The sequence below is a fragment of the Lentzea sp. NEAU-D7 genome, from assembly GCF_026242055.1.
Classification (GTDB): Bacteria; Actinomycetota; Actinomycetes; order Mycobacteriales; family Pseudonocardiaceae; genus Lentzea.
Window position 1 is genome coordinate 1 of the sequence record NZ_JAPJDL010000020.1, and the last position, 200188, is coordinate 200188.

The following is a 200188-nucleotide window of genomic DNA, read 5'->3' on the forward strand; positions in this document are numbered from 1 at the left end:
GGGGTGTCAAGCGGACGAAAAGCGTGTCCGCTTGACACCCCTCCTTGCATGCAGCAAGAGCTGTGGCGCGACTCGTGATGGGACCCCACCGCCCAGCCCGTATGGGAAGACGGCTCGCCTTCGGCTTCGCTTGGGGTGGCTGCTCTGTTATTTGCAGGTGCGCGGGCAGGCCGTGCACGGCTCCGCGTTCGGCAGGACGTAGTGGAAGCAGCAGCTGTTGCGCTTGCGCTTCCAGCCCTCGTCGGTGAAGTGCAGGGACGACGCCGCCACGAACGGGTCCAGCTTTTCAGGGAGGATCATCGCCGCGTCGGTCACGCCCGCGTTCTCGTCACCGAACTGGCGGCCTGCCGCCCAGGCGCCGTATTCGAGCATGTCGGTCGCCGCTGCCCAGAGCTGGCGGCGGCCGAAGCGGACCACCTGGCCGAAGGACGCCACGAACTGGGCTGCGTGGGCCGCGTAGCGGGCGCGCAGGACTGCGGCCAGGGCCGCTTCGTTCGCGACCACGGTCGCTGCCGGGTGGTTCGAGGCCGGGTCGTCCGGCAGGCAGGCGAACTCGTCGCACATCAAGGCCGTGCCGTCGGGGTGCGGGCGGCCCGTGGAGTTGATGTGGAACGCCATGTCCGAGGGCTTGAGCGTCGGTACCCGGCGGGCCGTGTGGAAGAGGAGGCCGGCGAGGTAGCCGGGCTGGTGCAGGTACCAGCCCATGATGTAGCCGGCCGTCGCGCGGTCGTCGGATTCGCCGTACTGCTCGACCATCCACTCCGCGAGGTCCTTGCGCCACAGGTCGAACCGGGTGGGCTCCGCCAGCAGGTCCGAGCAGATCGTCCAGTCCTCAGACGGTGTGCCGAAGACGATCTCGGTGCCGGTCTGCAGGCGGGCGATGGATTCGGCCAGTGGCGTGAGCGCACGCGGGTTCTGCTGTGAGACCCTCGCAGGTACGGTCAACGCGCAAGTCCAATCTCATGTGTATGAGGCTTGCCTAACCTTACCTACGACGCTCTTCGTTCGCCTCCCCAGGTGTCCCCGATCACAGGAGTATCGCTCAACGGTCGGTTGTTCGCGTTCAGCGGACATCGCCCGATCTGTGGAATCCGTCGCGTCCGACCTGCGTTGATGCCGATGTCAATGTTCGCCGGACGCGGCTTGCCGCTGATGGGAGCCACAGGCCTCGGGACCGCCCACTACAGTGGAGCCACGGTGCCGCGCTCACCAGGGTAGATCGGTGGAGCCGAGGACCGCCGACGCAGCAGTCAGGGAGTGCGAATGTTCGAAAGGTTCACCGACCGCGCGAGGCGGGTGGTTGTCCTTGCCCAAGAAGAGGCACGGATGCTCAACCACAACTACATCGGCACCGAGCACATCCTCCTGGGTCTGATCCACGAGGGTGAAGGTGTCGCCGCCAAGGCGCTCGAGTCGTTGGGGATTGCGCTGGAGGGCGTCCGCCAGCAGGTCGAAGAGATCATCGGCCAGGGCCAGCAGGCTCCGAGTGGACACATCCCCTTCACCCCCCGTGCGAAGAAGGTCCTGGAGCTCTCGCTGCGCGAGGCGCTTCAGCTCGGCCACAACTACATCGGCACCGAGCACATCCTGCTCGGCCTGATCCGCGAGGGCGAGGGCGTCGCCGCCCAGGTCCTCGTGAAGCTCGGGGCCGACCTGAACAGGGTGCGGCAGCAGGTGCTGCAGCTGCTGTCCGGTTACTCGACGGAGAAGGGCGCGTCGGAGTCGACCGGTCGTGGCGAGGGCACGCCGTCCTCCTCCTTGGTGCTCGACCAGTTCGGGCGCAACCTCACGGCCTCCGCCCGTGAAGGCAAGCTCGACCCGGTGATCGGGCGCGCCAAGGAGATCGAGCGGGTCATGCAGGTGCTGTCCCGCCGCACCAAGAACAACCCGGTCCTCATCGGCGAGCCCGGCGTCGGCAAGACCGCCGTCGTCGAGGGGCTGGCCCAGATGGTCGTCAAGGGCGAGGTGCCCGAGACGCTCAAGGACAAGCAGCTCTACACGCTCGACCTCGGCTCGCTGGTCGCGGGCTCGCGCTACCGCGGTGACTTCGAAGAGCGCCTGAAGAAGGTCCTCAAGGAGATCCGCACGCGCGGCGACATCATCCTGTTCATCGACGAGATCCACACGCTCGTCGGTGCGGGTGCCGCCGAGGGCGCGATCGACGCCGCGTCGATCCTCAAGCCGATGCTGGCTCGTGGTGAGCTGCAGACGATCGGTGCCACCACCCTCGACGAGTACCGCAAGCACGTCGAGAAGGACCCCGCGCTGGAGCGCCGCTTCCAGCCGATCCAGGTGGGCGAGCCGTCGCTCGAGCACACCATCGAGATCCTCAAGGGCCTGCGCGACCGCTACGAGGCGCACCACCGCGTCTCGATCACGGACTCCGCGCTGGTCGCCGCCGCCACGCTGGCCGACCGGTACATCAACGACCGGTTCCTGCCGGACAAGGCGATCGACCTCATCGACGAGGCCGGTGCGCGCATGCGCATCCGCCGGATGACCGCGCCGCCAGACCTGCGCGAGTTCGACGAGAAGATCGCGGACGTGCGTCGCGACAAGGAGTCCGCGATCGACGCGCAGGACTTCGAGCGCGCGGCGAAGCTGCGTGACGCGGAGAAGCAGCTCCTGGGCCAGAAGGCCGAGCGGGAGAAGCAGTGGAAGGACGGTGACCTGGACGTCGTCGCAGAGGTCGACGACGAGCAGATCGCCGAGGTCCTCGCCAACTGGACCGGCATCCCGGTGTTCAAGCTCACCGAGGAGGAGACCACGCGTCTGCTCCGCATGGAGGACGAGCTGCACAAGCGGATCATCGGCCAGGTCGACGCGGTCAAGGCCGTGTCGCAGGCGATCCGCCGCACCCGCGCCGGTCTGAAGGACCCGAAGCGCCCCTCCGGCTCGTTCATCTTCGCCGGCCCGTCCGGTGTCGGTAAGACCGAGCTCTCGAAGGCGCTCGCGAACTTCCTGTTCGGCGAGGACGACGCGCTCATCCAGATCGACATGGGCGAGTTCCACGACCGGTACACCGCGTCGCGGCTCTTCGGTGCCCCTCCCGGTTACGTCGGCTACGAAGAGGGTGGCCAGCTCACCGAGAAGGTGCGCCGCAAGCCGTTCTCCGTCGTGCTCTTCGACGAGATCGAGAAGGCCCACCAGGAGGTCTACAACACGCTGCTCCAGGTGCTGGAAGACGGCCGCCTGACCGACGGTCAGGGCCGGACGGTGGACTTCAAGAACACCGTCATCATCTTCACGTCGAACCTGGGCACGTCGGACATCAGCAAGGCCGTCGGCCTCGGCTTCACCTCGGGTCAGGACACCGCGTCCAACTACGAGCGCATGAAGAACAAGGTCAACGACGAGCTGAAGAAGCACTTCCGGCCCGAGTTCCTCAACCGCATCGACGACATCATCGTCTTCCACCAGCTGACTCAGGACGAGATCATCAAGATGGTGGACCTGATGATCGCCCGCGTCGAGACGCAGCTGAAGAACAAGGACATGGCGATCGAGCTGACCGACAGGGCCAAGTCCCTGCTGGCCAAGCGCGGTTTCGACCCGGTGCTGGGCGCCCGCCCGCTGCGCAGGACGATCCAGCGAGAGATCGAGGACACCCTGTCGGAGAAGATCCTGTTCGGCGAGATCCAGCCGGGCCAGATCATCATCACCGACGTCGAGGGCTGGGACGGCGAGTCGGACCAGCACGACAAGGCGAAGTTCGTGTTCCGCGGCGAGGCCAAGCCGAACCGCGTGCCCGACGCCCCGCCCGTCGACCTCACCGCCACGGCGGCCGCCGAGCCGAAGGACGCTCCGGCGAACGAGACCGACTGATCAAGACAGCACGTGAGAACGGCCCCCAGGCTTCCGGCCTGGGGGCCGTTCTCATGCGCGAGCTGCATCGCTGAACGGATTTGCCGGTTTCGCAGCGTGATGGCGGTTTCGCTGCCACGATTGGCTGGCCACGGCGGTCCTCGTCGTGGCTTTATGGATCTTGTGGGGAGGATGCCCCGGTGTCGGCCGAGTTCGATCAGCTCGTTGCTCAGTTCGAGCGTTTCCAATCGCAGATGCATCGCGTTGACCAGCAGTTCGCCAACATCGGTGAGATGCAGCAGCAGCTGACCGAGATGGAGGCGATCGCCACATCGGCCGACCGCGCGGTGACAGTCGTCGCAGGTCCGTCCGGGACCATCAAGGACATCAGGCTGACCGACCAGGCCATGCGCCGCCCGCCGCACGCACTCGCCGCCGAGCTGATGTCGACGTTGCAGAAGGCGGTAGCGGAAGCGGCACGGCGGCAGGCCGGCATCGTCGAGAGTGCGCTGGGCGACGACATGCACCTCAAGGACCAGGTGCTGGAGACCCAGGCCCAGCTTTTCGGCATGACACCGGACGAGCTGCGCCGTGCGACGGCGGACGAAGCCGTTCCGCTACCCCCCGCGCCTCCGCCCTCGCCGACGCTCCCGCCCCCGAGCCAGATGCGCCCGCCGGCACCTCCCAGTGCGCCGGCACCCCCTCGCCGTCCCGCACCGGAACCCGCCGAGGACTTCTCGGACCAGAACGTGCTTCGCGGCGACTCGTGGGACGCACGATCGGCCAAGCAGGCTCCGCCGTCCCAAAAGGATGACCGCTTCTTGAACCTCTACGACGACGAGGACGGCGGCCGATGAGCGGTTTCGACGTCAACCCGGACGAACTCCGCCAGTTCGCGGGCAAGCTGGACGGCCACCTCAGCCGGGCCGGCGAGATCGCCGGTCTCGTCGCCAAGGCGGACGTTGGTGACAAGTCTTGGGGTGTGGTGGGTTGGTTCACCAAGAGCGAGTACACGCAGAGGCTCGCTGACCTGAAGGACCTGTTCGCCGACATGCAGGCGGGCATGCAATCCGGTGCGGAGAAGTTCCGAGGCACCGCGGACGGCTACGCGGGCCAGGAGGAGGCGTTGAAGAAGATCTTCAACGGCATCCAGGTCGAGATCGACCGGAAGTAGGGCTGCGGGCATGGTGGAACAGAAGATCCCCGCCGGTGGCGTCGAGATCACGGTCGGCGAGAAGACCACCGGCAGGAAGATGGCGGAAGCCACGCCGTTCGTCGGGAACTACCTCAAGACCGCCGAGGCCGCGGGCAAGTTCAGCGACGGCGCAGACGGCTCCGAGGTGACTGGACTGGTCTCGGAGGGAGCGGCGGTGCTCGGCGCTCTCGGGACGTCGGCTTACGGCATCGCGACCGACCCGATCGGCTGGTTGGTGGGACAGGGCCTGAACTTCCTGATCAGCGTGGTGCAGCCGCTGGAGGACGCGATCCACCTCGTCAGCGGTGATGGTCCGGCGTTGCAGCAGGCCGCCGAGAACTTCAACAACATCGCCAAAGGCGTCGCCGACATGAGGGCGAAGTTCGACGAGGACCTGAAGAACGCGGTGCAGACCTGGGGCGGACAGGCGTCCGAGGTGGCAGCCACGAAGCTCGGCGAGTTCGCCAACGGCATCGACGGCGTCGCGGGGCAGGCCGGTGAGCTCGCTCGCATGCTGCAGATCTCGAGCATGATCATGACCATCGTCGAGGACTTCATCAAGGCAATCCTCACCGAGCTGATCACCTGGCTGGTCATGATCTGGATTCCCGCGCTGGCGGCCGCAGTGCCGAGTTTCGGTGCTTCGACCGCCGCCGCGGGAGCTGCCACCGGAGTGCGGGTGGCGACCACGGGCAGTCGGGTCGCTCGCATCGTTGCCAAGCTGCGGCAGTTCCTCGACAAGATCGTGGCTTTTCTGCGGAATCTCGCGGGCAGGTTCAAGAACGTGGGGACGGCGTTCAAGAAGTCCATGGCGGACAAGAAGACGAACGTAGTGCTTGCGGATCTCACCAAGGCGGTCAGCAAGAAGGATCTGGAGAACGGCTTCCCCGGTGTTCCGGTCCCGGCGGTTGCCAAACTGTGGGGTAGTGAAGGTGGCATGCTCGGAGAGCGGGTCGCGAGCGGCTTCCCGAAGGCGATGGGCACGGCAGCCTTCGATGCGGTGCGAGGCCAGTTCGGTGTCGGCAAGGGCACGAATGCGGGCGTTGACAAGCCCATCCGGAACTTCGGCTCCTATCAAAAGAGCAACGAGTACGACGACACCGGCACGGACCACAACAAGCAGCGGATCGAAGGTGACCTGGACCTCTGATGGAGCTCTTCAGACAGTTGCTGCCCAGCATCGGCGTGGTGGCGTTCGCGCTCAGCGTCGTGGCAGTGCGGCGTTGGTGGCAGATCCGCCGCAACCGCAAGGCAGACGCCGACCAAGCCCTCTCGCTGGCACCTCTGGCTGCTGAGCTCGGCGGCGTGGTGGTGGGTGCTGACCGGGCGACCGCGTGGTCGGCGGAGGTGAGGGGGCCGTTGTCGAACCACGTGAGTGGATTCGTCGACAAGATGCTGCAACGGTCGGTGCCCAAGTTCGACCTGGCGTTGGACTTCCCACGCGGGCCTTGGCGCGTGAGGGTGTCGCAGGCGTCGATGAGGCAGCAGAAATCGAGGGGCGTGGGCAGGCTGATCGAGCACCGGTTCGAGGTGGCCACCGCCCGGCTCGCCCCCATGCGGCTCACACGCCGTCAGCACGTCGACTTCCGCGGTAGGCAGGTCGGCCCGGAACACCTCGGCGCCTGGCTGAGCGCCCGGCCTCTGACGGTGGTCAGGAGTGACGGCGAGTGGTTGCCTTTGAGGCTGCCGGTCGGGGTCGACCGCGAGTTCGCCGTGTTCGGCAGCGACCTCTCCAGCACAGCCAGGGCGTTCAACCCGGAGGCGCTGGACTGGCTGCTCGCGCGCCTGGAAGTGCTGCCCCCGCTCGTCGGGATGTTCCTGTCGCTCACGTTCGAGGACGGGGTCGTCTACTGCACGATGCAGGGGCCGGTCGAGGAGGAGGTCGTGGTGCCGATCGTCGACACGATCGTCGGACTGCTCGACCGGATGCCCGACATGCGGCCCAGACACCCGGCGGCGGCCTGAGTCAGCGCGGCGTCACGGCGTAGCCCGCGAGGACGACCTCCTCCAGCTCCGGGTCGTCGTCCTCGTACGCGCCCTCGTAGTTGAAGCCGAACAGCTCGCGCAGGGCGGCCTCGGCCAGGTCGAGCGGGTGGAAGCGGAACGGGTACTCGTCGTCGGAGTCAAGCGACTCCAGGAACTCCGGATCGCCCGCCCGGTACTTCTCCTCGAACGGCAGGGGAGTGCCGACGTCGGCGATCACGCCGCTGTCCGGGGAGAGGCTGTACGCGCGGCGCAGCGTGCCGTCCGGTTCCCAGATGGCGTACGAGAAGAAGTCGACGACGCTGTGCATGGCGTGCAGGTACAGGGTGCGGCCGGCGGCCTCGCGGACGAAGTGCTCCGGCAGGTCGGTGTAGGAGTCGCCAGCGGCGTCCCGCGTGCAGATGATCGACAGGCCGGGGAAGACGCCGGCGTAGACGGTGCCCTCCGGCGGGTTGCCGTAGTGGAGGTTGCCGTCCTCGATCGGGCGGATGTCGTGTGCCGGGTACAGGCGTTCCACGAAGGCCGCCGTGGCCTCGCGGTCGATCTTCGGTGCTGCGCGCAGGACCTTGCTGACGTCGTCGGATGCGTAGAAGAGCATCCAGTCCTTGGCTCCCATCGGGCCCCCCTTCGAGTCGGTTGGGATCAGCATGGCGGAGGGGTCTGACAATTTCGGCGGGCAACGGGACTGGGGCGCTGACCGTCCTTTCGGGTGTGAGCACACCGGAGACCGACGCGCGCTCGGGCACACTGCACGACGTGGTCACCACCGAGGTGAAGCCGCCCCGAAGCGGTTTCGCCACGTTCCTGCTGGTCGTGTGCGCGATGGCGTTCGTCACGGCGGCGCTGGTCAGGCTGCTCGGCATCGACGGCACGCGGTACATGATCGCCACGACGTCGCTGACGCCGTACATCACCGTCCTTGGCCTGCTCATCGGGCTGTTCGCGCTGTTCCGCAAGAGGTGGGTCATCGGGCTGACGATGACCCTGGTCGGGGTCGTGCTGGTCGCGAACGTGGCGCCGCGGGCGTTCTCCGACGCGCGGCCGAACGGGGTGGGGCAGCAGGTCAGGCTGATGACGTCGAACGTGCTCACCGGCATCGCGGACGCGCAGTTCATCGTGCAGGAGGTCAGGAAGCGCAACATCGACATCCTGGCCCTGCAGGAGCTCACGCCGCAGATGGTGGGCGACCTCGACCGGGCCGGTCTCCGGCAGGTGCTGCCCAACCGGGTCTTCCTCGACGAACCGGGCGGGTCGGGCAGCGGCCTCGCCTCCCGGTTCCCGCTCTCGGCGCGCGACCTGACGCCGCCGGGCACGTTGCAGCAGGCCGGGGCGCTCGTCGACCTGCCCGGCAAGGACATCGAGGTCGTCTCGGTACACCCGTTGCCGCCTGTCGTCACCGCCGGACCCGAGGCGTGGCAGCGGGAGCTCGCGGGACTGCCCGCACCCGACTCGACCGGCGCGATCAGGGTGCTCGCCGGCGACTTCAACGCCACGCTCGACCACGTCGGCCTCACGCGGCTGCTGAACAAGGGCTACGTGGACGCGGCCGACCAGGTCGGCAAGGGGTTGATCCACACATGGCCGAGCGCGAGCGGGTTCTGGCCGCCGCCGGTCACCATCGACCACGTGCTGGTGGACTCGAAGGTCCTGGTGGACACCGTGGACGTGTTCGACGTGCCCGGCAGCGACCACCGGGCCGTCGTCACGCAGTTCGTCGTGCCAAGGCTGTGAGGGCCTCCAGCGCGCCCACGGGCAACGACACCCCGCGGCCGTGCCGGATCTCGGGCTCGCGCACGTTGATCCGGATCAGCGCACCGTTCGCCGCGCTGGCCAGCTCGGCCTGACGCCGCACGGTCGGCACGGCGGTGCCGGCACCGATCTCGATCACGACGAGCCCGCGCTGGTTCCTGCGCCACGCCGTCAGCTCGTCGAGCTGCCGCTGGCTGCGGTGCGGCACCCAGCCCCAGTCGCCGAACATCAGGATGTTGGGCCGCGCCAGCCCGCCGCAGAACGGGCACGACGGCAGCTCGCCGGTCGCCCGCATCGTCGCGGGGTCAACGTCCACGTCGAACGAGCACTCCCAGATCTCGTCCGTGCACGGTTCCACGCACTGGGCGTGGTGGATCGACCCGTGGACCTCGGCGACGTCCGCGAACCCCGCCTTCTGGAACTGCCCGTCCACGTTGGACGTGAAAACGCGCGCACCCCACGACCGCAGCACGGCGAAACCCCCGTGCGGCACGGTCGCGCGGTACAGGGCGAGCCGATGGCCGTAGAAACCCCAAGCCAGCGCGGGATCGTCGGCGAAGTGCACGGGGTCGGCGATCTCCTCGAACTTCAGCCCGAGCCGCTCGTAGGGCGGGTACGCGCGCCAGAAGCCCTCGGTGCCGCGGAAGTCGGGAAGACCCGAGTCGACCCCCATGCCGGCACCGGCGCAGACGAGAACGGCGTCCGCACCGGTGATCAGCTCGGCGGCTCTGTCGTAGGCCTCGTCGATCACTGCTTGGGCTTGCTCCCGAGCACGACCTCGAACTCCAGCAGGTCGGCGCCGGAGGCCACGGGCTTGGCCCGCTCGCCCGCGTGCGCCGCGGCACCGGCCTGGCCGTCGCGCCACGCCACGAAGTCCTCGTGCGTCTCCCAGTGCGTGACGACGAAGTAGCGGTCGTCGCCGGACACGGGGCGCAGGAGCTCGAAGCCGAGGAAGCCCGGCTGGTTGTCGACGGCACCGAGGCGGGCGGCGAACCGCTTCTCGAGCTCGGGGCCGTTGCCCTCGGGAACCTTGATCGCGTTGATCTTCACGACTGCCATGCCACCGACTCTAGCGCCGCACTCCGGCAGGCAGCAGGTACTGATCTTCCGGAATGCCCGACTCGCGGAACCACGCCTTGAAGAACCCGTCCAGCGGCTGCCCCGAGGCCTTCTTGAAGTGCTCCTCGAACTCCGGCCAGGAGGCGTTGCCGTCGCGGTGCTCGGCCAGCCACGACTGCAGGGCCTTGAAGAACACGTCGTCACCGACCTGCTTGCGCAGCGCGTGCATGCCCATCAGGCCCTTGTCGTAGACACCGCGGAACTCGTTGCCCTTGCCCATGTCGTAGAGCTTCGGCGCCCAGAACGCCGCCCGGTCGCGCCGCTGCTGGACGTTGTCGCGGTAGCGCTGGTCGAGGTCCGTGCCCTCCTTCTCCAGCCACAGCCACTGCGCGTAGGACGCGAGGCACTCGTTGAGGCAGATGTCCGCCCAGTTCTCGATCGACACCGAGTCGCCGAACCACTGGTGGGCGTTCTCGTGCACGACCGTCTCCAGGTCGGCCCAGGCGGCGTAGATCGGCCGGGTCTGGGTCTCCAGCGAGAACCCGATCTGGTCCGCGACCCAGATGCTGCCCGCCGCGCGCTGCGGGTACGGGCCGAACCTCGTCTCCAGGTACGCGAGGACCTCCGGGCCCTGCGACTGGATCGGCTTCTTGGAGGCGGACGTGCCGGGCGCGTAGGCGTCGACCACCGGCGTGCCGTTGGGCAGCTTCGACCGCACGACCTCGAACTTGTCGATCGCCACCGTGGCCAGGTAGGTCGCGAGCGGCGTCTCCTCGGACCAGGTGAACGTCGTCCAGCCGCCGTCGCGGGTCGCGGGGCCCTCGAGACCGTTCGAGATCGCCGTCCAGCCGTCCGGGACGCGGGCCGCGACCTTCAGTGCCGCCTTGTCGCGCGGGGTGTCGTTGGCCGGGAACCAGGTCGTCGCGGAGTGCGGCTGACCTGCGGCGAAGGCACCACCGGTGGACGAGATCTGCCAGCCGCTGCGGCCCAGCGAGGCGTCGTTGATCGTCGTGGGCTCGCCGCCGTAGGTGACGACGGTGGTGAACGGCTTGCTCTTCGCGAGCGGCGCGGCCGGCGTGATCAACAGCTCGTGGTCGCCCTCCTGCACGAACTTCGCGGGCTGGCCGCCGACCTCCACCTCCCTCACCTCGAGGCCTTCGAGGTCGAGGTTGAAGCGCGAGAGGTCCTGCGACGCGGTCGCGGTGATGGTCGCGACGCCGTCGAGCTTCTTCGACCCGGGGTCGTAGGTGATGGCCAGGTCGTAGAGCGTGACGTCGTAGCCGCTGTTGCCGTCCGTCGGGTAGTACGCGTCGCCCGCGCCCGCCCCTGCCTCCACCGCGGCCTGCGGTGACGTCTCCTGACGCGGCTGCTGCGCGGGGTCGCCGCCCGGCGTTCTGAACACCACGAGCAGACCTGCGACGAGCACGATCAACACGACGGCGATCAGGTACGGGCGGGCCTTCATGCGTTAATCATCCCTGTGTCGGTGGTGGAGTTCGGCGGAACGGGTCAAGGCGTACTGCTCCTGCACGGTCTGATGAGCAGGGCCACCGCCTGGTGGCCCGTCGCGCAGTGGCTGCGGCCGTTCGGGCGCGTCGTCGGGTTCGACCAGCGCGGGCACGGCCGCAACCCGCGGCGGGGACCGTTCCGCACCGAGGACTTCGTCGCCGACGCCGCCGCGGTGATCGAGGACCTCGACCTCGGGCCCGCCGTGGTGATCGGGCACTCCATGGGCGGGCTGCACGCGTGGTGTCTCGCGGCGACCCGACCGGACCTGGTCAGCGCGATTGTGGTCGAGGACTTCGCCCCGGACAACAGGGGCAGGACGATCGACGAGTGGAAGTGGCTCTTCGACGCCTGGCCGGTGCCGTTCCAGTCGCTCGGGCACGTGACGTCGTACTTCGGCTCGCCGCTGTTCGCCGAGTACTTCGAGGAACGCGAGGACGGCTGGCACCTGATCGCCGAGATGGACGACCTCTACGAGATCGCCGGCCACTGGGGCACGCGCGCCTACTGGGACTTCATCGACGCCGTCGAGTGCCCGTCGCTGGTGATCGAGGCGGGCAAGGGCGGCCAGCTACCAGGGCAGATGCAGGAGGCGGCACGGCGTTCCCGCGGCCGGCACCTCTACGTCGAGGAGGCCGGGCACGTCGTGCACGACAGCGCGCCGTGGGTCTACCGGGGTGCTGTGGAGGCCTTCTTGAGCACGTCGATCTCGCCGGTCTGAGTGTCGACGATCGACACCTCGCGGACCTTCGCGCGGATCGGCTCGACCGGGAACACCTTCGCGAACGCGGCCTTCGTCTGCTCGTCGTCGAGGCCTTGGACGAGCGTGCAGTGGGGGATCCAGTTGCCCGGCAGGTAGTACGCGCTGGGGTTCTTGACCTTGCTCGCGAGGACGTCGTGGATCGCCGAGTGGACGGCGAGGAGCTCGGTGTCGACCACCGCGCCGAGCATCAGCACGTTGTCCGTGGTGGAGAACGTGCCGAGCGTGTGCAGCCACAGGTCCGGCATCCAGAGCCGTTCGAGGTCCTCGCGCAGTTCCTTGCGCACCTTGAGGCCGATGGTGCTTGCGGCGGCGTAGGTCAGGTGCGGCCTGTGGGATTGTTCAACACCCAGATCGTTCAACAATCCAACGATCCTGCGTTCGGCCTCCGCGTCGAAGAAGGCGACGAGCGAGTGCATCAGGTCGTCCCCTTGTTGGATTGTTGAACAATCCCTTCACCCGGCAGGTGGAAGAGACCGTCGGCGGATTGTTCAACAAGTCCATCACTCAACAAGGACACAAGGCACTTCTCGCGCTGCGTCACGTCGTTCCAGACGATGTCGAGCTGGATCTTGGGCACCGGTCCGGGCGCGCCCCGCAGCACGTCGAGCAGCCTGCCCCGCACCTGGCGGTCGGTGCCGGCGAACTTCTGCACCTTCTTCTCCGGCCCCGCGTAGGCGGGCCGCCCGGCCAGCTGCCACGCGCACTCGGCGAACAGGGGGCAGTCCGCGCACTTCTGGTTCTTCGCCGTGCAGATCAACGCGCCGAGCTCCATCAGCGCCGCGGAGAACACCGCGGCGTCCTCCTGGCCCTCCGGCAGGATCGCCTCGACGTCGCGGAGATCGCGCTTGGTCGACGGAGGCCCGGCATCCCCGGCCCCGTGCACGGCACGCGCAACGACGCGACGGACGTTCGTGTCCACGACGGCGCACTTCTGCCCGTACGCGAACGTGGCCACCGCGCGAGCCGTGTAGCTGCCGATGCCGGGCAGCGACTCCAGCGTCTCGATGTCCGACGGCACCACGTCGCCGTGGTCGCGCGCGATGGCGGTCGCGGCCTCGTGCAGCCGCATGGCGCGCCGCGGATAGCCGAGCTTGCCCCACATCCGCAGGACTTCACCCTGCGAGGAGGCCGCCATCGCCGAAGGCACGGGCCAGCGCGCCAGCCACTCGTGCCAGATCGGTTCGACGCGGGAGACGGGCGTCTGCTGCAGCATGATCTCGCTGACCAGCACACCCCAGGCGGTGCAGTCGGGACGGCGCCACGGCAGGTCTCGGGCCGCGGTGTCCCACCAGCCCAGCAGCAACTCGTGATTCATCGCCTGCCATTGTCGCGCAACGAAAAGGCCCCCCGGAGGGGGCCCTCACGAAGAGCTTCAGGCGGCCTGCGACTCCGCCGCGTCGACCTCGCGCAGCTCACCGGTGTGCACGTCGTAGACGAACCCGCGGACCTTGTCGGTGTGCGGGATGAACGGGCTGCGCCGCAGCCGCGCCATCGACCCGCGCACGCTCTGCTCGACGACCTTGAACGCCTCGACGGCCCAGGTCGGGCGCAGACCGGTGTCGGCCTCCAGCTCGTCCTTGAAGTCGTCCTCGGTCACCATCTCCAGGCCGCAGTTCGTGTGGTGCACGAGCAGGACCTCGCGCGTGCCCAGCTTGCGCTGGCTCAGCGCGAGCGAGCGGATCGCGTCGTCGGTGACGACACCACCCGCGTTGCGCAGCACGTGCGCCTCACCCTGCTTCAAACCGAAGATCTCGAACACCCGGATGCGCGAGTCCATGCAGGTCAGAATCGCCACCTGCAGGGACGGCTTCGCGGACGAACGGTCTCCGGGAACCACGTTCCCGAGCTCGTAGTTCCGCTTGAGCAGTTCGTCGATCGCGGTCATGTGACACACCTCCATGGCCTACCGGCGGACCCCGCGTCGATTGGAACCGGAGTTAGCGCACGTTCACAAGGGATTTCGCTCAATATCACGTTCACCGGATCGAGCGATGCTCGCCTCCCGCTGGATCAGGCCTGGTCAAGTTACGTTCGGGCCGTGATCGAGCCCACAGGTCCGCTGCCGTCCACGGTGTACTGGCGCCGCCGTCTCGCCGCGATCGGGGCAGCGCTGGTCACACTCCTGCTCGTGATCTGGATCGTCGGGATGTTCGGCTCCGACGCCGAGACCGGGCAGCCCACGAACGCCGCCGCGGCGTCCTCCTCGAACCCGCCGCCGAGCATGTCCGAGAGCCCCGCGGCCGCGTCGTCCTCCTCCACGACCCCGCCGCCCTCGCCGACGGAGACCACACCGCCACCCCCGCCTCCCGGGCCGCCGCAGCCCTGCCCGGACGACGTGATCGGGGTCGTGGCGAAGGCGAACAAGCCCTTCTACACCGTCGGTGACCAGCCGGAACTGTCCATGGACGTCGTCAACACCGGGCCGGTGCCGTGCATCAGGGACATCGGGCGCCAGCACCGCGAGCTGACGGTCCTGACCGCGGACGGCGCGACGGTGCTGTGGTCGAGCAACCACTGCCTCTCGGCGGTGGGCACGGAGACCCGCGTGATGCAGCCGAAGGAGACCTTCAACTACGGCACGAAGTGGGCGGGTTCCACCTCGAAGCCGGGGTGCGGGGCCCACACGAGGGTCGGGCCCGGCGACTACCTGCTGGTGGCGAAGCTGGCCGGGAAGGCCAGCTCACCCACCGTCTTCAGGCTGGAGCGTTGATCACGGTCCGAACCAGCGCTCCTCGGCACCGCCGCGCGGCCCCGCCGACGTCTTGCCGATGATCAGCTCGGTCGCGAGGTTCACCGACCGCGGCCGCGAGCGCTCGTTCGTGTCGAGCAGCAGCTTGCCCGCCGCCCGGCCCTTCTCCAGAACCGGCTGACGAACCGTCGTGAGCCCGGCCTCCTCGCCGGCGCGGATGCCGTCGAACCCGGTCACGGTGATGTCGTGCGGCACGCGCAGGCCGCGGCGGCTCGCCTCGGTCATCGCGCCGAGCGCCAGGACGTCCGAGGTGCAGATCAGGGCGGTGACCTGCGGGTCGCGGTCGAGGACCTGGGCCGCGCCGGACGCGCCGGAGGCCATGTTGTGGTCGAAGCGCTCGACGACGGGCACCTGCGACCAGTCGACGCCGGCCTCGCTGAACGCCTCGGCCAGGCCGGACAGGCGGTTGCGCTGCACGTGGAAGTGGGCGGCGTGCTGGCGGTCCGGCGTCACGAAGCCGTCGTTGCGGTCACGCGCGAGACGCATGCACACGACGCCGATGCGGCGGTGGCCCAGCCCGATCAGGTGCTTCGCGAGCTCGTACATCGCGCCGCGGTCGTCGATGCCGACGCGGTCCACGGTGCCGAGGTCCGGCTGGTCGCAGACGACGGTGGGCACCGGGCGTTCCAGCACGGCGGCGAGGTGCGGGTCGTCGTCCGGCACCGAGTAGACGACGAAGCCGTCGACACCGGCGCGGTGGACGGACGCGACGTCCTCGCGTTCGGGGTTCGCGGGCACCAGCAGCAGGCCGGTGCCGGCGTCCTCGCACGCCAGTGCGAGACCTTCGAGGAAGCCGATGGCCGCCGGGTCGCGGAACGCGTAGGAGAGGTTCTCGGTGAGCAACAGGCCCACCGCCCCGGCTTTGCGCGTGCGCAACGAGCGCGCCACAGGATCCGGACCGGGATAACCCAGCCTTCGGGCCGTGTCCAACACCCGCCGACGCAGCTCGGGCGAGAGCTGGTCGGGCCGGTTGTACGCGTTGGACACCGTTGTCCGGGAAACGCCCAGCTCAGCGGCCAGAGAGGCCAACGTTGCCGGACGTCGCACATGCATCGACCGCGCCATGAAAGGACCGTAACGGTTCAGAACCAATTCGTGAAGTCAGGGTGACCTGCGTCCCTCAAATGACGCATCCGCGCTGGTTGGCCCATCTGCCTTGTTCAGAATTTGGTCCAGACCAATTAGGACAACCGGGCATCTTGTTTCGCGGGCGCAGACGATTCCCTCACGACGAGCCGCGGCCGGAAGACGCGGGTGTAGTTGTCGGTGCTCTGCCTGCGGCGATCCGGGTCCAGTCGCAGCACGAGCTCGTCGATCGCGGCCGCCGCCATCTCCTCGATCGGCTGCGCGAGCGTGGTCAAAGCGGGCGAGGAGTAGGCAGCCAGCGGGATGTCGTCGAACCCGACGACGGACAGCTCCTCGGGTATCGAGATCCCCCTTTGGTGTGCCTCGCGCATGACGCCGAGCGCCATGTGGTCGGAAGAGCAGATCACCGCCGTCGGGCTCACCGTGTCGAGCAGCCGCGCCACGGCCTGACCGCCGCCCTCCGCGCTGAACGGCGCGTGCGAGACGTACTCCGAACCCGCCGGCAGGTGGTCCTCTTCGAGCGCGGCGGCCCAGCCGGCGCGCTTCAGCCGGGACGGCAGCGAACGCGCGGGACCCGAGACGAAGCCGATCCGCCGGTGCCCGAGCTCGATCAGGTGCCTGGTCGCCATGTAGCCCGCGAGCTGCTCGTCGACCGTCACGTCGGGCACGTCCAGCGCGGGCGTGGCACCGTTCAGGAAGACCATGTGGACGCCGTCCGCCAGGAGCTTCGCGTAGTAGCTCGGGCGGGGCGCCTGACCGAGCGGGACCTCGACGTTGGTGATCTCCGGTGACACGAACACCATGCCCTCGACCCCGCGGGCCAGGAGCATCCGCACGTACTCCTCCTCGCCCATGGGGGCGCCGCTGCGGGTGTTGCACAGCAGCGACGAGTAGCCCAGGCGCGCCGCCCGCGTCTCCAGCGCCTCGGCGAACGCGGGGAAGACCGGGTTCGAGAGCTCCGGCACGAGGAGGCCGATCACGCCGGTGCGTTGCAGCGCACCGAGGCCGCGCGGGGTGTACGGCATCTCCGCGAGGACCGACAGCACCCGCTGCCGGGTCTCCTCGTTCACACCTGCGCGCCTGTTGAGAACACGGCTGACGGTCGAGATGGACACCCCGGCTGCCCTCGCGATCTCGGACAGTCCGGACACGTTGCCTCCCAGCTCAGATCAGGTTCGGCGCAAGCCTGCCGCGTTCGGAAAAATTTTGCAACGCGTGTTTGCAAGACGGCGCCGTTACGGCTTGGTTACGGTCCACGTCTTGACCTGACCATGGTTCGGGTAGTGAAATCGCCCGCAACATTCTCGCAAAACCTTGCAAGACCCTCGTCTCACTCGGAGATGAGGCCCCAGCTGGAGGGAACGGCAGCAACGATGCGACGGACAACCCTCGTGACCGCCATGGCGACGGGTGTCGCCCTCGTGCTCACCGCCTGCGGAAGCGGTGGATCGAGCAGCAACAGCGGATCCGACTCGGGCGAAGTGACCTTCTGGGACACCAGTGGTCCCAACGAGAGCCCGGTGTTCAAGAAGATCGCGGAAGGCTGTGCCACCAAGGACGGCTACAAGGTCAAGGTCGAGACGCAGGCCTTCGACGGCGCGCTCAACAACTACAAGACCGCGGCCCAGGGTGGTCAGGGGCCCGACGTCTTCCGCTCCGAGGTCGCGTGGGTGCCGCAGCTCGCGAAGCTGGGCTACGTCGCCGACCTGTCCGACACCGACCTCGCGAAGGACACCTCCGACTTCCTGGAGGCCGCGCTGGGCTCCACGAAGTACGAGGGCAAGACCTACGCGGTGCCGCAGGTGACCGACTCGCTCGCGTTGCTGTACAACAAGAAGAAGCTCGCCGACGCCGGTGTCGAGCCGCCGAAGACGTGGGACGAGCTCAAGGCCGCGGCCGCCAAGCTGGGTGGCGAGAAGTCGTTCTTCCTCAACAACGACGCGTACTACGCGCTGCCGTTCATCTACGGCGAGGGCGGCGACCTGGTCGACGCCTCCGCCAAGAAGATCGTCGTGAACTCCCCGCAGAACGTGAAGGCGCTGGAGACCGCGAAGGGCCTGCTCGACGCGAAGGCCGCCACCACGGCGCTCGACGCGACGAACTCCTACTCGAACATGCAGGCCGCGTTCTCCAGCGGTGAGGCCGCCATGGTCGTCAACGGTCCGTGGGCCGTCGCCGACTACCTCAAGGGCGCCGCGTTCACCGACAAGGCGAACCTCGGCATCGCGCCGGTTCCCGGCCCGTCGGCCGGCAAGGGCAGCGCCCCGGTCGGTGGCCACGACTACGTGATCCGCCAGGGCACCAAGGCGAAGCAGTCGTCCATCAAGTTCATCCAGTGCATGGCTTCGGTCGAGTCGCAGGCGACCATCGCCAAGGAACTGGGCCTGCTGCCGACCCGCAAGTCGGCCTACCAGAACGCCGACGTCAAGGCCAACGAGGTCGTGGCGGCGTTCGAGCCGGTCACCAAGACCGCGCACGAGCGTCCGTGGATCCCCGAGGGCGGCGAGCTGTTCGACCCGCTGAAGGTCGGCTACGCGGACTTCCTGGCCGGCAAGAAGGACGCCAAGACCGCCCTTGACGACGTCGCGAAGGCGTACAAGGAGAAGGTCGTCACCGAGTACTCGATCGGCTGATCGTGTTGAGCGGCCGGGGCCTCACCGCCCCGGCCGCTCGCCGGAAGGAGAGTCTCGGTGCGTCGGTTCCTGGACAGGTACTGGTACGCGTATGCGATGGTGCTGCCGGTCGTGGTGGTCATCGCGGTGTTGGTGCTCTACCCGCTCGCACAGGGCGTGTTCTTCACCTTCACGAACATCAACGAGGGCAACATCGCCAACCCGATCCTCGATCGGCCGGCCACCTACGACGTGGTGGGTTTCAAGAACTACCTCAACGTGCTCTCCGGCGGGGAGTCGTTCGGTGCGTTCTGGAGCACGCTGGTCCGCACGCTGATCTGGACCTTCTCGTGCGTGTTCCTGCACTACACCATCGGTCTCGGCCTGGCGATGCTGCTGAACCGCCAAGTGCGCGGCCGTGCGCTCTACCGCGTGATGCTGATCCTGCCGTGGGCCGTGCCCGCGTTCATCAGCGCGTTCGCGTGGAAGTACATGTTCAACGCGCAGTACGGGATCATCAACCAGCTCCTGCGCTCGGTCGGCCTGCCCGACCCGGTGTGGCTCGGCCAGTCGAACTGGGCGCTGGTCTCGGTGATCATCGTGAACGTCTGGCTCGGCGTTCCGTTCATGATGGTGGCGCTTCTCGGTGGCCTGCAGTCGATTCCGGGTGACCTCTACGAAGCGGCCGAGATGGACGGTGCCACGCCGTGGCAGCGGTTCCGGCACGTCACCCTGCCCGGCCTGCGTTCCGTGTCGTCGACGGTGGTGCTGCTCGGCATCATCTGGACGTTCAACATGTTCCCGGTGATCTACCTGATCGCCGGCCCGAACCCGAACGCCCGGATCCTGGTCACCTACGCGTTCGAGCGGTTCTTCTCCGGCGCGTCCCGCGACTACGCCATCGCGTCGACCTACGGCGTGCTGATCCTTTCGGTGTTGTTGGTGTTCGCCACGATCTACCGGCGAGCGCTGCGCAAGCAGGGCGAGGTGTGGTGATGACGCTCGACGCTTCGTCCCTGAAAGTCGTTCAGGCCACCGGCAACCGGCTGCGCCGGACCGACCGTTCCAAGGGCGCCTCCATCGCCCTGCACGCCACGCTGATCGTCGCGTCGGTCATCGCGGTGTTCCCGGTCTTCTGGGTGTTCATCACCTCGCTGAAGCCGGACGCCCGCGCGGTCGAGCCGACGCCGAAGTTGTTCAACGAGTCCTCCTGGGACAACTACACCCGTGTGCTGTCGGGCGAGAAGGGCGACTTCATCGCCTGGTTCGGCAACTCCGTGGTGATCGCCCTGATGACCACGGTGATCGGCGTCTTCATCTCGGCCACCGCCGGGTACGCGGCCTCGCGGTTCCGGTTCCCCGGCAAGCGCGGCCTGATGATGTCGTTCCTGCTGGTGCAGATGTTCCCGTTCGCGGTGCTGATCGTGCCGCTGTACAACATCCTCATCGCCCTGGGGCTCAACGGAACCTCGCTCGGCCTGGTGCTCGTGTACTGCACGACCGCCGTGCCGTTCTGCACGTACATGCTCAAGGGCTACTTCGACACGGTGCCGTCGGACATCGACGAGGCGGGCCGGGTCGACGGGCTGTCGCCGTTCGGCGTGTTCTGGCGGCTGATCATGCCGCTGGCCAAGCCGGGCCTCGCCGTCACGTCGTTCTACGCGTTCCTCACGGCCTGGGGCGAGGTGGCGTTCGCGTCGGCGTTCCTGTCCGCCGCGGACGAGTCGAAGACGCTGGCCGTGGGGCTGCAGGTGTTCGTGCAGCAGAACAGGACCGAGTGGGGGCACCTCGCCGCCGCGTCCATCCTGGTCGCGATTCCCGCGATCGTCGTGTTCTACCTGGTGCAGCGGTTCCTGGTGCAGGGCCTCGCGTCCGGCGCCGTCAAGGGCTGACCTGGTGACGCCCCGGTCCGGCCACGTCCGGGCCGGGGCCTCACTAGCCTGTTCGGGTGCAATCGCTTTCGTACTGGGAAGCCTGGGGCAGGTGGTGGGCGGGGGACTCCCTCGCCGGCACCACGATGTGGGGCCAGCAGATGCTCTTCTGGGGCAGAACGGGCAAGCTGGTCCAGTTCGCCGGAGGGCTGGTCGCCGTACTGGACATCGTCGGGTCCGACCGCGTCGAGGCCTGGGGCAGACAACTGAAGGAACGCTCGGTCCACACCCACCGCAAGACGTTCGCGGAAAGCCGCCGCCAGCTCTCGAAGACGCTCTGGCAACTCCGCCTCCACGAGAGGAAGAGCAAGCGGTACTCCGACGAGAACCGGCACCTCCACCTGGACCCGCGCAACCCCGGCGACGAGGCCGAGCTCCTGCTGTACACGACCCAGCCCGAGCTGACGCCCGAAACCACCGGCCACTCGCCCTCCGGGGCGGACCTCAGCGAGGACGCGCAACGGGCGAACCGGTACTCGATCTGGGCGTTCCTGCTGCTGGTGGTGGTCGTCTACGGCGGCCTCACCCTGCTCACGTCGTGGGCACTGCTGGAGCACCCCTGGTCGGGGGTCGATCGCCCGTGGTGGGTGGTGCTGGTCGAGGTCGTGGTGCTGATGGCGGTGTGGTTCCCCGCGATCTTCCTGATCACCAGTCTCGGCGGGTGGCTCGCGGTCCTGCTCAACCTGATGTCCAGGGCGTGGCCGATCGTCGCCTACTACCTGTTGGTCAAGCCGACCCTGTTGTTGCTGCGCGGCTCCAACACGGACCGCTCGCTGCGGGTCGTCGGCATCTCGCTGGTCGTCATCGGGTTCTCCTTCGACCTGCTCGCGACCTGAGGCGGTCGGATCCGGAGTGGACGGTCCTGCGGCTGGGCGGCGTGAGATCCGGATCGTCGAGCGGTCCGCCGGTTCATGCCTCTGAACGCAAGCGCTTACGTTGCCCCGTACCGAAACGTAAGCGCTTACGTCTGTTCACGTAAGCGCTTGCAATCCCTAACGTCGCGTCCAGACAAGGGTGAAAGGTGCGTCACATGGCAGAGGTGTCCTACGTCAAGGCGTCGCGGATCTTCTCCGGCAACCCGCCGGTGCGGGCGGTCGACGAGCTCTCCCTCGAGGTGAGCGACGGCGAGTTCCTGGTGCTGGTCGGTCCGTCCGGTTCCGGCAAGTCGACGGCGCTGCGCATGCTCGCGGGTCTGGAGGACATCGACGAGGGCGCCATCCAGATCGGCGGCAAGGACGTCACGAACGTTCCGCCGAAGGGCCGGGACATCGCGATGGTGTTCCAGTCGTACGCGCTGTACCCGCACATGACCGTCGCGGAGAACATGGGCTTCGCGCTCAAGCTGCGCGGTGTGCCGAAGACCGAGATCAAGGCGAAGGTCGAAGAGGCCGCCAAGATGCTCGACCTCACCAAGTACCTGGAGCGCAAGCCGAAGGCGCTCTCCGGTGGTCAGCGCCAGCGCGTCGCCATGGGTCGCGCCATCGTGCGCGAGCCCTCCGTGTTCCTCATGGACGAGCCGCTGTCCAACCTGGACGCCAAGCTGCGCGTCGAGACGCGTGCGAACATCGCCGCCCTCCAGCAGCGCCTCGGCACCACCACGATCTACGTCACGCACGACCAGGTCGAGGCCATGACCATGGGCCACCGCGTCGCGGTGCTCAAGGACGGCCTGCTGCAGCAGTGCGACACGCCTCGCGCGCTGTACGACCGCCCGGCCAACGCGTTCGTCGCGGGCTTCATCGGCTCGCCGGCCATGAACCTCAAGACCGTCCCGATCACGTCGGAGGGTGCCAAGCTCGACGGCATCGTCGTGCCGCTGTCCCGCGACGCGCTCGCCGCCGCCAGCGGGCTGGACGAGGTCACCTTCGGCATCCGTCCCGAGGCGCTCGGCATCGTGCCGTCGACCGACGCGGGCATGGACATGACGGTCGAGCTGGTCGAGGAGCTCGGCGCCGACGCGCTCGTGCACGGTGCGGTGAAGATCGGCGACGCGTCGCAGCGCTTCGTCGTCCGCGTCGACGGCCGCACGCCGCCGACCCTGGGCCAGCACGTCAAGGTGGCCGTCCGCGACACCACCGAGATCCACCTGTTCCACCCCGAGTCGGGCGAGCGCCTGGAGGCGTGAGTCACTTCGAAAAGCCCCCGGCGTGACCGTCGGGGGTTTTTTCGTGTCGTAAACTGAACTCGACAACGGTTTCCATTACCTGATCGAGGGACGGCGTGATGACTCTCCGCAACGCTCTGGTCGGCGCTCTCGCCGTCGCAAGCCTGGCCGCCTGTGGCACGACCACGCCGGCGGCGGACAGCGGCAAGATCCAGGTCGTCGCCTCGACGAACGTGTGGGGCAGTGTCGTCAAGGCCGTCGGCGGCGACGAGATCGAGGTCAAGGCCCTGCTGGACGACCCGTCGGCCGACCCGCACTCCTACGAGAGCAAGCCGGCGGACGCGGCGCTGGTCAAGGACGCCAAGCTCGTCGTGTTCAACGGCGGCGGCTACGACGACTTCTTCGCCAAGCTGATCACCAGCGACACCACCAAGAAGGTCGAGGCCTTCCCGCTGCGCGACAACCACGCGGAGCCGCAGACCGGGGCGCCCGACGCCGACGGTCACGACCACAGCGTGAACGAGCACGTCTGGTACGACCTGCACACCGTGCAGGCGGTGGCCGAGGCCGCGGCGAACGAGCTCGGTGCCCTCGCGCCGGAGAAGAAGACGACGTTCGAGAAGAACACGGCCGACTTCACCGCCAAGCTCGAGGAGCTGGAGAAGAAGGTCGCGGGCATCGGCCAGGGCAAGAAGGTCGCCGCCACCGAGCCCATCGCGCACTACCTGCTCGACGAGTCCGGCGCCGAGGACGTGACGCCCGAGGCGTTCAGCAAGGCCGTCGAGGAGGAGTCGGACGTGCCGGCCGCCGCGCTCGCGGAGATGAACCAGCTGGTCGAGGGCAAGCAGGTCAGCGTGCTGCTGGAGAACACCCAGACCGAGAACCAGGTCACGAAGGCGGTCGTCGAGAAGGCGAAGGCGGCGGGCGTGCCGGTCGTCGCGGTCACCGAGACGCTGCCCGAGGGCGTGACCGGCTACCTTGACTGGATGAGCAAGCAGGTTGACGAGCTTTCGCGGGCGCTCAAGGCATGAGCGCGATCTCGCTGCGCGGGGCCCGGCTGTCCTACGGGGACAGAGTGCTGTGGGACGGGCTCGACCTCGACGTCGAGCCCGGTGAGTTCCTCGCGGTCCTGGGGCCCAACGGCTCCGGCAAGACCAGTCTGATGCGCGTGCTGCTCGGCTTGCAGCCGTTGTCCTCGGGCACGGTCTCGGTCGCCGGCGGCAACCACGCCATCGGGTACATCCCGCAGCAGCGAGCGCTCGACCAGTCCATGACGTTGCGCGGCCGCGATCTCGTCGGGCTGGGCCTCGACGGCCACCGCTGGGGCCTCGGTCTGCGTGGCCGCCGGGAACGCAGGATCCGCGTCGACGCGGCCATCGAGGCCGTGGACGGCACCCGGTACGCGGACTCGCCCGTCGGCGTGCTCTCCGGCGGTGAGCAGCAGCGGTTGCGGGTCGCGCAGGCCCTGGTCGGCGACCCGACCGTGATGCTGTGCGACGAACCGCTGCTGTCGCTGGACCTCGCGAACCAGCGAGTCGTGTCCGAGCTGATCGACAAGCGGCGTCGCGAGTCCGACACCGCGGTCCTCTTCGTGACGCACGAGCTGAATCCCGTGCTGCCGCTCGTCGACCGGGTCCTGTACCTGGTGGGCGGGCGGTTCCGCATCGGTACGCCGGAAGAGGTCATGAACTCCCGCACCTTGTCCGAGCTGTACCGGACGCCGGTCGAGGTCGTGCGGGTGCGCGACCAGATCCTGGTGGTCGGCGCCGGCGCCTGCGAGGAGCAGACGCACCACCTGTCGGCGGAGGCCGCGTCGTGAGCTTTCTCGACCTGCTCGAACTGGACTTCGTGCAGACCGCGCTGATCGCGGCCGCCGTGCTCGGACTGGTCGCCGGCGTGCTGGGCCCGCTCGTCGTGACCCGCAAGATGGCGTTCGCCGTGCACGGCACCAGCGAGCTCGCGTTCACCGGTGGAGCGGCGGCGTTGCTGCTCGGCATCGGCGTCGGGTACGGCGCGCTGGCCGGGTCGATCATCGCCGCGGTGCTGCTCGGTGTGTTGTCGCGCCGCGAGAGCGACCGCGACTCGGTGATCGGCGCGATCCTCGCGTTCGGGCTCGGCATGGGCATCCTGATGCTCGCGCTCTACAAGGGGCGCGCGTCCAACAAGTTCGGCCTGCTGACCGGCCAGATCGTCGGCGTCGACTCGACGGACCTGAACCTGCTGGTGATCTCGTCCGTCGCGGTGCTGGTCGTGCTCGCGGTCATCTACAGGCCGTTGTTCTTCGCCTCGGTGGATCCCGACGTGGCCGTGTCGCGCGGCGTTCCGGTGCGGACGCTGTCGATCGTGTTCGCCGTGCTGGTCGGTGTCGCCACGGCGCTGTCGGTGCAGGTCGTCGGGGCGCTTCTGGTGCTGGCGCTGATGATCACACCTGCTGCTGCCGCCATGCGGGTCACGGCCTCGCCGTTGCGGGCCACTGTGCTTTCCGTGGTCTTTGCCGAGGTTGCCGCTGTTGGCGGGATCTTGTTGTCGTTGCAGCCCGGGTTGCCGGTTTCCGCTTTGGTGACCGCGGTGAGCTTTGTGATCTACCTGGTTTGTCGTGGGGTCGGGGCGGTTCAGCGGCGTTCTGCTTGACGGGTGCTGTTGCTGCGCGGATTGCTCGCTGTCAGGCCGTGCGGGTGGTGATCGGCTTGGTCGCGTCGTCCTGACGGGGGGCGGGCATCAGGCGCGGCGGGATGTCCAGGCCTGCCACTCGGACCTGGTTGCGGCCGTTCTCCTTGGCCTTGTACAGGGCGGCGTCCGCCGAGTGCTGGGCCGTGGCCATGTCGGGGCCGTTGTCCGGGATGACGGCCACGCCGATGGAGGCCGAGATCGCCTGCAGCGACTCGCCTTCCGGTTCCGGGGGCTGGATCTCGCGGCCGTAGAGCGTGACCACGTTGCGGTGCTTGTCGGTCGTCGGGACGGCCAGGGAGCCGATGGCCTCGCGGATGCGTTCGGCGATCGTCACACCCTGCGCCACCGGGGTGTCCTTCAGCGCCACCACGAACTCCTCGCCGCCGTCGCGGCCCGCCACGTCTCCCGGGCGGAGCTTCTCGCGGAGGATTCGGCCCACCTCCGCCAGCACGGCGTTGCCCGCGGGGTGGCCCCAGGTGTCGTTGATGCGCTTGAAGTGGTCCAGGTCGATGACCAGGACGGTCATCGGTTCGCCGTCTAGGCGGCAGCGTTCGGCCAGGCGGCCCGCGTACTCGGCCAGGCCGTTGGTGTTCAGCAGGCCCGTGCGGTAGTCGGTGTGGGCGTCGGCTGCCAGGCGTTGGTGCAGCTGTTCCTGTTCGCGCAGCAGGCGTTCCAGGTGCGTGCGGCGTTCGCCCGCGCGGGACAGCAGGGCGTTCACGAGGATGACCGGGACCGTGAGCAGCAGCGGGCCGACCCAGTGGCTCGTCATCAGCATGCCGAGCATGGCGCCGGCGCCGAGGGTGCTCATCTCGAGCATGTTGTCGACTTTGGAGCCGAGGAAGTCGAGGACCTTCGAGTTCGGGGTCACGATCTTGAACGCGGCCGCGACGGTCATGACCTGGACGAACCAGTAGACGACCGCGGCTATCGCGAGGATCAGGACGAGGCTCAGGTCCGTCGGGACGTTTCCGGTGGCCGCCAGCGAAACACCCGACAGGTGGACCAGTGCCCACGACAGCAGTGTGGAGGCGAGCATGGAGGCGGTGCCGAAGACGAAGCGGTAGGGCTGACGGCGGGCGATCGGCTGGATCAGGATGCGCATCCAGATCGTGGCGATCACGGCCAGGCCGCCCGGGAGTGCCACCGCGGCGGCGAAGGTCCAGACCGAGGTGAGGTCGATGTGGGGGCCTGAGGCCTCGTTGCGGCGTGCCTCTTCGGCTCTGCGCACGACGGTCAGGTGGATGGTGATCGCGGCGATGAGCGCGCCGAAGCGCAGCCAGTCGTCGGTGGAAACGGCGGTGAGCTTCGTCAGGAGCCAGATGGCGGCCACGGCGACAGCCGCTTCGAGCACGAAGAAGTATGCGATCGCACTGGGCGCAACTGTCCAAAGGTCCCAGTTGCGAATCGGAGTCAAGCCGAGTGCCCGCGATCGCCTGCGATCAGTCAAACTGTTCTTCACCACGACCCCCTACGCTCATGGCACTTCATGAGCTAAGCCGCCGCTGACCAGGTCGTAGACCACCACGCTGCCGCTCGTCGCAACGAGGAGGTGTCCTTCCATGTGCAACCGAGACTTCTGAACGCCACCTTCCTCTACCCGGATTCAATCTCGCACCCCGATCATCATGGTGCCTCTACGACGGATATCGCTATTGGTGACCGTTCTGTTTCAGATTGCCACCGCCTTCGTGTCGTCGCGACCCCGGGCACGCCTCAAGGCGAAGGTGGCCTGCGTCGCCAGCAGCAGTCCGATTCCGCCCGCTCCCGCGATCGTGGCCGTCACCGATCCGATGGAACTGGCGACGACACCGGCCAGCGCCATTCCTCCGCCCTGGCTCGAGCGCAACGCCGCTCGCCCAATGCCATAAGCCCTTCCGCGGTACTGGTCCGGTAGCAGCCGCATCCACGCCGAACGAGCGGGTGTGTGATAAGCCCCGCCTATACCGGCGAACACCAGCAAAACGATCGTCCAGGTCAGGTTCGGGTTGAAAGCGAACATGATCAACGGCGCCAGCGACAGGATCGCCAGCGGGCCGATGAGACGTTCTCGCTTCGCCGGATCCCGGACTAGGCGGAAGAGCAGCGCCACGCCCAGCACGTTCGCGGCGGGTTCGATGGCGAGGATCAGGCCGACGGCCCAGACCGCGTTCAGACTGGCCGCCAGGGGGACCGCGAGGCCTTCCGGGACCATCGCGAGGCCCGCCAGCAGACGGACGCCCAGCAGGGTCCTCAGGCGCGGCTCGGACACCATCAGCGTCAGCACGCCGCGCGGTTCGTCGTCGGGCTTCTTCTTGCGGCCCAGCGGGTCCGCGGCCGGGCGGTGCTTGACGGACGTCTGCACCAGGATCGCCAGAGCGGCGAACGTGGCGGCGTTGACCGCCAGCGCCACGCCCGGACTGGTGTGCGCGACGAGGAAGCCGGCGGCCGCGAGGCCTGCCATCTGGGCTATGTCGACGGACGTGCCGAACAACGCCACGCCGTCGTCGTAGCGCTTCGGCGGCAGCACGTGCGGGAGGCTCGCCTCCTGGGCCGCGAGGTACGGCGAGGAGATCGCCAGGACCACCACCAGCAGCACGATCATGGCCCACAGCGGCATGCCGGGAATGGCCATCGCGGCCATGAGCGCGGCCTGCAACCAGGCCGTCGTCACCATTACCGTGCGTCGCGGGAACCGGTCGGCGACCCAGCCGAGCAAGGGGCCGGAAATCAACGGCGGGAAGAGCGTCAGCGACCACGTGAGGGCTGTCGCGGCAACGGATCGTGTTCGTTCGAATACGAGCAGTGAGAGCGCGACGGCGGCGAGTTGGTCGCCGGCGGTCGAAACGGTCGAACCGATCCACATGGCGCGGAACTCGCGCAAACCCACGAGCTCGCGGAGGGTGCCGCGGGTCGTCATGCGCGACCTCGCGGAGCCGCTGCCCGCGCGCGGCGAATCGGCACGTCCCGATTCGTCCTACGCCGAGTCACGTCGCCCCCGCCGGTGGTAATCAATTCCTATCGACAATCACGGTAGAAGCTGCCTGACCGTTCAACGTCTGTCCTACCACAGTGTGTACCTAAACGGAGCAGGGCAGTTACCTAAAGTAGTTACAATAGCGAAACGTAGAGCTGATCTTCTTCACAGTTGACCTCAGGTTCGCCTGATTGGACCCCAAATGGTCACGTTGTGTGTCAGCTGGTGCCAAACGGTGCCCGCAGCTGCGCCAACCGGTGCAACCAGCACCGACTCCGGCGGGGCCGGACAGGCCAATTGCGATCCCAGGTGAAGGTACCCGTGCTCGGGAGTGGCGCGGAATAGGCCACGCGGTTTGTCATCCCGATCAGTGGTGAAGATCTGGCAAGTGTGGAGATCTCGTTTCCCCGCCTGCGTGACGAAACCGGTTTCGCAGGCGGGAAAACGATCACTAACGTCGGCAATGAACGCGCTTAGCGTCGCGAACCGGCCGATAACGTCAGACAACCGTCAGACAAGACCCGTCAGTAGGGTTTCAGCGCTTGGCCTCGACGCGGCGGCGGCGGGCCACTTCGGCCAGCACGACGCCGGCCGCGACGGACGCGTTGAGCGACTCGACGCCGGTGGCCATCGGGATCGACACGGTCTGGTCGCAGGTCTCCTTGACCAGGCGACCGAGGCCGCGGCCCTCCGAGCCCACCACGACGACGAGCGGGCCCGTCGCGAGGTCGAGACCGTCGACGTCGACGTCACCGTCCGCGTCGAGGCCCACGATCATCAGGCCCGCCTCCGCCCAGTCGCGCAGCGTCCGGGTGAGGTTCGTGGCCATCGCGATCGGGATCTGGGCGGCCGTGCCCGCGCTGGTGCGCCAGGCGACCGCCGTCATCGACGCGCTGCGGCGCTGCGGCACCACGACGCCCTGCGCGCCGAACGCCGCGGCGGACCGCACGACGGCACCCAGGTTGCGCGGGTCCGTCACGCCGTCGAGCGCCACCAGCAGGGGCGGCGCACTGGAGTGCTGGGCCAGCTCGAGCAGCTCGTCCGGGGTCGCGTACTCGAACGGCGGCACCTGCAGGCCGAGGCCCTGGTGCATCGCGCCGCCGGTGATCCGGTCGAGCTCGCCGCGGGCCACCTCCAGCACGGAGATGCCCCGATCGGCGGCCAGGCGCACGGCCTCGGCCACGCGGTCGTCCGCGTCGATGCCCAGAGCCACGTACAGCGCCGTCGCGGGCGTGCCCGCGCGCAGGCACTCCACGACCGGGTTGCGGCCCGCCACGGTCTCCGCGGTGGCCTTCTCCTTGGTCTGCCGGCGCTGGGTCTTGCTCGCGTCGATCTTCGCCGCCACCTTGGCCCGCTTGTAGGCGGGGTGGTTCGGGCGTTCGGTCGCCTTCGGGGTCGGACCCTTGCCCTGCAGCCCCTTGGACTTCTGTCCGCCGGAGCCGGTGACCGCGCCCTTCTTCGAGCCCGGATTGCGCATCGCGCCCTTGCGCTTGGAATTGCCAGCCACGGAAGTCAGTCGTCCTTCAAAGTCCACTGCGGACCGTCGGGGGTGTCCTCGACGGCGATGCCCGCGTCGTGCAGCTGGTCGCGCAGTGCGTCAGAGCGCGCGAAATCCCTGCTCTTGCGGGCTTCCTGGCGTTCGACGAGAAGTCGATCCACCAACGTGGTCAACGCCTGTCGCATGCCGAGGTCGGCAGGCGACGCGTCGTTCCACTTCGGCGACAACGGGTCGACGCCGAGGATGTCAGCCATCCGGCGCACGCACTCGGCGGCCGCACGGGCCGTCTCGTGGTCGCCGTCGGCAAGTGCCGTGTTGCCCTGGCGCACCTTGTTGTGCAGTGCCGCCACGGCCTGGGGCGTGTTGAGGTCGTTGTCCATCGCCACGACGAAGTCCGCGTCCATTGCCTCTCGGCAGATGTCGCCCCCGAGCTCGATCGGGCCGACGCGTTCGGCGGTGCGGCGCAGGAACGACTCGATGCGCCCGTAGGACGTCACCGCCTCCTGCAACGCCTCTTCCGAGTACTCGATGTGCGACCGGTAGTGCGGCGCGACCAGGTAGTACCGCAGCTCCTGGGCGCGGACCAGCTCCAGCATCGCCGGGATCGACACGGTGTTGCCCAGCGACTTGGCCATCTTCTCGCCGGACATGGTGACCCAGTAGTTGTGCATCCAGTAGTTCGCGAAGCCGTCACCGGCCGCGCGCGACTGGGCCTGCTCGTTCTCGTGGTGCGGGAAGATCAGGTCGAGCCCGCCGCCGTGGATGTCGAACGTGCTGCCGAGGTACGTCGTGGCCATCGCCGAGCACTCCAGGTGCCAGCCGGGCCTGCCGTCGCCCCACGGGGTGGGCCAGGACGGCTCGCCGGGCTTGGCGGCCTTCCACAGCGTGAAGTCGCGCGCGTCGCGCTTGCCGCGCAGCTCGGTCTCGCCCTGCTGCTGGTCGTCGAGCTTGCGGCCGGACAACGCGCCGTACTCGGGGAACGAGCGCACGTCGAAGTAGACGTCGCCGTCGACGTCGTACGCGTGGCCCTTGTCGATCAGCCGCTGCATCAGCTCGACCATCTGCGTGACGTGCCCGGTGGCGCGCGGCGCGTACGACGGCGGCAGGCAGCCCAGCGCGTCGTAGGCGTCCTCGAAGGCGCGCTCGTGCGTGTACGCCCACTCCCACCAGGGCCGGTCGTGCTCGGCGGCCTTGGTGAGGATCTTGTCGTCGATGTCGGTGACGTTGCGGACCAGCGTGACGTCAGCGCCGTCGCGGGCGAGCCAGCGGCGCAGGACGTCGAAGTTCAGGCCGCTGCGGACGTGCCCGATGTGCGGCACGCCCTGCACGGTCGCCCCACACACGTAGATCGACGCCGTTCCGTTGACCTGCGGGTGGAACTCCCGCATGGACCGGCTCGCGGTGTCGTAGATGTGGAGGCTCACACGGGAATGGTACGGGCCACATCCAAAAGAGCATTGGGGCGGTCACTCGTCGGAACCGGGTTGACGAGCCGGAAGGAGCAACCGATCGACTCCGCTCCGCCGTCGGCCTCCTCGCTGTCGCCGACCATCACGGCGTGGCGGGGATCGACGCCCAGCCGTTCGCACGCGGTGGTGAAGATCTTCGGGTCCGGCTTGACGACGCCTTCTTCGTAGGACAGCACGAACTCGTCGACGAGGTGCGTGAGGCCGTGGAGCTCGAAGACGCTGCGGATGTCCCAGCCGATGTTGCTGACCACCGCGACGGGGACGTCCGCCAGGTGCTCCAGCGTCGCCCTGGTGTCCGGGTAGGGCACCCACGACTCCGGGGCCAGCAGCTGGTCGTAGAACGCCTCGGCGTCCGCGACCAGCGAGTCCTCCAGGACCCTGACGTGGACCCAGCGGTGGACGTCGGGGTCGAGGTCGCGGCGGTGCCAGGCGTCCACGAGCTCCGGGTCCATGCCGTCGGCGATGCCGACCGGGGCCGTGAGGGCACGCAACAGGGCACCGTTGGACTCGAGCTCGGGGTGCTCGAGCCGGAACAGCGTGCCGGAGAAGTCGAAGAGCGCGGCGCGGATCGTCACGCCCCCGACTCTACGTGCCGAACGGCTAGGTGGTCTGGACCTTTTGGAGCTCGGCCTCCACCGGCGACATGTCGTAGGACAGGGTGAGCTCCAGGTCGCCCGCGCCGCGCTCGCTGGCGGCCGTGAAGTCCTCGACGAACTGCTCGATCTGCTTGAGCGGCTGGTCGGCGAGCTGCGCGGCGGTGGCGTAGAGGGTGGTGAAGCGGTCCGGCGTCGTGGCGCCGCGCAGGTCGGCCGACCAGTCGAGCAGGTTCTCGTACTGCTCGACGAAGCGGTTCGCGAGCAGGCGGATCTTGTCCTTGTCGCCCGGACGGCCGGCGGGACCGAACGCCCACTGCTGCCTGCCCGGCGAGAGCAGGTCCGCGATGCCGTTGATGATCTGGTCGAACGTGCGCGAACGTGCCATGAAGTAGTCCAGCGCGTCGGTGTCCGTGGTGATCGTCCGCCCGGCCGCGGCGAAGCCCATCTCGTGGCTGATCCGCTTGTCCTGGAGGTTGCGCATGTGCAGCCCCACGGTGTCGGAGAACAGCTGGTACTCCCAGCCCGCCGACGGCGGGGCGACGGCGGTCCCGACCTTCTGCGCGATCATCCCGGCCAGCTCGCGCGGGGTGAGACGGCGCAGGTCGAGGTAACCGGTGCCGACGCGCAGCGCCGGGAGGTCGGTGTCGTCGAACCGGACGGGCAGCACGTACTCGGAGTCGGAGATCAGCGCGCGGTCGAACGCGGACTGCCGCTCGTGCTTGGTCCACATCTTGCTGGCGTAGTGCTGCGAAACGAACATCACGCAGAAGCGCGAGTCGTGGCGGTAGATCTGGTCCAGGTGCTCGATGAGGTTCTTGCCCCAGAGATCGGCTTGCTCGTCGGTGTCGTAGAAGCGGGTCACGCCCAGTTCGGTGAGGTGGCGGGCCACCTCGTCGACGTAGGGGCGGTCTTCGCCGGCGAAGGAGAGGCACACGTCGTACTTGGGCACGAGGCGCATGGTAGTGGCGGGAACCACACCGCTGTGCGGGGAGTTCAACAGGTATGAGCCTGGGGTTCCTGTTCGCGATGTCGTTACCCGCTCTGGTGGCGGCGCTGTTCCTGCTCGCCGTGGTCGAGCGGTTCGTGCGGAACAAGAAGAAGGGCACGCCGATGGCCACCGCGGGCATCGGCGAACTCGGCGCCACGTTCGAGGCGGGCAAGCGCGACGAACTGGAGTACCGCAAGGAGGAACGGCAGCTGCGCGACGACGAGGGCGATCACGCGCCGCCGCGAAGCCGGGTGGACCTCGACGGCGGCACGGCCGTGCTGAAGGTGCCCGCGCAGCGGCGGCCCAGTTAGGCGTTGCCGGTGGTCTTGGTGACCTTCACGCGGACGATGACTCGGACGTTGTCCGTGCCGACGTCGCCGGGGTAGTCCTTGCCGAGGTACTTGTGCGAGAGCTCGTTGATGAGCTCGGCGCCGCCCTCGGTCGTCAGCGACGCCTCACCGCGGAACTCGCTGTACTGGTACGGGTTGTCCTTGTTGATGACGGTGATGCTCACCCGCGGGTCGTTGCGCAGGTGGCGTTCCTTCGCGCGGCCGACGACCGTGGAGAACAGCACGTCGTCACCGTCGCGCTTGATCCAGACGACGGAGGTCTGCGGGCTGCCGTCCTTGCTCAGCGTGGCGACAGTCGCGTAGTTCGGGCTGTCGAGGAGTTCGCGCTGCGTTTCTGAAAGCGTGGCCATGTTCGTCAGGCTACGGGGAACAGCAGGGCTGTCGCGATCGCTGCGATGCCCTCGTTTCGCCCTGTGAGACCCAGGCCGTCCGTCGTGGTGCCGGCCACCGAAACCGGGCCGCCGACCGCGTCGGAAAGCGTTTGCTGGGCCTCTTCACGGCGCTTGCCGACGCGCGGCTGGTTGCCGATCACCTGCACTGTGGCGTTTCCCACACGGAAGCCGGCCTCTTCGACGAGGCGGCGCACCTCCGTCAGCAGGACCACGCCGTGCGCGCCCGACCAGCGCGGGTCCGACGTGCCGAAGACGGCGCCCAGGTCGCCCAGGCCCGCCGCGGAGAGCAGCGCGTCGCACAGGGCGTGGGAGGCCACGTCGCCGTCGCTGTGGCCCGCACAGCCGTCGACGCCCTCCCACAGCAGTCCGGCGATCCAGCACTCACGACCTGCTTCGATCGGGTGAACGTCGACGCCCTGGCCGATCCTCACTCGTGGCCTCCGCTGAACAGTGCTTCCGCGACCGCGAGGTCGAACGGGGTGGTGATCTTCATGGCGTGGGGGTGCCCGGGAACCGTGTGGACCGCGACACCGTTCTGCTCTACGAGGGCAGCGTCGTCAGTCGCGGCGATACCGGCGCAATAGGCGGTCCTGAGAGTCTCGGCGCGGAAACCCTGCGGGGTCTGCACGACCCGCAACCCGGCTCGATCAGGTGTGGAGACGACCACTCCGACCTCGTCCACCTGCTTGATCGTGTCGGCGACCGGAAGCACCGGGATGACGGCGTCGCACCCGCCGCGCACGGCGGCGACGACACCGGCGATGACCTCGGGAGGGGTGAAGGCACGAGCAGCGTCGTGGACCAGCACGATCGAGGTGTCCGGAATCACGCGGAGCGCGTGTTCGAGGGCGAGCCGCACCGAGTCGGTGCGTTCGGCACCCCCTGAAAGCACGTGCACCGCCCCGCCGGCCGGGGCCAGCGAGGCGGTTGCGGTGTGCACTTGATCCACATCGGACGGTGGAGCGGCGATGACCACGTGCTGGACCTGGCCCGACTCGAACAGACCCTGAACGGCACGCGTCAACAGCGGTACACCGTTGACCGGCACGAGCGCCTTGGGCATCCCGTAGCCCAGACGCTCACCTCGCCCTGCCGCGGGCACGAGCGCGACAACACTCATGTTCGCGACTTACATCCGATGCTCTTGTGATGTGGTGAAAACTACGAGGCGGTGGCGAGAACTTCGTCGAGGAGAACCTCGGCCTTGTCCTCGTCGGTGCCCTCGGCCAGCGCCAGCTCGCTGACCAGTATCTGCCGCGCCTTCGCCAGCATCCGCTTCTCGCCGGCGGAAAGCCCGCGATCCTTCTCGCGCCGCCAGAGGTCGCGCACCACTTCCGCAACCTTGTTCACGTCGCCGGAGGCGAGCTTCTCAAGGTTGGCCTTGTACCGCCGAGACCAGTTGGTCGGCTCCTCGGTGTGGGGAGCACGCAAGACCTCGAAAACCTTGTCGAGCCCTTCCTGGCCGACAACGTCACGCACGCCTACGATTTCGGCGTTGTCAGCGGGAACCCGAACGGTGAGGTCGCCCTGCGCTACCTTGAGAACGAGGTACTTCTTCTCCTCGCCCTTGATCACGCGGGTCTCGATTGCTTCGATGAGAGCGGCACCGTGGTGCGGGTAGACGACGGTCTCTCCGACCTTGAAAACCATGTGTCCTCTGCCCCTTTCGATGCCTCCATCCTAACACGTCCAGCAACCCTCCGATTGCTGCTCGAAGATCCGTTAGTGCTGGTCAGGGCCATGCGGGGGGTTGACAAACCACCTGTTCGCGTGCAAGGTACGTCCCATCGAAGATCGACTGGCAGCCCGTCGCGTCCTCGATTCGAGCCCCGGTTAGGCTCCTTGCCTGGTGGTTGTTCCCTAGGAAGGACGCTGGAGCCGTGAACTCAGGAGTGTCTCGCCGGTTTATCGTGACGGCAGCGCTGGCCGCTGGCCTCGGCCTGGTGGCGGTCGGCTGCAGCGCCGGTCAGGTCACCCAGACCGACACCCAGGTCGCCGCCGTCGACGGTGCGAGTGGCAATGCCGGCCCGATCGCGGTGCGCAACGCCATGCTCGCCTTCCCGGCGGACGGCAACCGGTACAAGGACGGCGAGGACGCGCCGCTGACCTTCGTCATCGCGAACTCGGGGGCCACCCCGGACAAGCTGCTGTCGATCAAGTCGGAGGCCTCCGAGGCCGAGGCCGAGATCGTCGGCTCGAAGGACATCCCGGCGCAGTACGCGCTGCGCGCGGAGTACGACGCCTCGAAGGCGCCGACGAAGACCTCCGCGCCTTCGTCCTCCGCCGCCTCGTCGTCGGTCGTGCCGACCTCGGGTGTCCCGTCGTCGTCCGGCTCGGTGACGCCGTCGTCCGGTGCCCCGTCGTCCGGTGCGCCGTCGACCAGCGGCTCGGTGTCGCCGTCCTCGGGTGCTCCCTCTTCGGGTGCGCCGTCGTCGGCCGCGTCCTCGACCGGCCGTCCGTCGAACTCCTCCGCGGCGCCGACGGCAGTCGACCCGAGCCTTGAGGTGCTGCAGATCCGCTGCACGCTCAAGAAGCTGAACCGCGAGGTCGTGGCCGCGCAGACGGTCAAGATCACGTTCCTGTTCGAGAAGGCCGGCTCGCTGACGCTCGAGGTGCCCGTGGCGCCTTCGGACCACAAGCGCACCAGCGAGAACCACGAGTCCGGCGGCCACTGAATCTTTGGCCGCGCCTCCGGCGCGGCGGCGAGTTCGCCGGGAAGCTGGCCATCCGCCCGCCGCTTCGCCCTGATTGGGCTTCGCCGAATCACGACGAAGAGGCGAACGGATGACCAGCGCGAACTCGCGACACCGTGAGCAAGTGACAACGTGAAAACGCCGCTCCCCTGGGTTGGGGAGCGGCGTTTCACGTTCGTTCAGGACGCCTGGAGCATCGGGCGGAACTTGTCGCGGTAGGCCCACGCCAGGCCGATCTCGGCGGCGACCACGAGCAGCGCCATCACCATGCCGCTGGGCTCCAGGAAGACGTGGAACAGGAAGATGTTCACGACCATCGGGGCCAGCAGCGCCAGCGCCAGCGGCACGAACCTGCCGACGACCAGCAGGACGCCGGCGAGCAACTGGACGCCGGACGCGAGCTGCAACATGTAGCCGGTCGCGTAAAGCGCGGCGCTGAAGGCAACACCTTCGGGTGCCATCGTGCTGGGGTCCGGGGCGGGCATGAACATGATGAAGCCGTTGAGGCCGGTCGTGGCGAAGAGCAGGCCGGTCAGCACGCGGGTGACGACGGTGGCGTAGCGGCCGAAGGCGAACTTGCGGGTCTGCGTCGCGGAAGCGGTTGCGGTGCTCACTGTGTCCTCCAGGTGTGTCGTGTCCTTCCACTGATGCGTCGAACGGGCACGACGCCGGATCGACAAACCCGCCGAAAAAACTTGGAAGTTTCCGCAACACGCGCCTGACCTGCGGTGCCGCGTGTCCGCGAGTTCGCGCCAGCTCCCCGGCGAACTCGCGCGCCGTCTGCGAAGCAGCGGCCAACAAGCACTGTCGGTGCTGTGCTCTAACGTTCGGTTCGTGGCGAAGACAGCGCGGCCGATCTTCCGTTGTGCCGAGTGCGGGCACGAGGTGGCGAAGTGGTTCGGCCGCTGCCCCGAGTGCCAGGCGTGGGGCAGCATTGAGGAACGGGGCACCGCGTCCGTGACGCGGGTGGTGGCGGGCGCGCCGACGTCGGCGGCCCGGCCCATCGGCGAGGTCGACATCGAGTCGGCTCGGGCGCTCTCGACGGGCGTCAGCGAGTTCGACCGGGTGCTGGGAGGTGGCCTGGTGCCGGGTGCCGTCGTGCTGCTCGCCGGTGAGCCCGGTGTGGGCAAGTCGACGTTGTTGCTGGAGACGGCGCACCGGTGGGCCGAGAGCCACGGGCGTTGTCTTTACGTGACGGGTGAGGAGTCGGCGGGGCAGGTGCGGCTGCGCGCCGAGCGCACCGGCAACCTGCACCCCGAGATGTACCTGGCGGCCGAGAGCGAGCTCAGCGCGTTGCTCGGGCAGGTCGACCAGGTGAAGCCGTCGATGTTGATCGTCGACTCCATCCAGACCATGTCGACGGTGAGCGTCGAGGGTGTGCCCGGCGGTGTCACGCAGGTGCGCACCGTCGCATCAGGACTGATCGCGATGGCCAAGGAACGCGGCCTTCCCGTTGTCCTGGTAGGACACGTCACGAAGGACGGATCGGTTGCGGGGCCACGGGTTCTGGAGCACCTGGTCGACGTGGTGCTGCAGTTCGAGGGGGATCGTCACTCCAGTCTGCGGCTGCTGCGAGGTATCAAGAACCGCTACGGCGCGGCCGACGAGGTGGGGTGCTTCGAGCTGCGCGACGACGGCATCGCGTGCGTGCCGGACCCGTCGGGGCTCTTCCTCACGCGGCGCGAGAAGGCCGTCGAGGGCACCTGCGTCACGGTGATCGTCGAGGGCAAGCGTCCGATGCTCGGCGAGGTGCAGGCGTTGGTGGCCAAGACGAACCTGCCCGCGCCCCGGCGCGCGGTGAGCGGGCTCGACTCGGCGCGGATCTCCATGGCGCTCGCCGTGCTGGAGAAGCGCGGCAAGGTGAACCTGTTCCAGAAGGACGTCTTCACCGCGACCGTGGGCGGCATGCGGCTGGTCGAACCGGCCGCGGACCTCGCCGTGGTGCTGGCGGTGGCGTCGGCGGAACGCGAGATCGCACTGCCGGCCGACCTGGTGGTGCTCGGCGAGGTGGGGCTGGCCGGCGAGATCCGGCGCGTGAACGGCGTCGGCAAGCGGCTCAGCGAGGCCGCGCGGCTCGGGTTCAAGAAGGCACTGGTGCCGCCGGACCACGGGCCGCTGCCGGACGGTGTGCGGGCGCTGGTGGCGCACGACCTGGTGTCGGCGCTGGAGGTGCTGGGGCTCAACAGGAGGCGCAGCGGCAAGGACGAGTCCGGCGGCAAGAGCGAAGATGACTGATCTCCTGCGCCGAGCTCTGGCGCTCGTGCCCGACGACGCCCGCGGCGAGTCCGGCGCATCGGCAGCGGACGTGCGGGCGCACCTGGACCGCGACGAGTGGGAGTTCGCACTCGACCTGCTCGGCGAGTTCGGCGGCATCGATTGGCAGCCCTGGCAGTACTGGGCGCTGCTGGTGAGAGCGGCGGAGCAGCTGCACCTGCCCTCCCACTGGTTCCGCTGGCGGGAGTACGAGACGTACCAGCGCGTGGTGCTGCGTGCGGTCCTGCGAACCGCACCGGGTGAAGACCTGATCACCCACGACAACGTGTTGTGGCTGCATTGGGACCTGGGGACCAGCTCCGGCCAGTCATCCAGGGTGTGGGTCGAGCCGAAGCTGGAACCCGAGTGCGGGGACAACGCCATGGTCCGGTTGTTGCCCACCTGGCCGCAGGCCTGGCACCACCTCACACCGGGCGACATGATCACCCTCCACGAGGGACAGCCGGTGACCGGTACCGCGACTGTGATCGAATACGCGGGTGTGGGGGAGACACGACAGCGAGATCGGTGAGTTGCTGCGGTTCGCGGCGGCCATGGTGCCCCCGGAGGTGCGGAGCGCCGACCTGCTCGACTACCTGGAGCTCGAAGAGTGGGAGCTGGTCCTCCAGCTGCTGGGGGAGTTCGACGGCCACACCTGGCAGACACCGCGCTACTGGGCCCTCCTGGCCGAGGGAGCGGCCCAGATGGAGCAGGACGACGCCTGGTTCCAGTGGCGGTGCGTGGAGTCCATCCAAGGCGTGCTGCGGGTCGAGCTGACCCTGGCCGTCGACGCGGAACCGTTGCGGGCCAGGGGAGAACGCCCGACGTGGGACGTCACGGGCAAGCACCAGCGGGTGGCCGCGCTGTGGATCGAGTCCAAGCCCGTGCTGGGTCCTGGTGAACGCGCCACGGCACGGCTGAGGCCGTTCGTGCCGCCGGCGTGGGCGCATCTCATCCGCGGCGACAGGATCACGCTGCTCGGCAGCTCGCCGGGCACCGCGAAGATCATCGAAAAAGTGCCGCCGCGGCCCTGAACCAGGACCGCGGCGGCAGAAACGACTAGCTCACTGCGAGAGCAGCTGGGCGCAGCGGATCAGGCCCAGGTGCGAGTACGCCTGCGGGTGGTTGCCCAGCGAACGCTCGGCGACCGGGTCGTACTCCTCGGGCAGCAGGCCGGTGGGGCCCGCGGCCGCGACGATCTGGCCGAAGAGCTCCTCGGCCTCGGTGCGGCGACCGGTCAGCAGGTAGGCCTCGATCATCCACGCGGCGCAGAGGTGGAAGCCGCCCTCGTCGCCCGGCAGGCCGTCGTCGCGGTGGTAGCGGTACACGGTGGAACCGGACCGCAGCTCCGCCTCGATGGCCGTCACCGTCGACTGGAAGCGCTCGTCGGCCGGGTCGATCAGACCCGACAGACCCACGAACAGCGAGGCGGCGTCCAGGTCGTCGCCGTCGTAGGCCGTGGTGAACGACTGGACCTCGTCGTTCCAGCCGTTCTTCAGCACGTCGTTGGAGATAGTGTCGCGCAGCGGCACCCAGGACGGGTCCAGCTCGCGGCCGAACTGCTCACCGAGCTTGATCGCGCGGTCGATGGTCAGCCAGCACATGACCTTCGAGTACACGTGGTGGCGCGGCGCGTGCCGCTCCTCCCAGATGCCGTGGTCGGGCTCGTGCCAGCGCCGGGAGACGGCCTCGGCCATCGCCTGGACCATCGTCCAGTCGGCGTCCGAAAGCGCGCCGCGGGCCGATGCCAGCTGCACCACCAGGTCGACGACCGGGCCGAACACGTCGAGCTGCACCTGCTGGTTCGCGAGGTTGCCCACGCGGACCGGCCGGGAGCCGGCGTAGCCGGGCAGCGACTCGATGACGGCCTCAGCGCCCAGCTGGGTGCCTTGCAGCGTGTACAGCGGGTGCAGCCGCTCCGGGCCCGGAATGGTCTCCAGGACGCCGTGCAGCCACGCCAGGAAGCCGTCGGCCTCCGCGTAGGAGCCCACCGACACCAGCGCGGCGGCGGTCATCGCGCCGTCGCGCAGCCAGCAGTAGCGGTAGTCCCAGTTGCGGACGCCGCCGAGCTCCTCGGGCAGCGACGTGGTGGCCGCCGCCATGATCGAGCCGGAGTCCTTGTGCACCAGGCCGCGCAGCGTCAGTGCCGAACGCAGCACCAGGTCCGTCTGCACGGTCGGGAGTTTCAACCCCGCCGCCCAGTCAGACCAGTAGCCCGCGGCGCGGTCACGACGCACGGACTCGGGCTGGACGTGCTCGGAGAGGTCGTCGGTGCCGCACCGCAGCTCCAGCAGCACCGGCGCGCCCTCACGCGGCCGGACGACGGCGCGCGCGGTCTCCTGCATGCCGTCCGAGGTGATCTCCCAGTCGACACCGGGGGAACGCAGCACCATCGGGTCCGACGTGCCGACGACGCGCAGGCCGTCGCGCTCGCGCAGCAGCCGCACCGGCACCTGCCCGAACTCGGGCCGCGGCGCGAACGTGATCACCGCGTTGGTGGAGCCGCTGATCCGCCGGACGAGGTCCGTGCGGTGCGAGGCCAGGTCGTGCTCCAGGTAGTCCGACACCAGGAGGCGCGACCAGCGGGTCTCGACGATCATCGTGCCCGGCAGGTAGCGCTGGCCCAGGGGCAGCGACCCGTGCTCCGGCTTGATCGAGAAGTGGCCGGCGGCGGGGCCGCCGAGCAGGTCCGCGAAGATCGCCGCGGAGTCCGGCTCGGGGTGGCACAGCCAGTTGACCTTGGCGTCCGGCGTCACGAGAGCCACGGACCGCTCGTTCGCGAGCATGGTCAGGCGCTCGATCGGCACGGCCTGGTCGCCGTGCAGCCACGCGCGGCGCTCCTCCAGCAGGAACGCCAGCACCGTCGCCACGTCGGCGGGGTCGGCCACGTAGTGCTGGGCCAGCGACTCACCGGGACCCACGCGGATGCCGAGGTCCGGGCCGTGCAGGCGTTCGAACGCCTTCTCGTCCGTGACGTCGTCGCCCAGGAAGATCGCCGCGGTGGCGCCGACCTGGTGCCGCAGGATGTCGAGGGCGTGGCCCTTGTTGGTCTCGACGACGGCGAGCTCGATGACGGCCTTGCCCTCGGTGACCTGCACACCCTCCCAGGTGCACGGGCCGGAGCGCACGGCGTCGAGCACCGCGGCGCCGATGGCCTCGCTCGCCGCGCGGCGGACGTGCACGGCGATCGAGGCGGGCTTCACCTCGAGCTGCACGCCCTCCTGACCGTCGACGATCTCTTCGAGGTCGGCCTCGATGCGCCGCAGCAACGCCTTGGCGTCCGCGTCCAGGGCGTGGACGAAGCCGACGTCGAACTCGGAGCCGTGCGAGCCCACCAGGTGGACCTCGCCCGGCAGGCGGGAAAGGGTGGCCAGGTCGCGCAGCGCGCGACCGGAGATCACGGCCGATGTCGTCTCGTGCAACGACGCGAGTGAACGCAGCGCGTTCACCGACTCCGGAAGCGGGCGTGCCTGCTCCGGGTCGCTCACGATCGGCGCGAGTGTTCCGTCGTAGTCGCTTGCGACCAGCAGTCGCGGGGTCCTGGCCAGCTGCACGATGGCACGGCGCAGTTCGGCGGGGAGGGCCTCGGCGGTCAACGCCCCTCCTGGAGCACTCGATGGGTCAGTGGGATCTGAAAGGATTCAGACCGAGGTCTGCGTGCCCAACGCCTCCAGGAACGACCTTGCCCAACGGTCAACGTCGTGGGTGAGGACCTGACGGCGCAGCGCGCGCATCCTACGGCGGCCTTCTGCGGGATCGATGTCGAGGGCGGCCTGCAGTGCGTTCTTGACACCGTCCAGGTCATGGGGGTTCACCAGGAACGCACTGGTCAGTTCTGCGGCAGCGCCGGCGAACTCGCTGAGCACCAGAGCTCCACCAAGATCATATCGGCAGGCCACGTACTCCTTGCACACGAGGTTCATTCCGTCCCGAACGGGCGTGACGACCATGACGTCCGCCGCGCTCATGAACGCGACGAGCTCCTCGCGGTTCACCGACTGGTGCAGGTAGTGCACGACGGGCTTGCCGACGCGGCCGAACTCGCCGTTGATCCGGCCGACGGACTGCTCGATGTCCTGGCGCATCGTCTTGTAGTGGTCGACCCGCTCGCGGCTGGGTGTCGCGAGCTGGATCATCGCGACGTCCTCGGGGTCCACGCGTCCGTCCGCGATCAGCTCGTACAGAGCGCGGATCCTGACGTCGATGCCCTTCGTGTAGTCGAGACGGTCCACGCCCAGCAGGATGCGCTTCGGGTTGCCCAGATCCTCTCGAATCTGCCTCGCGCGGGCCTGCGTGTCCTTGCGCCGGGCCACCGCGTCGAGGCCCGCGCTGTCGATCGAGATGGGGAACGCGCCGACGCGCACGGTGCGGTCGCCGACCTGCACGACACCGGGCCGGGTCCGGACGCCCACGGTGCCGCGGCTGGGCTCCAGGCCGACGAGCCGGCGGGCCAGCCAGAGGAAGTTCTGCGCGCCGCCGGGCCGGTGGAAGCCCACCAGGTCGGCGCCGAGCAGGCCGCGGATGATCTCCGTGCGCCACGGGAGCTGCATGAACAGCTCGACCGGCGGGAACGGGATGTGCAGGAAGAAGCCGATCTTGAGGTCGGGCCGCTGCTCGCGCAGCATCGCCGGGACGAGCTGCAGCTGGTAGTCCTGCACCCACACCGTCGCGCCCTGGGCGGCGACCTTCGCGGTCGCGTCGGCGAACCGCTGGTTGACCTTCACGTAGGTGTTCCACCAGTGGCGGTGGAAGGCGGGCTGCGCCACGACGTCGTGGTAGAGCGGCCAGAGCGTGCCGTTGGAGAAGCCCTCGTAGTAGTCCTCGACCTCCTTGGCCGAGAGCTCGACGGGGTGCAGCAGCAGGCCGTCGTCCTCGAACGGCGGCACCTCGGTGTCGGCGACGCCGGGCCAGCCGACCCAGGCGCCGCTGTGTGAGCGGAGGAACGGTTCGAGCGCGCTCACGAGCCCGCCCGGGCTGTGTTTCCACCGCTCCGTGCCGTCGGGCAAGCGCTCCAGGTCAACCGGCAACCGGTTGGCCACGACTACGAATTCCGCCCCGTTCTCGCCAATGTCCATGCTCACGAAAAAGAGGCTAGTGCGGACGCGTGCTCTCGGCGTGTCGTGTAACCCCCGTCACAGCGAGTTTCACTCCAAACGACGCTTGGTGGGTTTGAGCGGCCCGGACATGCGCGGACCAGCGAACTTGCGCTCCAGACGCCCCAGTCCGGTGCGCACCGGCTGGGCCAGGTACTCGCCGAACACGACACCTCCGGCCAGAGCGAGAGCAATACCACTCGCGAAGACGAGCGTGCTCAGACCGGCCGGATCGCCCTCGGCGGTGAGCTGGAACAGGCCTCGGTACGTCGTCCAGCCGGGCAGCAGCGGGACGACGCCGGCCTGGACGACGACGAGCGTCGGGATGCGCAACCGGCGGGTCATCGTGGCACCGCCGAACCCGGTGATCGCGGCGGCCACGGCGGAGCTGAGCAGGGCGTCCAGCCCGAGGCTCGTCATGAGGCCGTAGGAGGCCGTGCCGATCGCGCCGGAGATGGCGGCGGCTACGAGAGCCCGGGGCTGCGCGTAACAGGCGAGCGCGAAGAACGCACTCGTCGCCGCGCCGGCCGCGAACTGCATCGGCACCGCGGAGATCAGGGCGGGCAACGGGTCGCTGAGCCGGATGTCCAGTCCGAAGTGGACGGCCGCGCGGATCGCCAGCGCGACCCCCGCGATCAGGCCCGCGCTCAGCAGCACGGTCTCGACCGTGCGGCCCGCGGCGGTGACGTTGTAGCCGGAGATCGCGTCCTGCACGGTGCTCACCAGCGCGAGCCCGGACAGCAGCACGACGATCCCGACTGCCACCAGCAGACTCGGCCGCACCGGCAGCAACCCGGTCGAGTAGATCGCCAGCGCGGCACCCGTGCCGAGCGCGCCGCCGACGAGCTGCTGGAAGAAGAACGGCAGGTTGCGGCGGTTGAGGATCCGGCCGACCCGGTCGACCACGGCCGTGATGACCGCGGCGGTGAGCGCGAGCACCAGCCCGCCGCCCACGAGGAACGCGACCGCGGCCGCCATGCCGCCCCACGCGGCGGTGGCGACCCAGCGCGGGTACGGGTGCTTGGCGTTCGTGATGTCCTCGAGCCGGGCGTGCGCCTCTTCGATCGGCCCGAGGTTGCGCACGAGGTGCTCGACGTCGGCGAGCCGCGTGTAGTCGAGACCGCGCTGCCGGACGACGCGGATGGAGGTGATCGGCAACGCCTCCGTGCCGCGATGGCACGACACGCTGATAGAGGTGTAGATCACGTCTACTTCGGTGTGCGGGAGTCCATAGCTCTCGGTGACCGAGAGGATCGTGGCTGTCACATCGGCCGCACCGGCTCCACTGGCCATTTGGACCTCGCCGATCTTGAGGGCGAGATCGAGTACCAGGTGAACCGTGGTGTCGTCGGGCAGGGCGGGGCCGTGCAGGCTGTTCGTGGAAATCTCGGGCACCTCCGTGGTGTGATCGTGACAGGGCCTTCGACCGTTGCTGTGTCGTCTGCCACCTCCGATCGGGCGACCCGAAAAGGAGGACATGATCACTGTCTGTTGGTTACCCTCCTGACCTGGTCAAGGCGGTCACCGGGGCGCGTTGATCCACTCGGTTGGTTGGTCTGACTCCTGTCGGAGCAATCCGATCACACTGAGAGCAGACCGTTCGCCGCAGGTGGCACCCGCAACGGGCGCTTACGATGTTCGCGAACACGGACCGGCCGGCGTAGCTCAATTGGCAGAGCACTCGCCTTGTAAGCGAAAGGTTAGGGGTTCGATTCCCCTCGCCGGCTCCATTTCGGCTCCTCGACCAGCCATGACGGCTGGTCGGGGAGCCTTCTTGCTTCCTGGGACATGCGGCAGGGGTTTCCAGCACTATCCGCGCTTATGCCTGTGCGCTGCGTAGTCGTTTGATGCGGTTCAGTTCTGAGGATTGCGGATGTCTTTCTTCGTCCTGTCCTTTCACCTGCGTCAAGCGCACCGGTGACGTGACGGCTCAGTGCCTCAACACCTGGACCGACATCAACACCGGCCGTTGCCTCGCGGTCAGCGCGGCGAGCAACTGCTAACGGTGCGTCGGCATTCCAGCAACGCGTGAATCCGGAATCCGGGCAACTGAAATGACGGCGGGCCGCGGTCAGCCGACCGCGGCCTTGTTCGTCAGCTTTTGCGAACGAGTCCGGTGAAGCCCGCGACGCTGAGAGTGGCGAACGACCACCCCAGCACCTGCACGACCCAGCCTGCTCCGGTCGCCCACTGTCCGGCTGGTCCGTTCGCCAGTTCGCATCTCGGTGTGCCACCCAGCTTCACCAGGGGGATCGCCAGATCCGCCGCAAGACTGATCCTGTTCACAGGTGAACAGGAGTCCGCGGGGCGGTCCTTGGCCGGTGCCAGGCCGTTGTGGGCACCCGTTGTCCACACGAGACAAAGCGCAAGCAGGAACGTGGCGAGCAGACCGGCCACCGCCCGCGACGGCTTGTAGCCGTAGCCGAGCGTGACGCCGAGGAACCGGTGCCACAGCCTGTTGCCGGGGTCGCCGCGGCGGCGGAGGTCCTCCTGCTGTGCGATCAGGACTCGTCGCGCGGTGTGCTCGTGTCCGGCGGTGCGGTGGACGGCGGCGAGTTGCTGGTAGGACTGGGCTTCGTAGCGGAACGTGTGCTCGCGCAGCATCGTGAGCCACGCGTCCGCGTCCTCCGGGGCGTCCGGATAGGACAGTCCGTTCAGGGTTACCGAGGCGTCGGCGTCGACCAGGGTCGCGGGTTCGAGACCGAGCGCCCTGCCCGCCTTCGTGCTGAAGAGGTCGAGCTCCAGGCCGTCGCCGCGGTTGCGGAGCTTGTCCGGGCGGAGCGTGAGCTCGCTGCCGATGTCGCAGTTGCTGATCTCCAGGGCCGCCGCGGCGGTGTCCGCGTCGATCTCGGCCTCGCTGATCGTCAGGCTCGCCCCGACCGTCGTCATGTGCAGCGACACGGCCCTGCCGCCGCGGTTGCGCACGAGCCCCGAGAGCACCAGTCCCGCGCCGATCTTCGTGTCGACCATGCGGATCGTGGCCCCGGCCTGCCGTGAGACGGCGTTGATCCCGCTGAGCTTCACCTCGGAACGGATCCGCGCACCATCGGTGCACAGCGTGCCGCGCAGCACGGCGCCGCCGAGGTGCAGCCCGCCGATGTCGGCTTCGAGGAGCAGGAACGCGTCGTCGTCGCCGCGGAGGATCGCGTTCTTGGCGAAGACCACGCCGCCGACCCTGGCGCCGTTCGCGATGATCGCGGGTCCGTCGAGGCCGGTGACGGTCGCCTCGTCGAGGGCCAGGTCGCCGCCGATGTCGATGTCCTCCAGGAACAACGGGCACCCGCCGCGCCACCCCGGCCACGCGTGCAGGCCGCTCGCCATGAAGGAACCGCCGACCTTCAGGCCGTACGCGCTGAACGAGCCGATGCTGGTGCGGTTCAACGAGAGGGTGCCGTCGATCTGGGCGTGGTCGAGGTCGAACGCGTCGGAGCACCGCGCGTCGGTCATCTCGAAGCTCCTGGTGCGCAGGCCTTCCGCCCGGACGCCCCACGCGGTCGTACTGCTGAGGTCGACCGTCGCGAGCTGCGCGTGCCGCATGGTCAGCTCTTCCGGGAGGTGGCAGCCGACCAGGGTCAGCGGCCCGGCCATCGTCAGGAAGTCCAGGTCGAGCGTGCCGTCGATCCACGTCCGGTGGATCGTGAGGCCGGTGGGCGAGTCCCGTGCTTCGAGCACCATCGCGCGGACGTCCTCTGCCCGCATGAAGATGTGTCTCTCGTCCTGCTCTGTCTCATCAGGACGTGACATTGTGGGACCCATGTCCTACCTCGCGGATAGCGCGCGCTACGACCAGATGACCTACCGGCGGACGGGACGCAGCGGCCTCAAGCTGCCCGCCATCTCGCTCGGTCTTTGGCACAACTTCGGCGGTGACCGGCCCTACGAGCTGGGCCGCGGAATCGCGCGGAGGGCGTTCGACCTCGGTGTCACGCACTTCGACCTCGCCAACAACTACGGTCCGCCCTACGGCTCGGCGGAGATCACCTTCGGGCAGATCCTGAAGGATGATCTCAGGCCGTACCGCGACGAGCTGGTCATTTCGACGAAGGCCGGCTACGACATGTGGGCCGGGCCGTACGGGGAGTGGGGCAGCCGCAAGTACCTGCTCAGCTCGCTCGACCAGTCGCTGACCCGGATGGGCCTCGACTACGTCGACATCTTCTACTCCCACCGGTTCGACCCGGAGACGCCGCTCGAGGAGACCATGGGCGCGCTCGTGTCCGCGGTCGGGCAGGGCAAGGCGCTCTACGCGGGCATCTCGTCGTACTCGCCCGCGAAGACCCGCGAGGCCGCCGAGCTGCTCCGGTCCGCCGGTGTGCCGCTGCTGATCCACCAGCCGTCGTACTCGATGCTCAACCGCTGGATCGAGCCGGAGCTGCTGGACACGCTGGAGGAGGTCGGCGCGGGCTGCATCGCGTTCTCGCCGCTCGCGCAGGGCATGCTGACCGACCGCTACCTCAACGGCGTTCCCGAGGGCTCGCGCGCCTCGCAGGGCAAGTCGCTGTCGACGGACCTGCTCACCGACGAGAACCTCGCCCGCATCCGGTCGCTCAACGAGATCGCGAAGTCCCGTGGCCAGTCGCTCGCGCAGCTCGCGCTGACCTGGACGATCCGCGACCCGCGCGTCACGTCGGCGCTGATCGGCGCGTCCTCGGTCGAGCAGCTGGAGCAGAACCTCGCGGCCCTGCAGGCGCCGCCGCTGACCGACGACGAGCTCGCCGAGATCGACAAGCACGCCGTCGAGTCGGGCATCGACCTGTGGGCCCCGTCGTCCCAGGCGGAGTAGCTAGGCCGGGTGCCGGGGGAGGCGGATCGTGAAGACCGTCGACCCCGGCCGGCTGGCCAGCTCGATCGTGCCGCCGTGCGCCTCCACCAGCGACTGGACCACGGCGAGCCCCAGTCCGCTGCCGCCGCGCTGGCGGGTCCGCGAGTCGTCCACGCGGTAGAACCTGTCGAAGATCCGCGCCTGGTCCGCCGCCGGGATGCCGGGGCCGCTGTCGCTCACCCTGATCACCGCCCAGCCGTTCTCGGCCGTCACCTTCACCGCCACCGAGGTGCCCGCGGGCGTGTGCACGGCCGCGTTGGTCAGCAGGTTGTCGAGCACCTGCCGCAACCGCGTCGGGTCCGCGGTCATCGTCACCGTGTCGGCGTCGACGTCCAGCACGTGCGACGGCCTGCCCGCTCGGAACGCGTCCGCCGCCGCTTCCGCGATCACCGAGAGGTCCAGCTCCTCCGGGCGCAGCGGTGGCTCGGTCGCCGCGGAGTCCAGGCGTGCCAGCAGCAGCAGGTCGTCGAGCAGCACGCTCATGCGTGCCGCCTCCGACCGCAGCTTCTCCAGGTGCTTCTCGCGTTCGCCCGGCTCGTTGGCCGCCGCGTACTTGAACAGGTCCGCATACCCGCGCAACGAGGTGAGAGGCGTCCTCAGCTCGTGCGAGGCGTCTGCGATGAACCGGCGCAGGCGTTGCTCTGCGGCCGTGCGCGCGGCCAGCGAGGTGTCGATGTGCGCGAGCATCTTGTTGAACGCCTCGCGCAGCTCCTCGACCTCGACGCCGCCGCCCCGTCCGTCCACGCGCACGGCGAGGTCACCCGAGTCGGTCAGGTCGTGCGACGAGATGTCGTGCGCGGTGTCGGCCATGTCCGACAGCGGCTGCATGCCCTTGCGGATCAGCGCCTGGCCGCCCACCACCAAGGCGATCAGGGCGGCCAGGAACGCGATCACGCCGACCGTGACGAGCTGCGAGATCGTGCCGTCCCTGTCCTGCATCGGGGCCGCGCTGACCACGATCCACTCGTCCTTGACGACCTGGCAGGCGCGCAGCCGGAACTTGCCCTCGCCGCGCAGGTACTCGGTCTGGAACTCGTCGGTCGTCAGCGCTCTCCGCGCGAGCGCGTCGAACTCCTCGCGGTCCGCCGGCTGCTGGTCGCCGGGCTGCGGCCGGAGCTCGCCGTTCTCGATCTTGTAGACGACGGCGAACCAGTCCGGCGGGATCTTGGTGATCTTGCCGTAGTACTCGACCTCCTTGGCCGCGCCCTGCTGGCTGATCACCATCTGGTCGTCGAGGCGGCGGTCCAGGAAGGACTGCATCGACGCGACCATGACCCAGCCGACGATCACGAACACCGTCAGCGCGAGCGCGCCGAGGCCCAGGGCGAGGCGGGTGCCGAGCCGCCATTCGCGGACGGGCTTGGGCCGGAACCGCATCGCCGGGCTCACTCCGCTGCTCGGCGGAGCACGTACCCCACACCGCGCACGGTGTGGATCAACGGCTCGCGGCCGTCGTCGAGCTTGCGGCGCAGGTGGGAGATGACGAGCTCGACCACGTTCGAACGGCCGCCGAAGTCGTACTCCCACACGTGGTCGAGGATCTGCGCCTTCGTGAGCACGGCCGGCGAGCGCCGCATCAGGTACCGCAGCAGCTCGTACTCGGTCGGGGTCAGCGTCACGAGCTTGCCGCCGCGGCGGACCTCGCGGGTGTCCTCGTCCATCACCAGGTCGGAGACCTTCAGCACCGACCGCTTCCACGACGGACCCGTCGAGCGGCGCAGCACGGCCCGGAGCCGGGCCATCAGCTCCTCGACCGAAAAAGGTTTCACGAGGTAGTCGTCGCCGCCCCTGGTGAGCCCCGCCACCCGGTCCGCGGTGCCGTCACGGGCCGTCAGGAAGACCACCGGCACCATCGCGCCGGCTGCTCGCATTCGATCGAGAACGGTGAATCCGTCGAGGTCAGGCAGCATGAGGTCGAGCACGACGATGTCGGGTTGGAACTCGGCGGCCTCTCTGAGGGCCTCTTCGCCGCTGAGCGCGGTCGCGGCCTGCCAGCCCTCGTACCGGGCGACCGTCGCGACCAGGTCAGCGATGTGCGGCTCGTCGTCCACGACGAGCAATCGAACCGAATTCCCCTTGTCCACGTGCTCATGGTGCGTCACCTGATGGCCCTCCCGCTCGATCGACAGGAAGTCGACAGCGCGGGCAAAGGAGAGCCACAGCTCGAACGCAAAGGATCGAGACCGACCGCCAGAGACCGCCCTGACCGAGGAGCCCGCCGTGACGACCACCCTGCAGCCCCCCGTGCGACCGGCCGCGGCCGGCCGGGCGACGCCGCACAAGGTGCTGGCCAAAGCCGGCCTCTACGTGTTCCTCCTCGCCAACGCGGCCTTCGTGACCTACCTGTTCAACGCGGCGGGCGTCGGCTCGAACAAGCTCGTCAACTTCGGCCGGCTCGCGGGCCTGTACGGCGCGCTCGCCATGGCGTTCCAGCTGCTCCTGGTGGCGCGGCTGCCGTGGCTCGACCGGCGCCTGGGCATGGACAAGCTCACCTCGTGGCACCGCTGGGTCGGCTTCACGATCTTCTTCACCCTGGTCGGTCACCTGGTCTTCATCGCGTTCGGCAACGCGGGCCCCGACGGTCCGATCGCCGAGATCATCCGGCAGGCGACCGAGCTGGAGGGCATCCTCCGCGCGCTCGTGGCGTGGGCGATCATCATGGTCGTCGGCGTCGTCTCGGCCCGCTTCGCGCGGCGCCGGCTGGCGTACGAGACCTGGCACTTCATCCACCTGTACACCTACATCGCGATCTTCCTGGCGTTCTCGCACCAGGTCGCGGTGGGCAGCACGTTCCGCAAGTCCGCGCTCGCGACCGGCTACTGGTGGGGCCTCTGGGCGTTCGCGCTCGGCTCCGTCCTCATCGGACGCGTGGTGCTCCCGCTCTACCGCAACTGGCGGCACCAGTTCCGGGTCGCCGCCGTGGTGCCCGAGGCGCACAACGTCGTCTCGGTCTACATCGAGGGCAAGGACCTCGACCAGCTCGGCGCCAGGGCGGGCCAGTTCTTCCTCTGGCGCTTCCTGACCAAGGACCGCTGGTGGCAGGCCAACCCGTTCTCGCTGTCCGCGGCGCCGAACGGCAAGTACCTGCGCCTCACCGCGAAGGCCCTGGGCACCGGCAGCGCGGACATCCGCAACATCGCCGTCGGCACCCGCGTGTTCGCCGAGGGCCCGTACGGCGCCTTCACGACCATGCACCAGATCAAGCCCAACGCGCTGCTCGTCGCGGGCGGCGTTGGCGTCACACCGGTCCGCGCGCTGCTGGAGGAGATCAAGGGCCACGTCGTGGTGCTCTACCGGGTCAGCGACCCGCGCGAAGCCGTGCTGCTGCGCGAGCTCGAAGGCCTCGCCAGGGCCAAGGGCGCCGTGCTGCGCCTGGTCACCGGTTCCTCGAAGACCATCACCGCGAACGGTCCGCTGCTCGGTCCGGAGAACATCGTCGCGCTCGTGCCGGACGTGCAGGACCGTGACGTGTTCATCTGCGGCCCCGGCGGCATGACCGACGCGGTGATCACCAGCCTCGACGAACTGGGAGTGCCCAGCAACCAGATCCACGCCGAGCGCTTCGCGCTGGCCAACTGAGAGGGTCCGACGACGTGAAGAGGGCAATTCCCGTTCTGGCGCTGAGCGTGGCCGGCCTGGTTCCGGTCTGGATCTACTCGCCGGGTGCCGCGCACGAGGGCGAGATCAACGAGGCCGCCGCCGCACCACCGGCCCAGACCCAGCAGCAGACGACCGCGCCGCGGACGACGGCACCGCAGACCACCGGCTCCGCGCCGAAGGCGACCGGGGCCGCGCCTAAGACGACGCAGCAGCAGACCACCCAGCAGCAGGCCCAGAACCGCACCGTGCCCGGGCCCGCGGTGAACACCTCCGAAGGCACCGTGCAGGTGCAGGTGACGTTGCAGGGCACCAAGATCGTCGACGTGAAGGCGTTGCGGGCACCCAACAGCAACCCGACCAGGATGGCGCTGCCGCTGCTGCGGGAGTCGGCCCTGAAGGCGCAGAGCGCCGACATCGACACGGTGTCCGGCGCGACCGCGACCTCCGAGGGCTACAAGCAGTCGCTGCAGGCCGCGATCGACGGGGCGCAGTAGAAGTGGCCGTGCGGCGCGTCGAGCACATCATGGGCCTGCCGATCTCGGTGGACCTGCGTGACGGCGACGCCGCGCTCGCCGAGCGGGCCTTCGACTGGCTGCGCGAGGCGGACGCCCGGTTCTCGCCGTTCAAGCCCGACAGCGAGGTGTCCCGGCTCGACCGGGGTGAGCTCACCAGGGACGAGCTCACCCCGGACCTCGTCGAGGTCCTCTCGCTGTGCGACTGGTACGAGCAGTCGACGGGCGGCGCGTTCACGGCACGGGTCCCGGGACGCGGACTGGACCCGTGCGCGGTCGTGAAGGGCTGGGCCGTGCAACGGGCTGCGGACGTGCTGCGCGAAGGCGGCGCCACGTCGTTCTGCGTCAACGCCGGCGGCGACGTCGTGACGGCCGGCGAGCCCGAACCCGGAAAGCCTTGGCGCGTCGGCGTTCGGCATCCCGATCTCGCCGACCAGCTCAGCGTCGTGCTCGGCGTGCGCGACGGAGCCGTTGCCACGTCAGCGTTGTACGAACGCGGCCAGCACATCCTGGACGGCCGTACCGGTCAGCCGGTCACGGGAATCCTGTCGGTCACGGTTTTCTCCGACGACCTCGCTATCGCGGATACCACTGCCACAGCAGCGTTTGCGCTGGGCAGGGACGGGATCGAGTGGGCGGCGGAGCAGGAGGACTGCGAGATCTTCATCGTCGACGAAGATCGTCGCGTGTACTCCAGCCCTGGACTTCCCGTACACATCTGTTAACATGCTCGCCCAACGGAGCCTTGACTCCGGGGCATGATTTCGTTGATCAAGAGCTGGATCGGAGCTCGCGCTCGGGGCAAGACCCGGCCTGCTGTCGACCAACTACTCGTGCGAGAAGGCCTGCTGTGGCGCGAATTCGGGAGCGCGCCCAGCAGGCCTTCTCTGTGTTTGTTGGCCGCTGTGTTTGTTGGCCGCTGCTCCGCAGACGGCGGCGAGTTCGCCGGGAAGCTGGTCGTCCGCCCGCCGCTTCGCCCCGATTGGGCTTCGCCGAATCGAGACGAAGAGGCGAACGGACGACCAGCGCGAACTCGCAACATCGCGCGCTTGGCTGACGAGCTGGGCGCGTGGGCCATGGACGGAGTGGGTTACGCGTAGCGGTCTTCGTTGAAGTCCAGGTTCACTGCCGACATGCCGAGGTCGCGGCCCATCGCGTCCAGCACGTCCACCATCTCCAGGCCCATCAGCCAGTCGCGGGGCAGTGCTTCGGTGCCGTGCAGCGCGCCGAGGACGTTGCCCGTCAACGCCGCCGTGGCGTCGCTGCCGCCGGAGTGGTTCGCGGCGGCGCGCATCGCGTCCACGAACTGCGACGGCTTCGGGTGCGTGAGCACGGTGTAGACCGCGATCGCCAGCGCCTCGGGGCCGGTCCAGCCGCTGCCGAGCCGGTCGACGCGCACGGGTGACGAACCGTCGTGCTCGTCGGCCAGCACCACGGCGCGCGTCAGCACCGTCGCCGTGTACGTGTCGTCGCGCAGCACCCGGCCGATGACCTGGTCGATGGCCTCGCGCAACGGCCTGGCCTTCACGGCGAGCAGGTGGACCAGCAGCGCCAGCGCGCCGCCGGACACCCAGCCGCCCGTGCCGCCGTGCGTCAGCGCCGCGAACCGGCAGCCGAGGTCGTACGCGATCGCCGCGGACGGCGCGAAGCCCGCCGGCGCGGTGCGGGTGACGCCGTTGCAGCCGGACGACTCGTTGTGCGGGTTCTCCGGAGTGGACGGTGTCTCGGCGGCCAGCGCGCGCAGGCACGTCAGGCCCGGCGAGCGGCTCTCGTACAGCCGTTCGTCGGCGAGCAGCCCGGTCGCCCCGCGTTCGGGGGCCGGTTGCTGCTGGGTGATCAGCCAGCGCCGATAGCTGTGCCAGACCATCTGGGACGGTTCCCACTCACCGGTGCGCTTGCCGCGCACCCAGGCGCGCAGGTAGCCGTCGGCGGTGAACAACGTCAGCTGGGTGTCGTCGGTGAACAGCGCGGGCTTCGGCGGCCCCATGACGCCCTCGGGGCCGTGTTCGCGCTGGATGTCGGCCAGGCCGAGGTACTGCACGGGCGCACCGAGCGCATCACCGAGAGCGCCGCCGAGAAGGCACCCGGCGCCGCGGTCAACCACGGAGTTCCTGTCTCGCGGCACGTGTGAACAGTAGCGTCCCGCGAATCCGGGTCGTACTTGTATCTGAGACTCGGGCTCGCGCACCTGTTGAAGTGACGAGGTCAGCGCACCTGAGGAGGGGCATGCGGAGCAAAACCGGACTCGAGTTCGGCGTGCTCGGTCCACTTCAGGTGCTCGCGGACGGACGGCTCGTCCAGCTGGGCCGTCGTGGCATGCGCGGGTTGCTGGCCATGCTGGTCGTCGAGGCGAACCGACCCGTCTCGATCGACCAGATCGTCGACGCGCTGTGGACGGACACGCCTCCGGCCACGGCGCGGACGATCGTGCACGGGTACGTCTCGCGGTTGCGGAAGGTGCTGGAGGAGTCCGATCCCGCGGGCTCCGCGGTCATCCGCACCACGCCGACGGGCTACCAGCTGACCGTCGACCCGTGGCGTCTCGACCTGCACCGCGCCCGGCAGCTCGTGGCGTCGTCCCGCGGCAAGCCCGCCGCCATCAGGGCGGGCCTGCTGCGCGAGGCGCTGGGGCTGTGGCGCGGGCCGGTGCTCGCGGACGTGCCCGGAGACCCGATGACGTCCGATCTGGAAGAGCTGCGGCTGTCGGCGCTGGAGGAGCGCATCGACGCCGAGCTCGAGCTCGGCCGCCACCTGGAGCTGGTGGGCGAGCTGCGCGGGCTGTGCACCGAGTACCCGTTCCGGGAACGGCTGGTCGCGCACAGCATGCGCGCCCTGTACCGCTCCGGGCAGCGCGCCGACGCGCTGGAGGCCTACCAGCGGTTCCAGCGCCGCGCGGTGGACGAGCTGGGCATCGACCCCGGCCCGCAGCTGCGCGCGCTGCACGAGCAGGTGCTGCGCGACGACCCGTCGTTGAGCGTGGTCGGCCCGGTCGAGTCGCGTCCCGTCGCGCCGCGCGCGGGGATCGTGGCACCGGCGTTGCTGCCCGCTTCCGCGTCGCGGCTGTTCGGCCGGGACGACGACAGGTCGTGGCTGGACGTGGTCGTAGGGGCGCGGAACCTGCTGGCGACGTCGGTCGCCGTGCTGACCGGTGCGCCCGGTGTCGGCAAGAGCGCCCTCGCGATCACGTGGGGGCACGAGAACTCCGAGCTGTTCCCGCACGGCGTGCTGTTCGCCGCGCTGGGGGACACCGAGCCGGGCGAGGTGCTGACCCGGTTCCTGGTGGCGCTGGGCGTACCGGCGGACGGCGTGCCGGTCGGCGTCGAGGACCGCGTCGGGCTGTACCGCTCGCTGCTCAACCGCCGCCGCGTGCTGGTGGTGCTGGACGACGTGACGGCGTTCGACCAGGTCCAGCCTCTGCTGCCGCCGGGGTCCGGCTCGGTGGTGCTGGTGACGTCGCGGTCCCAGATGGAACGGCTCGTCGTCACCAACAGCGCCCGCGTGCGCAAGCTCGGCCCGCTGGACGACTCGGCGGCGCGCGACCTGGTGGACGACGTGCTGGGCAGGCCCCTGTCCCAGGAGGACCCGGTGGCCGCGCAGAAGCTCGCCGAACTGTGCGGAGGGCTGCCGCTCGCGCTGCGGGTGGCCGCCGCGAAGCTCGTGATCAGTCCGGAGTGGACTGTCGAGGAACTGGTGGGGGAACTGGCCGACGACGGCCACCGGATGCGCGGCCTGGACCTGCCGGAGGCGGGGATGGGCGTGTCGCGGGCTCTGGACCTCTCGACGCGTGATCTCCCGTCCGACCTCGGCGAGGTCTTCCGGTCCGTCGGCCTGGCGCCCGGCCCGTGGATGTCGTCGCACGCCGTCGCCGCGCTGAACCGCATCCAGGTCGACTCGGCCCGGTCCCGGCTGGCCCAGCTCGTCGGGGTGAACCTGCTGGTCGAACCGTGGCCGGACGGCTTCTCCATGCACGAACTGGTGCGCCTGTACGTGCGGGGAGCGGGCCACGCGGACCTGGACTCGTTGCGGCGCCTGGTGAGCTACTACCTCGTCGCGTGCGACCACGTGCGCCGGGCCATCCGGCCCGCCCGCGACGGCCTGGACTTCGCGTTGGCGGACAACGGTTGCACGGCCCTGCCGGCGTTCGGCGACCCGATCGGCTGGTTCGACCGTGAGTGGCCCAACATCGTGGCGGTCGTGCACGCGTGCGCCGAAAGGGGCCTGCACGACCAGGTGTGGCAGCTGGTCCGGTTGCTGCACCACTACGCGACCGCGCGCGCACTCACCGGGGAGTGGGTGGCGCTGGTCGGGTTCGGCCTGGCCGCGGCCGAGGTGACGGGGAGCCGCCTCGGCCAGATCCTCATGCTGGACACGACCTACACGACGAACGCCCGGCTGGGACGTCCCGTCCTGCTGCCGGACGCCCGCCGCGCGCACCGGCTCGCGACGGAGCTGGGGGAGCGCCAGTACCTCGTGCTGACGCTCGCCCAGCTCGCCGACGTCCTGTTCCGGCTGGAGCAGCACGACGAGGCGCTGCTGCACTTCTGGGAGTCCGTGCAGCTCGCCCAGCAGTCCGGTGACGTCGTCGGCGAGGCACACGGCCTGAACAACGTGGCGCAGGTCGAACAGGCCCGTGGCCACGTGGAAGTCGCTCTGCGGCACCAGGCCCACGCCGTCGAGGTGTACCGGCGCTCGGGCGACAACGTCGCGCTGATCCGCGGTCTCGCCAACCTGGCCGAGCTGCACCTGGAAGCCGGCGCGCTGGACCAGGCCGAGATGCTGGCCCGCCAGGTCGTCGACCAGGCGGCCGTCGCCGAGGTGACGTACCTCGAAGGTTTCGGGCGGCACGTGCTCGGCGGAGTGTTGCTCCGGCGGGCGGAATGGGCCGCCGCGGCGGCGGAACTGACGGAGGCGCTGCGCCTGTACGCGCAGGTCAATTCGGCTCGTGCGGTGGAGGTCCGGACCCTGCTGGACTCCCTCTCGTCCGAGGTTTAGCGGACGTTTAGTCGTCTGGTCCCAAAGCATGGGATGTTGGAGCAGCAGGCCGCCGAGTGGGGGATTACCGAGGGGGTAAGGCGCCTGCGTCTGGAGGGCCCGACCGGCATTCGGGGGAGAGTGCCGGTCGGGCCTTCCGCTTTGCTTCAGCCGACGACGCGGCTTTCGTCGCTGCAGCGCGCCATGGGCAGCAGCTCGGGCCGCTTGGGCGCCAGGCCGTCACCCATCGACTCACCCCGGAGCGTGCGGCCGATCCACGGCACCACGTGTTCGCGCGCCCACTTGAGGTCGGCCTTGCGCTGGGTGACCCAGTCGATCTGCTGCAGCGCGGGCCACGGCTCGTTCCAGGATTCGTCGTCGATCAGCCCGAGCACCTTGGCGGCCTTGAGCGCGACGCGCTGGTGGCCCTCCGGCGAGAGGTGCAGCCGGTCCTCGCTCCACGCGCGACGGTCGTGCAACGGGTGCATGGCCCACAGGTCGACCATCCGGCAGTGGTACCGCTCGGCGATCGACCACAGGTGCGAGTTGTAGATGGCCACCTTGCCGCGGATGCTCCTGAGCAGCGGCGTCGAGCGCGTGTCGAACCCGGTGAAGATCACGACGTCGCAGCCGGTGGACCTGAGCTCGGCCACGGCCACCTCGTAGACCTCGGCCAGCGCGTCCGGGTCGCTGTTGGGCAGCATGATGTCGTTGCCGCCGCCGCAGAACGTCACCAGGTCCGGCTTCAGCGACATCGCGAGCGGCACCTGGTCGTCGATGATCTCCTGCAGCATCTTGCCTCTGACCGCGAGGTTGGCGTACCTGAACTCAGGTGCCCGCTGGGCGATCATGCCCGCCAGGCGGTCCGCCCAGCCCACGTAGGTGTCGCCGGGGCCGGGGTCGTCCATGCCCTCGGTGAAGCTGTCCCCCAGGGACACGAGACTGTTCCATCGCAGCAGCACTACATCCCCCTTGCTCGTACGACGTTCGTCCTGTCGGTCGTCGGCGGGCTCCCGACCGCAGACGACTAATTAGCATGCACAACGAACCCTTGGTTACGCCACCGTCGGTTACGGCATCGTAGGTTTTGTCGCTGTGCGTGACGATTCTTTTACCACTCGATCGAGCGAAGCTGGAGGATGATCCGGGGGATTCGTCTCATTCTGTCGCTACCTTCTGCCGGGTGCGTTCTGGTTTGCCGCTTCCGTTCCTTTTCCTCGGTGTCGCGCTTGTCACAGGCGCACTGCTGGCCGGGGTCGCGCTGAGCGGTCCGGCCCTGCCCGGAGCCGACGGGCGTGGCTCGGTCACGCCGCCTCCTCATTCCAATCCGGTGGTCACGCCGGAGGCCGGGTCACCTCCGGGGAGCGTCGCCGCGACGACCGTGGTGCCTTCCGGTGCGGTGCCCGCGGTGTCGCCCGCAGTGTTGCCCACAGATGTTTCGTCCGCTGTCCCGAACGCCGAAAACCCCCGCAACGACCTCGGCGCGTGAGGTCGCTGCGGGGGTCGTCGGGCCTTTCCGAGGAGCGCCGCCGCCGGACTTGCTCCCCGGAAAGGGCTGAGGCCACTGCTCGGGACGCCGCCGCCGTGATGTCCCGAGCAGTGGGGCTGGGACCGTCTCAGGGGGCACCGCCGCCGATCAGCCCCCTGAGACGGGGTCTGGTGGGCTAGCCGCTCGCCGCCACGTCGAGGACGGCCGTTGGGACGTGGTCGTTGTAGGCCGAGCGCAGCCTGAGCTCCGCGCCCGGCGAGGCCCCGATGTGGTCGAGGCCCAGCAGCGCCGCACCCACCACGGGTGGCACGTCGACCAGGCGGACCTGGGCGAGCGGGGCGGCTTCCAGGATCTGCTGACGAACCGGGCCGACCACCGTGTCGCCGGTGTGCGTGAGCACTCCGCCGCCCAGCACCACGTCCACGGGCTCGTTCATCAGGTCGAGCTTGCGCATGGAGACGGTCGCGAGCAGGACGATCTCCTCGATCAGGCGGTCGACCTGTTCCAGGGCAACGGAATCGCCCTGCGCGGCCACCTCGAACACCAACGGGCAGAGCGCGTGCGGGTCCAGTTCGATCTCCTCGAAGTGGATCTTCTCGACCACCTTGGCGATCGACTTCTCGCCGTAGTGCGCGAGAAGCGCGTCCAGCAGCAGGGTCGGCTTGCCCCGGCCGTCCTCCGCGCGCACGGCGTGCCAGAGGGCGTCGTTGCCGAGCTGGCCGCCGCCTCCCCAGTCACCGGAGATGGCGCCCAGAGCGGGGAACCGGTGAGTCCGCCCGTCCCTGGCCACGCCCACCGCGTTGATGCCCGCGCCGCAGACGACCGCCACGCCGCCGGCGGCCGCGGTGCCCGCCCGCAGGAGCGCGAAGGTGTCGTTGCCGACGAACGTCGTGGTCGACCAGCCCCGCTCGGTGATCGCCCGCGTCAGGTCCTCCTCCTCGCGGGGCAGGTCCGCTCCCGCGAGGTAGGCGGACGTGTGCGAGGCGATCGGCTCGTCGGGGGACAGTCCCGCCTGAGCTGCGGCCTCGCGTGCCAGTCCCTCGAACACGTCGAGTCCGCGCTTCATGCCCACGGTCTGAGGCGGGGCACCAGGGCCGCGCACCTGCGCGAGCACCTTGCCGTCCGCGTCGACCAGCAGCACAGCGGTCTTGCTGTTCCCACCGTCGATGGCGAGCACCCGGTCGGTCATCTGAAGTCCTCCGAGGAGACCTCGTCGTTCAAGACGAGGAGGAATCGGGCTTCTGCAAAGCAGAGCGGGAACGGCCGTGTCGTCGTCGGGGCGATGCGGTGTCCACGATCCGGCCTCACAGAGGCACGCAGTGGCCGAGTAATCTGTGAGCGGTGAACGGGCTGGTGAAGCGGGCGTTTCGGTACCGCTTCTATCCGAGCGAGGCGCAAGCGGCTGAGTTGTCGCGCACGTTCGGATGTGTCCGCAAGGTGTACAACTTGGCGTTGCAGGCCCGTGCGGAGGCGTGGACGCTGCGTGGGGAGCGGGTCGGTTACGAGGCCACGTCGGCGTTGCTGACCGTGTGGAAGCGCACTGAGGAGTTGGCGTTTCTGGCCGAGGTGTCGTCGGTGCCGTTGCAGCAGGCGTTGCGGCATCTGCAGGCCGGGTTCACGAACTTCTTCGCCAAGCGTGCGAGGTTTCCGCGGTTCAAGTCGCGGAAGAAGTCGCGCGCTTCGGCGGAGTACACGCGGTCGGCGTTCCGCTGGCGTGACGGTGCGCTGACGCTGGCCAAGATGGCCGAGCCGCTGGACATCCGCTGGTCCCGGCCTCTGCCCGAGGGCGCGGTGCCGTCGACGGTGACGGTGTCGCGGGATGCGGCCGGGCGCTGGTTCGTGTCCCTGTTGTGCGACGACCCCGGCGTGACACCGTTGCCCGCCACCGATGCGGTCATCGGTGTCGATGCCGGTCTCGACCACCTGCTGGTGCTCTCGACCGGAGAGAAGATCGGCAATCCCCGCCACGAGCGCCGCGACCGCGCGGCGCTCGCGAAGGCGCAGCGGGCGTTGTGCCGCAAGCAAAAGGGCAGCGCCAACCGGAACAAGGCCCGCGTCAAGGTCGCCCGTGTCCACGCCCGGATCGCCGATCGGCGATCCGACTTCCTGCACAAGATCACCACTCGGCTCGTGCGTGAAACCCAAACGCTCGTGATCGAGGATCTGGCGGTGTCGAACATGGTCGGCAACCATCGCCTGGCGCGTGCGATCAATGACGCGGGCTGGCGCCGGTTCCGGCAATTGCTGCTGTACAAGGCGAACTGGTACGGGCGGGACGTGATCGTCGTTGATCGCTGGTTCCCGTCGTCGAAGCTGTGCTCGGTCTGCGGTGAGCTCGCGGCAGTGATGCCGTTGCAGGTGCGCACGTGGACCTGTGCCTGCGGCACGACCCATGACCGGGACGTGAACGCGGCACGCAACATTCTGGCCGCCGGGCTGGCGGTGACAGTCTGTGGAGCCGGTGTAAGACCTCAACGGAACCCTCCGGGCGGGCAGTCGGCGACGAAGCAGAAAACCCTGCGGCGCGAGCCGTAGGAATCCCCTCGTTGAAGAGGGAAAGGAAGCCAACGTTGTCAGTTTCCCTTCACCCACGGCAGCAGGTCGCGGTTCTGCGCGATCAGCTCGTCGGCCAGCTGGTCCGCGATGGCGTGCTGGCCGATCAGCGGGTGCGCGAGCAGCGCGTTCGCCACTCGGTCGCGGCCACCGTGCCTGGCCGCTTCCAGTGCCAGGTACTCGTACGCGGTGACGTGCGAGATCAGGCCGGAGATGGACGGTTCCACCGGACGCACCGGCAGCGCCTTGCCGCCGTTCGCGTCCACTGTGGATGACACCTCGATCACGGCGTCGTCGGGCAGGAAGGGCAGCGAGCCGTTGTTCTGCACGTTCACGACGTGCTTCTCAGCGCCTTCGCCGCCGGTCAGCGCGTGCACCAGCTGCACGGCCGCCTCGGAGTAGTACGCGCCGCCGCGCTGCGACAGCTGCTCCGGCTTCGTCACGACCGACGGGTCGCCGTAGATGTCGAGCAGTTCCTTCTCGACCGCCGCCACGACCTCGGCGCGCGGCGGTTCGGAGAGCTGCTTCTTCACGACGGCGTCGTGGTTGTAGAAGTAGTTCAGGTAGTACGAGGGCACCATGTTCAGGCGCCGCATCAGGCCGCCGTCGATGCCGATGTGCTCCGCCAGGCCCTCGACGTGGTCGGCGAGGAGCTCCGGCAGGCGGTCGACGCCGTCGACGTACACGCCGCGTTCCCACGTCAGGTGGTTCAGGCCGACGTGCTCCAGCTCCACAGTGGACGGATCGACGCCGAGCAGCGCGGACGTCCAGCGCTGGAACGTGATCGCCACGTTGCACAGGCCGATGGCCTTGTGGCCCTCCTGCAGGAGGGCCCGCGTCACGATGCCGACCGGGTTCGTGAAGTTCACGATCCACGTGTCGGGACCGGCGATGCGGCGCACCTTGTCGGCGATGTCCAGGACCACCGGCACGGTCCGCAGGGCCTTGGCGAGGCCTCCCGCGCCGGTGGTCTCCTGGCCGACGCACCCGCAGGTCAGCGGGAACGTCTCGTCCGAGGCACGCGCCTTCTGCCCGCCGACGCGCAGCTGCAGCAGAACAGCGGACGCGCCCTCGATGCCTTCTTCGAGCGACGTGGTGGTGCGCACCTTCGCCGAGTGGCCCGCGTGCTCCAGCAGCCGTTGGCTGAACGGGCCGATCAGCGAGAGGCGGTGCTCGTCCGGGTCCACCAGGACGATCTCGTCCACCGCCAGGCTGGTGCGACGGCCGGCGATGCCGTCGATCAGCTCCGGTGTGTAGGTGGACCCGCCACCGACGACGGTGAGTTTCATCCTTTGACCCCCGTGAACGTGATTCCCTTGACGAACGACTTCTGGGCGAAGACGAAGAGGACGACGGCGGGGATCATCGTCAGGAACGTCACCGCCATCGAGGAGTTCCACTGGACGATGTGCATGCCCTTGAACGTCGCCAGCGCCAGCGACAACGTCCACTGGTCCTTGACCTCGCCGGTGTAGAGCAGCGGGCCGAAGTAGTCGTTCCAGGTGAAGAGGAAGCAGAACAGCGCGGTGGCCGCGATGCCGGGCTTCGCCATCGGCACGATGATCCGCACCAGCGCCTGGAACTCCGAGCAGCCGTCCACCCGTGCGGCGTCCACGTAGGACTGCGGGATGGTCAGCATGAACTGGCGCAGCAGGAAGATGCTGAACGCGTCGAACAGGAAGTACGGCGCGATCAACGGGATCAGCGTGCCCGTGAGGCCCAGCGAGGACCACGTGTCGTACAGCGGCACGGCGACGACCTGCGGAGGCAGCATCATCGCGCCGATGACGAGGATGAAAGCCACGTTCCGGCCGCGCCACTTCAGCTTCGCGAGCGCGTAGGCGGCGGGGATCGACGAGATCAGCATGCCCAGCGTCGCGAGCAGCGAGTACGTGAGGCTGTTGACCAGGTACTGGAAGAGCGGGGCCTTGTCGAAGACCTCGACGAAGTTCTCCCAGTGCCATTCGGTGGGCCAGAGGTTCGACGTGAACGCCTGGTTGTCCGACATCACCGCGGTGAGGAAGACGAACACGACGGGCGTGGCGAACATCAGGCCGAGCGCGAGGCCGATCGCGTGCGTCGCGACCCAGTTCAGGAAACCGGCGACGTTGCGCTTCCTGCGCGGCTGCTCCGGTTCCGCGGAGACGTCGACCGGTGGTTTGGTCAGCGTGGCGGTCATGCTCCCGGACCCCCTTCCTCAGCCGTGGAGTTCTTGCGCATCCGCTGGACCAGCACGATGGTCACGGCGAACGAGATGACGAACAGGACGGTGGCCATCGCGGCCGCGTAGCCCATGTCGAAGTAGCGGAAGCCCTGCGTGTACAGGTAGACCGGGAACGTCAGCGTCGAGTTGTCCGGGAACCCGAGGTACTTGGTCGATCCCGTCGCGTCCGCCGCTCCCGAGCCGGCCGACCCCGCGACGACCGCCTGCGTGAAGAGCTGCAACGCGAGGATCACCGAGTTCACGATGCCGAAGAGCAGCACCGGGGAGATCGTCGGCAGCGTGACGTGCCACCAGCGCCGGATCGGGCCGGCGCCGTCGAGCTCGGCGGCCTCGTACTGCTCCTGCGGCACGTCGAGGATCGCGGCGAGGATGATGATCATCAGGTCGCCGGAGATCCACAGCATGATCGCGGTGATGCCGGGCTTGGCCCACGCCGGGTCCGAGAACCACAGCGGCGAGTCGACCCCGAACCAGCCGAGGACGCTGTCCACCGGGCCGCCGTTGGGGCGCAACACCATGAAGAACACGAGTGTCGCGGCCACCGGCGGCGCCAGCGAGGGCAGGTAGCAGAGCGTCCGGATCAACCCGACGCCCGACTTGAGACGTGCGATGACCGATGCCACGCCCAGCGCGAACACCGTCCGCGCGATCGTGAGCACGACGACGAACCACAAGGTGTTCGCGATCGCCTTGGTGAGCAAGGGATCTTTGAACATGAACTCGTAGTTGGCGAGCCCGTTGAACTCCGGCGGGTTGATCAGGTCGTACTTCGTGAAGCTGAAGATGACCGTGGCGACCAGCGGATAACCGAAGAACAGGACGAAGCCGATGAGGGCCGGGGCCATGAACCCGAGCACGGCGAGACGGTGGCGGGCACGTGCCCGCCCCTTGCCGGGGGCGGGCCGCGCGCCGAGCGTGGCGGTCATCTTGCGAGTCCCTACTTGCCGCTCTTGGCGATCTGGTCGTCGATGTTCTTGTCGACTTCCTTGAGGCCTGCCGCCAGGTCCGGGACCTTGCCGGACTGGTAGGAGACCGAGAAGTCGGTGACGGCCTTGATGTGGGCGTCACCGATGGGGGTGACCGGGTTGCCCTTGAGCTTGTCGCTCTTGGCCAGGTCGATGAACGTCTTGAACTGCTCGTCCACCTCGAGCTGCGGGCTCTCCATGGCGGCCTTGGTGCTCGGGACGTTCTTGATGGCGTTGGACAGGCCGACGATCGTGTCGGTGTCGAACGTCAGGTGCTTGATCAGCTCCCACGCGGCGCCGGGGTTCTTGGCGCCCTTCGGGATGCCCATGATCGTGCCCGTGGTGAACGCGGTGCCGTAGTCGGCGGGCTTCCAGGTCGGGAACGGGGCCGTGCCGAACTTGATCTGCGGCGCCTGCGCCTTGAGGAAGGCGGTGCGGTACTCGCCGTCGACCATGATCGCGATCTTGCCCTGGTGGAACGCGTGGTCGGCCGAGTACTCCTGGCCGAGACCCGCGCGGAACCGCTCCAGCGCGTCGTAGCCGTAGAAGTCGACGAGCTTCTTCTGGAACGTCATCATCTCGGTGAAGCCGGGGGAGCTGGCGAGGGCGGACTTGCCGTCCTTCTCCCACTCCGCGCCGAACGTCGGCGCGAGGATGGTCGGGCGGTTGGCGTAGAAGCCCATCGTGGGCAGGTAGCCCGCGACCTCGATGTCACCGTTCGGCGCCTTCTTGGTCGCCTTCACGGCCGCGTCGTACAGCTCGTCCAGCGTCTTCGGCGGGGTCGTGACGCCGGCCGTCGAGAGCAGGTCCTTGTTGTAGTACATGGCGTACACGTCGGTGAGCATGGGCATCGCACAGCGGTTGCCCTTGTACTCGGTGTACTGCTGCACGGCGGGGGTGAGCTGGTTCAGGTCGACCTTGTCGCGGTCGATGTACGCCTTGAGCGGCTGGAACGCGCCCGAGGAGCAGAACTGGCCGATGTTGTCGGTCGTGAACGACAGCGCGACGTCCGGCGTGTTGCCCGAACGGATGCCCGCGGTGATCTTGTCGTCGTCCTGCGAGCCCTCGTGCTTGATCTCGATGTTCGGGAACTTCTTGTTGAAGGTCTTGAGGGCCTTCGTGACTTCCTCGTACTCGCGGTCGGAGTAGTTGCTCCAGACCGTGAGGGTGAGCTTGTCGTCCTTGCCAGGAGCAGCCGCGGCGTCGGAGCTCGCGCCACCCCCCTTGCCCGCCGCACATGCGGTGAGGGTCAGCGCTGCGGCGACACAGAGCAAGGCAGCACGGGTGTGCTTGCGCATGTGCACTCCTTCTCGATCAACGTGGGGACCCGGCGACCACTGGGCCGCGGAATGGAGCCGTGGTGGCTGCCGGGAGGCCGAACACCTGTTCGCGGGCAACGGCGAGCGCCGAGTGCAGTGCGCCGCTGCGCACTGGTTTCCCGGTCACCAGGGCCAGCTGGATCGGTGTTCGCGGCACCACCAGTTGCCGCAGTTCCGCGGCAACGAGGTCGTTCAGCGTGGTTCCGCCTGCCTGCGCGATGTCGCCGGACAGGAGGATGAGTTCCGGGTCGAGCACCGCGACGACGCTAGCCACGCCCGTGGCGATGCGCTTGGCGAGATCGGCCATGAACTCACGGCCCGCCGGACCCGCGGCCAGCGCCTTGCGCACGGCGCTGTGGCCGTTGCGCGCGGTGAGCCCGTGAGCGCGTGCGAGCTTGCAGATCGACGTGTTGCTGAGCAGTTCACCGAACGTGCCACCGGAGCGGTCCGTGTCGGTGTCGGCCGCCGCGCGGTCCGGGATCATGAGCCCGTCGATCTCGCCCGCGCCACCGGAGGCGCCGCGCAGCAGCGATCCGTTGACGACGACGGCGGCACCGACGAGGTCCGCGGGCCAGATGACGACGAAGTCGCTCACCTCGGTGGCCCGTCCGGCGACCATCTCCTCCAGCGCGACGAGGTTGACGTCGTTCTCGACGCTCACCGACGTCGCGAGCTGCTCCCGCAACCGGCCGGGCACGTCGAAACCGCTCCAGCCGGGCAGATGTGGTGCGTAGGCGAGCTCGCCGTTCGCGGGGTTCACCGCTCCCGGACAGCCCACCACGACGTGCAGCAGCTGGTCGGCGCTCAGACCTGCTTGCCAGCAGGCCTTGCCGACCGCGCTCACGAACGCCTCCAGCACGCCGTGCTTCGCGGGCATCGGAGCCTTGTGCTCGGTGAGCACGGCACCGGAGATGTCCGCGATCGCGATGTCGACCGTCTCGGGGGTGAGATCGACAGCGGCGATGTGCGCAAGCGCCCCGTTGACCGACCACAGCTGGGCACGAGGCCCGCGTCCACCGCCGCGCAGTCCGTTGCGAACTACGGAGTCGCCGGCTTCGAGGCGCGTGAGCAACTGTGCGGTCGCCGGCTTGGAAAGGCCGATCAGGCCTTCCAACTCCGACCTGGTCAGCGGCCCGTTGCGCAGCAAAGCCTCGATGGCTGCGCGGTCGTTGATCTCCCGCAACAGTCGTGGGCTTCCGGCACGCATTAGGTCCGCTCCTGTCTGTTAACTTTCCAGACGATTTCGCCAGACGGTAGTGACCTGGTTCACCGAGGTCAATCCCCGATATGGGTCCGTTACCTGAGTTAGGTTCGCCTAAGGCACCCTGGAACCATGACCGACGTGCGCCACGAGTCGCTCGCATCACTGCTAGGAGGCCGAGGCGGCGCTCTCGACGCCTCCCTGCCGCCGCTGGCGTTCGTCGCGGGCTGGCTCATCTGGAACCACTCGATCGGCGCCGGCGCCGTGGCAGCCGTCCTGTGCGGTGTCGCGATCGGCATCTTTCGCTTCGTCCGAGGCGAGAAACCCCGTGCGGTCGTGTTCTCGGTCCTGGCCGTGGTGGCGGCATCGCTGGTAGCGCTCTACACGGGCCGTGCGGAGGACTTCTTCCTCATCCAGCTGCTGTCCAACATGGCCTCGGCACTGGTCTGGGCAGGCTCCATCGCGGTGCGCTGGCCGTTGCTGGGCGTAGTGGTGGGAACGCTCCTCGGCCAGAAGGCGCGATGGCGCCGAGATCCTGCCCTTTTGCGCGCCTACTCCATCGCCTCGTGGCCGTGGGTCGGGCAGTACGCGCTGCGTGTGGCCGTGTTCACTCCACTGTGGCTGGATGCGCAGATCTACTGGCTGGCCACTCTGCGGCTCGCCCTGTCCTGGCCGTTGCAGATCGTCTGCATCCTGGTGTCGGGGTGGATGCTGCGGCGGGCGCTGCCTGCGGACCACCCCGGGTTCCGGCATCCGCGGGGGCCGGAGTCCGCCTCTTAGGTCAGCGCTTCTTCCGCTTCTTGCCCGAGCCCGGCACCGTCCCGGTCTTGGGCGGCAGAGGCGGAGCCTCCGGGAACGCCTCGATGGAGTACTGGCCTTCCATGAAGTCCAGGAAAGCCTTGTAGCAGAACCGGTAAGCGAGGTAGAGGAAGGCCACAGCGATGAGCCCGAGGCCGGCGAAGATCACCTTTTCCTGCTCGTCCAGTCCGCCGACAGTGCCCCAGTCCTTCTGGAGCTCCGCTGAACCCGTGACGATCGACAGCGTCATCATCGTCAGCATGTAGAGCGGCATGAGCAGGAACGCGCCGACGAGCAGCAGGATGTACGGACGGCTGTCCGTCCGGAACTCCCAGTTCGCCGGCCGGAGCTCGTGCTTCCTCAGCGGACGGTAGGACCACAGCGGACGTTCGGCGACCTCGACGCCCGCAGACCGTGCCTGGACCATCGCGAGCGCTGTTCTGCCGACTTTCTCCGTCACCGGGACCAGCAGTTCCCGGGCGGTACCGATGACGTGCAGTGCGGGCCCCGGCGTGACGTCGAACGTGCGCGGCCTCCCCACGTCACCGTCGGCGTAGATGATCACCTGGCAGGTCATCTCCTGCTCGACCTCGACCAGGTCGATCGACCGCATCGCCGTCCACGGCACCGCGACCACGTCACGTGACCGCTTCCGGCGCGACACCAGGCTGTCGAGCACCAGCCGGTCCTCGCGGACGCACAGCCGCGCCTTGAGATCCCTCATGGGAAACGGGATCTCCAGCTTCGACCTGATCAGCGCGGGCGTGACCGGGCGGCTCATGACCAGCACCACCAGCTCGCTCAACGCCCAGGGCACCACGACCAGACCGACCGCGATCACCCAGCCGATCGGCCGATCGTGATCACCGGCGATCTGCATGCTGTGGAAGATGCCCATGAACACACCGGGGAACGCCGCCCAGCGACACCAGATCCGCCACATCGGCAGGCGGCGCCAGTGCCACACCAGGCCGACGACGGCGATCACCCAGAACGCCACCGCCCCAGCCGCCAGGTCGTCCAGGTCGTTGGGCTGGATCGACCTCCGCGCCGCGAGGGTGTTCTCCCAGGCGTCCAGGCGGGTGGCTGCGACCAGGGTGAAGAGGGCGGTGAACGCGAGCAACGCGAGCCCTGCCGTCCGGCGCAGGAACAGCTCGATCATCTCGGCTTCAGTGCTTCTTCCGCTTCTTGCCGGAGCCGGGCACCGTCCCGGTCCTGGGCGCCTCGGGGAAGGCCTCGATGTAGTCCTGGACCTTCATCGCGCCGAGGAACGCCTGAATCACGAAGCGGTTCAGCAGGTAGAGGAAGACGATGCTGCCGATGCCGAGCGTCGCGACCCAGACCGGGTCGACCACGCCGTTGACCACCTTGAACTGCTTCTGCAGGTACGCGGAACCGGTGATGAGCGACAGCACGGTCCCGCAGAGCATGACGAGCGGCATGAGCAGGAACGTCCCGACAACTCCCAGGACGTAGGGGCGTTTGTCGGTGCTGTAGCTCCTGGCCAGCGCACCCCTGCGCGGCTGTTCGTCGTCGTAGAACGGAACACCCGAGTTGCGGCACCAGTGCTTCACGGTCAGCGGTGTCTCGTCGAGTTCGACGCCCGCCGACCGCGCCTTGACCGCCGCCAGCGCCATTTGCCCGACTTGTGCGGTCACAGGGATGAGCAGCTCACGTGCGGTGCCGATCACGTGCAGCGCGGGGCCCGGCTTCACGTCGAACGTGCGGGCGTTCGCCTCCTTCGTCGCGGAGTGCAGGAACACCGTGCAGGTCATCTCCTGCTCGACCTCGACCAGGTCGATCGATCGCAGGGTCGGCCACGGAACCGCGACGACGTCGCGTGAGCGTTTTCGCCGCGAGGTGAGGCTGTCCAGAACAAGACGATCTCCCCTGACGCACAGCCTTGCCCTGAGTCCTCGGATGGGGAATGGAATCTCCAGCTTCGAGGCGATCAGGCGCGGCGTGACGGGACGAGTCATGACGAGGCGCACCACCTCACCGAGCGCCCAGCACACCAGCGCCAGACCGGCCCAGATCGCCAGAGCGACGGGCTTGCCCCGATCGGCCGCGAGTTGCAGGCAAACGAGCAACGCGACGAACAGGCCGGTCAGCGACGCCCAGCGAGACCAGATCGGCCACATCGTCACCCGCCGCCGGTGCCACCAGAGGCCCACCAGGACGATTCCCCAGAGAAGGGTGCCGACAACGGCGACGTCGTCGACTCCCAGCGGCTCCACCGACTTCCGTCCGGCGAGCGCGTTCTCCCACGTGGACAGCCGGGCGGCGGCGACGACGGGCAGCAGCGCCGCCAGGAAGATGAGGATCAGCGCGATCGTCCTGCGAGCGAACACCTCGATCACAGGTCGCCTTCCATGCGTTTGAACGGCTCGGCGCTCCCCGCGTTCCGGCGCTGCTCCTCCCAGTACCGGCGCCAGGCCTCGTCCTTCTCGTCCTGCTTGACCTCGGCGTCCGCTTCGCGGTGCGTCTGGTCGCTCCACTCCTGGACGACCGCGTTGCCGAAGATCTTGGGGTAGTTCGGCAAAGAGAGCGGCGGAAGCTCGTGTCCGAAGATCTTCGGGGTGACTTCCCTTTCCAGCACACCGGCCGCGTCGTCCAACCGCTCGTCGCCGGTGCCCACGCGGTCGCGGACGTTGTCGGCACGGGTTCCGATCAGGGAGTCAATGGCTTTCTTCTTGTCCGCCATCAAGTCGTCGCCGCGCTCACCGAGTTCCCTCAACCGCTTGGCGTCGTCCGCGTCCAACTTGCCGGCTTCGGCCTTCTTCACCATGTGCAGCGCCTTGTTGGCGTGTTCGGCGGCGTCGCGGTTGTAGTCCGTGACGGTCTTCTTCAGGTTCTTGGTCGTGCCCTTGAGCATGTCCCGCGAGTTCTTGGCCTCGTCGGACACCTTTTCGAGCTGCTTGACGACCTTGCTGACCTTCTTCGCGTTCTTGCCCGCCGTGATCGCGCCCTGCGCGACTGTGTCGGCGATGAACGCAGCCTCCGACGCACCGAACGTCACGGGCGCCAACGCCGTTGCCGCGGCGAACTTGATGATCGCGTTGGACACGAACGTCGCGATGGCGTCCCGGATCGCACCCCGAACCACACCCACCGCGGACGCGGCGACGGTCATCGCCTGCGCGGCAGAGGTGGCGTGGCTGGCGCCTCCCGCCACAACGTTCGAGAAGTCCTGCACGGCCTTGCGGTAGCCGTCGATCGCGGCGCCCTGTGTCCCGGACAGCGCACTGAGCGTGCTCGTGTACTTGTCCGCGGTTTCCTGCATGCGCTTCGCGATGTTGGTCCACGTCTCGGCGATGGCGTTGACGGCGTCGGGGTCGCCTGCCACGAGGTCGAGCGCCTCTTTGATGAACGCGATGTGCTCGATCAACCAGCCAATACCTGCGGACAGCAGGCTTCCGAGCGGGTTCGTCACGAAGCCGAGCAGGTCCATGCCGAAGCCGGCCGCGTCACCCAGGACGGCGGTCCAGTCGCCCTTGATGCCGTCGTAGATCAGGTTCGCGGAGCTGCTGAAGATACCCGCCGCGTCCCAGGCCTGGGTAGGACTGTCGAAGTTGGAGAAGACCTCGACCCCGTCGGTCTCGGGTTCCCTGGTCGCGTTCAGCGGGTTGAGCTCACCGATGTTCTTCGGGCCGGGCTCGCTCATGACTCCTCCCCGTCCAGACCCTTGCGCAGCTTCTCGAACATCTGCGCCGCGGCTTCCTCCTGGTCGGCATAGGTCTTGCACATGTCGGCGAACCGCTGAATCAGCACGTCACCCGCCTCCTTGACGGCGTCGACGTACTCGCTCGCCTCTCCGGTCCAGTTGCTCATGAGAGCCGCGAAGGGCTGGCCCGCGACACCCCACGCCTCGAAGTTCCAAAGGTTGTCGGCTCCCGCCGCTTTGGCGTCGGGAAGCCCTCCGATGAGCGCCTGCAGCTCGCGCCGGTGGACGTCGAGGATCTCCAGGTCGACGTGGAAGCCCGACATCACCAGCCACCTTCCTTCTTGAAGAGGCTGCGCTGGTCGTAGTCGGTGTCGTCGTCCTCGGCGGGGCGGCGGGCCGGGCGGGGTGCGGGCGGCGGCTGGGACGCGGCCGCGTCCTGTTGTTCCTCGTTCACGACGAACTGTGGTGCCGGCGGTGCGGGTTCGTCCGGGACGTCGATCGGTGGGATCTGGGACTGGACGAACTGCATCGCCTCGCTGTTGTCGCCGATGAGCGGGGCCATGATGGTGGTGATCTGGCCCACGGCTTGGGCCTGGGCGCGTTTGGCCGTGGACATCACGAGAGCAGCTAGGCGGTCTTTGGGCATGTCGTCGGCCTTTGTGCCGAACGACAGGCTCAGCAGCGCTCCCCCTGCGCTGACGCTGACCGTCACGGCGCCGTCCGTGCTGGTGGCGGCGCCGGTCAGGCTTGCGATTCGGGACTTGGCCTCTTCTGCCTGTTCGAGCAGGGCGGCGGTGCGCTGCTCGTAGTCCTCGATGAGCTGGTTCGGATCGGTCATGCGGTCCCCCCTTGCACGTGCGTGCCGGGGACGTTACCGAGAGTTACCGCGTTGCGCTGGCGAAACGGGTCAAGCGCAGGAACGCGGACCAGGCTTCGGTGGAGACCGGGAGGTGGGTGTTCGGCGCCTTGCTGTCTCGGATGCCAATTCTGCGGCCTACCTCGACGCAGTTGTTGCTGCTGCCGCTGTAGCTGCTCTTGCGCCAGGCGGTCATTGGAGGCCCTCCAAGATGTTGTCGATCACCGCCCTCGATTCTTCCTCAGTCAGAGCGACGGCCGCGAGAGCCGTCAGGATGTCCTCGTGGACCTTGATGGTCTCGGGGTCGTCGAAGAACAGGCAGTAGTTGACGCTGTCGGCGTAAACGACCGGCGGATACTTCGGGAACTTCATCAGGCAGAAGTCACCGCAGGTGCCCGCGTGCACGCCTGCGGACCGCGGAACGATCCGGATGCTGACGTAATTTCGCACCGACATCCTGAGCAGGTGGGCCAGTTGTTCGCGCCACACCTCAACGCTGCCGACTGGAAGCTCCAGTGCCTGTTCGTGCACGAGGAAGACGAATTTCCTGGCAGGTTCGAGAATGGACGCGCGAGCCGCCCTGGCAGCGGCGACTGCCGGGACGTCCTCGGCCTCGATCACGGGCGAACGTTCGGTGACGATGTAGCCGTAGTCCGGCGTTTGCACCAGGCCGGGCACGAGGATCATCGACCAGGTGATGATCTCCTCAGCGTCCTGCTCGTGGTCGATCAACGTGCGCACCTGGTCCGGCACAACGTCCTTTGGAATCTGAAGCCAGGCGTTGCCCGACTCGTGGAACAGCGCCAGCAGGTGTTCGCGTTCCTCGACGGTGGCCCGGCAGTAGCCGAGCAGCAGCAAGACGTCCGCCTCCGTCACGCCGCCCTTGCCGAGCGTCATGTCGGAGATCTTGGCTTCCTGCCAGCCGAGGAGTTCGGCGAGTTTGCGATGGGTGAGGCCGGTCCTCGCGATGATGGCGCGAACAGTGCCACCGAATTCCCGGCCCACCACACTGGACGATCTTTTGGGCATGCTCGGAAAGCTAGGCCCGGCAGGTCATTCTTCTCCATTCCTTCCGGCCAAATGTGCCTGAAGGTAGGACGCATGGAGCGGCTCCATGTTTCGGATGATCTTGCCGCTGGGCGTCCTGGGTAACGTGTCCATGACGTGGATGTGCTGGGGCAGCTTGAATTCCGCAAGCCTCTCCGTGCACCACTCCGACAACGCCTGTGCGGTGAGCGTGTCGCTCAGCGTGCCCACGTACGCGCGGATTTCCGCGGAGCCCACGGCTACGGCCTCGGTCACCTGCGGGTGTCCACGCAGGACCTGTTCGACCTCGGTCAGGTCGACCTTGTTGCCGCGCACCACTACCAGCGAGTCGGCGCGGCCGAGCAGGCGCAGTTCGCCGTCGGGGGTGAACTCGCCGCGGTCGCCGGTGCGGAACCAGCCGCCGGAGAAGCGCGCCGGGTCGTCCGAGGACGGGTAGGGCGTTTCCGGAAGAGCCACTTCCACCAGGCCGTTGCGCACTCGTGCTGTGATGCCCGGCATGGGCTTGCCGACGGACGGGCGGACCGTGCCGGAGACGGCGATGGTCAGCGCGCCGGTTTCGGTGGTGCCGAAGCATTCGCCCACCGGGAAGCCGTATGCGGCAAGGAACCTGTCGGCCACGTCCTGCGGCATCATCTCGCCGCCGGCGAACGCGCCGCGGACCGTGCGCAGCGCGTCGCGGTCGGGGGAGGAGGCCAGCAGGTCGAAGTGGAACGGCAGGCCGGTGACGAAGTCGACCTCGTGAGTGCGTGCGCAGGAGAGCATGTCTTCTGCGGTCGGGCTTGCGGCGAACACGAGGTGCACGCCTGCCGCGAGAGAGTGCAGCAGGCCGCCGATCAGACCGAAGCTGTGCGCGGGGGAGTTGAGCAGCAGCAGGCGTTCGCCGCGGCGCGCCATGCCCGCGGACGCCTCGAACCGCGCCACCTCGTCCACCAGGGACGACGTGCTGCGGCCGATGACCTTCGGGCGGCCGGTCGAGCCGGAGCTGAACTGGACGAGCCGGTGCGGCGAAGAAGCGGGGAGGCCGTCGACCCGCTCGGCCACGAGTCCGTACCGCTCCTGGAAGCCCTGAGCGGCAGTGCCGCCGGGGTGCACGAGGAACTCGGGGCGTGTGAGTTCGTGCAGGACGTGGGCTTCGGCCGGGCGCAGGCGGTGGTCGATCGAGATCACCTGCGCGCCGAGGCTCCACAACGCGAGCACGGCTTCCAGCTGGCTGAAGCTCGGCGGCACCTGGACGGCGACCGTGCTGCCGTCACCGATGCCGACGGCGGCGAAGCGAAGGGCGTGAGCGGTGACGTCGGCGCGCAGGAGGCCGTGCGTGACCGTGTTGCGATGGCTGAAGACCGGCACCTCGTCGCCGTTGCGGTGCAACAGGTCGGTGATGAACTCGCGCACTTCATGACTCCTTGCAGAACTCGCCGATGGGGAGGCCCACGTGCCGTTGCTCGGACGCGATGTAGCCGAGCAGCTCGTCGCCGGGCTGGAGTTCGGTGACGTTGCGGACCTTGCCGCCGGGTGCGAGGACGCGGACGTGCCAGTCGTCCTGCACCATCAGGTCGACCACGACGTTCTCCGGCGAGCGCGCGGTGATCGTGAGCATCGGGCGTGACTCGAGCTTGGCCCTGCCGACGGTGAGCTCGCGGGTGCGGCCGTCGGCGTCGACGGCGAGGACCTTGCTGCCGGACCGCAGTTCGGACAGGTAGTTGGTGCGGTTCGCCGGGCCCAGCACGTACGAGTGCAGCGCGCCCGCGTTCACCCGGAACGGCCGCGTCGGCATGTACGGCAACGGATGCGTCTCGCTGCAGCAGAGGATGAAGCCCGACGAGAACGAGCCGACCAGGATGCCCTCGTCCTCGCGGAAGTGCGAGGCGGTGTCGACGCAGACGCGGTCGCCGAGGCCGTTGTGGGTCAACGCCTCCACGGTGAGGGTGGTCAGGGTCAGCGGCGGGGACGTGACTTCGAGCAGGCGGGCCAGTTTGAACACGTCGGTCGCGTCCCGCGGTGCCATCAGCACGCCGTCCGAGCCGTGTTCGAGGCATTCGAGGACGATCGCGGCCTCGACGAGGTCGGAGACGACGGTGACCAGCTTGCCGGGGGCGCCGTCGGCGGCGGCGATCACGATCTCCAGCGGGATCTTCGTCGGGTCGGTGAACGCGACGACGGTGTGGTCGAGCCGTTCCGCCGCGGCGCAGGCGAGCTTGAGCGTGCGGTCGTCGCTGACCGTCACGAACGCGGAACCCGAGGACAGCCGGTCCAGCTGGTCCTGGTCGTCGACCTCCACGATGACCAGGTGGGGGCTGTCGGCCGAGTCGCCTGCGAGCAGCACGCGGGTGATCGTGGGCGGCAGGCCGTCCAGCAGCGACGGGTCGTCCGCGACGACTCCGGCGATCCGGCTGTGCACGGCCGCGTCGACCACGGCGGTCCGGTGCGCTTCCGGGACGGTTCTGAGGTCGATCCAGGCGAACTTCACCGGTTCTCCAAGGTGGCGGTCAGGGCGTGGATGAGACTGGCGTCGGTGGGCGCGTGGACGATCGACGCCAGCTCCGCGACCAGGTGCATCGGCGTCGGTGAGGTGAAGACCCGCCGTCCGACGGCGAGGCCCGCGCAGCCCGCGTCCATCGCCACGCGGGCGTGTCCGGCGAGGCTGTGCGCGGAGGCGGGACCACCCGCGACGACCACGGGGATCGGGCAGCCGGCGACCACGTCCGCCATGTCCTCGGCCGGGTGCGCGAGGGCGGTCTTGACGATGTCCGCGCCGAGGTCCGCTGCGATGTTGACGACGTGCGCCAGCAGAGCGGGGTCCTTGGGGTCGCCGATGCGCGGGCCGCGGGCGTAGGCCATCACGACCAGCGGGACGTTCCACGAGTCGCACGCGGCCGCGACCGTGCCGAGGTCGGTGAGCTGGCGGGCCTCCGTGTCGGAGCCGATGTTGACGTGCACGCTCACCGCGTCCGCGCCGAGCCGCAACGCTTCGTCGACCTCGCCGACGAGCACCTTGGCGTTGGCGTCGGCCATGTGCGCGGTGCCCGCGCTCAGGTGCACGATCAGCGCGCATCCGCCCAGCACGGCGGGATCGATGGTGCGAACTCGTCCTTTGTGGACGATGATGGCGTCGGCGCCGCCCTGCACGACGGCGCGGATCAGCTCCTGCCACCGGTCCTGCGGCACCACCGGACCGTCCGAAACGCTGTGGTCCAACGGCACGAAGAGGTACCTGTCGTCGTGCGGACGGGAAAGGCGTCGCAGCCGCAACGCTTTCCTCATGGCGCTCACACCCCTTGCGATCGTTTGGTGTCAACAGCAGCGTGGAGCAGGCGGCGCGCGCAGCGGCAGGTGTGAGGTGCCGATAATTCCGGAGTTATCGGCCTGACAGAGCAACCGCCCTTGCAACGGCCACGGAGCGTCATCTGGTGACACCCACGTGGCCGTGTTTGTGGATCGGCAACTGTCCTAGGCTTCCTCAGTGCGAATGGAGCTGAGACATCTGCACGTGGTGCTGACCGTCGCGCGAGCAGGCAGCATCAGCCGGGCCGCCTCCCAGATGAAGATCGCCCAGGCCGGGCTGACCGCGCAGGTGCGCCGGATCGAGGCGAGTCTCGGCGGGCCGTTGTTCCTGCGCCGCACCGACGGCGTCGAGCTGACCGAACTGGGCCGCCACGTCGTGCTGCGGGCCCAGGACCTGGTCGAACGGTTCGACGACCTGCTCGTCACCTCGCGCAAGCTGGCCGAGCGCGGCGACTCGGGCATCCGGCTCGGTGGTGTGGCCGGCTCGCCGACCGCGCTGCTGGTCGGGGTGGTCAGGGAGATCCTGCCGAACCTGCCGCAGACCACGCACGTCGAACGCGGAGGCGACGCCGTGCTGGAGCTCGTCCGCACGGGCGACCTCGACCTGGCCCTGGTGGTGGAGTTCCCGCGCAGCCCCTTGCGGTTCCCGGAGGCGGTCGGTCTGCGCGGAGTCGTCACGGAACGCATGCTGATCGGCGTCCCGGTGGGTCACCGGCTGTCCGGCCGCAGCGAGGTGCTGCTGTCGGAGCTCGCCGGCGAGGAGTGGGTCGTCCCGGACGAGAACCACGGCGGCCGGCTGAACCTGGAACTGGCGTGCGAGGCGGTTGGGTTCACGCCGCGGTGCGCGCACTTCGGCATCGACCCCGCGGTCGCCGCGGACCTGGTGCGGTCGACCGGCGCCGTGGCGGGGTTCTTCCCCGGTCACGACCTGCCGGGCGTGCTGCTCAAGCCGATCATCGGCAACCCGCTGCACCGGCGGATCACGCTGGTGTGGAACGCCGACGCCGCCGAACACGTGGACGACGTGCACGCCGGCCTGCTGCGCGCCTACCACGAGCGCACGCCGCACTCGGGCCGGCTGCTGGCGTCATGACCTGCTGGGCCTCGGCGCGTCCGGCCCCAGCACGTCGACGGCGGCCAGCCAGGCCGCACCCGCCGCACCCTCCGTCGCCATGATCACCGGAGCGTCGCAGCGGGTGAGCAGCTCCTGCTTCAGGTGCGTGCCGACCGGGGTCTTGATCAGGCTGCCGACCAGCACGATCGGCGAGGTGTCGGACGGCTCGCGGACGGCTGTGGCCGTGTCGGCGAGCAGGCGGGCGGCGGACGCCACGATCGCGAGCGCCTCGGGGTCGCCGTGGTGGTACGCGGAACTCACCAGAGGCGCGAACTGGGCGAGCGCGATGGGGGCCGCCGCGTTGACGGCGGTGATCAGCTGGCCCCGGTTGCGAGCACCGGCGGCGGTCAGGACGGCGGTGGCCAGGCCTTCCAGCGGTGCGTCCAGGTCGAGCAGCTTCAACGTGGCGCGGACGGCTTCCCGGCCCAGCCAGAACGCCGAGCCGTCGTCGCCGATGAGCCAGCCGTAGCCGCCGGACTGGCCCACCATGCGGTGCCCGGCGATGCGGCCCGCGATGGAACCGGTGCCCGCCACCAGAACCGTGCCGTCGGCTGACGAGGTGCCCGTGGCGAAGGCGGCCTCGCAGTCGGTGATCACGCGCATCGGGCAGTGCAGGCCCGCGCGCTCCCAGGCCTCCTGGAAGAGGTCGAGGACCGCGGGGTCGGTCATGCGGGAGGCGCCCGCCATGCCGAGGACGCCGGAGCGGACCTTGCGGGAGTCGAGGCCGTCGAGCGCCTCGGCCAGCGCCTCACCGATGTGGGCGGCGGCCACGGCGGGCGGGTGCGAGTTCGGGTTCGCGCCGCCCGCCAGGCCCTGACCCAGGCGGGCGCCGTCGAGTCCGAGCACCAAAGCCCTGGTGGACGTGCCGCCAGCGTCGAGTCCCACGACCAGATCCATAACGACCGAGTATTGCCGAGAGACACGCGGCTGAGGCACGCCCAACCGGGTGTCACAGGACCTGGGCGCGGTCACCCGTCGCGTTGTGGTGGAAGAGCACCAGGCTGCCGGCCGGAACCGGATCACCCGGACGGGCCACTGTGGACAGAGAAGGAACGGTGAAGCTGTAGTCGAACGTGGCCGCGGGAGCGACGTCGACCAGGTCGTCGGTGTCGGCGGGCGCGGTGTACCGGCTCAGCACTCCGGCGGTGTAGGTCACCGGGCCGGACGGCAGAGCCGACCGCGCGACCGGCAGCACCACGACGTCGCTGTCGAACAGGTTCGTGTCGGTCGAGCCGTCGAAGCCGTTCAGCGGCTGCTCGTCCACCACGTCCTCGGTGCCGGCCACCACCGTGCGGGCGACCCAGACGTCGGCCGTCACCTCGCCGTCGTCGTTCGTCCGCTTCTCGGCGGTGGTCACGAAGTCCTTGCCACCCACCGAGAACCGCACCTCGGGCTTGGTGTTGGCGCCGATGTTCGCCCAGGTGCTCCAGGTGGCGACGCCGAACGCCAGCAGGTCCGGGGTGGCCGTCGCGCCCACGTACCGCAGGTCGCCGCCGCGCGCGGTGCGGTTCGCGGCGCAGTCGGTCTGCACGCCGGGGCCGCAGTCGGGGAGGCGGTCGGAGCTCGCGCCGAGCTGGAGCACGGTCATCCGCGACTGGTAGCCGGGCTGGTCGAGGCCGCGTCCGGCGACGCGACCGCCGGTCACGGTCAGGCGCGACACCGGCTTCGGTGCCGCGTAGACCGGCACGCGGAGAGACCGGTCGCCGGTGAACGTCACCAGGCCGGACGCCTCCGCCAGGAACTGGCGGCCCTCGTCGAGCGAGACGGTGGGGTCGGGCGTCTTGCGCAGCGCGGCCGGGCCGGAGATCCGCAGCTGCACCGGCACCGAGACCGAACCGCCCGGCCGCAGCACGACGTAGGGCGCGCTGACCTGGAAGGACACACCGGGCACGCTGGTGATCGGCTCGTAGCCGGCGCGCAGCCGGACGGTCTGGGAACCCTTGTTGACCAGCTCGAGGGTGCGGCTCGTCCGCACCGGACCGCCCACCTCGACCGTGCCGAACGACGCGTCGCCCAGCACCAGCACGTCCGCAGACAGGGCGCCGAGCCCGTCCACGCGGCCCGCGCCGACCCGCATGGGGGCCTCGCGAACGCCCTTCGAATCCTTGACGACGCCGGAGGAGGTGTTCACCAGCGCGGCCTTGACCTCCGCGACCGTCCACTCCGGATGGACCTCCCGCAGCAGCGCGGCGATGCCCGCCACGTGCGGTGACGCCATCGACGTGCCGCCCAGCGACACGCCGTCCGAGGCCGTCCCGGAGGCGGCGGAGAAGATCGTGTCACCCGGTGCGGCCACCGCGATCGACGAACGCGAGCGCGACGACGACGGCGTGATCGTGTCCTGGATCGACGGCTCCACGGAAGGCACCGCGACCTTCAACGCCGAGGTCAGACGCGCGGTCAGCGTCCCGGCCTCCAGAGCCGGCCGCAGCGCGGAGGACGCCGAGGCCGTCAGCTGGAACGCGGGGATGTGGGCGTTTCCGGCGATCCCGGCCGCGAACACGGGCAACGTCGTCGACAGCAGCACGCCGGCCGCGCCGGCCTTCCAGGCGTTGTCGGTGCGGCCGCCCGAGCCGCAGGCGCGGGTGGCGTCGCTGTCGTCCCACTCCAGCCAGACGATCTTCCCGACCAGCGGCTCCGAGATCGGCTGGCACCCGTCCACGTTGGACGAAAGCCGCACAACGGGCAGCGTGAGGTCGAACGGCTCCTTGAAGTTCTGGCTGTACTGGCCCGCGTACCGCTGGCCGGCGACCTCCAGCCCGTCCAGCATCGAGAACGAGTCGCGGATGTTCGCGACGGAGATCGCCTCGGGGGAGTTGCCCGGCGAGCCGGACACGTCGTAGAAGTCGCCGCCGTTGCCGGCCGCCGCGACCACCACCACGCCGTGCTCGACGAGCTTGCGCACGAACAGCGAGTCGGGGTCGTCGGGTGCGCCGAAGTCGCTGCCCAGCGACAGGTTCACCACGTCGAGCTTGTCGGAGAAGTCGCCGTCGCCGTTGGGGTCGAGCGCCCAGTCGAGCGCCTTCGCGGTCAGGTTCGTGCCGCCCTTGCAGCCGAACACCTTCAACGCGTAGAGCTGCGCTTTCGGTGCCGTGCCGGGGCCGATCCTCATCGCGTCCAGGTCGATCGAGGAGTACGGACCGCGGTAGGTCGTGCCGTCGGCGTTGACGCCGTACCCGGCCGCGGTGCCGGCGACGTGCGTGCCGTGGCCGTCGCAGTCCACCGGGTCGGCGTCCGGCTCCGGGACCGAGCCGGGCCTGCCGGTGTAGTCGTCTCCTGCGAAGTCGTGACCGCCGACGACCTTGGCGTTCGGGAAGGTGCCGCCGCCGAAGTCCGCGTGCCGGTAGTCGATGCCGGTGTCGATCACGCCGATCCGCACGCCCTCGCCGAACCTCCCGAGCGACTTCCACACGTCGGACGTCCGGGTGAGCCGGACGGCGTGCGTGTTGGCGAGATCCTTGGGAACCATCCGGTGGACCGCCCGCACCTCGGGCATGCGCGTCAGGGCCGCCAGGCGCGACCTGTCCGTCGACAGCACCACTCCGGGCACCGCGTTGGTCGTTCGGGCGACCTCCCGTCCGCCGGACCGGGAGAGGACTCGGGAAGCGTGCTCCGACGTCCGGTCCCGCGCTGAACGCGCCTGCGCGGCGGTGCGTGAATCGACCGCCGCGTCCGAGGTCAGCTCGATGAAAACGGTTACGGTGTCGACCGCGGGCACCGGCGCGAGCAGTGCGCCTGCCAGGAGCGATGCGGTTACCAAATTCATGATCAACTCCTCCTATTCATCGGACGACTTCACGCTTGGGCCTAGACGCAGGTGGTGTCTCAGGGCTATACATCCGATGTATTTCGTAGGGTGTGAGCAGAGGAGGAACGGCCGTGCAGTTCTTGCGCCTGGGGCCGGTCGGAGACGAGCGTCCTGCAGTCAGGACCGACGACGGGACCACATACGACCTTCTGCCGATCACCCCGGACGTCGACGGGGCGTTCCTCGCGAACGACGGCGTCAACCGCGTGCGCGCCGCTCTCGACAGCGGTGAGCTCGGCGTCCTGAGCACGGAGGGCGTGCGCGTCGGGCCACCGCTCGCGCATCCGGGCAAGGTCATCTGCATCGGCCTCAACTACCGCGACCACGCCGAGGAGACCGGCGCGGACATCCCGGGCGAGCCGGTGATGTTCCTCAAGACGCCCGACACGATCGTGGGCCCGTACGACGAGGTGCTCGTCCCGCGCCGGTCCGTGAAGACCGACTGGGAGGTCGAGCTCGGTGTCGTCATCGGGCGCACCGCCCGCTACCTGGAGTCCGAAGAGGACGCTCTGGCCTGCGTCGGCGCGTACGTGCTCTCCCACGACGTCTCCGAGCGCGAGTTCCAGATCGAGCGCGGCGGGACGTGGGACAAGGGCAAGAACTGCGAGACGTTCAACCCCCTCGGTCCCTTCCTCGTACCCGCCGACGAGATCGCCGACCCGCAGAGCCTGGAGATGCGGCTCTGGGTGAACGGCGAGATCAAGCAGAACTCGTCCACCAAAAACATGATCTTCCCGGTGGCGGAGATCGTGCGCTACCTCAGCCAGTTCCTTGTCCTTCGACCGGGTGACGTCATCAACACGGGTACACCCGCCGGGGTGGCGCTGGGCCAGCCGGAGCCCAAGCCGTACCTGCGCGCCGGGGACGTGGTCGAGCTGGAGATCGAAGGCCTCGGCAAGCAGCGCCAGACCCTCGGGCAGGCCTGAACCCATGCCGAAGATCACCGCACTGGACGTCCTCGACATCCGGTTCCCGACCTCGCGCGAGCTCGACGGCTCCGACGCGATGAACCCGGACCCGGACTACAGCGCCGCGTACGTGGTGCTGCGGACCGACGACGGACCCGAGGGGCACGGGCTCGCGTTCACCATCGGCCGCGGCAACGACGTGCAGGCCGCCGGCATCAAGGCGCTCGCGCCGCACGTCGTCGGCAAGGACGTGCCGGAGAACGCGAAAGCGCTGGCCGAGCTGTACTTCGAGCTGATCGGCGACTCGCAGATCCGCTGGCTCGGCCCCGAGAAGGGCGTCGCGCACATGGCGATCGGCGCCGTCGTCAACGCGGCCTGGGACCTCGCCGCCCGCCGCGCGGGCCTGCCTGTCTGGCGGTTCCTCGCCCGGATGTCGCCCGAGGAGACCGTCAGCCTCGTCGACTTCCGCTACCTGAGCGACGCCCTGACGCCCGACGAGGCCTTGCAGATCCTGCGCCAGGCCGAGGACGGCAAGACCGAGCGCGCGGAGGCCATCGCCCGCGACGGGTACCCGGCCTACACGACGTCACCGGGCTGGCTCGGCTACTCCGACGAGAAGCTCGCCGGACTCGCGCGCCAGGCACTGGCCGACGGCTTCGACATGATCAAGCTCAAGGTCGGTGGCAGCCTCGACGACGACGTCCGCCGGATGAAGCTCGCCCGCGAGGTCGTCGGCGACGACACCCGAGTGGCGGTCGACGCGAACCAGCGCTGGGACGTGGACACGGCCGTGCACTGGATGCGCGAGCTGGCGCCGTACAACCCGTACTGGATCGAGGAGCCGACCTCTCCGGACGACGTTCTCGCACACCGCGCGATCGCCGACGCGCTGGCCCCGATCAGGGTCGCGACCGGCGAGCACGTGCAGAACCGCGTGATCTTCAAGCAGCTGCTGCAGGCCGGCGCGATCGACGTGCTGCAGCTCGACGCCTGCCGGGTCGCGGGCGTGAACGAGAACATCGCGATCCTGCTGCTGGCCAGGAAGTTCGACATCCCGGTGTGCCCGCACGCCGGCGGAGTCGGCCTGTGCGAACTGGTCAGGCACCTGTCGTTCTTCGACTACGTCGCCGTCTCCGGTGAGATCGGGGAGCGCGTGATCGAGTGGGTCGACCACCTGCACGAGCACTTCCTGGACCCGGCCGTCGTCGAGAACGGCCGCTACCTGGCCCCCGCCGCACCGGGCTTCTCCGCCCAGCTCAAGGACGAGACGCTGGCCGACTACGTCTACCCCGGGGGTCCTGTGTGGACCGATCTGGAGGGCGGGAATGACTGACTTCGAAGGACTTGTCGCCGTCGTCACGGGCGGTGCGTCCGGAATCGGCCTGGCCACGGCGAACCTGCTGGCTTCGCGCGGTGCCGCGGTCGCGGCGCTGGACCTCACCCCCGACGTCGACGAGCCGCTCGTCGGCATTCGCGCGGACGTGTCGGACGACGACAGCGTGAGGGCCGCCATCGACGAGGTCGTCGAGCGGTTCGGACGGCTCGACGTCGTGGTGAACAACGCCGGCATCGGCGCGCAGGGCGACGTCACGGCCAACGACGACGCGCAGTGGGCGAAGGTGCTCGACGTCAACGTGCTGGGCATGGTCCGCGTCTCGCGGGCCGCGCTGCCGCACCTGCGGAAGTCGCCGTCCGCGGCGATCGTCAACACCTGCTCCATCGCTGCCTGGGCCGGGCTCCCGCAGCGTGCTCTCTACTCGGCCAGCAAGGGCGCGGTGTACTCGCTCACGCTCGCGATGGCCGCCGACCACGTCCGCGAAGGCATTCGCGTCAACGCGGTCGCCCCCGGCACGGCGGACACCCCGTGGGTGGGCCGTCTGCTCGACTCGGCGCCGGACCCGGCAGCCGAACGAGCCGCGTTGGAGGCACGCCAGCCGCACGGCCGGCTCGTCTCCGCAGATGAGGTCGCGGGAGCCATCGCCTACCTGGCGAGCCCGCTTTCGGGTTCCACCGCCGGCGCGATCCTCCCGGTCGACGGTGGCATGTACGGCCTGCGCTTGCGTCCCCAGCAGTCATGAAAGGCGATTCAACGATGAAGCGTCGCAACCTCTCCGCCGCGGTGTGCCTCGCGCTCGCCGGTGTCCTGACGTTGTCCGCGTGCGGCGGCGGAACCACCGGCACCGGTGCCGGCGGGGTCGGCCCGATCGGCGCCGACCACCCGCGGGCCGACACCGACTTCTGGAACTCCTACATCAAGTACTTCCCGGAGAAGGCCAAGGACCTCGGCGTCAACCTGCTGAACCCCACCAACTCCCAGAACAAGGTCGAGAACCTGGTCGCCAACGCCCAGTCGCTGCAGTCGCAGGGCGCCAAGGCGATCATCATGGCGCCGCAGGACACCGGCGCGATCGCGTCCACCCTGGACCGCCTGGAGAAGGCGAAGATCCCCGTCGTCACCGTCGACACCCGTCCGGACAAGGGCAAGACCTACATGGTCGTGCGCGCGGACAACAAGGCGTACGGCGAGAAGGCCTGCAAGTTCCTCGGCGACAAGCTGGGCGGCAAGGGCAAGGTCGTCGAGTTCCAGGGAGCGTTGGCGTCGGTCAACGGCCGCGACCGCTCCGAGGCGTTCGCCGCCTGCATGAAGCAGAACTACCCCGGCATCACGGTGTTCGAGGAGCCGACCGACTGGGAGGGCCCGAAGGCGTCCGCGGCCCTGCAGACCAGGCTGAACCAGCACCCGGACATCAACGGCATCTACATGCAGGCCGGTGGCGCGTTCCTGACGCCGACGCTGCAGGTGTTGCGGCAGAAGAACCTCATCGTGCCGCCGACCGACCCCAAGCACATCTTCATCGTCTCCAACGACGGCATCCCGCAGGAGCTGGAGGCGATCCGCAAGGGCGAGATCGACGCGACCGTCTCGCAGCCGGCCGACCTCTACGCGCAGTGGGCGCTCTTCTACGCGAAGGCCGCGGTCGAGGGGAAGACGTTCTCCCCCGGCAAGACCGACCACGACTCCACCATCGTCGACACCGGCGGCGGCCGCCTGGAGGACCAGCTCCCCGCACCGCTGATCACCAAGGAGAACGTCGACGACAAGGCGTTCTGGGGCAATCAGATCTGATGGACGACTTCGCTTCCGTCGGCGGTGCCGACAATCTGGCAGCTGTCGCGCGTGGCGTGACGAAGAGGTTCGGGCGCACGCTTGCGCTGGACGACGTGGGCATCGAGATCCGGGCCGGTGAGTCGCACGCACTCGTCGGTCGCAACGGTGCGGGCAAGTCGACGCTGGTCTCGATCCTCACCGGCATGCAGGCGCCGGACGCGGGCGAGGTCGGCTTCTTCGGCGAACCCGCGCCGCCCGTCGCCGACAGCGCGGCCTGGCGCCGGCACGTCGCATGCGTGTACCAGAGGTCGACGGTCGTGCCCGAGCTGTCGGTCGCCGAGAACCTGTTCATCAACCGGCAGGACCTCGGCGGCGGCCTGATCAGGTGGAGGAAGCTGCGGCAGCAGGCCGCCGAGCTGCTCGAGACCTACGACGTGGCGGTCGACCCGGACTCGCTGGTGTCCACGCTGACCGTCGAGCAACGCCAGCTGGTCGAGATCGCGCGGGCGCTGTCGATCGGCTCGCGGTTCGTGATCCTCGACGAACCGACCGCGCAGCTCGACGGCCCGGCGATCGAGCGGCTGTTCGACCGGATGAGGTCGTTGCAGGACAAGGGGGTGACGTTCCTGTTCATCTCCCACCACCTGCAGGAGGTCTACGAGGTCTGCCAGACGGTGACGGTCTACCGCGACGCGCGGCACATCGTCACCGCCCCGGTGGCCGAGATGTCGAAGCCCGACCTGATCGAGGCGATGACCGGCGAGGCGGGCGGCCTCAACGTGCCCAGCGGCGACGACAGGCCGTCCTCCTCCGAGGAAGTGCTGACCGTGTCGGCGTTGAGCGGCGACCACTTCTCGGACATCTCGCTGTCGGCGACGAAGGGCGAGGTCATCGGCCTCGCGGGCAGTGCGTCGTCCGGCAAGCACGAGTTCGCGGAGACCGTCTACGGACTGCGCAAGCCGTCCGCCGGGTCGATCTCCGTGGACGGCGCGGTGGTGCGCGGCGGTGACGTTCCGGCCGCTCTGAAGGCCGGAATCGGCTGCGTGCCGCGGGATCGGCACCACCAGGGGCTCGTGCTGGACCTGTCGATCGCGGAGAACGCGACGATGAGCACGGCCGGTGCGTTCGTGTGGCCGTCGGCCCAGCGGTCGGCCGGCAGCACGGCGATCGCGTCCTACGACGTCAAGGCCGCGGGGCCGGACCAGCCGGTCTCGGACCTGTCCGGCGGCAACCAGCAGAAGGTCGTGATGGCGCGTGCGCTCGCCGGCGACCCGTCGGTGCTGGTGCTGATCAACCCGACCGCGGGTGTCGACGTGAAGTCCAAGGAGTCGCTGCTCGGGGTCGTCGACGCGCAGGCGCGCCGGGGCAAGGCCGCGATCGTCGTCTCCGACGAGCTCGACGACCTGCGGGTCTGCGACCGTGTTCTGGTGCTGTTCCACGGCCAGGTCGTGCGGGAGTTCGCACGCGGCTGGCGCGACCAGGAACTCATCGCGGCTATTGAAGGAATGAGCTCGGAATGACCAAGGCCATGACTCCACCGGTATCCGCGTCCGCACCGCCGGGCAAGCAGAGGTTCCGGCTCGCGAGGTACCAGGACCTCGCGCTGGTCCCGGTGATCATCATTCTGCTGGTCATCGGGGCGGTGCTGTCGCCGATCTTCCTGACGCCGGGCAACCTGATCGCCGTGCTGACCCAGCAGAGCGAGCTGTCGTTGCTGGTGCTGGGCCAGGCGATGATCCTGATCGTCGGCAAGATGGACCTGTCGCTCGAGTCGACGGTCGGTCTCGCGCCCGCGCTGGCGGTCGCGCTGATCATCCCGTCGTCGGCCGGCGGGCTGGACGTCGGGCTCGCGGCGTGGCTGGCGTTGCCGCTGTGCCTGCTGATCGGTGTGGCGATCGGTGGCCTGAACGGGTTCCTGATCCTCAAGGTCGGGCTGTCCGGGTTCATGGTGACGCTGGGCATGCTGACGATGCTGCGCGGTCTGCAGCTCGCGATCACCGAGGGCAAGTCGCTGATCGACGTGCCGGAGTCGTTCCTGTACCTGGGTTCCACGACGTGGCTCGGGCTGCCGGCGGCGGTGTGGATCTGCGTCGTCTGCTACGCGGCGGGCATCTTCGTGCTGAAGTACCTGCGCGCGGGCCGTTCGTTGTACGCGATCGGCGGCAACTCGGAGGCGGCGCGGGCCGCCGGCATCCGGGTCGACCGCGTCGTGTGGACCGTGCTGATCATCGGTTCGGTGCTCGCCGTGATCGCGGGCATCCTGATGACCGGGCGGCTCGGTTCCGTGGCCGCCACACAGGGCGAGGGCATGATCTTCCAGGTCTTCGCGGCGGCGGTGATCGGCGGGATCTCGCTGCAGGGCGGCAAGGGCACGCTGTTCGGCGCGTTGTCCGGTGTGCTGATGCTGGGGCTCGTGGAGCAGATCCTGCGGTTGCAGGGCGTTTCCGGCTTCTACATCAAGGCCTCGTACGGTGCGGTGATCATCCTGGCGCTGATCGTGACGCGGTTCGCCACCGGGCAGAAGCAGGAGTGAGTCGTGGAGACCGTTGCGCTGCACACCCGGCTTCGTGAGGGACGTGAAGCCGACTACGACCGCATACACGCGACAATCCCGGCGGAGCTGGACGGGGCGCTGCGCGAGGCCGGGGTGCACTCGTGGCGGATCTGGCGTTCCGGGCGCGAGCTGTTCCACCTCGTCGAGGTGGACGACTACCGCGCGATGCGCGCGTATTTGGCCGAACACCCCGCCAACGTTCCGTGGCAGGCTCAGATGGCCGAACTGCTGGAGGTCGAGGACGACTACTCCGGCGCCGAACCCGCTGTGCGACTCGTGTGGGAGCTGCCGTGAAGGTCGCTGTTTCTCGTCTTGGCTTCGGTGCCGCGCCGATCGGCAACCTGTACCGGGAGATCTCCGACGAGGAGGCACTGGGCGCGGTGGAGGCGGCCTGGCAGACAGGCGTCCGGTACTTCGACACCGCACCCCACTACGGGCTCGGGTTGTCGGAACGACGGCTCGGCCTGGGCCTGGCCGGGCGGCCGCGCGCCGAGTACGTGCTCTCCACGAAGGTCGGGCGGCTGCTGGAGCCCTTCGACGGGTCCGGGCTCGACGACGAGGGCTTCGCGGTGCCGAAGAACTTCCGGCGGGTGCGGGACTACTCGGCAGACGGGGTGAAGAGGTCTCTCGAGTCCTCTTTGGAGCGTCTCGGCACCGACCGGGTGGAGATCGTCTACATCCACGATCCGGACGACTTCTGGGACGAGGCCTTCGGTGAGGCCTATCCGGCGCTGGAGGAGCTGCGGTCGCAGGGCGTCGTGGGCGCCATCGGCGTCGGCATGAACCAGTGGGAGATGCCGGAGCGGTTCGTCCGCGAGACCGACATCGACGTGGTGATGCTGGCCGGGCGCTACACGTTGCTGGAGCAGCCCGCGCTGCCGTCGTTCCTGCCCGCCTGCGTCGAGCGCGGTGTCTCGGTGGTGGCGTGCGGGGTGTTCAACTCCGGGCTGCTGTCGAAGCCCGTCGTGGCCGCCGACGCGAAGTACAACTACGAGGAAGCACCCTCCGAGCTGGTGGAGCGGGCGCGGGCGATCGCAGGGGTGTGCGGGCGGCACGGCGTGACGCTGCCCGAGGCGGCGATCCAGTTCGCGCTGGGTCATCCCGCGGTGGTGTCGGTGGTGGTCGGCGCACGGACGGCGGAGCAGATGACCGCCAACGCCGAGTACTTCTCCGCCTCGATTCCGGAGGACCTGTGGAGCGAGTTGAAGGCGCTGAACCTCATCGACCCGGAGGTTCCGACGCCGTGATCGTCGACGCTCACCACCACCTGTGGGACCTCTCGGTCCGGGACCAGGACTGGATCACCGACCCGCCGATGGGCGTGATCCGGCGGTCGTTCCTGGAACCGGACTTCATCGCCGCCGCACCGGAGGTCTCGGCATCCGTGCTGGTGCAGACGGTGTGCGTGCCGGAGGAGACACCGGAGTTCCTGGCGATCGCGGCCTCTTCCGACGTCGTCGGCGCGGTGGTGGGCTGGACCGATCTGACGTCCGCCGGAGTCGGCGACGCGCTGGCGGAGCTGGTGGACCGTCCCGACGGTTCGTGGCTGCGCGGGATCCGGCACCAGGTGCAGAGCGAGCCGGACCCGGAGTGGTTGTGCCGCAAGGACGTCTGGAACGGGCTCGCGGCCGTGGGCGCTCATGGGCTGGTCTACGAGCTGCTGACGTTGCCGCACCAGATGCCGGCCGCGCGCCGCACCGTGGCGGCGTTGCCCCAGGTCGAGTTCGTGGTCGACCACTGCTCGAAGCCCGCGATCGGTGCCGACCTGGGGGAGTGGGCCGAGCTGATCCGGGCGCTGGCGGCGCACGAGAACGTGACGTGCAAGCTGTCCGGGCTGGTCACCGAGGCCGACTGGAAGTCGTGGGACGTGGCGGCGCTCCGGCCGTACTTCGAGGTCGTGCTGGACGCGTTCGGGCCTGAGCGGCTGATGTTCGGCTCGGACTGGCCCGTGTGCCTGCTGGCGGCCACGTACGGGGAGTGGCTCGGTGCGGCTCGGGAGCTGGTCTCCGAGCTGTCGCCCGACGAGCAGACCCAGATCTTCTCGGGCACTGCTCGCCGGGTCTACGCGCTTTAGACGAACAGCGCCTTCAGCTCGTTGATCAGCTCGGGAGTCGCTCCGACGAGCGGTTCGCGGACCGGGCCCGACGGCAGGCCGAGCAGGTTGAGCGCGGCCTTGACGGCGACGGCACCGGGTTCGCGGGTCATGATCGCGGTGATCACCGGCAGCAGCGCCTGGTGGCGGCGCAGGGCCTCCTTGTTGTCGCCCTCGTCGTAGGCGTCGAGCATCGCCTTGATCTCGTTGCCGACGACGTGACCGACGGTGCTGACCGTGCCGACGCCGCCGATCGAGTACAGCGGCAGGATCAGCTCGTCGTTGCCGGAGTAGAAGTCGAGGCCGGTCTCGGCGATCACGCGGGCGGTCGCGAGCAGGTCGACCTTGCAGTCCTTCACGCCGACGATCCGCGGGTGCTCGGCGAGCCGGAGCAGCGTCTCGGTGTCGATCGCCGTGCCGGTGCGGCCGGGGATGTCGTAGAGCAGCGCCGGGAGGCCTGAGGCGTTCGCCACCTGCCTGAAGTGGTTCTCGACGCCTTCCTGCGTGGGCTTGCTGTAGTACGGCGTGACGACGAGCAGGCCGTCGGCGCCGTTCTCCTCTGCCTGGCGGGAGAGCTCGATCGTGTGGCGGGTGGAGTTGGTGCCGACACCCGCGAGGATCTGCGTGCGATCGCCGACGGCGTCCTTCACAGCCCTGATGACCTGCGCCTTCTCGGCATCCGTGGTGGTGGGCGCCTCGCCGGTCGTGCCGTTGACGACCAACCCGTCCGCGCCGCCCTTGTCGACGAGGTGCGCCGCCAGCTCCTGCGCACCCTTGAGGTCCAGGTCACCGTCGGGGGTGAACGGGGTGACCATCGCTACCAGCACTCGTCCGAACATGACTCCAGCGTGGCTCCAGTCTTCGCAAAGTTCCAGTTAGAAGTTCTGCTCGGAACGTTAAGCTGAGCTTTGTGTTGGATGTGCGAAGGCTCCGATTGCTCCACGCCCTGTCGGTCCACGGCACGGTCACCGCCGCCGCGGAGGCCCTGCACGTGACCTCGCCGGCCGTGTCCCAGCAACTGGCCGCGCTGGAACGCGAGGCGGGCGTCGCCCTGGTCGAACGGGAGGGGCGCCGGCTGGCCCTGACCCGCGCCGGGCACGTGCTGGCCGCGCACACGCAGCTGGTCCTCGACCAGCTGGCCGCGGCGGAGGCGGACCTGGCCTCGCTGCGCACGTCCGTGTCCGGCGTCGTGCGCGTCGGTGCGTTCGTCTCGGTCGCCGCGTTGCTGCCGCGCGTGATCCAGGTGCTGCGGTCGGCGCACGGGTCCGATGTGGACCTGTTCGTGCACGAGATGGAGCCCGAGGCGTCCCTGCCCGCGTTGCGGCGCGGGGACATCGACATCGCGGTGATCCACTCGTACAACATCATGCCGCGCTCGCTGCCCGAGTCCTGCGAGTCGTTCGAGCTGTTCGTGGAACCGGTGAACGTGGCACTGCCGTTGAGCGATCCGTTGGTGCAGCAGGACTCGGTGGATCTCTCCGTGCTCGCCGACCGGCCGTGGATCATGCCGCGCACCGACGCGTCGTGCCACGAGCTGACCCAGCGGGCGTGCGGCGCCGCCGGGTTCGTGCCGCGGGCGCAGGCCTACTGCGACGACTTCGGCGTGATGTGCGGGCTGGTCGAGGCCGGGCTGGGCGTGGCGCTGGTGCCGTCCGTGGCCCGGCGGCCCGGGGTGGCGTTGCGGCCGTTGAAGCAGCAGGTGTTCCGGACGGTTTCGGCCGTGGTGCGGAACCGGGCGGACGGTCAGCCCGCGGTGCGTGCGGTGCTGGAGCAGCTACGCCAGGTCTGACAGCCACGTGCGTTTTATTTCCACTTTTTGTCATCTATGCATGATTTGTATGTCTCGTCGGCGTTCCCGTTTTGCTGGATTGTTGCATCAAGTTTTTCATGTGTGAGAAGTTCAATTCCGGCGTACCTTTGTGGGGGAACCGTTCGAGCCGATGACGAGGTGGGCAGATGCCGATTTCCCGAAGAACTGCCTTGATCGGTACAAGCCGCGGCGCCATCGTGCTGGCGGTCGGTGTGCCCGCGCTCGCGGCCTGCGGAGCGGCTGCTCCTGTCGTGGCAGGTGTGAGCGGGGCTGCCGCCGGGTGGCTCGCCGAGTTCGGCAACGAGGTCAGGGCCGAGGTCGCGGCAAAGGCGGTCGAAGGCGGCAAGTGGGTTTTTGAGAAGCTCTGGGAAAATTGGAGCAAACCCAGCTCGGAGATGCTCACCAAGCAGTCCGTGGAGGGTTTCGGGTTCTACGGCAGAACCGTCTACGGGCATGCGGTGCCCGGCACCACCTTCGTGAGCCTCCATCGCGCCAGAGCGGCCGACCTGGCGTCAGATCGGCTGGCCTGCGTGCGGGACTCCGGCGAGTTCGTGGTGCTGGACAGCTGGGCTTGGAAAGGTGTTCTCGCGTTCGTGAGGCAGGAACTCGGTGACAAGGAGGGAGACGACCGACTGCACGTTCTCCAGCTGCTGGCCGGCACGCTGATGCCCCACGGCGCGGTGACCCCGGGGAAGACCCCGGCGGAGACGGTGAGCTGGGTGGGCTACCCGACCAACCACGGCGGCGGAGTGGAGATCGTCAAGTTCACCGACGGAGGCACGGCGAAGGTCATGGTCAAAGCCTTCGGCTACTACACCGGCGGTTATGGCCAGGCGACCTCGCACACCTTCGACCTCAAGTGACCGTCCGCGGGGGATCAGGCCAGGTCTGACAGCCACTGCTCGACGCCGGCCACGTGCACGGTGGACCAGCTGCGCGCGAGCTCGGGCTGGTGCGCGGCCAGCGCGTCGACGATGGCGCGGTGCTCGGCGACCGTGCGGTCCACGGCGTTCGACTGGGTGATGCCGCGCCAGATGCGGACGCGGACCGTCGGGCCGGCCAGCGTGTCGAGGAGCTGGGCCAGGTAGGCGTTGCCCGAGCACTGCGCGATGGCGCGGTGGAACTCGAGGTCGTGCTCGACCAGTTCCTCCACGGACTTCGCGCTCTCGGCGGCGTCGCAGAGGGCGCGGAGCTTGACGATCTCCTCCGCGTCGACGCGCTGGGCTGCCATCGCGGCCGCCGCGGGCTCGAGGATCCGGCGGACCTGGAGGACTTCCAGCACCGAGTCCTCGCCGCGGTGCAGGTCGAGCACGAAGGACAGCGCGCCGAGCAGGTCGTCGGCCCTGAGCGAGGACACGTACGTGCCGTCGCCCTGGCGGACGTCCAACACCCGGACGAGTGACAGGGCCTTCACGGCTTCGCGCAGCGAGTTGCGCGACAGACCGAGACGTTCTGCCAGGTCAGCCTCTCGCGGGAGACGGTCGCCGGGTTTGAGCTCGCCCGAAACGATCATCTCCTTGACGCGCAGGATCGCATCGTCAGTGACTGCCACGGCACCCTCAACTCGTCGTAGACCTCGGATGTCTGGGGACCAGTATGCGCCACGGATGGTCATCTTCGTGGCATCCCGGTCATTTCGGACCTGATTCACCAAGTGTTATGTAAGATGGTTATCTCCTAACGAAGGGTGACGTGGACCCCTGTTGTGGCCATAATGGTCTGGACCATTCAAGGAGGGATCTTGGACGCCGTTGTCGCAGCACCGCGCGCATTGCTCGGTCGCACGATCGTCGGTCCTGCCTCGGTGCGGATCAGGGACGGCCGCATCGTCGAGGTGACCACCGGTGAAGCACCACCCGGCGCGGAGGTCCTATCCGACGGCCTGCTGACACCGGGCCTGGTCGACGTGCAGGTGAACGGCGCCGTCGGCGTCGACTTCGCCGAGGTGGACGCCGCCGGAATGCGTTCCGTGGCCGAAGCTCTGCCGTCCACCGGTGTGACCCGGTTCTTGCCCACGTTGATCACCGCACCGGTCGACGTGATCCTGAGGCAGACGAGGGCGGTCCTGGCCGCCTCCGCGGCTCTGCCGGACGGAGTGGGTGCCCGCCCCCTCGGCGTGCACCTCGAAGGCCCCTTCCTGTCGCCCAAACGGGCAGGGGTGCACGACCCGTCGTTCATGGTCGAGCCTGGTCCTGACCAGATCTCGGCCCTGCTCGACGACGAGCTGATCCGCCGCGCCCTGCGGATGGTGACGATGGCTCCCGAGCAGCCCGGTGGCCTGGAGGCGGTCCGCCGCCTCGTCGAGGCCGGCGTGCTCGTCGCGGTGGGCCACTCCGACGCCACGGGTGAGCAGACCCGCGCCGCCGCCGACGCGGGTGCCCGCATGGTGACGCACCTGTTCAACGCCCAGCGTCCGCTGGGGCACCGCGAACCCGGGGTTCCCGGGGTGGCGCTGGTGGACGAGCGCTTCACCCTCGGGCTCATCGCGGACCTGGCCCACGTGGGCCCGGACGTGTGCCGCCTCGTGTTCAACGCCGCCGGGGCGCGAGTCGCCCTGGTCACGGATGCCGTCGCCGCCGCCGGCATGCCTCCTGGGCGCTACCACCTCGGAGGAGCGGACGTGCTGCTCACCGAGGACGGGGTGCCCCGGTCGCCGGAGGGCACGATCGCGGGTTCCGCGCTCACGCTCGACCGCGCGGTCAGGAACATCGTGTCCGTGGGTGTTCCGGTGGCCGACGCGCTGGCTTCGGCGACGATCGTGCCTGCCGAGGTCATCGGCGAGTCCGGTCTCGGACGGCTCGCGCCGGGTGCCGTCGCGGACCTGGTGTGGTGGGACGACGACCTGCGGCCCAAGAAGGTCTGGGTCGACGGTCAGGTCGTGTTCGACGCCGAGGTGCCCGTGGCGCCGGTCGTCGCCGGGTACGCCACCGCAGGACAGTAAGCGCAGCAAGGCAAAAGCCCGCCCGGTCGTCACTGGACGGGCCTTTGCCGTCGCAGGGACGAGAAAGAGCCCGCCTGGGGGGACCAGGCGGGCTCTCGTCCGCGGGGAACTACAGGGTGCGCGTGACCTTGTTCAGGCCGCGCGGGCTGTCCGGGTCACCGCCGCGCGCCAGCGCCAGCCCGTGGGCCAGGCGCTGCACGGGCAGGATCTCCAGCACCGGGGCCACCTCCTCGGCGGTCTCGGGGATGGCGATGGCGAGCGTCGCGCCCACCTTCTCCGAGGCCGAGCCGACGGCCACGACGTCGGCACCGCGCTGGTGCACCACGTCCAGGGCGTCGCGCAGCGAGTCGCCGCCCTTGCCCAGCGAGGTGATGGCCAGGACCGCGGTCTCGCCGTCCACCGCGGCCACCGGGCCGTGCAGCAGGTCGGCGCCGCTGTACGCGCGAGCCGCCAGGTAGGACGTCTCCGCGAGCTTGAGGGACGCCTCCAGTGCCGTGGCGTAGGAGTAGCCGCGGCCCGTGGTGAGGACGCGGTCCACGAAGCGGTAGCGGCGCACGGCCTCGTCGACGGTCGGCGCCGACTGGTCGAGGGTCACCTGGGCGAGCTCGCCCAGCGACGCCGCCGCCTCGCCGTTGCCGCCGCGCACCGCGTCGATCAGCAGGTAGAGGGCCAGCAGCGTGGCCGAGTAGGTCTTGGTGGCGGCCACCGCGTGCTCGACGCCCGCCGAGACGTCCACCGAGAGCTCGGCGGCCGCGTTCAGCGGGGAGTTCGACGTGTTGGTCACGGCCACGGTCAGGGCGCCGCGCCTGCGGTATGAGGCCGTCACCTCCAGCAGGTCGGGCGAGCCGCCCGACTGGGAGACCGTGACGAGCAGGACGTCGCGCAGGTCGGGCTCCGCGCCGTACAGCGTCGTGGTGGACGCGGAGACCAGGCCCGCGGGGAGCTGGAGCAGGATCTCGGTCAGGTACTTCGCGTAGATCGCGGCGTGGTCGCTCGAGCCGCGGGCCGCGAAGAGCACGAAGCGCGGGGCGCGCTCGCGGATCACGGCGGCCACCTCGGCGATCGCGGACCGCGAGGCGTAGAGGTCGGAGAAGATCGACGGCTGCGCGGCGATCTCCGCTGCCATGTGCCGGCCTGGCTGGGGCGTGGTCATGTCGTGCCTTTCAGGATCAGCTCGGCCGCGGCTCGGAGGCTCACCCGAGAACCGCCGTGGGTGTCGATGCGGGCGGCGCTGCCCAGGTCTGGACCAGGCACGCCGGTTTCGACGTGCACCACGTCCAGCTGCAGATTAGTTAAGTTTGTTACCAGTTGTCGAGCGCCGGAGTGGCGGTGGGCGTCGCGGGTGACGACGACAATCGTGCGGCCGCCTGCGGCTTTCGCAACTTCTTCCGCCGAGATGTCGCGCGCGGCGATCACCTCGGTGCCCGGAAGCACCTCCTGGAGGTACGGGCCGAGGCCCCACGGGACGTCGCCGACCGCGATCGACGAGTCCACCACCAGGTCCACCACGACCGGGTCCGCACCGACACTAACGCGGCCACGTGCGGAAACAGCGCGTCGAGCGGCTGTGAGACCGATCTCGGCGTCGTGCGCGTCGACCGTGGACGGCGGGAGGCCCAGCGCCAGGGAGCGGGCGGCCGCCTGGGTCAGGCGTTCCTCCGACAGCTCGCCCGACTTCACGGCAGCGACGATCGAGTCGATCAGCCACTGCAGGTCGTCGTCGTCCAGGGCGATGCCGCCCAGGCACAACGAGTCGACACCGGCGGCCAGGGCCCGGACGGCGCCGACGGCCAGGTCGCCGCCCACCGCCTTCATGTCCAGCCCGTCGGTGATCACCGCGCCGATGAAGCCCAGCTCGGTGCGCAGCAGGTCGATGGCGTGCTTGTTCAGCGTCACCGGCGCCGGACCCCACTCGGGGATCACGAGGTGGCCGGTCATGATCGAGCGGACGCCCGCGTTCACGGCCGCCCGGAACGGGACGAGCTCCACGGCGCGCAGCTGTTCCTCGGCGCGGGGAAGCACCGGGAGCTGCTCGTGGGAGTCCTCAGTGGACGCTCCGTGGCCGGGGAAGTGCTTGGCGCAGGCGGCGACGCCCACGGCCTGCAGGCCCTCGACCCACGCGGCGACGTGCCGCGCGGCGAGCACCGGGTCGGAGCCGAACGCGCGGACGCCGATGATCGGGTCGTCCAGCGTCAGCACCAGGTCGGCGGACGGCGCGAGGTTCAGCGAGATCCCGCACTTCGCCAGCCGCGCGCCGATGGACGCGGCCACCGAGCGCGTGAGGTCCAGGTCGTCCGCCGCGCCCAGGGCGTGGTTGCCCGGCACCTCGGAGCCGCGGCCCGCGTCGAGACGCGTGACGTCGCCGCCCTCCTCGTCGATGCCGATCACCACGTCCGGGCGCACCGAACGCAGCGCGGTGCACAACTCGGTCACCTGGGCGTCGTCGACGACGTTGCGCCCGAAGAGCACAACGCCGCCGAGACCGTCAGCGACCCGCCGCAGCAACCAGTCGGGGGCGGTCGTTCCGGTGAAGCCGGGAAGCAGAACGGCTGCGGCCAACTGATCCACGCGTCATCCCTTCACTGCACCGGCGGTGACGCCGGCGACCATCTTGCGTTGCACGATCAGGAAGAACACCAGTGCGGGCACGGTGAACAGCGCCGAGGCGGCCATCGCGCCACCCCAGTCGGTGCCGAAGGCGGTCTGGAACCCGGACAGCCACACCGGCAGCGTCTCGCTGTCCTGGCTGCGGATCAGCACCTTGGCGAAGAGGAACTCGTTCCACGCCGTGATGAACGCGAACACCGACGTGGCCACGAGACCCGGCCCCAGCAGAGGCAGGGTCACCTTCTGGAACGCGCCCCACCGGCCGCAGCCGTCGACCATCGCCGCTTCTTCGAGCTCGATCGGGATGCCGTTGACGAACCCGCGCAACGTCCACGCGCAGAACGGCAGCGTCACCGCGAAGTACACGAGGATCAGCGACGAGAGGTGTTCGTAGAGCTGCAGGTCCCGCATCATCAGGAACATCGGGATCAGCAACGCCTCGAACGGCGCCATCTGCGCCACCAGCATCAGCAGCACGAAGCTCTTGCGGCCGCGGAACGCGAAGCGCGACATGGCGACCGCGGCGGTGATGCCGATGACGATCGCCGCGACGACCGCGGTCAGCGTCACCAGGAGGCTGTTGCCGAGCGAGGACAGGAAGCCGGGCTTCGTCCACGCCGTCACGAAGTTCGTGAACGTCACCGAGAAGGGGATCAGGTCGTAGTCCGACGTGATCGTCGATCCCTTGGGCTTCAGCGCCGACGTGATCATCCAGTACGTCGGGAAGAGGAAGAACAGCGCGAGCGCGAGGCCCACGACGTTCGCCGCAGACTTCTTGAGCATCAGATCTTGCCCTCCTCGGTCTGCAGCAGCTTGCGCAGGTACTGGAACGTGATCAGGCCGAGGATGACCATCATCAGCACGGAGATCGCGGCCGCGACGCCGAAGTGGCTCTTCGCGATGCCTTCCAGGTACTGCAGCACCGGCAGCGTCGTGCTCTCACCGCTGGGACCGCCCTCGCGGAACACCCAGATCTGGGCGAAGACCTTGAAGTCCCACAGCGTCGACAGGAACGTCACCATCATCAGCAGCGACCGGATCTCCGGCCACGTCACCGCGCGGAACGTCTGCCAGCCCGTCGCGCCGTCGATGCCCGCCGCCTCGTAGAGGTCGCGGGGGATGCCGACGAGACCGGCGTAGAGCGAGAAGGCGAGGAAGGGGATCGCCTGCCACACGATCAGCAGGCCGACGACGGACAGCGTCGACGTGCCGGAGGAGAACCACGAGTAGCCGGCGAACGAGTCGAACCCGAGCTGCACCAGCGTCTTGTTCAAGATGCCGTAGTTCTGGTCGAACATCCACTGGTAGACCGTGGTCGACGCGAGGATCGGCATGGCCCAGGCGCACAGCATCGCGATCTGCAGGGCGACTCGCACCCACGGTGTGAGCACGCGCATCAGCAGTGCGATCCCGAGGCCCATGCCCACCGAGGCGACGACGACGGAGACGGTGAACACCAGGGTGCGCACCGAGACGTCCCAGAAGCGCTCGTCCTGCAGCACCGTCACGTAGTTGTCGAAGCCGGTCCACACGATCTCGCCGCGGACCAGTTCACCGAGGTTGAGCTGGCGGAAGCTCGTCACGAACACCGAGACGACCGGCCAGCCGATCAGCCAGAGGATCGCGATGAGTGCGGGAGCCAGCAGCAGGTAGGGCAGCGCCCGGTCGAAGGCGCCGCCCCGGCGGCGGCGCTTGCGCGCCCCACCCGTCACGGCAGGCGGCAGCGCCGGCGGGATGTCCCCTGCCGGCGCTGCCGTTTCGGTCGTCTTGACGGCCGTCATCTCAGCTGGGCTAGCCCAAGGCCTTGGTGATGGCGTCGCTCGCGTCCTTCGTCGCCTGGTCCAGCGGCTTCGCGCCGGACAGGTACGCGGTGAGCGCGTCCTTCAGCGGGTTCTGGCCCGCCTCGACGGCTCCCCACTTCGGCGAGCTCGGGGTGACCTTGCCGTTCGGCGCGGAGGCGGCGAGCGCCTTGCCGACCGCGTTGGTCTCGAGCTTCGAGGTGTCCTTCGAGGTACCGGGAACCGCGCCACCCTCGGCGAGCATGTCCTGGTACTTCTTGGACGACAGCAGCGCGAGCCACTTCTTGGCCGCGGCGGCGTTCTTGCTGGCCGTCGGGATGGCGAGGTTCGAGCCACCGAGGAACACGGGGGCGGTCGTGCCGGCCTTCTTGGACGGGATCGGGAACGCCGCGGTCTTGTCCTTGAGCTCCGGCTTGTCCTTCACGGCGCTGCCGAGCTCCCACGGGAGACCGATCATCATGCCGACGTTGCCGGTCTGGAAGACCTCGTACTGCTGCGGCTTCGCCTCGTCGGTGTCAGCCGGCGCCTTCTTGGCGGCCGACGCGTCGTAGAGGGCCTTGTAGGCCTCGAAGCCGGCCTTGGACTGCGCGCTGTCCAGCGTGCTCGTCCACTTGCCGTTGTCCTGCTTGGCGATGTCGCCGCCCTCGTCCCAGATCAGGGACAGCAGGAAGTACCAGGACTGACCAGGCAGGTACAGGGCCTGGAAGTCCGGGTTGGACGCGTTCGCGGCCTTGAGCTTGTTGATCGCGTCGATCCACTCGGCACGCGAGGTCGGCGGCGTGGTGATGCCGGCCGCCTGGAACAGGTCCGTGCGGTAGATCACGGTGCGGTTCGCGGCGTAGAACGGAACGCCGAACTGCTTGCCGTTGAGCGTCAGCGAGTCCTTCAGACCGCCGAGCCACTCACCGCTGTTGAACTGGCTCGCGTCCGCGGTCAGGTCGGCCAGGGTGCCCTGGTCGGCGAAGCCCGCGATCTGGGTGTTGCCGAGCTCGATGACGTCCGGCGGCGTGCTGCTGGCCAGCGCGGTCGTCAGCTTCTCCTGAATGCCGGTCCACTTCTGGACCTCGTACTTCACCTTGATCCCGTTCGCCGACTCGAACTCCTTGTTCAAGGCGTCGGTCAGGGTCGTCGGCGCGGAGCCGTCCATGAGCCACACGGTGATCTCTTTGGTCTCCGTGGTGCTACCGCTGTTCGTGCTCGTGCCACAGCCTGACACGGCCACTGCCAGCGCGGCGGCACCAGCAGCGAGTCCTCTCCAGCCCTTCACAGTTCGCGCCCTTTCACCAAGCCCGGCACTCGGCCGGAACGTCCAAGTGGTGTAGACCAATGCGGAACAGCGTGTGCTGCGTCACCGCGTCTGTCAAGCGCGTTGCCAAGACGTTGCGAAGTCATCGGACGAATTTCGGGACGGATGTCGGGGGTTCGAACGCACGAATCGACACGGACAAGGCATCCTTGTGATGCGTGACATGGAGTGCGAGGAGGAGGCCATGCTGGAGACGACGCCTGCATCAGGCGTGGACGCCAGGACGCGGGCGCAACGCGAACCCAAGTACTGGGGTCTCAAGCGGCACCTGCTCGACCTGTTGAGGGCGTTGCCGCCCGGTTCGCCGATCCCCACGGAACGGTCGCTGGCTGCGGAGTTCGACGTCTCCAGGACGACCGTTCGCCAGGCGCTTGCCGAGCTGACGGTCGAAGGCCGGTTGCTCCGAGTGCAGGGCAAGGGCACCTTCGCGGCGGAACCGAAGGTCGCCCAGAGGTTGCAGCTGTCTTCGTACACAGAGGACATGAGGGCCCAGGGCCGCGTGCCGTCGTCGAAGCTGATCGAGGCTTCGGAGATGCCGGCGGAGGCCGAGCTGGCCCGGTACCTGGGCGTCCGTCCCGGTGCCAAGGTCCTGCGACTGCACCGCCTGCGGCTCGCCGACAACGAGCCGATGGCCATCGAGACGACGCACCTCGCGCTGGGCCGCTTCCGCGGGCTGCGCCGGTACCTGGCACCCGGCGCCTCGCTGTACCAGGTGCTGTCCGAGCGGTTCGGCGTCGAGATGGGCCACGCCGAGGAGACGATCGAGACGGCGCTCGCCTCCCCGGAGGAGGCGGAGCTGCTCGGCGCCGACATCGGCCTGCCGATGCTGCTGCTGTCGAGGCACTCGTTCGACACCGAGGGCAATCCGATCGAGTGGGTCCGATCGGTCTACCGGGGTGATCGCTACAAGTTCGTCGCCACGCTGAACCGGCCGTCTTGATCGCCTGGGGCACGCCACGAGCCCGGTGGGTGCTGACGACGACGATCCTCGGGTCGGGCATGGCCATGCTCGACGGCACGATCGTCAACGTGGCGCTGCCCCGCATCGGCGCGGAGCTCTCCGCGTCGGTGACCGACCTGCAGTGGATCCTCAACGGGTACCTGCTGGCGCTGGCCTCGCTGATCCTGGCCGCCGGTTCGCTCGGCGACAGGTTCGGCCGGCGGCGGGTCTACGTGGTCGGCGTCGTCTGGTTCGGCGTCGCGTCGCTGCTGTGCGGTGCCGCGTGGAACGTTCCGGTGCTGGTGGCGGCACGTGTGCTGCAGGGCGTGGGCGCGGCGTTGCTGACGCCGGGCGCGCTGGCGATCCTGCAGTCGTCGTTCAACCGGGAGGACCGGTCGCGCGCCATCGGCGCGTGGTCCGGACTGTCCGGTGTGGCCACGGCGGTCGGGCCGCTGGTCGGCGGGCTGCTGGTGCAGGCCTGGTCGTGGCGGCTCGCGTTCCTGGTGAACCTGCCGGTGGCCGCGCTCTGCGTGTACCTCGCGCTGCGGTTCGTCCCGGAGTCCAAGGACGAGGCGGCGGGGCACCCGAACTACCTGTCCGCGCTGGTCGGCGCGCTGGGCCTCGCCCTGCTGACCGGCGGGCTCGTCGAGCAGTCGTACGTGCTGGCGGCGGCGGGCGTGGCCGCGATGATCGCGTTCGGGGTGGTGCAGAAGCGCTCCGCCGACCCGCTCGTGCCGCCGGAGCTGTTCCGCAACCGCACGTTTGTGGTCTCCAACGTCCTGACGTTCCTGGTCTACGCGGCGCTCGGCGGCGTCATGGTGCTGCTCGTGCTGCAGCTGCAGATCTCCCTCGGGTACTCGCCGACGGCGTCCGGCCTGGCCAGCGTGCCGATCACGATCATCATGCTGCTGGCGTCCGCCACGTCCGGGCGGATCGCCCAGCGCCACGGGCCGCGCCTGCAGCTCGTCGTCGGCCCGATCCTGGTCGGCCTCGGCATGTTGCTGCTGCGCAACGCCGTTCCGGGCGCCTCGTACGTCTTCGGCGTGCTGCCCGGCGTGGTGCTGTTCGGCATCGGTCTCGCGGTGGTCGTCGCCCCGGTGACGGCGACGGTGCTGGCCTCGGCGCCCGACCACCACGCGGGTGTGGCGTCCGGCGTGAACAACGCCGTGGCCCGCACCGGCAGCCTGCTCGCGATGGCCGTGCTGCCCGCGGCGGTGGGGCTGATGGGTGAGGACTACACGAACCCCGCCGTGATGACGGACGGCTGGCAGACGGCCCTCGTGCTGTGCTCGGTCGCCGCGATCATCGGCGGTCTGCTGGCGTTGGGCGTGGACAACCGGGTGCTCGCCGCGGCGCCGGAGCAGCAGGAGGCCCCGCACCCCGGCGAATGCCTGCACTGCGGCGTGGAAGGCCCGCCGACGCACATCCGGTCAGGCGGCGAGAAGGCGCGCCAGTAGCGCGGGGTCGACGTTGCCGCCGGACACGACGGCGACGCCACCCCCGCCGATCTTCGCCTGCGCCGCCACCGCGACGGCCCCGCTCGGCTCGGCGACCAGCCGCGCCCGCCGGGCCAGGCCGGTCACCGCCGCGAGGATCTCGTCCTCCGACACCGTGATCACGTCGTCCACGTACGCGCTGATGTGCGCCCAGGTGAGAGCCGAGGGCTCGTCCCGCAGGGCGTCAGCGGCCGTCTGAGCCCGTTTCAGGGGGTCCCAGCGCACCAGTTCGCCCGTTTTGAGCGATTCCGCGATGTCCGCTGCCAGTTCGGGCTCCGCGCCGATCACGCGGACGTCCGGGCGCAGCGACTTGATCGCCGTGGCCACACCGGAGATCAGCCCACCACCGGACATGGGCACCACGACGGCCTCGACGTCCGGCAGGTCGGCGAGGATCTCCAGGCCGATGGTGCCCTGGCCGGCGATCACGTCGGGGTGGTCGAACGGCGGGATCAGCGCCGCGCCGCGATCGGCCACCAGGGCCTCGGCGCGCTCGACGCGTTCGGTGATGCCGACGATGAAGACCTCGGCACCCAGCGCCCTCGTGGCCTCGACCTTGACCGCCGGGGTGTTGTCCGGCATCACGATCGCGGCCGGCACGCCGTGCAGGCGAGCGGCGAACGCCACGGCCTGCGCGTGGTTGCCGCTGGAGTAGGCGACTACTCCGTTGGCGCGGTTCTCCAGGCGTGCCAGCGCGTTCAGCGCGCCCCGGAGCTTGAACGCTCCGACGGGCTGCAGGTTCTCCGGTTTGAGCCAGCCGGGACCGAACGGCAGCAGCGGCGTGCGCACCACGTGCGGTGCGATGACCGCCGCCGCCGAACGGACGTCTGGGAGCGCGATCATCCGAGGATCGACGCGAGCAGGGCGGGTTCGATGTTGCCGCCGGAGACCACCGCGACGGCCGGACCGGCCGGCAGTTCGCGGTTCAGGTGGGCGGCGACGGCGACGGCGCCGCTCGTCTCGGACACGACCCGCGTGCGGCGGGCGATCTGCCTCACCGCCTCCCGGATCTCCTCCTCGGAGACGGTCACGACGTCGTCCACGTACTCGCGGATGTGCGCCCACGTCAGCTCGGAGGCCTCGGCGCGCAGTCCGTCCGCGACGGTCCGGGCGCGGTCGTGCGCGTCCCAGCGGACCAGCTCGCCGGCGGCGAACGACGCGGCGGTGTCACCGGCCAGCTCGGGCTCGACGCCGATCACGCGGACGTTGGGGCGCAACGACTTCACCGCCGCCGCGACACCGGAGATCAGCCCGCCGCCGCTCACCGGCACCAGGACCGTCGCCACGTCGGGGAGGTCGGCGCAGATCTCCAGGCCGATGGTGCCCTGCCCGGCGATCACGTCCGGGTGGTCGAACGGCGGGATGAGCGTCGCCTTGCGCTCCTCGACCAGTTCGTAGGCGCGCGACTCGCGTTCGGTGATGCCGACGACGAAGACCTCGGCGCCGTGCGCCCGCGTCGCGTCGATCTTGATCTGCGGCGTGTTCTCCGGCACGACGATCGCGGCCGGCATGCCGAGGATCTTGGCCGCGTAGGCGACCGCTTGCGCGTGGTTACCGCTCGAGTACGCCACGACACCGCGCGCCCGGTCCTCGAAAGGTATGCGGGACAACGCGTTCACCGCGCCGCGCTGCTTGAACGCACCGATCGGCTGCAGCGACTCGGGCTTGATCCACAGGCCGGAGTCGAAGGGCAGCAACGGGGTGTGGACGACATGCGGGGCGATCGCGGCGGCGGCCGCGTGGACGTCTTCGAGAGTCACCAGGCGCATGTGTCGATGATGCACGTCACCGGCGCACAACCGGTGAACTGTGCCCAACGTCCTACGTGTGTCATGTCTGAAAAGGAGAAGATCACCCCGGTCAAGCTCATCGCGAGTGTGCTCGCCGCCGCCACCGCGGCCGTGCTGAGCCTTCGCCTCAACCTCGTCGGCACCATCGTCGGTGCGGTCCTCGCGAGCGTCGTGACCACAGTGGGCGCCGTGTTCTACCAACGTTCCATGGAACGCGAGAAGCGTTGGCAGGTAATCGCTGTCGGCGGTCTGCTCGTGTTCGTGGTGACCGTCCTCACCGCGACGAGCGTCCAGCTGGTGACCGGCAAGCCCGTGACGGCCGATCCGGCCACACCGTCCACGAGCACCTACGTCGAGACGCACACCGAGACGACGAAGACCGAGACGATCACGGTGACGGTCCCTCCGGGCACGTCCGGCCAGTCCCCGTCCGGGAGCACGACGACGACCTCGCCCCCGTCGTCCTCGACAGAATCCCGACAGCCGACGGACAGCTCGACGCCTCCGTCCACCACCGACCCCATTCGGTGATCACGTCACTACGTTGAGCGATAGTTAACTGTCAATTGCTACGCGCCGCAGTTGATCTGTCGTGAGCTGTGACACACTTCGTTCACGTTCGAGGCGGGGCGTCATAGCCAAGAGTTCCGCAACTTCACTCGAACGGGCGAAAGGACTCGGTCCGAAAGAGACCGGAAGGAGGCGCAATGAGGCTCGTGGCACGTCCGCTTGAGCCCGGCGCCTTCGGTGGAGGACGCAGCGCCTGCACCGGATTCGACGGGACGGGAGGGGTGGGGCGACCCCTGCCGCCGCCCCACCACCCGTCCCCCTAGAGCCCCCGAGAGAGGTCCCTGCAACCGATCTCTCGGGTTCCCCTGCACCCGAAAGTGAGGGAGACGCTTGATGAACCGCACGAGTGCGGCCCGTGTAACCGGTGCCGTGTTGCTCGCCACCGGAGTCGTCACTGCTCTCAGCGTACCGGCGTTTGGCGCCCCTGCCGCACCGGTCGCCCCATCCGGTTCAGATACGGAGAGCTACCCGGCCGAATTGCTCCAAGCGGTCCAGCGTGATTTGGGCCTGAACGCTGACCAGGCACGCGTCCGGTTGGCCAATGACGCCCAGTCAGGCCAAATCGCGGAGTCCGCGAAGTCCTCCCTGGGCGACGCGTTCGGCGGAGCCTGGATCGACCAGGCGACCGGCAGACTGACGGTGGCGGTGACCAAGTCGGGACTCTCCGTGACCGGCGCGGACACCAAGGTCGTCGCCAACTCCCTGTCCCAGCTGACCGGGACCAAGTCGGTCCTCGACCTCATGACCGCCCCCGCGGCGATCACGAGCTGGCGCGTCGACGAGCAGTCGAACAGCGTCGTCGTCGAGGTCAACAAGAACGTGCGCGACGCGGCCGCGGACAAGTGGATCGCGACCGCCAAGTCGATCAGCGGTGCGGTCAAGGTCGCCGAGGTGACCGAGAGCCCGACCCCGCTGTACGACCTGCGCGGCGGTGACGCCATCTACATGGGCGGCGGCCGTTGCTCGCTCGGCTTCTCGGTGTCCGGTGGCTACGTCACCGCCGGCCACTGCGGCTCCACGGGCACCGCTGTCTCCGGCTACAACCGCGTCGCACAGGGCACGTTCGCCGGCTCGGTGTTCCCCGGCAACGACTACGCCTGGGTGCGCACCAACGCGAACTGGACCCCGCGTCCGTGGGTCAACCGCTACAACGGCACGAACGTGATCGTCCGCGGCAACACCGAGGCCGCCGTCGGCGCCCAGATCTGCCGTTCCGGTTCGACGACCGGGTGGCGCTGCGGCACCGTCCAGGCCAAGAACCAGACCGTGAACTACCCGCAGGGCTCGGTCCGGGGCCTCACCCGCACCAACGCCTGTGCCGAGGGCGGCGACTCGGGTGGTTCGTGGGTGGCGGGTTCCGGCTTCGGCCAGGCCCAGGGCGTGACCTCCGGCGGTTCGGGCAACTGCTCGTCCGGCGGCACCACGTACTTCCAGCCGCTCAACCCGATCCTGTCGCGCTACGGCCTGACCCTCACGCGGGGCTAGTGCCTGCAACACCGTGAAGCGCTGCGACACCCCGGTGTCGCAGCGCTTTCGCGTTCTCAGCCGGTGACGAGCACGATCTTGCCGTGGGCGTGCCCGGTCTCGCTCAGCCTGTGCGCGTCGGCGCCGCGGGAGAGCGGGAACACCCCGGCGAGCGGAACGGTGAAGGAGCCCTGCTCGGCGAGTGCCGCCGCGATGGCGAGACCGTGCAGGGCCTGCGGGTCGGAGCCGGGACCACCCGCCGTGTGGGAGAGCCGGATCCCGTGCTCGCCGGACAGGTCGGCGATCGTCAGGACGCGGTCGGGGGAGCCCGCGATGGCCACCAGGTCGGCCACCGCGCCCGCGCAGTGCAGGACCGCGTCCACCCCGGAGACCCGGTCGGCCAGGCCGTCGCCGTAGACGACCGGGATCGCACCGAGCTCCGCGACGAAGTCCTGGGTCGCGGGCCCGGCCGTGCCGATCACCTTCGCGCCCCGCGCGATCGCCAGCTGGACGGCCACCGTGCCGACACCGCCCGCCGCTCCGGCGATGAGCAACGTCGTGCCGTCGCGCACCCCGAGCAGGTCCAGCGCCCTCGTCGCGGTCTCCACGTTGCCTGCCGCACCGCCCGCCTGCTCCCAGCTCAGAGCCGCCGGCTTGGGCGCCCACGCGGCCAGCACCGCGTACTCGGCGTTGGCACCTCCGAGTCGTGCGAGGTCGACCATGCCGAACACCTCGTCACCCTCGAGGACACCGGTCACCCCCTCGCCCACCTCGTCGACGACACCGGCCGCGTCCAGGCCGGTCACGTGCGGGAGCGGGAGCGGGAACCGCTGACCGAACCGTCCGGCGCGCAGTCCGGCGTCGGAGGGGGTGACACCGGAGGCGCGCACCGCGATGCGGATCTGGCCGGCGCCCGCGTGCGGTTTGGCGATCTCGGCGACGTGCAGGACGTCGGCGTCGCCGTACTGGGAGAACTGAAGTGCTCGCATGGTCGCGAAATTAGTGGAACAGGGCGTCCACTTAGCCGAAACTGAGACGGTGACGGGAAATCTGACTCACAACCTGCGCTCGGACGCCCGGGACAACCGCGACCGGATCATGGCGGTCGCACGTGAGGCGTTCGCCGCGGAGGGGCTGGACGTGCCGATGCGCGAGATCGCCCGCCGGGCGGAGGTCGGCCCGGCGACCCTCTACCGCCGCTTCCCCACCAAGGAGGCGCTCGTGGTGGAGGCCTTCTCGGAACAGATGGCGGTCTGCACGGCCGCGGTCGACGAGGGCCTGGCGGATCCCGATCCGTGGCGGGGGTTCTGCGGGACGGTGGAGCGGATCTGCCTGCTCCACGTGCTGGACCGCGGGTTCTCGGCGGCGTTCACGACCGCCTATCCGCACGCGATCGACTTCGCCGCGGTGCGCGACAGGGCGTTCCGGTCGCTCGCCGAGCTCATCCGCCGGGCCAAGGCGACCGGAAGGCTGCGGGCCGACTTCTCGGTCGACGACATGGTGCTGTTCCTCATGGCCAGCGGGGGCGTCCGCGCCGGGACGCCCGCCGCCGCACGGAGGTTCGTCACCCTGTTCCTGGAGGGCGCTGCGAGGCCGTGTCCCGGAAGTGCCGTCGGGCGGCAGTAGCGGCCGAGGGCCCCGGAGACGGCGCCGCCGCGACGCCCGAATACGCCCGGTATGAGGGCGGCGCGGCGGCGCCGTCTCCGGGTCTCTCGCCCGCGCCTGCCACCGGACGAACTTCCGGGACACGGCCTAGCTGAACTGCACAGACCGCTTGGAGAGCCCGTACCAGAAGCCTTCGACGCTGGTGCGGGCCTTCTCGTCGCTGGCCGCGCCGAGCGCCACGAACAACGGCGCGAAGTGCTCGGTCCTCGGATGTGCGATGCCGGCGGCCGGCGCCTTCACCTGGAAGTCGAGCAACGCGTCGACGTCGCCGTTCGCGAGCTGCCGGTGCGCCCAGTCGTCGAACTCCTTCGACCACGACGGCGGCTCGTAGTCCGGTCCGGCGGGGAAGTTCACGCAGCTCAGGTTGTGCGTCATGAACCCGCTGCCGACGATCAGGACGTTGCTGTCCCGCAGCGGCGCGAGCTTGCGGCCGATCTCGTGCAGCTCACGCGGGTCGAGCGTGGGCATCGACATCTGCAGCACCGGCACGTCGGCGTCCGGGAACATCTCCTTCAACGGCACGTAGGCGCCGTGGTCGAGCCCGCGCTGCTCGTCCTGCTCGACGTGGCCGCCGAGGAGCTTGCGCACGTCGTTCGCGAGCTCGGGCGCGCCGGGCGCCTCGTACTTCACCTCGTAGTAGCGCTGCGGGAAGCCCCAGAAGTCGTAGACCAGGGGCACGGTCGTCGTCGCGCCGATGGTGGTCGGCGCCTCCTCCCAGTGCGCGGAGACCATGAGCACGGCCTTCGGGCGCGGGAGGGTGGCGGACCAGTCCTTCAGCTCTCTGGTCCACGTCTCGTCGTCAGCCAGCGGGGGAGCCCCGTGGCTCAGGTACAGCACAGGTGCGCTCACGTCTCCGAGAGTACGCACGTTAGTTCAAATTTCAACTAGTAAGTTCAGTTTTGAACGACTCTGCGGCCTTGCGGGGGTCCTCGGCGTCGGTGATGGCCCGGACGACGACCACTCGGGTGGCTCCGGCCGCCTTCACCTCGTGGAGGTTCGTGAGGTCGATGCCGCCGATCGCGAACCACGGGCGGTCCGTCCTCGTGGCGCGGACCAGGTCGAGTCCCGGTGCCGGGCGGCCCGGCTTGGTCGGGGTCGGCCAGCACGGGCCGGTGCAGAAGTAGTCCACGCCGGGCTCCTCGGCCGCCTCGGTCATCTGCTCGACGTCGTGCGTGGACCGGCCGATCACCACCTCGTCACCGATGATCCGGCGGGCGAGCGGGACGGGCAGGTCGTCCTGGCCGAGGTGCAGCACGTCGGCTTGCACGGCGTGTGCGATGTCCGCGCGGTCGTTGACGGCGAGCAGCCGGCCGTGGCGTTCGGTGGCCTCGGCGAGGACCTCGATCGCCTCGATCTCCTGCTTCGCCTCGAGTGACTTGTCCCGCAACTGGATGATGTCGACGCCGCCCGCGAGCACCGCGTCCGCGAACTCGGCCAGATCAGGCCGGTTCGGCGTGCAGAGGTAGAGGGTCGCGTCGGCGAGTCGTTGCCTGATCAGGTTTCCGTCGAGTCCTGGCACGCACGCACGTTAACCGTTATGTTGAAGGCGGTCCGCACGGGAGCCTGGAGAACACCGGGCTGAGAGGGAGCGTGGTTCGCTCCGACCGTCGAACCTGATCCGGGTCATGCCGGCGCAGGGAGCGTGAATGCCTTGAGCAGTGTGGAAGTGGCCGTCCGGGGTGGCGGTGTCATCGGGCTGTCCGCGGCGTTGGCCGCGGCACGGGCCGGGTTCTCGGTCTCCGTGTTCGACGACGGCTCGCCGCATGCCGGGTCGCGGGTCGCGGGCGGCATGCTCGCACCGCTGACGGAGGCCTGGCCTGGCGAGGAAGCCGTGGTGGCGCAGGGTGTCGAGGCCCTGGCGATGTGGCCGGAGTTCGCCGCGTCCATCGGCGTTCCGCTGTTCGACGCCGGGACGCTCGCGGTCGGGACGCAGCCGGGCGACCTCGCCGACCTGCGGCACGCGGGGGAGTTGCTGACCTCGCGGGAGATCCGGGCGCTCGAACCCTCCCTGGGCCCGGCGGTGCGCGGTGGCGTGTACGCGGCGGGGGACCTCGCCGTCGACAACAGGGTGTTGCTTTCCTCACTGTGGAAGGCTTGTCTGGACGCCGGGGTCGTGTCCTCAGTGGAGGGACGGGTCACGGTGATCGCGGCCGGAGCGTGGAGCGGGCGGCTGCACCCGGCGCTGAGGGACGTGATCCGGCCGGTCAAGGGCGAGATCCTGAGACTCTCGCACCGGCCCGGCGCGTTGCCGCCACCTCGTCACACGATCCGTGCGCTGGTCTCGGGCCGCCCGGTCTACCTGGTGCCGCGAGACGACGGCCTGGTCGTCGGCGCGACCCAGTACGAGGCGGGGTTCGACACCGACGTGACAGTCGCGGGCGTGCGAGACCTGTTGCGGGACGCGGAAACCGTGCTGCCCGGCATCGCCGAGTACGCGCTGACCGAGGCCGCCGTCGGGTTCCGCGCGGGCAGCCCGGACAACGTGCCGGTCGTGCGGTGGCTGGAGCCGGGCGTCATCGCGGCGACCGGCCACCACCGCAACGGGCTCCTGCTCGCGCCGCACACCGCTCGTCTCGTCGTCGACCTGCTCCAGGGAGGAAGTTCGTGAAGGCACAGGTGAACGGGACTTCCCGCGACTTGGCCGAGGGCACGTCGGTGGCCGCGGTCGTGACGCTGGTGGGAGCACCCGAGAAGGGCGTGGCCGTGGCGCTCGACGGCGCCGTGGTGCCGAGGGCGCTGTGGGACAGGACGATCGTGCCGGACGGCGGCGTGGTCGAGGTGCTGACCGCGGTCCAGGGAGGCTGACGTGGACGATCCGCTGATCATCGCGGGCCGGGAGTTCCGGTCCAGGCTCATCACCGGCACCGGCGGTGCCGCGAACCTCTCGGTGCTGGAACGGGCCCTGGTCGCCTCCGGCACCGAGCTCACCACCGTGGCGATGCGCCGCGTCGACGCCGCAGGTCAGACCGGTGTGCTGGAGTTGTTGCGGCGCCTTGGAATCGAGGTCCTGCCGAACACGGCGGGCTGCCGCACGTCCGCCGAGGCCGTGCTGACCGCCCAGCTGGCGCGCGAGGCGCTGGAGACGAACTGGGTCAAGCTCGAGGTGGTGCACGACGAGGAGACCCTGCTGCCGGACCCGGTCGAGCTGCTCGACGCGGCCGAGCGGCTGGTCGACGACGGCTTCGTCGTCCTGCCCTACACCAACGACGATCCGGTGCTGGCGTTGAAGCTCCAGGACATCGGGTGCGCGACCGTCATGCCGCTGGGCTCGCCCATCGGCACGGGTCTCGGCATCCGCAACCCGCACAACATCGAGCTGATCACTTCCCGCGCTTCTGTTCCGGTGGTCCTCGACGCGGGCATCGGCACCGCCTCGGACGCCGCCCTGGCGATGGAACTCGGCTGCTCAGCGGTGTTGCTGGCGACCGCGGTCACCCGGGCCCAGGACCCGGAACGGATGGGCGCCGCCATGCGTTGTGCGGTCGAGGGCGGACGGCTGGCGCGCCTGGCCGGACGGATTCCGCAGCGCTTTTGGGCCCAAGCGTCTTCGCCGGGTCTCTGAGTCGCTACCTTGGGTACTCACGTGTTGGGGGATGATTGAGCACTACCTGAAATCCGCCGAGGAGGACGACTAGCCGTGACGGCCCCCATTGACGCCGAGGTCGAGGACGCGACCGCGCGTCTGTACCTGGCGATCGGCCGGCTGGCCCGGTTGCTGCGACGCACCGGTTCCCCCGGACTCGGCCCCGGCGCGGTCTCCGCGCTCGCCACGCTCGCGCGCTGCGGCCCCATGCGCCTGGGCGACCTCGCGAACAAGGAGGGCGTGGCACCCCCGACGCTGTCCCGCATCGTCGCCGCGCTGGTCGAGGCCGGGTACGTGAAGCGCGAACCCGACCCGCAGGACGGCCGGGCCTGGCTCGCCACCCCCACGCCCGAGGGCGAGACGATGGTGTCCGGCGTGCGGTCCGCGAGGGTGCGCGAGCTGCAGCGGCGGATCGAACAGCTCACGCCGGAGCACATCTCGGCCCTGGTGGGTGCTCTCGACGCGCTGGAGACGCTGGTGGGCGAGGAGCCGAAGTAGGTCGTCATCCCGCAGCCGCCTGAGCCGGGCACGACGAGGTGCGTACCCGGCTGGTGCTCGGTGGCGAGTACGGGCTCGGCGTCACCACACGCTCGACGGCGGGAGAACCAGGAGGCCAGATGCGGCGAGGCGAGGTCTGGTGGGCCGAGTTCGACGAGCGACGGCCCGTCGTGCTGCTGTCCGAGGAAGATCCGTCCGGCTTCCGGGTCATGCAGGTCGTCGCCCCGGCGGACACCGACATCTCCGGCCTGGGGATCGAAGTCGCGGTCGGCGTCCAGGAAGGACTGCCCTTCGACGGCGTGCTGCGGTTCGGGTTTCCACGGCCGGGCTCCACCCCGTGCACCTGGCTGACCACCTTGCGCCGGGAAGACCTGGTGGAGCGGGCAGGCGCGGTGTCCGCCACCAAACTCGACGAGATCGACGACGCCCTGCGTGCCAGTCAGCAACCAGCGGAGTGGACCCCTGCCACAGCGGCCAAGCTCAGCGAGATCAAGGACTCCCTCCGTCGGCGCAGCGGCGAAGCAGCGCCTGGTTGAAGGCGTTGAACTCAGCGACCAGCACCTCACGCGTCTGCGCCAGCACGTCGGCGGCCATCGTGCCGGTGAACGACTCGACGTTCACCAGCCGTGTGCCGCCCTCCGCCTCACTGAGCTCCCACCGGTGGCGGCCGAAGAACGTCTCCGGGTCACCGCCCCGGGAAGCCAGCACGTACGGCTCCATCGAGGTGATCTCGCCCTCGAAGTCGCGCTCGAACGGCGTGCCCTTGGCCGCCTTCACCTTGGTGTGCGCGCCATCCACCTGCGTGTACTCCATGACGGGGTTCCAGTCGGCGTAGCCCGCGAAGTCCACCAGCACCCGCCACACGTCGTCGATCGGCGCAGGCACGACCAGCTCTGTCCTGACCTCATTTTCCTGCATGGTTGTTCAATCTAATGACGGCGGCTAGTCTTTTTCCATCGTCGGGATCAAGGGGCAGGTTCAACAGCGCGGCGTCGAGCGACGCCGCGAGATCGTCGATGCCGCGATGGACCTGTTCGGCGTCAACGGATACGCGGGCACCGGCGTCGCCGCCATCGCGAAGAAGGCCGGTGTGACGCCCTCCGCGGTGATCCACCACTTCGGGTCCAAGGAGAACCTGCTCAAGGCGGTCCTGGACGAGTTCGACGCGCGGGCGGCCGCGAGGGTCGCCGGCAGCGACCTGGTCCAGGCGTTGCTCGAAGACGCCGAACACACCATGGCGCACAAGGGTTTGGCGACGCTGCACACGGTGCTGCAGGCCGAGCACCTGGCGCGCGACGACGACGTCACGCACCGGTTCCGCGCCCGCAACCGCCTGCTCCGCGGCCGCTTCGCCGCGGAACTGGGCGAAGCGGCCGCGACCGAGCTGATCGCGTTCCTCGAAGGCGCGCTGACGGTCTGGCTGCTCGATCCCGAGACGACCGACCTGAGGGCGATGTACGCCCGCTACCTGTCGAGGCTCCAGAACGGCGACACCGGGCCGACGCCTGCACCCAACGGGTAGGCGGCGGCCACCGAGCGGACGATGAAGTCCTTGCCGAACCGCACGGCCTCGGGCACCGAAGCACCGCGAGCGAGCGCCGCGCTGATCGACGACGCGAGCGTGTCGCCACTGCCGTGCGTGTTCTGGGTGTCGTAGCGCGGGCCGGGCAGTTCGATGAACTCACGGCCGTCGTAGAGCAGGTCGAGGCACTCCGGGTCGTCCCACATGTGGCCGCCCTTCACGAGCACCCACTCCGGGCCCAGGGCGTGCAGCGCCTCCGCCGCCACGCGCTGGTCCACGCGGTCCTTCACCTCGATGCCGGTGATCAGCCGCACCTCGTCGAGGTTCGGCGTCACCAGCGTCGCGCGCGGGAACAGCAGGCCGCGCAACGCGTCCAGGGCGTTGTCGGCGAGGAGCTGGTTGCCGTGCATGGACGCCGAGACCGGGTCGACGACGAACGGGGTCCTCCCCGAACCGATGCCGACGCGGTCCAGCGCCGGCGCGACGGCCTCGATGATCGCCGCCGAGGCGAGCATGCCGGTCTTCGCGGCCTGCACGCCGATGTCCTCGGCGACCGAGAGGATCTGCGCCGCCACCGTCTCGGCCGGGATCTCCGAGACCCCCGTGACGCCAAGCGAGTTCTGGACCGTCACGGCCGTCAGCGCGACGCAGCCGTGCACTCCGCACGCGAAGAGCGTGCGGAGGTCGGCCTGGATGCCCGCACCACCGCCGGAATCGCTTCCGGCGATGGTGAGGACCCTGGGGGGTGGCTCGGTCACGAAGTCTCCACGACCGGGAGGTAGACCTTCTTGCCCGTGTCGGCGAACTCGTCGGACTTCTCCGCCATGCCCGCCTCGATCGCCTCCACTGTGGACAGTCCGCGTTCCTCGGCGTAGCGCCGCACGTCCTGCGTGATCTTCATGGAGCAGAACTTCGGCCCGCACATCGAGCAGAAGTGCGCCGTCTTCGCCGGTTCCGCGGGGAGCGTCTCGTCGTGGAACGAGCGCGCGGTGTCCGGGTCGAGCGACAGGTTGAACTGGTCCTCCCAGCGGAACTCGAAACGCGCCTTCGACAGCGCGTCGTCCCAGTCCTGGACGCCGGGGTGGCCCTTGGCGAGGTCCGCGCTGTGCGCCGCGATCTTGTACGTGATCACGCCGGTCTTCACGTCGTCGCGGTTCGGCAGGCCGAGGTGCTCCTTCGGCGTGACGTAGCAGAGCATCGCGGTGCCCAGCCAGCCGATCTGCGCCGCGCCGATCGCGGACGTGATGTGGTCGTACGCCGGCGCGATGTCCGTGGCCAGCGGCCCGAGGGTGTAGAACGGCGCCTCGCCGCACCACTCCTCCTCGAGCCGGACGTTCTCGGCGATCTTGTGCATCGGCACGTGGCCGGGGCCCTCGATCATGACCTGGACGTCCTTGGCCCGCGCGATGTGCGTGAGCTCGCCGAGGGTCTTCAGCTCGGCGAACTGCGCCGCGTCGTTGGCGTCCGCGATGGAACCCGGCCGCAGGCCGTCACCCAGCGAGAACGTCACGTCGTAGGTGCGCAGGATGTCGCAGAGCTCCTCGAAGTGCGTGTAGAGGAAGCTCTCCTTGTGGTGCGCGAGGCACCACGCGGCCATGATCGAACCGCCGCGCGAGACGATGCCCGTGACGCGCTTGGCCGTCAGCGGCACGTACCGCAGCAGCACGCCCGCGTGCACGGTCATGTAGTCGACGCCCTGCTCGCACTGCTCGATCACGGTGTCGCGGTAGACCTCCCACGACAGCGCGGCCGGGTCGCCGTTGACCTTCTCCAGGGCCTGGTAGATCGGCACGGTGCCGATCGGCACGGGCGAGTTGCGCAGGATCCACTCGCGCGTCTCGTGGATCCGCTTGCCGGTGGACAGGTCCATGATCGTGTCGGCACCCCAGCGGGACGCCCACACCATCTTCTCGACCTCGTCCTCGATCGACGACGACACCGCGGAGTTGCCGATGTTGGCGTTGATCTTCACGAGGAACTTCTTGCCGATGATCATCGGCTCGGCCTCGGGGTGCTTGCGGTTCAACGGGATGACCGCACGCCCGATGGCCACCTCCTGGCGGACGAACTCCGCGTCGAGGTTCTCCCGCGTCGCGACGTAGCGCATCTCCGGGGTGATGATCCCGGCCTTCGCGTACGCGAGCTGGCTGACAGCTCCGTTGATCGGTTCCCGTTCGGCGATCCACCCCGACCTCAGGTCAGGGAGTCCACTGTGGACGTCGATGGTCGCGTTGTCGTCGGTATACGGACCGGAAGTGTCGTACAGATCGACATGTTCGCCGTTGGTCAGTTCCACCCTGCGGAAAGGCACACCATCGCGGTACACCTTCCGAGACCCCGAGATCGGGCCGGTGGTCACACTGGGCTTGACCGAACGGTCGTCAAGTGCCGTCACGACATTCCTCCCTACGCCGGCATTACCCGGTCAGGTTCAGGCGGTCGGTGACACCGGCTGCACAGCCAGTCACCCTCTCAGCCCGCTCAGGCGCGAGCTCCCGCGTTGTGTTGAGTTGTCGAGAACCGACCATAGTCAGAGCGCGCCGCAGCTGCCAAGGGCGTCGTTTGCCCCTAATCTCTTCCTCGTGGCTGATCACCAGCCGTTCCCGCCCGGCGCGCGTCGCGGTCAGCGCCCCGCCGTGGTCTCGGCATGCCCTTCCTGCGGTGAGCTCGCAGGCCGGGGCTACCCCGACTGCGGCTTCTGCGCCGAGCTGCTCGACCAGTTCTGGCTCGCGGACTGGGAGGCGCTGCGCACGTCGTCCCAGCTGGCGGACCGCGAGCTGGCCGAGCTGGTCACCTCCGCGGACGTCGGCCAGTACCCCTGGACCTGCGTCGACTGGGCGATGACGCTGCTGGCGTGCTCGCGCTGCGGTGCCGAACTGGGCACCGGACCGGTCGAGTGCGTCCGGTGCGCCGTCACCGAGGAGCGCCGGTGGAACTGGGACCACGCGGCGCACCCGTACACGATGAGCGCGAACGAGCACCTGCTCCGCGTCGCCCGCGCGGCCCTGCGCGCACCCCACCGGCGTCGTCCGGCCGTCGTGCAGGCCTGGCAGCTGGTGCTGCCGTTCCTGATCGCCGGTGAGGTGATCGAGTTCGGCCGCCTGGACCGGATCCGCGCGCACGTGCTGGCCGGCGGCTACGCGTCGATGGCGGCCTGCCACACCTTCGGTGAGCTGGCCGGGCTGCCCGAGCTCTTCTGGCGCCGGGGCGACCCGATCTCAACGCGGGTCGAGTACCAGCCGGATTCCGAGCGCCAGCAGCACGCCGCCCGACAGCTTCTCGAGCGCGGGGCGGACGCGCGGCCGGCTGAGCCAGCCCCTGATCGTGTGCAGGATCGAGACGATGATCAGGTACCAGACGGTGTCGATCACCACCCAGCCGACGGCGAGGAAGAGCAGAACCCCCTGGCCGGCCTGCCCGGCAGGCACGAACTGCGGTAGGAACGAGATCGCGAACACGCCGAGCTTCGGGTTGGCCAGGTTCACGATCAGGCCGCTGCGGAACGCGTGGCTGGCGGGCGGCGGCGCGGCGTCGGGCAGGCTCTTGCTGATCAGGGCCTTGACGCCCAGGTAGATCAGGAAGGCCGCCCCCGCGATCCGGAGTGCGTGGAAGGCGATCTCGGACGCCGTGAGCAGCACGCTCAGGCCCAGGGCGGCGGCCACGGCCCAGCAGGCGACGCCGACCTCCATGCCGAACACCGTCGCCAGCGCGGCCTTTCGCCCGTGCACCGACTGTCGCAGGACCATGGCGGTGCCAGGTCCGGGCGACAGCGCGATGAGGAACGAGGCCGCGACGAAGGCGACGATGTTTTCGATGGGCATGCGTTGATGGTCGCCGGTGCCCGCAATTTCTTTTTGCTGGAAGCGGAGGGTTGACCTGGAGCGCGCTCCAGGATGTTCGCTGATCGCCATGACCTTGGAACTGGGGAAGCTGGGTTTCGGCACGTGGGCCATGGGTGGGCCGTTCTCGGGCCCGGACGGGCTGCCGGTCGGCTGGGGACCGGCTGACGACGGCGAGTCGGTCAAGGCGCTGCGGCGGGCGGTGGAGCTGGGCGTGACGCTGTTCGACACGGCGGACGTCTACGGCTGCGGGCACGCGGAGACCGTCGTGGGGCAAGCGCTTGCGGACGTGCGTGACCAGGTGCTGATCGCCACGAAGTGGGGCTGCGGGTTCGACGCGGCTACGAAGCGGATGACCGGCAACGAGGGTTCGGTCGAGTACCTGCGCCGCGCCGTCGAGGGGTCGCTGCGGCGGCTGGGGACCGACCGGATCGACCTCTACCAGCTGCACGTGGGCGACCTGGGGCTGGAGGAGGCGGCGCTGCTGCGCGACGAGTGCGAGGCGCTGGTCGCCTCCGGCAAGATCCGTGCCTACGGGTGGAGCACCGACGACGTCGAACGGGCGCGGTTCTTCTGCGAGGGCGAGCACGGGATCGCGGCGCAGGCCGACATCAACCTGCTGTTCGACAACCCCGCGATGTACGCGGGGGACTACGCGGTGCTCTGCCGCAGGCCGCTGGCGATGGGGCTGCTCGCGCGGGAGACGTTCCCGCAGCTGCCCGCGGACGACGTGCGCGTCACGAACCCGTCCTGGCTGCGGTTCTTCGTCGACGGGAAGCCGTCGCCTTCGTACTTCGCGGCTCGTGAGGCCGTTCGGGACGTGCTGACTTCGGGCGGGCGGACGCTGGTGCAGGGTGCGCTGGCGTGGTTCTGGGCGCGCTCTCCCCGACTGGTGCCGATCCCGGGCGTGCGGACCGTGGCGCAGGTCGAGGAGAACGCGGGTGCGCTGGCGTTCGGTGCGCTGAGCGCGGACGAGCTGGCGCAGGTGGAGTCGGTGCTCCGGCCCCAGTCCTAGTCCTCGTCGTCCTCGTCGAAGTTCGCGGGGTCGGACGGGTCCCAGGAGAGGCCCGGCTTGTTCCACTCGTTGTCGCGCAGCATCCGCTTGGCCTCCTTCCGGTACCGGCCGATCAGGCGGTCGGTGTAGAGGTAGCCGTTCAGGTGATCGGTCTCGTGCTGCAGGCAACGGGCGAAGAAGCCGGTGCCCTCGACCTCGAACGGCTGCCCGTCGAGGTCCTGGCCGGTCACCTTCGCCCACTGGGCGCGTCCGGTCGGGTACGCCTCGCCGGGCACGCTCAGGCAGCCCTCGAAGTCGTCGTCCGGATCCGGCATGGTCTCCGGGACCTCGGAGGTCTCGAGCGTGGGGTTCACGATCGCACCGCGGTGCTGGACACCCTCGTCGTCCGGGCAGTCGTAGACGAAGATCCGCAGGTCGACGCCGATCTGGTTGGCCGCGAGCCCCACTCCGCGAGCCGCTGCCATCGTCTCGAACATGTCGTCGGCGAGGGTCTTCAGCTCGGTGTCGAACTCGGTGACCTCGCGCGTCGGGTTGTGGAGCACGGGGTCGCCGGCGATGCGGATGCGGTGGACGGCCATGGCTGAACTTTATGCCGTCCAAAACTGTCGGTGTCGCGCGGTAGGTTGGAACGATCACGTGATTGAATTGCCCGCACCTGAGATGGTGTGGCTACCGTGGGGAGCCAGATGGATCACGCCGAGACGCTCACCTCCGCTGACGGGCTGACCAGCCGCGAACGCACGATGCTCGCGTTCGAGCGTCAGTGGTGGAAGTACTCGGGATCCAAGGAACAGGCCATCAGGGAACTGTTCGACATGTCCGCGACCCGCTACTACCAGCTGCTCAACGCGCTCGTCGAATCCGAAGCCGCCCTGGCCGCCGATCCGATGCTCGTCAAACGGCTGCGCGGTGTCCGGACAGGCCGCCAAAGGGTTCGCGCCCGCGCCAGGAGCACCGAGGACTGATGACCTCCCCCGAGTCCGCAAGCCCGTCCCGTCCGGCCAAGGCCGCCGGCTTCGCCCTGCTCGGCGTCGCCGCCGTCGCGTTGGTGATCGGCGTAGTGAGCCTCTTCAGCGGGGGGTCTTCCGACACACCCCCTGTCGCCGAGGGGTCTTCGACAGCGCCTCCCGCGGCCACCACATCCGAGCAGGCCTCTTCTGAGCAGCCGCCTGCGTCGTCCACCACGCCGTCGTCCGCTGCCGTGACCACCACGGGTTCGCCTACGGTGCCCACGTCTTCTGCTGCTGTGCCGCCTCCGCCGGTGACCCAGCCCGGGACGGCCAAGGCTCCGGTTCGGATCTACAACAACTCGACGATCACCGGGTTGGCGTCGAAGGCCTCTGATGAGGTTCGGGCCAACGGGTGGACGGTCGAGGGGACCGGCAACTACTCCGGTGGGACGATTCCCACTACCACCGTTTACTTCCGGCCTGGGACTGAGGAGGAGGCTTCTGCGAAGGAGCTTGCCTCGGTGCTGCGGGCTCGGGTCGAGCCCCGGTTCGACGGGATCCAGTCTTCTGCGCCTGGGATCATTTTGATCGTCACCAATGACTATCAGGGTGTTTCCAAGAGCAAGTAGGCGTGACTGTCAGACCTGCTGAGTAGGTTGAGTTGTAGGGGTCCCGGGTCAGGGGGACGCCTGCGTCAGCGTGCCGCGGCTTGGTGGGTGGTTGGGTTGCGGGCGGCGACCTTGGGTTGCGTGCTTTCCCTGGGGGCGCTGCCCCCAGACCCCCGGCAATCTGATCAGGGGGCCCACGCCTTGAGCAGGTAGATGGCACGCCTGTTGCGTTGGGCGGCTGCCGGTTGCTTCGTGGGTTGCGTTGGCGGTGGGGTCCCATCACAAGCCGCACCAAGAGCGGGCCACATGCGTGAGGGGGTGTCAACTCGACGAAAAGCGTGTCGAGTTGACACCCCCTCACGCATGCAGCAAGTGCTGTGGCGCGACTCGTGATGGGACCCCACCGCCCTTGCCTTATGGAAAGACGGCTCGCCTTCGGCATCGCTTGGGTGGGCGGCTTGCTTGTCAGGCCTTGCTTCGGTTTGCCGCGTATGCGGCCAGCGACACCAGCTGTGCTGGGTCCAGGGATGGGCGCACCACGGTGCGTGCCTTCGCCAGGTGGGCCTGCGTCACCTCTGCCGCCTCCAGGGATTCCCGCATTGCCGTCAGCGCTGCTTCCCTGACCAGGGCTGCGCAGTCCGCCGCCGAGTACATGTCCAGCTCGCCTGCCAGGGTGGGCAGGTCCACGTCCTCGGACAGCGGTGTGTTGCGGGACGAGGCCTTCAGGATTTCCGTGCGGGCCTCTGCGTCCGGTGGTGGCACGTAGACGAGGCGTTCCAGGCGGCCTGGGCGGAGCAGGGCCGGGTCGATCAGCTCTGGGCGGTTCGTCGCGGCGATCACCACCACGTCGCGGAGCGGTTCTACGCCGTCCAGTTCTGTCAGGAGGGCGGCTACCACCCGGTCTGCCACGCCTGAGTCTGATGACTGGCCTCGGCGTGGGGCCAGGGCGTCCACCTCGTCCAGGAAGATCAGGGCTGGTGCTGCGTCTGCCGCTCTGCGGAAGAGTTCTCGTACTGCTCGTTCCGACTCGCCCACGAACTTGTCCATCAGTTCGGCGCCCTTGACGGTCAGGACGTTCAGCTGGCCTGAGCCTGCCAGAGCTCGTACGAGGAACGTCTTGCCGCATCCCGGTGGGCCGTAGAGCAGGACGCCTCGTGGGGGTTCCACTCCCAGGCGGGCGAAGGAGTCCGGGTAGCGCAGGGGCCAGAGGGCTGCCTCGGTGAGGGCCTGCTTGACCTCCTTCATGTCGCCCACGTCGTCCAGGGTGAGGCCGCCGGTCTGGACCGTGTCCGAGGCCGACATGGAGATCGGGCGGACCGTGTTCAGGGCGCCCAGCAGGTCTTCCTGGCCCACTCGGGGTTCTGCCACCTCGCGTTGGCGCAGGGCTGCCCTGACCGCTGCCTCCCGGCGGAGGGCGCAGAGGTCCGCCGCCACGAAGCCCGGGGTGCGGGCCGCCACCTCGCCGAAGTCCACATCGGACTCCAACGGGACGTCGCGGAGCAGGACGCGCAGGAGTTCGGTTCGGCCCGCCGTGTCCGGGAGGGGGAGGGTCAGTTCGCGGTCGACCAGATCCGGGGCTCGCAGGCGGGCGTCCACGGACTCCGCCCTTGCCGAGGTGACCACCAGGGCGAGGTTCGGGCGGGAGATCGCCGTGCGGAGGATGTCCAGGACGACCGTCGCCACCGGGGGTGGGGTGGTGGGCAGCAGGGCGTCGATGTCGGTCAGGAGCAGGACCGTGGGCTGTTCCGGGACGCCCGCGATCGCGTCGCCCAGCTGTTTGGCCATCGCGCCCGGTTCCAGGACGGCGATGCTGGGGGCGGCCAGCTCCACGAGCGAGGCGTCCAGTTGACGGGCGACCGCGCGGACGAGCGTTGCCTTGCCCACGCCTTCCGGGCCGCTGACCATGGCCGCCAGGCGGGCCGAGGCGCCCAGCTTCGTGAGGAGGTCGGGCTGGCGGAACATCAGTTCCAGCCACTCGGTCAGGCGGCGGGCCTGGTCGCGCTGGCCCACCAGGTCGGCGACGGGGAGTGCCTCGTGCTTCTCCTGCACCACGACCGGGGTCACCTCGGCGGCGGGGGCCTGGGCGGAGCGCCAGCCCACGACGCTCGACGGCTGCACGGCCACCGGGCCCGCCGGGTCGGTCGAGGTGATGGTGATGAGCTCGTTGGTCCACGTCATGCCGATGGCGTTGGACAACTTGCGGCGCGTCTCCGAGACGTTCGCGCCGGGTGGCGGCGCGAGGTCCTGGGGGAGCAGCGAGACGTTGTCGCCGACGGTGAGGACCTTGCCGGTCAGCGCCATGCGCACGTGGTCTGGCGTGAGGGCCGTGGTGGCCAGGCGGGAGCCCGCGACGGTGATCGAGCGCGCGGCCGTCACCTGGACCGGGGCCACGACGATCTCGGAGCCCTCGACCACGCCCAGGTTGGTGAGCGTGACGTCGTCGACCAGGACGACGCCCGGCGGTTGTTCGCCCGCCGCGGCCAGGGCGGCGCTCACGCGGGCGCCGGTCAGCCTCACCGCGTCCCACGCGCGCAGGCCCAGGGCGTCGAGCACCTCCGGGTGGAGGCGGACTACGCCGCGCCGGGTGTCCAGTGCGGACGGGGACAGGCGAGCCGTCAGCGTGATCACGCCGACGACTCTAGTTGACCTGAACGGACTCTTCTGGAGTTGTCGGACCCGACCGCTACGGTGATCCTGAACCGGGCCAGGGCCCGGTCGTCACAGACCTGGGGGTCATCTTGATGCGCCACAAACCGGCGCGCGGCTTTCGCCTGCCCGCGCTCGTTCTCGCACTGGCCGTTTCGGCCGGTTTCGCCACACCTGCCGCCCACGCCGCCGAGGTGCCCGAGGCACCGCTGATCAGTTCCCGCACCTACCCGCCGGCACCGCATCCCGGTGGTGGTGTCGGTGTGGCGGGCGCGTTCGAGCTGCAGGCGAGCGACGTGGTGAAGTTCGTCTACTCGTTCAGCCACGACAGCGGTGAGGCTCTTGACCACGAGGTCACCGCCGATGCCGACGGCAAGGCGACGATCCACTGGACGCCGCGTGCCTCGGGCGTGCAGCAGCTGTTCGCCCGGTCGGTGAACAGCGCGGGGCAGCACTCCGCCCAGCAGCGGTACGAGTTCTTCGTGCTGCCGGGTGCGGGTGCGGTGGCGCACTGGGCGCTGGACTACACGTGGGTCGACACCAACGGGCGCAATCCGTTGACGTCCAACGGTTTCGTCGACGGCCACGCGCTCGGGCACGGAAACCGGGCCGTCGCCTTCGACGGGCAGCAGGACCACCTCAGCGGTGTGGCGCCGGTCGACACGTCGAAGAACTTCACCGTGTCCGCGTGGGCGAAGGTGGACGACGCTGCCCGTGCCCGAGGCATCGTCGCCCTCGACGACAGTGCGGGCCTGTACTACGACTCCGCGGCGGGGCGCTGGGCGTTCGGCATGACCGAGGCCGCGGACAAGACCGCTCCTCGCGTGGCGCTCTCGCGTGACGCGGCACTGGTCGGCGTCTGGACGCACCTGACCGGGACCTACGAGACCACCGGCAGGACCCTCGCGCTGCACGTCGACGGCGTCAAGCAGGCCGAGGTCACCGGTGTGGAGGGCTGGCAGGCGGCGCGGCTGCTGGTCGGCTGGAACGGCTGGAACAGCGCGAACCTCGACGGCGCCCGCACGGTCGACGAGGTCAGGGTGCACCAGCGGACGCTGAACGAGGCGGAGATCAGGAAGGTGGCGAGCGACGCCGGTCTGCGCAGCCACCACAAGCTCAACGGAGGCGGTGGCTTCACCCCGGACGAGGTCACCGGCACGTCCTCGGCGATCGGTCCCGGTGTCGAGTGGGAGGAGGACGGTGACGACAGGTCGTTGCGCTTCAACGGTGAGTCCTACGTGTCGTTGCGCGGCCCGCGCATCCGCACGGACCGCTCCTTCTCGGTTTCCGCATGGGCGAGGCTGGACCTCGATTCGCACGAGGACAACGCCCGCACGGTCGTGAGCCTGGTGCACGACAACACTTCGCTGCTCGACGTCAGGTACGGCGGAGCATCGAAGAAGTGGGAGTTCGTGATCGCCGGCACCACCGTGGCGACCGCTTATCGTGCAGAACTGCAGGAGTGGACGTACCTGACGGCCGTCCACGACAAGCTCAACTCCGAGATCCGGCTGTACTTCAACGGCGTGTACGTCACGAAGGCGCCGTTCACGGGCGGGTCGGCGGAGACGGAGTCCGATCTGGAGCTCGGCCGCCGCGCTTCCGCCGGTGGCGCGGACTCCTTCTGGAAGGGCGGCATCGACGACGTGCGCGTGTACGCCGGCGTGCTGTCGGAGGAGCAGATCCTGGCGCAGGCCGTCCGCGCCTGAGTCAGCGACGAAAAGCGGGCCGGACACCATGACGGTGTCCGGCCCGCAGTTCGTTCGAAGTGGTGATCAGCGCTTCGGCTGGCGCCTGAGTCCCAGCTGGCGCCACGAACGGCGGCGCCCGTTGGCGCTGGGCACCGCACCTTCCGCCGCGGCAGCGGTGGAAGCGTCACGCCGTGGCCTGCGCACCGCGCGCATGGCCGCACCGGCGACGCGGCCGTGCAACGGCTGACGCAGGCCGAGACGGCGTGCGGCGACACCGTGTGCGCGCTTGATGGCGCGGCGGTCCGCACCCGTGACGGTCCACGCCTCGGGGTGCTTGGACAGCCACATGTACCGGCGCACCGAGTAGGGCAGGTGCGCCAGGTAGATGACCATCGCGATGATCAGCGCCACCAACGGGTACGTGATGATCGCGGCCGCCAGCAGTCCGATGAGGACCAGCAGAGGCGCGACCGCGCGCGGCGGCACCTTCACGGTCTTCACGGACAGCGTCGGGATGCGCGACACCAGCAGCATCGCGACCACGACGGTCCACGCGCCGACGACGACGGGCGAGTTCCACCAGCCGTCGGTGCGCACCTGCTCCTCGATGATGAGCGGGAGCAGCAGCAACAGGCCGCCTGCCGGAGCGGGGACGCCGACGAAGAACTCCTTCGCGAACGGCGGTTGTTCCTTCTCCAGCAACGTGTTGAAGCGGGCCAGGCGGACCACCATGCAGACCGCGAAGATCAGCGCGATGACCCAGCCGGCGCGGCTGCCCTCGAACTTCCACAGGTAGATCGCGAGTGCGGGCGCGACGCCGAACGAGATGGCGTCGGCGAGCGAGTCGAGCTCCGCGCCCATCTTCGACGTCGCGTCCAGCAGGCGGGCGATGCGACCGTCCAGGCCGTCGAACACGGCGGCCGCCGCGATCGAGGCGATGGCCGCGCCCCACATGCCGACGTTCGCGAAGTGCACTGCGGACAGGCCCGAGCACATGGCCAGGACCGTGATCGCGTTCGGCAGGAGGCGAACGCCGGGCCCGCTGGGCGCCATCAGGCCTCCGGGAGTTCGGCGAGAACGGTCTCGCCGCCGATCGTGCGCTGGCCGGCCTCGACCAGGACACGGCTGCCCCGCGGGACGTAGAGGTCCACGCGCGAACCGAAGCGGATCAGGCCGTACGTCTGGCCGGCGGTGACCTTCTCGCCCTCGGCGACCTCGCACACGATGCGGCGCGCGACCAGGCCGGCGATCTGCACGACGACGAGGTCGTGGCCGTCGACGGTGCGCAGCCACACGGTGTTGCGCTCGTTCTCCTCGGAGGCCTTGTCGAGGTCGGCCGAGAGGAACTTGCCGGGGTGGTACGAGACCTGGACGACCTCGCCGTCGGCGGGCACGCGCTGCACGTGCACGTCGAAGACCGAGAGGAACACGCTCACGCGCGTCATCGGCTGGGAGCCGAGACCGAGCTCGGCGGGCGGGACGGCGTCGACCACGTGCGAGACGGTGCCGTCGGCCGGGGCCACGGCGAGGTTCGGACGGGTCGGCGTCACGCGCTTCGGCTCGCGGAAGAACCACGCCACCCACGCCGTGACCAGCGCGAGGACGACGCCCAGGCGCTTGAAGCGCAGCCGGACGAGGAGGGTCGCGATCGCCGCACCGGCGACGAACGGGCGCCCAGCCGGGTGCATCGGCGGCACCATGCCGCGCGCGAGTTCGAGGAAGTGTGAGACGGGCTTCTCGCTGCTCATCGTGTCTGTGGGTTCCGTAGCTTCCGTGGATTGTCGGGCGGCATCACGCTACGGCAACACGCCAAACCGCCCATCGGGCCTGCCGGAAAGACAAGTGGCCGGTAGGCCCGTGCATCCCCCGACGAATGCGCGGGCCCACCGGCACCTGCAGCCAGTGTAATCCCCGTCACATGGCGTTAACAACGTCGTTGGGTGAGCGTTCCGTCACAGTCCGTCGATGCCGAGTGCGCGCAGCCTGAACCGCACGTCAGGCACCTGGTTGGCGTCCCGCACGGCCGGTGCGACCAGGTCTTCCGGGTAGACCGCAGCTCCGTCCGGCATCCGCAGCACGAACAGCCCGCCCCAGTTGAGTTCCAGCTTCGCGCGGTTGGTGGATACGAGCATGTCAGCGACCATGCACCCGAAGAGTTCCGTCACGACGTCGACGGCGGCCTCGTGGACCTCGGCCTGGGTCAGCGACGCGTCCACCGGTGCCCCGGTCAGCTTGTGCAGCTGTGCGCCCTCCAGCGCCCTGAGCACGTCGGCGACCGTCTCGCCGACCTTGCTCACCCGGCCCGCGTGCCGCAGCACGTCGGCGTGACGGCGGACCAGCACCGGCCCGGCCAGCGGGGCGAGCTCCTCCCAGGTGATCGGCGGCCCCTGCACGCCGACCAGCGCCGCGACCTCCTCCGGTGAGGTGCCACCGAGCAGCGGCCACGACGAGCGCTCGTCGACCGCCTCGGCGACGCCTCCGGTCCGCGGGTACTGCCGCGCGATGGTGGCCACCCGCTCCCGGATCGGCGGGTGGCTGTTGAACACCGACGACGGCTCCTGCGCGGCCAGCAGCGGTTCGATCTCGCGCAGCTGGTGCACGCGTCGCGGGTGGTCGAGGTAGGCGCGGAAGCCCTCCAGCAACGGAGGCGTGCGCCCCGCCAGCACGGCCAGCGACACGTACCAGCGCTTGTAGTCCTCCCAGGCGACGCCCAGCGGGCCGCCGCGCAGCAACGACCGCATCGACGCCTCGCTCCCGGCCGCCGCCACGGACACCTCGTCGGCGAAGCGCTCGTGCTTGCGGCTCTCCGACGCCGCGGCCAGCGCGTACAGCTTCGCCCACGCGTAGAGGACGCCGACGAAGGCGGTGTCCGCCCTCGTCACCAGCCCGAGGGCGGTCTGCGCACGGGAGGTGAGCGCGGAGATCCGCGTGTGCCCACCGCCGTAGTGGCCCAGCTCGTGCGCGAGCACCGACCGCAGCTCGCCGATCGTCATCCCGGCCAGCCACGGCAGGCCGAGCTCCATGTACCGGGTGCCCCGGCGTTCCCACACACCCGCGTTCGCCTTGTCGACGAGCCGGATCTCGTCGGGGCTGCGGGTGCCCGCGATCGCCGCGAGCTCGTCGACGTGCCGCCACAGCTCCGGGTGCGTCGCGCGGGTCAGCGGGACGCCCTCCGCCCGCGGGCGCGCCCAGACCGCCACGACGACCGCGTACAGCATCGGCGCGCCCACCACGAGCGCCAGCGCCAGGAGCCACCAGCCGCCCTCGGTCTCTCCCCGGCCGAAGAGGACGGCCGCGAGCACACCCAGCCCCGCGACGATGCCCACCGCGAGCACGAAGAACCCGGCGAGCATCACCAAGGCCAGCGCCGCTCTCATTTCCCGCTTCCCCCAGAAGTCGTTCTGCCGCTACTGCAGGTATCTCACGGTGACCTCTGCTCCCGCAGGCAGTTCGGTCACGTCCTCGGGCACCTCGATCAGGCAGTTCGACAGCGCGAGCGCCGACAGCAGGTGCGATCCGGGACCGCCGACCGGCGTCACGACCTGGCCGGACGAGGGGTCGTGCAGGCCGCGGCGGAACTGCGTCTTGCCCGCCGGGGACGTCAGCCCCGTCGTGATCCTCGCCTGCGCGGTGCGGCGTTCGGTCTGCTTGTGGCCCATGGACGCCATCAGCGCCGGCCGCACGAACACCTCGAACGACACCTGGGCGCTCACGGGGTTGCCCGGCAGCGACAGCACCGGCACGCCCTCGTAGCGACCGGAGCCCTGCGGCCCGCCCGGCTGCATCGCGACCTTGGTGAACTGCACGTCGTGGTCCGCGAGGGCGTCCTTGACCACCTCGTACGCGCCCGCGCTGACCCCGCCGGACGTCATGATCACGTCCACCGAGCCCAGGTACGGCTTCAGCGCCTGGTGGAACGCCTCGACGTCGTCCGGCACGAACCGCAGCTGGATCGCGACGCAGCCCGCGTCCCGCACCGAGGAGGCGAGCATCATGCCGTTCGACTCGTAGATCTGGCCGAGCTCCAGCGGCCGGCCCGGCTCGACCAGCTCGGAGCCCGTCGACAGGACCAGCACGCGCGGGCGGCGGCGCACCGGCAGCTCGGGCAGGCCGAGCGCGGAGGCGAGGCCGAGCGTGGACGGGCGCAGCACGGTGCCGGCGGCCAGCACGGCGTCGCCCTTCTGCACGTCGTCGCCGCCGATGCGGATGTTCTGGCCGGGCTGCACCGCCCGGTTGATCGTCACGGTCTCGGTGCCGCCGTCGGTCCACTCGACCTGGACCACCGCGTCCGCGCCGGGCGGGACCGGGGCGCCGGTCATGATCCGCTGCACCGTGCCGGGCTCCAGCGGCGTCAGCTCCGTGCGGCCCGCCGGGATGTCGTCGGCCACGACGAGGCGGACCGGTTCGTCCGGCTTCAGGTCGGCGGCCCGCACGGCGTACCCGTCCATCGCGGAGTTGTCGAACGGCGGCAGGGCGAGCGGCGCGATGACGTCGGCGGCGAGCACGAGCCCGAGGCACTCCTCGAGCGGGAGCTGCAGCACGGGCATCGACCCGACGAGCTCCGCGACGCGCTGGCGGTGTTCGGCGACAGAGGTGGGGGGCACGACTGCATACTGCCAACGTCGCGGTGATCGTGACGACCGCCTTGTCCCGTTTCCTCCCGGAGGTGTTGTTCGTGCAGGTCAGGACCAGGCACACACCGACGTTCGGCGTGGCGAGACTCGTCCTCGCGCCCGGCGAGGCGGTGCTGGCCGACCCGCTGACCATCGCGGCCACCAGCTACGGGCTCGTCGTCGAGGTGAAGGGCGCGGGCGTCAAGGCCGTCGCGCTGTGCACGGCGGGCGCGGAGGGCGGCTGGATCGACGCGGCGCCCGTGCTGCCGGGAGACCTGCACCAGATCGAGCTCGACGGGACGCACGGCTGGTGCCTCGCCCGGCACAGCTGGATCGCGTCGAGCAGCACCGTCGCGATGAACCCCGGAGCGCCGCCGATGCAGGCGATCTTCGGGGGCGCCGAGGGCTTCATGAACTACGCGCACGGCCAGGGCGCGGTGGTGCTCGCCTGTTACGGCGCGCTCGACCTCGTGACGCTGGAAGCGGGAGAAGCGGTGACCATCAGCAGCGATCACGTCGTGGCGTTCGCGGACACCGTGCAATGCCGTCTCCGGCCCTCCGTGCCGGATGGCGTGCAATCCATTCATACAGGTGAGGGCCTCGTGTTCGACTTCGCCGGTCCCGGTGCCGTGCTGACCCAGGCGCGCGGTCCGCGCCGGCTCACCACCTGGTTGCGCGCCAACGGAGTCAGCCCTCGTTCATGACTCCGTAAGGAGGTATCCGCGTGAGATTTCTTCTTTTAGCGTTGCGTTCTGCGCTTTGCGTGAGATGCGTGATCTGAAGGAGGACGTCTTGGCTCTCGGTACCGTCAAGTGGTTCAACTCCGAAAAGGGATACGGCTTCATCGCAACCGATGGCGGGCCCGACGTGTTCGTGCACTACTCGGCGATCCAGATGGAAGGCTTCCGGACGCTCTCAGAAGGCGACCGGGTGGAGTTCGAGGTGCAGGCAGGGCGGGACGGGCGCAGCCAGGCCTCGGACGTGCGACGCGCCGGATAACGCTTTGCGGGACACCCGCACCCGAGCCCCTGATCACGGTTTCGGCGAACCCGGAGCAAGCCGATCGGGCCGGACGTTAGGCTGCCTCGCGTGTCGGAGGACCTGAGCGGACGGCGAATCGCCCATTACCGGATCGACGGTGTGCTGGGTCGCGGTGGCATGAGCGTGACGTACCGGGCCACGGACGTGAGACTGGGCCGGAAGGTCGCGCTCAAGGTCATCGGTGAGCACCTGGCGCCCGACGCGGAGTTCCGCGAGCGGTTCGTCGACGAGGCGCGCAACACCTCCGCGATCGATCACGCGAACATCGTGCCGCTGTACGACTTCGACGAGGTCGACGGCCTGCTCTACATCGCCATGCGGCTCGTGGACGGCCAGGACCTCGCCGGGCACATCAAGGAGGGGCCGCTCACGCCCGCGCGCACGTTGACGCTGCTCGCCCAGGTGGCCGAAGCGCTCGACATGCTGCACGGCAAGGGCCTCGTCCACCTCGACGTGAAGCCGGCCAACGTGCTGGTGACCCAGAAGGAGGGCGTGCGCGAGCACGTCTACGTCGCCGACTTCGGCCTGACCCGCCGCGGCGCCACCGGCCACCGCACCCGAACGGGTGATTTCCTCGGCTCGCCGACCTACGCGGCGCCGGAACACCTGCGCGGCGAGCCCGTCGACGGCCGCACCGACCAGTACGCGCTCGCCTGCATGCTCTTCGCCTGCCTCTCCGGCCGTCCCCCGTTCCAGGGCGGCGTGCAGGAGGTCATCGCGGGTCACCTCAGCAACGTCGTCCCGGCGTTGTCGCACCTCGTGGCGCTGCCGCCGGCGATCGACGAGGTCATCCGCAAGGGCACGTCGAAGGACCCGGCGCAGCGCTACGCGAGCTGCGCCGAGCTCATCAACGCCGCCCGCGTCGCCCTGGCCGGGGTCGCGCAGGGCTCGGCTCCCGCTCAACTCGGGCCGCAGTCCGGCTCGTTCCCCGCTCAACCGCCGGTCTCCGGGCCGATGCCGGTGCAGCAGGGGCAGTACCAGGGCGGCTACCAGCAGCAGCTGCAGGACCCGGTCCGGCTGCGCCCGCCGAACCAGGTGGGCGTGAGCGCGTTCACCTCGACCGGCAAGAAGGAGCGTCCCGCGTGGTTCGCGCCGGTCGTCGCGGCCGCGGTGGCGATCGTGGTGATCATCATCGTGGTGGTCATCCTCTCGCCTGGTGACGAGCCCGCGAGGCAGCCCAAGACGAGCTCGGCCCCGTCGCTGAACATCGGCGACGAGACGACCTCGAACAAGCCGCTGCCGACCTCTGTGCCGGTGCGCACATCACGCTGAGAGTCGCCTGGGAGTAGTCCGGGTTCGCTTGCACTCGCCGTGCCCGAGTGCTAAACACGAACTAGCACTCGACACCGTCGAGTGCCAAAGAAGTGAGGCTAGGACTGGTGAGGCCCTTCGGGGTCGTCCGTCGCGGGCACCAAACCTGGTCACTCGCATCGTGTTCCGCTGTGGGCTCTGCCGGCCCGCAGTGGCCCCGGAATCCACAAAGGCGGAGGAACACACCGCAATGGCCAAGATGATTGCGTTCGACGAGGACGCCCGCCGCGGTCTCGAGCGGGGTATGAACACCCTCGCTGACGCCGTCAAGGTGACGCTCGGCCCGAAGGGCCGCAACGTCGTGCTCGAGAAGAAGTGGGGTGCGCCGACGATCACCAACGACGGCGTCTCCATCGCGAAGGAGATCGAGCTCGAGGACCCGTGGGAGAAGATCGGGGCCGAGCTCGTCAAGGAAGTCGCGAAGAAGACCGACGACGTTGCCGGTGACGGCACCACGACCGCGACCGTTCTCGCCCAGGCCCTGGTGCGCGAAGGTCTGCGCAACGTGGCCGCCGGCGCCAACCCGCTGGGCCTCAAGCGCGGCATCGAGCAGGCTGTCGAGGCGATCGCCGAGCAGCTGCTGAAGGCCGCCAAGGAGATCGAGACGAAGGAGCAGATCGCTGCTACCGCGTCCATCTCCGCCGCTGACCCCACGATCGGCGAGCTCATCGCCGAGGCGATGGACAAGGTCGGCAAGGAAGGCGTCATCACCGTCGAGGAGAGCAACACCCTCGGTCTCGAGCTCGAGCTCACCGAAGGCATGCGCTTCGACAAGGGCTACATCTCCGGTTACTTCGTGACCGACCCCGAGCGTCAGGAAGCGGTCCTCGAGGACCCGTACATCCTGCTGTTCGGCTCCAAGATCTCCACGGTCAAGGACCTGCTCCCGCTCCTCGAGAAGGTCATGCAGGGCGGCAAGCCGCTGCTGATCATCTCCGAGGACGTCGAGGGTGAGGCCCTGGCGACCCTGGTCGTCAACAAGATCCGTGGCACCTTCAAGTCCGTCGCCGTCAAGGCGCCCGGCTTCGGTGACCGCCGCAAGGCCATCCTCCAGGACATCGCCACCCTCACCGGTGGCCAGGTCATCACCGAGGACGTCGGCCTGAAGCTGGAGAACGCCGACATCTCGCTGCTGGGCAAGGCCCGCAAGGTCGTCGTCACCAAGGACGAGACGACCATCGTCGAGGGTGCCGGTGACGCCGACCAGATCCAGGGTCGCGTCAACCAGATCCGCGCCGAGATCGAGAAGTCGGACTCCGACTACGACCGCGAGAAGCTCCAGGAGCGCCTCGCCAAGCTCGCCGGTGGCGTCGCCGTCATCAAGGCGGGCGCGGCCACCGAGGTCGAGCTCAAGGAGCGCAAGCACCGCATCGAGGACGCGGTCCGCAACGCCAAGGCCGCCGTCGAGGAGGGCATCGTCGCCGGTGGTGGCGTCGCGCTGCTCCAGGCCGCCGAGGCCGCCTTCGCGGGCCTGAAGCTCACGGGCGACGAGGCCACTGGCGCCAACATCGTCAAGGTCGCCGTCGAGGCTCCGCTGAAGCAGATCGCCATCAACGCCGGCCTCGAAGGCGGCGTCGTGGTCGAGCGCGTCAAGTCCCTCCCCGCGGGCGAGGGCCTGGACGCCGCGACCGGCGAGTACAAGGACCTGATCGCCGCGGGCATCATCGACCCGGCCAAGGTCACGCGCTCCGCGCTGCAGAACGCCGCGTCCATCGCCGCGCTGTTCCTGACGACCGAAGCGGTCGTCGCGGACAAGCCGGAGAAGAACGCCGCGCCCGCCGCGCCGGACGCCGGCGGCATGGACTTCTGAGTCCGTCCGCACCGCAGTACCACCGAAAGGCCCGGTTCGCTTCGGCGAGCCGGGCCTTTCGGCATTCAGGACTTCCGTTGAGAGCTTTTGCGGTGGTGAGCCTCAGCCCCGGCCACCTGCGCGATGTGGCCGGGGCTGAGGCAGACGACCACCCCGCTGGAAAACACGGCAAAGCACGCCAGTGAACGCGTGGAAAACCCCAGGACCCCAGTAATCCGCCTAAAGCCGCCGTGGAAAGCAGAAAATCAAAGCATGATCGTGGGCGTGACCACGGTCCGTCCGGGCTCCCCGCGTGAATTCACCAGGTGCACCAGGATCTGCGTCGTCCCGGCCGGCACGTCCGGCAGCACGAACCGCCCGCCGTCGTCAGCCCGCGTGCAGGACGACTGGTGATCGGCCACCCGGACCTCGACCTCGTGCTCCCCGGCCGGCACCAGCCACCCGTCGATGCGGTGCCGCGACCCGGTCGAGGTGAAGTTCACCATCAGCGTCAGGTTGTCCACGGTGAAGGTGATCGTGCCGGTCTGCCCGCCCCGGACCCCGGCGAACGAGCCGGCGCGTTCCCACCGGGCGACCTCGACGTCCAGGGACTCCAGGGCGATCGCGAACTTCACGCGGTCCACCAGGTCGGCGGGCGGCGGGTCCAGTTCGTCCACGAGCCTGTTCAGTTCGGAGAGGACTGCGGTGTCCTCGGGGCCCCTGCGGTCGTCGCGCGGGTCGATCTCGGTCACCGCGATCCTCCTTCCGTCTCCAGGTAGTTGCGCAGCAGAGTCAGACACCGTCCCCTGGTCGGACCGATGCTGCCGTGGGGCATGGCCAGTGCCTCGGCGACTGCCCGGTACTCGGCGCGGCCCGCGAGCACGGTGAGTCGCAGCAGTTCCTGGCACCTCGTGGTCAGGCGGCCGAACGCGAGCCACAGGCGGCGGTCGCGGTCGTCCAGAAGCGTCACGTCCTCGGGCAGGCCGGTGTCGGACTCGAGCTGTTCGGCGTATTCGTCGGACAGGTGTGTTTCCCGCTTGTTGGGTGTCCAAGTTCGGCGTGCTTCACGCCTCGTCGTGACAACCAGGTACCCCACCAGGGCTTTTGGCTCGTTGATGTTCTCGATGTTCTTCAAGAACGCGAGCCACACGGTCTGCACGACGTCCTCCGCGGCGGCTCGGTCGAGGCCCTGACCGCGCGCCACGTGCCACAGCAGCGGGGTCAGTTCCGTCACCAGGACGTCCAGCGCGTGGCGGTTGCCCTCGCGTGCCGCCGCCACGCAGACCGCGTGCCGTTCGGTGCCTTCAAGCCCGTCCCACGGCGGACGGTCATCCGCCGTGTGCAGCTCGTCCATGCAGCACCTCCGATCGGCCGCCCTGTCAGCGCCGTCCGCCAACTCATGAAGGGCTAACTGGGCGGTAGATACCAAATTCACTCGATTGGAGCAGTATCGCCGCCAGGATGTCCCTCATCTTCCTCTGGGCATGCCAGCGGCCCGTGAATCCCCCTCCGAGTCACGGGCCGCCAGTGGTGGGAGCTCGCCCCGGCCGGCACCCCTCGAACCGGCTGACGCGCGCTCCACGCCTGAACCAAGCGCTCATCAAGGAAGAGCGGAACTCAGGCGAGCAGATACAGCCTCCGACGCACCGAAGGGCCCGCGCGCTCCCGATTCGCGAAAGCACATGACGAAGACCGTTATGGTCTAGACCATGCCGATTCTCGAAGTGATCGCACTGGACGCGCAGGACGCCGAGGCCGCACAGGCGGGCGGCGCCGACCGGCTCGAACTGGTCGCCGACATGGCCTCGGACGGCCTCACGCCGTCGGTCGCCACCTTCAAAGAGGTCCTCGCGGCCGTCGACATCCCGATCCGCGTGATGCTCAGGGACGCCAAGGGGTTCGCGCCCGGCGACCTGAAGGAGCTGCGCCGGAGGGCGGCCGAGCTCAGGGAGGCCGGCGCCGAGGAGTTCGTCCTCGGGTTCCTCGACGCGGGAGGGGAGATCGACGAGGGCGTCACGCTCAACCTCGCCGCCGAGCTGGAGGGGTGCGCCTGGACCTTCCACCGCGCGCTCGACAACTCCAACGACGTCTTCCGGTCCTGGGCGGCCGTGCAGGCCCTCGGGTGCGACACCGTGCTCGCCGCCGGCAGCGCGAAGGGGGTGGAGGACGGCATCGAGAACCTGAAGAAGCTCGTCACCCAGGCCCCGCCCGCGCTGCTCGTCGGCGGCGGCCTGCAGGCCCGGCACGTCCCGGAGCTCCTGGTCGCGGGCGTGAACGGGTTTCACGTCGGCAGCGCGGTCCGTCCGTCCGGATGGGACTCACCTGTCGATTCGGCATCAGTTCGGGAATGGGTCAATCGTCTGGTCTAGACCCTTGCCCTTCGCCGTTCTACAGTCACGTTGCTCCATGTGAAATGGCTGTTGCACTATATGCAATGCGGAGGGCGCGATGAGGCTGAAGGCACTTGTGGCCGTGCTGGGCGTGGGCGCGGTGGTCGCCTGCGCACCGGTGCAGTCAGGTCCGACGAGCTCGGGCACGGACGAGCAGACGGGACAGCTGCGGGTCTGGCTGTTCGACGAGGTCAACCGCGGCCCGAAGGAGGCGGTGGTCAAAGAGGCCATCTCCGAGTTCCAGGGCAAGCACAGCGGCGTCACCGTCGACGTGCAGTACATCCAGGTGTCCAGCCGGGCGGAGCGCTTCAAGGCCGCCTTCAGCGACCCGAAGAGCGCCCCGGACGTCGCCGAGTTCGGCAACACCGACCTGGCGGGCTACGTCTCCGCGGGCGGGTTCTCCGAGCTCGACCTGAGCAAGTGGGACGAGTCGAAGGACCTGGTTCCGACGATCCTCGACACGGCCAAGGTCGACGGCAAGACGTACGGCGTGCCGTGGTTCGTCGGCGTGCGCGCGCTGTACTACCGCACGGACGTGTTCACCGAGCTCGGCCTCAAGCCGCCGACGACGCTGGACGAGATCGCGCCGCTCGCCCGTGAGATCCGGCAGCGCAAGCCGGAGCTGATCGGCATCTCCGCCGGCGGCAAGTACCTGTTCGCCGCGCTGCCGTTCATCTGGGCGCAGGGCGGGGAGATCGCCAAGTCCGACGGTGGCAAGTTCACCGCCGCGATCGACAGCGCCGAGTCCAGGGCCGGTGTCGCCAAGTACACCGAGCTGATCAAGGACGACATCTGCCCGCCCGCCACCTGCGCGGGCAACGGCGGTGACGCGAGCGTCGAGGCGTTCCGCGCGGGCAAGGCCGCGATGACCATCGGCGGCGACTTCAACCGCAAGTCGGTCGACGCGTCCAGCGCGGCCGGCAAGTACGGCGTCGTGCCGCTGCCCGGCAAGACCAAGGGCTCGGTCGCGCCCGCGTTCGCCGGCGGCAACCTGCTCGGCGTCATGAAGGGCACGCAGCGCAAGACGCTCGCCAACGAGTTCACGCAGCTGCTCGCGTCGAAGAAGTACCAGCAGAAGATGTATGCGGCGATGGGCAACCTGCCGACGTTCACCGACGTGCAGAAGCAGGTCGCGGAGTCCGACAAGTTCCTGGAGCCGTTCACGAAGACGCTGCAGTCCGGCACGAAGTTCGTCCCCGTCACGCCGGCGTGGGCGAAGATCGAGGCGCAGACCGTGGTGCCGACGATGCTCCAGGAGATCGTCACCGGCGCGAAGAACGTCGACACGGCCACCGCGGACGCCGCCAAGACGATGAACGCGGCCTTCACGTCGTGAGCATGACCGCCAAAGGCCAGGGGCGGACCGCGTTCGCCTACCTGGCTCCAGCGCTGCTGGTCCTCGGGGGCCTGCTGGCCTACCCGATCTACCAGCTGGTGCTCATCTCGCTCTACGACTACGGCCAGGAACAGGTCAGCGGCGGCGCGCCGCTCGAGTTCCTCGGTCTCGGGAACTACCAGAACCTGCTGGGCAACCAGCAGTTCTGGGGTGTGCTCGGGCAGACCGTCGCCTTCGCGGCGGTCTGCGTGGTCGGCACGTTGCTAGTGGGCGCTTTTCTCGCGATCCTCGCCACGAGGGTCCGCACCTGGGTCCGGATGACGTTGTTCCTGGCGGCGCTCGGCGCGTGGTCCACGCCCGCCGTCGCCGGCTCGACGATCTGGCTCTTCCTGTTCGACGCGAACTTCGGGTTCGTGAACGAGGTCCTGGGCATCCAGGGCTTCTCCTGGACGTTCGACAAGTGGACGGCGTTCGGGCTCGTCGCGGCACAGGTGATCTGGTGCTCGTTCCCGTTCGTCATGGTGACGCTCTTCGCGGGCATCAAGGCGATTCCGGGCGAGGTGCTGGAGGCCGCGGCACTGGACGGCGCGTCGGCGTTCCGCACGGCGTGGAGCGTCACGCTCCCGTTGCTGAAGCCGATCATCCTCGTGGTGACGATCCAGTCGATCATCTGGGACTTCAAGGTCTTCACGCAGATCTACGTGATGACGAACGGCGGCGGCATCGCCGGGCGCAACCTCGTGCTCAACGTCTACGCCTACCAGCAGGCGTTCGCGGCGTCGGAGTACGGCCTGGGCGCGGCCATCGGTGTCGTGATGACCGTGCTGCTGCTGGGAATCACGATGTTCTACCTCCGCGCGCTGCGGCGGTCGGGGGAGGTCCTGTGAAGCGCTGGCTGACCGAGGGCCTCGTCCTCATCATCGCCGCCGTGGTGGCGTTCCCGCTGTTCTGGATGGTGCTGTCCGCGTTCAAGCCGGAGGACGAGATCATCTCGGCCGACCCGGTGCCCTGGACGACGCGGCCGACGCTCGACAGCTTCACGCGGGCGCTGACCGTCGCGAACTTCGGGCGCTACTTCATGAACAGCATCATCGTCGCGTTGATCGTGGTCGCACTGAGCATCCTGATCTCGTTCCTCGCGGCGACCGCCCTGACCCGCTTCCGGTTCCGCAGCCGCACGACGTTGCTGATCATGCTGCTGGTCGTGCAGATGGTGCCGGTCGAGGCGCTGACCGTGCCGCTGTTCTTCCTGATGCGGTCCGTCGGTGACAGCGTTCCGGTCTTCGGCCTGAACCACCTCGGCTCGCTCGTGCTCGTGCACCTCGCTTTCAGCCTGCCCTTCGCCATCTGGATGCTGCGGGGCTTCGTCGCCGCGGTGCCGGTGGAACTGGAGGAGGCCGCCACCCTGGACGGCGCCTCGAGGTTCCGGTTCCTGTGGCAGGTGCTGTTCCCGCTCGTCGCGCCCGGCCTGGTGGCGACGTCGGTGCTGTCGTTCATCCACGCCTGGAACGACTTCCTGTTCGCCAAGACGTTCATCATCTCGGCCGTGGAGAACCAGACCCTGCCGCTGGCTCTCCAGGTGTTCGTCAAACCCGACCAGAACGATTGGGGCGCGATCATGGCGGGCTCCACCCTGATGACCATTCCTGTGCTGATCTTCTTCGTGCTCGTGCAGCGCCGGCTCGTGTCCGGCCTCGCGGGGGCGGTGAAGGGATGAACCTGCTGCCACGCCCGGTGTCCTACATGGACGGTGGAAGGCTCTGCGAGTACAAGGGCTGGGAGACCGTCCTCGTCGACGGCCCTCCCGGCGGCTACCGGCTGCTCTCGTCCGACGACGGTGTGCTGATCGAGGCCAGCGACGCGGCCGGCGAGATGAACGCGTTGCAGACGTTGCGGCAACTGCTCGGCGCCCAGGCGTTCCGGGCCGCGGGGGAGAAACCGTCCGTCATCCCCGCGTGCGAGGTCGTCGACCACCCGCGGTTCGAGTGGCGTGGCGTGATGCTCGACGTCTCGCGGCACTTCCTGCCCAAGCGGGAGGTGCTGCGCTACGTCGAGCTGCTGTCGGTGCACAAGCTCAACGTCCTGCACCTGCACCTCACCGACGACCAGGGCTGGCGCTTCGAGGTGAAGCGCTACCCGAAGCTCACCGAGGTCGGGTCGTGGCGGGAGGACTCGAGGTTCGGCGACCGGCGTTCCGCGGGCATGAAAGGTCGTCCGCACGGCGGTTTCTACACGCAGGAGGACCTGCGGGAGATCGTCGAGTACGCACGGGCGCGGCATGTCACGGTGATCCCGGAGATCGACATCCCCGGCCACTCGCAGGCGGCGATCGCGGCCTATCCGGAACTGGGCGTGCACGGCGGTGGCGTCTGGACCGACTGGGGCGTCAACGAGCGCGTGCTCAACACCGACGAGTCCACAGTGGACTTCTACCGGAACGTGTTCGACGAGCTGATGGACGTCTTCCCGTCGGAGATCATCGGGCTCGGCGGCGACGAGGCGCCCGGCCACGAGGACGGCGTGCTCGTCCGGGCCGTCGCGGAGCACATCGTGAGCAAGGGCCGGCGGCCGTACGGCTGGGACGAGGTCCTGGACGCCCGTCCGCTGCCCGCCGGCACGGTCGTCGCGTCGTGGCGCGGCGTCGAGGGCGGCATCACGGCGCTCGGTGAGGGCCACGACGTGGTCATGTGCCCTGAGCAGCACGTGTACCTGGACTACCGGCAGTCGGACTCGCCCGACGAACCGATTCCGGTGGGAACGGTGACGACGCTGGAGGACGTCTACGCGTGGGAGCCGGTGCCCGAAGGCCTCACGGGCGAGGAGCCCGGACGGCTGCTGGGCGCGCAGGCGAACATCTGGACCGAGCACCTCGACTCGGCCCGGCGGGTGGACTACGCGGCGTTCCCGAGGCTGGCCGCGTTCGCCGAGGTCGTGTGGTCCCCGGCGGAGAAGGATCCCGGGTTCGTGCGGCGGCTCGAGGAGCACCACCTCCCCAGGCTCGACGCCCTGGGGGTGGAGTACCGGCCCCTCAACGGTCCCCACCCCTGGCAGCGACTGCCCGGTGTTCCCGGTTTCCCGCGGTGATCACATCGCGGCGTCTTCCTCGGGCATGAGGATCCAGGCGGCGACGTAGAGGAGGGCTCCGGTGCCGAACCCGAGCAGCGTCGCCGCCACCAGGATGATCCGCAGGATCGCGGCGTCCACCCCGATCATCTTGGCGACGCCGCCGCAGACACCGGCGAGCATCTTGTCGCTGCGGCTCCTGCGGAGCTTCTTGACCTGGGCTGTCGCGTCGTTGAGCACGTTGTTCGTCATGCACCAAGATTCGCCGGTTCCGGGCTCCGGCACATCGGTGACCACCCCGAACCCGACCCTGATCCGGGGTGGTGACACCAGGGTTTCAGTCGAGGCAGAACTCGTTGCCCTCGACGTCCTGCATCACGATGCAGGACTCGTTCTCCCCGTCGGCCTCCATCACGCGCACGCACACCGCGCCGATCGCCTCCAGCCGGGCACGCTCGGCCTGGAGCGCGGCGAGGCGTTCCGCACCGACGAGCCCGGTGCCCGCCCGCACGCAGACGTGCACGCGGTTCTTGACGACCTTGCTCTCGGGAACGCGCTGGAAGTAGAACCGCGGGCCCTCGCCCGTCGGGTCGGCGACCGCGGACCACGAACCGTCGCTCTCCGGCGGAGCGTCGTACCCGAGCACCTGGCTCCAGAACTCGGCGACGCGCACGGGTTCCGCGCAGTCGAACGTGATCTGGACTTTCTTGATCGACCCCATCCGCCCAGGTTAGTCGTACCCTGAGGCCCATGCAGTCCCCTGAGGAGCTTGCGTCGGGGCTCGACGGCGCGGGGTACCTGCCGGACGGCGGGATCGCCACGGCGGCGTTCCTCGCGGTCCGGATGGGGCGGCCGCTGTTCCTCGAAGGCGAGCCCGGCACCGGCAAGACCTCGCTCGCGCTCGCGCTGGCCAAGTCGATGGACGTGCCGCTGATCCGCCTGCAGTGCCACGAGGGCATCGACGCCACGCAGGCCCTGTACGACTGGGACTACCCGCGTCAGCTCATGCACCTGCGCGTGCTGGAGACACGCGGCGAGGTGGACGAGGCGTCCCTCTACACGCGGCGGTTCCTGCTGGCCAGGCCGCTGCTTCAGGCGCTGGAGAGCGCGCCGTGCGTGCTGCTCGTCGACGAGATCGACCGGGCGGACGACGAGTTCGAGGCGTTCCTGCTGGAGGTGCTGTCCGAGAACGCGGTCAGCATCCCCGAGTTCGGCGAGATCAGGGCGACGACGCCCCCGCTGACCGTGCTGACCTCGAACCGGACCCGCGAGGTGCACGACGCGTTGAAGCGCCGCTGCCTCTACCACTGGCTGGAGCACCCGTCGCTGGAGCGCGAGGTCGCGATCCTGCGCCGCACCCTGCCCGGCATCGACGAACGGCTCGCCGTCCGGGTCGCGGAGGCCGTGCGGAAGATGCGGGGGCTCGACCTGCTGAAGCCGCCGGGCGTCGCCGAGTCGCTGGACTGGGCGCGGGCGCTGCAGGCGCTGGGGCGTGCGGAACCGGACGCGACGACCCTCGGCGCGGTCCTGAAGTACCGGGAGGACGCGGAACGCGTGCTCGGGAGCACAATCGTGGGGTGACGGAAGCCTGCGTCGGGTTCACGCGCGTCCTGCGGGGCGCCGGACTGCAGTGCGGGCCCGACCGCGTGCAGGCGTTCCTGCGGGCCACCGAGCACGTCGACCTCTACTGGGCCGGGCGCCTCACGCTGTGCGCCGACCCGGACGACCTGCCGCGCTACGACGCCGCGTACCGGGCGTACTTCGGCGGCACCCCGCCCCGTTCGCGGACGAAGGTCGAGTTCGACTCGATGACGGTCGGCGTGGCCGCGTCCGACGTGGAAGTGCTGAAGCACAAGGACATCTCCGAGTTCGACGCGGCGCCGCTGATCGCCCGGCTGAACCCGCTCCCGCCGCGCAGGCGGTCGCGCCGGCTCCGCAAGGCCCGTCGCGGCCGGATGGACCTGGCCCGGACGGTGCGCGCGATGATCGCGACCGGCGGCGAGATCGCCCTGCCGCGCCACCGCCGGCGGGGCTCGAAACCACGCCGGCTGGTGCTGCTGATCGACGTCTCCGGCTCGATGGCCGCCTACTCGGACGCGCTGCTGAGGTTCGCGCACGTCGTCGCCCACGCGATGCCCGTCGAGGTCCGCACGATCGGCACCCGGCTGACCCGCGTGACCCGTCAGCTCCGGGAACGCGACCCGGACCGGGCGCTGCGGGCCGCCGGCCGGGCGATCCCCGACTACGAGGGCGGCACCCGGCTCGGTGACGCGCTGCGGCGGTTCAACCAGCAGTGGCGGCAGCGGGGTGCGGTGGTCGTGCTGTTCAGCGACGGCTGGGAACGCGGCGACCCGAGCCTGCTGGCGGCCGAGATGGCGAGGCTGGGACGCGTGAGCCACAAGGTCATCTGGGCCAACCCGCACGCGGGCAAGCCCGGCTACCGGCCCGTCCAGCGGGGTGTGCTGGCGGCGCTCCCGCACGTCGACACGATGGTCGCGGGCCACAGCGTGCACGCGTTGGAAGAACTGCTGAAGGAGGTGCGCCGTGCGTGATGTCCTGTACGACCTCGCCGAACGGGTCGCGAACGGCGAGACGGTCGGGGTCGGCACGGTGGTCGCGACCTTCAGCTCGGCGCCCCGGCCCGCGGGTGCGGCGATGCTCGTGACGCAGGACGGCGAGGCGGTCGGCAGCGTGTCCGGCGGCTGTGTCGAGGGCGCGGTGTACGAGCTCGCGCAGGAGACCGCCGAGCCGGTGCTGCAGCGGTACGGGGTCAGCGACGACGACGCGTTCGCGGTAGGGCTGACCTGCGGCGGCATCATCGACATCTACGTCGAGAAGATCAACGCCGAGACGTTCCCCCAGCTCGCCGAGGTGGTGGAGGCGGTGCGCGCGGAGGAACCGGTGGCCGTCACGACGGTCGTCGAGCACCCGGACGGCATCGGGCGGCGCATGGTCGTCTGGCCCGACCGCCGCGACGGCAGCCTCGGGTCTTCGAGGATCGACGACGCCGTCGCGGACGACGCGCGCGGGATGCTGGCTTCAGGGCGGAGCGGCGTGCTGCGGTACGGGCCGGACGGTCAGCGGCGCGGCGAGGGCATGAGCGTCTTCGTGAACTCGTTCGAACCGCCGCCGCGCATGCTCGTGTTCGGAGCGATCGACTTCGCCGCGGCGATGGCCCGGCTCGGCGCGTTCCTCGGCTACCGCGTCACCGTCTGCGACGCGCGACCGGTGTTCGCCACGCGCAGCCGGTTCCCCGAGGCGGACGAGGTCGTCGTCGCCTGGCCGCACCGGTACCTGCAGGCCGAGGCGTCCAAGCTCGACGAACGCACGGTCATCGCCGTGCTGACCCACGACCCGAAGTTCGACGTTCCGCTGCTGGAGGTCGCGTTGCGGCTCAAGGTCGGGTACGTCGGTGCGATGGGGTCCCGCCGCACGCACGAAGACCGCCTGCAGCGGTTGCGGGAGGCGGGTCTGACCGAGGGCGAGCTGTCGGGGCTGGCCTCGCCGATCGGCCTGGACCTGGGCGCGCGGACGCCGGAGGAGACGGCGGTGTCGATCGCGGCCGAGATCATCTCCTTGCGGTGGAAGGGATCCGGCCGTCGTCTCGTCGATCTTGGTGAACCGATTCATCACTGATCGGGTTGTTGAACCCGCAAACAGGGAGCAAGCTGGAGTGACCCTCGTCACTTAAGGCCCACCATCCTGGGAGGGGTCAATGCACATCTCGGTCAACGTCGACGGAGTGACATACGCCGACGAGGTCGAACCCCGCCTCCTGCTCGTGCACTACCTACGGGAGCGATTGAGCAAGACCGGCACCGTGGTCGGTTGCGACACCGGCAACTGCGGCGCCTGCACCGTTCACCTCGACGGCCACAGCGTGAAGTCCTGCCAGATGCTGGCCGTGCAAGCGAACGGACATGAGGTCACCACGATCGAAGGCCTCGCTCGCGACGGCAAGCTGCATCCCGTGCAGGAGGCTTTCCGGTCCAACCACGCGTTGCAGTGCGGTTTCTGCACCCCCGGAATGATCATGCAGGCCATCGACCTGCTCGCCGACGAGTCCGATCCCGACGACGAGACCGTGCGCAAGGGCCTGGAGGGCAACCTCTGCCGCTGCACGGGCTACCAGAACATCGTGCGCGCGGTCCAGGACGCCGCCCAGCGGATGAAACCGGGCGCGGGCCCGAAGCAGGAACAGCACAGCGACGAGCACGTCAGTTCCAAGCAGCCGGTAGGTGGCGAATGACCGCCACAGCCGAACCGGAGATCGGCAAGGCCCGGCTCCGCAAGGAGGACGCCCGGCTGATCACCGGCCAGACGAGGTGGACCGACAACCTCCAGCTGACCGGCATGCTGCACATGGCGGTGCTGCGCAGTCCCGTCGCCCACGCCCGCATCACGAACATCGACGTCAGCCGCGCGACGGCGATGCCCGGTGTGGCCGTGGTGCTGACCGGTGAGGACTTCGCCGCCGAGCAGGGCTCCCTGCCGTGCGCGTGGCCGATCACCGAGGACATGAAGTCGCCGCCCGCGCCCGCGATGGCCGTGGACCAGGTCAACTTCGCCGGTGAGGCCGTCGCCCTGGTGATCGCCGACAGCGCCTACCACGCCGCGGACGCGCTGGAGGCGATCGACGTCGACTACGAGGACCTCCCGGTCGTGCTCGACATGGAAGAAGCCTTGCGGGACAACGATCTGGTGCACCCCGATCTCGGCACGAACAAGTGCGCGACGTGGATCTTCGACTCCGCCGAGGCCGGGGTGGGGACGAACGTCGAGGACGAGATCGCGTCCGCCGAGGTCGTGATCGAGCGGACGTTCCGGCAGCAGCGGCTGATCCCGGCGTTCATGGAACCGCGGTCGGTCGTCGTGGACACGACAGCGGGCATGTTCACCGTCTGGTCGGCGACGCAGATCCCGCACATCCTGCGCTGGATGCTGTCCGCCGTCACGGGCATCTCCGAGCACAAGCTCCGCGTGATCGCGCCCGACGTCGGCGGAGGGTTCGGCGGCAAGCTCCAGGTCACCCCGGAGGAGCTGCTGTGCCTGCTGGTCGCCCGCCGCATGGGCCGCCCGGTGAAGTGGACGGAGTCGCGCACCGAGTCGATGCTGTCCGCGCACCACGGCCGCGACCAGATCCAGAAGATCACGCTGTCCGCCCGCCGCGACGGCACCGTGACCGGCCTGAAGGTCGAACTGCTCGCCGACATGGGCGCCTACCTGCGCCTGGTCACTCCGGGTGTGCCGATCCTGGGCGCGTTCATGTTCAACTCGATCTACAAGTTCGCCGCCTACCGGTTCGTGTGCACCAACGTGTTCACGAACAAGGTGCCCACGGACGCCTACCGCGGCGCCGGACGGCCCGAGGCCACGTTCGCGATCGAGCGGATGATGGACGAGCTGGCGGTCGAGCTCGGCATGGAGCCGATGAAGATCCGAGAGATGAACTGGATCAAGCACGAGGAGTTCCCGTTCAACACGGTCGCCGGGCTCACCTACGACTCCGGGAACTACGAGGCCGCGACGGCTCGCGCGATGGAACTGTTCGGGTACGACGAGCTGCGCGAGGAGCAGGCGCGGCGTCGTTCCTCGGGTGATGTGGTGCAGCTCGGCATCGGGATCTCCACCTACACCGAGATGTGCGGCCTCGCGCCGTCCCGCGTGCTGGGCGCTCTGCGTTATGCCGCGGGCGGCTGGGAGACCGCGTCGATCCGCATGCTGCCCACCGGCAAGGTCGAGGTCATCACCGGCACCTCGCCGCACGGGCAGGGCCACGAGACGGTGTGGTCGCAGATCGTCGCCGACAAGCTCGGCGTGCCGTTCGAGGACGTCGAGGTGCTGCACGGAGACACGGCGACGTCGCACAAGGGCATGGACAGCTACGGGTCGCGGTCCCTGGCGGTCGGCGGCACGGCCCTGGTGCACGCGGCGGACAAGGTGCTGGCCAAGGCGCGGACGCTGGCCGCGCACATGATGGAGTGCGACGAGGCGGACGTGGAGTTCGCCTCCGGCTCGTTCTCCGTGCGCGGCACGTCGACGGTCCGTTCGCTGGGCGACGTGGTGCTGGCCGCGCACGTCGCGCACGACCTGCCCGAGGGCATGGAACCCGGCATGGACGCCGACGCAACGTTCGACCCGGACAACTTCTCGTTCCCGCACGGAACCCATCTGTGCGCAACGGAAGTCGACACCGAGACGGGCATGGTGCGCATCAGCCGGTACGTGGCCGTGGACGACGTGGGCACGGTCATGAACCCGCTGATCGTCGACGGCCAGGTGCACGGCGGTCTCGCGCAGGGCATCGCGCAGGCGTTGTACGAAGAGGCCACGCACGACGAGATGGGCACGTTGACGACGGCGACGTTCGCCGACTACCTCCTGCCCTGCGCGGCGGACCTGCCGGCGTTCCTCACGGACCGCACGACCACGCCGGCGACCTCCAACCCGTTGGGCGCCAAGGGAGTCGGTGAGGCGGGCACGATCGCCTCGACGCCCGCCGTGGTGAACAGCGTGCTGGACGCCGTGCGGCACCTGGGCGTCCGGGACATCGAGATGCCCATGTCGCCGGAACGGGTGTGGACCGCGCTGCAGGGGCGTCCGGACCCCGGTGCGGGCGACGTGGCCGCAGGTGGGCTCGGCTCGATCGACGCGCAGGGAGGGCAGTCGTGATCCCGGCGGAGTTCAAGTACCTGTTCCCGTCCACTGTGGACGAAGCCGTGCGGATGCTCGCCGAGGAGGGCGAGGACGCCAAGGTCATCGCGGGCGGGCAGTCGCTCGTGCCGGTGCTGCGCATGCGGCTGGCGGCGCCCACCGCGTTGATCGACATCGGCGGCCTGACCGAGCTGACGGGCGTGCGCGACGACGGCGACTCGTTGCTCATAGGTGCCATGACCACGCATTACGAGGTGCAGCGCGATCATCTGGTCCAGGACCACGCGCTGTTGCTGCGCCTGGTCACGGACACGATCGCGGACCCGCAGATCCGGCACCGCGGCACGTTCGGCGGCTCGCTGTGCCACGCGGACCCGGCGGGCGACCTCCTGGCGCCGGTGCTCGCCCTGGACGCCGTGATGATCATCGCTGGGCCTTCTGGCCGTCGTGAGGTGCCCGCGGCGGAGTTCTTCGTCGACTACTTCACGACGGCGCTGGCAGCCGACGAGATCCTGGTCGACGTCCGCGTGCCGAAGTACACCGGCTGGGGTGCGCACTACGAGAAGCTCAACCGCGTCGCGCAGGCCTGGTCGATCGTCGCGGTCGCGGCGGCCGTGCAGGTGCGCGACGGCACGATCTCCGCCGCTCGGGTGGGCCTCACCAACGTGGGGTCCGGGCCGGTGCGCGCCACCGGGGTGGAGGAGGCCCTGATCGGGCAGCCGCCGTCGTCCGAGGCGATCTCGGAGGCGGCCCTGCGCGCGTCCTCGGGTGACGGGTACAAGGACAACCTGGCTCGGGTGCTGACCGGCCGTGCGCTGACCGCGGCGGTCGCGGGATGAAGCTGACGCACTCGTTCACGTCGCCGGCGCCCGCCGAGGAGGTGTGGGAGGCGCTGATCGACCCCGAGCGGGTGGCGCCGTGCCTGCCCGGCGCCACCCTGACCTCGGTGGACGGCAAGACGTTCAGCGGGGAGGTCAAGGTGAAGCTCGGCCCGGTGCAGCTGCTGTACCGGGGGAGCGGCGAGTTCGTCGAGATCGACCCGGTGCTGCGCCGTGCCGTCATGAAAGCCGCGGGCAAGGACGCCCGCGGCAACGGCACGGCGTCGGCCGTGGTGACCTTCGTGGTCGGCGACTCGGTCGAGGTCGAGACCGACCTGTCGGTCACGGGCCGTCCGGCCCAGCTCGGTCGCGGCCTGATCGCCGAGGTCAGCGGCAGGCTCGTCGACCAGTTCGCGGAATGCCTGGCGAGCACGCTGGGATCCGTGGATCCTGACGAGGTGGCACAACAGCAGCATCTCCGAGTGGTACCCGACGAGCCGATCGATCTGATCGACACGGCAGGCGTTCCGGTGTTGAAGCGCGTGCTGCCCGTCGCGGTGGCAGCGCTGGCGGTCGTGCTGTTGGTGGTCCTGCGACGCAGGCGGCAGCGCTGAGGCCTGCGGTCCGGTGGCCGGCGTTGGTGCTGGCCACCGGCTTGCTGCTGTCCGCGTGCACCGGCTCGCCCGTCGTCGTCACCTCGGCGCCCCCGCCGCCGGCGTCGACCTCCCAGGGACCGCCTCCGGCGCGTTCCTTCGTGCTCACCGCCGGCGGGGACGTCCTGATCCACCCGGCGCTGACCGACCAGGCGGTCGCCGACGGAGGCGCGGCCGGGCGCGACTACCTGCCGTTGTTCTCGGGCATCAAGGAGACCTTGAAGGCCGACCTCTCGCTGTGCCACCTCGAGGTGCCGCTGGGCCCGAAGGAGGGGCCGTTCTTCGGCTACCCGGCCTTCCTGGCCCCGCCCGAGGTCGCGAAGGGCCTGGTCGACGTGGGCTACGACTCGTGCTCGACGGCCTCGAACCACACGCTGGACCGCGGTGTCTCGGCGATCACGACGACGCTGGACGCGATGGACGCCGTCGGCCTGAAGCACACCGGCTCGTTCCGCACGCAGGAGGAATCGGCGGCCCCGCTGATCCTGGACGCGAACGGCGTGAAGGTGGCGCAGCTGTCGTTCACCTACGGCTTCAACGGCATCCCGCTGCCCCAGCCGTGGCGCGCGAACCAGATCAACGCGGCCAAGATCCTGGCCGACGCACGGGCCGCGCGCGCCGCCGGCGCCGAGGTCGTCGTGCTGTCCGTGCAGTGGGGCAACGAGTACCAGCACGAGGCGACCGCCGACCAGAAGGCGCTGGCCCGGCAGCTGCTCGCCGACCCGGCCCTGGACCTGATCATCGGGACGCACGTGCACGTGGTGCAGCCGTTCGAGAAGATCGGCAACAAGTGGGTGGCGTACGGGCTCGGCAACGAGGTCGCCCGGCACGCCGAACCCCGCGGCGTCACCGAGGAGGGGGTCGTCGCGCGGTTCAGGTTCGAGCAGGGACCCTCCGGCTGGTCCGTGGTCGAGGCCTCCTACACGCCCACCCTGGTGGAGCTGGGGCCGCCCATCCGGCTGGTGGACCTGACCAGGGTGCCGCCCACCGCGCGGCGGACCGAGGCGATCAACCGGACCGAGGGGATCGTGTTCAGCCTGGGCGCGGCCGAGCAGGGCTTGGCCCGGGGCAAGCCTTAGACCCAGTCCGCGTCGATCCCGCGGGCACGCAGCATCTTCAGCGCCTCCTCGTTGCCGGTGTAGAGCAGCGTCATCGACTTGAGGTTGGGGAAGTGCCGCAGGTCGGCGAACTCGTCGACGTCGAACAGGTCGTCCTCGCCGTCCCACCCCGGCGCGATCTCGAGGTAGATCTGGTTGCCGCCGTCCATCTCGATCTCGGTGATCTTCTCCGCGAGCTCGGCGGGGACCTCGAGCGCCTCGAAGTAGGCCAGGGCCTCCGGCACCGCCTCGACGCCCCAGGGGTCGTAGGTGAAGCCCTGCTCGGCGGCGTACGTGGTCAACCTGAACTTCGGCAGGAGGCCCTGGTTGTACATCAGCTCGTGGACTACGGCGAGCTTGAAGTTGGTGTCGGCGAACGAGATCGACTGGCCCATGGCCCGGATCGTATAGGTCGGTCGATCAACTATTGAGCTTGCTGAGCACCCTGTCGTACCGGTCGGTCCAAGCCTGCGTGAGCGCGTCGCTCTCGAACTCCCCGACGCGGTCCGGAACGGGTGGTTTCGCCAGCACCGGCAAGTAGCCGTCCACGGGCACGAGCGAATCGCTCGTGACATCGCCGTCCAGCAGCGGCAACGTCGCCAGCCCGCACGCGTAGTCGAGCTCGGGCAGTGCCGCCGCCAGGGCCACCCCGGCCGCCATCCCGACCGAGGTCTCCAGCGCCGACGACACCACGCACGGCAGCCCGCACGCCTCGGCCACCTCCAGCGCCTTCCGCACGCCTCCGAGCGGCGCCACCTTGATCACCGCGATGTCCGCGGCCCCGGACACGGCCACCCTGAGCGGATCCTCGGCCTTGCGGATCGACTCGTCCGCGGCGATCGGCACGGAGACCCGTCGGCGGACGGCCGCGAGCTCGTCCAGCGTGTGGCACGGCTGTTCCACGTACTGGAGGCCCCCGGCGGCCCTGTCCATGGCCTTGATCGCCGCGACGGCCGTGTCGACGTCCCACAGCATGTTCGCGTCGACCCGGACCGCGCCCCGAGGCCCCAGCGCGTCGCGCACCGCTTCGAGGCGCGCGCAGTCCTCTTCCAGCGTCGACTCGGCGACCTTCACCTTGGCCGTCGAGCAGCCCGACCTCGCCACGATCTCGTGCGCCTTCTCCGGGCCGACCACGGGCACCGTGCAGTTGACGGGGACGCGGTCCCGCACCGGCGCCGGCCAGCCCTCGTTCGCGGCCTCCAGCGCGCACGCGAGCCAGGCCGCGGCCTCGGCGTCGTCGTACTCCTCGAACGGGCAGAACTCGCCCCATCCGGCCGGTCCTTCGAACAGCAGGCCGGTGCGCTGGGTGATGCCGCGGAACCGGACGCGCATCGGGATGGAGTAGACGTGCACGGCCCGATTCAAGCGCACTTCTGGAACTCCAGCGAATGACCGCCCCCGCGCAGGTTCACCGTGCCGACCGGTTGGACGGCGAGCAACGTGCAGACGATCTGCTGCACGGCGGAGGCGCTGAGCTGCGAGACGTCGCTCGAGAGGTTCACGTCGAGGCCGTTGGCGACCCGGTCCACGGTGGCCGGCGCGGCGTCGAGCGGCACCTCGGTGAACAACCCGCGGCTCTGCTCCGCGTTGGTGGGGCCCTGCGCCAGCAACGCCACGACGTCGAACCCGCTCAGGCTGCCCTCCGTCCGCCCGACGGGGACCACCCCGCCTCCAGCCGAGACCCAGTAGAGCGACGGCGAGGTGTTCTCGACGGGGCCGGTGGGCGCTTCGAGGCCGGGGATCGGGTCGGTGGGGCGGATGCCGCACGCGGTGAGGACGGCGAGGACGAGCACCGCGAGCCCAAGCTCACGCAGGGGTCCCCTCCAGGGGGTCCCCCTGATTCCATTCTCCCAGGCGGCACCGACAGTTTTCGGCCTCACGACGCACCGTCCAGCGGCAGCCGCAGCGTGAACAGAGCACCGCCACCCGGCCGGTTGGCCGCCTCCAGCGTGCCGCCGTGCAGCCGTGCGTTCTCCCACGCGATCGCCAGCCCGAGTCCCGAGCCCTCCGACCGCCCCCGCGACGAGTCGGCCTTGTAGAACCGCGCGAACACGTGCGGCAGGACCTCGTCGGGCAGACCGGGCCCGGAGTCCGCCACCTCGATCACCAGCGAGGTCTCCGATACCGACAGCGCGACCGACACCGGCGGCGAACCGTGCCGCAGCGCGTTGCCGACCAGGTTCGCCACGATCACGTCCAGCCGCCGCGGGTCCAGCCGGGCGCGCACCCCGTCCGGCAGCGACGCGGACACGTCCGAGAAGCCGCGCATCCGCAGGCACGTCCGCACCACCTCGGCCACGTCGACGTCGTCGAGCGCGAGAGCCGCCGTCCCCGAGTCGAACCGGGTGACCTCGATCAGGTCGTTCACCAGCCTTGTCAGGTTCAGCGTCTCCCGGTTCACCAGCCGCGCCGCCTGCCCCGCCACGCCCGGCAGCGACGCGGTCTCAGCGTCCAGCACGTCGGTCACGGCCGTCATCGCGGCCAGCGGAGTTCGCAGCTCGTGCGACACGTCCGCCACGAACCTCCGCGCGTCGGCCTCCATCCGCCGCAGCTCGCCGACGTGGTGTTCCAGCGAGGAAGCGGTGCTGTTGAACGTCGACGCGACGGAGGCCAGCTCGTCGCGCCCGCGCACCGGCACCCGTGCGGAGAGGTCGCCCTGGCCGAGCTTCCAGGCGGCCAGCTGCAGCTCCCGCACGGGGCGCAGCACGCCGCGCGCCGCCAGGAAACCCAGTCCCAGAGCCAGGAGCAGCACGGCGCCGCCGATCAGCCACGCGTTGCGCGCCAGTTCGTCGACGAACTCGACCTCCGACGTGAACGGCCGCAGCACGTACACCTCGATGCCCGACGGGGTACCGGAAGCCACCCGCAGCTGCATTCCCACGACGAGCCAGACACCGTCCGCGTACGACACGCGCTGCCAGCCGACGCGTCCGGTCGACACGAGCGAACGCAGCTCCGGCGTGATCACGGACGGGTTCATGCCGCCGGCGGCGGTTCCGTTGCCGTAGGCCAAGGCCTGGCCTTCGCGCCCGGAGACGCGGGCGGCGACCCGTTCCAGGACCTCGACGTCCACCGGCCGCGCGGGCAGCGGGTAGAGCTGCTCGACGCGGTTCGTGGTCTCGATGACGGCGTTGTCCTGGGCGCGCTGCACGATCGCGTCGCGCGCTCGCACGTACCCCGCGCCGGCGACGGCCGCGGCGGTCACGACGGTCAGCAGGGCGAACGCGAGAAGCAGCCGCAGCCGGAGCGTCACAGCGGTCCGAACCGGTAGCCGAAGCCCCGCACGGTCTGGACGTACACGGGCGCCGCCGGATCGTCCTCGATCTTCGACCGCAGCCGCTGCACGCACGCGTCGACCAGCCGCGAGTCGCCGAGGTAGCCCTGGTCCCACACAGAACCCAGCAACTGCTGTCGTGACATCACGCGGCCGGGCGAGGAGGAGAGCTCGAGCAGCAGCCGCAGTTCCGTCGGCGCCAACGAGACGGGCTTGCCGAACCGCGTCACGACGAGGCCCTCGCGGTCGATCGTCAGGTCGCCGTGGCGCTCGGCCACGACCTCGGTGACGGAGGCGGACGAACGGCGCAGCACGGCGCGGATGCGGGCCTCCAGCACACGGGCCTGGGCCGGCTTGGCCACGTAGTCGTCGGCGCCGGCCTCCAGGCCCGCGACCACGTCGATGTCGTCGTTGCGCGCGGTCAGCATGATGATCGGGAGGTCGCCGGAGGCGCGGATGCGACGGCACACCTCGAACCCGTCCACGCCCGGCAGCATCAGGTCCAGCACGACGACGTCCGGCGTGACGCTGCCGAGCAGTTCGAGGCCTTCCTCGCCCGTGCGCACCGCGTCCACGGTGTGGCCCTGGTAGGTCAGGGCGAGCGACAGTCCCTCGCGGACCGCTTCGTCGTCCTCGATCAGCAGTACGCGCGGCATGCCCTCCAGCCTTCCCGACGGGTCTCATGGGGACGTTCGTGCGACGTCATCGTTGCGTAACGACCGCCCGTGCGCAGTACGCCGCCCGTCGCACTGCCCTCGGCCGGGCCCGACGACGCGGTCAGGCACCCAGCCGCTTGCGCACCCAGCCGGAAGCCTGGTCGACCACGACCACGAGAAGCAGCACCACGAGGATGTGCGTGACCATCTTGTCGAACCGGAACAGCTTGATCGACTGGTTGATCAGGAAGCCGATCCCGCCCGCGCCGACCAGGCCGAGCACGAGCGACGACCGCACGTTCACGTCCAGCCGGTAGAGCAGAAGCCCCGCCAGGGAAGGCAGCACGGTCGGGAGCACCGCGTGCAGCGCGATCTGCGGACCGGACGCACCGGTGACCTCCAGCGCGTCGCGCGGCCCGCGGTCGCTCTCGTCCATCGCCTCGGCCCAGAGCTTGCCCATCACGCCGGTGTTGTGGAACACCAGCGCCAGCACGCCCGCGAACGGCCCGAGCCCCACCGCCGTCACGAAGATCAGCGCGAACACCACGTCCGGCACCGAGCGCAGGAACGACAGCACCGCGCGGGCCGCCTGCTGCGCCCACGCCGCCGACGTCGTCGCGCGGGACGCCAGCAGAGCCAGGGCCAGGGCGAACGGGATCGAGAACGTCGTGCCGAGCAGTCCGATGTAGAGCGTGATCACCGCTGCTTCCAGCGACTTCCCGAGCACCGAGAAGTCCGGCGGCAGCGACTCGGCGAGGAAGTCGGCCATGCCCTCCCAGCCCGCGATCAGCGTGGCGGGCGAGAACTCCGTCGCCTGCCAGGCGAGCACGTGCACGGCGAGGAAGACCGCCACCGCGACCCAGACGACGGGCGCGGGCCAGCGACGGCGAGGAGCCGCGAGCTTAGGAGCAGCCGTGACACTCATGCCGCCACCATCGCCTTCATCTCGACGACACGATGTGCGTAGGTGTGCGCGAGCTCAGGCTGGTGCAGCACAGCCACGACGGCCATCCCGTCACCTGCCAGGGCTTGGAGCAGCTCCATCACCTGAACCGCGGCCTGCGGGTCGAGCGCCGACACCGGTTCGTCGGCGAGGATCACGTTGGCGCGCTGGCACAACGCCCGCGCGATCGCCACGCGTTGCTGCTGCCCGCCGGAAAGCCGCGCACACCGGTCCAGCGCGCGGTCCGCGAGCCCGACCCTCTCCAGGCAGCTCATCGCCTCCTCCCGGACGTCCTGCGGGAAGAAGAACGAGCGGTGCAGCGCAAGCCGTCCCAGAGCGCCGGAGCAGACGTTGTCCAGGGCGTTGCGGCGGCCGACCAGGTGGATCTTCTGGAACACCATCGCGGCGTTCCCGCCCACCTCGATCTCGCCGCCGTCGGGCGTCTCCAGCCCGACCACGCACCGCAACGCCGTGGACTTGCCCGAGCCGTTCGGCCCGAGCAGCGCCACGAACTCACCGGGTTCGACCGAGAGGTCGAAGCCGTCCAGCACGGTGCGGCCGCCGAACGACTTGCGCAGGCCGCGGATGGTGAGCATCAGACGTCCTCTTCCTTGAGCCCCAGCGTGGTCGCGAGGTCGAAGAGCACCTTGTAGGTGTCGTTGTCCACCTGGACGAGCGGTCCGGGCGGGGTGACGTCGAGGAACGCGCCGACCTTCTCGACGTCGGCGGGCGAGAGCCCCAGCAACGCCTTGCGCACCTTGTCCTTGAACGCCGGGTCGAGGTCGCCGCGCACGGTGATCGGGTCGTTCGGGATCGGCTCGGACTTCCAGATCTGGAGGAACTTCGACTCGTCGAACGTGCCGGCACCCTTGGCGGTCGCGAGCTGCTGGCTGTTGATCTCGGCGGCGTCGACCTTGCCGTTGATCAGCGACAGCATCGCCTCGGGATGCCCGCCCGCGTAGTCGAGCTTCACGTCGGCGACGCCGTGCTTCTTCAAGCCGTAGCGGGGAAGCGCGTCACCGGACGCCGACCCGACACTGCTCAGCGCGAGCGACTTCCCGGCCAGGTCCTCGATCGTCCGCGCGGGGGAGTCCTTCGCGACCCAGATGCCGGCGGTGTAGCTGGTGAGCTTCCCGGACCCGTCCGCGAACGACACCATGGGCTCCGCCTTGGCCTTCTGCGAAGCGAAGACGTAGCCGAGCGGACCGAACTGCGCGATCTCCAGCTTGCCGTTGCGCATAGCCAGCACCTCGGCCGCGTAGTCGTCGACGACCTGCAGCTCGACCTCGCAGCCGAGCTTGGTGGACAACGACTTCGCGAGCACTTCGTAGGCGGGCTTGAGCTTCTCCGGGTCCTCGTACGGCTCGACACCGAACCGCACCTTGCCGCCGTTGGGACAGTCACCGCCGCTCGAAGCGGAGTTCGTGGTGCCACAAGCCGTCAGGGCCAACGCCGCAGCGAGAACAACGCCGAGGGTTCTCATCACATCTCCTGGAGGAGGTCGTCGAGCACGGCCGGGGCGAGGCCGAGCGCGGTGGTCATGCCGATGCCGGAGGTGACCGAGACGGCCCTGGTGAGGGGAACGGGCGTCGCGGTCAGGAAGGGTTCGGGGGCCGACGCGTAGACGCCGCGCCAGCGTTCGAGCACGTGCAGCGAGGGAACGCCGAGCAGCCGAGCCGTCTCGGTGAGCACCAGGTCGTCCAGGTCCTCGGTCCGGTACGGGTCGACCGTGCGGCTGTAGTGGTGGGTGTCGCCGATGGTGAGCGAGCCGTCGGGGAGCTGGGTGAACATCAGGTTCAGCCCGGCTTCGACCAGCTCGGGGTGGTCGTGGGTGAGGCGCCGGCGGACCTTCTCGATGCTCGGGCACCGCGCGAACGCGTCGTAGCGCAGCATCGAGAACCCGGTCAGCACCGCCGGGTCGATCACGCCGCCGTGCGCGACGCGCAGCATTCGCAGCTGGCAGCGCTGGACGTCGCGCTCTTCGGCGATCTCGGGGAAGAACCTGTCGACGTCGTGGCCGACGGCGACGACTGTCGCGCGGCATCGGATCTCGCCGCGGGAGGTGCGGACCAGGCCGGGCTCGACGGTGAGCACGTTGGTCGACCAGTGGAACGTGACGCCGCGATCTTTCAGCAACCTGGCGATCGCGTGGACGGCTTCGCGTGGGTTGACGCGGATGTCGAGGGGGAGGTGCGCGGCGCCGAGGATCGAAGGATTGTTCAACAATCCTCCGGTTGGATCGTTGAACAATCCGGCTCGCGCATTGTTCAACGATCCAACATTGGCATTGTTCAACGATCCAACACGCCGTTTGTTGAACGATCCGCGCGTGGGATTGTTCAACAATTCGACGTCGCGGACCTCGGCGAACTCCTCGAGCACCGCGAGTTCGTCCTCCTCGCGAGCCACGACGAGCGACCCGGACTCGCGCAGCCAAAACCCGGCCTCCCGGGCAAGCGTCAACCACTCAACGCGAGCGGCCATCGCGTACGAGAAAGCCACCCCGTCCTGAGCGGTGAAGCACCCGTGCCCGAAGTTGCGCACAGAAGCCCCAACAGCGTGCTCGTCGCGCTCGACCACGGCGACGGAAAGCCCCCGCCGCACCGCGTGCCAAGCATGCGCGAGCCCGACGACACCCGCGCCGACGACCACCAGGTCCACACTTGTCATGACAAGAACGATGAGCGGCCGCCAACCCGGAAGCAATGGGTGTTCTGATGTGTTCACTAGGAGTTCAGACTTGTTATGACATGTATCCTCGGCGGCATGGAGATGCCCCTGCACGAGCGCATCGCGGCCGATCTGCGGCGCCGCATCGCCTCCGGTGAGCTGGCCGTCGGAGATCCCGTGCCGTCCGAGTCGCAGCTGGGCGCGCAGTGGAACGCCTCGCGCGCGCCGGTCCGGCAGGCGCTGACGTCGCTCAGGGCCGAGGGCATGATCGGCGGCGGCCGCGGCAAGCCCGCGGTGGTGCGCCGGCACACGCTGTCGCAGCCGTTCGAGACGTTCCTGTCGTTCTCCAGCTGGGCCGCGGGCCTCGGACACGTTCCGGGGCAACGGACTCTGGAGATCGCGCGCCGTCCGGCCGACGCCGACATCGCCGACGCCCTGCAACTCGACGAGGGCACGCCGGTCGTGCAGCTGCTCAGGCAGAGGCTGATCGACGGCAGGCCGACGATGCTGGAGCGCACGACGTTCGTGGAACCGGTGGGGCGCCTGCTGTTCGACTTCGACTGCGACAGCGGATCGCTCTACGCGTACCTGGGGGAGCAGGGCGTCGACATGACCGTTGCGCGGCACCAGATCGACGCCGTCGCGGCCGACGCTCAGGACAGCGAGCTGCTGGAAGTCGAACTGGGGGCGCCACTTCTGCGGGAACGTCGGTGTGCGTCCGGAATGGACGGAAGGCCGGTCGAGTACTCCGACGACCGCTACCGGCCGGACATGGTCAGCTTCTCGATCGAGAACTCCCAGCAGGCGCACCCGGCGCTGCTGCGGGACTGGAGGGCCTCGTGAACGGCGCGATGAAGGTCGACCTGGTGGTGCTGGACATCGCCGGCACCACGGTGGAGGAGCACGGACTCGTCTACAGGGCGCTGGCGGACACCGTGGTCGCGGCCGGCGGATCGGCGCGGAACGTCGGCGAGTGGATGGGGGCCGACAAGTACGAGGCGATCTCGTCGATGCTCGGCAAGTCCGAAGTGGACGCCGAGTTCCAGGACTTCCACGAGCGGCTGGCGAAGTACTACGCCGAGACGCCGCCCGCGCCGATCCCCGGTGTGCCGGAAGCGTTGGCGCGTCTGCGGAGCAACGGTGTCAAGGTCGCGCTGACCACCGGGTTCGACCGGCCTGTCGTGGACGGGCTGCTCGACGTGCTGGGCTGGCGCGAGGGCGTGCTGGACGCGGTGGTCTGCGTGGACGACGTGCGAGCCGGCCGTCCGGCGCCGTACATGATCCACCGGGCGATGGAGCTGACCGGTGTCAGGGACGTCCGGCGCGTGCTGACCGCCGGTGACACCACGCGAGACCTGCAGGCGGGCACCAACGCGGGTGCGGGGTTCGTCGTCGGCGTGCTCAGCGGCAGCCAGACGGCGGAGGAGCTCGGCGCCGTCCGGCACACGCACCTGCTGGAGTCCGTCGCCGGTGTTCCCGGTCTAGTCGAGGGCGGCGGTGTGGCGTAGCTGCTCGGGGGCCGGGTCCGCGACCAGGACCCGCAGCGCGTCGGCGAACCGGTCGAAGCGCCGGTCGAAGTCGGCCAGCTCGCGCGACGGTTCCGCGACCAGCGCCGCCCGGCCCGGCCTCGGTACTGCGCTCGCCAGCGCGTCGCGGAGGGGCTGGGCCCGGCGCAACGCCACGAGCAGCGTCCACAGCCGCCGCTCGACCAGGGCGACCTGCACCGGGTCGCCGGTCACGCGCAGGAAGTCCGAACGCGCGGCGGTGGCGCGGCGGCGTTGTGCGGGGCAGGTGAAGTCGGTGGACCGGACGACCTGCGTGTCCGGTGCCGACCGGGCGAGTGCTTCCTCCGACCGGAACCGCCGCGAAGGCGGGGTCCCGGCCGGGTTCCACATCCACCAGGTCGTCATCCGACCAGGTCGTCCGCGTCGACGATCTTGTACGCGTAGCCCTGCTCGGCCAGGAACCGCTGCCGGTGGGCGGCGTAGTCGGTGTCGAGCGTGTCGCGCGCGACGACCGAGTAGAAGTGCGCCTGCCGGCCGTCGCCCTTGGGGCGCAGGATCCGGCCGAGGCGCTGGGCCTCCTCCTGCCGCGACCCGAACGTGCCGGACACCTGGATCGCGACGGACGCCTCGGGCAGGTCGATGGAGAAGTTCGCGACCTTGGACACCACCAGGGTCTGGAGCTCGCCCTTGCGGAACTGGTCGAACAGCTCCTCGCGCTCCTTGTTCTTCGTCGATCCCTTGATCACCGGTGCCCCCAGCTCCTCGCCCAGTTCGTCGAGCTGGTCCAGATAAGCACCGATCACGAGCGTCGGCTCGCCGGAATGCCGCTCCAGCACCCGCTTGACCACCGGGATCTTGGTCCGGGCCGTCGAGCAGAGCTTGTAGCGCTCCTCCGGCTCGGCCGTCGCGTACTGCAGCCGCTCGTTGTCCGTGAGCGTCACGCGGACCTCGGTGCACTCGGCGGGAGCGATCCAGCCCTGCGCCTCGATGTCGCGCCACGGCACGTCGTACCGCTTCGGCCCGATCAACGAGAAGACGTCGCCCTCCTGGCCGTCCTCGCGCACCAGCGTCGCGGTCAGCCCGAGACGGCGGCGCGACTGCAGGTCGGCGGTCATCCGGAACACCGGCGCGGGTAGCAGGTGGACCTCGTCGTAGACGATCAGGCCCCAGTCGCGCGAGTCGAACAGGTCGAGGTGCTTGTACTCGCCCTTCGACTTGCGGGTGATCACCTGGTAGGTCGCGATCGTGACCGGACGGATCTCCTTGCGCTCACCCGAGTACTCGCCGATCTCCTCCTCGGTGAGCGAGGTGCGCGCGATCAGCTCCCGCTTCCACTGCCTGCCCGCCACGGTGTTCGTGACCAGGATCAGCGTGGTCGCCTGGGCCTCGGCCATCGCCGCCGCGCCGACCAGCGTCTTGCCCGCGCCGCAGGGCAGCACGACGACGCCGCTGCCACCGGCCCAGAACGCCTGGGCGGCCATCCGCTGGTAGTCGCGCAGCTTCCAGTCGGTCTCCTCCAGCTCGATCGGGTGCGCCTCGCCGTCGACGTACCCGGCCTGGTCCTCGGCCGGCCAGCCGACCTTGAGCAGCAGCTGCTTGAGCCGCCCGCGCTCGCTCGGGTGCACGACGACGGTGTCGTCGTCGATGCGGGCCCCGAACATCGGCGCGATCTTCTTGTTGCGGAGCACCTCTTCGAGCACCGCGCGGTCGTTGGAGTGCAGGACCAGCCCGTGAGCAGGGCTGTTGGTCAGCACCAGCCGCCCGAACCGGCCCATGGTGTCGACCACGTCCACCAGCAGCGGCTGCGGCACCGGGTAGCGGCTGAACCGCACCAGCGCGTCGACCACCTGCTCGGCGTCGTGCCCGGCCGCTCGCGCGTTCCACAAGGCCAACGGCGTCACGCGATACGTGTGCACGTGCTCCGGAGCCCGCTCCAGCTCGGCGAACGGCGCGATGGACGTGCGCGCGTCGTTGGCGAGGGGGTGGTCGACCTCGAGCAGCAGCGTCTTGTCCGACTGGACGATCAATGGGCCATCGGTCACGCCGACAAGTCTCCCTGACGACGCCAAATGCGTTCGACCTGCGTCAACTGGTGAAGACAACTGTGAGGCGACACACGAAGCCAACAGGCCGTGTCGTACGTTCTCGCCCATGAGCACCGAGTCGACCGATCCCGTCGAGCCGCCGGCCGTGGTGACCCCCGAACCCGCGGAGACCGAGACCGACGAGTCGCCCAAGAAGAACAGCTGGCTGAAGTTCGTCATCGTCGGTGTGCTGGCGATCGTGCTCGTCGGCGGCGGCGTGTGGGCGCTGACGGCGCTCAACACCACCGGCGTCGGCGACTGCGTGAGCGCCTCGCCCAAGGACGTGGACAAGCCCGACGGCGACTGGGACATCTCGTCGAAGAGCTGCGACGACACCGCCGCCACGCACCGCGTTGCCGCCGTGCTGGCCAACGCCGAGGACCAGTGCCCCGCCGAGGGCATCTACGAGCAGATGTCGTCCGGCGGTGGCAAGTCGATGTGCCTGATGCCGAACCTCGCCGAGGGCAACTGCTACACGTCGAGCGACGACGGCGCCTTCAAGAAGGAGCCGTGCACCAAGGACTCCCCGGTGAAGATCGTGAAGAAGGTCGACGGCCTGCCCGAGGAGGGCTCGGTGTGCCCCGAGGGCTCCAGCGAGCTGCGGTTCAGCGAGCCGGCCTCCGTCTACTGCATGGGTGTCCACGAATGATCCTGATCGGGTGAACTCAGTTGAGCTGAAGCCCGCCTGACGCCGATACCCAGGCCATGAAGAAGGTCGGCCTGGGTGTTGCCGCTGTCATCGCGCTCGTGCTGCTCGGCGGGTTCGTGCTGACCCAGCTCGGCGACGTGGCCGAAGCGGCACGCGAGGGCGACTGCGCGCGGATCTCCGGCGCCTTCGACAACCCGACCTACCAGGCGCTCGACTGCGGCTCAGAGCAGGCGAACGTCAAGATCGCCAAGATCCTCGACTGGAACGAGAAGGCCTGCCCGTCCGGCGGCATGGACTACTCGACGTACACGGGCGAATCCACCCTGTGCCTCATGCCGAACTTCGTCGAGGGCGCCTGCTACGGCCAGGACTCCGAGATCGGCATCGCCAGGGTCGACTGCTCCACGAAGGACTCGGTGAAGGTCGCCAAGGTGGTCAGCGGCAAGGCCGACCGCGCCGCCTGCGGTGCCGCGCGCGCTGCGATCTTCCCGGTGCCCGCGACCACCTTCTGCCTGGAACGCGGCGACCAGAAGCAGTAACCCGCCCCTGGGCGCCGTCGCGCGCTCAGAAGTTGCCGCAGGACGCGGTCATTCATTCCGCCGCCGTCGTTCCAGCTGTCGACCCCGGCCCTGGTGGTCTGTGTCGCGCCGGAGCAGCGCGACGGCGTGTCGAGCACGATGCCGTCGGCACCTGTCGCGTTGTTGATCGTTCCCTCTGTCCGGATCGGACCGCTCTGAGGTTCACGGGCCTTCGCCGGTCGGCTCCGCGCGACCGTCCAGGTGGAACGCAGCTCTCCAGCGGATCCAAGCGGTCGTAACGTTTCCGTAAAGCCCGAGAGTTTTCCCGCGCCGCATGGCACTGTCTGCTCCGGCCGTGTCGGGGGGCATGGGCCATCTGGGGTATTGGGAAATGAGAGAGCTTCATGAGCACGACCGAATCCGCTTCGCCCACGTCCGCGCCGAAATGCGCCGAGGGCGTTGTCGCCACCCCGTAGCGGGGCTTTGACCTCATGAAACCGGAGTTGTGTCAGCGGCTCCGGTTTCGCTGTCTTTTGCGTGACTTCATCCGAGAGGAATCCAGTGACCGACCCCAACTACCCCCAGCAGCCAGGGCCCTACGGGCCGCCTCCCGGTGGACAGCCGCAGCAGCCGTACGGCCAGCCCGGCCAGCCGAACCCGTACGGTCAGCCGCCCCAGCAGGGCTACCCGGGCCAGGGCCAGGCGGGTCAGCCCGGTCAGCCCGGCGACCCGTACGCCCAGCAGCCGGGCCCGTACGGCCCGCCTCCCGGTCAGATGCCCGGCCAGCCCCTGGGCCAGCCGATGCCCTACGGCCCGCCGCCGAAGAAGAGCGGCGCCGGCAAGATCATCGGTTCGATCGTCACCATCGTCGTGCTCGTCGGCGTCGCCTTCCTGGCGAAGGCCCTGATCGGTGGCGGCCTGAGCGCCATCACCGAGCCGTCGGCCAAGCCGGGCGACTGCGCGAGCGTCACGGGCACCACGTTCAGCCCGAAGTACAAGAAGGTCGACTGCTCCTCGGCCGAGGCGAACTACTTCATCGCCAAGGCCATGAAGTCGACGTCGGAGGCGTGCCCGAGCGAGGACTACGCCGAGTACACCGAGTCCGGCCGGCGCAGCTCGTCGCTGAAGCTCTGCCTCGTCGAGAAGCTCGAAGAGGGCAAGTGCTACGAGGAAGAGCTCGTGAAGATGAACATGGAGGGCATGAAGCCCGTCGACTGCTCCAAGGGCAACAACGAGTTCGCCGTCCAGAAGGTCCTGAAGGTCGAGAAGGTCGTCCGGGCGGCGACCGCGGACTGCGGTGAGGCGACGGCCATCGCCTACGCGGAACCCGCGCCGGGCATCACCTACTGCATCTCGGCCGCCGGCGGGCAGTGACCGCACGAAAAATGGCGGGCCGGTTCTCCGGTCCGCCATTTCTCGTGCCGCGAAGCGACTAGTTCGTCGTGCCGGGTGGCAGCAGCTGCTGCACGTCCAGACGCCCGGAAAGCACGTCCTCGGTGTCCATCATGTCGGCGACGCGCTGGAGCCGGATCGGGTTCAGCGACAACGGGAACGTGCCGACCGACACGAGGGCCGCGGTCGGTGCGTCGACGTCCGCGTAGCCGGTCAGGGAGTCCTGCACGGCGAGCTTGTTGGCCTGCGCGCGCTGCTGCGCCTCGCGCAGCACGTCCCGGAACACCTTCAGCGTCTTCGGGTTCGCCTCGGCGAACTTCTTCGACGACGCGTAACCGGACATCGGGAAGTCCAGCGTCGGGCCGCGGGCGGTGTCGGTGACGATCTTCGCGCCGATCTTGCGCTGCGCCTTCGTGATGAAGGGCTCGATCATGAACGCGGCGTCGACCTGGCCCGCGGTGAGGGCGGCCTCCATGTCGGCGAACGCCATCGGCTTGAACTTGATCTTCTGCTTCTCGACCGCGGCGGTGTCCAGCACGGCCCGCGTGGTCAGCGCGCCGATGTCGGTCTCGCTGTTCACGGCGATCGTCGGCTGGGACTTCTTGCCGGGGTCGTCGTAGTCCGACGTGGCCGAGGTGACCAGCGCCATCGAGTTCGGGCCGGCCTGGTAGGCCTCACCCTGCAGCTGCAGCTCGGTGCCCTCGGCGACCGCGCGGAAGAGGCTGACGTGCGTCGCCCACGTGAGGTCGAGCGTGGTGTCCAGCTGCTTGATGGCCTCTGCCTCGCTGGGCTGGGTGACCAGGTTGACCTGCAGACCGGCCTTCTCGAACAGCTTCTCGGTCAGCGCGATCCGCAACGGGGCCACGTCGACGACCGGCAGCACGCCGATGCGGATGACGTTGCGCTCGACGTCCGCGTTGCCGCCGTTCGAGGAGCTTCCGAACAGGCCGCAGCTCGCGGTCAGAACACACGTGATGAGCACTGCAGCAAGCCGCAGAGCTTTGGCTCGGGTAGCCATGGCACCTCTCGCCGGTAGGGCTTGGGTAGCTTCGAATTGATCAGTGAGCGTCGCCACAGACCAGGGCGTCCGCAGTCCCAACTGCGAGTTCGGACGGACGTGGGGTGTGCCGACAACCGGGGATGTTAACCACCTGAACGTATGAAACGACACCCCATCTCGATACGGTGAGTGCTTCTGGAGACTTCCCCCGGGGAGGGGGTGACCATTACCCTTCCGGCTCGGGTGGCACAGGTCGTAGTAGACCGACGTGTCTTCAGACGGGGTAGGGCGCCTCACCGGGCGAACAACCTCTGTGCTGCAATTCGGCCCGTTTGACGAGTCCATGCTCGGTCCTGGGGAGAGACCGGGACACTGCTGCTGGAAGAGGAAGCCCAGAGTGGCCCGACGTGAGAGAGGTCCCAGCCAGTTTGGCGTGGGTGACACCACACGCTCCGAAAGGCCCGAAACGGGTGACGGACTGGCTGCGCTGGGTAACGGACCGATGAACGTGACACCGGACCCGGTGAACCACGACACCGGTGCCGGACCCGGTTCGGGATCTGCCCGATCCGCGGGATGGCGCCTGCGCAACTGGCGGTTGCGCACGAAGCTGCTCGCCGTTCTGCTCATCCCGACGGTCTGTGCGCTCGCCCTGGGTGGTCTGCGAGTCCGCAGCGACCTCCAGGCCGCGACGGAGTTCAACAACCTCGCGAACCAGATCCGCCTCGAGACCGCGGTCGCGGACCTGGTGCAGCAGCTGCAGCGCGAACGCGACCTGTCGGTCAGCTATGTCGCGTCGAACAAGAAGGTCGACAGGGTCGTTCTCGAACGGCAGCTGCGCCGCGTGAACGACACCAGCGAGGCGTTCAGCAACAGGATCGCCGAGCTGAGCTCCGACCTGAACTCGGCTGCCGTCGAGCGCTTCCAGGTCGCGGCCAAGCAGCTCGACCGCCTGAACAGCCTCCGCAACTCGGTGCGCGACACGCAGTACCCCGCCGAGGCAGTCCAGCGCACCTACTCGGAGTCCATCGAGACGCTCATCAACCTCGGTGAGCAGACGATTTCCGAGATCAACGACCCGGAACTGGTGCGACTGCACCTGACCACGAACGCCATCGCGCGCATCAAGGAGCAGGAGTCGCTCAAGCGGGCGATCCTCCTGGACGTCTTCCAGCGCAAGGCGTTCACGCCGTCCCAGCTGCGCTCCCTGCAGGCAGCGGACGCCGAGCTCGAAGCGGCCCGCAACGACTTCCGCAAGTCCGCGACGCCCGAGCAGGCCAAGATCTACGACGACACCGTCACCGGCCTCATCGTCGACAACGCGAACGACATGCAGGAATCGGCGATCAACCAGCAGGCGGGCCAGAAGGACTTCACGCAGGTCACGCCCGAGAAGTGGGACATCGCCGCCACGCTGACGGTCAACCTGACCCGTGACGTCGAGAACCTGCTGGTCGAGCAGCTGCAGACCAAGACCGACGACCTGGCGGGCGACACGCGCGCCAGGGCGTACGTCGAGTCCGGCATCGTGCTCGTGATCCTCGCGCTCGCGCTGCTGATGGCGCTGTTCGTCGCCCGCTCGATCCTCAACCCGCTGCGCACGCTGCGCCGCACCGCCCTCGACGTCGCCGACCACGGTCTCCCCGACGCGGTCGAGCGGATCCTCGCGGACCCCAACCCGGAGAACGCGGCCAAGACCGCCGTCGAACCGGTGCCGGTGCACACGCGGGAAGAGATCGGTCAGGTGGCGCGCGCGTTCGACGCGGTGCACGGTGAAGCGGTGCGACTGGCCGCCCAGCAGGCCCTCCTGCGCGACAACGTCAACGCGATGTTCGTCAACCTGTCCCGCAGGTCGCAGGCCCTGGTCGAACGCCAGCTGAACCTGATCGACCGGCTGGAGCAGGACGAGCAGGACCCGGACCAGCTGGCCTCGCTGTTCGAGCTGGACCACCTCGCGACCCGCATGCGCCGCAACTCGGAGAACCTGCTGGTCCTCTCGGGCACGGACCTGTCGCGGCGCCTGACCCGGCCCGTCCCGGCCGCCGAGGTCCTCGGTGCCGCGGTCTCCGAGGTCGAGCAGTACGCCCGCGTGCAGGTCGGTCAGACCCCGGACCTCACGGTCCAGGGCCGCGCGGTCAACGACCTCGTGCACCTCATCGCCGAGCTGCTGGACAACGCCACGGCGTTCTCCGACCCGGTCACCAAGGTCACCGTTCGCACGGCCAAGACCCGCAAGGGCGAGCTGGCGATCGAGATCCAGGACCGCGGCGTGGGCATGGGCGAGCAGGAGATCATCGACGCCAACGAGCGCCTGGCCGACCCGCCGGACGTCGACGTCGCCGTCTCCCGCCGAATGGGCCTGTACGTGGTCGCGCGGCTCGCCAAGCGCCACGACATCAAGGTCCGCCTGCGCGGTAACGAGGACATCGAGGGCGGCACGACGGCGCTGGTGATCGTGCCGGAGACGCTCACCGCGATCCCCGGCCAGGCACCCGTCTCGACGCCGCCGTCCGGTTCCGGTTCGCTGGCCTCCGCGTTCGGCATGTCGCCGTCCTCGCCGGCACCGGCGCTGCCGTCGCCGATGTCGCCGTCGCCGATGTCCCCGGCCGAGCACACGACGGAGATCGGCACCACCGCTGCCAGGGCGAGCGGCATCGCCGGCGCCTTCGGCGGCGCCACCGGTGTCACGCCGCGCATCGACGAGTCGAGCCCGAGCAACCCGGGCATCCCGGTCAACTTCGTGCCCAGCTCGATCACCGACACCGGTGCGGGCGCGACGGCGATCCCCGTGTACAGCGACCCGCCGATCGAGGACGTGACGCCGTCCGAGCGGTGGCGCCGCGACCAGCTCGCGGCGGTCGAGCCGGAGGGTTCGTTCGGCGAGCCCACCCTCTTCACGGCCTACGAGGACCGCAACGAGGAAGCCGGCGAGATCTCCTTCGAGCCCGGCTACGAGACCACCCAGTTCGTGCCGATCCCGCCGATCGAGGACGAGCCCGCCTCGTCCAACGGCATCTCGCGCGCCTCGGCGGACGAGGGTCGTCTCGACATCGGGATGGGTCACCGCAACGGGACCTCGGAAGCCTCGCGCAAGAAGATCGAGCACGACCTGGACGCCCCGACCGAACGCCTCCCGATCTACGAGGCCGTCCTGTCGCAGTGGTTCCAGGCCGTGGGCAGTGAGACGTCCGCATCGGCCGCTCAGCCGGTCCCTGCGGCCGCTGAGGACGACGCACCGGCCGCCACCAACGGGCACGTCGAGTCGAGGCTCGGCGGGACCGACAAGCGCTCCGTCGAGTACATCGACGAGCCGCCGTCGACCCCGCCGCTCTCGGACGGGCCCGAACCGGAGCTGCCGACCCGGACTCGCAAGCCTGTACCGGCGGTGGCACCCACCACCACGTCGGCCGCTGGTCTTCCGGTGCGCACGCCGCGCTCGAAGGTCCAGCCGGCGGCTGAGGAAGTACCCGCACCCGCCGAGCAGGAGCGAGTTGTGGAACCCGAGCCCGTTGTGGAGGAGACTCCAGCGGCGGCACCCACTTCCGAGTCGGCTTGGCAATCGCCTGCCGATGAGGGATGGCACGCGGCTCAGGCGTTGTTGAACAAGACGCCGGAGACGAAGACCACGGCAGGACTGCCGAAACGGACACCGAAGGCTCAGCTCGTGCCAGGATCTGCAGCACCGAAGCAGCAGTCCCTGTCGCAGACGGCACAGCGCCCGCCGCTGCCGCCCCGTACCGCTGACGCGGTGCGCGGACGGATGTCGAGCCTGCAGAGTGGTGTCAAGCGAGGCCGGCACGCATTGATCGAGGCATACGCTGGTGACCAATCGAGCCGGCAGAACGAGGAGCAGGAGTGACGACCGCAGCGCAGCCAGGCAGCTTTGGTTGGCTTATCACCGACTTCGTGCGGAGGGTGCCCGGAGTGGCACATTCCGTTGTGGTGTCCGCGGACGGGCTGTTGCTCGCGGGATCCCAGGGCCTGCCCCGGGACCGTGCAGAGCAGCTGTCCGCAGTCGCGTCCGGACTGGTCAGCCTCACCCAGGGTGCTGCCCGCTGCTTCGAAGCAGGCGGGGTCAACCAGACGGTCGTCGAGATGGAGCGGGGCTACCTGTTCCTCATGTCCATCAGCGACGGTTCTTGCCTTGCCGTCCTGGCGGCGCCCAACTGCGACATCGGCCTCGTGGCCTACGAGATGACGCTGTTGGTGGAGAGAGTCGGTCAACAACTCACCCCTGAGCTGCGCGCGCAGCTTCAGGGTGTGGTCCGTCGCTAGACCTCATCTGAAGTTCAGGGGTGAGAACAAATGGCTGGTAGATCTGGCGCTAGAGGCCGGGGCTTCGGTAGGAACTTCAACTACCAGGAGTGGGCTTCTGGTGGGTTCCAGTTCGACGAGCCTGACGCGATACCCCAAGAACCAGAGGAAACCGAGGACGCGCCCCACGATGAGCGGGTTACAGGGCAAGGGCTAGGCGATATGTCTCAGCGTGAGGTGGACGACTCGTCGTCGTATCCGTACGACGACGTGCCGAACCGGTTCGACATAGACGGATACGGCTCCGGGTTGTTCGGTGGCCCCGGCGCGGACCTCTTCGGCCAGCACGAGATGCCGGAAGCGGTGCCGGAGCAACTGCCGTACACAACCGGTCCGCATCCGGTCTACAGCACTGGCGGCCAACCGGCGTACAGCACCGGTGCGCAGCCTCAAGTGCGTCCGGAGGAGAATGCTTCTGCGGACTCGGGTTCACTGGTGCGGCCTTACACACGCACCGGTGGACGCACACGGCCCGACTACGACCTTGCTATCGAGGCGCTGATTTCGACCAGCGAAAAGGGCCTCGAACGGGATGCCGCAGTACTTCCCGAGCACAGGTCGATCTGCGGGTTGTGTGTGGACACGCGGTCGGTGGCCGAGGTCGCGGCACTCCTACGCTTGCCTCTTGGCGTCGTGCGGGTGTTGATCGGCGACATGGCAAGCATGGGTTTGGTTTTGATTCACCAGGGCGGTCTGGTCGTGGGGGACCGGCCTTCCATGGAATTCCTGGAGAGGGTGCTCAGTGGGCTTCGCAGGCTCTAGTCCCCAGGGCGCCGAGGGCGCACGGAAGCCGACGACGTCCGCCAAGATCGTGGTGGCGGGTGGCTTCGGTGTGGGCAAGACGACGTTCGTCGGCTCGGTGTCCGAGATCGTCCCGTTGACCACCGAGGCGGTGATGACCGAGGCCAGCGCGGGGGTGGACGACCTCTCCGCCACGCCCAACAAGGTCACCACGACCGTCGCGATGGACTTCGGCCGCGTGTCGCTCGACAGCGACCTGATCCTGTACCTCTTCGGTACACCGGGTCAGCACCGGTTCTGGTTCATGTGGGACGACCTCGTGCGTGGTGCCATCGGCGCCATCGTGCTGGTCGACACCCGCCGCCTGGCCGACGCTTTCGCCTCGATCGACTTCTTCGACGACCGGCAGCTGCCGTACGTCGTCGGCGTCAACTGCTTCGACGGCCTCCTCCACCACAGGCTGGAGGACGTGCGCGAAGCACTGACGATCGACGAGTCGGTGCCGATCGTGACGTGCGACGCGCGCAACCGGCAGTCGACCAAGCAGACGCTCATCACGCTGGTGGAGCACGCGATGCGCCAGTGGATGTCCGTCCGCGCGGGCTGAACTCCTTCCGCCGGAGTACGACCCGCGACGCACGACTGAACGAGGCGAGCGCCACCTTCGGGAACGGCGCTCGCCTCATCGTCGTGATCTGACTCAGCTCGGTTCTGGTCGGTCCAAGTGGTCGTCCCTTCGCCGTTCTTCGCCGTTGCCGCTGTCAGCCGATGTGCAGGCCGACGCCGATGCCGATGAAGAGGCCGTCGAGCAGACCGTGATGACCGTCGTGCCAGTCGTCATCCCAGTCGTTGTCCCAGTCGTCCCAGTCGTGCCAGTGGTGTCCGGTGCTGATCCCGAGGCCGAGGCCCAGGCCGATGTCATCGGTCTTGGCCGCGGTGTCCAGCCGGACGTGGGCGGCGTTGTCGTCCTGGGTGCTCGGGGCGGCCGACGCCGTGCCCGACGAGAACGGCAGGGCGAAGGCCAGGGCTGTGAGGGTGGCGGCGACTTGAAGCGCCCGCCGGGTGTTGACCATTGTGGAGTCCTCCTAGGTCGGTGAACGTTTCTCGGGTACGTCCACGTCAACCGACGCTAGGCCGCGACACACTCACGTAAGAGTGATCGGGATCCCCGATCGGGGGATGACCGGCTGTCAGTCCTCGTCCACCAGAGCGGCGGACGTGACCCGATGGAGCGGGAACCTCAGCACCTCTCCGTAGCTGTGGTCGTAGCCCTCCAGCACACCGCCCCCGACCACGTGCGGCTCGATCACGCGCTGTGCCGCCGTGCCGTGGGAGTCGACGAACCCGACGAGCACCCTGCGGCGCGCCCGTGCGGCCTGCTGCAACAACGACAGGGTCGCGGACGGGCCGGAACCGAGGTGCCCGGGAACGGCGATCCGTTCACCCCGTGGTGTCGCGGCGGCACGATCACCGGCCCGGACCAGCCGGACGAGCTCACCCAGTCGCTCGTCGGGGTGCACGGCGGGTGACACCGGTTTGCGGACACTGCGCTGCCTCGGCGTGGTCCGGCGGCCGCCCGGCCGCAGGTCGAGCACCTGGCCGTCCGGGCCCTCCGCGGCCGGGGCGAACCCGGCCGAGCGCAGCCCGTCCAGCACGTCCGCCAACGGCAACGGGCTGACGAGCACGGTCGGAGCGATCCGGCGCAGCTCCAGCCGTGCCGCCTCGGGGTGCGCGAGGACCTCGCTGATCAGCACCGGGTCGTCGCAGCGCAGGAACGAGCCCGCCGCCCCGCCGCGCAGCCTGCCGTGGCGGCGCGCGGCGTCGTCGATCAGGTAGGTCAGCGACTGCGGGACCGGCGTGCGCGACCGGGTCTTGAACAGTTCCTGCAGCTCGTCGGCGGTGCGTCCGGCGTCGAAGGCCCGGCGGACGGTGGCCTCGCTGATCCGGTAGACGGTGGCACCGCCGGCCGACTCGACGTTCGCGACCAGCGCCAGCTCGTCCGCGAGCTCCGGTTCGAGACGGCCGGGGGCGACGACGGTGAGGTCGGCCTGCAGCAGCACGTGGTCCAGTGGCGCGGGCAGGGCGTCCCCGAGCGACTTCGCGGCGTGGCCGGGGCCCTCGTCGAGCAGCACGCGGCCCGCGCTGGTGATCGCGCCGAGGGCCAGCACGCCGACCGCGGTGCCCTCCTCGACCGTCCAGCGCACCAGCTCGTCGCGTTGCCTGCCGCCCCGGCGCGGCGCGCGCCAGCCGAGCAGGGCGGCCAGGTCGGCGGGGGCCGAGATCGCGGTGCCCTTGGGGAACGCGCCGAGCGCCTCCAGGATCCACCGCCGGTCGCGCGGGGCCTGGGCGCGGCGGATCTCGTCCGCGAGCGGGTTGAAGAGCTTGTCCTTCTCGTCCCGGCGGCCGATCAGCGCCGGCAGTCGCGGCAGGTCGAGCCAGGCGTGCGCGAGCGTGGCCCAGCGGACCTCGGTGGTCGCGGCGAGCCAGACGTCGGCCTTGGTCGTCGGCACCCACTCGGGTTCCGCGGCCTCGGTGTTCGCGGCCAGGTCCGCGCCGACCGCGAGCTCGATCAGCAGGGCGGCACGGCGTTCGTCGACGTCGAGGTCCTTGACGACCTTGCGCAGCTCGCGGACGCCCAGACCGCCCGTCCGCAGCACCGGCGCCGGTTCGGCCGACCAGCTCGCGATCAGGTTCTCGACGTGCCGGACGAGCTCCAGGGCCTCGCCGGCACCGGTGGCGTCGACGCTGCTCTGCTGGAGCGCGGTGGTCTTGAGCTTCGGTTCGGTGACCTGGATCGGGCCGAGAGGGCGCTCGCCGCGCAGTTCGAGGGCGATCTCCCGCGGCAGCTCGACCGTGCCGGGGTCGCGCCGCAGCAGCAGGCCGCGGGCGAGCAGCCGTTGCACGGGGGTCTCGGCCTTGTCGAGCGGCACGACGCGGGAGGCGTCCTTCGTGTCGCCGATGGGCGGTCCGGCGGCGAGCTTCTGCAGCACCCGCTGCTCGCCCTCGGTGATGCCGGTGAGGTCGTAGGTCTGCCCGGTCGCGCGGCCCAAGCCACCGGGGTGGGCGCCGAACGCCTCGCGGGTGAGGGGAGGGACCGACAGCGCGTCGTCGTCGCCCCAGGCGAGGGCGAGGGACCTCAGTTTCGCGACCGCCTGCTTGAGCGGCTTGGGCTTCACGTCCGGCCCGAGGACCTGCGCGAGTGTGGGCAACGCCACGGGCCCGGCGTCCGCACCCTGCACGACCAGGGCCTCGAGCACGGTCAGCGTGAAGGTGTCGAGGTCCTCGCAGGCACGCGCGATCGATGCCCTGGTGCCGACCCGCGTCGCGAGCACGGACATATCGGCAGGTGGGGGCGTTGCCAGATCGGGGCGCGCGCGCAGCAGCGCGACGAGAGCGACGTCGTCCTGGGCGCGCAGCCAGTCGGCGAGTGTGATGCCGGACATTCTCACCACGGTATATGGGCCGCCGGAGAACACGACGTGCTCTGTCACACTTGTGCCCGTCAGCAGGCACGACCGAGGAGGAGAACGTGGCGAAAGGACGCCCTGGACGGGTCGACCCGCACTGGCCGGATGGCCCGGACGGCGGTCACCCCGTCACCGAACTGACCAGTGACCTGCAGGGTGCGCTCTCCCCGTTCGGCACGGTGACGTTCCCGCTGCCGTCGGAGGACCTCCCGTACAAGCACCCGGTGACCGAGATCAACAAGTCCTGAGTGGATTGTCAGGCCGGTCTTAAAACTCGCCGAGTCGGGTGAGTACCGCAAAGGGCCCGGGGATAGGCTCGTTTCCCGCTTGAGCTGTACTTCGTGGGAGGACGACGATGCCGGTCCCCGGCCCTGGTTACTCGATCACCGTTCGTCTGGAGGCGCCGCCGTCAGCGAGCGCCGCGGGTGACCTCACTTCGGCCGTCGGCCGCGCCGGTGGTGTGATCACGGCGTTCGACGTCGTGGAGTCGCACAACGACCGCGTCGTCATCGACCTCACGTGCAACGCGCTGTCCGCGAACCACGCCAAGGACATCACCGACACGCTGGAGACGCTGCCCGGCATCGTCGTCCGCAAGGTGTCGGACCGCACGTTCCTCGTGCACCTCGGCGGCAAGATCGAGATCTCGTCCAAGGTGCCGCTGCGCAACCGCGACGACCTCTCCCGCGCCTACACGCCGGGTGTCGCCCGCGTGTGCGAGGCCATCGCGAAGAACCCGGATGACGCGCGCCGCCTGACCATCAAGCGCAACACCGTCGCCGTCGTCACCGACGGATCGGCCGTGCTCGGTCTCGGCAACCTCGGCCCCGCCGCCGCCCTGCCGGTGATGGAGGGCAAGGCCGCGCTGTTCAAGAAGTTCGCCGGCGTCGACGCCTGGCCGGTCTGCCTGGACACCCAGGACACCGAGGAGATCATCCGCGCGGTCGAGCTCATCGCTCCCGTGTACGGCGGCATCAACCTCGAGGACATCTCCGCGCCGCGCTGCTTCGAGATCGAGGCCCGCCTGCGCGAGAAGCTCGACATCCCGGTGTTCCACGACGACCAGCACGGCACCGCGATCGTCGTCGTCGCCGCTCTGCGCAACGCCCTGCGCGTGGTGAACAAGGACATCAAGGACTGCCGCATCACGGTCTGCGGCGTGGGCGCCGCGGGTTCCGCGATCATCCGCCTGCTGCAGGCCCAGACGCCGGGCGACATCATCGCCGTGGACGTCGACGGCATCGTGCACCGCGACCGCCCCGGCCTGGACTCGAACCTGAAGTCCATCGCCGCGTCCACGAACAAGGACAACCAGTCCGGCCGCCTGCACGACGCGCTGGTCGGCTCGGACGTGTTCATCGGCGTCTCCGCTCCCAACCTGTTCGGCGCGGAGCAGGTCGCGACCATGGCGAAGGACGCCATCGTGTTCGCGCTGGCCAACCCGGACCCGGAGATCGACCCGATGGAGGCCCAGCAGCACGCCGCCGTCGTCGCGACCGGCCGTTCGGACTTCCCGAACCAGATCAACAACGTGCTGGCGTTCCCCGGCGTCTTCCGCGGCCTGCTGGACGCGCACGCGCGCACCATCACGGACGCGATGCTGCTGGCCGCCGCGCAGGCCATCGCCGACGTGGTGGACGGCGACCGCCTCAACGCGTCGTTCATCGTGCCGTCGGTCTTCGACAACACCGTCGCCCCTGCGGTGGCCGACGCGGTGCGCAAGGCCGCCGCCACCTCGTAAGGGCCGCGGCACCAGCACGAGCCGGAAGACGTCAGGGGCGAAAAGCGTGCCCGCTGACGTCTTTCGGCACAGGCCGTCCGCGCGCGTCCGGCATACGATCGCCGTATGACCAAGCAGTTCACCCACCTGGACTCCCAAGGCGCGGCCCGGATGGTCGACGTCTCCGGCAAGGAGCAGACCACCCGGACTGCCGTGGCCACCGGGATCCTGCACACGACCGCCGAAGTGGTTGAGTTGCTGGGCGCCGACGGCCTGCCCAAGGGCGACGCCCTGGCGACGGCCCGGATCGCGGGCATCATGGCCGCGAAGCGCACCTGGGAACTCGTGCCGCTGTGCCACCCGATCGCGCTGTCGTCGGTGGTGGTGGACCTGGCACTGGCACCGTCCGCCGTGCTGATCACCGCCACCGTCCGCACGACCGACCGCACGGGCGTCGAGATGGAAGCCCTGACCGCGGTCTCCGTGGCCGGCCTGACGCTCCACGACATGGTGAAGTCGGTCGACCCCGCGGCGTCCCTGGACGCAGTGCGGGTGGAGCGCAAGGAAGGCGGCAAGTCCGGCCTGTGGGAGCGCCCGTGAAGGCGGTGGTGATCACCGCGTCCAACCGCGCCGCGGCCGGTGTCTACGCCGATCGCAGCGGACCCCTGATCGTCGAGTGGCTGACCGCACGCGGTTTCTCGGTCTCCTCGCCGGTGGTGGTGCCGGACGGCGACCCGGTGCGCGAGGCGCTGTCGGCCGCGGTGTCCGACGGCGCCGACCTGGTGCTGACGACCGGTGGCACCGGCATCAACCCGACCGACCGCACGCCCGAGGCGACCCGAGCGGTGCTGGACTACGAGGTGCCCGGCCTGGCCGACGTCATCCGGATGTCGGGCTGGCCGCGGGTGCCCGGCTCCGTGCTGTCGCGCGGCGTCGCCGGTGTCGCCGGACGGACGTTGGTCGTGAACCTGCCCGGCTCGACCGGCGGCGTGCGGGACGGGCTGGACGTGCTCGCCTCGGTCGTCGAGCATGCTCTCGACCAACTGCGTGGAGGTGACCACAAATGAGCGTGGTGCTGCGGGCCGTGGTGACCGAGGAACCGCTGTCGGTGGAGGAGCACGCGGCTCTGGTCGCGTCTGACCGGGCCGGTGCCGTCGTCACCTTCTCCGGTGTGGTGCGGGACCACGACGGCGGGCGGACAGTGCTGGAGCTGGAGTACCACTCGCACCCTTCCGCCTCGGACGTGGTGGCCGAGGTCGTGGAGTCGTTGGCCTCGAAGTACGCCGGGGTGCACGGGATCGCCGTCTCGCACCGGGTCGGGCCGTTGAAGATCGGTGATGTGGCGCTGGCCTGTGCCGTGGCCGCTGAGCACCGGGGGGAAGCGTTTTCCCTTTGTTCCGACCTGGTGGACGAGGTCAAGGCTCGGTTGCCGGTGTGGAAGAGGCAGGTCTTTCCTGGCGGCGAGGACGAGTGGGTCAACTGCCCCTGAGGTTGGCCTGGTCCGGTCGGCTTGGAGGGTCGGCTTGCCGTGCGCGGGCCGGGCTTGGGTGCGGGTCGGCTTGCGGGCGGTTGTCGCGTTCCAGCGGGGTGGGTCGCGTTCCTGGTGTTCGGTCGCCTCGCGGGTGCCTGGTGGCACCGCGGGTCCGGTTGTGGCGGCTGGTTCCTGTTCCAGCGGAGGGGTCGCCTTGCGATTGCCGGTGCTGATTCCAGCGGAGAGGTCGCGTCGACTCGACACTACGCCTGACTGGCTCGCCCCTGCCTGGTCCGGCAACTCGGCGGGCTCGCCCACGCTCGTCTGGCGCGCTGCGGGCCCGCCCCACCCGGAAATGCAGGCAGGGACCTCACCGTCGGGGGGTAACGGTGAGATCCCTGGTCCTGTGTCAGCCCACTAGTACGGGCCGGCGTTCGTGCGACCGATCAGATCGGTCCGAGCCGGGGAGGCTCAGACCAGGATCTTGTGGCCCGGGAAGATCAGGTCGGGGTTCGTGATGAAGCCCTTGTTCTTCTCCACGATGGCCTGGTAGCCGCCGGCGACCTTGTTGGCGTCCGCGATCTTCGACAGGGTGTCGCCCGCCTTGATCTCGTAGTTGCCGTTCGGGTTCGTCTTCGAGCCCTCGAGCACCACGGCGGGGGCCTGCTGGACCGGAGCGGCGGCCTGGCGCTGCTGCGGCTGGACCTTGCGCTGCTGCTGCGGGGCCGGGGCGGTCCTGGCGGCCGGAGCCGAGTTGACGCCCAGCTTGCGGCTGCAGGCGGGCCAGGCGTTGTTCACGCCCTGGCCGGCGGCGACGCGCTCGGCGACAGCGATCTGCTGCTCGCGCGAGGCGTTGGCCGGGTTGCCCTGGCCGCCGTAGGCGTTCCACGTCTGCTGGGTGAACTGCAGGCCGCCGTAGTAGCCGTTGCCCGTGTTGGCGCCCCAGTTACCACTTGCCTCGCACTGAGCGAGGGCGTCCCAGTTCACGGGGGCCGCGTTGGCGGTGCCAACGGCCAGGCCCAGAGGGGCGCCGGCGATGATGCCGACAGCCGCGACCTTGGCGATAGTGCGAGCGGCGGAACTCTGCTTGCCCTTGTTGCCTCGGTTGAAAGCCATGTGCCTCTCGGTCCACCTCACCTGCTGCCAGGAACTCGGGTTCGGGGCCCGGTGCGTTCCTGCGTCCCAGTCCGGCGGTTTCTCTCGCTCGGGGTATGTGCCGGAGAACCCTCGGACTGGGTTCGGTGTGCGGTCCTCCGGATGGTGCTCGTGGCTGGTTCGGGCCAGCCGAGGAGCGACCGTACGTAACCGCTGAGCCGCTCTCCAAATGTTTCGACCTGTGATGCGCATCACAGTAACGACCTGAAAAGTTGTATGGAGCCTACAAAACGGCAGCTCAAAGGTGCCGTTATCGGTCCGTTTCCATTCTGAGATCCGCCGAGATCTATTACGGAAAGTGAGGCGTGGCTCACGTGTGTTGCGCCATCGGAGACCGCCGTTCACGGTCGAGCGGTGGCCGTCGGCGGCCCCTCGCGGACACCTTCCGATCGACTGACGAAGATCCACTTGCCAGGATCGGGGTATGAGGATCGAGGCGCTCCGCCGGGCGCTGGCCGCCACACCCGGCCAGCCGGTGTCGTTCGACGACCTGATCGCGGCCGTCTGGCCCGGCGACCGCCCGGCGAACCCGAGGCAGGCTTTGCGGAACCTCGTGCAACGGTTGCGCGCCACCGAGCAGGTCATCACCGAGCCCTCCGGCTACCGGCTGGTCGTGCGGGGACCGGGGCCGCGACACCTGCCCGCGGACCTGCCGGACTTCGTGGGCCGCGACGAGGAGATCGCGCGGGCTCTGGCGAGTGAGGCGCCGGTGCTCGCCATCACCGGGCCGCCGGGGGTCGGCAAGACCTCGCTCGCGGTGCACGTCGCGCACCGGCTGAGCGAGCGCTTCCCGGACGGCCAGCTCCACGTGAACCTCCGCGCGTTCGCCGAAGGAGCCGCGCTCACGCCCGACCAGGCGCTGCACCGGTTCCTGCGCGCGCTCGGTGCCGAGGACATCCCCGTCGAGGTGGGTGCGCAGTCCGAACTGTTCCGCAGGATGACGGCGGACCGCGCGGTGCTCGTTGTGATCGACAACGCCACGCGCGAGCTGCTCGGCCCGTTGCTGCCGCACGGCCCGAGATGCCGGGTGATCGTCACGAGCCGCACGGACCTGTCCGAGCACGAGCAGGTCCGGCTGGCCGTGTTCGAGGAGGACGAGGCACAGGAGCTCCTCGCCAGGATGCGGATCACCGGCAGCTCCGAGGACAAGGCCGAGCTGGTCCGGCTCTGCGCCCACCTGCCGCTGGCGTTGCGCATCGCCGCCGCGAACGTGGCGTCGGGTCACCTCTCCGACTACCTCGCGGACCTGCGCGGTGACGACCGGCTGGACGCGCTGGAGATCGAGGGCGACGCGGCCGTCAACGCCACGTTCGACCTGTCGTACCGAGCGCAACCCGTTGTGGCGCAACGGTTGTTCCGGCTGCTCGGACTGATCCCCGGCCAGGACTTCGGCGTCGAGGCGGCCACCGCGCTGCTCGGCGGGGGCGACGCCGGCGAACCGCTGCGGCAGCTCGTGGACGCGAACCTCGTGCAGCACGACGGCGACAGGTACAGCCTGCACGACCTCCTCCGCATGTACGCGCTGCGGCTGGCCGAGGAACCCGGCGCCAGGACGAGGCTCATCGACTACTACCTCTTCAACGCCGAAGCGGCGGCGCGCAAGGCCAACCCGGACTTCGCGCGAATGCTTGTCCCGCAGGTCCCCGGCGACCCGCCGCGGCACGAGTTCGAGACCCAGGCCGACGCGATCGCGTGGTTCGACTCCGAGCGCGGCAACATCGTCGCCGCCATTCCGCACGCGGGTGCGGCGCCCGCGGCGTGGCTGCTCGCGGACATGCTGCGCGCCTACTTCTACTTCCAGTCCTACCGCGTCGACTGGTTCGTGGCGGCCAGGGCGGGACTCGCGGCCGCCGTCGAGGCGGGCGACGTCCTGGCGCAGGCCGTGATGCACGGCAGCCTCGGCCTCGCGCACTTCTCCGTCAGCCGGCTGACGGACGCGATCGCGGAGTTCACCCGCGCCCGCGAGCTGCTGCGGCAGCACCCCGACGACCGCGTGCTGGTGTCGTTGCTGATCAACAGCGGCCTCGCCTACCAGCAGCTCGGCCGGCTGAGCGACGCGGTCGAGGTGTTCACCGCGGCCCGTGAGCTGCAACCGGACAACACGGCCGTGGCGTTCAACCTGGGTGGCGCCTACCTCGATCTGGGACCGCTGTCCGAGTCTCTGGCCAACGTCAGGCACGCGATCGAACTCTCCGAGAAGCAGGGCCTGCCGCACGTCCGGTTGTACGCACTGGACGCGCTCAGCGAGGTGCTCGAGTACAACGGGAGGTTCGACCTCGTCCGAGAGGTGATCGCCGAGGCCGACGAGGTGCGGCGCGGGCTCCCGCCCGAGTTGGCGCACCCGCTGGGCGGTGTCGCCCTGGGTGCCTCGGCCGTCCTGGCCCAGGGCCGGCCGGGGGAGGCGCTGGAGTCCTGGCTCAAGGCCTTGAAGATCGTGCAGGACGCGAACAACCAGCGCGAGGAGGCCGACCTCCTCGACACCATCGGTGACGCGCACCGCGCACTCGGAGAGCTGGACAAGGCGTTCCGCGCGCACAACGAAGGCCTCGCGCTCAGCGTGAGGAACGGCTATCTGCGCGGCGAGGCGGAGAACCTGGCGGGGCTCGCCGCCGACCACCACGCGGCAGGTGACCTCGAAGAGGCGTTGAAGCTCGCCGTGCGGGCCCGGGAACGCGCGGAGGCAGGCGAACTGCGCGTGCGTCTCGTGCGCGTCCTCATCATCACGGCGGCCATCCAGCGCTCACTCGGCGACCACGACACCGCGGACAAGACGGCGCAGGAAGCTCATCAGCTCGCCGAAGAGACCGAATGCCATCTCTGGGACCACGAACTGCGTCAGGTGGCGACTGCCCGATGATGGTGCGATGACCAAGGAGTCGCGTCTGGAGGCGTTGCACCGCGCGTTGCTCGCCGAGGCCGGCCAGCCGGTGCTGTTCGGCGATCTCGTCCGCGCGGTCTGGGGCGACGAACCACCGGCGGGACCGCTGCCCGCGCTGCGCAGCCTCGTGCGCAGGCTGCGGCAGTCCGTCGAGGACGAGATCGTCACCGACGCCTCCGGCTACCGGCTCGTCGTGCGCAGGCCGGGCCCCGCCCAGCTGCCCGCGGACCTCCCTGACTTCGTCGGCCGCGAGGACGAGCTCGCCGCACTGTCCTCTTCGGACGCCCCGGTGCTCGCGATCACCGGCCCTCCCGGTGTCGGCAAGACCGCGCTCGCGGTCCGGCTCGCGCACCGCGTCCGCGACCGGTTCCCCGACGGTCAGCTGCACGTCGACCTGCGCGGGTTCGCGACGGGACCGGCGGTCACCGTCGAGCAGGCGCTCGGCCGGTTCCTGCGCGCGCTCGGCGTGCCGCCCGCGAACGTCCCGCTCGACCGCGACGAGCAGATCGAGCTCTACCGGGCGAAGCTGCGGGGCCGTCGGGTGCTCGTGCTGCTCGACAACGCCACCGGCCTGAGCCCGCTCGTGCCGGACGTCGAGGGCTGCAAGGCCATCGTGACCAGCAGGAACGAACTGCCGGAGCAGACCAGACTCGACGTGTTGGCCGACGACGAGGCCGGTGCGTTGCTCGACCGGCTGAAGATCGACGGAACGGCGGACGACCGGGCCGAGCTGATCAGGTTGTGCGCGAACCTGCCGCTGGCGCTGCGCATCGCGGGCGCGCACCTGGCCGACCGGCACCTGCCCGACTACCTCGCCGAGTTGCGCGGCGACGGCAGGCTGGACGCGCTGGAGATCGAGGGCGACGCGGCGGTCCGGGCGGCGTTCGCGTTGTCCTGCGGGGCTCTACCGGCCGACGCACGCCGCTTGTTCGGGTTGCTGAGCGTGCACCCCGGCACGGACTTCGGCGTGCGTTCCGCTGCCGTGATCGGTGACCTGTCCACTGAGGACAGCACGCGGCTGCTCGACGTGCTGGTGCGTTCCGGGCTCGTCGAACAGACGGGGGAACGGTTCGGGATGCACGACCTGGTCCGGCTCTTCGCCTCGGAACAGGCCGGTTCCGGCGGCCCGCCCGCGCTGCGCAGGCTGTTGTCCTTCTACCTGGCCACCGCCCGCCACGCGGCGGAGCTCGTGAGCCCCGCGGTCAGGAGGCTGGATCCGCTGCCGCTCGACCTCGAAGGCCGGGAGTTCGCGACCGCGGCACAGGCGCAGGCGTGGCTCGACTCGAAACGCGTGGTGCTCGTGGCGGCCGTGCAGGTCGCGCCTCATCCGTTCGCGAGCCATCTCGCCGACTCGTTGCGCGGGTACCTCAACTACAGCGCCTACAGGTCGGACCTCGGCACGGTGATGGCCGCGGGTCTCGCGTCGGCGCGTGAGTCGGGTGACACGGCGGGTGAGACGGCGATGCTCAACGGGCTGGGGCACCTGCACTGGATGCGGGGCGCCTTCGCGGAGGCGTTGGAGTCGTACGGAGCAGCGCTCGAACTGAGCCCGTCGGATCTCATGAGGAGCGCGTTGCTCAACAACATGGGACTGGTCAAGCGCGAGACCGGTGACCTCTCCGGCGCGCTGGAGGACATGGAGCAGGCGCGGCAGGTGCAGCACGGCGACACGACCCTCTACGGGACCGTGCTGTCCAACCTCGGCACGGTGTGCGGCGCCCGCGGGGAGCTGCGCAAAGCCGTCGCCCACTTCGAGGAGGCCCTCCGGATCTGGGAGGTGAACGGGTTCCAGGTCAAGATCGCTGTCACCCACGAGGAGCTCGGAGTCGCCCACATCGAGCTCGGGGACTTCGACGGGGCACGCAGGCACCTCGACGCCGCGTGGGCCGGGTACCAGGAGGCCGGCATGGGGGAGTCCAGGCCGAACGTGCTGGCCAACCTGGCCGACCTGGCCAGGAAGACCGGTGACCCCCAGCAGGAGCGGGCATGGGCGTCGCGGGGGCTGGAGCAGGCGCGGAAGATCGGCGACGTCCGGGCCGAGGTCGAAGTCCTGATCAGGCTGGACGAGCTGGAGGCGGCGGTCGAGCTGGCGGACCGGATCAACTACCCGGTGGGCCGCAGGAAGGCGCAGCTGAAGCTCGCGAGGCACGATCCGGCGCTCGCCGCGGAGCTGTTGCGCGACGTGCGGGACAACGGGGATCTGCTGCTGGAGTCCAAGGCGGTGCTCGCACTGGCCGAGGCGACCGGTGACGCGGCCGTGGCCCAGGAGGCGCTGGAACTCGCGAAGGCACGCGAGCAGGGCGCTGTGGTGGCTCGTGCCGAGGCGTTCCTGGCCGCTCAGCCGCCCGCGAACGGCGGCAGCACGTCCAGCTGAGACCCCGCGGGCACGCGCACCGACGTGTCGCGCACCGCCACGCCGTCCAGCAGGAAGCTCGACGCGGCGAGGACCTTGCCGAGCTTCGCGCCGTGCCGTTCGCCGATGGTGCTGACCACGAGCGCCACGGTGGGCTCGGAGGTGTCGAGCTGCAGGTCCTCGTCAGCCACCCCGGCCGCGGCCCGCGCGCCTGCGAAGTAACGGATCTTCACGGCCGTCACCGTCATCCTCCGATCGCGCTCATGGGGCGGTCGGGCTGCGAGAAGCCCGCGTCGTTGATGCCGTGACCGGCCGCCTTGGCCCACATCGTGGCCCGCCAGGCGTCGGCGATCACGGCGTCGGGGGAGCCGTCGCGCAGCAGCGTGCGCAGGTCGGTCTCGCCCTGGCTGAACAGGCAGTTGCGGATCTGGCCGTCCGAGGTGAGCCGGGTGCGGTCGCAGGCGGCGCAGAACGGCCTGGTCACCGACGCGATCACGCCGACGACCGAGGGGCCGCCGTCGACCAGCCAGCGTTCGGCCGGCGCACCGCCGCGCGGGACCTCCGACGGGGTCAGCGTGAACGCGGACGAGAGCATCGTGAGGATCTCGTCGGCCGTGACCATGTTCGTGCGCGTCCAGCCGTGCTGCGCGTCGAGCGGCATCTGCTCGATGAACCGCAGCTGGTAGCCGTTCTCGACGCAGAACCGCAGCAGCGGGACTGCCTCGTCCTCGTTCAGGCCGCGCATCAGCACGGAGTTGACCTTGACCGGCTCCAGGCCGGCCTCGCGGGCGGCGTCGAGGCCGTCCAGCACGTCCGTGATGCGGTCGCGCCTGGTCAGCGTCGCGAAACGGTCCGGGTCGAGGGTGTCGAGCGAGACGTTGATCCGGTTCAGGCCGGCGTCCTTCAGCGACTGCGCGCGCCGCGAGAGGCCGATGCCGTTCGAGGTCATCGACATGCGCGGACGCGGCTCGAGCTCGGCCGTCGCGGCGATGACCTGCTCCAGGCCCCGGCGCAGCAACGGCTCGCCACCGGTGAACCTGATGTCCGTGACACCCAGGTCGACCACGGCGATGCGTATGAGCCGGATCAGTTCGGCGTCGGTGAGCAGCTCGTCCTTCTGCAGCCAGTCGAGGCCCTCGGCGGGCATGCAGTAGGTGCAGCGCAGGTTGCACCGGTCGGTCAGCGAGACCCGGAGGTCCTTCGCCACCCGTCCGAACCTGTCGACGAGCAGCGGCGTGTCCGGGCGTGCGGACGCATCAGGCGTGCCGCGCACGACGGGTAGTCCCAACTCCACTGCTGTCACCTTATTTAGCTTAATGAACAACTCCTTGTAGGTGACTCCACAAACGAGGTTTCTCACGTTCCGCCCGTTTGGAGCACTGTCACAACGAATTGTCTTAGCGGCTAAGATGTTCAACATGGAACCTGAGGTGCTGGAGAGGTTCACCTGGTACATGCGGGAGCAGAGCGCGCTCACCGTCATGTTCCACGCTCGGGTCGCCGAGCAGATGGGCCTGTCCGCGACCGACGAGAAGTGCCTCGATCTCGCCATGCGGGCGGAGGGACCTCTCACCGCGGGCCGGATCGCCGAGCTGTCCGGCCTCTCCACCGGTGCCGTGACGGGCGTGATCGACCGCCTGGAGCGTGCCGGATATGTCCGTCGTGTCCGTGACCCACACGACCGCCGCAAGGTCCTGGTCGAGGTCACGGTCGGTGACCTGGACAAGTTCGGCGAGCCGTTCGAGAGGGCCCGCGACAGCCTCGTCGAGGTCCTCGGCCACTTCGACGAAGACGAACTTCAGGTGATCGAGCGTTATCTCAAGCTCCAGACCGAGACGTTTCGCAAGCGCGTGATCGATACTTAGACCATGTGGCACTACTTGATGGACATGGACGGCGTCCTCGTGCACGAGGAGCACCTGATCCCGGGAGCGGACGAGTTCGTGGCGGAGCTGCGGGCGTCGGAGACCCCGTTCCTCGTGCTCACGAACAACTCCATCTACACGCCACGGGACTTGCGCGCACGCCTGCAGCGCACCGGCCTCGACATCCCGGAGAAGTCCATCTGGACCTCGGCGCTGGCCACGGCGAAGTTCCTCGACTCGCAGCGCCCGAACGGCTCGGCGTTCGTCATCGGCGAGGCCGGCCTCACCACGGCGCTGCACGAGATCGGCTACGTGCTCACCGACCGCGACCCGGACTACGTGGTGCTCGGCGAGACCCGCACGTACAGCTTCACCGCGATCACCAAGGCCATCCGCCTGGTCGAGGAGGGCGCGAAGTTCATCGCGACCAACCCCGACGCGACTGGGCCGTCGCGCGAGGGCTCGCTGCCCGCGACCGGCGCCGTGGCGGCGCTGATCGAGCGGGCCACCGGCCGTGAGCCCTATTACGTCGGCAAGCCGAACCCGCTGATGATGCGTTCGGCCCTGCGCACCCTGGGCTCGCACTCCGAGCAGGCGCTGATGATCGGCGACCGCATGGACACCGACGTGCGGTCGGGCCTGGAAGCGGGCCTGTCGACCATCCTCGTGCTGTCCGGGGTCTTCACCGCCGAGTCCGCCGAGATGTTCCCGTACCGGCCGACGCGCGTGCTGAAGTCGATCGCGGACCTCGTCGGTCACTCTGCGGACCCGTTCGGCGACTGGACTGACCACTGACGCGCGAGGGTTCATCACCTATCGTCGCGGAGGTGGACACGGATCGACGCCCGATGTACGTCGTGGGTGACGTGCACGGGCACCTCGCAGAACTGACCAGGGCCCTGCACGTCGCGGAGCTGTGCGACGAGGACGGACACTGGACGGGTGGCGAGGCCGAGCTGTGGTTCCTCGGCGACTTCGTGGACCGCGGGCCCGACGGCGTGGGCGTGATCGACCTGGTCATGCGCCTCGGCGAGGAGGCGGCCGAGGCCGGTGGCGCGGTCAGCTCGTTGATCGGCAACCACGAGGTGCTGCTGCTCGGCATGCACCGGTTCGGCGACGAGCAGGTGCCGGACAGCATGGGGCCGCGGTCGTTCGCGCGCAGCTGGCTGCTCAACGGCGGGTTGCGCAGCGACCAGGACCGGCTGACCGACGAGCACGTCGAGTGGCTGACGACCAGGCCGGTGCTGAAGCTGCGCGACGACCACCTGCTGATGCACTCCGACACTGCGGCCTACCTCGAATGGGGGTCCTCGATCGAAGAGGTCAACGAGGCCGTCCGGCACGTGCTCAAGGGCGACGACCTCGTCGACTGGTGGGAGTGCTGGCGCAAGATGACGACCCGGTACGCGTTCCGGGGTCCGCAGGGTCCCGAAATCGCGGACGAGCTGCTCGCGACCCTCGGCGGCAGCACGATCGTGCACGGGCACAGCGTCATCGCCGACCAGCTCGGGGTGCCGCCGGACCAGATCGACGGGCCCCTCGTCTACGCCGGCGACAAGGTCCTGGCGATCGACGCGGGCCTTTACAGCGGCGGTCCGTGCCTGGTCGTGCCCTTGCCATACGCCGGAGCCTGACTACCGTCAGGTGGATGACCGCCAGCTACTCCTCGGGCACGTCCACCGCCCCGCTGCTGGGCGACACGATCCCCGCGAACCTCGCGGCGACCGTCGCGCGCTTCGGTGACCGCGAGGCACTTGTCGACAAGGCGACAGATCGACGGTGGACGTACGCGGAGCTCGCGCAGGAGGTCTCCCGCGCCGCCGCCGGTCTGCACGCGCTGGGCGTCCGCAAGGGCGACCGGGTCGGGATCTGGGCGCCGAACTGCGCCGAGTGGGTGTTCGTGCAGTACGCGACGGCCCGGATCGGCGCGATCCTGGTCAACGTCAACCCGGCGTACCGGGTGCACGAGCTGGAGTACGTGCTGAACCAGGCGGGCGTCCACACGCTGGTGTCCGCGCGGTCGTTCAAGACGTCGGACTACGCGGCCATGATCGAACAGGCGCGGCCGCGGTGTCCCGGGCTGCGCCACGTCGTGTACGTCGACGATCCGCAGTGGACCGGTGAGGAGGTCCCGGACGTCGAGCTGGACCGCGACGACCCGATCAACATCCAGTACACGTCCGGCACCACGGGCTTCCCCAAGGGCGCCACGCTCTCGCACCACAACATCCTCAACAACGGCTACTTCGTCGGCGAGCTGCTCAACTACACCGAGAACGACCGCATCTGCGTGGTGCCGCCGTTCTACCACTGCTTCGGCATGGTCATGGGCAACCTCGCCGCCACCAGCCACGGTGCGTGCGTCGTGATCCCGGCACCCGCGTTCGACCCGGCGAAAACCCTTGCCGCCGTTCAGGAAGAGCGCTGCACCAGCCTCTACGGCGTGCCCACGATGTTCATCGCGATGCTCGACCTGGTGGACGGCCACGACCTGAGCAGCCTGCGCACCGGCATCATGGCGGGCTCGCCGTGCCCGGTCGAGGTGATGAAGCAGGTCGTCGAACGCATGGGCATGCGCGAGGTGTCCATCTGCTACGGCATGACCGAGACCTCGCCGGTGTCGACGCAGACGCGCGTCGACGACTCCCTCGACCGTCGCGTCGGGACGGTCGGCAGGGTCGGGCCGCACCTGGAGGTCAAGATCGTGGACCCGGAGACGGGCCGCACGGTGCCGCGCGGCGAGCCGGGGGAACTGTGCACGCGCGGCTACTCGGTGATGCTCGGCTACTGGAACGAGCCGGAGAAGACCGCCGAGGCCGTGGACCGGGCGGGCTGGATGCACACCGGCGACCTCGCGGTGATGGACGACGACGACTACGTGAACATCACCGGCCGCATCAAGGACATGGTCATCCGCGGCGGCGAGAACATCTACCCGCGCGAGATCGAGGAGTTCCTCTACACGCACCCCGACGTGCTCGACGCCCAGGTGATCGGCGTCCCGGATTCCAGGTACGGCGAGGAGCTGATGGCCTGGGTGCGCCTGCGCGAGGGCGTTGAAGGGCTGACCGCCGAGGCCGTTCGCGAGTTCTGCTCCGGCAGGCTCGCCCACTACAAGATCCCGCGCTACGTGCACGTGGTGGAGGAGTTCCCGATGACGGTCACCGGCAAGATCCGCAAGGTGGAGATGCGGGCGAGATCGGTGGAGCTGCTCGGTCTCGACGACGGCACCAGCCACGCCCAGTGACCCGGGGGTGACCGAAAAAGGCCTTGTCAGGGCGGTGTGACGGGCGCAACATCGATGGATTCCGTCGAAGGAGGCGCGCATGCTCACCGCCACCAGAACCACGACGATGCTGCCCGTCGAGGACCCCGAACGCGCCGGCCGCTTCTACGCGGACGTGCTCGGCCTGAAGCCCGTCACCACGAACCCCGACGGCATGCGGATCTTCGCGCTGGGCCAGGGCGACGCGCTGGGACTGATGCCTGCGGAAAAGGGCGCGCAGACCGGGCACACGGTCCTCAGCTTCGAGGTGCCCGACCTCGAAGGCGAGATCCACGAGCTCGAAGGCAGGGGCGTGCGCTTCGACGACTACGACCTGCCCGACTTCAAGACCACGAACCACATCGCGGTCATGGGCACCGAGCGCGCGGCGTGGTTCCGCGACACCGAGGGCAACATCCTGTGCCTGCACGAGCTGCCGGACAGCGAAGTCTGACGGCTCGCGCCACTGAGTGGTCTCCCGCGCCTCGCCCCCGACGAGGCGCGGGAGACCCTCACGGAACCTCGACGATCTCCTTGCCCAGCGGCACCAGCGAGACCTTGACCAGCTTGAAGTTCGCGACGCCGAGCGGGATGCCGATGATCGTCACGCACAGGGCGATGCCGGTGACGATGTGGCCGATGGCGAGCCAGAGACCGGCGACGACGATCCAGATGACGTTGCCCAGCAGCGATCCGGTGCCCGCGCCCGGCTTGTCCACGACCTCGCGCCCGAACGGCCAGAGCGCGTAGTTCGCGATCCGGAAAGACGCGATGCCCCACGGGATCGTGATGATCAGGATGCAGCAGATGACACCGGCGACCGCGTAGCCGACGGCCATCCAGAAACCGGCGAGCACCAGCCAGATCACGTTCAGGATGAGGCGCATGCCTCCATCTAAGCTCACCCCATGACGTGGGGTGTGATCGCTACAGGTGGAATCGCGCATGCCGTGACCGCCGACATGCTCAAGGCGGGTGCCGAGGTGCTCGCGGTGTCCTCGCGTGACATCACGAAGGCCCAGAAGTTCGCGGCGCACTTCGGCATCGAGCGCGCGTACGGCGACTACCGCGACCTGCTCGCCGATCCCGACGTCGACATCGTCTACGTCGCCACACCGCACGGCCAGCACCACGAGGTCGTGCTCGCCGCGCTCGACGCCGGCAAGCACGTGCTGTGCGAGAAGGCCTTCGCGCTCACGGTCGCGGACGCGCAGGAGATGGTCGAACGGGCGCGGTCCAGGAACCTCTTCCTGATGGAAGCCATGTGGACGCGGTTCAACCCGCTGGTCCAGAAGGCCGAGCAGGCGGTGCGGGACGGCGAGATCGGCGAGGTCCGGATGATCCGCGCCGACTTCGGCTTCCGGCACGCCTTCAGCGAAGGCGATCGCCTGTGGGCCAAGGAGGCCGGCGGTGGCGCGATGCTCGACCTCGGCGTCTACCCGGTCGCGCTCACCCACCAGTTCCTGGGCGTGCCCCAGCACATCCACGCGCACGGCAGCCTCGCACCGACCGAAGTGGACGCTGACGCGGGCATCTTCCTGGCGTACGACAACGGCGCCCACGCGTTGCTCAGCTGCTCGCTCGTCGCGAACACCGGGGCCCGCGCGGAGATCGTCGGCACCCTGGGCCGCATCGAGCTCGTCGACCCGATGTTCAACCCGACCGCCGTCGTGATCAACGGAGTCGAGCACTCGATCGAGGACGAGGGCTACCAGCACCAGATCCGCGCGGTCGAGGAGTGCGTCGCCGCGGGGCTCACGGAAAGCCCGCGGATCACCTGGCAGAACACCCTGGAGGTCATGCGCACGCTCGAAGAGGCGCTGCGCCAGCTCGGTGTCAGCTACGCGAGCGTCAAGTAGATCAAAGCCGCGTTCAGCACGACGACCGCGAAGGCCACCACCCCCGCGGCGAACGTGACGGAGCGCCGGTTCGTGAACGAGCCCATCACGGACCGGCGCGCGGTCAGCCAGACCAGCGGCACCAGCGCGAACGGGATGCCGAACGACAGCACGACCTGCGACAGCACCAGCGCGAGCGTCGGGTCGACGCCGAGCGCCAGGACCGCCAGCGCGGGCACGAGCGTGACCAGACGGCGTGCGAGCAAAGGGATCCGCACGCGCAGCAGCCCGTCCATCACCACCGCACCGGCGTAGCAGCCGACGGCCGTGGACGCGAAACCCGAAGCCAGCAAGCCCAGTGCGAACAGCAGCGCGATCCCGCCGCCCAGGGTGCTGCCGACCGCGGCGTGCGCTCCTTCGAGCGTGTCCACTCCGGCCTTCCCCTGCAGAGCGGAAGCCGCGAGCAGCAGCATCGCCATGTTGACCGCGCCGGCCAGCACCATCGCCACCACGACGTCGACCTTGGTCGCGCCGAGCACCGACGGGTTCCTCCCGTGCCGGTCGCGCGCCAGTGCCGAGTGCAGGTAGACCGCGTGCGGCATGACCGTCGCGCCGAGCATGCCCGCCGCGAGCAGCACGCTGTCCGCGCCGTCGAACCTCGGCACCAGGCCCGCGGCCGCCCCGGAAACCGACGGCGGCGCGACGAAGAGCCCGGCCATGAACCCGACCGCGATGACGAGCAGCATCGTGGTGATCACGCGCTCGAACGGCTGCTGCCCGCGCTTGTCCTGCACCAGCAGCAGAATCGTCGACACCACACCGGTGATCACGCCACCGAGCGGCAGCGGCAGGCCGAAGAGCAGGTGGAGCGCGATCGCCCCGCCGAGCACCTCGGCCAGGTCGGTCGCCATCGCGACGACCTCGGCCTGGCCCCAGTAGGCGAGCCGCGCCGGGCGGGGCAGGTGGTCCCGCACCGCCTCGGGCAACGACTTCCCGGTGACCAGGCCGAGCTTCGCCGACAGGTACTGCACGAGCCCCGCCATGACGTTCGCGACGACCAGCACCCACACCAGCAGGTACCCGTGCGTCGCGCCCGCCGCGGTGTTGGTGGCCACGTTCCCCGGATCGACGTACGCGATCGCGGCGACGAACGCCGGACCGAGCAACGCCGCTCCCGCGCGCAGGCGCGCCGAGACAGCGACCACCGGACACCTCCCCTTGTTGCAGGATTATTGCAACAAGGAGCCGGCGGTCAGGCGATCATGCGTCCATCGTCACTCTGGCGACCCTGACGACGGCGTCCATCGCCCCGTCCAGGTCGCCGCTCGGCATCAGCAGGTGGCTCAGCGCGAGCCGCACCGTCGTCTCCGCCGTGAACCGCACGTGCCTGCCGGGGAAGTGCCTGCTGAGGTGCTGTTCGACGACCTCGGTGGCGTGGAACAGGACGGGGTGGCCGCGGATCGTGATGAACGGCAGCAGGTCCTCGGCGTTCTGCCCGGTCAGCACGGCGGAGACCAGCCGGTCCTTCTCGGTCTGCTCGAAGGTGAAGCGGAACGCCGACCGCATCGCCTCCCACGGGTCGGGGTTCTCCTGGAGCCGGGACGCGATCCCGGTCAGGTACTCCTCCGTCTTGTGGACCGCGACGGCCTGGACGAGTCCCTCCTTGTTGCCGAACTCGTTGTAGACGGTCTGTCTGCTCACGCCGGCGCGGCCGGCGACCTCGATCATGCGCAGTCCGTGGAAGCCCCGGGCAGCCAACAGGTCGGCGGCCGAGTCCAGCAGGAGCTCGGTGATGTCGCTCACCACCTCACCTTTACACAGTTGTGGTTCTTGTAAAGACGTAGAGTGGGGTTCTGTGCCGTTCACCGTGGGTTTCGACCTGGACATGACCCTCATCGACCCGCGACCGGGAATGGCCGCCGTGATGAACGAGGTCGGCGCCCGCACCGGGTACGCCCTCGACGGCGAGAAGTTCGCGTCGAACCTCGGCCCGCCCCTCGACATGATCTACCGCGAGAGGGGCGTGCCCGAGGAAGAGATCCCGGACATGGTCTCGCTCTTCCGCGCGCTGTACCCCGAGGTCGTGATCCCGTCGACCGTCGCGCTGCCCGGAGCGGCGATGGCCCTGCAGTGCGTGCGGGAACTGGGCGGCAGCACCATGGTCGTCACCGGCAAGTACCGCAAGAACGCCGCGCTGCACCTCGAGGCGATGGGCTGGGAGGTCGACCACCTCTACGGCGAGCTGTGGGCGACGGGCAAGTCCGAGTCGCTCAAGCTGCACGGCGCCGCCGTCTACGTGGGTGACCACGTCGGCGACATGCGCGGGGCCGCGGCCGCCGGGGCGCTCGGCGTCGGTGTCGTCACGGGGCCGTGCTCGCGTGCGGAGCTCGCGGAGGCGGGCGCCGCGGTCGTGCTGGAGGACCTGCGCGAGTTCCCGGAGTGGCTCAGGACTTCTTCTGGCGTGCTTTCCTGACCACCGCGATGATCCCGAGGCCCAGCCCGATCGCGGGCAGGTAGGTGGCCGCGACGTTCAGCGCCACGGGCAGATCGCTGTGACCGGTGGCGAACAGCACGAAGACCACGATGATCGCCAGTACGCCCACGGCGAACAGGCCGATGGCCAGCGGCATCAACTTCGGAGCGGTCATATGAGCAGGATAGTGCGATAGGGCCTGCGTCGAAGTCTGGCCCGCGATAGCCGGGCCCGAGGCGGCCCCTGGCGGCACGGCCGGACGGCCCACATACAACACCGGTATGCGGGCCGTCCGGCCGCACCACCAGGAACCACCTCAAGCGCGACTCTCATCGGACCAGACTTCGACGCAGGCCCTAACGGAGGTGCCTTCGCCGAGGTCTTCTGGCTACTCTGGTGGGACGCGTCCTGGGTACGCCCCGGGGCGCGTTCGTTGTGCGACAAGCTTGGGAATGGTGAGCGCGGTGCCGACCGGCAAGGTCAAGTGGTACGACACGGAGAAGGGCTTCGGATTCGTCACCCAGGACGGTGGCGAGGACGTCTACGTCCGCAAGTCCGCCCTGCCCCCTGGTGTCGAGGGCCTCAAAGCCGGGCAGCGCATCGAGTTCGGCATGGCCGAAGGCCGGCGCGGCCCGCAGGCGCTGTCCGTGCGCCTGGTCGACCCGGCGCCGTCCGTCGCGGAGGCCCGCCGCCGTCCAGCGGAGGAGATGCACGGCCTGATCGACGACATGATCAAGCTGCTCGAGAACAAGGTGCAGCCTGACCTGCGTCGCGGCCGCTACCCGTCCGACAAGAAGAACATGAAGCTCATCGCCGAGGTCGTCCGGGCGGTGGCGCGGGACCTCGATCCGTAAAAGGATCAGCGTCATGTCTGACGCTGACAGGATCGTCGAGTTCGTCTACGAGGTCGGCCAGCTCAAGCGCCTGCCCAGAGCGGGGTGGCTCTTCGCCGGGGTGCAGAACCCCGAGTCGGTGGCCGCCCACTCGTTCCGGGTGGGCGTTCTGGCGTACGCGATCGCCGTCCAGGAGGGCGCGAACGCCGACAGGGCGGCGACCCTCGGCCTCTTCCACGACGTGCCCGAGGCGCGCATCGGCGACATCCCGTACGTCGGCAAGCTCTACCTCGACGTGAAGATGCCGCCGGAAGCCGTGGCGCGCGACCAGGTCCAGCACCTGCCCGCGCCCCTGGCCGCCCACATCGAGGCACTGGTCACCGAGCACGAGTCCGCCAAGGGCTTCGACCACACGCCGGAGGCGCGCTGCTCGCGTGACGCGGACAAGCTCGAACTGCTGTTGCAGGCCAGGGAGTACCAGGCCGCCGGGGTCTCCAAGATGGAGCGCTTCATCCAGACCATGCAGGCGTCGGTGGTCACCGAGACAGGCAAGGCGCTGATGGACTCCGCCCTGCGGATCGCTCCCAGCGAGTGGTGGGAAGCGTTCGGCAGGCGGTGATCAGCGGGTGACGTCGACGACCCACGAACCGCGCATGAGCGGCTGGCCGGTCTCCAGCACCGCGCCGGCCGCCTCGTGCACCTCGATGCGCAGCAGCTGGTCCGAGTCGTCCGGCACGGCCAGCGTGTACGTGTAGTCCTCGCCCTTGCCGAGCAACGGCGAGGTGCAGCCCTCCTGCACGCGGGCGGCGTTCTCGTACACGCACACGACCTCCCAGAGGCCGCTCGCGAGCTGGCCGTCCACCGAGATCTGCACGACCTTGCCGGCCGGCACCTTCAGCGTGCCGGGCGCGTTCTTCTCGGCGCAGTTGTCGCCTTCGACGTCGCAGTAGATCGTCGGCTCGATGCGGATGGTCTTGCCGTTCGCGTAGAACGTGACCTCGGGGTCGTGCCGCTGCAACGAGCACCCGGACAGCACGAGAACACTGGCAGCCATTACAGAAGCAAGTCGACGCACGTCAAGCAGCCTACGGGGTCGCCGCCGCCGGCCTGCGGACCAGCCTGTGCAACGACGTGCCGTTGCGGTACATCCACGTCTGCGCGAGGCCCAGCGCGAGCAGCACGGCGAGCACCGAGAAGCCGATCCAGAACGTCGCGGGCAGCAGCACGCCGAGCGCGCCGCCGAAGACCCACGCGAGCTGCAGGATCGTCTCGGAGCGGCCGAACGCGGACGCGCGCGACTCCTCCGGCAGGTCGTCCTGGATCACCGCGTCGAGGCTGATCTTGGCCAGCGACGACGCCGTGGCGCCCAGCAGGCCGACGATCGCCGCGGTGACCATTCCCGGCAGCACGGCGGCGGCCACGGTGGCCGCCAGCGCGGTGGCGACGCAGGCGATCACCACCTCGTCCGGCTTGCCGAAGTGCTGGCGCGCGCCGATCGCGTTGCCGAGGAAGCTGCCGACACCCGCCGCGCCGGCGATCACGCCGAGCAGGAGCAGCTGCTGGACCGCGTCGCCCTCGGTCTGCTCGCGGACCACGAACGCCGCGAACAGCGTCAGGAACCCCGTCAACATGCGGATGGAACCGTTGCCCCACAACGAGACCGCGACGTGCCGGGAGATGCGTTGCCTGGAGGGCCTGGCCGTCAGCGTCGCCGGGACCTCGCCCTCGGTCACCTCGACCCACGACGGGATCTTCATGCACAGCCACGCGTTCACCAGGCACAGCGCCGCGGTGAACCACAGCGCGCCCGGTGAGCCGAACAGGTTCGCGAAGCCCGCGGCGACCGCGCCGAACACCCCGCCCGCCGCGAGTCCGAAGATCGTCATGCGGGCGTTGGTCTTGGACAGCGTGATCTCCGGCGGCAGCACGCGCGGGGTGATCGCGGACTTGAGCACCGTGAACGACTTGGACAGGACCATGCTGCCCAGCGCCGCCGGGTACAGCAGCCAGTTGTCGAAGTTCAGCGCCATCACGACCGACAGGCCGATCCGCAGCACGCAGGACGCGGACAGGGCGAGCCGGCGGCCGCGCTGGATCTTGTCGAGCAGCGGGCCGATCACCGGCGCGATCAACGCGAACGGCGCGACGGTGATCAGCAGGTAGAGCGCGACCTTGGTCTTGGACTCGGCGCTGGCCGCGCTGAAGAACAACGTGTTCGCCAGAGCGACGGCCATCGCGGCGTCGGCGGCGTAGTTCATCATCACCGCGTAGGTGACCGACGTCATGCCGGACTTCCCTGCACCGTCCGCGCGGGCCGCGCGCCGGAACGCCGCGACCGCCTGCTGCGAGAGCTGCTTGGTGCGGAACCACGCGACGCGCGTGACCGTGAGCTTGCGCGGCGGCTTGGGCGTCGGCGTCGTCTGCTGGTCCTGGTTGGGCAGCGGACGGGTGTTCTGGGGACGCCGCGGTGGTGGCTGGAAACCGTGCTCGGACGGTGTTCCGCGACGCTGCCGCGGCTGGTACTCGTCGTCCTGCCACGGGTAGCGCTTCGGAGTCGGTCCGTCACTCCGTCCGCGGTCGCCGGTCACACCGTCAATCCTGCCCCATCCCGTTGAACCTCACCCGGAAGATGGTCGGCCAGTTCTTGCCTGTGACCAGGAACTCGTCGGTCCCGGGGACGTGCGCGATGCCGTTGAGGACGTCCACGTCGCCGGAGGGCTTGAGCGACGCGAGGTCGTAGGTGTCGGTGACCTTGCCGGTGGCCGGGTCGATGCGGACGATCTCGTCGGTCTTCCACACGTTCGACCAGACCTTGCCGCCGACGCACTCCAGCTCGTTCAGCTGGGTCAGCGGCTTGCCGTCGCGGGTGACCTGCACGCTGCCGGTCTCCTGGAACGACCTGGGGTCGCGGAAGGTCAGCTTCGCGGTGCCGTCGCTCATCACCAGCCGCCGGCCGTCGTCGCAGATGCCCCAGCCCTCGCCCTGGTACTCGACGCGGCGGAGCTCGTCCAGCGTCCTGCGGTCGCGTTCGATGGCGATGCCGTTCTGCCACGTGATCTGCCAGATGGTGTCGCCGACGACGGTGATGCCCTCGCCGAAGAAGTCCGGAGGCAGGTCCACCTTCTTCTGGACGTCGCCGCTCGACGGATCGAGCGCGCGCATCGTCGACTTGCCCTCCAGGCCGGTGCCCTCGTAGAGGACGCCGTCGACGAGTTCCAACCCCTGGGTGAACGCCGTTGTGTCATGCGGAATCTTCTGCAGGACTTCTACCTGCGGTTTTGCTTCTTGTGGCGTCGAGCAGGCGGCCAGGACCGCGACGACGACCAGCCAGACGGGTGAGCGCACCCAACGGAGGGTGGCACGAGTTTTCGTCCCGGCGAAGTCCTGCGGCACAATTCATGACGTGACCGCGACTGAGATGCTCCTCGACGCCGTTGATCTCGCCCGCGCCGCCGCAGAAGAAGAGGCGGGTGCGGAGAGCGTCGGCGCTCATGTCGGGGTGCACGGAGAGGACGAGCACTCCGTCACGCACCTCTTCGAAGCCGAGCACGCGGGCTACCGCGGCTGGAGCTGGGCGGTGACCGTCGCCCACGCCGGCGAGGGTTCCCCCGTCTCGATCAGCGAGGTCGTGCTGCTGCCGGGCCCGGACGCCCTGGTCGCCCCCGAGTGGGTGCCGTGGAGCGAACGCGTCCGCGCCGGTGACCTGGGTGTCGGCGACCTCATGCCGCCCCGGGAGAACGACCCGCGCCTGGTCGAGGCCTACGTGCAGTCCGACGACCCCGCGGTCGAGGAGGTGGCGCTGGAGATCGGCCTCGGCCGCACCCGCGTCCTGTCCCGCGAGGGCCGCCTGGAGGCTGCCGACCGCTGGGCGTCCTCGGACTTCGGCCCGCGTTCCGACATGGCCCGCAGCGCCCCCGCGCACTGCGGCACCTGCGGCTTCTACACCCGCGTGGCCGGTGCGTTCGGCGCGGCGTTCGGCGTCTGCGCGAACGAGATCGCGCCCGCGGACGGCCACGTCGTGCACGTCGAGTACGGCTGTGGCGCGCACTCCCAGGTCGAGGTCGACATCAGCCCGATGGTGCCGGTGGCCGACCTCGTCTACGACGACGCCCAGCTGGACGTTCTGGACGTCTCGGAGTGACCGACCCGTTCGGCACCGAGGCCCTGCGCACCTCGGTACTCGCCGCGTGGCGTGGTTCGCCCACCCGTTTCCGCGAAGACGCGAACGCCGAAGAAGACCTCCGCCTCGGTGGCTACCGGGACCGGCTGCTCGTCGAACTGGCGCAGAACGCGTCCGACGCGGCCGGTTCCTCGCCGGGTGTGCTGCGGATCACCCTTGTCGACGGTGAGCTGCGTGCCGCCAACACCGGCTCCCCGCTGACCTCCGCCGGCGTCGCCGCCCTGGCTTCCCTGCGGGCCTCCTCGAAGGAGTCCGGCGTCGGGCAGTTCGGTGTCGGGTTCGCGGCCGTGCTGACCGTGTCGGACGCACCGCGCGTGATCTCCACGTCGGGTGGCGTGGAGTTCTCCCTGGCGCGGACTCAGGCCGAGGTGCCGGAGCTCGCGTCCGAGCGCGGCGGCGACGTGCCGGTGCTGCGCCTGGTCTGGCCGGTCGTCGAGGAGGTGCCGGACGGGTTCACGACCGAGGTCCGGCTGCCGCTGAAGGTCGACCTGTCGCTGGACGACCTGGCCGCCGAGGTCCCGGACCTGCTGCTGGCCCTGCCGGGGCTGCGGCGGATCGAGATCGGGACGCAGTCGTGGGAACGCTCCGTCTCCGACGACGGCGTGGTCACCGTCGGCCCGGTGCGCTGGCTCGTTGAGCGGACCGTCGGCGAGCTGCCCTCCGAGCTCGTCCAGGGGGTCGAGCACCGTCCTCAGTGGACCGTGTCGTGGGCGTACCCGCTCGACTCGGAGCTGGGCGAGGACGTGCTGCACGCGCCGACCCCGACCGACGAGCGGTTGTCGCTGCCCGCCAGGCTGATCGCCACTCTGCCGGTCGAGCCGTCACGCCGCCGCATCCTGCCGGGCCCCGCCGCGTGGACGGTGCTGGACGCCGCCGCGGCCGCCTACCCGGCCCTCGTCGCCCGCGTCCCCGCCATCGAGCGGACCGCGCTCGTGCCGCTGCCGGGCTTCCCGCTGTCCGAAGTGGACGATCGGCTGCGGACCGGTGTGCTGCGCTCGTTGCGCGCCTCCGCCTGGCTGCCGCTGGCTTCCGGCGAGTGGATCGAACCTTCGCGCGCCCGCGTCCTGGACGTCGGCTCCGAGGAACTCGTCGACCTCGTCGAGGACGCCCTGCCCGGGCTGCTGGACGCCGAGCTGTCCGCTCCGGTGCACGCGGCCGCCCTGGCGGCGCTGGAAGTTCCGCGGGTGAGCACCGCCGAGGTCGTGGCGGCTCTGGCCGGTGTCTCCGGTGACCCCGGCTGGTGGCGTGACGTCTACGCCGCCTTCTCGCCGTTGGCCGAGGTGGACCCGGACGTCCGCGAGGCCTTGGCGGCTCTGCCGGTGCCGCTGGCCGACGGCCGTGTCGTGACCGGGCCGCGCACGACCCTGATCGCCGACGAACCGCTGCCCGGCCTGAGGGTCGTGCACCCGGACGCCGTGCACCCGCTGCTGGTGCGCCTGGGCGCGGTCGAGGCAGGAGCCGCCGAGCTGCTCGCCGACCCGTCGCTGCGCGAGAACGTGGCCCGGTCGCTGGAGGACGCCGAGGCAGGCCTCGACGGCTTGGACCTGGTCGAGACCGTGCTGCGGCTGGTGGACCTCGCCGGGGTGCGGGCCGGTGAGGAGCCCTGGCTGGGCGCGCTGGCCCTGCCGGACGCCGACGGCGAATGGCACCGCGCGGACGAGTTGCTGATGCCCGACTCCCCCTTGGTGGGCGTGGTCGAGGCCGACGCCTTCCCGTTGCTGTCCAAGGAGATCGTCGAGACCTACCCGCGTACCGCCCTGGTCGCGGTCGGGGTCGTCGACGCGTTCTCGCTGGTGGTCGACGACGAGCCCTCCGGGCCGGACCACGACCTCGCCGACGAGTCCGCGTGGTGGTCGTCCGTGCCCGACGAACCCCGTCGCGTGGTGGCCGTCCGGGACCTGGACCTCGTCGCCGACTGGCCCGCGGCGTTGCGGCTGCTGGCTTCCGACCCGGTGACGTGGCGTGCCGTGACCGAGCCCGACGGGTACACGGGCTGGTGGATCGCCCGCTACGCGTCGCTGGGCGGTGCCGCGCCTCGCTCGTACCGGCTGCCCGGTGCCTCGTTGCTGGACGGGCTCTTCGACGTCGTGCCGGACTTCGGGTTGCCCGAGCACGTGCTGCGGGCGGCCGGCGTCCGGTCCTCGTTGGAGATCTTGGACGACGAGGACGCCGAGTTCGTGCTGGAGCGGCTCGGGGACGCCGACCGTGTCGTCGCCGACGCCGTGGTGTTGCGCGCCTATGCGGGGCTGCCCGAGGGGGACTTCTCGCCGCCTGAGCGGGTTCGGGTGTTGTCCGGGGCCGTCGTCGCCGCCGACGACGTCGTGGTGCTGGACCACCCGTGGTTGCTGGGGGTTGTGCCGGCTTCCCGGGTGCTGCTCGCCGACGGGTCCGAGGAGCTTGCCGACCTGCTGGACCTGGCGTTGGCCTCGGAGGAGTTCTCCGGGTTGCCGGACCACGTCGGTGAGGTCGTGGAGTGGCGGGACCTCGGGGCTGTGCGGATGGCCTGTGAGCTGCTCGAGGTCGCGCTGCCCGATGGTGTGGTGGTCGTGCACGACGAGCTTCTGGTCGACGGGGCCCGGGTTGAGTGGTGGATGGTGGACGGGGTTCCCCATGCCGCCGACACGCCTGAAGGGCTGGGGCGTGCGCTGGCCTGGGTTTCCGGGCGGTGGGGGGATCGGCACACGTTCGTCGCGCTGATCACTGATCCTTCTGCGGCTACTTTGCTTGGCTGAGTGGGCGCGACTTCTGCGGGTGGTTGGGTTGCGGGTGGCGACCTTGCGGGTGGTCACCTTTGCCTGCCGCGGCTTTGCGGGTGGTCGCCTTGCGGGCGGCCTGGTCGCGTTGCGTGCTTCCCCTGGGGGCGCTGCCCCCAGACCCCCGGCAATCTGATCAGGGGACCCGCGCCGTGCGCGGGTTGATGGCACGCCTGTTGTGTTGGGCGGCCGCCGGTTGAGTAGCTGGGTGCGTTGGCGGTGGGGTCCCATCACGAGCCGAGCCAAGAGCGGGCCACATGAGAGAAGGGGTGTCAACTCGACGAAAAGCGTGTCGAGTTGAC

The 200188-nt window shown here is 69.3% G+C and carries 197 protein-coding genes, 1 tRNA gene and 2 riboswitches; of the genes, 101 read left to right on the forward strand and 97 right to left on the reverse strand.

Annotated elements, in window-relative coordinates; translation table 11 throughout:
• Window positions 1-147: 147 nt before the first annotated feature.
• The gene (locus tag ORI60_RS32760) at window positions 148-945 is read right to left on the reverse strand and encodes a (2Fe-2S)-binding protein (RefSeq protein WP_266041871.1); all 798 of its coding nucleotides are present in this window, start codon (window positions 943-945) and stop codon (window positions 148-150) included.
• Between the two features lie 318 nt (window positions 946-1263).
• On the opposite strand from ORI60_RS32760, the gene ORI60_RS32765 reads away from it, so the two are divergent.
• The 5 genes from ORI60_RS32765 (at window position 1264) to ORI60_RS32785 (ending at window position 6964) form a co-directional block, all read left to right on the forward strand.
• Window positions 1264-3825 carry an ATP-dependent Clp protease ATP-binding subunit gene (locus ORI60_RS32765; RefSeq protein ID WP_266041872.1) on the forward strand — a complete coding sequence of 854 codons (2562 nt, stop codon included), beginning with the start codon at window positions 1264-1266 and terminating at the stop codon, window positions 3823-3825.
• A 179-nt stretch (window positions 3826-4004) separates the two neighbouring features.
• Window positions 4005-4661, forward strand: a complete 657-nt coding sequence (locus tag ORI60_RS32770) for a YbaB/EbfC family nucleoid-associated protein (RefSeq protein ID WP_266041873.1) — start codon at window positions 4005-4007, stop codon at window positions 4659-4661.
• Window positions 4658-4978 carry a WXG100 family type VII secretion target gene (locus ORI60_RS32775; RefSeq protein ID WP_266041874.1) on the forward strand — a complete coding sequence of 107 codons (321 nt, stop codon included), beginning with the start codon at window positions 4658-4660 and terminating at the stop codon, window positions 4976-4978. Before ORI60_RS32770 ends, ORI60_RS32775 begins: the two co-directional genes overlap by 4 nt.
• Window positions 4979-4988: 10 nt before the next feature.
• The gene (locus ORI60_RS32780) at window positions 4989-6149 is read left to right on the forward strand and encodes a WXG100 family type VII secretion target (protein ID WP_266041875.1); all 1161 of its coding nucleotides are present in this window, start codon (window positions 4989-4991) and stop codon (window positions 6147-6149) included.
• Window positions 6149-6964 (forward strand): hypothetical protein, encoded by an 816-nt coding sequence (locus ORI60_RS32785; RefSeq protein ID WP_266041876.1) that lies wholly within the window; start codon window positions 6149-6151, stop codon window positions 6962-6964. Before ORI60_RS32780 ends, ORI60_RS32785 begins: the two co-directional genes overlap by 1 nt.
• 1 nt (window position 6965) lies before the next feature.
• Here the strand turns inward: ORI60_RS32785 and ORI60_RS32790 are convergent, their stop codons facing one another.
• Complete coding sequence (locus ORI60_RS32790) at window positions 6966-7598, reverse strand: DUF6928 family protein (RefSeq protein WP_266041877.1); 633 nt, start codon at window positions 7596-7598, stop codon at window positions 6966-6968.
• A 95-nt stretch (window positions 7599-7693) separates the two neighbouring features.
• Between ORI60_RS32790 and ORI60_RS32795 the strand changes: the two genes are divergently transcribed.
• Entirely contained in the window at window positions 7694-8713 is a 1020-nt protein-coding gene (locus ORI60_RS32795) for an endonuclease/exonuclease/phosphatase family protein (RefSeq protein WP_266041878.1), read from the forward strand.
• Here ORI60_RS32795 and ORI60_RS32800 read toward each other — a convergent pair.
• The 3 genes from ORI60_RS32800 to ORI60_RS32810 are packed head-to-tail and all read right to left on the reverse strand — an operon-like array spanning window position 8685 to window position 11255.
• Window positions 8685-9479 carry an SIR2 family NAD-dependent protein deacylase gene (locus ORI60_RS32800; RefSeq protein WP_266042041.1) on the reverse strand — a complete coding sequence of 265 codons (795 nt, stop codon included), beginning with the start codon at window positions 9477-9479 and terminating at the stop codon, window positions 8685-8687. The genes ORI60_RS32795 and ORI60_RS32800 overlap by 29 nt on opposite strands.
• Complete coding sequence (locus ORI60_RS32805; RefSeq protein ID WP_266041879.1) at window positions 9479-9790, reverse strand: antibiotic biosynthesis monooxygenase family protein; 312 nt, start codon at window positions 9788-9790, stop codon at window positions 9479-9481. Before ORI60_RS32805 ends, ORI60_RS32800 begins: the two co-directional genes overlap by 1 nt.
• 10 nt (window positions 9791-9800) lie before the next feature.
• Complete coding sequence (locus ORI60_RS32810; RefSeq protein WP_266041880.1) at window positions 9801-11255, reverse strand: M1 family metallopeptidase; 1455 nt, start codon at window positions 11253-11255, stop codon at window positions 9801-9803.
• Between the two features lie 15 nt (window positions 11256-11270).
• Here ORI60_RS32810 and ORI60_RS32815 point away from each other — a divergent pair, with 15 nt between their 5' ends.
• Window positions 11271-12017, forward strand: coding sequence for an alpha/beta fold hydrolase (locus ORI60_RS32815; RefSeq protein ID WP_416234529.1), 747 nt, complete (start codon window positions 11271-11273; stop codon window positions 12015-12017).
• On the opposite strand, the gene ORI60_RS32820 is transcribed toward ORI60_RS32815, so the two are convergent.
• From ORI60_RS32820 to ORI60_RS32830, 3 genes are read right to left on the reverse strand one after another with little or no spacing between them, the layout of a single operon-like run.
• Complete coding sequence (locus ORI60_RS32820) at window positions 11966-12475, reverse strand: 2'-5' RNA ligase family protein (RefSeq protein ID WP_266041881.1); 510 nt, start codon at window positions 12473-12475, stop codon at window positions 11966-11968. The two genes, ORI60_RS32815 and ORI60_RS32820, sit on opposite strands and share 52 nt — an antisense overlap.
• Window positions 12475-13374, reverse strand: a complete 900-nt coding sequence (locus tag ORI60_RS32825; protein ID WP_266041882.1) for an A/G-specific adenine glycosylase — start codon at window positions 13372-13374, stop codon at window positions 12475-12477. The genes ORI60_RS32820 and ORI60_RS32825 overlap by 1 nt, the downstream gene beginning before the upstream one ends.
• A 57-nt stretch (window positions 13375-13431) precedes the next feature.
• The gene (locus ORI60_RS32830; RefSeq protein WP_266041883.1) at window positions 13432-13944 is read right to left on the reverse strand and encodes a beta-class carbonic anhydrase; all 513 of its coding nucleotides are present in this window, start codon (window positions 13942-13944) and stop codon (window positions 13432-13434) included.
• 153 nt (window positions 13945-14097) lie between these two features.
• Here ORI60_RS32830 and ORI60_RS32835 point away from each other — a divergent pair, with 153 nt between their 5' ends.
• Window positions 14098-14769, forward strand: a complete 672-nt coding sequence (locus tag ORI60_RS32835) for a hypothetical protein (RefSeq protein WP_266041884.1) — start codon at window positions 14098-14100, stop codon at window positions 14767-14769.
• On the opposite strand, the gene ORI60_RS32840 is transcribed toward ORI60_RS32835, so the two are convergent.
• Window positions 14770-15873, reverse strand: a complete 1104-nt coding sequence (locus tag ORI60_RS32840; protein WP_266041885.1) for a LacI family DNA-binding transcriptional regulator — start codon at window positions 15871-15873, stop codon at window positions 14770-14772.
• A gap of 116 nt (window positions 15874-15989) precedes the next feature.
• Window positions 15990-17045 (reverse strand): LacI family DNA-binding transcriptional regulator, encoded by a 1056-nt coding sequence (locus ORI60_RS32845; RefSeq protein ID WP_266041886.1) that lies wholly within the window; start codon window positions 17043-17045, stop codon window positions 15990-15992.
• Between the two features lie 222 nt (window positions 17046-17267).
• On the opposite strand from ORI60_RS32845, the gene ORI60_RS32850 reads away from it, so the two are divergent.
• The 8 genes from ORI60_RS32850 (at window position 17268) to ORI60_RS32885 (ending at window position 25172) form a co-directional block, all read left to right on the forward strand.
• A complete protein-coding gene (locus ORI60_RS32850; protein WP_266041887.1) occupies window positions 17268-18527 on the forward strand; it encodes an extracellular solute-binding protein in 1260 nt (419 codons plus the stop codon).
• A 57-nt stretch (window positions 18528-18584) separates the two neighbouring features.
• Window positions 18585-19502 (forward strand): carbohydrate ABC transporter permease, encoded by a 918-nt coding sequence (locus tag ORI60_RS32855; RefSeq protein ID WP_266041888.1) that lies wholly within the window; start codon window positions 18585-18587, stop codon window positions 19500-19502.
• Window positions 19502-20398, forward strand: coding sequence for a sugar ABC transporter permease (locus ORI60_RS32860; RefSeq protein ID WP_266041889.1), 897 nt, complete (start codon window positions 19502-19504; stop codon window positions 20396-20398). Before ORI60_RS32855 ends, ORI60_RS32860 begins: the two co-directional genes overlap by 1 nt.
• A 56-nt stretch (window positions 20399-20454) precedes the next feature.
• Window positions 20455-21273, forward strand: coding sequence for a hypothetical protein (locus ORI60_RS32865; RefSeq protein ID WP_266041890.1), 819 nt, complete (start codon window positions 20455-20457; stop codon window positions 21271-21273).
• A gap of 194 nt (window positions 21274-21467) precedes the next feature.
• Window positions 21468-22562, forward strand: coding sequence for an ABC transporter ATP-binding protein (locus ORI60_RS32870; protein WP_266041891.1), 1095 nt, complete (start codon window positions 21468-21470; stop codon window positions 22560-22562).
• 98 nt (window positions 22563-22660) lie between these two features.
• Window positions 22661-23572 carry a metal ABC transporter solute-binding protein, Zn/Mn family gene (locus ORI60_RS32875; RefSeq protein ID WP_266041892.1) on the forward strand — a complete coding sequence of 304 codons (912 nt, stop codon included), beginning with the start codon at window positions 22661-22663 and terminating at the stop codon, window positions 23570-23572.
• Window positions 23569-24360: a metal ABC transporter ATP-binding protein gene (locus ORI60_RS32880; RefSeq protein ID WP_266041893.1), complete on the forward strand. Its 792-nt coding sequence runs from the start codon at window positions 23569-23571 to the stop codon at window positions 24358-24360. The genes ORI60_RS32875 and ORI60_RS32880 overlap by 4 nt, the downstream gene beginning before the upstream one ends.
• A complete protein-coding gene (locus ORI60_RS32885; protein ID WP_266041894.1) occupies window positions 24357-25172 on the forward strand; it encodes a metal ABC transporter permease in 816 nt (271 codons plus the stop codon). The genes ORI60_RS32880 and ORI60_RS32885 overlap by 4 nt, the downstream gene beginning before the upstream one ends.
• 31 nt (window positions 25173-25203) lie before the next feature.
• On the opposite strand, the gene ORI60_RS32890 is transcribed toward ORI60_RS32885, so the two are convergent.
• The 6 genes from ORI60_RS32890 to ORI60_RS32915 all read right to left on the reverse strand — a co-directional run bounded on the left by ORI60_RS32890 (window position 25204) and on the right by ORI60_RS32915 (window position 32676).
• A complete protein-coding gene (locus ORI60_RS32890; protein WP_266041895.1) occupies window positions 25204-26562 on the reverse strand; it encodes a GGDEF domain-containing protein in 1359 nt (452 codons plus the stop codon).
• 318 nt (window positions 26563-26880) lie between these two features.
• Window positions 26881-28107 carry an MFS transporter gene (locus ORI60_RS32895; protein WP_266041896.1) on the reverse strand — a complete coding sequence of 409 codons (1227 nt, stop codon included), beginning with the start codon at window positions 28105-28107 and terminating at the stop codon, window positions 26881-26883.
• 592 nt (window positions 28108-28699) lie between these two features.
• Complete coding sequence (rlmB, locus tag ORI60_RS32900; RefSeq protein WP_266041897.1) at window positions 28700-29671, reverse strand: 23S rRNA (guanosine(2251)-2'-O)-methyltransferase RlmB; 972 nt, start codon at window positions 29669-29671, stop codon at window positions 28700-28702.
• Window positions 29672-29676: 5 nt separating this feature from the next.
• Window positions 29677-31086 carry a cysteine--tRNA ligase gene (cysS, locus tag ORI60_RS32905; protein WP_266041898.1) on the reverse strand — a complete coding sequence of 470 codons (1410 nt, stop codon included), beginning with the start codon at window positions 31084-31086 and terminating at the stop codon, window positions 29677-29679.
• A complete protein-coding gene (locus tag ORI60_RS32910) occupies window positions 31083-31706 on the reverse strand; it encodes an HAD family hydrolase (RefSeq protein ID WP_266041899.1) in 624 nt (207 codons plus the stop codon). The genes cysS and ORI60_RS32910 overlap by 4 nt, the downstream gene beginning before the upstream one ends.
• A gap of 25 nt (window positions 31707-31731) precedes the next feature.
• Window positions 31732-32676, reverse strand: coding sequence for a toll/interleukin-1 receptor domain-containing protein (locus ORI60_RS32915; RefSeq protein ID WP_266041900.1), 945 nt, complete (start codon window positions 32674-32676; stop codon window positions 31732-31734).
• Window positions 32677-32729: 53 nt separating this feature from the next.
• On the opposite strand from ORI60_RS32915, the gene ORI60_RS32920 reads away from it, so the two are divergent.
• A complete protein-coding gene (locus ORI60_RS32920; protein ID WP_266041901.1) occupies window positions 32730-33026 on the forward strand; it encodes a DUF6191 domain-containing protein in 297 nt (98 codons plus the stop codon).
• Here the strand turns inward: ORI60_RS32920 and ORI60_RS32925 are convergent.
• The 4 genes from ORI60_RS32925 to ORI60_RS32940 are packed head-to-tail and all read right to left on the reverse strand — an operon-like array spanning window position 33023 to window position 35107.
• The gene (locus ORI60_RS32925; RefSeq protein ID WP_266041902.1) at window positions 33023-33415 is read right to left on the reverse strand and encodes a PPOX class F420-dependent oxidoreductase; all 393 of its coding nucleotides are present in this window, start codon (window positions 33413-33415) and stop codon (window positions 33023-33025) included. The two genes, ORI60_RS32920 and ORI60_RS32925, sit on opposite strands and share 4 nt — an antisense overlap.
• 5 nt (window positions 33416-33420) lie before the next feature.
• Window positions 33421-33888, reverse strand: a complete 468-nt coding sequence (gene ispF / locus ORI60_RS32930) for a 2-C-methyl-D-erythritol 2,4-cyclodiphosphate synthase (protein ID WP_266041903.1) — start codon at window positions 33886-33888, stop codon at window positions 33421-33423.
• Entirely contained in the window at window positions 33885-34577 is a 693-nt protein-coding gene (ispD, locus tag ORI60_RS32935; protein ID WP_266041904.1) for a 2-C-methyl-D-erythritol 4-phosphate cytidylyltransferase, read from the reverse strand. Before ispD ends, ispF begins: the two co-directional genes overlap by 4 nt.
• A gap of 41 nt (window positions 34578-34618) precedes the next feature.
• On the reverse strand, window positions 34619-35107 hold the full coding sequence (locus ORI60_RS32940; protein WP_012782996.1) for a CarD family transcriptional regulator: 489 nt from the start codon (window positions 35105-35107) through the stop codon (window positions 34619-34621).
• A gap of 260 nt (window positions 35108-35367) precedes the next feature.
• Here ORI60_RS32940 and ORI60_RS32945 point away from each other — a divergent pair, with 260 nt between their 5' ends.
• Window positions 35368-36132, forward strand: coding sequence for a hypothetical protein (locus ORI60_RS32945; RefSeq protein WP_266041905.1), 765 nt, complete (start codon window positions 35368-35370; stop codon window positions 36130-36132).
• Window positions 36133-36329: 197 nt separating this feature from the next.
• Here ORI60_RS32945 and ORI60_RS32950 read toward each other — a convergent pair whose 3' ends face one another.
• Entirely contained in the window at window positions 36330-36764 is a 435-nt protein-coding gene (locus ORI60_RS32950) for a hypothetical protein (protein WP_266041906.1), read from the reverse strand.
• 220 nt (window positions 36765-36984) lie between these two features.
• On the opposite strand from ORI60_RS32950, the gene radA reads away from it, so the two are divergent.
• From radA to ORI60_RS32965, 3 genes are read left to right on the forward strand one after another with little or no spacing between them, the layout of a single operon-like run.
• Window positions 36985-38385: a DNA repair protein RadA gene (gene radA, locus ORI60_RS32955; RefSeq protein WP_266041907.1), complete on the forward strand. Its 1401-nt coding sequence runs from the start codon at window positions 36985-36987 to the stop codon at window positions 38383-38385.
• Window positions 38378-38935 carry a hypothetical protein gene (locus ORI60_RS32960; RefSeq protein ID WP_266041908.1) on the forward strand — a complete coding sequence of 186 codons (558 nt, stop codon included), beginning with the start codon at window positions 38378-38380 and terminating at the stop codon, window positions 38933-38935. Before radA ends, ORI60_RS32960 begins: the two co-directional genes overlap by 8 nt.
• Complete coding sequence (locus ORI60_RS32965; protein ID WP_266041909.1) at window positions 38904-39437, forward strand: hypothetical protein; 534 nt, start codon at window positions 38904-38906, stop codon at window positions 39435-39437. Before ORI60_RS32960 ends, ORI60_RS32965 begins: the two co-directional genes overlap by 32 nt.
• Before the next feature lie 30 nt (window positions 39438-39467).
• Here the strand turns inward: ORI60_RS32965 and otsB are convergent, their stop codons facing one another.
• The 3 genes from otsB to ORI60_RS32980 all read right to left on the reverse strand — a co-directional run bounded on the left by otsB (window position 39468) and on the right by ORI60_RS32980 (window position 44975).
• Entirely contained in the window at window positions 39468-41999 is a 2532-nt protein-coding gene (gene otsB, locus ORI60_RS32970) for a trehalose-phosphatase (protein ID WP_266041910.1), read from the reverse strand.
• A gap of 45 nt (window positions 42000-42044) precedes the next feature.
• Window positions 42045-43478 carry an alpha,alpha-trehalose-phosphate synthase (UDP-forming) gene (locus ORI60_RS32975; protein ID WP_266042043.1) on the reverse strand — a complete coding sequence of 478 codons (1434 nt, stop codon included), beginning with the start codon at window positions 43476-43478 and terminating at the stop codon, window positions 42045-42047.
• A 69-nt stretch (window positions 43479-43547) separates the two neighbouring features.
• Complete coding sequence (locus ORI60_RS32980) at window positions 43548-44975, reverse strand: threonine/serine ThrE exporter family protein (protein ID WP_416234530.1); 1428 nt, start codon at window positions 44973-44975, stop codon at window positions 43548-43550.
• 175 nt (window positions 44976-45150) lie between these two features.
• Here ORI60_RS32980 and ORI60_RS32985 point away from each other — a divergent pair.
• A tRNA-Thr gene (locus ORI60_RS32985) sits at window positions 45151-45226 on the forward strand.
• A gap of 364 nt (window positions 45227-45590) precedes the next feature.
• On the opposite strand, the gene ORI60_RS32990 is transcribed toward ORI60_RS32985, so the two are convergent.
• Window positions 45591-47195, reverse strand: coding sequence for a hypothetical protein (locus ORI60_RS32990; RefSeq protein WP_266041912.1), 1605 nt, complete (start codon window positions 47193-47195; stop codon window positions 45591-45593).
• A 55-nt stretch (window positions 47196-47250) separates the two neighbouring features.
• Between ORI60_RS32990 and mgrA the strand changes: the two genes are divergently transcribed.
• Window positions 47251-48279, forward strand: a complete 1029-nt coding sequence (mgrA, locus tag ORI60_RS32995; protein ID WP_266041913.1) for an L-glyceraldehyde 3-phosphate reductase — start codon at window positions 47251-47253, stop codon at window positions 48277-48279.
• Here the strand turns inward: mgrA and ORI60_RS33000 are convergent, their stop codons facing one another.
• Entirely contained in the window at window positions 48280-49695 is a 1416-nt protein-coding gene (locus ORI60_RS33000) for a sensor histidine kinase (RefSeq protein ID WP_266042044.1), read from the reverse strand. It lies immediately after the preceding gene.
• Between the two features lie 8 nt (window positions 49696-49703).
• Entirely contained in the window at window positions 49704-50402 is a 699-nt protein-coding gene (locus ORI60_RS33005) for a response regulator transcription factor (protein WP_266041914.1), read from the reverse strand.
• A gap of 136 nt (window positions 50403-50538) precedes the next feature.
• Between ORI60_RS33005 and ORI60_RS33010 the strand changes: the two genes are divergently transcribed.
• The 3 genes from ORI60_RS33010 to ORI60_RS33020 are packed head-to-tail and all read left to right on the forward strand — an operon-like array spanning window position 50539 to window position 53155.
• Entirely contained in the window at window positions 50539-51897 is a 1359-nt protein-coding gene (locus ORI60_RS33010) for a ferredoxin reductase family protein (protein ID WP_266041915.1), read from the forward strand.
• 14 nt (window positions 51898-51911) lie between these two features.
• Window positions 51912-52412, forward strand: coding sequence for an FMN-binding protein (locus tag ORI60_RS33015; protein ID WP_266041916.1), 501 nt, complete (start codon window positions 51912-51914; stop codon window positions 52410-52412).
• A gap of 8 nt (window positions 52413-52420) precedes the next feature.
• The gene (locus ORI60_RS33020) at window positions 52421-53155 is read left to right on the forward strand and encodes an FAD:protein FMN transferase (protein WP_266041917.1); all 735 of its coding nucleotides are present in this window, start codon (window positions 52421-52423) and stop codon (window positions 53153-53155) included.
• 365 nt (window positions 53156-53520) lie between these two features.
• Here ORI60_RS33020 and ORI60_RS33025 read toward each other — a convergent pair whose 3' ends face one another.
• Window positions 53521-54555, reverse strand: coding sequence for an ADP-ribosylglycohydrolase family protein (locus ORI60_RS33025; protein WP_266041918.1), 1035 nt, complete (start codon window positions 54553-54555; stop codon window positions 53521-53523).
• A gap of 101 nt (window positions 54556-54656) precedes the next feature.
• Here ORI60_RS33025 and ORI60_RS33030 point away from each other — a divergent pair, with 101 nt between their 5' ends.
• Complete coding sequence (locus ORI60_RS33030; RefSeq protein ID WP_266041919.1) at window positions 54657-57422, forward strand: AfsR/SARP family transcriptional regulator; 2766 nt, start codon at window positions 54657-54659, stop codon at window positions 57420-57422.
• Window positions 57423-57568: 146 nt separating this feature from the next.
• Here ORI60_RS33030 and ORI60_RS33035 read toward each other — a convergent pair whose 3' ends face one another.
• Both ORI60_RS33035 and ORI60_RS33040 read right to left on the reverse strand, forming a co-directional pair.
• Complete coding sequence (locus tag ORI60_RS33035) at window positions 57569-58339, reverse strand: SGNH/GDSL hydrolase family protein (protein WP_266041920.1); 771 nt, start codon at window positions 58337-58339, stop codon at window positions 57569-57571.
• 726 nt (window positions 58340-59065) lie between these two features.
• Window positions 59066-60079, reverse strand: coding sequence for an N-acetylglucosamine kinase (locus ORI60_RS33040; protein WP_266041921.1), 1014 nt, complete (start codon window positions 60077-60079; stop codon window positions 59066-59068).
• Window positions 60080-60231: 152 nt separating this feature from the next.
• Between ORI60_RS33040 and ORI60_RS33045 the strand changes: the two genes are divergently transcribed.
• Complete coding sequence (locus ORI60_RS33045) at window positions 60232-61425, forward strand: transposase (RefSeq protein WP_323055968.1); 1194 nt, start codon at window positions 60232-60234, stop codon at window positions 61423-61425.
• A gap of 38 nt (window positions 61426-61463) precedes the next feature.
• On the opposite strand, the gene ORI60_RS33050 is transcribed toward ORI60_RS33045, so the two are convergent.
• The 5 genes from ORI60_RS33050 to ORI60_RS33070 are packed head-to-tail and all read right to left on the reverse strand — an operon-like array spanning window position 61464 to window position 67158.
• Window positions 61464-62732: a 6-phospho-beta-glucosidase gene (locus tag ORI60_RS33050; protein ID WP_266041922.1), complete on the reverse strand. Its 1269-nt coding sequence runs from the start codon at window positions 62730-62732 to the stop codon at window positions 61464-61466.
• The gene (locus tag ORI60_RS33055; protein WP_266041923.1) at window positions 62729-63622 is read right to left on the reverse strand and encodes a carbohydrate ABC transporter permease; all 894 of its coding nucleotides are present in this window, start codon (window positions 63620-63622) and stop codon (window positions 62729-62731) included. Before ORI60_RS33055 ends, ORI60_RS33050 begins: the two co-directional genes overlap by 4 nt.
• Window positions 63619-64593: a carbohydrate ABC transporter permease gene (locus ORI60_RS33060; protein WP_266041924.1), complete on the reverse strand. Its 975-nt coding sequence runs from the start codon at window positions 64591-64593 to the stop codon at window positions 63619-63621. The genes ORI60_RS33055 and ORI60_RS33060 overlap by 4 nt, the downstream gene beginning before the upstream one ends.
• 11 nt (window positions 64594-64604) lie before the next feature.
• Window positions 64605-65930, reverse strand: coding sequence for an ABC transporter substrate-binding protein (locus ORI60_RS33065; protein WP_266041925.1), 1326 nt, complete (start codon window positions 65928-65930; stop codon window positions 64605-64607).
• Window positions 65931-65946: 16 nt separating this feature from the next.
• Window positions 65947-67158: an ROK family protein gene (locus ORI60_RS33070; RefSeq protein WP_266041926.1), complete on the reverse strand. Its 1212-nt coding sequence runs from the start codon at window positions 67156-67158 to the stop codon at window positions 65947-65949.
• 126 nt (window positions 67159-67284) lie between these two features.
• On the opposite strand from ORI60_RS33070, the gene ORI60_RS33075 reads away from it, so the two are divergent.
• Window positions 67285-67932 (forward strand): DUF3159 domain-containing protein, encoded by a 648-nt coding sequence (locus ORI60_RS33075; protein WP_266041927.1) that lies wholly within the window; start codon window positions 67285-67287, stop codon window positions 67930-67932.
• 1 nt (window position 67933) lies between these two features.
• Here the strand turns inward: ORI60_RS33075 and ORI60_RS33080 are convergent, their stop codons facing one another.
• Genes ORI60_RS33080 through ORI60_RS33125 form a run of 10 tightly spaced genes read right to left on the reverse strand, consistent with a single transcriptional unit; the run spans window position 67934 to window position 76778 of the window.
• Window positions 67934-69112, reverse strand: a complete 1179-nt coding sequence (locus ORI60_RS33080) for a hypothetical protein (protein WP_266041928.1) — start codon at window positions 69110-69112, stop codon at window positions 67934-67936.
• 7 nt (window positions 69113-69119) lie between these two features.
• On the reverse strand, window positions 69120-70310 hold the full coding sequence (locus ORI60_RS33085; RefSeq protein WP_266041929.1) for a hypothetical protein: 1191 nt from the start codon (window positions 70308-70310) through the stop codon (window positions 69120-69122).
• Complete coding sequence (locus ORI60_RS33090) at window positions 70307-71614, reverse strand: hypothetical protein (protein WP_266041930.1); 1308 nt, start codon at window positions 71612-71614, stop codon at window positions 70307-70309. Before ORI60_RS33090 ends, ORI60_RS33085 begins: the two co-directional genes overlap by 4 nt.
• Window positions 71611-71937 (reverse strand): hypothetical protein, encoded by a 327-nt coding sequence (locus tag ORI60_RS33095; RefSeq protein WP_266041931.1) that lies wholly within the window; start codon window positions 71935-71937, stop codon window positions 71611-71613. Before ORI60_RS33095 ends, ORI60_RS33090 begins: the two co-directional genes overlap by 4 nt.
• Entirely contained in the window at window positions 71937-72452 is a 516-nt protein-coding gene (locus ORI60_RS33100) for a YbaB/EbfC family nucleoid-associated protein (protein WP_266041932.1), read from the reverse strand. The genes ORI60_RS33095 and ORI60_RS33100 overlap by 1 nt, the downstream gene beginning before the upstream one ends.
• A gap of 43 nt (window positions 72453-72495) precedes the next feature.
• Entirely contained in the window at window positions 72496-72666 is a 171-nt protein-coding gene (locus ORI60_RS33105) for a DUF397 domain-containing protein (protein ID WP_266041933.1), read from the reverse strand.
• On the reverse strand, window positions 72663-73499 hold the full coding sequence (locus ORI60_RS33110; protein WP_266041934.1) for a helix-turn-helix domain-containing protein: 837 nt from the start codon (window positions 73497-73499) through the stop codon (window positions 72663-72665). The genes ORI60_RS33105 and ORI60_RS33110 overlap by 4 nt, the downstream gene beginning before the upstream one ends.
• Window positions 73500-73523: 24 nt before the next feature.
• Window positions 73524-74909, reverse strand: coding sequence for a class I adenylate-forming enzyme family protein (locus ORI60_RS33115; RefSeq protein WP_266041935.1), 1386 nt, complete (start codon window positions 74907-74909; stop codon window positions 73524-73526).
• Between the two features lies 1 nt (window position 74910).
• Window positions 74911-75984 carry a 3-dehydroquinate synthase II gene (locus ORI60_RS33120; protein WP_266041936.1) on the reverse strand — a complete coding sequence of 358 codons (1074 nt, stop codon included), beginning with the start codon at window positions 75982-75984 and terminating at the stop codon, window positions 74911-74913.
• Window positions 75981-76778, reverse strand: coding sequence for a 2-amino-3,7-dideoxy-D-threo-hept-6-ulosonate synthase (locus ORI60_RS33125; protein ID WP_266041937.1), 798 nt, complete (start codon window positions 76776-76778; stop codon window positions 75981-75983). Before ORI60_RS33125 ends, ORI60_RS33120 begins: the two co-directional genes overlap by 4 nt.
• Window positions 76779-76983: 205 nt before the next feature.
• On the opposite strand from ORI60_RS33125, the gene ORI60_RS33130 reads away from it, so the two are divergent.
• Window positions 76984-77892 carry a LysR family transcriptional regulator gene (locus ORI60_RS33130; RefSeq protein ID WP_266042046.1) on the forward strand — a complete coding sequence of 303 codons (909 nt, stop codon included), beginning with the start codon at window positions 76984-76986 and terminating at the stop codon, window positions 77890-77892.
• Here the strand turns inward: ORI60_RS33130 and ORI60_RS33135 are convergent.
• Together ORI60_RS33135 and ORI60_RS33140 are read right to left on the reverse strand one after the other, a co-directional pair.
• Window positions 77887-78798, reverse strand: coding sequence for an N-acetylglucosamine kinase (locus ORI60_RS33135; protein ID WP_323055969.1), 912 nt, complete (start codon window positions 78796-78798; stop codon window positions 77887-77889). The two genes, ORI60_RS33130 and ORI60_RS33135, sit on opposite strands and share 6 nt — an antisense overlap.
• A gap of 64 nt (window positions 78799-78862) precedes the next feature.
• Entirely contained in the window at window positions 78863-81679 is a 2817-nt protein-coding gene (locus ORI60_RS33140; protein WP_266041939.1) for a S8 family peptidase, read from the reverse strand.
• A 113-nt stretch (window positions 81680-81792) separates the two neighbouring features.
• Between ORI60_RS33140 and ORI60_RS33145 the strand changes: the two genes are divergently transcribed.
• From ORI60_RS33145 to ORI60_RS33185, 9 genes are read left to right on the forward strand one after another with little or no spacing between them, the layout of a single operon-like run.
• A complete protein-coding gene (locus ORI60_RS33145) occupies window positions 81793-82647 on the forward strand; it encodes a fumarylacetoacetate hydrolase family protein (RefSeq protein WP_266041940.1) in 855 nt (284 codons plus the stop codon).
• A 4-nt stretch (window positions 82648-82651) separates the two neighbouring features.
• Window positions 82652-83962, forward strand: a complete 1311-nt coding sequence (locus ORI60_RS33150; RefSeq protein WP_266041941.1) for an enolase C-terminal domain-like protein — start codon at window positions 82652-82654, stop codon at window positions 83960-83962.
• Window positions 83955-84707 carry an SDR family NAD(P)-dependent oxidoreductase gene (locus ORI60_RS33155; protein WP_266041942.1) on the forward strand — a complete coding sequence of 251 codons (753 nt, stop codon included), beginning with the start codon at window positions 83955-83957 and terminating at the stop codon, window positions 84705-84707. The genes ORI60_RS33150 and ORI60_RS33155 overlap by 8 nt, the downstream gene beginning before the upstream one ends.
• Before the next feature lie 14 nt (window positions 84708-84721).
• Window positions 84722-85756 (forward strand): sugar ABC transporter substrate-binding protein, encoded by a 1035-nt coding sequence (locus ORI60_RS33160; RefSeq protein WP_266041943.1) that lies wholly within the window; start codon window positions 84722-84724, stop codon window positions 85754-85756.
• On the forward strand, window positions 85756-87258 hold the full coding sequence (locus tag ORI60_RS33165; protein ID WP_266041944.1) for a sugar ABC transporter ATP-binding protein: 1503 nt from the start codon (window positions 85756-85758) through the stop codon (window positions 87256-87258). Before ORI60_RS33160 ends, ORI60_RS33165 begins: the two co-directional genes overlap by 1 nt.
• On the forward strand, window positions 87255-88271 hold the full coding sequence (locus ORI60_RS33170) for an ABC transporter permease (RefSeq protein ID WP_266041945.1): 1017 nt from the start codon (window positions 87255-87257) through the stop codon (window positions 88269-88271). The genes ORI60_RS33165 and ORI60_RS33170 overlap by 4 nt, the downstream gene beginning before the upstream one ends.
• Before the next feature lie 3 nt (window positions 88272-88274).
• Window positions 88275-88586, forward strand: a complete 312-nt coding sequence (locus ORI60_RS33175; RefSeq protein ID WP_266041946.1) for an L-rhamnose mutarotase — start codon at window positions 88275-88277, stop codon at window positions 88584-88586.
• On the forward strand, window positions 88583-89539 hold the full coding sequence (locus ORI60_RS33180; protein ID WP_266041947.1) for an aldo/keto reductase: 957 nt from the start codon (window positions 88583-88585) through the stop codon (window positions 89537-89539). The genes ORI60_RS33175 and ORI60_RS33180 overlap by 4 nt, the downstream gene beginning before the upstream one ends.
• A complete protein-coding gene (locus ORI60_RS33185; protein ID WP_266041949.1) occupies window positions 89536-90366 on the forward strand; it encodes an amidohydrolase family protein in 831 nt (276 codons plus the stop codon). Before ORI60_RS33180 ends, ORI60_RS33185 begins: the two co-directional genes overlap by 4 nt.
• On the opposite strand, the gene dapA is transcribed toward ORI60_RS33185, so the two are convergent.
• Window positions 90363-91223 (reverse strand): 4-hydroxy-tetrahydrodipicolinate synthase, encoded by an 861-nt coding sequence (gene dapA, locus ORI60_RS33190; RefSeq protein ID WP_266041950.1) that lies wholly within the window; start codon window positions 91221-91223, stop codon window positions 90363-90365. The two genes, ORI60_RS33185 and dapA, sit on opposite strands and share 4 nt — an antisense overlap.
• Window positions 91224-91294: 71 nt before the next feature.
• Here dapA and ORI60_RS33195 point away from each other — a divergent pair, with 71 nt between their 5' ends.
• Complete coding sequence (locus ORI60_RS33195; RefSeq protein WP_266041951.1) at window positions 91295-92173, forward strand: LysR family transcriptional regulator; 879 nt, start codon at window positions 91295-91297, stop codon at window positions 92171-92173.
• Between the two features lie 191 nt (window positions 92174-92364).
• The gene (locus ORI60_RS33200) at window positions 92365-93057 is read left to right on the forward strand and encodes a hypothetical protein (protein WP_266041952.1); all 693 of its coding nucleotides are present in this window, start codon (window positions 92365-92367) and stop codon (window positions 93055-93057) included.
• Between the two features lie 14 nt (window positions 93058-93071).
• Here the strand turns inward: ORI60_RS33200 and ORI60_RS33205 are convergent, their stop codons facing one another.
• Window positions 93072-93746, reverse strand: coding sequence for a FadR/GntR family transcriptional regulator (locus ORI60_RS33205; RefSeq protein WP_266041953.1), 675 nt, complete (start codon window positions 93744-93746; stop codon window positions 93072-93074).
• Between the two features lie 189 nt (window positions 93747-93935).
• Between ORI60_RS33205 and nagA the strand changes: the two genes are divergently transcribed.
• A complete protein-coding gene (gene nagA / locus ORI60_RS33210; protein WP_266041954.1) occupies window positions 93936-95135 on the forward strand; it encodes an N-acetylglucosamine-6-phosphate deacetylase in 1200 nt (399 codons plus the stop codon).
• Between the two features lie 109 nt (window positions 95136-95244).
• Here nagA and ORI60_RS33215 read toward each other — a convergent pair whose 3' ends face one another.
• Genes ORI60_RS33215 through ORI60_RS33235 form a run of 5 tightly spaced genes read right to left on the reverse strand, consistent with a single transcriptional unit; the run spans window position 95245 to window position 100808 of the window.
• A complete protein-coding gene (locus tag ORI60_RS33215; protein WP_266041955.1) occupies window positions 95245-96288 on the reverse strand; it encodes an SIS domain-containing protein in 1044 nt (347 codons plus the stop codon).
• Window positions 96285-97703 (reverse strand): glycoside hydrolase family 3 protein, encoded by a 1419-nt coding sequence (locus ORI60_RS33220; protein WP_266041956.1) that lies wholly within the window; start codon window positions 97701-97703, stop codon window positions 96285-96287. Before ORI60_RS33220 ends, ORI60_RS33215 begins: the two co-directional genes overlap by 4 nt.
• A gap of 3 nt (window positions 97704-97706) precedes the next feature.
• Entirely contained in the window at window positions 97707-98525 is an 819-nt protein-coding gene (locus tag ORI60_RS33225) for a carbohydrate ABC transporter permease (RefSeq protein ID WP_266041957.1), read from the reverse strand.
• Window positions 98525-99523 (reverse strand): carbohydrate ABC transporter permease, encoded by a 999-nt coding sequence (locus ORI60_RS33230; RefSeq protein WP_266041958.1) that lies wholly within the window; start codon window positions 99521-99523, stop codon window positions 98525-98527. Before ORI60_RS33230 ends, ORI60_RS33225 begins: the two co-directional genes overlap by 1 nt.
• Window positions 99524-99533: 10 nt before the next feature.
• On the reverse strand, window positions 99534-100808 hold the full coding sequence (locus ORI60_RS33235; protein WP_266041959.1) for an extracellular solute-binding protein: 1275 nt from the start codon (window positions 100806-100808) through the stop codon (window positions 99534-99536).
• Between the two features lie 223 nt (window positions 100809-101031).
• Between ORI60_RS33235 and ORI60_RS33240 the strand changes: the two genes are divergently transcribed.
• Together ORI60_RS33240 and ORI60_RS33245 are read left to right on the forward strand one after the other, a co-directional pair.
• On the forward strand, window positions 101032-101787 hold the full coding sequence (locus ORI60_RS33240; protein WP_030480591.1) for a GntR family transcriptional regulator: 756 nt from the start codon (window positions 101032-101034) through the stop codon (window positions 101785-101787).
• A gap of 29 nt (window positions 101788-101816) precedes the next feature.
• A complete protein-coding gene (locus ORI60_RS33245) occupies window positions 101817-103244 on the forward strand; it encodes an MFS transporter (protein ID WP_266041960.1) in 1428 nt (475 codons plus the stop codon).
• On the opposite strand, the gene ORI60_RS33250 is transcribed toward ORI60_RS33245, so the two are convergent.
• Together ORI60_RS33250 and ORI60_RS33255 are read right to left on the reverse strand one after the other, a co-directional pair.
• Window positions 103218-104126 (reverse strand): threonine ammonia-lyase, encoded by a 909-nt coding sequence (locus ORI60_RS33250; RefSeq protein ID WP_266041961.1) that lies wholly within the window; start codon window positions 104124-104126, stop codon window positions 103218-103220. The two genes, ORI60_RS33245 and ORI60_RS33250, sit on opposite strands and share 27 nt — an antisense overlap.
• Window positions 104123-105052 (reverse strand): threonine ammonia-lyase, encoded by a 930-nt coding sequence (locus ORI60_RS33255; RefSeq protein WP_266041962.1) that lies wholly within the window; start codon window positions 105050-105052, stop codon window positions 104123-104125. Before ORI60_RS33255 ends, ORI60_RS33250 begins: the two co-directional genes overlap by 4 nt.
• Window positions 105053-105115: 63 nt before the next feature.
• Between ORI60_RS33255 and ORI60_RS33260 the strand changes: the two genes are divergently transcribed.
• Entirely contained in the window at window positions 105116-105604 is a 489-nt protein-coding gene (locus ORI60_RS33260) for a hypothetical protein (protein WP_266041963.1), read from the forward strand.
• A gap of 573 nt (window positions 105605-106177) precedes the next feature.
• Window positions 106178-107128, forward strand: a complete 951-nt coding sequence (locus ORI60_RS33265) for a S1 family peptidase (RefSeq protein ID WP_323055970.1) — start codon at window positions 106178-106180, stop codon at window positions 107126-107128.
• 56 nt (window positions 107129-107184) lie between these two features.
• On the opposite strand, the gene ORI60_RS33270 is transcribed toward ORI60_RS33265, so the two are convergent.
• Window positions 107185-108096: an NADP-dependent oxidoreductase gene (locus tag ORI60_RS33270; RefSeq protein ID WP_266041965.1), complete on the reverse strand. Its 912-nt coding sequence runs from the start codon at window positions 108094-108096 to the stop codon at window positions 107185-107187.
• A gap of 49 nt (window positions 108097-108145) precedes the next feature.
• Between ORI60_RS33270 and ORI60_RS33275 the strand changes: the two genes are divergently transcribed.
• Complete coding sequence (locus ORI60_RS33275; protein ID WP_416234531.1) at window positions 108146-108733, forward strand: TetR/AcrR family transcriptional regulator; 588 nt, start codon at window positions 108146-108148, stop codon at window positions 108731-108733.
• 126 nt (window positions 108734-108859) lie between these two features.
• Here ORI60_RS33275 and ORI60_RS33280 read toward each other — a convergent pair whose 3' ends face one another.
• Both ORI60_RS33280 and thiE read right to left on the reverse strand, forming a co-directional pair.
• Window positions 108860-109621, reverse strand: coding sequence for a dioxygenase (locus ORI60_RS33280; protein WP_266041966.1), 762 nt, complete (start codon window positions 109619-109621; stop codon window positions 108860-108862).
• Between the two features lie 31 nt (window positions 109622-109652).
• The gene (gene thiE / locus ORI60_RS33285; RefSeq protein ID WP_266041967.1) at window positions 109653-110291 is read right to left on the reverse strand and encodes a thiamine phosphate synthase; all 639 of its coding nucleotides are present in this window, start codon (window positions 110289-110291) and stop codon (window positions 109653-109655) included.
• A 26-nt stretch (window positions 110292-110317) separates the two neighbouring features.
• Window positions 110318-110429, forward strand: a riboswitch (TPP riboswitch).
• A gap of 3 nt (window positions 110430-110432) precedes the next feature.
• On the opposite strand from thiE, the gene ORI60_RS33290 reads away from it, so the two are divergent.
• The 5 genes from ORI60_RS33290 (at window position 110433) to ORI60_RS33310 (ending at window position 113389) form a co-directional block, all read left to right on the forward strand.
• The gene (locus ORI60_RS33290; RefSeq protein ID WP_323055972.1) at window positions 110433-111380 is read left to right on the forward strand and encodes an FAD-dependent oxidoreductase; all 948 of its coding nucleotides are present in this window, start codon (window positions 110433-110435) and stop codon (window positions 111378-111380) included.
• On the forward strand, window positions 111377-111577 hold the full coding sequence (gene thiS, locus ORI60_RS33295) for a sulfur carrier protein ThiS (protein WP_030480600.1): 201 nt from the start codon (window positions 111377-111379) through the stop codon (window positions 111575-111577). The genes ORI60_RS33290 and thiS overlap by 4 nt, the downstream gene beginning before the upstream one ends.
• Before the next feature lies 1 nt (window position 111578).
• On the forward strand, window positions 111579-112334 hold the full coding sequence (locus tag ORI60_RS33300) for a thiazole synthase (RefSeq protein WP_266041969.1): 756 nt from the start codon (window positions 111579-111581) through the stop codon (window positions 112332-112334).
• Between the two features lie 75 nt (window positions 112335-112409).
• Complete coding sequence (locus ORI60_RS33305; protein ID WP_229693556.1) at window positions 112410-112853, forward strand: MarR family winged helix-turn-helix transcriptional regulator; 444 nt, start codon at window positions 112410-112412, stop codon at window positions 112851-112853.
• Between the two features lie 38 nt (window positions 112854-112891).
• Entirely contained in the window at window positions 112892-113389 is a 498-nt protein-coding gene (locus tag ORI60_RS33310) for a type II toxin-antitoxin system PemK/MazF family toxin (protein ID WP_266041970.1), read from the forward strand.
• Here ORI60_RS33310 and ORI60_RS33315 read toward each other — a convergent pair.
• A complete protein-coding gene (locus ORI60_RS33315; RefSeq protein WP_266041971.1) occupies window positions 113343-113771 on the reverse strand; it encodes an SRPBCC domain-containing protein in 429 nt (142 codons plus the stop codon). The genes ORI60_RS33310 and ORI60_RS33315 overlap by 47 nt on opposite strands.
• A 91-nt stretch (window positions 113772-113862) precedes the next feature.
• Here ORI60_RS33315 and ORI60_RS33320 point away from each other — a divergent pair, with 91 nt between their 5' ends.
• Complete coding sequence (locus tag ORI60_RS33320) at window positions 113863-114375, forward strand: TetR/AcrR family transcriptional regulator (protein WP_266042048.1); 513 nt, start codon at window positions 113863-113865, stop codon at window positions 114373-114375.
• Here ORI60_RS33320 and thiD read toward each other — a convergent pair.
• From thiD to ORI60_RS33335, 3 genes are all read right to left on the reverse strand, one after another.
• A complete protein-coding gene (thiD, locus tag ORI60_RS33325) occupies window positions 114318-115133 on the reverse strand; it encodes a bifunctional hydroxymethylpyrimidine kinase/phosphomethylpyrimidine kinase (protein ID WP_266041972.1) in 816 nt (271 codons plus the stop codon). The two genes, ORI60_RS33320 and thiD, sit on opposite strands and share 58 nt — an antisense overlap.
• Window positions 115130-116770 carry a phosphomethylpyrimidine synthase ThiC gene (gene thiC, locus ORI60_RS33330; RefSeq protein WP_266041973.1) on the reverse strand — a complete coding sequence of 547 codons (1641 nt, stop codon included), beginning with the start codon at window positions 116768-116770 and terminating at the stop codon, window positions 115130-115132. Before thiC ends, thiD begins: the two co-directional genes overlap by 4 nt.
• Window positions 116760-116884: riboswitch (TPP riboswitch) on the reverse strand. Its footprint overlaps the gene before it by 11 nt.
• Window positions 116885-117593: 709 nt before the next feature.
• On the reverse strand, window positions 117594-118286 hold the full coding sequence (locus ORI60_RS33335) for a LysE family translocator (protein ID WP_266041974.1): 693 nt from the start codon (window positions 118284-118286) through the stop codon (window positions 117594-117596).
• On the opposite strand from ORI60_RS33335, the gene ORI60_RS33340 reads away from it, so the two are divergent.
• Window positions 118285-119229 carry an aldo/keto reductase gene (locus tag ORI60_RS33340; protein ID WP_266041975.1) on the forward strand — a complete coding sequence of 315 codons (945 nt, stop codon included), beginning with the start codon at window positions 118285-118287 and terminating at the stop codon, window positions 119227-119229. The genes ORI60_RS33335 and ORI60_RS33340 overlap by 2 nt on opposite strands.
• On the opposite strand, the gene ORI60_RS33345 is transcribed toward ORI60_RS33340, so the two are convergent.
• On the reverse strand, window positions 119226-119807 hold the full coding sequence (locus tag ORI60_RS33345) for a peptide deformylase (protein ID WP_266041976.1): 582 nt from the start codon (window positions 119805-119807) through the stop codon (window positions 119226-119228). The two genes, ORI60_RS33340 and ORI60_RS33345, sit on opposite strands and share 4 nt — an antisense overlap.
• Before the next feature lie 108 nt (window positions 119808-119915).
• Between ORI60_RS33345 and ORI60_RS33350 the strand changes: the two genes are divergently transcribed.
• Window positions 119916-120194 (forward strand): DUF3263 domain-containing protein, encoded by a 279-nt coding sequence (locus ORI60_RS33350; RefSeq protein ID WP_089910320.1) that lies wholly within the window; start codon window positions 119916-119918, stop codon window positions 120192-120194.
• Entirely contained in the window at window positions 120194-120808 is a 615-nt protein-coding gene (locus tag ORI60_RS33355; RefSeq protein WP_266041977.1) for a LytR C-terminal domain-containing protein, read from the forward strand. The genes ORI60_RS33350 and ORI60_RS33355 overlap by 1 nt, the downstream gene beginning before the upstream one ends.
• A gap of 444 nt (window positions 120809-121252) precedes the next feature.
• Here ORI60_RS33355 and ORI60_RS33360 read toward each other — a convergent pair whose 3' ends face one another.
• The gene (locus tag ORI60_RS33360) at window positions 121253-123415 is read right to left on the reverse strand and encodes an AAA family ATPase (RefSeq protein WP_266041978.1); all 2163 of its coding nucleotides are present in this window, start codon (window positions 123413-123415) and stop codon (window positions 121253-121255) included.
• Window positions 123416-123528: 113 nt separating this feature from the next.
• On the opposite strand from ORI60_RS33360, the gene ORI60_RS33365 reads away from it, so the two are divergent.
• A complete protein-coding gene (locus ORI60_RS33365) occupies window positions 123529-125142 on the forward strand; it encodes a LamG domain-containing protein (RefSeq protein WP_266041979.1) in 1614 nt (537 codons plus the stop codon).
• Window positions 125143-125208: 66 nt separating this feature from the next.
• Here the strand turns inward: ORI60_RS33365 and pssA are convergent, their stop codons facing one another.
• From pssA to glp, 4 genes are all read right to left on the reverse strand, one after another.
• Window positions 125209-126177 (reverse strand): CDP-diacylglycerol--serine O-phosphatidyltransferase, encoded by a 969-nt coding sequence (gene pssA / locus ORI60_RS33370; RefSeq protein WP_266041980.1) that lies wholly within the window; start codon window positions 126175-126177, stop codon window positions 125209-125211.
• A complete protein-coding gene (locus tag ORI60_RS33375) occupies window positions 126177-126872 on the reverse strand; it encodes a phosphatidylserine decarboxylase (RefSeq protein WP_089908648.1) in 696 nt (231 codons plus the stop codon). The genes pssA and ORI60_RS33375 overlap by 1 nt, the downstream gene beginning before the upstream one ends.
• A 204-nt stretch (window positions 126873-127076) precedes the next feature.
• A complete protein-coding gene (locus tag ORI60_RS33380; RefSeq protein WP_266041981.1) occupies window positions 127077-128501 on the reverse strand; it encodes a M48 family metallopeptidase in 1425 nt (474 codons plus the stop codon).
• A 30-nt stretch (window positions 128502-128531) separates the two neighbouring features.
• Entirely contained in the window at window positions 128532-129728 is a 1197-nt protein-coding gene (gene glp, locus ORI60_RS33385) for a gephyrin-like molybdotransferase Glp (RefSeq protein WP_266041982.1), read from the reverse strand.
• A 71-nt stretch (window positions 129729-129799) separates the two neighbouring features.
• Between glp and ORI60_RS33390 the strand changes: the two genes are divergently transcribed.
• The 4 genes from ORI60_RS33390 to groL all read left to right on the forward strand — a co-directional run bounded on the left by ORI60_RS33390 (window position 129800) and on the right by groL (window position 133899).
• Window positions 129800-130441, forward strand: coding sequence for an AIM24 family protein (locus ORI60_RS33390; protein ID WP_266042049.1), 642 nt, complete (start codon window positions 129800-129802; stop codon window positions 130439-130441).
• Window positions 130442-130529: 88 nt separating this feature from the next.
• Entirely contained in the window at window positions 130530-130736 is a 207-nt protein-coding gene (locus tag ORI60_RS33395) for a cold-shock protein (RefSeq protein ID WP_030470913.1), read from the forward strand.
• Window positions 130737-130826: 90 nt separating this feature from the next.
• Window positions 130827-132050: a serine/threonine-protein kinase gene (locus ORI60_RS33400; RefSeq protein WP_266041983.1), complete on the forward strand. Its 1224-nt coding sequence runs from the start codon at window positions 130827-130829 to the stop codon at window positions 132048-132050.
• Between the two features lie 229 nt (window positions 132051-132279).
• A complete protein-coding gene (groL, locus tag ORI60_RS33405; protein ID WP_266041984.1) occupies window positions 132280-133899 on the forward strand; it encodes a chaperonin GroEL in 1620 nt (539 codons plus the stop codon).
• A gap of 245 nt (window positions 133900-134144) precedes the next feature.
• Here the strand turns inward: groL and ORI60_RS33410 are convergent, their stop codons facing one another.
• Both ORI60_RS33410 and ORI60_RS33415 read right to left on the reverse strand, forming a co-directional pair.
• Window positions 134145-134621 (reverse strand): carboxypeptidase regulatory-like domain-containing protein, encoded by a 477-nt coding sequence (locus ORI60_RS33410; protein WP_169746023.1) that lies wholly within the window; start codon window positions 134619-134621, stop codon window positions 134145-134147.
• 5 nt (window positions 134622-134626) lie between these two features.
• Entirely contained in the window at window positions 134627-135232 is a 606-nt protein-coding gene (locus tag ORI60_RS33415; protein WP_030480626.1) for an RNA polymerase sigma factor, read from the reverse strand.
• Between the two features lie 355 nt (window positions 135233-135587).
• On the opposite strand from ORI60_RS33415, the gene ORI60_RS33420 reads away from it, so the two are divergent.
• From ORI60_RS33420 to ORI60_RS33440, 5 genes are all read left to right on the forward strand, one after another.
• Window positions 135588-136247, forward strand: coding sequence for a copper homeostasis protein CutC (locus tag ORI60_RS33420; RefSeq protein ID WP_266041985.1), 660 nt, complete (start codon window positions 135588-135590; stop codon window positions 136245-136247).
• 79 nt (window positions 136248-136326) lie between these two features.
• A complete protein-coding gene (locus tag ORI60_RS33425; RefSeq protein ID WP_266041986.1) occupies window positions 136327-137604 on the forward strand; it encodes an extracellular solute-binding protein in 1278 nt (425 codons plus the stop codon).
• A 2-nt stretch (window positions 137605-137606) separates the two neighbouring features.
• Entirely contained in the window at window positions 137607-138491 is an 885-nt protein-coding gene (locus tag ORI60_RS33430) for a carbohydrate ABC transporter permease (RefSeq protein WP_266041987.1), read from the forward strand.
• Complete coding sequence (locus tag ORI60_RS33435) at window positions 138488-139321, forward strand: carbohydrate ABC transporter permease (RefSeq protein ID WP_266041988.1); 834 nt, start codon at window positions 138488-138490, stop codon at window positions 139319-139321. Before ORI60_RS33430 ends, ORI60_RS33435 begins: the two co-directional genes overlap by 4 nt.
• Complete coding sequence (locus ORI60_RS33440; RefSeq protein WP_266041989.1) at window positions 139318-140688, forward strand: beta-N-acetylhexosaminidase; 1371 nt, start codon at window positions 139318-139320, stop codon at window positions 140686-140688. The genes ORI60_RS33435 and ORI60_RS33440 overlap by 4 nt, the downstream gene beginning before the upstream one ends.
• On the opposite strand, the gene ORI60_RS33445 is transcribed toward ORI60_RS33440, so the two are convergent.
• Both ORI60_RS33445 and ORI60_RS33450 read right to left on the reverse strand, forming a co-directional pair.
• Window positions 140689-140919 carry a PspC domain-containing protein gene (locus ORI60_RS33445; RefSeq protein ID WP_030480632.1) on the reverse strand — a complete coding sequence of 77 codons (231 nt, stop codon included), beginning with the start codon at window positions 140917-140919 and terminating at the stop codon, window positions 140689-140691.
• Window positions 140920-141004: 85 nt separating this feature from the next.
• Window positions 141005-141388, reverse strand: a complete 384-nt coding sequence (locus tag ORI60_RS33450; protein WP_266041990.1) for a VOC family protein — start codon at window positions 141386-141388, stop codon at window positions 141005-141007.
• 29 nt (window positions 141389-141417) lie between these two features.
• On the opposite strand from ORI60_RS33450, the gene ORI60_RS33455 reads away from it, so the two are divergent.
• The 8 genes from ORI60_RS33455 to ORI60_RS33490 all read left to right on the forward strand — a co-directional run bounded on the left by ORI60_RS33455 (window position 141418) and on the right by ORI60_RS33490 (window position 149871).
• Window positions 141418-142248 carry an AAA family ATPase gene (locus ORI60_RS33455; protein ID WP_266041991.1) on the forward strand — a complete coding sequence of 277 codons (831 nt, stop codon included), beginning with the start codon at window positions 141418-141420 and terminating at the stop codon, window positions 142246-142248.
• Window positions 142245-143219: a vWA domain-containing protein gene (locus tag ORI60_RS33460; protein WP_266041992.1), complete on the forward strand. Its 975-nt coding sequence runs from the start codon at window positions 142245-142247 to the stop codon at window positions 143217-143219. Before ORI60_RS33455 ends, ORI60_RS33460 begins: the two co-directional genes overlap by 4 nt.
• On the forward strand, window positions 143212-144303 hold the full coding sequence (locus ORI60_RS33465; RefSeq protein ID WP_266041993.1) for an XdhC family protein: 1092 nt from the start codon (window positions 143212-143214) through the stop codon (window positions 144301-144303). The genes ORI60_RS33460 and ORI60_RS33465 overlap by 8 nt, the downstream gene beginning before the upstream one ends.
• Window positions 144304-144382: 79 nt before the next feature.
• Window positions 144383-144916, forward strand: a complete 534-nt coding sequence (locus ORI60_RS33470) for a (2Fe-2S)-binding protein (RefSeq protein ID WP_266041994.1) — start codon at window positions 144383-144385, stop codon at window positions 144914-144916.
• A complete protein-coding gene (locus ORI60_RS33475; protein WP_266041995.1) occupies window positions 144913-147339 on the forward strand; it encodes a xanthine dehydrogenase family protein molybdopterin-binding subunit in 2427 nt (808 codons plus the stop codon). The genes ORI60_RS33470 and ORI60_RS33475 overlap by 4 nt, the downstream gene beginning before the upstream one ends.
• Window positions 147336-148160 carry an FAD binding domain-containing protein gene (locus tag ORI60_RS33480; protein ID WP_266041996.1) on the forward strand — a complete coding sequence of 275 codons (825 nt, stop codon included), beginning with the start codon at window positions 147336-147338 and terminating at the stop codon, window positions 148158-148160. Before ORI60_RS33475 ends, ORI60_RS33480 begins: the two co-directional genes overlap by 4 nt.
• Window positions 148157-148753, forward strand: coding sequence for an SRPBCC family protein (locus tag ORI60_RS33485; protein ID WP_266041997.1), 597 nt, complete (start codon window positions 148157-148159; stop codon window positions 148751-148753). The genes ORI60_RS33480 and ORI60_RS33485 overlap by 4 nt, the downstream gene beginning before the upstream one ends.
• Before the next feature lie 26 nt (window positions 148754-148779).
• The gene (locus tag ORI60_RS33490) at window positions 148780-149871 is read left to right on the forward strand and encodes a CapA family protein (RefSeq protein WP_266041998.1); all 1092 of its coding nucleotides are present in this window, start codon (window positions 148780-148782) and stop codon (window positions 149869-149871) included.
• Here ORI60_RS33490 and ORI60_RS33495 read toward each other — a convergent pair.
• The 9 genes from ORI60_RS33495 to ORI60_RS33535 all read right to left on the reverse strand — a co-directional run bounded on the left by ORI60_RS33495 (window position 149868) and on the right by ORI60_RS33535 (window position 157432).
• Complete coding sequence (locus tag ORI60_RS33495; RefSeq protein ID WP_266041999.1) at window positions 149868-150284, reverse strand: DUF6892 domain-containing protein; 417 nt, start codon at window positions 150282-150284, stop codon at window positions 149868-149870. The genes ORI60_RS33490 and ORI60_RS33495 overlap by 4 nt on opposite strands.
• 25 nt (window positions 150285-150309) lie before the next feature.
• Window positions 150310-151242, reverse strand: coding sequence for an o-succinylbenzoate synthase (locus tag ORI60_RS33500; RefSeq protein ID WP_266042000.1), 933 nt, complete (start codon window positions 151240-151242; stop codon window positions 150310-150312).
• An 8-nt stretch (window positions 151243-151250) separates the two neighbouring features.
• Window positions 151251-151682, reverse strand: coding sequence for a GerMN domain-containing protein (locus ORI60_RS33505; RefSeq protein WP_266042001.1), 432 nt, complete (start codon window positions 151680-151682; stop codon window positions 151251-151253).
• Window positions 151683-151765: 83 nt separating this feature from the next.
• Entirely contained in the window at window positions 151766-153142 is a 1377-nt protein-coding gene (locus ORI60_RS33510) for an ATP-binding protein (protein ID WP_266042002.1), read from the reverse strand.
• Entirely contained in the window at window positions 153139-153819 is a 681-nt protein-coding gene (locus tag ORI60_RS33515) for a response regulator transcription factor (protein WP_266042003.1), read from the reverse strand. Before ORI60_RS33515 ends, ORI60_RS33510 begins: the two co-directional genes overlap by 4 nt.
• A 121-nt stretch (window positions 153820-153940) precedes the next feature.
• Window positions 153941-154744, reverse strand: coding sequence for a phosphonate ABC transporter, permease protein PhnE (phnE, locus tag ORI60_RS33520; RefSeq protein WP_266042004.1), 804 nt, complete (start codon window positions 154742-154744; stop codon window positions 153941-153943).
• Window positions 154741-155358 carry a phosphonate ABC transporter ATP-binding protein gene (locus tag ORI60_RS33525; protein WP_266042005.1) on the reverse strand — a complete coding sequence of 206 codons (618 nt, stop codon included), beginning with the start codon at window positions 155356-155358 and terminating at the stop codon, window positions 154741-154743. Before ORI60_RS33525 ends, phnE begins: the two co-directional genes overlap by 4 nt.
• Window positions 155358-156245: a phosphate/phosphite/phosphonate ABC transporter substrate-binding protein gene (locus tag ORI60_RS33530; RefSeq protein WP_266042006.1), complete on the reverse strand. Its 888-nt coding sequence runs from the start codon at window positions 156243-156245 to the stop codon at window positions 155358-155360. Before ORI60_RS33530 ends, ORI60_RS33525 begins: the two co-directional genes overlap by 1 nt.
• Window positions 156245-157432: a TIGR03364 family FAD-dependent oxidoreductase gene (locus ORI60_RS33535; RefSeq protein ID WP_266042050.1), complete on the reverse strand. Its 1188-nt coding sequence runs from the start codon at window positions 157430-157432 to the stop codon at window positions 156245-156247. The genes ORI60_RS33530 and ORI60_RS33535 overlap by 1 nt, the downstream gene beginning before the upstream one ends.
• A 96-nt stretch (window positions 157433-157528) precedes the next feature.
• Between ORI60_RS33535 and ORI60_RS33540 the strand changes: the two genes are divergently transcribed.
• Both ORI60_RS33540 and ORI60_RS33545 read left to right on the forward strand, forming a co-directional pair.
• Window positions 157529-158275 (forward strand): GntR family transcriptional regulator, encoded by a 747-nt coding sequence (locus ORI60_RS33540; protein ID WP_266042007.1) that lies wholly within the window; start codon window positions 157529-157531, stop codon window positions 158273-158275.
• Window positions 158272-158940 (forward strand): phosphonatase-like hydrolase, encoded by a 669-nt coding sequence (locus tag ORI60_RS33545; protein WP_266042008.1) that lies wholly within the window; start codon window positions 158272-158274, stop codon window positions 158938-158940. Before ORI60_RS33540 ends, ORI60_RS33545 begins: the two co-directional genes overlap by 4 nt.
• On the opposite strand, the gene ORI60_RS33550 is transcribed toward ORI60_RS33545, so the two are convergent.
• On the reverse strand, window positions 158914-159342 hold the full coding sequence (locus ORI60_RS33550; protein ID WP_266042009.1) for a hypothetical protein: 429 nt from the start codon (window positions 159340-159342) through the stop codon (window positions 158914-158916). The two genes, ORI60_RS33545 and ORI60_RS33550, sit on opposite strands and share 27 nt — an antisense overlap.
• On the reverse strand, window positions 159339-160979 hold the full coding sequence (locus tag ORI60_RS33555) for a DNA repair helicase XPB (protein ID WP_266042010.1): 1641 nt from the start codon (window positions 160977-160979) through the stop codon (window positions 159339-159341). Before ORI60_RS33555 ends, ORI60_RS33550 begins: the two co-directional genes overlap by 4 nt.
• A gap of 109 nt (window positions 160980-161088) precedes the next feature.
• Between ORI60_RS33555 and ORI60_RS33560 the strand changes: the two genes are divergently transcribed.
• From ORI60_RS33560 to ORI60_RS33570, 3 genes are all read left to right on the forward strand, one after another.
• Window positions 161089-161670, forward strand: a complete 582-nt coding sequence (locus tag ORI60_RS33560; protein WP_266042011.1) for a hypothetical protein — start codon at window positions 161089-161091, stop codon at window positions 161668-161670.
• Window positions 161671-161726: 56 nt separating this feature from the next.
• A complete protein-coding gene (locus ORI60_RS33565) occupies window positions 161727-162209 on the forward strand; it encodes a hypothetical protein (protein ID WP_266042012.1) in 483 nt (160 codons plus the stop codon).
• Window positions 162210-162749: 540 nt separating this feature from the next.
• Window positions 162750-163562, forward strand: coding sequence for a hypothetical protein (locus ORI60_RS33570; RefSeq protein ID WP_266042013.1), 813 nt, complete (start codon window positions 162750-162752; stop codon window positions 163560-163562).
• Window positions 163563-163620: 58 nt separating this feature from the next.
• Here ORI60_RS33570 and ORI60_RS33575 read toward each other — a convergent pair whose 3' ends face one another.
• Window positions 163621-164598 carry an ABC transporter substrate-binding protein gene (locus ORI60_RS33575; RefSeq protein ID WP_266042014.1) on the reverse strand — a complete coding sequence of 326 codons (978 nt, stop codon included), beginning with the start codon at window positions 164596-164598 and terminating at the stop codon, window positions 163621-163623.
• Window positions 164599-165082: 484 nt separating this feature from the next.
• Here ORI60_RS33575 and ORI60_RS33580 point away from each other — a divergent pair, with 484 nt between their 5' ends.
• The 4 genes from ORI60_RS33580 (at window position 165083) to ORI60_RS33595 (ending at window position 170242) form a co-directional block, all read left to right on the forward strand.
• Entirely contained in the window at window positions 165083-168439 is a 3357-nt protein-coding gene (locus ORI60_RS33580) for a nitrate- and nitrite sensing domain-containing protein (protein ID WP_266042015.1), read from the forward strand.
• On the forward strand, window positions 168436-168855 hold the full coding sequence (locus ORI60_RS33585) for a roadblock/LC7 domain-containing protein (protein ID WP_030470879.1): 420 nt from the start codon (window positions 168436-168438) through the stop codon (window positions 168853-168855). Before ORI60_RS33580 ends, ORI60_RS33585 begins: the two co-directional genes overlap by 4 nt.
• Window positions 168856-169071: 216 nt before the next feature.
• Window positions 169072-169656 (forward strand): DUF742 domain-containing protein, encoded by a 585-nt coding sequence (locus ORI60_RS33590; protein ID WP_245733430.1) that lies wholly within the window; start codon window positions 169072-169074, stop codon window positions 169654-169656.
• Window positions 169637-170242, forward strand: a complete 606-nt coding sequence (locus ORI60_RS33595; RefSeq protein WP_030470877.1) for a GTP-binding protein — start codon at window positions 169637-169639, stop codon at window positions 170240-170242. The genes ORI60_RS33590 and ORI60_RS33595 overlap by 20 nt, the downstream gene beginning before the upstream one ends.
• Before the next feature lie 154 nt (window positions 170243-170396).
• Here ORI60_RS33595 and ORI60_RS33600 read toward each other — a convergent pair whose 3' ends face one another.
• Both ORI60_RS33600 and ORI60_RS33605 read right to left on the reverse strand, forming a co-directional pair.
• Window positions 170397-170708: a hypothetical protein gene (locus tag ORI60_RS33600; RefSeq protein ID WP_266042016.1), complete on the reverse strand. Its 312-nt coding sequence runs from the start codon at window positions 170706-170708 to the stop codon at window positions 170397-170399.
• A 117-nt stretch (window positions 170709-170825) separates the two neighbouring features.
• On the reverse strand, window positions 170826-173078 hold the full coding sequence (locus ORI60_RS33605; protein WP_266042017.1) for a helicase-associated domain-containing protein: 2253 nt from the start codon (window positions 173076-173078) through the stop codon (window positions 170826-170828).
• An 86-nt stretch (window positions 173079-173164) separates the two neighbouring features.
• Here ORI60_RS33605 and ORI60_RS33610 point away from each other — a divergent pair, with 86 nt between their 5' ends.
• The 5 genes from ORI60_RS33610 (at window position 173165) to ORI60_RS33630 (ending at window position 176311) form a co-directional block, all read left to right on the forward strand.
• Window positions 173165-173350 carry a hypothetical protein gene (locus ORI60_RS33610; protein ID WP_266042018.1) on the forward strand — a complete coding sequence of 62 codons (186 nt, stop codon included), beginning with the start codon at window positions 173165-173167 and terminating at the stop codon, window positions 173348-173350.
• Window positions 173351-173457: 107 nt separating this feature from the next.
• Window positions 173458-174843, forward strand: coding sequence for an NAD-dependent malic enzyme (locus tag ORI60_RS33615; RefSeq protein ID WP_266042019.1), 1386 nt, complete (start codon window positions 173458-173460; stop codon window positions 174841-174843).
• Window positions 174844-174948: 105 nt separating this feature from the next.
• Complete coding sequence (gene moaC / locus ORI60_RS33620) at window positions 174949-175422, forward strand: cyclic pyranopterin monophosphate synthase MoaC (protein ID WP_266042020.1); 474 nt, start codon at window positions 174949-174951, stop codon at window positions 175420-175422.
• A complete protein-coding gene (locus tag ORI60_RS33625) occupies window positions 175419-175889 on the forward strand; it encodes a MogA/MoaB family molybdenum cofactor biosynthesis protein (protein WP_266042021.1) in 471 nt (156 codons plus the stop codon). The genes moaC and ORI60_RS33625 overlap by 4 nt, the downstream gene beginning before the upstream one ends.
• On the forward strand, window positions 175886-176311 hold the full coding sequence (locus ORI60_RS33630; RefSeq protein ID WP_266042022.1) for a molybdenum cofactor biosynthesis protein MoaE: 426 nt from the start codon (window positions 175886-175888) through the stop codon (window positions 176309-176311). The genes ORI60_RS33625 and ORI60_RS33630 overlap by 4 nt, the downstream gene beginning before the upstream one ends.
• A gap of 453 nt (window positions 176312-176764) precedes the next feature.
• Here the strand turns inward: ORI60_RS33630 and ORI60_RS33635 are convergent, their stop codons facing one another.
• Window positions 176765-177409 (reverse strand): transglycosylase family protein, encoded by a 645-nt coding sequence (locus tag ORI60_RS33635; RefSeq protein ID WP_266042023.1) that lies wholly within the window; start codon window positions 177407-177409, stop codon window positions 176765-176767.
• Window positions 177410-177872: 463 nt separating this feature from the next.
• Here ORI60_RS33635 and ORI60_RS33640 point away from each other — a divergent pair, with 463 nt between their 5' ends.
• Together ORI60_RS33640 and ORI60_RS33645 are read left to right on the forward strand one after the other, a co-directional pair.
• Window positions 177873-180305 (forward strand): ATP-binding protein, encoded by a 2433-nt coding sequence (locus ORI60_RS33640; protein WP_266042024.1) that lies wholly within the window; start codon window positions 177873-177875, stop codon window positions 180303-180305.
• A 7-nt stretch (window positions 180306-180312) separates the two neighbouring features.
• Window positions 180313-182700, forward strand: a complete 2388-nt coding sequence (locus tag ORI60_RS33645; RefSeq protein WP_266042025.1) for an ATP-binding protein — start codon at window positions 180313-180315, stop codon at window positions 182698-182700.
• Here ORI60_RS33645 and ORI60_RS33650 read toward each other — a convergent pair.
• Complete coding sequence (locus ORI60_RS33650) at window positions 182664-182912, reverse strand: MoaD/ThiS family protein (protein ID WP_323055971.1); 249 nt, start codon at window positions 182910-182912, stop codon at window positions 182664-182666. The genes ORI60_RS33645 and ORI60_RS33650 overlap by 37 nt on opposite strands.
• Before the next feature lie 11 nt (window positions 182913-182923).
• Window positions 182924-183982 (reverse strand): GTP 3',8-cyclase MoaA, encoded by a 1059-nt coding sequence (moaA, locus tag ORI60_RS33655; RefSeq protein ID WP_416234532.1) that lies wholly within the window; start codon window positions 183980-183982, stop codon window positions 182924-182926.
• Window positions 183983-184097: 115 nt separating this feature from the next.
• On the opposite strand from moaA, the gene ORI60_RS33660 reads away from it, so the two are divergent.
• From ORI60_RS33660 to ORI60_RS33680, 5 genes are all read left to right on the forward strand, one after another.
• On the forward strand, window positions 184098-184544 hold the full coding sequence (locus ORI60_RS33660) for a MarR family winged helix-turn-helix transcriptional regulator (protein ID WP_266042027.1): 447 nt from the start codon (window positions 184098-184100) through the stop codon (window positions 184542-184544).
• 3 nt (window positions 184545-184547) lie between these two features.
• Window positions 184548-185339, forward strand: coding sequence for an HAD-IIA family hydrolase (locus ORI60_RS33665; protein WP_245983024.1), 792 nt, complete (start codon window positions 184548-184550; stop codon window positions 185337-185339).
• A 53-nt stretch (window positions 185340-185392) separates the two neighbouring features.
• Window positions 185393-186178: a metallophosphoesterase gene (locus tag ORI60_RS33670; protein ID WP_266042052.1), complete on the forward strand. Its 786-nt coding sequence runs from the start codon at window positions 185393-185395 to the stop codon at window positions 186176-186178.
• Between the two features lie 14 nt (window positions 186179-186192).
• Window positions 186193-187791: an AMP-binding protein gene (locus ORI60_RS33675; RefSeq protein ID WP_266042028.1), complete on the forward strand. Its 1599-nt coding sequence runs from the start codon at window positions 186193-186195 to the stop codon at window positions 187789-187791.
• A gap of 79 nt (window positions 187792-187870) precedes the next feature.
• Window positions 187871-188263 (forward strand): VOC family protein, encoded by a 393-nt coding sequence (locus ORI60_RS33680; RefSeq protein ID WP_266042029.1) that lies wholly within the window; start codon window positions 187871-187873, stop codon window positions 188261-188263.
• Window positions 188264-188321: 58 nt separating this feature from the next.
• Here the strand turns inward: ORI60_RS33680 and ORI60_RS33685 are convergent, their stop codons facing one another.
• Window positions 188322-188696 (reverse strand): YccF domain-containing protein, encoded by a 375-nt coding sequence (locus ORI60_RS33685; protein ID WP_266042030.1) that lies wholly within the window; start codon window positions 188694-188696, stop codon window positions 188322-188324.
• A 21-nt stretch (window positions 188697-188717) separates the two neighbouring features.
• Here ORI60_RS33685 and ORI60_RS33690 point away from each other — a divergent pair, with 21 nt between their 5' ends.
• The gene (locus tag ORI60_RS33690; protein WP_266042031.1) at window positions 188718-189668 is read left to right on the forward strand and encodes a Gfo/Idh/MocA family protein; all 951 of its coding nucleotides are present in this window, start codon (window positions 188718-188720) and stop codon (window positions 189666-189668) included.
• Here the strand turns inward: ORI60_RS33690 and ORI60_RS33695 are convergent.
• On the reverse strand, window positions 189650-190852 hold the full coding sequence (locus tag ORI60_RS33695) for an Nramp family divalent metal transporter (RefSeq protein WP_266042032.1): 1203 nt from the start codon (window positions 190850-190852) through the stop codon (window positions 189650-189652). The genes ORI60_RS33690 and ORI60_RS33695 overlap by 19 nt on opposite strands.
• 55 nt (window positions 190853-190907) lie before the next feature.
• Window positions 190908-191450 carry a TetR/AcrR family transcriptional regulator gene (locus ORI60_RS33700; RefSeq protein WP_266042033.1) on the reverse strand — a complete coding sequence of 181 codons (543 nt, stop codon included), beginning with the start codon at window positions 191448-191450 and terminating at the stop codon, window positions 190908-190910.
• A gap of 52 nt (window positions 191451-191502) precedes the next feature.
• Here ORI60_RS33700 and ORI60_RS33705 point away from each other — a divergent pair, with 52 nt between their 5' ends.
• Window positions 191503-192120 carry an HAD family hydrolase gene (locus ORI60_RS33705; protein WP_266042034.1) on the forward strand — a complete coding sequence of 206 codons (618 nt, stop codon included), beginning with the start codon at window positions 191503-191505 and terminating at the stop codon, window positions 192118-192120.
• On the opposite strand, the gene ORI60_RS33710 is transcribed toward ORI60_RS33705, so the two are convergent.
• The gene (locus tag ORI60_RS33710; RefSeq protein ID WP_266042035.1) at window positions 192092-192295 is read right to left on the reverse strand and encodes a hypothetical protein; all 204 of its coding nucleotides are present in this window, start codon (window positions 192293-192295) and stop codon (window positions 192092-192094) included. The two genes, ORI60_RS33705 and ORI60_RS33710, sit on opposite strands and share 29 nt — an antisense overlap.
• Before the next feature lie 289 nt (window positions 192296-192584).
• Between ORI60_RS33710 and ORI60_RS33715 the strand changes: the two genes are divergently transcribed.
• Complete coding sequence (locus ORI60_RS33715; protein WP_266042053.1) at window positions 192585-192974, forward strand: cold-shock protein; 390 nt, start codon at window positions 192585-192587, stop codon at window positions 192972-192974.
• A gap of 13 nt (window positions 192975-192987) precedes the next feature.
• Window positions 192988-193572 carry an HD domain-containing protein gene (locus ORI60_RS33720; RefSeq protein WP_266042036.1) on the forward strand — a complete coding sequence of 195 codons (585 nt, stop codon included), beginning with the start codon at window positions 192988-192990 and terminating at the stop codon, window positions 193570-193572.
• On the opposite strand, the gene ORI60_RS33725 is transcribed toward ORI60_RS33720, so the two are convergent.
• From ORI60_RS33725 to ORI60_RS33735, 3 genes are read right to left on the reverse strand one after another with little or no spacing between them, the layout of a single operon-like run.
• Window positions 193573-194007 (reverse strand): DUF2771 family protein, encoded by a 435-nt coding sequence (locus tag ORI60_RS33725; protein ID WP_266042037.1) that lies wholly within the window; start codon window positions 194005-194007, stop codon window positions 193573-193575. It lies immediately after the preceding gene.
• 31 nt (window positions 194008-194038) lie between these two features.
• Complete coding sequence (locus ORI60_RS33730) at window positions 194039-195541, reverse strand: MFS transporter (protein ID WP_266042038.1); 1503 nt, start codon at window positions 195539-195541, stop codon at window positions 194039-194041.
• A 4-nt stretch (window positions 195542-195545) separates the two neighbouring features.
• Entirely contained in the window at window positions 195546-196298 is a 753-nt protein-coding gene (locus tag ORI60_RS33735; protein WP_416234533.1) for a glutaminyl-peptide cyclotransferase, read from the reverse strand.
• Between the two features lie 58 nt (window positions 196299-196356).
• Here ORI60_RS33735 and ORI60_RS33740 point away from each other — a divergent pair, with 58 nt between their 5' ends.
• Both ORI60_RS33740 and ORI60_RS33745 read left to right on the forward strand, forming a co-directional pair.
• Window positions 196357-197094: a DUF3027 domain-containing protein gene (locus tag ORI60_RS33740; protein ID WP_266042039.1), complete on the forward strand. Its 738-nt coding sequence runs from the start codon at window positions 196357-196359 to the stop codon at window positions 197092-197094.
• Complete coding sequence (locus ORI60_RS33745) at window positions 197091-199865, forward strand: sacsin N-terminal ATP-binding-like domain-containing protein (protein WP_266042040.1); 2775 nt, start codon at window positions 197091-197093, stop codon at window positions 199863-199865. Before ORI60_RS33740 ends, ORI60_RS33745 begins: the two co-directional genes overlap by 4 nt.
• The last annotated feature ends 323 nt before the right edge of the window (window positions 199866-200188 follow it).

What these genes read in the sequence shown, in the direction of transcription:
- ORI60_RS33580 (WP_266042015.1), top strand. Translation starts at nt 165,083, where the DNA reads ATGAACGTGACACCGGACCCGGTGAACCACGACACCGGTGCCGGACCC.
- ORI60_RS33075 (WP_266041927.1), top strand. Translation starts at nt 67,285, where the DNA reads ATGACCGACGTGCGCCACGAGTCGCTCGCATCACTGCTAGGAGGCCGA.
- ORI60_RS33230 (WP_266041958.1), bottom strand. Translation starts at nt 99,523, where the DNA reads ATGACGGCCGTCAAGACGACCGAAACGGCAGCGCCGGCAGGGGACATC.
- ORI60_RS33080 (WP_266041928.1), bottom strand. Translation starts at nt 69,112, where the DNA reads ATGATCGAGCTGTTCCTGCGCCGGACGGCAGGGCTCGCGTTGCTCGCG.
- ORI60_RS32895 (WP_266041896.1), bottom strand. Translation starts at nt 28,107, where the DNA reads ATGACGACCCGCGGCACCCTCCGCGAGCTCGTGGGTTTGCGCGAGTTC.
- ORI60_RS33160 (WP_266041943.1), top strand. Translation starts at nt 84,722, where the DNA reads ATGAAGCGTCGCAACCTCTCCGCCGCGGTGTGCCTCGCGCTCGCCGGT.
- ORI60_RS32870 (WP_266041891.1), top strand. Translation starts at nt 21,468, where the DNA reads ATGGCAGAGGTGTCCTACGTCAAGGCGTCGCGGATCTTCTCCGGCAAC.
- ORI60_RS33365 (WP_266041979.1), top strand. Translation starts at nt 123,529, where the DNA reads ATGCGCCACAAACCGGCGCGCGGCTTTCGCCTGCCCGCGCTCGTTCTC.
- ORI60_RS32920 (WP_266041901.1), top strand. Translation starts at nt 32,730, where the DNA reads ATGAGCCTGGGGTTCCTGTTCGCGATGTCGTTACCCGCTCTGGTGGCG.
- ORI60_RS32880 (WP_266041893.1), top strand. Translation starts at nt 23,569, where the DNA reads ATGAGCGCGATCTCGCTGCGCGGGGCCCGGCTGTCCTACGGGGACAGA.
- ORI60_RS33255 (WP_266041962.1), bottom strand. Translation starts at nt 105,052, where the DNA reads ATGCGCCTGGTGACTCTCGAAGACGTCCACGCGGCCGCCGCCGCGATC.
- ORI60_RS32805 (WP_266041879.1), bottom strand. Translation starts at nt 9,790, where the DNA reads ATGGCAGTCGTGAAGATCAACGCGATCAAGGTTCCCGAGGGCAACGGC.
- ORI60_RS33030 (WP_266041919.1), top strand. Translation starts at nt 54,657, where the DNA reads ATGCGGAGCAAAACCGGACTCGAGTTCGGCGTGCTCGGTCCACTTCAG.
- ORI60_RS33425 (WP_266041986.1), top strand. Translation starts at nt 136,327, where the DNA reads ATGAGGCTGAAGGCACTTGTGGCCGTGCTGGGCGTGGGCGCGGTGGTC.
- ORI60_RS33440 (WP_266041989.1), top strand. Translation starts at nt 139,318, where the DNA reads ATGAACCTGCTGCCACGCCCGGTGTCCTACATGGACGGTGGAAGGCTC.
- ORI60_RS33565 (WP_266042012.1), top strand. Translation starts at nt 161,727, where the DNA reads ATGAAGAAGGTCGGCCTGGGTGTTGCCGCTGTCATCGCGCTCGTGCTG.
- ORI60_RS33130 (WP_266042046.1), top strand. Translation starts at nt 76,984, where the DNA reads ATGGAGCTGAGACATCTGCACGTGGTGCTGACCGTCGCGCGAGCAGGC.
- ORI60_RS32975 (WP_266042043.1), bottom strand. Translation starts at nt 43,478, where the DNA reads ATGGACATTGGCGAGAACGGGGCGGAATTCGTAGTCGTGGCCAACCGG.
- ORI60_RS33150 (WP_266041941.1), top strand. Translation starts at nt 82,652, where the DNA reads ATGCCGAAGATCACCGCACTGGACGTCCTCGACATCCGGTTCCCGACC.
- ORI60_RS33540 (WP_266042007.1), top strand. Translation starts at nt 157,529, where the DNA reads ATGGAGATGCCCCTGCACGAGCGCATCGCGGCCGATCTGCGGCGCCGC.
- ORI60_RS33670 (WP_266042052.1), top strand. Translation starts at nt 185,393, where the DNA reads ATGTACGTCGTGGGTGACGTGCACGGGCACCTCGCAGAACTGACCAGG.
- ORI60_RS32850 (WP_266041887.1), top strand. Translation starts at nt 17,268, where the DNA reads ATGCGACGGACAACCCTCGTGACCGCCATGGCGACGGGTGTCGCCCTC.
- ORI60_RS33050 (WP_266041922.1), bottom strand. Translation starts at nt 62,732, where the DNA reads ATGAAACTCACCGTCGTCGGTGGCGGGTCCACCTACACACCGGAGCTG.
- ORI60_RS32780 (WP_266041875.1), top strand. Translation starts at nt 4,989, where the DNA reads ATGGTGGAACAGAAGATCCCCGCCGGTGGCGTCGAGATCACGGTCGGC.
- ORI60_RS33605 (WP_266042017.1), bottom strand. Translation starts at nt 173,078, where the DNA reads ATGTCCGGCATCACACTCGCCGACTGGCTGCGCGCCCAGGACGACGTC.
- ORI60_RS33260 (WP_266041963.1), top strand. Translation starts at nt 105,116, where the DNA reads ATGTCTGAAAAGGAGAAGATCACCCCGGTCAAGCTCATCGCGAGTGTG.
- ORI60_RS32775 (WP_266041874.1), top strand. Translation starts at nt 4,658, where the DNA reads ATGAGCGGTTTCGACGTCAACCCGGACGAACTCCGCCAGTTCGCGGGC.
- ORI60_RS33065 (WP_266041925.1), bottom strand. Translation starts at nt 65,930, where the DNA reads ATGCGCAAGCACACCCGTGCTGCCTTGCTCTGTGTCGCCGCAGCGCTG.
- ORI60_RS33535 (WP_266042050.1), bottom strand. Translation starts at nt 157,432, where the DNA reads ATGACAAGTGTGGACCTGGTGGTCGTCGGCGCGGGTGTCGTCGGGCTC.
- dapA (WP_266041950.1), bottom strand. Translation starts at nt 91,223, where the DNA reads ATGTTCGGACGAGTGCTGGTAGCGATGGTCACCCCGTTCACCCCCGAC.
- mgrA (WP_266041913.1), top strand. Translation starts at nt 47,251, where the DNA reads ATGTCCTACCTCGCGGATAGCGCGCGCTACGACCAGATGACCTACCGG.
- ORI60_RS33690 (WP_266042031.1), top strand. Translation starts at nt 188,718, where the DNA reads ATGACGTGGGGTGTGATCGCTACAGGTGGAATCGCGCATGCCGTGACC.
- ORI60_RS33645 (WP_266042025.1), top strand. Translation starts at nt 180,313, where the DNA reads ATGACCAAGGAGTCGCGTCTGGAGGCGTTGCACCGCGCGTTGCTCGCC.
- ORI60_RS33675 (WP_266042028.1), top strand. Translation starts at nt 186,193, where the DNA reads ATGACCGCCAGCTACTCCTCGGGCACGTCCACCGCCCCGCTGCTGGGC.
- ORI60_RS32925 (WP_266041902.1), bottom strand. Translation starts at nt 33,415, where the DNA reads ATGGCCACGCTTTCAGAAACGCAGCGCGAACTCCTCGACAGCCCGAAC.
- ORI60_RS32765 (WP_266041872.1), top strand. Translation starts at nt 1,264, where the DNA reads ATGTTCGAAAGGTTCACCGACCGCGCGAGGCGGGTGGTTGTCCTTGCC.
- ORI60_RS32840 (WP_266041885.1), bottom strand. Translation starts at nt 15,873, where the DNA reads ATGGCGCGGTCGATGCATGTGCGACGTCCGGCAACGTTGGCCTCTCTG.
- ORI60_RS33070 (WP_266041926.1), bottom strand. Translation starts at nt 67,158, where the DNA reads ATGCGTGCCGGAAGCCCACGACTGTTGCGGGAGATCAACGACCGCGCA.
- ORI60_RS33090 (WP_266041930.1), bottom strand. Translation starts at nt 71,614, where the DNA reads ATGAGCGAGCCCGGCCCGAAGAACATCGGTGAGCTCAACCCGCTGAAC.
- ORI60_RS33475 (WP_266041995.1), top strand. Translation starts at nt 144,913, where the DNA reads ATGACCGCCACAGCCGAACCGGAGATCGGCAAGGCCCGGCTCCGCAAG.
- ispD (WP_266041904.1), bottom strand. Translation starts at nt 34,577, where the DNA reads ATGAGTGTTGTCGCGCTCGTGCCCGCGGCAGGGCGAGGTGAGCGTCTG.
- ORI60_RS33680 (WP_266042029.1), top strand. Translation starts at nt 187,871, where the DNA reads ATGCTCACCGCCACCAGAACCACGACGATGCTGCCCGTCGAGGACCCC.
- ORI60_RS33575 (WP_266042014.1), bottom strand. Translation starts at nt 164,598, where the DNA reads ATGGCTACCCGAGCCAAAGCTCTGCGGCTTGCTGCAGTGCTCATCACG.
- ORI60_RS33155 (WP_266041942.1), top strand. Translation starts at nt 83,955, where the DNA reads ATGACTGACTTCGAAGGACTTGTCGCCGTCGTCACGGGCGGTGCGTCC.
- ORI60_RS32860 (WP_266041889.1), top strand. Translation starts at nt 19,502, where the DNA reads ATGACGCTCGACGCTTCGTCCCTGAAAGTCGTTCAGGCCACCGGCAAC.
- ORI60_RS33125 (WP_266041937.1), bottom strand. Translation starts at nt 76,778, where the DNA reads ATGAGGAAAGCGTTGCGGCTGCGACGCCTTTCCCGTCCGCACGACGAC.
- ORI60_RS33665 (WP_245983024.1), top strand. Translation starts at nt 184,548, where the DNA reads ATGTGGCACTACTTGATGGACATGGACGGCGTCCTCGTGCACGAGGAG.
- ORI60_RS33000 (WP_266042044.1), bottom strand. Translation starts at nt 49,695, where the DNA reads ATGCGGTTCCGGCCCAAGCCCGTCCGCGAATGGCGGCTCGGCACCCGC.
- ORI60_RS32790 (WP_266041877.1), bottom strand. Translation starts at nt 7,598, where the DNA reads ATGGGAGCCAAGGACTGGATGCTCTTCTACGCATCCGACGACGTCAGC.
- ORI60_RS33355 (WP_266041977.1), top strand. Translation starts at nt 120,194, where the DNA reads ATGACCTCCCCCGAGTCCGCAAGCCCGTCCCGTCCGGCCAAGGCCGCC.
- ORI60_RS33630 (WP_266042022.1), top strand. Translation starts at nt 175,886, where the DNA reads ATGAGCGTGGTGCTGCGGGCCGTGGTGACCGAGGAACCGCTGTCGGTG.
- ORI60_RS32980 (WP_416234530.1), bottom strand. Translation starts at nt 44,975, where the DNA reads ATGTCCTCCTTTTCGGGTCGCCCGATCGGAGGTGGCAGACGACACAGC.
- ORI60_RS33105 (WP_266041933.1), bottom strand. Translation starts at nt 72,666, where the DNA reads ATGACCGCCTGGCGCAAGAGCAGCTACAGCGGCAGCAGCAACAACTGC.
- ORI60_RS32990 (WP_266041912.1), bottom strand. Translation starts at nt 47,195, where the DNA reads ATGCGGGCAGAGGACGTCCGCGCGATGGTGCTCGAAGCACGGGACTCG.
- ORI60_RS33495 (WP_266041999.1), bottom strand. Translation starts at nt 150,284, where the DNA reads ATGGGCCAGTCGATCTCGTTCGCCGACACCAACTTCAAGCTCGCCGTA.
- ORI60_RS33640 (WP_266042024.1), top strand. Translation starts at nt 177,873, where the DNA reads ATGAGGATCGAGGCGCTCCGCCGGGCGCTGGCCGCCACACCCGGCCAG.
- ORI60_RS33240 (WP_030480591.1), top strand. Translation starts at nt 101,032, where the DNA reads ATGCTGGAGACGACGCCTGCATCAGGCGTGGACGCCAGGACGCGGGCG.
- ORI60_RS33600 (WP_266042016.1), bottom strand. Translation starts at nt 170,708, where the DNA reads ATGGTCAACACCCGGCGGGCGCTTCAAGTCGCCGCCACCCTCACAGCC.
- ORI60_RS33450 (WP_266041990.1), bottom strand. Translation starts at nt 141,388, where the DNA reads ATGGGGTCGATCAAGAAAGTCCAGATCACGTTCGACTGCGCGGAACCC.
- ORI60_RS32940 (WP_012782996.1), bottom strand. Translation starts at nt 35,107, where the DNA reads ATGGTTTTCAAGGTCGGAGAGACCGTCGTCTACCCGCACCACGGTGCC.
- ORI60_RS32810 (WP_266041880.1), bottom strand. Translation starts at nt 11,255, where the DNA reads ATGAAGGCCCGCCCGTACCTGATCGCCGTCGTGTTGATCGTGCTCGTC.
- ORI60_RS33060 (WP_266041924.1), bottom strand. Translation starts at nt 64,593, where the DNA reads ATGACCGCCACGCTCGGCGCGCGGCCCGCCCCCGGCAAGGGGCGGGCA.
- ORI60_RS33415 (WP_030480626.1), bottom strand. Translation starts at nt 135,232, where the DNA reads ATGGACGAGCTGCACACGGCGGATGACCGTCCGCCGTGGGACGGGCTT.
- ORI60_RS33380 (WP_266041981.1), bottom strand. Translation starts at nt 128,501, where the DNA reads ATGAGAGCGGCGCTGGCCTTGGTGATGCTCGCCGGGTTCTTCGTGCTC.
- ORI60_RS33515 (WP_266042003.1), bottom strand. Translation starts at nt 153,819, where the DNA reads ATGCCGCGCGTACTGCTGATCGAGGACGACGAAGCGGTCCGCGAGGGA.
- ORI60_RS32785 (WP_266041876.1), top strand. Translation starts at nt 6,149, where the DNA reads ATGGAGCTCTTCAGACAGTTGCTGCCCAGCATCGGCGTGGTGGCGTTC.
- ORI60_RS33225 (WP_266041957.1), bottom strand. Translation starts at nt 98,525, where the DNA reads ATGCTCAAGAAGTCTGCGGCGAACGTCGTGGGCCTCGCGCTCGCGCTG.
- ORI60_RS33140 (WP_266041939.1), bottom strand. Translation starts at nt 81,679, where the DNA reads ATGAATTTGGTAACCGCATCGCTCCTGGCAGGCGCACTGCTCGCGCCG.
- ORI60_RS33420 (WP_266041985.1), top strand. Translation starts at nt 135,588, where the DNA reads ATGCCGATTCTCGAAGTGATCGCACTGGACGCGCAGGACGCCGAGGCC.
- phnE (WP_266042004.1), bottom strand. Translation starts at nt 154,744, where the DNA reads ATGAGTGTCACGGCTGCTCCTAAGCTCGCGGCTCCTCGCCGTCGCTGG.
- ORI60_RS33720 (WP_266042036.1), top strand. Translation starts at nt 192,988, where the DNA reads ATGTCTGACGCTGACAGGATCGTCGAGTTCGTCTACGAGGTCGGCCAG.
- pssA (WP_266041980.1), bottom strand. Translation starts at nt 126,177, where the DNA reads ATGGCGCCCAGCGGGCCCGGCGTTCGCCTCCTGCCGAACGCGATCACG.
- ORI60_RS33525 (WP_266042005.1), bottom strand. Translation starts at nt 155,358, where the DNA reads ATGCTCACCATCCGCGGCCTGCGCAAGTCGTTCGGCGGCCGCACCGTG.
- ORI60_RS33340 (WP_266041975.1), top strand. Translation starts at nt 118,285, where the DNA reads ATGACCTTGGAACTGGGGAAGCTGGGTTTCGGCACGTGGGCCATGGGT.
- ORI60_RS33485 (WP_266041997.1), top strand. Translation starts at nt 148,157, where the DNA reads ATGAAGCTGACGCACTCGTTCACGTCGCCGGCGCCCGCCGAGGAGGTG.
- ORI60_RS33375 (WP_089908648.1), bottom strand. Translation starts at nt 126,872, where the DNA reads ATGAGCAGCGAGAAGCCCGTCTCACACTTCCTCGAACTCGCGCGCGGC.
- ORI60_RS33350 (WP_089910320.1), top strand. Translation starts at nt 119,916, where the DNA reads ATGGATCACGCCGAGACGCTCACCTCCGCTGACGGGCTGACCAGCCGC.
- ORI60_RS33215 (WP_266041955.1), bottom strand. Translation starts at nt 96,288, where the DNA reads ATGACCACGCCCCAGCCAGGCCGGCACATGGCAGCGGAGATCGCCGCG.
- ORI60_RS32820 (WP_266041881.1), bottom strand. Translation starts at nt 12,475, where the DNA reads ATGCACTCGCTCGTCGCCTTCTTCGACGCGGAGGCCGAACGCAGGATC.
- ORI60_RS33685 (WP_266042030.1), bottom strand. Translation starts at nt 188,696, where the DNA reads ATGCGCCTCATCCTGAACGTGATCTGGCTGGTGCTCGCCGGTTTCTGG.
- ORI60_RS33095 (WP_266041931.1), bottom strand. Translation starts at nt 71,937, where the DNA reads ATGTCGGGCTTCCACGTCGACCTGGAGATCCTCGACGTCCACCGGCGC.
- ORI60_RS33615 (WP_266042019.1), top strand. Translation starts at nt 173,458, where the DNA reads ATGCCGGTCCCCGGCCCTGGTTACTCGATCACCGTTCGTCTGGAGGCG.
- ORI60_RS33270 (WP_266041965.1), bottom strand. Translation starts at nt 108,096, where the DNA reads ATGCGAGCACTTCAGTTCTCCCAGTACGGCGACGCCGACGTCCTGCAC.
- ORI60_RS33530 (WP_266042006.1), bottom strand. Translation starts at nt 156,245, where the DNA reads ATGAGAACCCTCGGCGTTGTTCTCGCTGCGGCGTTGGCCCTGACGGCT.
- ORI60_RS33430 (WP_266041987.1), top strand. Translation starts at nt 137,607, where the DNA reads ATGACCGCCAAAGGCCAGGGGCGGACCGCGTTCGCCTACCTGGCTCCA.
- ORI60_RS32875 (WP_266041892.1), top strand. Translation starts at nt 22,661, where the DNA reads ATGACTCTCCGCAACGCTCTGGTCGGCGCTCTCGCCGTCGCAAGCCTG.
- ORI60_RS33165 (WP_266041944.1), top strand. Translation starts at nt 85,756, where the DNA reads ATGGACGACTTCGCTTCCGTCGGCGGTGCCGACAATCTGGCAGCTGTC.
- ORI60_RS33250 (WP_266041961.1), bottom strand. Translation starts at nt 104,126, where the DNA reads ATGATCGCGCTCCCAGACGTCCGTTCGGCGGCGGCGGTCATCGCACCG.
- ORI60_RS33315 (WP_266041971.1), bottom strand. Translation starts at nt 113,771, where the DNA reads ATGCAGGAAAATGAGGTCAGGACAGAGCTGGTCGTGCCTGCGCCGATC.
- ORI60_RS33560 (WP_266042011.1), top strand. Translation starts at nt 161,089, where the DNA reads ATGAGCACCGAGTCGACCGATCCCGTCGAGCCGCCGGCCGTGGTGACC.
- ORI60_RS33550 (WP_266042009.1), bottom strand. Translation starts at nt 159,342, where the DNA reads ATGACGACCTGGTGGATGTGGAACCCGGCCGGGACCCCGCCTTCGCGG.
- ORI60_RS33660 (WP_266042027.1), top strand. Translation starts at nt 184,098, where the DNA reads ATGGAACCTGAGGTGCTGGAGAGGTTCACCTGGTACATGCGGGAGCAG.
- ORI60_RS33345 (WP_266041976.1), bottom strand. Translation starts at nt 119,807, where the DNA reads ATGGCCGTCCACCGCATCCGCATCGCCGGCGACCCCGTGCTCCACAAC.
- ORI60_RS33040 (WP_266041921.1), bottom strand. Translation starts at nt 60,079, where the DNA reads ATGACCGACCGGGTGCTCGCCATCGACGGTGGGAACAGCAAGACCGCT.
- ORI60_RS33710 (WP_266042035.1), bottom strand. Translation starts at nt 192,295, where the DNA reads ATGACCGCTCCGAAGTTGATGCCGCTGGCCATCGGCCTGTTCGCCGTG.
- ORI60_RS33055 (WP_266041923.1), bottom strand. Translation starts at nt 63,622, where the DNA reads ATGACCGCCACGCTGACCAAACCACCGGTCGACGTCTCCGCGGAACCG.
- ORI60_RS33100 (WP_266041932.1), bottom strand. Translation starts at nt 72,452, where the DNA reads ATGACCGATCCGAACCAGCTCATCGAGGACTACGAGCAGCGCACCGCC.
- groL (WP_266041984.1), top strand. Translation starts at nt 132,280, where the DNA reads ATGGCCAAGATGATTGCGTTCGACGAGGACGCCCGCCGCGGTCTCGAG.
- ORI60_RS33110 (WP_266041934.1), bottom strand. Translation starts at nt 73,499, where the DNA reads ATGCCCAAAAGATCGTCCAGTGTGGTGGGCCGGGAATTCGGTGGCACT.
- ORI60_RS33335 (WP_266041974.1), bottom strand. Translation starts at nt 118,286, where the DNA reads ATGGCGATCAGCGAACATCCTGGAGCGCGCTCCAGGTCAACCCTCCGC.
- ORI60_RS32830 (WP_266041883.1), bottom strand. Translation starts at nt 13,944, where the DNA reads ATGACCGCGATCGACGAACTGCTCAAGCGGAACTACGAGCTCGGGAAC.
- ORI60_RS32825 (WP_266041882.1), bottom strand. Translation starts at nt 13,374, where the DNA reads ATGAATCACGAGTTGCTGCTGGGCTGGTGGGACACCGCGGCCCGAGAC.
- ORI60_RS33445 (WP_030480632.1), bottom strand. Translation starts at nt 140,919, where the DNA reads ATGACGAACAACGTGCTCAACGACGCGACAGCCCAGGTCAAGAAGCTC.
- ORI60_RS33635 (WP_266042023.1), bottom strand. Translation starts at nt 177,409, where the DNA reads ATGGCTTTCAACCGAGGCAACAAGGGCAAGCAGAGTTCCGCCGCTCGC.
- ORI60_RS32960 (WP_266041908.1), top strand. Translation starts at nt 38,378, where the DNA reads ATGACTGATCTCCTGCGCCGAGCTCTGGCGCTCGTGCCCGACGACGCC.
- ORI60_RS33470 (WP_266041994.1), top strand. Translation starts at nt 144,383, where the DNA reads ATGCACATCTCGGTCAACGTCGACGGAGTGACATACGCCGACGAGGTC.
- ORI60_RS33455 (WP_266041991.1), top strand. Translation starts at nt 141,418, where the DNA reads ATGCAGTCCCCTGAGGAGCTTGCGTCGGGGCTCGACGGCGCGGGGTAC.
- ORI60_RS33725 (WP_266042037.1), bottom strand. Translation starts at nt 194,007, where the DNA reads ATGGCTGCCAGTGTTCTCGTGCTGTCCGGGTGCTCGTTGCAGCGGCAC.
- moaC (WP_266042020.1), top strand. Translation starts at nt 174,949, where the DNA reads ATGACCAAGCAGTTCACCCACCTGGACTCCCAAGGCGCGGCCCGGATG.
- ORI60_RS33170 (WP_266041945.1), top strand. Translation starts at nt 87,255, where the DNA reads ATGACCAAGGCCATGACTCCACCGGTATCCGCGTCCGCACCGCCGGGC.